A 227,699-nucleotide genomic window follows, 5' to 3' on the forward strand; every position below is an offset into this window, starting at 1 on the left:
CCTCGGAGAGCTGGGTGAAGCGGTCGACGCCGGTCAGGTCGTGGTCGGTGACGACACCGACGGGACGCCGGTCCCCGTCCACGACGACGCCCGCGCCGTGCGCGCGCTTGGGCAGCAGGGACAGCGCGTCGGCGACCGTCTGGCCCGGGGTCAGCACGATCGGCGTGTCCAGCACCAGGTGGCGCGTTTTCACCCAGGAGACGACATCGGTGACGACCTCGATCGGGATGTCCTGGGGGATGACGACGAGCCCACCGCGACGGGCGACCGTTTCGGCCATCCGGCGGCCCGCGATGGCCGTCATGTTCGCGACGACGAGCGGAATGGTGGTGCCGGTGCCGTCGGGCGAGGAGAGATCGACACCCTGGCGAGAACCGACCGCCGAACGGCCCGGAACCATGAAGACATCGTCGTACGTGAGGTCGTACGGGACCGAGGGGGACTCTGTGTAGCGACCGGTGCCGGGCTCAAGAAAACGCATAAGCTCATTTTTTCATACGAAACGGAGCAGGTCGCTTCCACGAAGACACAGCAAACGACCCCCGCGTTCATATGTTCCTCCAAGGGAACCGCGGGAGCCCCGGGCAAGTGGAACCTGCCTTACCCACGGACCCTACCCGAGCGGCACGCGAATCTTTCGCGATCATCTTCCCTGGACCTGGCGACAAGGGGTCGGGTAGCTTCAAACCCGCAGGTCCCGTGGGTCACCACTGCGCCCCGGAGGAACAGGCGGAGAGGTCACAACTTCCGTCACCCGTACGACCGGAGAGGATCACGACCCACCCGTGGAGAGCGAACTGCCGGACATTTACTGCCCGTTCCCCCAGCGGACGAATCCGCACGTCGGGCACACCCGAGTCCACCTCGACAGCTGGATCCGCAACACCGGTCTGGTACACCGCGATTCAGCCAGGGAGCGCTTCGAGCAGGCGGACTTCGGCGCGTTCGTCGGCATGGTGTACCCGACCTCCGACGGCAAGAATCTCGACCTCGTCGCCGACTGGTTCGTGTGGCTGTTTCTCGTCGACGACCAGCTCGACGACGGGTATCTCGGCCGCAGCCCCGAGCGGGTACGGGACGTGGTCGCGGTGATGCGTTCCGTGATCGAGGGCAAGGGTACGGGCACCCTGCCGGGCGAGGGCCTTCCCGCCGCCGTGGTGGCCCTGGTCGATCTGTGGGAACGGACGATCCCGACCGCGGCCGCGCACTGGCGCACCCGGTTCGGCTGGCACCTGACCACGTATCTCACGACAACCACCACCTGGGAGGCGGGGAACCGGGCGGCGGGCGTGGTGCCCTCCGAGGAGACGTACATCGCCAAGCGCCGCCACACCGGCGCGATACATGTCTGCATGGACCTGATAGAGATCGTGGCCGGGATCGAGGCTCCCGAGTCGATCCACAACGACTCCCGGTTCATCACCGCGCTGGAAGCGTCGTGCAATGTCGTGTGCTGGGCCAACGACGTGTACTCGTACGAGAAGGAACAGGTGCTCGGCGAGATCCACAATCTCGTCCATCTGGTCCGTCACCACCGCGGATACGGCAAGCAGGAGGCGCTCGAACACGTCTGCGCGGAGATCGCCACGGAGACGGAGCGGTTCCTCACCGCCGAGGCCGAGCTGCTGGCCGCGTACCCGCAGCTTTCCTGGATGCTCACGCCGTACCTGGACGGGATGCGGAGCTGGATGCGCGGCAATCTGGACTGGTCGCGGCAGACGCCCCGCTACAACCCGGCCGATGTGAACCAGTACAAGGCGCCGGAGCAGTACCTGGAGTCGACGGTCCTGGGCACGGCCCGGAACTGACCCGCCGGGCAGGAATCCCGCCCGGACGGCTCACCGGCTGTCCGGGCCGGTCCCGCGCGACGGCCGACGGGCGGGACCGGGGCACGCTAGCCCGGCAGGATCCGAACGAGAGGCCCCGGGTGCGGATCACCGGCGCCCGCGCTCAGTCCCCGTCCGGGTCCGCGCGCTCCAGGGCGGGCCGCCGCGGCGCCGCCGACTCGGTCAGCAGGTAGTCGGCCGCCGCCGTGTCCGTCACCAGGCTGGTGACCAGACCGGACCGCAACACCGCCCCGATCGCCGCGGCCTTGCGCTGGCCGCCCGCGATCGCCACCACCTCCGGGATCCGGCGCAGCCGGTCGGCCTCGACCGTGATGCACCGCTCCCCCAGGTCCCGGCCGACCCGCCGCCCCTCCTTGTCGAAGAGGTGCGCGGACATCTCCGCGGCGACGCCGAGCGACGCGTAGTGCGCCCGCTCCTCGTCCGAGAGCATGTCGTGGACGGTGGAGATGCCCGGCTCCCAGGAACCGATGGAGACCGCGGCGACCGTCACCTTGTCGAAGTAATCGAAGGCGCGGGCGATGCCGGTCTGGTGACGCAGCGCGGCGGCCGTGGCCGGGTCGGGCAGCAGCATCGGCGCATAGATCGGGTGGGCCTCGCCGCCGGCCACCTGGGCGGCCCGCCGGACCGCCTCGACCGAGCCCCGCTCCGCCGTCCCCGCGTCGTACACCCCGGTGAGCTGCACGACCGTGCACGGCGGCAGCCGGTCGAGCGCCGCCGCCATGTGGATGGTGGACCGGCCCCAGGCCAGGCCCAGCACATCACCCTCGTTCACCAGTTCGCCGAGGAGATCGGCCGCGACCTCCCCCAGATTCTCCGGGTCGGGTGCGTCGTCCTGCTCCTCCGCGGGAGATTCGACGACGACCGCGTGACGCAGCCCGTAGCGGGCCCGCAGAGCGTCGGACCGCTCGGCGTCCAGCTCGGCGGGAACGCGGATCTCGATCCGTACGAGGTCGCGCTCCAGAGCCGTCTCCAGGACCCGGGCCACCTTGAAGCGGCTGACGCCGAACTCCTCGGCGATCTGGATCTTCGACTTTCCTTCGAGGTAGAAGCGGCGGGCCATGGCCGCCGCCTGCACCAGCTCCGCGGGCCCCATCCGCAGGGCGGACCGTCCCGCCGACATTGCAGACACCGCGATCTCCTCACTGCTGTTCACACTCTCGATACGCCGTTCATCCTGTCAGATCCGGCGATCCCTGATCGGTCCCGTCGGACCACGTTCATCTGCCCTTGGCCGGGCCGACCCGCAATCGGGGGCCGGAGCGGGTTCCGGCGCCGGTTGCGGCTTCAGTGGCGGCACGCCCAGGCCGCCGAGGCGGTGGCCCCTTCTGCCTTGGCACGCAGGGCGCGCACCGCTTCGGCCGGGTCCTTGGCCCCGTACACCGCCGAACCCGCGACGAAGACATCCGCACCGGCCTCGGCGCACCGCTCGATGGTGGACTCGGAGACACCGCCGTCGATCTGGAGCCACAGTTCGAGGCCGTGCTTGGAGATCAGCTCACGGGTGCGGCGAATCTTCGGCAGCATGATGTCCAGGAACGCCTGACCGCCGAAGCCCGGCTCCACCGTCATGATCAGCAGCATGTCGAGCTCGGGAAGCAGGTCCTCGTACGGCTCGATGGGCGTCGCGGGCTTGAGCGCCATGGAGGCGCGGGCGCCCTTGGCCCTGATCTCCCGCGCCAGCCGTACGGGGGCTGCCGCGGCCTCCACGTGGAAGGTGACGGAACCGGCTCCTGCCTCGACGTACTGCGGTGCCCAGCGGTCCGGGTCCTCGATCATCAGGTGGCAGTCCAGCGGAGTGTCCGTGGCCCGGCTGAGCGATTCCACGATCGGCACGCCGAGGGTCAGATTCGGCACAAAGTGGTTGTCCATTACATCGACGTGGAGCCAGTCGGCACCTTCGACCGCCTTCGCCTCCTCGGCGAGACGGGCGAAGTCAGCGGACAGGATGCTGGGGTTGATCTGGGCCATGAGCCAAGCCTGCCATGTTCCGCGCCACTTCCCCGCCCTGGTGCGGGCCAAAGCCTCACGGGATCATTACGGTTCTCGAAATCGGGGTGTTCGGGCCGTGCGATATGGACGTTTCAGCCCGCGTCGGCCCCTTCAGGGGCGATACGGACCCTACGGCGATGGGATTTCTGCCGACAACCGGATCCACAGAATCGGGCGGGCAGCCGGTCCTGACGCGGGGCAGCGCGCGACCGCGCTCCTCGCAACCCGGAGTCTCGTCACGGAACTCCGCCGGCTCCGCGATTTCGCTACGCACTGTGGTCACGTCCGCTACAGGGTGCGGGTCCCCGCCGCCTCGCGCACGGACGTCCTGAGAGCCTGTCGGATCACCTTCGATCGGAGAGCGGACGCGGCATGGCGCATGCGATTCCAAGGCGCCGGGAGGGCCTCGGATGGGGTCTCCCGTGCTCCTTGAGAGCTCGGGGAAGGAGCTGCCAGGACATTTCGGCAACGCAGGAAGCGTGCGTGCCACGCCGCGCCCGCCCGCCCGATCAGAGGTCGTCCGACAGGCTCTGAGCGGCGCCGGACCTCGTACCGCCGCCACGCATCCCGCCGCACGTCACCGCGGTCAGCAGCCCCGGCGATCCACCAAGCCGCCTCGCGGCTGCTCCATCGCCGCACATCCCACCAGCGGCGACTGCACGTCTCCCACCGAGACGTCCGGGCGCACGGCACCCGCCGCGCGGGCGCGCGTGAACAGCACCTCCAGGACCTCTCCGAACCTCGGAGGGTAAGTGGCGGTAGACCGTCCCGGCCCCCGCCCCCGCCGGGCGATCTCACGGAGGGGCACCATCCGTCCCTCGGTCACGAACGCCGTCCTGGCCGCGGCCAGTACCCGCGCCCGGTTCCGCAAGCCGTCGGATCGGGGTGGGGCGCGTGGTGGACCCGCCGGTGAGGATGTCCAGGGCCAGGTCGGAGAGGGAGGGCGGGGCGGGGGCGGGGGCGGGGGCTGATCCAGCTTCTGGGGCAGTGCCGGTCTCAGGAGCGGTGCCGGGCGCAGTCTCGGGTTCGGGCACGGTCTCGGGTCCGGGTTCGGGTCCGGGGCCCACCTCATCACGTTCGTTCTCCCCGTGCCCCTCCTCGTACCCCTCCTTCCTGCCGTCCTCCTCCCGTCCGGCAGTCGACGTGGCCTCGATAGCGTCCAGCTCAGCCTGCTTGAGCTGGACGTGGCGTGCGGTCAGTGCGACTCGCTCCGTCAGCTGCTGGAGGGTGGGCATCTCCGCCAGCTCTCGTAGCCGTGCGGCGTGCTCCCGCTCCGTCTGCGCGTACCGCAGGGCGGTCTCGGCGTGAGCGCGCACGGCGTCGGCGAGTTCGGCCTCGACGGCGGCGAGGGCGGACGGTCCGGTCCCCGTCCCGGTGGCGAAGGAAGCGGACGACATCAGGCACCACCGCCCGGCTCGCCGGAGGAACTGCCCCCGGCCGAATTGCCGAGGTTCACTGAGCCCAACGGCTCGGAGATGAAGGTCGCGCCCCGGACCGGGGGCCTGGGGACCAACGCGCGACTGGTGTGCGAAGACCTGCCCCGATTGGGCCGGAGTTTCTTGTCGTGGTGGCTCGTACGTCCGTCGTCCGAGCTGTCACTCTCGTCGCCGCTCCCGTCGGTGCCCCCGCCTTCCTCGTCGTCGCCTTCGCGACCACGCTTGGAGTCGTTGTGAGAGCGCTGCGGGCCGTACTCGATCACGGCCCGCCACCCTCCGAGCCGCTCCCCCTCAGCCTGTGGGTGTTCCGGGTCGATGAGATTGCCCCACGGATCCCTGGCCGGTGGCTCGACACGGATCTCCCGGGTGAGCACCAGACGCGGATACGAGGAGCGCCCTTCCCTACCCGCGACGTACACAGGACCGGCAGGGGCGGTCGTGCGGATGGGCATGCCCAGCGCCCGGGAATGCTGAGTCAGCAGGTATTGCGCGCTCTCGTCCAGAGCGAAACCGTTCTCCGGAAGACGGAACTCCGAGAAGGGCGGTGACTTCTTCGTGTGGGTGTTGACCGCTCCGGTGTGCGTCCTGCTCTTCGGGTGCGGCGCTCCGGTGGTCATCCTGGTGAAGAATTCTTGCACCTGCATGCGCGCCTTCCGTGCACCAGTGGTCATATCCGTCAGCGGCTTCAGCACTTTCTGTTCCTCGGCCGTCATGCTCGTCAGGTGCTCCGGGCCCGACAGGGCGTGGTCCGCGCCGATGGGACCGGCTGCGGCGAGAAGGTCCAGGAACGCCTCGTTGACGCAGGTGCTCCCTGCCGGGCTCGTGGTGCTGGTGCCCGCGAGGGCGGAGGGCTGCCACGGCTGATAGTGCGGGGTGGGCGCAGTGGGGTCCAGATCCATCATGTCGTCGTCACAGGTGCCGGTGCGAAGTCGATGTCCATCGGCGAGGACGGTTCGTACGCCTGGGAGCCGCCGAGGAGCCCGCCCTGCTCGTTGAGGGCGTCCCTGGTGACGGCTCGTATGTGCGCGGTCAGGTCGCCCGGGTTGATTCCGAGGTCGGTGAGAACGGCCTCGGTCCGGCGCACCTCGTTCTCCGCGGCGATGAATCGCTGCTCAGCGGCGAGATGTGCGGCAGAAGGGCCTCGCGAGCCTTGGCCCTCCGGTGGCCCGAGACGCGATTCCTGCCCACGCGCCTGGGCGAGTTCGTTCAGCGCGCGCTGGTGGTCGGCCCAGGCGTCGATCCGGGCGGTGGCCATCGCTCCGGTGGTGTCGCCGACGATCAGCCGGCGCTCCGCAAGGCTGCGGGCCTCCATGGCGGGCGAGGAAAGCCTGGCCGACTGTTGGTGCTGCTGCTGGTTCTGTGCTTGCTGTTGCTGCTGTTGGTTCTCCTGTTGCTGCTGCTCTTGCACGGTGGCCAGCTTCTGCCGCGCCGCGGACACCCGCGTCTCCTGCGCCTTCAGGTCGGATCGCAACTGCGCCGCACGCGAAGCGAGTTCGGCCGCCTCGGCCGCCGCGGCCCTGTGGCGTTCCAGCTCCGCTCGGGCCGCCCGCGCCGCTTCCTCCGCGTCCCGGAGCTGCTGCTCGGTCTGCCGGAGGTGCTCCTGCGCCGCGTTCTCGTCGGTTTCCGTCACATGGGAGTCGGTGCCGGGGGCTTTGCTGGTGGACCAGCTTGAGGCGACGTCGGGCTGGTGGACGGTGTGGTCGGGAGAAAGAAGGCTGCCGTTCTGGGCGGTGAAGTTCTGGGGGGTGAAGTTCTGGGGGGCGGTGTGCAGGGGGATGACTGCGTTGTTGCTGACGTTTTCGATGGTGGTGAGGTAGTCGTGCGGGAGATTCAGGAGGGATTCCTGGCGGGTGTGCACCATGAGGCCGTCGCTGCGCACTGCGCCGGCGCTGTCGTTACGACGGAAGAGGTGGGGGTCATGTTCCTTGGCGTCGGAGTATTCGTCGGCAAGGCCGAGGAAGTGGAGGATCTCGTGCGTCAGCACCGCGTCGCTGTGGCCGACATCCCACTGGAGCTGGTCGGCGCGTCCCGGGGTCTGAGCCTGGGACAGGGTGACGGCCTCGCTGTGGTCGGGTGAGAACAGGAGCTCCGCGGTGACATGCAGCTGGTCGCTGGAGTCCGGCAGCTTGTAGCCGACGTTGACGTAGGTGTCCAGGGTGGACTGGACGCGGGCCTGGAACGCGGCCAGATCCTGCGCGGTCAGCCCGTCGACGAGCCTGACCGGCAACGTGACGAAGAACTGACGGACCATCCGCCCATCGGGCATCTGCACGCGGCGGACGTGATGGCGAATCAGCGTCATGGAGCCGTTGAGCCGGCCCGGGTCGCGTCGGGTCTGCGCGACCTTCGGGTCGAAGCGTTCGGTGTGCACGGCGGCAGTGCTGGATTCGCCGATCTGCCTGATCTCGTGCGGGAGTACGGGGCGGGCGAGCCGCTCGCCCGAGGTGCGCTGCTCGGACTTCGGGACGGGCCCCGTGGGGGTGGGGTCCGGAGTGTGCGGGGAACTCGGAGCGTGCGGAGCGGGCCACTGGGGAGTCCGGGAGGCGAGCGACTGGGCGGTCGGGTCAGTGGGCGGTGGCACCGGGAACCCCGGTACGGCTGTCCCCTCGGGGCGGTGCGCGTCGGCGAGCTGGGTGCCCAGAATGAGCAGGTCTGTGACGGCGGCGAGGTGACGGTCCTCCGCATCGGAGGCCTGTTGCCGCAACTCCTGCCGTTGGGCCAGCAGTTGATCCCGCACGGCGTCGGCGACCCGGGTCTGCGCCAGGCCGCGGGCCTGCTGGGCGGCGCGCAGACCGTCCCACGCCCGTACGTTGTCCTGCAGGCGCGGCAGCTCGGCCAGCAGCATCGACTCCCGACGGCTCAGTGCCTCGGCCCGGGGGCCGGCCCCGGAGGGCAGCGCGGCGAGCCGGGCCTGGGTGGTTTCGAGCATTCTCGTGGCGCTCCGCAGGTCCTGCCGCGCCTCGGCCTCCGTCCGGTCGAGCCCCTCCGCCAGGGTCCGCTGGTCGGAGAGCAGCCGGTCGGCCTCGCGCAAGGCCTCACGGCTGGAGTTGAGCCGCTCGGTCGCCTCGGTGAGCCCGAGCCGCGACCCGAGGTCGCCGCCGAGATCCCGGTGGCGCTCCTCAAAGGCCCTGAGCTCCTGCCGGGCGTGGTCGAGGCCGGCCTTCGCACCGTTACGGTCCGGGAACGCGGTGGTGTCCGGGCCGAAGGTCCAAAAACGGGTGCCGTCGCCGTCCCGGAGTGCGAGTTCCACGGTGAACTGCCCGGACTGCGCCACCGACGACGCCCTGTAGAGCGCCTCCACGCGGGCGTCGGCAGTGGGGTTCGGTCCGAGGTCGAGCCAGAGCTGCGGCACGGCCCCCGACGGCGGGAGGTTGGGCGAGGCGCTGATCAAGGCGGCGATGTCGGCGGGGGCGAGGGTGTTCACATCCGCCGTGGACAGGTCCCACACCCCGTCGCCCCGGTCCGCGCCGGGGAGCACTCCGAGCCCGAGCAGGTCGCGCTCCGGCAGCCGCATCACGGCCGTGCCGGTCACGTAGCGCACCTCGTCGTTCGGGCCGGTGACCGTGGTGACGGTGTCGACCTCGACCTCGTACGTCCGCACTCCCTGCTGGGCGTCGGGCTGCCCGGCCATGCCGGTCTTCTCCCAGTGGCGGCCCACGGCGGAGATGCCGCCGCCCTGGCCGGCCGGCGTCGACTGCTTCGCCAGCAGCGGAGCCGATATCCCTGCGCTGTAGTCGCCCTTCTCGCCCAGCGTTCCGGACACGCCGAGGTTGAACGCGCTGTTGCGGGACGTCGAGGAGCCGGATGTCGTGCTGAAGCCCGTCACCCGCACCCGGTCGGTCGTCACACCCTTGGTGTCGTCGATCAGCCTGGGGTGGAACACCTCGGTGGACAGGGTGACCTGGGGGTGCGATGAGGTGCCGGACAGCGTGCCGCCCATTCCGGCCGCGGCGCGCACCGGGTCAAGAGTGATCTTCCCGCCGAGTACGAGTTCCGTCAGCCGGACGGCTGCGCCGTCAGCCGATTGCCCGGAGCTGAGGCCCTTCCCCTTCAGATCAGGTGCCACCTCCTGCACAGCGTCGAGAAGTTGGCGATGATGGGTGATCCCGTAGACGATCTCGTCGCCGGTCGGCCGGATCGGGGCGGCCCCGGAAAGCCGACGGGAGGTGCGCGGATCGACCACGGTCACCTCATCGGCCAGCGGCTCTTGTTCGGGAAGGAGCTGTGGTGTCCGCTGCTCGCGGTCCCCGGCGAACCGGAGGGTGACCCGCCCGTCCACCTCCTCGTCCAACCGGTGGACGGGCCCGTCGGCGTCGACCTGGATGTCGGCGTCGAAGAAGTATCCGAGCGTGAACTCGTTTCCCCCCTCGGTGCGTTGCCACACCCGGTCCTCGGCCGACTGGGAGGTGCTCACCGTGTCGGTACGCGTCGTGGAGTTGCCGAGGGAGGGGCTGAACGTTGCCTTGCGCGAGTTCTCGGCGGACGTCGGCTTGACGATGCTCCCCGGCAGGGTGATGCCCCAACGGGTGGTGTGGCCCTTGCTCTTGGTGACGTTGGCGGGGGCGTGCGCGGTGAAGTTCTCCACCGCCGCACCGGCTCCGGCCTTACGGCCCCGTACGTAGGACAGTTGCGTCGCGTCCCAGGCGGGCCGGCCGTGCACACGCACCGTGACGGTCCGGGTGGTGGGGCCGCCCGAGTACGGGAAGGTGAAGCTCAGCGGCTTGCCCGCACCCCGGCCGGGCAGCGCGCCGAGCGCGGCCGTTGAGGTGTAGTCGGCGATGCGCTGGCGCAGTCCGGGCACATAGGCGCGGTGTCCGGGCGTGAGACTGCCCGGCGCGTGCCGCTCGACGAGGGCGGAGAGGCGCTCGCGCAGGAGGTCGGGCCGCCGGGCATCGTCATTGACGGCCGGAGGGGCGGCAGCGGACTCCCGCTGGTCCTCGCGGCCCCGCTCGTCCTGCGAGGGATGGGTGTTCTGCGGCTGCTCCGCCGACTGGCCCGGAGTGGATGCCGGGGTCGAGATGGCCGGGTCCACCGGTACGGGCAGCGGCTCCGAAAGAGGCGTCACTTCCAGCACCGCCGCGAGACCGAGGACGCCGTGCTGGACGAAGCGGTACGGCAGCTTGACGTCCATGGGGCGTGTCGTGTCGGTTTCGGGTCCGGCGAAGTGCGCCAGCATGGTGCCGCTGCGCCGCAACTGGTCCGGCGTGGCGAGGAACGTGATGCCGCCGGGGACCTTCACCGTGCGCGTCACGGAGTCCGCGGTCTGATTCAGTGGGGTGACGCGCCGATGGCCCCGGTGGATCGTCACCTCGTACGTGACATCGGCGCTGATCCGGTGCTGGAGGCCGCTCTCGGACGGCACGCGGGTCATGCTCGTCGACGCGGACGTCGTCGCCGAACGGCTGTTGCCCGCGCCGTACACGCCTTTGACCCCGCCGCCCCCGGTGGTGGGCTTCGGATGCTTCGGCTCGGACGGGTCCGTGCTCGGCGGCTGGGCGGCGGCGGCCTCCGCCTCCGCCCGGCTCTGGCCGTACTTCAGCGTGAGACCGGGACCGCCCTCGTGCGCGGTGGACTTGGTGATCTGGTGGGAGGCGCTGTCGGTGGCGCCGAGGTCCGTCTCGCCGTACTGCTGAACCTGACCCAGGCTCTGCGGGTTGCTGAGGACGGCCCGGACCTCGACCACCAGATCGGTCCCCGAGAGAGCGCCCGGGACGAACAGATCGTCGATGACGAACCGCCCCTTCACCATCTGGTGCGCGCGCGACATCAGGCTCGCCGGTGCGAGCTGGGCGTGGACGACTTCGTGCAGCAACAGACGCTGGTCGGAGGGGTCGGTCCCGGACACGGACTGCTGGACCAGCGACCCCGCGTGCAGGATGAAGTCCACGGCGGACTTCGCCGCGTTCATCGCCGACGTCCACAGGGAAGAGTTCGCGGAGGCGGATGTGGTGGGTACGGGCCGCGGGACGGTCGTCGGCAGGATCGGCCCCCGGCCCCGCTCACTCAGGTCGTTCAGCTGGATGCCGCCCGGATTCTCCGACGGGAATCTGCCGGGCATGGGCGAAGGCTCGGTGGCAACTGACGGCGTGGCAGCAGTCTGTACGGCTTCCTGCTGTATGGCTTCCTGCTGTACGGATTCGGTCTGCTCCGGCGGCTCGGAGAGGTTCGCCAGCATCGAATCGACGGCCTCGTAGAGCGCTTGACTGCCCCGCATGACGTCTACCAGGGAACTGTCCGGCAGCAGAAAGGTCGTCTGCGGCTCGGGAAGCGGAGTGCCGGAGGGCTGGAGTTCCGCCGGTCCGTACATCACCTCGACCGGGTCGGTGCGTTGGACCGGCACGGCCAGATCGACGAACACCTGGTGAGATGCGCGGGACGGGCCGGACACGCCGGGCCCGAGGGAGTCGTTACCCGCGAGCTCCTTCGAGTCGAACCTGACGGTGGGAGTCGATCCCGGCCCGTCGAGGACGTCGATACGGAAGACGGTGGGGATCCGGAAGACCTCGGTGCTCTGATTGCTCGTCAGAATGAACTGCGTGTGCGCCACCGAGGTGCCCACCGTCGCGGTCTCGGTCGTCTGCCAGGTTCCTTTGTAGTCCCCGGTGAAATTTGCGCGGAAGTGATTTGCCGTCACTCCGGTGAGCTCACCGGCCAGTTGAAAGTTGTAGGTGGTGCTGGACGACTCCTGCCCGGTACCGGGCACGGTCAGGCCGCTGGCATTGGGCATATGGACGCCGCTCAGCGACTTGATGTGCTGAGGAGCGCCGGTGTCGTCCCGGTCGAGAGTGAAGCGTATTTTGACGCTGTGCACAGCGCCGCCGAGCTGCGGCTTGGTGAAGTGGAGAACCATTCCGCCGTCGACCAGTTCGTCCATGGTGCCCAGGAGCCCGCCTTGAGAACCGAGCAGCTCCAGCTTGCGCAGGTTCTCCAGCCGCGTCTTGACCACGCGTTCATCCATGAACCGGTCACTCTGCTCCCCGGGGTGGGGCAGGTAGTCGTTGTTCTGGAGCCAGGTCTTGGCCGCGGCGAGCACCGGGTTCATGCCGTTCCCGTGCACCCGCAGGGGCGTGGTGGACAGGCCGATGCTGTCCAACCCTGCTATCTCCTTGGGTGGCTGCTTCGCCTCGCCCGCTGCGGGAGTTTCTCCCTCGACCCCCTCGGGGCTGAGTGTCCGGATGCGTATCGGAGTGGCGGGGGCGTTCCAGGGGCTCTGCCTCGTCCCGTCCGCCTCGATGAACTCGATGTGATAGGTCACGGTGGCCGGAGTCAGCACGTGCCCCGCGTTGGTGCGCAGATTGTGCAGCACGTTGTGCGTGGCGCCCGCGCCGAGACTTCGGTCGCTCTGCTTGGCGAAGCTGCCCTTGGGCACCAAGGTGCCGCCCAGGTTGAAGTCCCGGAACGCCTTGTCCGCTGCCTCCGGCATCTTGTTGAAGGCGCCCCCGAGCGAGACTTCGCCGCCGTACGAACCGGACACCTTCGACAGGGAGTCGACCTTCAGCTGCCGGTCCAGGAAGCGCTCCAGGCTGTACTTCGGGCCGACCTTGACGTCCGGGCCCTCGCGCGGGGCTACCTCCGCCGTGATGTGGAACGCGCCGACGGCATTACCGCTCTTGTCCAGCAGCACCGGCGACCAGGTGCCCGTAGTGCCCCCGGGATCCTCCGTCACCCGCTGCAGCGGTAGCGCACCGAGCAGGTGCTCCCCGCCGAAGAACTTCTCCGCCGAGAGCAAGGACTCCGGGGCGAGCCGCGCGAGCAGGTCGTTGTGCCGGTCCCGCACCGCACGGAGCAGGCTGCCCGGGTCGGACATCGAGTCCATGACCCACAACGGCGAATCGTTCAGGTGCTGGTTGAACTCCGCACTCTTGGTGTGGTCGAAGACCTTGCCGCTCTCCGTACCGTAACCGGGCTGGGCCAGGTGCTCGGGGAACCATGCGGTGACGGTGCCGAGGTCGGCGACGCCACTCCTGTCGTCCGGCCTGATCTCGTCGAACGGGGTCGGCGAGGGCTCCCGCACGCGCCCGACGGCCGAGTAGTCGAAGGGGCTGGCCGGTTCCGTACTACGCAGCAGAGTCGTCGAGTTGACCGCGCTGCTCACGGTGGTCGAGAGCGTGCGCTGCTGATGCGTGCCGTTGATGTTGACGGAGAACGGGAGTCCGGTCAGGAAGCCCTTGATCAGGCCGAACGTGTTCGAGAGCGGGGTGAGGGACACAGTGCGGACCGCCGTGGTGGCGGCCTGCGACGTACTGTCGAACGCGCTGGCCTGCCGCTGCTCGTTGTTGTGCGGTGGCTTGCGGTCACCGGTTCCGAACAGCGCGGAGGGCGTCGGCCTCTCCAACTGGATCTGTACGTCGAGAGAGCGCGGCCGGCCGCCGACGTCGACAGTGATGCGGTGGCCGTCCTTGCTCAACAACATGAGCCGGTTGTCGTGCAGGGCCTGCGGACCCAGCAGCGTGGCGAGTTGGGCACGGACCTCCGCGCGCTGGTCCTCGGAAGCGAACGGGCTGATCTGCTCCAGCGCGTCCAGTGCCTGCTGCTGGAGGGCTGCGGCGACCTTGTCGGAGATCGGAGCGAGGTGGATGCCGCCGAGCCCTTCGCTGCCATGCGTGCCGAACCTCGCAACGTCCGACGAGAATGTGCCGACGGGCGGGGGCGGCGGGGGTGGGGGTGGGGACATCAGTGTCGGGGACAGCAAGGTGCTCGGCCCCTGGCTGCTGTCGTCGTCGATCTGAATGATCGTGTCGGGCGGCAGTGTCGGGGACAGCAGGGTGCTCGGCCCCGGACCGCCGTCGTCGATCTGGGGGATCGTGTTCGGCGCCTGACTGCTGGACCAACTGCGCTTTTGCGTAGGGTTGTCGGAGATTTCGCCGTCGAGGTTGTTGTCCGGGGCGAGACGGTTCTCGGGAGAGAAATCGGTAGGGACCTGGGTCAGGCCTTCATTCTGCGTCTGGACCGGGGTCTGGGTCGGGGACTCCGACAGCGTCTGAACCGGCGGCTCGACCGGAGACTCCGACAGCGTCTGAACCGGCGGCTCGACCGGAGACTCCGACAGCGTCTGAACCGGCGGCTCGGACTGCGTCTTGACCGGGGGCTCAGTCTGGTTCTGGTTCTGGTTCTGGTTCTGGTTCTCGTTCTGGGGGCCGGACTGCGTCTGAGGCTGAGAGGACTCCTGGCCGCCGACCATCTGCTGCGACGTGCTGGTCGTGACGTTGCTTTCGGTGGTGAGGCTCTGGGTCGGGGTTTTGACCGCCGTCGGCACGGAACGGACGTTCTGGTTGCTCTGCGAGTTCGACGTGCTCGACTGGTTCGCACTCGGCTGGGGCGTCGCGGCCGTGGATGTGGACGTGACGGACGGGTTGTTCTGAGACGCGGTCGATGGCTGCGAGACGGCGACCGGCGTGGCCTGGTTCGTCTCGTGCGATTCCTCGGTCCCGGATTGCCAGCTGTCGCCGTCACTTTCGCTGTCACTGTCACCCCATGTGCTCTCCGTAGCGAGGTAGTTGAGCGATTCAGTGTCGGAATCGGTGTCGGAATCGGTGTCCGACCCGATGTCGGTCGACGTGTCCGTGAGCGAGTCCGTGTCCGGCGACACGGTGGGCGTCGTGGCAGGCGGCGTGGACGTCGACGGTGGCTCCTTGCCCCCTCCGCCGCTCTCCGTACTCGTACCCGAAGCCGTACTCGTACCGCCTCCGGAACCAGCCCCTGTCCCCTCACCGAGCCCACCCGGCGCCTCAAGCCCTCCGCCCAGCAGCTTGCTGCGCAGTCCGTCGCCGAGGTGTTCGCCGCCGGTTTCCAGCATATGGCCGACCCGGCCCTCGACCATGCCCGAGCCGAAGGTCAGTCCGGACGTCTTGAAGGTGTGCTCGTCGGAGAAGATCAGGTTGTACATGCCCTCGGAGACCGCCGCGTGTCCGCCCTCGAACAGGCCCTTCGTGGTCCACTGCGTCCCCGCGCGCACGGTCGACTGGAGGATGTTCTTGCCCAGCGCGTCCGCCGCGCCCTGGCCCAGCACCTTGCCCAGCGGGCCGTTCGCCACGTCGCCGAGCGGCTTGAGGGTCTTGCTCAGCGACTCCGGCAGGTCCTTCTTGCCCGTGTTCTGCAGCAGCGTGCGCGCCCAGTCGCGGCCGACGTCGCGCGACTCGTTGCCACCCAGATGCTTCTTGAACGTGTCGCCGACCGATTCGACGAACTTGTCGCCCGCCTCCTTCCCGCCCGGCCCCGCGGTCTTCGGCAGGTGGTCCTTGAAGTTCTTCGCGATGTCCTCGCCGAAGGTCTTCAGCGGCTTCGGGCCGATGCCCGTCGGCCCCTTCGGCCCGTGCACCGGGGGCGGCGGAAACGCCTCGTCGAGCTGCTTGCCGAGGTTCTTGCCGCCGTCCTTGCCGAAGAGGTCGGCCAGCTTCTTGCCGAATTTGTTGCCCAGGAACTCGAACGGACCGGCCAGCAGGCCCTGGATGGCGCCGGACAGCGCCGCGCCCTTGGTGAGCGAGCCATCGAAGTTGTCGCGGCTGCCCTGGTTGAGCTGCGACCACTGGACCAGCAGGTCCATCGCGACACCCATGCCCACGTTGATCAGCTCGTGCATGAGCAGCGTCATGATCAACCGGCCGAGCCGGGTGCGGATGATGAACCGTACGATCGCCTGCTTCGCCAGGTACGCCTGGATCGAAGCCCCGAAGAAGAACGCCAGTGCCGCCGCCACGGCCGCTTCGACCAGCAGTTCCACCAGCTGGGCGATGATCATGTACTTGGTGTACTGGAGCTGGGTGGCGCTCTCGCGGGTGAACTCGCCCAGCAACTTCGCCTGGTCGGCGACCGCGTTGAAGTAGTCCAGCCCCTCCTCGCCGATGAAACCCTTCATCGCCGCCTGGTACATCTCGGCGGCGTCCCCGCTGAAGTTCTTCCTGGTGTACCCCAGCGCCTCGGCGATCTGCTGCTTCATGTCGTTCGTCAGCTTGCCGTGCAGGTCCTTGTGGACCTCGGCGAGCGCGAACATCTTGTCCTCGTCGCCGTTGGGGGGCACTTCACCGGTCAGCGCGGCGAACAGCCACGCGCACTCGGGCGGGAACTCCAGGGACACGGCTCAGCGCTGCCTTCCACCATGGTGCTGAATCGATTCGAGGATGTTCTCCTGGTGCTTGTGGAATTCCTTGGCCGTGGTCTTCAGGCTCTCCGAGCTGCCGGTCAGGGCCTTGCTCAGCTCGGTCACGCCTGTCTTGGCGTCCTGGACCGCGGGCAGATACTTCTTGGCGAAGGTCTCGCCGAACTCCCCGTCGCCCCAGCACCCGTGGTACGACGTGATCTTGTCGAGGTAGTCGTCCCGGATGAGCTTGATCTTCTCGGCGACCTGGTCCAGGTTCTCGCCGCTCTGGTCGAGCCCGGCCGGATCGACCTCCAGCGTGCCGTCGCTCATCGCCGTCCCTCCCCCTCACGGGCGGTGTGCGCCGTGTCTGGCGTGTCGCCGTCCTCGACCAGCTCGTCGAGCAGTGCGCCCGAGGCCCGGGGCGGCGCCTTGACCGGCGGCATCGGCAGCCCCTCCTCGCGCATCGGCGCGAACAGCTCCTCCCAGTCCAGCTCCTGGAAGCCGGCCCCGGCGTCCGCCGACATGCCGGGGATCGGCCCGAAGGGCTTGTAGACATCGGCGAGTTGGGCTGCCGCCTGCGCGCGCGCCGCGCCGATCGTCGTCATCAGTACGTTGGCGAGCTGGGCCGGCGGCATGGTCCGGTAGCGAGCTGTCGGGAAGCGGAGCTGCGTCAGCTCACCCTGCGCGCCCACCGTCGCCTCCACGGAGCGGTCCTTGGCCATGACGGTGGCCGAGATCCGGGCGGCGGCCGCCGCCGCCTCGCCCAGTTTGGTCCGGGTCTCCTCGAACTCGGCAAGCGCCTCCGCCAGCCGTTCTTCCATGGGGTTGATCACGCCTGTCCCACCGCCTTCGTGTGCTTCATCCGAATTGCCTTGTCATGCGGGCTTCCTTGTCATGCATAAGAGTTGCCCGATGCACGAGTCATCGGCCGATGGCGGCCGTCACGCCGCCCTCGTCCGTACCCCAGGTGTCCTCGTCCTCACTCACCCAGGTGGAGCGCTCGCGCTCGTCGCTCTGGGTGTTGCCGCCCATGCCTCCCATGCCGCCGCCCCCCGGGGGCATCATCGGCATGCCGCTGCCCGAGGTGGTGTTGGGGCGGCGTGCCGCCAACGCTGCTTCTTCAGAGGCAAGTTGCGCGGAGCGACTGCGCGCTCCGGCCGCCTCGCCCATGGCCATGGAGCGGGTGCGCTCGCCGCCCAGGGCCGCGCCCGCTCCGGCGGCGCCCAGGCCGCCGCCCGGGGTGAGGCCCTGCCCACCAAGGGGGTTCGGGCCCAGCGGGGGGAGCTGGCCACCGCCGCCACCCGAGCCGCCGTAACCACCGCCGCTGAGGGGTGAGTTCGCCTTCTTGCTGTCCGGATAGTCGTAGTAGTCGTAGTTGCCCCTCGTGCCGCCGGATTTCCCGGACGTGGGGTTGGGCCCCAGCCCACCGCCGCCCCCGGCGCCTCCGCTGCCGCCGGTCATGCGGCCGTACGCGTCGGTGGTGACCGTCCGCCCGTCCGGGTAGGTGATCTGGTGGCCGCCGCCCTTGAGCTGCTTGTCGACGGTGCCGTCCGGGTACTTCGTGGTCGACGAGCCATCCGGGTGGTGCGTGGTCTGCGGGGTGTTGCCGCCGCCCAGGGTGTTCAGGTGCTCGGTCGTCTTGTGCCCGTCCGTGTCCACCTTGGTGTAGGTGCCGTCCGGGCCCAGCTTGGTGGTGCTGCCGTCCTTGTACGTCGTCGAGACGGTGCCGTCCGGGCCGACCTGCGCGACAGAACCGTCGGCGTACTGGATCGAGGACGTCCCCTTGCCCAGGTGGGAGACGGTTTTCGTGCCGTCGGGGTCGACAGTGGTGACGGTCCCGTTCGCCGTGACGGAGGTCTTGGTGCCGTCCGGGAAGGTCGTCGTGGTCGAGCCGTCCTTCCCGTACACCGTGGTGGAGCCGTCCGGGTTGTGCACGGTCGCGCCGGGCTGCGGGTGGGTGACGGTGCTGTGGCCCTGGGCGTCGGTGGAGGTGAGGGTGCCGTTCGAGGCGAACTTGGTGGACGTGCCGTCCGGGTACTGGGTGACCGTCGAGCCGTCGGGCCGGATGGTGGTCTTCGTACCGTCCTGGTAGGTGACGGTCTCGCTGCCGTCCTTGTTCAGGACGGTCTTGGAGCCGTCGGGGTTGGTCGTGACGGACGTCCCGTCGGGGTTGACCGTGGTGGTCGTGCCGTCCTTGTGCGTGATGGTGCGTGAACCGTCACTGTTGTACGAGGTCGTGCTGCCGTCGGGACCCTTGACCGTCTTGACGGGAGTGTGGCTGCCGCCACCCGTGCCCCAACCGCCGCCCGTATTGGGCTTGAGAACCGGGGGCAGGATGCCGGGAGGAGTTTTCTCCTGGTGGCCGTCCGGGTAGGTGGTGGTGGTCGAGCCGTCCGGGTTCTTGACGGAGACGGAGCCGTCGGGATTCTTGATGACGCCGTCGAGGCCGGAGTTGCCGTTGCCGCTGGTGCCGTTGAGATCGAGCGGGGGAATCCGGCCGGTGGTGGGGGACTTCGTCCCGTCGCCCCCGCCGATGCCGTCACCGCCACCACCGCCACCACCGCCACCGCCACCGCCACCGATGTTGCCGAACTCGTTTCCTCCGGTCTTGTTCGGATCCAGCGAGGGAGGCTTGATGTCGTTGGTTTTGTCGTTGCCGCCGTTCTTCAGATCATCCAGGTCCTTCTTCGCATCCTCCTTCTGCTTCTCCAGCTCCTTCTTGGCATCCTCCTTTTCCTTCTCGGCGTCGGCCTTGGCCCTGGCGGCCTCGTCGGCGGCATTGGCCTCCTTGAGGCTGGAGACGCCGGCCTTGAAGGTGAATGAGGTGGTCGAATTCGCCTTCAACATGGCCTGGTTGAGATCCAGCATGGCCTTGTTCGCGGCGGTGTCGAGGGCGGAGAGGGTGGCGCTCCACTGGGTGTAAGCCGTCCTGGATATCTGCTTCCAGCTCTCCGACTTGGTGAGATCGCCGTAGGTGGGATGCGTTTTCAGGAAGCCGTCTCCGGTTTGCGAGACACCAGGATTTGTCTGCTTCATCTTGCTGATGTTGTTCTCGTTCAGCCAGGTCGCCACCTCATCGAGCAGCTTGTCGAGGTGAGCGGTCCCCAGCCACATGCCGGTGTCCACCCATGTCGTCCACGCGGTTTTCAAGCTGGTGGCGGCCGCGTGGATCGCCCGCTCGGCTTCGAGCAGCTTGTCGCCGACCGCGGAATCCGAATGGTATGTGGAATCGCCCACGGACGGCTCTCCCCCCGACGGACTGGCCGCCGAGATGATCCGGAGGAAGTCCTTGTACCCGACGCTCACGGCGTCGATCAGATCCCGGAACACATCGGCGCCGGTGCCGCGATAGGCGGAGTACTCCCCTTCGAGGTCCTTCACCCACTGTTCGAGTATCGGAGCCTGCGTGCGGAAGTACTCGGTGACCCGGTCGAACGCCTTCGCCGTGGGGGCGAAGGTCCGCAGGTCCAGCGCGTCGGCTTCAGCGACTGTCCGGGAGGGGGTGTACCCGTCCCCGAACCCGGAGGTGGTGTGATCCGTCACCAGTTTCGTCAACGCCTGCCCATAACCCCAGTCGAAAGCGCCGGCGTTCCCGTTGTCGCTCCAGTCCGCACCGTTCGACGAACTCCAGGGAAGGGACAGCTTCACTGTGTAGACCTGGACGTTTTCCGGGCTGCTGGAGGTGGAACTGGAACTGGTGCCGTAGAACTTGATGGTCCGACCGAGCTTGGCCCCGGGGGTGTCCACTGCGGGGGTCGTGTCGCGGTAGCCGCTCCCGTGGCTGATGTCGATGATCATCCACTCACTGCCGTCGCCCGTCTTTTCGTCCGCACCACCCACGGCGGCGACATTGATCCGGGTACCGCCGTCGAAGCCGGTGAGCTGCTTGACGACTGATTCCCAACTCGAATCGACCATGGGTGGTTCGGCTCTCCTTCTGTGGTGACGGGGTAAGGGTTGTCCCGTGCTCCTTGGCGGATCAGCACACAGCGTCCGGATGCGGTGCATCGCGAGGCGGAGGAGCTTCCCGGTACTGGGTGTACCGGGATGTTCCGGCAACGCGGGGAGGTGCCGTAGCTGTCGTCGCGCGCTCGCCAGGGATTACGGGGCAGCCCTGAGGGGACGAGTGGCGGGATCGGATCTACTGCGTCTGCGCCGGCGTCAGATCCGTCTCCACGTTGTGCAGGTCATTGAGGAACTGCTGGCTCTCGATGTCTTCCAGACTGTCCTTCTGCGTCTTCTTCATGTCGTCGAGGACGGTCTTCAGGTTGTCCCGGATATCCGTGAAGAGAGTCTCCTGGTTGTCCTCGACCGTGGCGAGCGCCGACGACGCCTTCTTCAGGTATTCCAGGAGCGGCAGCGCGGTGAGCGGACCTTCGGCCTTCCCCTCCGCCGTCGCCAGCTTGCCGAGCTTCAGCACCGCGTTGCTGTATCCGTGCGAGGGATCGGCGAACTGCGCGGCCAGGTACTGCATGGCCGCGACGCCGTGGAAGTCGGTCGTGTCGCCGGTGGTCACGGCCCCGTCCAGCTTGAGCGCGGCCAGGAGGTCGAGGAAGCTCTGCACATCGGTGTCGAGGAATGCCTGGAGCGTGGTCGTGTCCAGATGCGACAGGTCGGTCGCCATGACTTCTCGCAATCAGCAGGGACGGGAAAGGGACGACGGACCGCTCAGCGGCCGATGTTGATGCCGCCCCAGTCCGCCGCGCTGCGGTTCTCGTGCTTGCGGTACAGGTCCGAGATGTTGCTGAGGGTGCTGCCATGCCTCGCCAGCACGGTGCCGAGCTGCTCCGTCGCGGAGTTCCAGGTCTGCTGGATCTTCGCGTAGGTCGCGGCGTCCGCGCCCTGCCACGCGCCGTGCAGTCCCTGCAGCTCCTCGTTGAGGGCGGTGACGAGACTCTTGATGCGCTGCGTCTGGAGCTGCATGTCCTCGGCGGCCTGGTCCACGTGCTTGTACTCGACGTGGATGATGCCGTCCGTCTTGTTGCTGGGGTCGTATCCGGCGGGAGGGGTGGACATGTCTTACTCCTTGCGGAAGAAGAGGGAGGAGAGGGGAGAAGAAGGCGACGGTCCGTACGGGCCGAACGGTCAGGTCAGCTGGCTGAAGATGTCGTTCGACGTGTTACTGCTGAGAATGCTGTCCGTGTTCTGCTGCTGGACATTGCTCTGCTGGACCCCGGTCTCCTCCAGCTTGTGCATCATCTCGGCGATGTTCTTGGTGATGATGTCCACCTGCCCGCTCCACTCCGAGAGCAGTTTCTGGAAGGCGCCGCCGTCCTGCCCTCCGTACGCGGCCATCAGGCCCGACATGGTGGTCTGCACGTCCTGCTGGGACTGCTGGATGCCCGACTTGGCCATGCTGAGGGCGGTATAGCCCTTCTGATTCTCGGCCTGGGAGGAAGTCTGAAGACCGGTGGGGGACGGAGGAGTTGACATGAGAGAGGTTCCCTTCTGCGGCATGGACGCCTGAATCTCTGATGCTAAGGATGCCCATGTGACACAGGCAATGTTCCGAGGTGAAATCTGAGACTGTCTTGATCTTCCGACCCTCGGGGAGCAGTAATTGACGGATGATCAGGTGTCGTCAGGACGCCATCCGAGGCACACCGGCGGCCTTCTTCAGCAGGACTTCTTCGCCAGGACCGACGCAGCCGCCGAAGGCTGCTGTTCGCCCCTCGCCGCAGCCGCGTCCAGCACCGGTCCCGTCGGCAGCATGTCCAGCAGCCGCGACGGCACCGCCTGCGCGTGGCCGCCCTTCAGGCCGAGACGGCCGACGGAATCGGCGTCGGGCAGCCGGTACTTCACGCCCACGTCCGTGACCAGGTAGGTCGTCGTGCCGATCACCGTGCCGCCCGCGCCCAGCGCCTGTACGAGGGCGCCGCCTCCGGGGCGTACCGCCACTCCGTCCACCGCCAGGCACGGCCGGGCCACCTCCGGCCCGGAAGCCGGGGCGTCCACCCGTTCGGCGCCCGTCAGCAGCGCGAGCCGGACCCGCGGCGCGGCCCCGTCCGGCTGGACCTGCACGCACACCGACGCGGCGCCGGGGTCCCGTACCGCGGGGGTATGGGACGGCCAGCCGCCGGGGTCCTTGGCAGCCTCGGCCGCCGGGGCCTGATGCTGTGCCAGCTGGTCGGCGGTGAGCGCGATGGCGGCTGGGGGCGCGCCGGGGTAGGCGAGCTTGGCCGTACGGTCGTCGGCGAGGACGAGCGCCGCGCCGGGGGTGCTCAGTGCGCGCAGTCCGGCCTTCTCCAGCAGGAAGCGCTGCGGTGCGGCGCCGGGTGAGGCCAGTTCGTACACCTGGCCGGCGCGGCTGGGGCGGCCGCCGATCCGGGGCCCGGCGTCGCCCCGGCCCTCGACCTCCGGCGGAGTCAGGTCCGGGCCCGCCGGGACGCTGTCGAGGAACGCCGCCGAGACCCGGACCGGCACCGCGCCCGAGTAGCCGAGCGCCTCGGCCGCGCCGTGTGCGCCCAGTCGCAGCCGGTGGTCACCCCACAGGGCGTACCGCCGCCCGTCCGGCCCCTGGACGAGGACCGCCCGGTCGGGTCCGAGGGACGCGCCGTCGGTGGGGAAGCCGACGCGCAGGGAGGTGACGGGCTCCCGACCGGTGCCGTCGGGGCCGGTGCGTTCCGGCTCGTCGGCGCAGACCTGCCACGCGCCGCGCTCCAGATCACCGAGACCCGGCAGGGCGTCGGGGGCGCCGGGGATGCCGACGGGGGTGCCGTGCTGTTCGCCGGTGAGGGAACTGCCCGACACCGTCACCGGCTTGAGCTTGTCGGCGGCGATCAGCTTCGCCGAGGCGTAGTTGCGCACCGGGCGCAGCTTGCCGTCGAGGTAGAGGTAACGGGTGCCGGTGTCCTTCTGCACGATCAGCGCGGACTCCTGCCGCCAGGTCTTCGACCCGGCCGGGGAGATCATCCCGAACAACAGGAAACCGACGACGAGGACGACTCCGAGGCCGATGCCCCACGCCATGCCCCGGTTGGTGCGGCCCACCGGGCTCTCCGGGGAGTCGGGATCGCTCCGCAGCATGCCGCTGGTGAGCCGCCCCATGACGAACATGTGGGCCTGGACCTGGTCCTTCCTGGACTGCATGTGCCCGCCCCCCCTTCTCAGCCGGCCACAGTGCGCAGCGCGCCGTAGACGCCCAGCACCCACAGCGACAGCGGGATCAACGCGACGGCGGACAGAGTGTGCAGGATGTCGGCGGCCCGTCCCCAGTGCGGCAGCATGCGGCGGCCGGGCACCGTCCACGACGCGATCGCGGCCATCGCGGCGACCGCGAGGAGCGCGCCGAGCAGGGCCGGGCGCTGCTCGGCGGGCAGGGCGCGCGCCGCCTGTACGACCATGAGGACGAGTCCGTACAGGCCGGGCAGGAGGACGGCGGGTCGTTGCCACACGTTGCCGATGCCGCGTGCGTGCAGCAGCAGAAGTACGGACAGGACGGCCGAGGTCACCAGGGACGCGGTCTCCGGGCGGTCCAGAACGAGGGCGGTGAGGACGCCCGCGCAGATCAGGCCGGTCGCCGCGTACAGGGCGGTCATCCACTCCTCGGCGAGGGCGGTGCGGGTCACCACCTGCTGGTGGGGGTGGGGTTCGATGCCCTCCTGCAGCTGTTCGGCGTTGGTGGGCAGGGCGGGCAGCCGCAGCCCGGACAGCCGGAAGGACATTCCGGGCACCATGCCGCCGAAGACGACGGCGAGAACGGCGACGATGCTCGCCGCGTGCGCGGCGGGCACGTCCGTGATCAGCATCAGCACGCCCCACACCGCGCCCGCGATCGCGACGACCGCCGCACACAGCAACAGCGGTACGAACGCGGCGGCGGCGGCCACCGCGAGGACCGCGCCACCGGCCGCCGCCGCGGACCCGGCCAGCAGGCGGGCGCCCATCAGCTGCGGGCCCGGGTCGCCGGTGGGCAGCAGCGCACCGGCCAGCGCCAGGTACGGCGGGACGAGTACGCCGAGGGCGGCGCCCGCCGCCGAGTCACCGACCGCCCGGCTCGCCGAGGCGGCCCCGAACAGCACCAGCACGGCGGTGCCCGCCGCGACGGCGGACCGTACGGACGCGGAGCCGCCCGGCAGAGCCAGCACCAGCAGGCCCGCCGCCAGCAGCACCACGGCGGTGCCGCGCAGCAGCCAGCGGCTGGTGCGGGTCGCCCAGCCGTGCGGGCGCTCGCGCATCGTGGAAGCCACCCCGTCGACCAGGTCGTCGAAGTGGACCGGGGGCAGCGCCTCGGTGCGGGGGCGCAGGAAAAGCGTTTCGCCGTCGCGCAGCGACAGCGCGTCCGGGGTGCTCTCCTCGTCGAGGGGCTTCTCCCCCAGGCGTTGCAGGACCCAGCCGCCGTGTTCGATGCCCTTCTCCGCGAGGCCGTCGCCCGCGTGATCGAGCAGGGTGGGCAGCAGATCGGCTACCGGAACGTCCGCGGGGACCGCGAGGTCGATGAGCCGTTCCGGGGTTCTGACCGTGAGTCGGCACAGGCCGGGGCCGGATATGTCTGTCATGGCGGCGGGGCCACACCTCTCCGAGGGGCCGGAATACCGAAGTCGAGCACCGCACACTACCTTTGATCACACGTCAGGTCGCAAACGCCTCCCGCGCGCACCTTTTTCCCGCCTTGCCCAGGCATGCGCCCACTTCCGGCGCGACCAGCCCGAGGAGACCCCCCGCGTGAGCACAGTTCTGTTCCGCCGCCCCGCCCGCCGACGCGGCCCCGACATGCCGGACGGCGAGCTGAGCCTCCAGGAGCCGCCCACCTTGCCGGAGGCGGAACCGAACACGTCCGCCATGTGGATGTACCTCCCGATGGGCCTCACGTCGCTCGCGATGCTGATGATGTTCATCCGGCCCGGACAGGCGACCGCGTTCAGTTACATGGCGATAGGTCTGATGCTGCTGTCGTCCGTCGCGATGATCGTCGGCCAGCTGATACGCAGCGCGGGAGACCGCAAGCGCAAACTCAAGGGCGAGCGCCGCGACTACCTGCGCTACTTGGCGCAGACCCGGCGCAAGATCCGACGCACCGTCGCTGCCCAGCAGAAGGCCCAGGCCTGGCGGCATCCCGATCCGGCCGCCCTGTGGGGGCTCACCGGCACCAGCAGGCAGTGGGAACGCCGCCCGGCCGACGAGGACTTCGCGGAGGTACGCGTCGCCGTCGGCGACCAGAAGCTCGGCACCCGGCTCGCGCCGCTGTCCACCAAGCCCGTCGAGGATCTCGAACCGCTCTCCTCGCACGCGCTGCGCAGCTTCATCCGCGCCTACGCCACCGTCCCCGACCAGCCCATCGCCCTGTACCTGCGGGCTTGGTCGCGAGTGCTGGTACACGGCGACGAGGTCGGGGCGCGCGCCCTGACCCGGGCGCTGATCGCCCAACTCACGGCCTTCCACGCCCCAGAGGAGCTGACCGTCGCGCTGTGCGTGTCGGATGCCCGGCGCCCGGAGTGGGATTGGGTGAAGTGGCTGCCGCACGCGCAGCACCCGTACCAGCGCGACGGTGCCGGACAGGCCCGTGCCGCCGCCTCCGGACTCGTCGAGCTGGAGGAACTGCTCGGCGCGGACTTCACCGAACGCCCGCCGTTCGACCCGGAGACCGCGCCCGGCCGCGAAGAGCCGTTCACCGTGATCGTCGTGGACGGCGGCATCGTCCCCGGCGGGCACCGGCTGGAGGGCCCCGGCTACCGCAACACCGTCGTCGTCGACCTGTCGCAGTCCTTCGCCTGGAAGCCCGCGCGCGGCACCCTGCGGTTGCGTGTGCAGGACGACGGCCTCCACCTGGTGCGCACCGACCGCGAGCGCAAGGAGCAGTCGCAGCTGCTGGGCACACCGGACGCGCTCGGCCCGATGACCGCCCGCACCCTGGCCGCACGCCTCGCCCCGTACCGTCTCGGCGGCGGCGCGGTGTCCGCCGAGCCCTTCGCCACCGACACCGAACTCACCACCCTGCTCGGCATCACCGACCTGCGCCACCACGACCCGGCCCGGCTGTTCAACCGCCCGCTGGAGAGCCGGGAGCGGCTGCGGGTGCCGATCGCCGTCGGCGAGGACGGCACGCCCGTCGAACTCGATATCAAGGAGTCCGCGCAGGGCGGCATGGGCCCGCACGGCATGCTCATCGGCGCCACCGGTTCCGGCAAGAGCGAACTGCTGCGCACCCTGGTCCTGGGCCTCGCCCTCACCCACTCCTCGGAAACCCTGAATTTCGTCCTGGTCGACTTCAAGGGCGGCGCGACCTTCCTCGGCATGGACTCCCTGCCGCACACCTCCGCGGTCATCACCAACCTCGCAGAGGAGACCCCACTCGTCGGCCGCATGCAGGATGCCTTGCACGGCGAACTGATGCGCCGCCAGGAACTGCTCCGGCGCGCGGGGAACTACTCCTCGGTTCTGGAGTACGAGAAGGCACGCGCGTCCGGGACCCCGCTGGCCCCGCTCCCCTCCCTCTTCATCGTCGTCGACGAATTCTCCGAACTCCTCGCCGCTCACCGTGACTTCATGGACCTCTTCGTGATGATCGGCCGCCTCGGCCGCTCGCTCGGCGTCCATCTCCTGCTGGCATCACAGCGGTTGGAGGAGGGCCGCATGCACCAGTTGGAGTCCCACCTCTCCTACCGCATCGGCCTGCGGACCTTCTCCGCCATCGAAAGCCGCGGCGTCCTCGGCGTTCCCGACGCCTACCACCTGCCGCCCACCCCCGGCAGCGGCTATCTCAAGAGCGGCGTCGAGGCCCTCACCCGGTTCCGCGCCGCGTACGTGTCCGGCACGTACAAGCCCAAGCGCGGAAGCGTCCAACAGGCTCAGATCGCACGCCAGGTGGTGCCGTGGGGCACCGGCTGGGTGATCCCCCGCACCCTGCCCGCGTCCCCCGACCCGGACCCGGCGACCGCCCCGGACCCGGACTCCACCGAGACGCTGTTCGCGCTCGCCCTGGACCGCCTGCGCGACAGCGGACCACCCGGACACCAGGTGTGGCTGCCCCCGCTGGACGCCCCGCCGGGCCTGGACGCACTGCTGCCGCCGCTGGTACCGGACCCCGACTTCGGTCTCACCACGGCCGGCTCACCCGACCGGGGCAAGCTGCGGGTGCCGGTCGGGATCGTCGACAAGCCCTTCGAGCAGGTACGCGACCTGCTCACCGTGGACCTCGCCGGCGCGGGCGGCCACGTCGCCGTCGCGGGCGGTCCGCAGAGCGGCAAGAGCACCCTGCTGCGCACCCTCATCACCGCGCTCGCCCTCACCCACACCCCACGCGAAGTCCAGTTCTACTGCCTGGACTTCGGCGGTGGTGCGCTCGCCGGGCTCGCCGCGCTGCCGCACGTCGGCGGCGTCGCGGGCCGCCTCGACCGGGAACGTATCTCGCGCACCCTCGCCGAGGTCACCTCGCTGCTCAACCGGCGCGAGATGTTCTTCCAGGAGCAGGGCATCGACTCGATGGCCACCTACCGCAAGCGGCGGGCGGCCGGACAGTACCCGGACGAACCCTTCGGCGACGTGTTCCTCGTCGTGGACGGCTGGTCCACGGTGCGCAGCGACATGTTCGACGACGTCGCCGTCTTCAACGGCCTCGCCACCCGCGGGCTCAATTACGGCATCCATCTGATGATCAGCACGTCCCGCTGGGTGGAACTCTCCGCGGCCCTGCGCGACCAGGTCGGCAACCGTCTGGAGCTGCGGATGGGCGACCCGATGGACTCCGCGATCGACATCCGCAAGGCGGGTTCCGTTCCCGCGGTGCCCGGCCGCGGCCTGAGCGCCGACAAGCTGCACTTCCTCACCGCACTACCGCGCATCGACGGCGGTGAGGACGCGGAGGACCTCACCGACGCACTGGCCGATCTGGTGGAGGCCGTCGCCGAGAACTGGGACGCGCCGCCCGCCCCGCCGGTCCGCATGCTCCCGGTCCGTTTCACGGCGGCCGAGCTCCCGCCCGTGGAGCGGCCGTTGCTGATCCCCCTCGGTCTCGACGAGGCCGAACTCGCCCCGGTCTCACACGACTTCGCGCAGAGCCCGCACCTGATGCTGATCGGCGACACCGAGAGCGGCAAGACCAGTGCCCTGCGCCTGATCGCCCAGCAGATCGTCGCCACCCACACCCCCGACGAGGCGCGCATCCTCGTCGTCGACTACCGGCGCGAACTCGTCGAAGCGGTGCCCGAGGAGTACCGCCTGGGCCACGCGGTGGCAGCCGACCAGCTGCGCGAACTCGTCGACGGAGTGGCCCGCGCGATGGCCGTCCGCGCGCCCGACGAATCCATCTCACCTGCGCGGATGCGGCGCGCGGACTGGTGGACGGGCCCGCGGCTGTTCGTCCTGATCGACGACTACGAGATGGTCGCCTCCGCGTTCAACAGCCCCTTCGACCCGCTCCTGCCGCACCTGCCCCTCGGCTTCGAGGTCGGCCTGCACGTCGTCGTCGCTCGGGCCTCGACCGGCGCGTCCCGCCTCGACCCCCTGATGCGCAAGCTCCAGGAGGTCAACTCCCCCGGCCTGATGATGTCCTGCCCGCCCTCCGAGGGGTACGTCTTCGACAGCGTCAAGCCCCGCATCCTTCCCCCGGGCCGCGCACTGCGCGTCGCACGCCGCAAGACGATGCTCGTTCAGCTCGCCCTGCCTGCGGACGTGGTGGGGCAGGAGGAGTAGGTCACGGTGGGGCAGGTGGCGGTCAACAGGTCAGTGGCCGCCGCCGCCCCACGGATGCGCAGGCAGGGGTACGAGCTCCGGGGAGGTACGTCACGGCACCACGGGTTGGAACTCAACCACACGCGTCGCCTACCGGGCCCGGTACCCGTCGACCTTCCCGTCCGCACGACGGCCGGGCTCAGCCGGTACGCCGCAGCAGCGCCAGGTACATCGCGTCCGTGCCGTGCAGATGTGGCCACAACTGGACGTCGGGACCGTCGCCCAGCGCGGGCACTCCCGGCATCAGCGGGCGGGCGTCGATCCACTCCGCCTCGACCGGCCGCCCGCCGCGCCCCTTGAGCACGTCCTCGACGACGACCCGGGTCTCAGCGAGATGCGGGGAACAGGTCGCGTAGCCGACGACGCCGCCGACCCGTACCGCCGTCATGGCCTCGCGCAGCAGACCACGCTGCAGCGGGGCGAAGCTCTCCAGATCCTCCGGGCGCCGACGCCACCGGGCCTCCGGGCGGCGGCGCAGCGCGCCGAGGCCCGAGCACGGCACATCCATCAGGACCCGGTCGAAGCTGCCCGGCCGCCACGGCGGGCGGGTGCCGTCGGCGGTGATCACCTGGTACGGGCCGGGGTTGCCGGCCAGCGCGCGCTCGACGAGGCGGGCCCGGTGCGGCTGCTTCTCGGCGGCGAGCAGGGCGGCGCCGCGTTCGGCGGCGAGCGCCCCGAGGAGGGCGGCCTTGCCGCCGGGCCCCGCACACCCGTCGAGCCACCAGGTGTCGCTGCCCTCCACCGGCGCGGCGGCCAGGGCGGCGGCCACCAGCTGGCTGCCCTCGTCCTGGACCCCGGCGCGGCTCTCCCGCACGGCCGTCAGGGCACCGGGCTCGCCGCCCTCCGCCATCCGTACCGCGTAGGGAGACCAGCGGCCGGGCAGGCCGTTCTCGTCGCCGAGAGCGGTGAGCAGCTCGTCGGTGGTGGCGCGGCCGGGGCGGGCCACCAGGGTGACCTCCGGCCTTTCGTTGTCCGCTTCGAGGAGGTCCTCGATCCCGGCACGGCCGCCGCCCAGCGCGTCCCAGAGGGCGGACACGACCCACCGCGGATGCGAGTGCACGACGGCGAGGTGGTCCTCGGCGTCCTCGTCGTAGGCCGGGGCGACGCGCGCGACCCAGCCGTCGAGGTCGTCCGCGGAGACCTTCCGCAGGACGGCGTTGACGAACTTGGCCCGGCCCTCGCCGAGCACCACCCGGGCCAGTTCCACGCTGGCGGAGACCGCGGCATGGGTGGGGATACGGGTGCCGAGCAGCTGGTGCACACCCATGTTGAGCACATCGAGGACCGGCGGGTCGACCTCGCGCAGCGGCCGGTCGATGCAGGCCGCGACGATCGCGTCGTACGTCCCCTGCCGACGCAGCGTCCCGTAGACCAGCTCGGTCGCCAGCGCCGCGTCCCGGTTGTCGAAGTCGCCCTTGGCGCGGGCCTTCTTCAGGAGCGGAGGAAGTACGAGGTTGGCATACGCGTCACGTTCGTCGACGGCCCTGAGCGCTTCGAAGGCGAGGAACCGGACGGGGTCCTTCTTGGGACGGCGATGCGGCTTGGCGGGACGGTGACGCTGCTGGTCGTTCACGTGAAAGGTGCTCCGCTGATGATGAGAGGACGAACTCTCCAAGCCTACGTCGCCGCCCCGTCCCCCGGTTTCCCGGTGCTACGACCGGAAAGGTCCACCGGCTCGCGAGGCCCGGCAGACCTCTCAGGTCATGGCACCGGGCCACGCGAGCCCGGCAGGATCCGGACGAGAGGCCCTAGCTCCCCAGCAGCTCGCCGTGGACGATCCGCACCCCGCGGGCCCAGTCGGCGGCCCGCATCGGCTTCTTGCCCTGCGGCTGCACCCAGAGCAGCTCGACGGCGTGCGACCCGGTGCCCACGTACACATTGTTCTTGGCTGCGGACAGCTCGCCGGGCGCCAGATCCGCGCGGTCCAGCACGGGCACCGCCTGGATCAGCTTCAGCCGTTCCCCCCGGAACACCGTCCACGCACCGGGAGCGGGCGTGCAGCCGCGCACCACGCGGTCGACCCGCAGGGCAGGGGCGGACCACTGCACCTGGGCGTCCTCCACGGTGATCTTCGGTGCGAGGGTGACTCCCCCAGCGGACTGCGGCACGGCGTGCAGCGTGCCGGCCTCGATGCCGTCCATGGTCGCGACGAGCAGCCCGGCACCGGCGAACGCCAGCCGGGTGAGCAGATCACCGCTGGTGTCGGTGGGCCGTACCTCTTCGGTGAGGACGCCGTACACCGGGCCGGAGTCGAGCCCCTCCTCGATCAGGAAGGTCGACGCACCGGTCACCTCGTCCCCGGCCATGATCGAGTGCTGCACGGGGGCCGCGCCGCGCCAGGCGGGCAGCAGCGAGAAGTGGAGGTTGACCCAGCCGTGGGCGGGTACGTCGAGCGCGACCTTGGGCAGCAGTGCCCCGTAGGCGACGACCGGACAGCAGTCCGGGGCGATCTCCCGCAGCCGCGCCAGGAAGTCCTCGTCGCGCGGCCGGACGGGCTTGAGCACCTCGACCCCGGCCTCCTCGGCGCGCTCGGCGACGGGGCTGGCCACCAGGCGGCGGCCTCGCCCGGCGGGGGCGTCGGGCCGGGTGACGACGGCGGCCACCTCGTGCCGGTCGGAGGCGATCAGTGCGTCCAGGGCGGGTACGGCTACCTCGGGGGTGCCTGCGAAGACGAGCTTCATGGGTGGCTGACTGCCTCTCAGGCCGAAACGTAACGGTGACGAGCAACGCACAAGTCTATGGGCCAGGCGACCGGGGGGCGTACGCATCACTGCGCGCCCCTTGGACATGCGCACGCGCCCCTCCAGCGTGACCAGATCCCCGGCTGCCGCGTTGGTCAAGAGAGATTGACCGAAGCGAGCCGCCACGGAGCGGCCCGATCCCTTTCAACGCCGGTTCGAGAGGCTTCTTCATGGCCGACCACGCAACCCACGACGCTCAAGCGCGGGCCAGCCTGCACCTGTTGGTGCGGGACATCGAGCGGGTCCGGCGGCAGGTGGACGCGCTGCGCACGCTCACCGCCCAACTGGGCAACGTCTACCGTCCGCGCCGCTCCGGCCCGTCCACGGGCTTCGTCGTCTACGGCAGGGCCCCGGCCCCCACTGTCAGGCTGGCACAGGAACTGCGCGACAGCGTCGAGACCCTGGTCACCGCGGCGGTGGATTTCGACCGCTCGCTGGGCTTCTCCTGGGACGCGGTGGGCTCCGCGCTCGGAGTCACCAAGCAGGCGGTGCACCGCCGCTACGGCGCTCGCCGCAACGCCCGTCAGCCGGGGGCGGCGGAGGCCGTAGCGGAGACCGCGGTGCCGCGCCCCCTGCCCGCCGCGCCCGGCCCCACCAACCCGTCGGGCCTGCCCGTCGTGCCCGCCGCACGCTCCATGCCCCCGCAGCCGTCGGCGGACCGTCCGTCACTGCGCGAGGACCTGCGCCCCGGGGTCTTCCCCGGCCCACGCAACGGCTGACCACCCCATCCCTGCCCCGCCGCGCCCGACGCACGGCGGGGCAGCCGCGTCTCCGCGCCCGGTCCCTCCGGTCGATCCGCGCCCGGCAGCACCTCGCCGTCACCCGATGTCCGGCGGATCCACCCTGATCCGGACCTGTTCACCACTGCCCCGGGACAACCGCGCCGCCTGCGCCGCCTTCAACGCGGCCGCGAGCGCCGCCCCGTTCCCCGGAGGCACTCTGAGCAGCGCCCGCTCCCAGGACTCCCCCGGCGGTGCGTCGCCGGACCGACGGGGCCTGCCGGGTTCGGCGCCGGGCACCGGGACCGGGCCGAGCACCTCGGTCTCCGGCGGCAGTTCCGCGGCTGTGAGAAACGCGGCGAGCGCGTCCGGCGAGCCCGTCACCGCGGCCATCCGGGACACCGGCGGAAAGCCGAGCTCGGCGCGCTCCGCCAGCTCGCGGCGGGCGTGTCCGACCGGGTCCCAGCGCACCAGGGCCTGCACCGGCCGCAGCGTCGGCTCGGCGACGATCACCACCGTGCCGCCCTCCGGCTGTCCCCGTACCAGCGAGGCCGCGGCCGTCCAGCGGCGCAGCGCCTCCTCACCCGCCCGCAGGTCGGGGCGCCCGACCATCGCCCAGCCGTCCAGCAGCAGCGCCGCCGCGTAGCCGCCCTCGGCGACGGGTTCGGCACCCGGCGTGCTGACCACCAGCGCCGGCGCCTGTGGCACCGAATCCAGGATGTGATCGCGGCCCGACGTCCGTACCGGCACGGCAGGGAACGCCCGGCCCAGCTCCTCGGCGGTCCGGCGGGCACCGACGATCTGCGCCCGCAGCCGACCGGAACCGCAGGCGACACAGTGCCAGGCGGTCTCGGCCCGCCCGCACCAGGCACAGTTGAGATCCCGCTGGTCCGGTGCCTGCAGCGGTCCGGCGCAGTGCCGGCACCGAGCAGGTTCCCGGCAGCGCTCACAGGCCAGCCGCGGCGCGTATCCGCGGCGCGGCACCTGGATCAGGACGGGACCGCTGCGCAGCCCGTCCCGTACCGTCTGCCAGGCCAGGCTGGGCAGCCGGGCCGTCCTCGCGGCCTCGTCCCGCGCCAGCTCCCCGTCACCGACCGTCCTCACCAGCGGCGCCGCGATCCGTAGCTGCTCCCGGTCCGCGCGCAGCGGCAGCGCCCAGCCGCTCTCCACCAGCTGGGCCGCCTCCACGGTGCAGTTCGTACCGCCGAGCAGGAATGCACACCGGCCGTGCGCCGCCCGTAGTTCGAGCACCTCGCGGACGTGCGGGAAGGGGGCGTGGTCGTCGCTGTGGCTGGAGTCCCCGTCGTCCCAGACGGCGACCAGGCCGAGATCGGCGACGGGCGCGAACATCGCGGCCCTCGTCCCGACGACGGCCCGCACGGAGCCTCGCCGCACGGCGAGCCACTCCCGGTATCGCTTCTCCGGTCCGGAGTCGGCGGTCAGCAGTGCGTGACGTCCCTCACCGAGCAGTCCGGTGAGCGCGGCGTCCACCCGCCCCGCGGTCCGGCCGTCCGGCACGACGACGAGTGCGCCGCGCCCGGAGGCGAGCGTCGCGGCCATGGCCCTGGCGATCTCCTCGGGCCAGTGCGGTCCGGGCAGCGCGGTCCATACGGCCCGGGGCGCACCGCCGCCGGCCAGCGCGCGCAGGAACGCCGGCCCCTGCGCGTACCGCTCCCAGCTCCCCGCCGACGGCGCGGGGAGCGGTGGCAGGGGGGCGGGCGAGGGCTTGGACTCGGCCCGTCCGTTCCTGGGCGGCACAGCCAGCTGCAGCACATCGGCGAGGCTGCCCGCGTAGCGGTCGGCGACGGCCCGTGCGAGGGTGAGCAGCTCCGGTCCCAGCACCGGTTCCGGCGAAACGACATAGGCGAGCGCGGCAAGGGCTCCCGCGTAGTCCGATTCGGCGAGCCGCTCGACGAGGAACCCGTCGATCAGCCCGCCCCCCTCGCGCCGGCCACCGCGGACATGGCGCGCCCCGGCCCCGAACCGCACCCGCACCCGCACTCCGGGCTGTGCGTCGGCGTCCAGCTCCACGGGCACGGCGTAGTCGAAGTACTGGTCGAGATGGAGCGCGCCCTTGTTGACCAGTACCCGGGCGACGGGCAGCTCCTTGGCGAGCGCGGCGCCGCGCCAGGTCCGCGGCTTGGCCCGCGGCACCTTCGCCTGCCGTACCGTCTCCCGAATCAGCGCAAGCTGCTCCGGGGCCCCGTGCCCGGGGTCCTCGGATCGCTCGTTGTCGCTGCTCACAGCCAAATTCCTACCAGACACCACTGACAGCGGCCCCGGCGTCGCACCCACCGGCGTTCGCACGCACCGGGGCCCGGACACCCTGTGCGGCGTCCGGGCCCCGGCGTAGGACGGAGGGCGGCGGCCCTACAGCCCGGCCGCCGTGCGCAGCGCGTCCACGCGGTCCGTGCGCTCCCACGTGAAGTCGGGCAGCTCGCGGCCGAAGTGGCCGTACGCCGCGGTCTGGGCGTAGATCGGACGGAGCAGGTCGAGGTCGCGGATGATCGCGGCCGGGCGGAGGTCGAAGACCTCGCCGATGGCGTGCTCGATCTTCTCGGTCTCGATCGCGGCGGTGCCGAACGTCTCGACGAACAGACCGACGGGCTCGGCCTTGCCGATCGCGTACGCGACCTGCACCTCGCAACGAGCGGCGAGACCCGCGGCGACGACGTTCTTGGCGACCCAGCGCATGGCGTACGCGGCGGAGCGGTCGACCTTCGACGGGTCCTTGCCCGAGAAGGCGCCACCGCCGTGGCGGGCCATGCCGCCGTAGGTGTCGATGATGATCTTGCGGCCGGTCAGACCGGCGTCGCCCATCGGGCCGCCGATCTCGAAGCGGCCGGTCGGGTTGACCAGCAGCCGGTAGCCCTCGGTGTCCAGCTTGATGCCGTCCTCGATGAGCTGCGCGAGCACGTGCTCGACGACGAACTCGCGGATGTCGGGCGCGAGCAGCGAGTCGAGGTCGATGTCGCTGGCGTGCTGCGAGGAGACGACGACCGTGTCGAGACGGACGGCCTTGTCGCCGTCGTACTCGATGGTGACCTGCGTCTTGCCGTCCGGGCGCAGGTACGGGATGGTCCCGTTCTTGCGGACCTCGGAGAGCCGGCGCGAGAGCCGGTGCGCGAGGTAGATCGGAAGCGGCATGAGCTCGGGCGTCTCGTCGCAGGCGTACCCGAACATCAGGCCCTGGTCACCGGCGCCCTGCTTGTCGAGCTCGTCGTCTTCCTCGCCCTCGGCGGAACCCTCGACCCGCTTCTCGTACGCGGTGTCGACGCCCTGCGCGATGTCGGGCGACTGCGCGCCGATGGACACCGAGACACCGCAGGAGGCGCCGTCGAAGCCCTTCTTGGAGGAGTCGTAGCCGATTTCGAGAACCTTGTTGCGCACGAGGGTCGGAATGTCGGCGTAGGCCTTGGTCGTGACCTCACCCGCAACGTGCACCAGACCGGTGGTGATCAAGGTCTCGACCGCGACGCGGGACCGGGGGTCCTCACGGAGCAGCGCGTCGAGAATGGTGTCGCTGATCTGGTCAGCGATCTTGTCGGGGTGGCCCTCGGTGACGGACTCCGAGGTGAAGAGGCGGCGGGACACATCGCTCCCTGGGGTTGCAGCGGCTGCTGGCTGATCATTTGGCGGACCGCCGGGAGCTGCGCCCGACACGGTCCGGGACCAGTTTATCTGTCGCTTTCGTTCAGCGGACAGCGTGTCTCGCCCTTTGGGAGTTCTGTGACCTGTGGCACGGCCGGCGACTGTACGAAAATCGCCTGCCGAGAAAGCCATTTACCCCCATATTTCAAGGGTTTCAACCCGTTCGAAGGCGCGAAACGAGAAATTCATGCCCAGCGCGACGACACGAGGTCCCAGACCGTGTCGGCCAACGCCTCCTTGGGGCCGTGCGGCACCGGGGTCTCGCCGCCGTCGGACGCGAGCACCACCGCTTCGTTCTCCTCGGAGCCGAAGGTCCTGCGCTCACCGACCTCGTTGACGACGAGGAGATCGCAGCCCTTGCGGCGGAGCTTCTCACGGCCGTTGGCGAGGACGTTGTCGGTCTCGGCGGCGAAACCGACGACGATCTGGTCCGGCCGGGCGCGCGCACCGGCGACCTCGGCAAGGATGTCGGGGTTCCGGACGAGCGTGATGGGCGCGGGCTCCTGGCCGTCCTTCTTCTTGATCTTCCCCGGCGCGTACTCGGCGGGCCGGAAGTCGGCGACCGCCGCCGCCATCACGACCACATCGGCGTCCGCGGCGGCCTTCAGCACGGCTTCGCGCAGCTGTACGGCGGTACCGGCGTGCCGGACGTCGGCACCGGCCGGATCGGGCAGGCCGGTGTTGGCCTCGATCAGCGTGACCCGGGCACCGCGGGCGACCGCGGTGCGCGCCAGTGCGTAGCCCTGCTTGCCGGAGGAGCGGTTGCCGAGGTAGCGCACCGGGTCGAGGGGCTCCCGCGTACCGCCCGCGCTGATCACGACGTGCCGGCCCGCCAGATCGGGTTCGGCGGGCCCGCGCGTCAGCACCCGGCGGCAGACCTCGAAGATCTCCCCGGGGTCGGGGAGCCTGCCCTTACCGGTGTCGACGCCGGTCAGCCGGCCGACGGCGGGTTCGATGACGACGGCGCCGCGGCGGCGCAGCGTGGCCACGTTCTCCCGGGTGGCCGGGTGTTCCCACATCTCGGTGTGCATGGCGGGCGCGAAGACGACCGGACAGCGAGCGGTGAGGAGCGTGTTGGTGAGCAGGTCGTCGGCGAGACCGTGGGCGGCCTTGGCGAGCATGTCAGCGGTGGCGGGGGCGACGACGACCAGGTCGGCGCTCTGGCCGGTCCTGACGTGCGGCACCTCGTGGACGTCGTTCCAGACCTCCGTGGCGACCGGGTGGCCGGAGAGCGCGGACCAGGTGGCCGCCCCCACGAAGTGCAGCGCCGACTCGGTCGGGACGACCCTCACGTCGTGACCGGACTCGGTCAACCGACGCAGCAGCTCGCACGCCTTGTACGCGGCGATGCCCCCGCTGACCCCAAGAACGACCTTCGGCTTGTCCACTGCGTCTCCCCGCACTCGGATACGAACACCCCCATGCTGCCTCACCGCCCCCGGCCCGGTGCTGTCGCCCCGGACACACCACAGGCCCGGCGGTCGCGGCCGCCGGGCCTGTGGTGAAGGTGCAACTCCTGCTTACTGCGCGGGGCCCTCGATGGCCTCGGAGGTGAGCAGGCCCGCGTTGATCTCGCGGAGCGCGATCGAGAGCGGCTTCTCGTGCACGTGGGTGTCGACGAGCGGACCGACGTACTCCAGGAGACCTTCACCGAGCTGCGAGTAGTACGCGTTGATCTGGCGCGCGCGCTTGGCGGCGTAGATCACGAGGCTGTACTTCGAGTCGGTGGCCTCAAGGAGCTCATCAATCGGCGGGTTGATGATGCCCTCGGGCGTGGTGATGGAAGAGGACACTCTCTGCCTTCCGAAGGGGGTAAAGATCAAAGAAACCTTTGACAGTGCGGAACTCCGTGGTTCCGCCCGTGCCGGCTGCGTCAGTCGCTGCCTGCGCGGTGGCCGGAGGAATCCAACATCAAGGCTAGCAGCTCACGCGCCACGTCCTCGACGGAGGTGTTGACCAGTGTCGTATCGAACTCGGACTCGGCGGCCAGTTCGATCCGGGCGGCGGCGAGCCGGCGCTCGATCACCTCGGCGGACTCGGTGCCCCGACCGGTGAGCCTGCGCACCAGCTCCTCCCAGCTCGGCGGGGCCAGGAAGACGAGCCGGGCGTCCGACATCGACTGCCGGACCAGCCGCGCGCCCTGGAGATCGATCTCCAGCAGCACCGGCTCACCCGCCTCCAGGCGGTCGAGCACGGCGCGGCGCGGCGTGCCGTACCGGTTGCCGGCGAACTCGGCCCACTCCAGCAGCTCGCCGTTGGCGATCAGCTTGTCGAACTCGTCGTTGTCCACGAAGAAGTAGTGGACACCGTTGCGCTCGCCGGGGCGCGGTTTGCGGGTCGTTGCCGACACCGAGAGCCATACCTCGGGGTGGGCCTTGCGCATATGAGCGACGACCGTGCTCTTGCCGACCCCTGAGGGGCCGGAGAGCACGGTCAGCCGCGGACGTACGTCCGGGGGTACGGGGGACGTCCCCCGGGATGTTGCAGCCATGGAGCGATTATCCAGGTTCTCGGGCGTGCCCGAGAACCTCAGGCCGCCTTGCTGCCGAACTCACGCTCCAGGGACGCGATCTGGTTGGAGCCCAGACCCCGGACCCGGCGGCTCTCGGAGATGCCGAGCCGCTCCATGATCTGCTTGGCGCGGACCTTGCCCACGCCCGGCAGGGACTCCAGGAGGGCGGAGACCTTCATCTTCCCGATGACGTCGTTCTCCTGGCCCTGCTTGATGACCTCGTGGAGGGAGGCGCCGGAGTGCTTGAGTCGATTCTTGACCTCGGCCCGCTCCCGGCGAGCCGCGGCGGCCTTTTCGAGCGCGGCTGCGCGCTGTTCAGGGGTAAGGGGCGGAAGAGCCACGCCTACGTCACCTCGGATGTCGATCTGTCGGATACGGACCGGTGAGGAAGCTGGATGCTCCACACCAGGTGAGCGACGGACAACTCGTGTACGTCGGCTCTCGACGGAGACTAGCGGCCAAGGCCGCCCGAGTCAGCGAGAACCAACGAAAAGTCCTGGTCAGCCTTGGCCGACCAGGACATTTCAGGCATAACAACCGAGTTTTTTGGTCAGGATTCAGTCAACACGCTGTAAACGCGGTCCGGTCATCCACCCGCGACGGCCGTCCGGACCTCGTCCGTGAGCCGATCGGCGGCTGCGCGCAGCCCCGCCACGTCCGGCCCCTGGCTCAGTACGCCGCGGCTCACACTGGGCAGTACGTTGCCCACCGCGTCGCCGAAGACCCCCGGCAGATCCGCGGGCGTCGCGCCCTGGGCCCCGATTCCGGGGGCGAGCAGCGGACCGTTGATGGCGAGATCCACGCCCGCGTCGCCGAGCGTGGCTCCGACCACCGCGCCGACGGAGCCGAGCGGCGTCGCCCCCTCGTTCTCGGCGGCCATGTGGTCGAGCATCAGCTGGGCCAGCGGCCGGCCGTCGGTGGCGGTGGCACGCTGCACCTCCGCGCCCTCCGGGTTGGAGGTGAGAGCCAGCACGAAGACGCCCGCGCCGGAGAGCACCGCAGCGTCGAGCGCCGGGCGCAGCGAACCGAAACCCAGGTACGGCGAGACGGTGACCGCGTCCGAGAACAGCGGCGAGTCCTGGTGCAGATAGGTCGCCGCGTAGGCACCCATGGTGGAGCCGATGTCACCGCGCTTGGCGTCCATCAGGACGAGCGCGCCGGCCGCCCGCGCCTCCTCGACGGCCTTCTCCAGGACCGCGATGCCGCGCGAGCCGAACCGCTCGAAGAACGCGGACTGCGGCTTGAGCACGGCGACCCGGTCCGCCAGCGCCTCGACGACCGTACGCGTGAAGCGCTCCAGGCCCGCGACATCGTCGGTCAGGCCCCAGGCGGTGAGGAGCGAGGCGTGCGGGTCGATGCCGACGCAGAGCGGGCCGCGGGTGTCCATGGCGCGGCGCAGGCGTGCGCCGAACGGTTCCGGGATCATGCGGTGGCCTTCCTGGTTTCTGCGCCGACGGCTTCGGCGAGGGTGGCGTACGGGGAGGCGGCCAGGCGCGCGGCCAGGCCCTTGTGGATCGCCCTGGCGTAGAACGGTCCCTCGTAGATGAAGGCGCTGTAGCCCTGGACGAGGGTGGCCCCGGCGAGGATGCGCTGCCAGGCGTCCTCGGCGTTCTCGACGCCTCCGACACCCACCAGGGTGATCCGGTCGCCCACCCGCCCGTACAGACGGCTCAGGACCTCCAGGGACCGTGCCTTGAGCGGCGCACCGGACAGCCCGCCGGCCTCCGCGACCAGGGACGGCGAGGACTTCAGACCGAGGCCGTCCCTGGCGATGGTGGTGTTGGTGGCGATGATGCCGTCCAGACCCAGCTCGACCGCGAGATCGGCGACCGCGTCGACGTCCTCGTCCGCGAGGTCGGGGGCGATCTTGACGAGCAGGGGGACCCGTCGGTCGGTGACGGTCCGGTCGGCCGCCTCGCGCACCGCGCCGAGCAGCGGCCGGAGCGCCTCGGTGGCCTGGAGGTTGCGCAGACCGGGGGTGTTGGGCGAGGAGACGTTCACGACGAGGTAGTCGGCGTGGGCGGCGAGGCGCTCGGTGGACTTCACGTAGTCGCCGGCCGCTTCGGCCTCCGGCACGACCTTCGTCTTGCCGATGTTGACGCCGACCGTGGTCCTGAAGACCGGCCTGCGGGCGCCCAGGCGCGCGGCCACGGCGGCCGAGCCCTCGTTGTTGAAGCCCATGCGGTTGATCAGCGCGCGGTCCGCGAGGAGGCGGAAGAGGCGCTTCTTGGGGTTGCCGGGCTGCGGCTCGCCGGTGACCGTGCCGATCTCGACGTGGTCGAAGCCGAGCATCGCCATGCCGTCGATCGCCACGGCGTTCTTGTCGAAGCCGGCAGCGAGGCCGAAGGGGCCGTGCATCCGCAGGCCGAGGGCCTCGGTGCGCAGTTCCTTGTGGCGAGGAGAGAGCGCCGCGGCGACGAAGGTGCGCAGTACGGGGATGCGTGCGGCGAGACGGATCCAGCGGAAGGCCAGGTGGTGCGCCCGCTCCGGGTCCATCCGCTTGAAGACCAGCTGGAAGAAGAATTTGTACATCGGGGTGTCCTCGGTGTCCTCACAGAGAGGGGGACACCGTTTCCGGTGTCCCCCTGCCTGCTGCTAGTCGCGGGCCGCGGTCAGATGTTCCGCGTGTTCCTGGAGCGATCGGACGCCGACGTCTCCGTGGGTGAGCGCGTCGATGCCCTGGACGGCGGCGGCGAGCGCCTGGACCGTCGTCAGGCACGGCACGGACCGGGCCACGGCGGCGGTACGGATCTCGTAGCCGTCGAGCCGGCCACCGGTTCCGTACGGCGTGTTGACGATCAGGTCGACCTCGCCGTCGTGGATCAGTTGGACGATGGTCTTCTCGCCCTGCGGGCCCATGCCCTCCGACTGCTTGCGCACGACCGTGGCGTTGATGCCGTTGCGCTTGAGGACCTCGGCGGTGCCGGAGGTGGCGAGCAGCTCGAAGCCGTGGGCGACGAGTTCACGCGCCGGGAAGATCATCGAGCGCTTGTCGCGGTTGGCCACCGAGATGAAGGCGCGGCCCTTGGTGGGCAGCGGGCCGTAGGCACCGGCCTGCGACTTGGCGTACGCCGTGCCGAAGACGGAGTCGATGCCCATGACCTCGCCGGTGGAGCGCATCTCCGGGCCGAGGACGGTGTCGACGCCGCGGCCGTGGATGTCGCGGAAGCGCGACCACGGCATGACGGCCTCCTTGACCGAGATCGGCGCGTCGAGCGGCAGGGTGCCGCCGTCGCCGTTCGCCGGGAGCAGGCCCTCCGCGCGCAGCTCGGCGACGGTCGCGCCCAGCGAGATCCGGGCGGCTGCCTTGGCGAGCGGGACCGCGGTCGCCTTCGAGGTGAAGGGGACGGTCCGGGAGGCGCGCGGGTTGGCCTCCAGGACGTACAGGATGTCGCCGGAGAGCGCGAACTGGATGTTGATCAGTCCGCGTACGCCGACGCCCTTGGCGATGCCCTCGGTGGAGGCGCGCAGCCGCTTGATGTCGTAGCCGCCGAGCGTGATCGGGGGCAGCGCGCAGGCGGAGTCGCCGGAGTGGATACCGGCCTCCTCGATGTGCTCCATGACGCCGCCGAGGTAGAGCTCGGTGCCGTCGTAGAGCGCGTCGACGTCGATCTCGATCGCGTCGTCGAGGAAGCGGTCGACCAGGACCGGCCGGGTGGGGCTGATCTCGGTGGACTCGGCGATGTACGAGGAGAGCCGCGCCTCGTCGTACACGATCTCCATGCCCCGACCGCCGAGCACGTAGCTGGGGCGTACCAGGACGGGGTAGCCGATCTCGTCGGCGATGGCCTTGGCCTCGTCGAACGTGGTGGCGGTGCCGTGCTTCGGGGCCGGCAGTCCCGCCTCGGCCAGGACGCGGCCGAAGGCGCCGCGGTCCTCGGCGGCGTGGATCGCCTCCGGGGACGTACCGACCACCGGTACACCATTGTCCTTGAGCGCCTGCGACAGACCCAGTGGGGTCTGGCCGCCGAGCTGGACGATGACACCGGCGACCGGGCCCGCGAGGGACTCGGCGTGCACGATCTCCAGCACGTCTTCGAGCGTCAGCGGCTCGAAGTACAGGCGGTCGGAGGTGTCGTAGTCGGTGGAGACGGTCTCCGGGTTGCAGTTGACCATCACGGTCTCGTAGCCCGCGTCGCTCAGCGCGAAGGAGGCGTGGACGCAGGAGTAGTCGAACTCGATGCCCTGGCCGATGCGGTTGGGGCCGGAGCCGAGGATGATCACCGCGGGCTTGGTGCGGGGCGCGACCTCGGTCTCCTCGTCGTAACTGGAGTAGAAGTACGGCGTCTTCGCGGCGAACTCGGCGGCGCAGGTGTCGACGGTCTTGTAGACCGGGCGGATGCCCAGCGCGTGCCGCACCTCACGTACGACGTCCTCGCGCAGGCTGCGGATGTCGGCGATCTGGGCGTCGGAGAAGCCGTGCCGCTTGGCCTCGGCGAGCAGTTCGGCGCCGAGCTCGTCGGCGGCGGCCAGCTCGTCGGCGATCTCCTTGATCAGGAAGAGCTGGTCGACGAACCAGGGGTCGATCTTCGTGGCGTCGAAGACCTCCTCCTGGGTGGCGCCGGCTCGGATCGCCTGCATGACGGTGTTGATCCGGCCGTCGGTCGGGCGGACCGCCTCGGCCAGCAGCTCGGCCTTGTCGCCGGGCTCGCCGGTGAAGGCGAACTGCGAGCCCTTCTTCTCCAGGGAGCGCAGGGCCTTCTGGAGGGCCTCGGTGAAGTTCCGGCCGATCGCCATGGCCTCGCCCACCGACTTCATGGTGGTGGTGAGGGTGGAGTCGGCGGAGGGGAACTTCTCGAAGGCGAACCGGGGGGCCTTGACCACGACGTAGTCGAGGGTCGGCTCGAAGGAGGCGGGGGTCTTCTCGGTGATGTCGTTCGGGATCTCGTCGAGCGTGTAGCCGACGGCCAGCTTGGCGGCGATCTTGGCGATCGGGAAGCCGGTGGCCTTCGAGGCGAGCGCCGAGGAGCGGGAGACGCGCGGGTTCATCTCGATCACGATGACCCGGCCGTCGGTCGGGTCGATGGCGAACTGGATGTTGCAGCCGCCGGTGTCGACGCCGACCTCGCGGATGATCGCGATGCCGATGTCGCGCAGCCGCTGGTACTCGCGGTCGGTGAGCGTCATCGCCGGGGCGACGGTGATCGAGTCACCCGTGTGGACTCCCATCGGGTCGAAGTTCTCGATGGAGCAGACGACCACGACGTTGTCGTTCTTGTCGCGCATCAGCTCCAGCTCGTACTCCTTCCAGCCGAGGATGGACTCCTCCAGGAGCACCTCGGTGGTCGGGGAGAGCGTGAGGCCCTGACCGGCGATGCGGCGCAGCTCCTCCTCGTCGTGGGCGAAGCCGGAGCCGGCGCCGCCCATGGTGAAGGAGGGGCGGACGACCACGGGGTAGCCGCCGAGCGTCTCGACGCCCGCCAGGACGTCGTCCATGGAGTGACAGATGACCGAGCGGGCGGACTCGCCGTGGCCGATCTTCTCCTTGACGGCCTCGACGACCCCCTTGAAGAGGTCGCGGTCCTCGCCCTTGTTGATGGCCTCGACGTTGGCGCCGATGAGCTCGACGCCGTACTTCTCCAGGACGCCGTTCTCGTGCATGGAGATCGCGGTGTTGAGCGCGGTCTGGCCGCCCAGGGTCGGGAGCAGCGCGTCGGGGCGCTCCTTGGCGATGATCTTCTCGACGAACTCGGGGGTGATCGGCTCGACGTAGGTGGCGTCGGCGATCTCCGGGTCGGTCATGATCGTCGCCGGGTTGGAGTTCACCAGGATGACGCGCAGGCCCTCGGCCTTGAGGACGCGGCAGGCCTGGGTGCCGGAGTAGTCGAACTCGGCGGCCTGCCCGATGACGATCGGACCGGAGCCGATGACCAGGACGGACTGGATATCGGAGCGCTTAGGCACGCTGGCCCTCCATCAGGGAGACGAAACGGTCGAAGAGGTACGCGGCGTCGTGCGGGCCCGCGGCTGCTTCGGGGTGGTACTGGACGCTGAAGGCCGGTCGGTCGAGGAGCTGGAGGCCCTCGACGACCTGGTCGTTCAGGCAGACGTGGGAGACCTCGGCACGGCCGAACTCCGTGTCGGACACCTGGTCGAGCGGGGCGTCGACGGCGAAGCCGTGGTTGTGCGCGGTGACCTCGACCTTGCCGGTCGTGCGGTCCTGCACAGGCTGGTTGATGCCGCGGTGGCCGTACTTCAGCTTGTATGTGCCGAAGCCGAGCGCGCGGCCCAGGATCTGGTTGCCGAAGCAGATGCCGAAGAGCGGGGTCCCGCGCTCCAGAACGCCCTTCATCACGGAGACCGGGTGGTCGGCGGTGGCCGGGTCGCCGGGGCCGTTGGAGAAGAAGACGCCGTCGGGTTCGACCGCGTACACCTCCTCCAGGGTGGCGGTGGCGGGCAGCACGTGCACCTCGATGCCGCGTTCGGCCATCCGGCGCGGGGTCATGCCCTTGATGCCGAGGTCGATCGCGGCGACGGTGAACCTCTTGGTGCCGATCGCGGGGACGACATACGTCTCCTTGGTGGCGACCTCGGCGGAGAGGTCGGCGCCCACCATCTCGGGGGCCTGCTGGACGCGGGCCAGCAGCGCGGCCTCGTCGGCGAGGGCGTCGCCGGAGAAGATGCCGACGCGCATGGCGCCGCGCTCGCGCAGGTGGCGGGTGAGGGCGCGGGTGTCGATGCCGCTGATGCCGACGACTCCCTGGCGCTCCAGCTCCTCGTCGAGCGAGCGCCGCGAGCGCCAGTTGGACGGCACCCGGGCGGGGTCGCGGACGACGTAGCCGGAGACCCAGATGCGTCCGGACTCGGGGTCCTCGTCGTTCACACCGGTGTTGCCGACGTGCGGGGCGGTCATCACGACGACCTGGCGGTGGTACGAGGGGTCGGTCAGCGTCTCCTGGTAGCCGGTCATGCCGGTGGAGAACACCGCCTCGCCGAAGGTCTCCCCCACGGCCCCGTAGGCACGGCCGCGGAAGGCGCGGCCGTCCTCCAGGACGAGTACGGCGGGAGCTTTGCCGGCTCCCCGGGTGGAGATCGTCATCGTGCGGTGCCTTCCGTAGAGCTGGTGAGATGGTTGATGGCCTCGACCCAGGCCGGGTGCTCGGCCGAGCGGTCGGAGCGGAAGCCGGAGTCGATCAGCTTGTCGCCGTGCGCCCAGGTGATGATCAGCAGGCCGCCCTCGGGGAGGACCTTGCCGGCGATGCCCTTGTCGAGCCGGGCCTCGCGCAGGGCGGCGGCCGGTACGAAGAAGTCGGCCGCCCCGGGTCGTACGACGTCGAGGCCCTGGTCGGTCAGGGTGAGCTCGACGCGGCTGCGGGTGCCGAGGCCGTGGGCGACGATGCGGTCGAGCCACTGTCCGGCGGTCGTCGAGGCGTGGTACCGGCCGGTCAGCGTCAGCAGCAACTCGCCGTCCGCGAACCCCTCGGGGGTGGAGTCGAGTTCCGGCAGATCGGACTGAAGACTCCCCCGCCACTTCCATCCCTGGCGCATCAGCCAGTAGACGAAGGCGATGAGGACGAGCAGTCCGACGACCCAGCTGATGCGAGCGGACCAGTCGGTCACTTCGGCCGACTTCTGCTCGGCGGCGAGCTGGAGGTACAGGGGGGTGAGTGATGTCACGCGAGCTTCCCGTCGACGACCGTGGCACGGCCCCGCAGGAAGGTGTGGGTGACTCGGCCCGGCAGCTCGCGACCCTCGTACGGAGTGTTGCGGCTGCGGGAGGCGAAGCCCGCGGGGTCCACGACACCACGGTATGCCGGATCGACCAGGGTGAGGTTGGCTGGCTCACCGGCCGAGACGGGCCGGCCGTGTCCGTCGAGCCGGCCGATGGCGGCCGGGCGGAACGACATCCGGTCGGCGACGCCCGCCCAGTCGATGAGGCCGGTGTCCACCATCGTCTGCTGGACGACGGAGAGCGCGGTCTCCAGACCCACCATCCCCATGGCGGCGGCGGCCCACTCGCAGTCCTTGTCCTCGTGCGGGTGCGGGGCGTGGTCGGTGGCGACGCAGTCGATGGTGCCGTCGGCGAGCGCCTCGCGCAGGGCCATGACGTCGGCCTCGGTGCGCAGCGGCGGGTTCACCTTGAAGACGGGGTTGTAGGACCGTACGAGCTCATCGGTGAGGAGCAGGTGGTGCGGGGTGACCTCGGCGGTGACGTTCCAGCCCTTGGACTTGGCCCAGCGGACGATCTCGACGGAGCCGGCGGTCGACAGGTGGCAGATGTGCACCCGGGAACCGACGTGGGCGGCGAGCAGGACATCGCGGGCGATGATCGACTCCTCGGCGACCGCGGGCCAGCCGCCGAGACCGAGTTCCGCGGAGACGACGCCCTCGTTCATCTGGGCGCCCTCGGTGAGGCGGGGCTCCTGGGCGTGCTGGGCGACCACACCGTCGAAGGCCTTCACGTACTCCAGCGCGCGGCGCATGATCACCGCGTCGTCGACGCACTTGCCGTCGTCGGAGAAGACCTTCACCCCGGCGGCCGAATCGTGCATGGCGCCGAGCTCGGCGAGCTTCCTGCCCTCCAGGCCGACGGTGACGGCGCCGATCGGCTGCACGTCGCAGTAGCCGGACTCCTTGCCGAGCCGCCAGACCTGCTCGACGACACCGGCGGTGTCGGCGACCGGGAAGGTGTTGGCCATGGCGTGCACGGCGGTGAAGCCGCCGACGGCCGCGGCCTTGGTGCCGGTGAGGACGGTCTCGGAGTCCTCGCGGCCGGGCTCGCGCAGATGGGTGTGGAGGTCGACGAGGCCGGGCAGCAGGATCTGGCCCGCGGCCTCGACGACGGTCGCGTCGCCGGCGTCCAGTCCGGTGCCGACCGCCGCGATGGTCTCGCCGTCGATCAGGACGTCCTGGGCCTCGCCGCCGAGGACCTTCGCGCCGCGGATAAGGATCTTGCTCATGATTACTTGTTCTCCTCGGTACGGGCGGGGGTGGCGGGCGACGGGTGGGCCGCGGCGGCGGGCTCGTAGCCGCCCAGCAGCAGGTACAGGACGGCCATGCGGATCGAGACGCCGTTGGCCACCTGCTCGACGGCCGTGCACCGGTCGGAGTCCGCGACCTCGGCGGTGATCTCCATGCCGCGGACCATCGGCCCGGGGTGCATGACGATCGCGTTCCCGGGCATCTTCGCCATGCGGTCGCCGTCCAGGCCGTAGCGGCGGGAGTACTCGCGCTCGGTGGGGAAGTACGCGGCGTTCATCCGTTCGCGCTGCACACGAAGCATCATCACCGCGTCGGACTTCGGCAGCACGTCGTCGAGGCTGTAGCTGACCTCGCAAGGCCACTGCTCGACGCCGACCGGGACGAGGGTCGGCGGGGCCACCAGAGTGACGCGGGCGCCGAGCGTGGTCAGCAGGTGGACGTTGGAACGGGCCACCCGGCTGTGCAGGATGTCGCCGACGATGGTGATCCGGCGGCCTTCGAGGTCCCGGCCGAGACCGGCGTCGGCCCCGACCAGGCGGCGGCGCATGGTGAAGGCGTCCAGGAGGGCCTGGGTGGGGTGCTCGTGGGTGCCGTCACCGGCGTTGACGACGGCGCCTTCGATCCAGCCGGACGTGGCGAGGCGGTACGGGGCGCCGGAGGCGCCGTGCCGGATGACGACGGCGTCGGCGCCCATCGCCTCCAGGGTCAGCGCGGTGTCCTTGAGCGACTCGCCCTTGGAGACGGACGAGCCCTTCGCGGAGAAGTTGATGACATCGGCGGAGAGGCGCTTGGCGGCGGCCTCGAAGGAGATGCGGGTACGCGTCGAGTCCTCGAAGAAGAGGTTGACGACGGTACGGCCGCGCAGGGTCGGGAGCTTCTTGATCGGCCGGTCCGCGACCCGTGCCATCTCCTCGGCGGTGTCGAGGATCAGGACGGCTTCGTCGCGGGTGAGGTCGGCGGCCGAGATGAGGTGACGCTTCATCTGGGTGTTCTCCGGGTGGCTGGAGGATTCAGGCATGCGGGCGTGCGGAAGCCGCCCTACGGGCTCGGCGTCGCCCGTACGGGTGTGCTGCGGCTACTGCGCGTCCGCCGGGGCGGTCCGCTGGACCCCGAGCAGCACGGCGTCGCGGCCGTCCTCCTCGGCGAGCTGGACCTTGACCGTCTCCCGCAGCGACGTGGGGAGGTTCTTGCCGACGTAGTCGGCACGGATCGGAAGTTCGCGGTGACCACGGTCGACGAGGACCGCGAGCTGCACCGCGCGGGGGCGGCCGATGTCGCCGAGCGCGTCGAGCGCGGCGCGGATCGTACGGCCCGAGAAGAGGACATCGTCGACGAGGACGACCAGACGGCCCTCGATGCCCTCGCCGGGGATCTCGGTGCGGGCCAGGGCGCGCGCCGGGCGCAGCCGCAGGTCGTCGCGGTACATGGTGATGTCGAGGGAGCCGACCGGCATTTTCCGGCCGGTGATCTCCTGGAGTTTTTCGGCGAGCCTGCGGGCGAGGAAGACACCTCGCGTCGGAATGCCGAGGAGCACCACGTCGTCGGCGCCCTTGGCGCGTTCGACGATCTCGTGGGCGATCCGGGTCATTACCCGGGCGATGTCGGGAGCCTCCAGAACGGGGCGCGCCGCGTTGCCGGTGGCTTCGTGCTGTGCGTCCATAAGAAACGGACCTCCTTCTCCGCCTCACTGGACGGACCTTAAAGGACGTCGAAATTGCGTCATCGATGTTACCAGGGCTTGCGCCGGGCCCAGGTCACGCCCCGGGAGGTGCCGGTCCGGACCATTCGGCTTGACGCATCCAAGTAACGCTGCGTAACCTCACAGTGAGTTACCAGCCACGCGGCGGAGCCGCGCAATGTTCCAGCGTCCGGGGAGCCATATGTCCAGCGAATACGCAAAGCAGCTCGGGGCCAAACTCCGTGCCATCCGCACCCAGCAGGGCCTCTCCCTCCACGGCGTGGAGGAGAAGTCCCAGGGCCGCTGGAAGGCCGTCGTGGTCGGTTCGTACGAGCGCGGCGACCGTGCCGTGACCGTGCAGCGCCTCGCCGAGCTCGCGGATTTCTACGGGGTCCCGGTGCAGGAGCTCCTGCCCGGTACGACGCCCGGCGGCGCCGCCGAGCCGCCGCCGAAGCTTGTCCTGGACCTGGAGCGCCTCGCCCACGTCCCGCCGGAGAAGGCCGGACCGCTGCAGCGCTATGCCGCGACGATCCAGAGCCAGCGCGGTGACTACAACGGCAAGGTGCTCTCGATCCGTCAGGACGATCTGCGCACGCTGGCCGTGATCTACGACCAGTCGCCGTCCGTGCTCACGGAACAGCTGATCAGCTGGGGCGTGCTGGACGCGGACGCGCGTCGCGCCGTCGCCCACGAGGAGGGCTGACAGCCCTCTGGAGAAACGTACCGCCGTGCCGGTGCGGGTCGCTCGTACGGGCGCCCGCGCCGGCACGGCTTTTTGTGTCCGCGGCGGTCGGACGCCCCATGCCGAAGGGCCCACGGTCGGGTGACCGTGGGCCCTTCGTCGGCTGAACGCCACCGGCGGCTACTGCTCCCGGCGGAGGTTCGGCTTGAGGTCCTTGAACCGGGCCAGCAGCCCGTTCACGAAGGACGGGGATTCGTCGGTGGAGAACTCCTTGGCGAGCTGGACCGCCTCGTCGATCACCACCGCGTCCGGGGTCCCGTCCACCCAGATCAGCTCGTACGCACCGAGCCGCAGGATGTTCCGGTCGACGACCGGCATGCGGTCGATCTCCCAGTCCACGGCATAGGTCACGATGAGGTCGTCGATCCGGTCCGCGTACTGCGCGTACCCCTCGACGAGCTCCATCGTGTACTCGGTGACCGGCGGCTGACGGTTGTCGGTCCGCGAGTGCCGCACCCAGTCCGCGAGGACCGTCTGCACGGACTCACCGCGCTGGTCGGCCTCGAAGAGAATCTGGAAGGCACGCTTGCGGGCCGTGTTCCGAGCAGCCACGGTTAGCTGTTCACCCGGCCGAGGTAGTCGCCCGAGCGGGTGTCGACCTTGATCTTCTCACCGGTGGTGATGAAGAGCGGGACGCCGATCTCGTAGCCGGTCTCCAGCGTGGCGGGCTTGGTGCCGCCGGTGGAGCGGTCGCCCTGGACGCCCGGGTCGGTGTGCTGGACGGTCAGCTCGACGGCGGCGGGCAGCTCGACGTAGAGCACCTCGCCCTCGTACTGGGCGACGGAGGCGGTGAAGCCCTCGATCAGGAAGTTGGCGGCGTCGCCAACAGCCTTGCGGTCGACCATGAGCTGGTCGTACGTGTCCATGTCCATGAAGACGAAGTACTCGCCGTCCATGTACGAGAACTGCATGTCGCGACGGTCGATGGTGGCCGTTTCGACCTTCACGCCGGCGTTGAACGTCTTGTCGACGACCTTGCCGGAGAGCACGTTCTTGAGCTTGGTGCGCACGAAGGCCGGGCCCTTGCCGGGCTTGACGTGCTGGAACTCGACGACGGACCAGAGCTGGCCTCCGTCGAGCTTGAGCACCAGGCCGTTCTTGAGGTCGTTCGTGGAAGCCACGGTTGCGGAATCTCCTGGACTGAAGCTGGTGGAACGACCGAGGATGCGCGCTAGAGCGCGAGCAGCTCCTTGGTCGTAATGGTGAGTAGCTCGGGTCCGCCGTCCGCCTCGGGGCGCACGACGAGCGTGTCATCGATCCGGACCCCGCCCCGGCCCGGGAGGTGGACCCCCGGTTCGACGGTGACCGGCACGCAAGCGTCCAGTTTACCCATGGCTGCAGGTGTCAGCTGCGGGTCCTCGTCGATTTCGAGCCCCACCCCGTGCCCGGTCCAGGGCGCGAGGCCCCCGCCGTGGCCCGCCGAGTCCAGGAGGTGGCGGGCGGCGCGGTCCACATCGCGGTACGCGGCACCGGGCACGAGGGCCTCGCGTCCGGCCCGCTGAGCGGCGAAAACCAGGTCGTAGAGCTCGATCTGCCAGTCGGCGGGCGTCGTCCCGATGACGAACGTACGGCCGATCTCGCAGCGGTAGCCGCGATAGTTCGCACCGAGGCAGACGGAGAGGAAATCCCCTTCCTCCACCCGCCGGTCCGAGGGCCGGTGGCGGCCCTGACCGGAGTTCGGCCCGGTGGCCACCGAGGTGGCGAAGGCAGGGCCGTCGGCGCCGTGGTCCACCAGGCGCCTCTCCAGCTCCAGGGCGAGATGCCGTTCGGTGCGGCCCACCAGGATGGATTCGAGGAGTTCACCCAATGCCTGGTCGGTGATCTCGGCGGCGATCCGCAGACAGGCGATCTCCTCCTCGTCCTTGACGACCCTCAGCTGCTCGACGACGGCACCGAGATCGGCCAGGCGGAGCCGGGGGGCGACCGAGCCCATGGCCCGGTGGCGGGCGACCGTCAGATGGTGTTCCTCGACGGCCAGAGACTCCGCACCCGAGACGCCGGCCAGATCGGCGGCCGCGACCGCCGGATCGCCGTCGGTGGCGGGCAGCGAGGACACCCGCAGCTGATCGTCGGTACGTCCTTCGGCGAGGTCGCCGGTCGGCTCACCGGGGCAGAGCAGGACGTCCTCGCCGGGGCCGAGCAGCAGCACGGCGCCGGGGGGCGCTCCGCCTGCGAGGTAGCGGACGTTGGCAGGGCGGGAGACCAGAGCGGCCGCGGATCCGACGGCGGCGCACCGGTCGCGGAGCAGCCCGCGGCGGACGGCGTACACGTCTGACATGTCACGAGCCTACGAGCGCTTGCGCGTGCCTGCTCGGTCAGCGCATCCGACCGGGGGCCGCGGACGGACTCCTCACCGGAGCCGGCTCACCGTCCCCCGGGGTTCACCAGGCCGGTGGGCTGGCTATGGAACGGGCGAGTATGTCGTCCAGGACGCGGGCGGTGGTCTCCACGTCGTAGGTCGAGTTGTCGATGATCGGCAGCCCGGAGCCGTACCAGCCGGCCATCCGGCCGTGGATCCGGGCGACCTCCTCGTCCGAGAGGCGGCGGTTGCCGCTGCGGGCCGCGTTGCGTTCCAGCACGATCTCCAGGCCGGGCAGCAGCACGACGGGCAGCAGTCCGGGGCCGACGTGGCGCTTCCACCCGCCGAGGCCGACGACCGGCCGGTCCGGGAAGACGGCGTCGTCCAGGATGCAGGAGATGCCGTTGGCCAGGAAGTTGCGGGCGGCGAAGCCGCAGGTACGGCGGGCGAGGCGGTACTGGGCCTCGGAGTGGTCGTTCCATCCGGCCTGCGGGTCGGCGAAGCCGGAGCAGACCCATTCACGGACGTCGTCGAGGCTGACGTGGGCCGTGGGAACCCGGCGGCGGCTGGCCCACAGCTTGGCCACGGTGGTCTTGCCGGCACCCGCGGGGCCGATCAGGAGGACGGCGAGGGTCGCGCTGCCGGTGCCGGGCTCGGCGGGCGGCGCGGGGAGCGGGACAGGACCGCCGGGCGGCAGCTGAACGTGTCCGGCGGTGTCCCTGGAGGAAGGCGGGGCGTGCTGCGGGGCGGTCCCGCTCCAGCCCTGGGGGCTGGGAGGGGTGGTGGGCGGCGGCCCCGGCGGTCCGGGGTGCCGGGCCTGGTGCGTCCAGCCGACAGGTCCGCTTCCGGGGCCTTGGGGCGGCGGCAGCGGGCCCCCCACTGCGTGCTGCATCCGGTGCCACTCCGTCTCGTACAGGCAACTAGGGGCTGCCGCTGGTGGAACGGCAACCGTACCGTCCCCGGCCGCCACAGAGGCAACGGTCGGGGACGGCGCACAGTGCCCGGTCGGCCGCTCGGCCTTCCGGTGTGCCGGTGTGCCGGTCCGTCAGTCGGTCAGCTCGTCGGCGAGAGCACGCAGGGCGAGGCGGTAGGAACCGATGCCGAATCCGGCCACGGTTCCCGTGGCGACCGGCGCCACCACGGAGGTGTGGCGGAATTCCTCCCGTGCGTACGGATTCGAGATGTGCACCTCGATCAGCGGGGCGGTGCGCTGGGCCACCGCGTCCCGCATTCCGTACGAATAGTGGGTGAACGCGCCCGGGTTGAGAACGACCGGGACGGAACCGTCCGCTGCCTCGTGGAGCCAGCGGATCAGCTCTCCCTCGTCGTTGGTCTCCCGGACGTCGACCTCGAAGCCGAGCTCCTTGCCGAGGGCCTGGCAGGTTTCGACGAGTCCGGCGTACGACGTGGCGCCGTACACATCGGGCTCGCGGGAGCCGAGCCGGCCGAGGTTCGGCCCGTTGAGGACGAGAACCCGGCGGGTCACGCCGACACCTCCCCGTAGGCGGCGAGCAGCACGGCCGGGTCGGGGCCCTCCAGCACGGTGGGCTTGCCGAGCCCGTCGAGGACGATGAAGCGCAGCAGGTCGCCGCGGGACTTCTTGTCGACCTTCATGTTCTCCAGCAGCTTGGGCCATTGGTCGCCGCGATAGGTGAGCGGCAGTCCGACGGACTCCAGGACCGCGCGGTGCCGGTCGGCGGTGGCGTCGTCGAGGCGTCCGGCCAGCCGGCCCAGCTCTGCGGCGAAGACCATGCCCACCGACACGGCCGCGCCGTGACGCCACTTGTAGCGTTCGTTCTTCTCGATGGCGTGGGCCAGGGTGTGGCCGTAGTTGAGGATCTCGCGAAGCCCGGATTCCTTGAGGTCGCTGGAGACGACCTCGGCCTTGACCCGGATGGCGCGTTCGATCAGCTCGGCGGTGTGCGGCCCGGTGGGGGTACGGGCGCCTTCCGGATCGGCCTCGATGAGGTCGAGGATCACCGGATCGGCGATGAAACCGGCCTTGATGATCTCGGCCATGCCGCTGACGTAGTCGTGGACGGGCAGCGAGTCCAGGGCGGCGAGGTCGCACAGGACCCCGACGGGCGGGTGGAAGGCGCCGACCAGGTTCTTGCCCTCGGCGGTGTTGATGCCGGTCTTCCCGCCGACGGCCGCGTCGACCATGGCGAGGACGGTGGTGGGCACGGCGATCCAGCGCACCCCGCGCAGCCAGGTCGCCGCGACGAAACCGGCCACATCGGTGGTGGCTCCGCCGCCGACGCCGACGATGACGTCGGTGCGGGTGAAGCCGGTCTGCCCGAGCGCCTTCCAGCAGTACGCCGCAACCTCGACGGTCTTGGCCTCCTCTGCGTTCGGCAGCTGGATCGCGATGGCCTCGTAGCCCTGCGCGGCGAGGTCCTGGCGGACCGCCTCACCGGTCTCGGCGAGCGCCTCGGGGTGCAGGACGGCGACCCGCTTGGCGCGGTCGCCGACGAGCGCCGGCAGCTCGCCCAGCAGCTGCCGGCCGATCAGCACCTCGTACGGGTCGGTGCCCGCGCTGCCGACGATCCGGATACGGGTGGGGCCCTGCTCGGTCATGTGTTCTCCCGGCCGGGGGTGACGGGGTCGTCCGTGCGTTCCGGCAGTTCCAATGCGTCGAGGACCGCCTGGGCGACCTCTTCGGGGGTGCGCTCGTCGGTGGCGACGGTCGCGCGGGCCACCTCGGTGTACAGGTGGCGGCGGGCGTCCATCAGTTCGCGCCACTGGCGGCGCGGGTTGACGGCGAGCAGCGGGCGGGCGGTGTTCAGACCGACCCGCTTGACGGCCTCCTCCACGTCCATCGAGAGATAGACGACGGGGTGACCGGCGAGCAGCGCTCGGGTGGCGTCGTCCAGCACGGCACCGCCACCGAGGGAGAGGACACCGGTGTGCTCGGCGACGGCGGCGTGCACGGCCTGTCGCTCCAGCTCCCGGAAGTGTTCCTCGCCCTCGTCGTAGAAGATCTCCGGAATCGGCTTGCCGGCTGTGGCCACGACGTCCACGTCGGTGTCCCGGTAGGTGGTGCCGAGCCGGTCCGCGAGCAGTTCACCGACCGTGGACTTGCCCACGCCCATCGGGCCGACGAGGACGATCAGGGGGCCGCTCATCGGATCTGGAGGTGGTCGAGGTACGACCGCACATTGCGGCGGGTCTCGGGGACGCTGTCCCCGCCGAACTTCTCGGCGACGGCGTCGGCGAGGACCAGCGCGACCATCGCCTCGGCGACGATGCCCGCAGCCGGAACGGCGCAGACATCGGAGCGCTGGTGGTGAGCCTTGGCGGGTTCGCCGGTGACGACGTCGACGGTGGCGAGCGCGCGGGGCACGGTCGCGATGGGCTTCATCGCGGCGCGGACCCGCAGCAGCTCGCCGGTGGTCAGACCGCCCTCGGTGCCGCCGGAGCGGCCGGAGGCGCGCTTGATGCCGTCCTCGGTGACCAGAATCTCGTCGTGCGCCTTGGAGCCGGGAACCCGGGCCAGGTCGAAGCCGTCGCCGACCTCGACCCCCTTGATGGCCTGGATGCCCATCAGGGCCGCGGCGAGCCGGGCGTCGAGACGGCGGTCCCAGTGCACGTGCGAGCCGAGACCGACGGGCACTCCGTACGCCAGCACCTCGACCACACCGCCGAGGGTGTCGCCGTCCTTGTGGGCCTGGTCGATCTCGGCGACCATCGCCTTGCTCGCGTCGGCGTCCAGGCAGCGCACCGGGTCGGCGTCGAGCCGCTCGACGTCGGCCGGCGTCGGCAGGACGCCGTACGGCGCCTTGGCCGCGGCCAGCTCGACGACATGGCTGACGATCTCGATGCCCGCGGTCTCCTTGAGGTACGACCGCGCGACGGCGCCGAGCGCGACCCGGGCCGCCGTCTCGCGGGCACTGGCGCGCTCCAGGATCGGCCGGGCCTCGTCGAAGCCGTACTTCTGCATGCCCGCGAGGTCGGCGTGACCGGGCCGCGGGCGGGTCAGGGGGGCGTTGCGGGCCAGCGCGGCCAGTTCCTCGGGGTCGACCGGGTCGGCCGCCATGACCTGTTCCCACTTGGGCCACTCGGTGTTGCCCACCATCACGGCGACCGGGGAGCCCATGGTGAGACCGTGGCGCACCCCGCCGAGGAAGGTGACCTCGTCCCTCTCGAACTTCATCCGCGCACCGCGGCCATATCCGAGCCGCCGCCGGGCGAGTGCGTCCGCCACCATCTCCGTGGTGATCGGGACGCCGGCGGGAAGACCCTCCAGCGTCGCCACGAGTGCGGGGCCGTGCGACTCCCCCGCGGTCAGCCAGCGCAACCTGCTCAACGGTGCTCCTCATGCTCGCGCCTGGAACTGCGACGGCGCGACCGGGTGCGCGACCCTGGCCCGCCGCCTTCGATCCTCCCACGACCTGGGGTACGAACCGGCTGCCGGTCCAGCAGACGGACGAGCGGGATGCTTCGGGCCGAGTCTGTTCACGGCCGCTGTCGCGGTGGGCACTCTTGCCTGCGCCCACCGCGACAGCGTCTCCACCACTTACTGGACCGACCAGTCGGGTCAGCCACACCAGCCATAAGGGCTGGTGCAACTGTCCCAGAATACGCCATTATCGACGTATTGGGCACCACCCAAATACCTCACGCAAGCATTTACCGCTTTAACATAAACAGGGCCCGCATAGTACTGGTAATTCCCGCGGCCTTTATTCCATGAACCGCCCTGAGCTTGGATGCCCGCCTCAAGCAGCTCAGTACCCTTCCCGCACCATCCAGGGCTTCGCATCGTCACCACGCAATTTTTCCCCGTGGCCGAACTGTAGAGCAAGTAGGTGCGTGCCGAGAATTCCTGATTCTGACTACTCCACCCCATGCCCACCGACTGAAGTCTGGAGTATCCCGACCCGCATGCACCCTCAGGCGTTGTCGCAGCGGCTGCAGCCGGCTCCGCTACAGCAATTCCAAACCCCAGCATCGAAATACATGACGCCAAGGTGACAGCTGTACGGCGCTTCTTCACGACCCCTCCCATTCTCTCGTGAACGAAACTTAACATCCACCAAGATGGGAAGTAATTACTTTACGAAAATCAGCTAACCATCGATCTCGCCTTTTGGTGAATGTGCCGTTTCCAGCGCTTTCGAGCCGGCTTCTTTCAACATCGCAATCGAAATATCGGAATTTCCGGTGAATTGGCCGATTTGAAGCAACGCCTGATGTGCCAGCAGATCCAGGCCGCCCACGACATCACCGCAGTGCCTCGACCACGCCGCCGCCAAACAAGTCGGCCATGGGTCATACAGGACATCGAACAACGTGCCCGGCCGATCCGGTACGGCGTCGGTCAGCGCGTCCGTGGCACCGGCCGGGGTGGTGGCGATGACCAACGGGGCCCGCAGCGCCTGCCCGGCGTCCGCCCAGTCGGAGATCCGGACGTCGACGCCGAGGCGCTCGCCCCAGTCGCGCATCTCCTGGCCCCGTTCCCGGCTTCGGACGTAGGCCGTGACCGGTCCCGTACAGATCTCGGCCAGCGCGGCGAGCGCCGAGGAAGCGGTCGCTCCGGCCCCGAGAACGGCGGCCGAGTCGGTCTTCTCCACACCGCGTTCGCGCAGCGCGGCGATCATGCCGGGGATATCGGTGTTGTCGCCGATCCGGCGGCCGTCCTCGGTGAAAACCACCGTGTTGACGGCCTCCACCGAGGACGCGGTCTCGCTGATGGAGTCCAGCAGCGGGATGATCGCGCGCTTGAGCGGCATGGTCAGCGAGAGCCCGGCCCAGGTGGAGTCGAGCCCCGCCATGAAGGCAGGGAGGGCCGCCTCGTCGACCTCGAACCGGTCGTACGTCCAGTGGGTGAGGCCGAGTTCGGCGTACGCGGCCCGGTGCAGGACCGGGGAGAGCGAGTGGGCGATGGGCGAGCCGAGAACGGCCGCCCGCCGGATGGTGCTCACTGGCCCGACTTCTCCTCTTCGTACTTCTTCCGGTTCCGTTCCTGCTCGTCGTTGGTGACCGCGAACAGGGTCTTGTCCTCGGTCACGGATACGAAGTAGTACCAGGGTCCGGGAGCGGGCTTGATCGCCGAATGCAGCGCGGCTTCGCCGGGATTGGTGATGGGGCCGGGCGGCAGGCCGTGGATGTAGTACGTGTTGTACGGATGCTTGAACTCCCGCAGACCGGACACTGCCCCTATGTCCAGCGTGCTCTGCGCCTTGGCGTAGTTCACCGTCGAGTCGAAGTCGAGGAGCCCGTAGGTCTCGGTGTTGTTCGGCTTGAGCCTGTTGTAGACGACTCGTGCGACCTTGTCGAAGTCGTGCTTGTACTTGCCCTCGGCCTGAACGAGGCTGGCGACGGTGATCACCTGCCAGGGGTTCTTGAGGCCCAGCTTCTGGGCGGAGCCTTCGAGGTCGACCTTGCCGTACTCCTCGTTGGCCCGGGAGACCATCTTCTTCAGGACGGCCTCGGGCTTCATTCCCTTGACGACCGGGTAGGCCGCCGGGAACAGGAAGCCCTCCAGCGGGTCCAAGATCTGCGGATCGTTGTTCGCCCATTCCGGCAGACCGAGTTTGCCCGCATCGGTCTTGGCGATTCCCTGCGTGGTCCCGGCTTTGAGGCCCAGCCTCTTGTCGATCTTCTCGTAGATCGCGCTGTTGCGGGTGCCCTCGGGAATGACCAGAAGATTCTGGCTCTTCGGGTCGAGCATCAGCTTCAAGGCCTCGGCCGCGGACATCTGCTCGTGGAGCAGATAGACGCCGGCCTGGATGGACTTGCCCTTGGGGTTCTCGTTCTGCGCGGCGACGAACGCGTCGACGCTCTTGACGACACCCTTCTGCTTCAGGATGTTGCCGATGTCGTATCCGAGGGCGCCCTTCGTGATCTCGACCTCGACCTCGCCGGTGCCCGTTCCGGTGTAGTCGGGCGCCGCGCCGAACTTGTCCTGCCAGAACGTGTACCCGAGGTATCCCACTCCCCCGAGGCCGCCGGCCAGGACCAGCGAGACGACCAGGCACGCGCAGCCGCTGCGGCTCTTTTTCTTGCCCTTGCCCCGGCGCTCGTTGCCGCCCCGGCCACCGCGGCGCGTCTCACGCGGATCGTCGTCGTACTCGTCGTCGTCCTTGTCGCCGTCGTCGCCCGTGAAGAAGGGGTGGGTCTCCTCCGGCTTGCTCTCCGGGTCCCAGTCGGGGTTCTGCGTGGGGGCCTGCTCGGGAGCGGCCTCCCGGCGGCCCGGGGGCTGCGGCGGCGGGTAGGCCTCCGGCGTGCCGTAGTGGTCGGGCGTCTCGCCGTAGCCGGCCTGCCTGCCGCCGTAGGGGTCGGCCGACGCCTGGGGGTCGTAGGGCATCCCGGCGGACTGCTGCCCGGTGTCCCAGCCGCCGTTGTCGTACTGGGGCTGCTGGGGCTGCTGGGGCTGCTGCTGCGCATACGGATCCTGCGGGACCCCGTACGTCGGCTGCTGCGGCTGGTAAGGCTGCTGCTGTGCGTACGGGTCCGGGAAATGCTGTTGCTGCTGCGCGTACTGATCCTGGGGTTGCTGTTGCTGCTGCGCGTACGGATCCTGGGGTTGCTGTTGCTGTTGCTGTTGCTGTTGCTGCTGCTGCTGCTGCTGCGCGTACGGATCCTGCGGGTGCGACTGGTGCGCGTGCGGGTCCTGGGGATAGGGCTGCTGCCCGCCGCCGTACTGGTTCTGGCCGTGGGCGGACTGCTGTCCTCCCCATCCCTGGTCCCCGTACAAGGGGTCCTCGGGATGCCACGGTTCGGAGCCGGGGCCCCGGCCATACTCAGTCATCGATCCCCTAGAGCCGCGAGACGACGTTCCGTCTCTTTGCTGTGCGGTGTTTGTTCGAACACCGCCACATCGCGCGGAACGTTACCGTATCGCGATCAGCCAACCGTTTCGACGCCTTCGCCCGGGGGTTTACCTGACGCCCGTTCGGACTCCAGAGCGTTCTGAAGGATCACCACAGCGGCAGCCTGATCGATGACGGAACGGCCTTTCCTGGACTTCACGCCCGAGGCGCGCAGTCCTTGACTCGCCGTTACTGTGGTCATCCTCTCGTCCACCAATCGCACCGGAATGGGCGCGACCGAGCGGGCCACCTCCTGGGCGAAGACCCGGATCTTGGCAGCGGCGGGCCCCTCACCGCCGCCGAGGGACCGCGGCAGGCCGATGATGATCTCGATCGGCTCGTACTCCTCGACGATCTGCCCGAGCCGCCGGTGGGCCGCCGGGACATCGCGTCCCGGAACGGTCTCCACCGGCGTGGCGAGGATCCCATCGGGGTCGCACGAGGCGACCCCGATCCGGGCGTCCCCGACATCGATCGCGAGACGACGACCGCGGCGCATCTGTGTCATCCCCGCTGTCACGCCGTCTCGGTGACGAGGCGTTCGACCGCGGCCACGGCCGCGCCGATGGCCTCGGGGTCCTGGCCGCCGCCCTGGGCGACGTCCGGCTTGCCGCCGCCACCGCCGCCGAGGGTCTTGGCGGCGGTACGGACCAGGTCACCGGCCTTGAGTCCGCGTTCCCGGGCGGCCTCGTTGGTGGCGATCACGGTCAGGGGACGGCCGTTGGCGGTGGTGAACAGGGCCACGACGGCCGGGCGGCCGCCCTGGATGCGCCCTCGGACGTCCAGGACGAGCTTGCGCAGGTCGTCGGCCGAGGTGCCGTCCGGTACCTGCCCCGTGACCAGGGCGACGCCGCGTACGTCCTTGGCGGAATCGACCAGTCCGGCAGCGGCCTGGAGGACCTTCTCCGCGCGGAACTTCTCGATCTCCTTCTCGGCGTCCTTCAGCTTGCCGAGCATTCCGGCGATCTTCTCCGGAAGCTCCTCGGGACGGCCCTTGACCAGCTCCTGGAGCTGGGCGACGACCGTGTGCTCCCTGGCAAGGAAGTTGTACGCGTCCACGCCGACGAGGGCCTCGATGCGGCGCACCCCGGAACCGATGGACGATTCGCCGAGCAGCTTCACCAGGCCCAGCTGGGCGGTGTTGTGCACGTGCGTGCCGCCGCAGAGCTCCTTGGAGAAGTCGCCGATGGTGACGACCCGGACCCGCTCGCCGTACTTCTCGCCGAACTCGGCGATGGCGCCCTGCTTCTTGGCCTCGTCGATCGACATGACCTCGGCCTGGACGTCGAGTTCGCGGGCGAGGACCTCGTTGATCTTCTGCTCGACGTCGGTCAGGACCGTGCCGGGCACGGCGGCAGGCGAGCCGAAGTCGAAACGGAAGCGGCCCGGCGAGTTCTCCGAACCGGCCTGGGCGGCCGTCGGTCCCAGTGCGTCGCGCAGCGCCTGGTGCGTGAGGTGCGTGGCGCTGTGGGCGCGGGCGATGGCGCGGCGGCGGGTGTTGTCGATGGCGGCGTAGGCGGAGGCGCCGACGGTCACCTCGCCGACCTGCACCGAGCCCTTGTGGACGGAGACGCCGGGGACCGGCTGTTGGACGTCGCGCACCTGGATGACGGCGCCGCTGTCGAGCCGGATCCGGCCCTGGTCGGCGAGCTGGCCGCCGCCCTCGGCGTAGAACGGGGTGCGGTCCAGGACGACTTCGATCTCGTCACCCTCGGAGGCGGCGGGCGAGGGCACGCCGTCGACGAGCAGGCCGACGATCGTCGACTCGCCCTCGGTGGCGGTGTAGCCGGTGAACTCGGTGATGCCGGAGTTGTCGGCGACCGCACGGTAGGCGGAGAGGTCGGCGTGGCCGGTCTTCTTGGCCTTGGCGTCGGCCTTGGCACGTTCCCGCTGTTCCCTCATCAGGCGGCGGAAGCCGTCCTCGTCGACCGAGAGGCCCTGTTCGGCGGCCATCTCCAGGGTGAGGTCGATCGGGAAGCCCCAGGTGTCGTGGAGCAGGAACGCCTTGTCGCCGGCGAGGACCTTGCCACCGGCGGCCTTGGTCTCCGTGACGGCGGTGTCGAGAATGTTGGTGCCGCCCTTGAGGGCCTTGAGGAACGCGGCCTCCTCGGCGAGGGCGACGGTCTCGATGCGCTTGCGGTCGGTGATCAGCTCCGAGTACTGCTGCCCCATCGTGTTGATCACGACGTCGACCAGGTCCTTGACGACCGGTCCGGTGGCACCCAGCAGCCGCATGTTGCGGATGGCGCGGCGCATGATGCGGCGCAGCACGTAGCCGCGGCCCTCGTTGCCGGGGGTGACGCCGTCACCGATGAGCATCACGGAGGTGCGGATGTGGTCGGCGACCACGCGCAGCGAGACGTCCGAACCGTGGTCGGCGCCGTACCGCACACCGGTCAGCTCGGTGGCCTTGTCCATGACGACGCGCAGGGTGTCGGTCTCGTACATGTTCTGTACGCCCTGCAGGATCATGGCGAGGCGTTCCAGGCCCAGACCCGTGTCGATGTTCTTCGACGGCAGGTCGCCGAGGATCGGGAAGTCCTCCTTGCCGTCGCCGGCACCCCGCTCGAACTGCATGAAGACCAGGTTCCAGATCTCCACGTACCGCTCGTCGTTGACGGCCGGGCCGCCCTCGACGCCGAACTCGGGGCCGCGGTCGTAGTTGATCTCGGAGCAGGGGCCGCAGGGACCGGGGACGCCCATCGACCAGAAGTTGTCCTTCTTGCCCAGGCGCTGGATGCGCTCGGCCGGTACGCCGATCTTGTCGCGCCAGATCTGCTCGGCCTCGTCGTCGTCCAGATAGACCGTGATCCACAGCCGCTCGGGGTCGAGACCGAAGCCGCCGTCCGCCACGGAGCTCGTCAGAGCCTCCCAGGCGTAGCTGATGGCGCCTTCCTTGAAGTAGTCCCCGAAGGAGAAGTTGCCGCACATCTGGAAGAACGTGCCGTGCCGGGTGGTCTTGCCGACCTCCTCGATGTCCGGTGTACGGACACACTTCTGCACGCTGGTGACGCGCGGCGCGGGCGGCTTGACCTCGCCGAGGAAGTACGGCTTGAAGGGGACCATGCCCGCGGGGACCAGCAGCAGAGTCGGGTCGTCCGCGATGAGCGACGCCGAAGGGACGACGGTGTGACCGCGCTCCTCGAAGAAGCTCAGCCAGCGGCGACGAATTTCAGCCGACTCCATCAGTGGTCCTCATTCCGGTTGTACGAGTTGTAGGGGAGCTTGCGGTGGTTGCCGACTTCGAGGGGCCTGTCCGGTCCGACGGGTTCGGCCGCCTCGACGGCGAACTGACGCCGCACGGGGAGGTCCGGGTCGACCGGCGCCTCCAGGCCCAGTGCCTCGCCCAGTTCGGCCTCTCGCCGGGCCATCGACTCACGGACGTCCAGAGCGAAGTCCTTGAGCTTGTGGCCGGTCTCGATCGCCTTGTCCGCGGCCTGCGCCGCGAGACTCTCCGGGGTCAGCTGCCTGAGCTTCCGGTTGACCTTGGTGGTGGCCCAGACACCGGCGGCGGCGCCGGCGGTGAACCAGAACGTACGGCGGAACATCGCTGCGTCAGTCCTTAGATCCGCGGAAGTTTCTGCCGTTGCGCTTCCTGCCGCGCGTGGACGGCACGGTGCGGCCGACGATCACCGTGCGACGGGCCGGCCGACGGGCAGGTTCCGGTTCCGGATCGGTCTTGCGGCCGATGGCCTGCCGTACCCCGTAACCGAACGCGGCGACCTTGACGAGCGGGCCGCCGAAGGTCGAGGCGACGGTGGTGGACAGCGCTGAGGCGTTCGAGGTCACTTCCTGGACGTCCGACGCGATCGCGTCGACCTTGTCGAGCTGGGTCTGCGCGGAACGCACCGTGGCGGAGGCGTCGGCAAGCAGCGGGACCGCCTGCTCGGTCACGTCCGCCACGAGCTTGGTGGTCGCCCTGAGCGTCTGGGCCAGCCTCACCAGTACGACGGCGAGGAACGAAACCAGGATCGCCCAGAAGACGGCCACCAGGATCCCGGCCACCTCTCCACCGGACACAGTGCACCGCTCTCTAGCTTGTCGCTGTCTCTGTACTGTCTCTGCTCGGTCCGGCGACCGCCGTCACCACAGCCAGTCGTCGTCTCCCGAGCCTATCGCGCCGGTGGTCGCGCCCCGTACCGCATTACCGGCGGGAAGGCCCGAGTTGCCATAAGGAGATTGTACGGAGAGCTTCCGGACCAGTACTCTGCGTGTTTCATGCGACGCCCCCAGCGCTCCCGCCCGTCCCCCCACGATCCGAGCGCCTCCGCCGGCGCCCTCGGCAATCTCCCGGCGGAACTGAACAGGTTTGTGGGGCGAGAGGACGAACTGGCCGACCTCGGTCGGCTGCTGAACGAGTCGAGGCTCGTCACCGTGGTCGGGGTCGGCGGAGTGGGCAAGACCCGCTGCGCCGCCAAGATCGCGACACTTTTGGAGAAACGGTACTGCGACGGAGTCTGGATGGTGGAGCTGTCCGCCCTCCACGATCCGGAGTTGCTGGACCACGCACTGGTCGACGCCCTCGGACTCACCGATCACACCGGCAGACCACCGCGCACGACACTCCTCGAACATCTCGCCGGGCGCCAACTGCTCCTGGTGATCGACGGCTTCGAGCACTTCGTGGACGCCTGTGCCGAACTGGTACGTGAACTGCTGCGCCGGGCCCCACGCCTGCGAGTGCTGGCCGCCGGGCGGCTGCCTCTGGAGCTGGACGGCGAGGTCACCTTCCCGCTCGCGCCGATGAATGACGAGGACGCGATGCTCCTCTTCGAGGAGCGGGCCGCCGCGGTACGGCCGGAGTTCCGGCTGACCGACCACAACCGCACGACCGCACGCGAGCTGTGCCACCGGCTGGACGGAATCCCGCTCGCGCTGGAACTGGCCGCCGGACGGCTGCGCGCCCTCTCCACCGAACAGGTGCTGCAGCGCCTGGACGACCGCTTCCGGCTGCTGACCGGCTCCAGCCGCAGCGCGCTGGCCCGCCACCAGACACTCCGTACGGCCATCGGCTGGAGTCATGAGCTCTGCGCGCCGGAGCAGCGGCTGTTGTGGGCGCGGCTCTCGGTGTTCGCCGGGCAGTTCGATCTGGAGGCCGTCGAATACATCTGCAGCGGCGCCGATCTGCCGGCCGACTCGGTGCTCGATGTGCTCTCCGGGCTGCTGACGCAGTCCGTCGTCCTACGTGAGGACTGGGCGGCCGGCACCCGCTACCGGATGCTGGACACGGTGCGCGAGTACGGCGCCGAGTGGCTTGCGGCCACGGGTGAGACGGACCGGTTGAGACGCCGCCACCGGGACTGGTTCCTGGGGCTTGCGACCATGTGCGAGCTCGACTGGTTCAGCCCGCGACAGGACGAGGTGGCCGCCCGGGTGGAGAGCGAACTGCCGAATCTGCGGCGGGCGATGGAGTATTCGCTGGACAGCGTGGACGAGGCGCATCTCGCGCAGTATCTGGCGGGCACCCTCTGGTTCCTCTGGGTGGGGTGCGGGCGCCTCTCGGAGGGCCGGCACTGGCTGGACCATGTGCTGGAGGAGGAGTCACCGTACGACTCCTCGCGGCTGAAGGCCTTGTGGGTGCTCGGACACGTGGCCGTGCTGCAGGGCGACCCGGTCGGTGCGGTCTGTGCGCTGCAGGAGTGTCGGGACGAGGCGGACCGGGCGGGCGACTCCACGGCGCTCGCGTACGCGGTGCACCGGATGGGGTGCCTGGCGCTTCTCACGGACGACATGGTCAGGGCGCAGGAGCTGCTGGGCGAAGCACTCGGCCGCTACCGGGAACTCGGTGAGCTGAACAGCAATGTGCTGATGGCCCAGATCGAACTGGCGATGGCGGCCGGATTCCACGGGGATCTGGACGGGGCGGCCGCGATCTGCGAGGAGGTCAGGGAGATCTGCGAGGACCACGGGGAACGGTGGGCCCTCTCGTACGCGCTGTACGTGCTGGCCTTCGCCGCACTGCAACGGGGTGGGCCGGACCGGGCCCGGGAGCTGCTCGGCGAGTCCCTGTCGATCGGTCACGCCTTCCACGATCTGTTGGGCTCCGTACTCGCCCTGGAGCTGCTGGCACTGGTCACGGCGCTGGAAGGGGACGCGGCGGAGGCAGCGGTGCTGCAGGGGGCCGCCGACCGGATCTGGCCGTCGGTGGGGCTGCCGCTGTTCGGTTCGGCGTACTACGGGCAGCCCCGGGTTCGGTGCGAGGAGCTGGCGCGCCGGGAGCTGGGCGACGGTCCCTACGAGTCGGGGCTGCGCGCGGGCGGGCAGCTTGATCTGGACGCGGCGGTGGCCAGGGCGCTCAGGAGCGGGCCCGCGAACCGGGCACAGCCGCCGGGCCGGCTGCCCGGCCCCCTGCCCGGCCCCGGGAAAACGCGGAGGCCCGCCGCCTCCCGTACATCGGGGAGGGGCGGGCCGGAGCGCTGCTGAGAGCGGCTATGCCTGGATCAGCGGGCGTAGTACTCGACGACGAGCTGCTCGTCGCAGATCACGGGGATTTCCTTGCGGTTCGGGTCCCGGTCAAGACGGAAGGCCAGGGCCTGCAGGTTCACCTGCAGGTAGCGCGGGGTCTCACCGTCGGGGGCGTAGCCACCGGCGCGGGCAACCTGGAAGGGGTGCTTGTCGCGGCTGCGCTCGCGGACCATCACGATGTTGTCGGGACGGACACGGAAGGACGGCTTGTCGACCTTGCGGCCGTCGACCTCGATGTGACCGTGGACGACCATCTGGCGGGCCTGGTAGATGGTCCTGGCGATGCCCGAACGCAGCACCAGGGCGTCGAGACGACGCTCCAGCTCGACGACGAGCGCCTCGCCCGTCTTGCCCTCGGCCTTTTTGGCGCGGTCGTAGGCACGCGCCATCTGACGCTCGCTGATGTCGTACTGGGCACGCAGGCGCTGCTTCTCCAGCAGACGGACCTTGTAGTCCGAGTTCTGCTTGCGACCACGGCCGTGCTCGCCCGGCGGGTAGGGGCGGGCCTCGAAGTACTTGACGGCCTTCGGCGTCAGCGCGATGCCGAGCGCGCGGCTCTTCTTGACCTTGGGACGCGACTGGTTAGGCACGTTCTCCAGACCTCCGTTGTAGGTTAGGTTAGGCTCACCTTACTTGAGGAGATCGCATGTCTCGCCCGGGGAACACCACACACATCACGGACAGCACTGACAGCGTCGACACCTCTCAGGGTGCCGATACGACGGAGGACCGATCAGATCGTGGTCAGCCGCGTCCCGGCGGGCTTGAAAACACTCGGATGCCGTCAGCAGCCGAGCGCACACGAACTCTCGTACAGAGTACCTGTTCGGCGGTACTGCTCGTCCCCGGGCTCAACGCCGCAGGCCCGGATCCCCTGATGCCGCTGACCAGGCACGTGGGCGCCGACGGGGATCTGTTCCTCGAACTCCCCGCGGATTCCCCGGCCGTGCGGGCGGCGACGCACGTCGAGGACGACGAACTGACGGCTGTGCTGGAGATCACGGACGTCGCCCCGGTCTCCGTGCCCCACCGCATCCGCGGTCGCGCGTGGGTCTCCGGCCGGCTCACCACCGTACCGGGCATGTCCGGGCCCGGCCGGACGACGCTGCGGCTGGAGACGGGCGAGGCGTACATCGACGATCTGTGGGGCGCCGAGGAGGTCGCACCCGACGCGTTCCGGGACGCGGCCCCCGACCCGCTCGTCGGCCACGAGGCGGAACTGCTCCAGCATCTGCACGCGGCGCACGGCGAACAGCTGGACGCGCTGTACGGGCTGCTCGGCGAGCGTCCGGCCCATTCCGGCGCGGCCCGCCGGTCCTCCGTGGTGCCGCTCGCGCTGGACCGGTACGGGCTGCGGGTGCGGCTGTGCGAGGACCGCGACCGCTGCTTCGACACACGCTTCGAATTTCCCGGGCCGGTGCGTGACATCAGCGAGCTGCGCCACGCCATGCACACGCTCTTCGAGGCCGCGGCGAGCTGAGCCGAAAGACCCCCGCGCGCTCAGGGCCCGGCGCGTCCTCGGCGGCCCCGTCGTGCTCAGCCGGCGGACGGGCTCGTGCCGCCGCCGGGGCCCGTGCGGCCGAGCCGCTCGCGGACCCGCTCCACCACATCCGCGTAGCGCGCCTCCGCGCCGTAGCGCGTGGGCTGGTAATACCGCTGGTCACGGACGGCGTCCGGGGCGTACTGCTGGGCGGCGATACCTCCGGGGACATCGTGCGGATACACATAGCCCACGGCATGGCCCAGCTTGGCAGCGCCCTTGTAGTGGCCGTCGCGCAGATGCGCCGGGACGGGGCCCGCGAGTCCCTTCCGTACGTCCTCCTGGGCGGCGAAGATCGCCAGTGTCGCCGCATTGGACTTGGGGGCGAGCGCCAGGGCGATCGTGGCCTGGCTCAGGATGAGCGCCGCCTCCGGAAATCCGATCATGGCAACCGCCTGGGCGGCCGCTACGGCGGTGGGCAGCGCCGTGGGGTCGGCGAGACCGATGTCCTCGCTCGCCGAGATCATCAGCCGCCGGGCGATGAACCTGGGGTCCTCCCCCGCCTCGATCATCCGGGCCAGGAAATGCAGCGCGGCGTCCACGTCGGAGCCGCGGATCGATTTGATGAGCGCACTCGTCACGTCGTAGTGCTGGTCGCCGTCCCGGTCGTACGTGACGGCGGCACGGTCGACGGTCTCCTCCAGGGTCAGGAGGGTGATCTCCTTCTCCTGCTTGGACAGCGCCGCACCGGCCGCGGCCTCCAGCGCCGTGAGCGCCCGGCGGGCGTCGCCACCCGCGATGCGCAGCAGATGCGACTCGGCGTCCTCCGGCAGCGCCACCGTGCCGCCGAGTCCGCGTTCGTCGGCCAGGGCACGCCGCAGCAGGCCGCGCAGGTCTTCGTCGGTGAGGGATTCCAGGGTGAGCAGCAGCGAGCGCGACAGCAGCGGCGAGATGATCGAGAAGTACGGATTCTCGGTGGTCGCGGCGATCAGGGTCACCCAGCGGTTCTCCACGGCCGGGAGCAGGGAGTCCTGCTGCGCCTTGGAGAAGCGGTGGATCTCGTCGAGAAAGAGGACCGTCTCCTTGCCGTAGCCCCCGGTGGCACGGCGGGCGCCCTCGATGACGGCCCGTACCTCCTTGACGCCGGCGGTGATCGCGGAGAGCTCGACGAAGCGCTTGTTGGTGGCCTTGCTGACCACGTACGCGAGAGTCGTCTTCCCGATGCCGGGCGGGCCCCAGAGGATCACGGACGACGGGCCCGCCGGCCCGCCGTTCCCCTCGCCGACGAGACGGCGCAGCGGCGAGCCCGGCTTGAGCAGATGCTGCTGGCCGACGACCTCGTCGAGGGTGCGCGGGCGCATCCGGACAGCCAGGGGGCTGCTGGACGGGTCCTTCTCCTGGCGGTCTTCGGCGGCTGCGGTAAAGAGGTCGGGCTCCACGTTTTGAACCCTATGTCACGGCACTGACATCCCTGCCGGGCCGGTCGCCCGGCAGGGGCCGGGCGGTGGGGCCGGTCAGCTGGTCCAGAAGTCCCACCAGCGGGTCAGGATCAGCATGCCGATGATGCCGATCCACAGCACCGGCGGCACCCAGTGGAACTCCGTCAGTCCGTTGCGCAGCCAGTTCGGCGCCGGAATGATCCGGTGCTCGATGTTGTGCGTGGTGACGTAGCAGAACATGAAGATCGTGGCGACCCAGGCCAGGCAGCACCACAGGCAGAGCGAGTTGATGTTGTAGAGCGACTGGTACTGGAGCCAGGTGCAGAAGCCGACGCCGAACAGCGTGCCGGCGTTCATTCCGAGCCAGTACCAGCTGCGGAAGCGGGCGCCCGCGAGCAGCGCCAGGCCGATGCCGATGATCACGGAGTAGGTGACCAGACCGAGCATCGGGTTCGGGAAGCCGAAGGCGGCGGCCTGCTCGCTCTTCATGATGTTGCCGCAGGCGACGACCGGGTTGAGACTGCAGCCCGGTGTGAAGTTGGGGTCCTCCAGCAACTTGAACTTGTCGATCGTGATGACCCAGGCGGCGAGGAGTCCGGCGGCGCCCGTGATCACCAGCAGCAGTGCGAACGCCCGACTGCCGCCGATGGTCCTCTTCACGCCGTCCTCGTCCTGGTCGGAGGAGGGATGGTCAACCGCTGCAGTCGTCATATCGCCGTTCCATCAGTGAGTGGCCTGCTGGGCACGGTCATTGTGCCGCACCGCACCGCTGGGCTTCTGTTCGATGGACATAAAGATGTACGTGAAGCTCCGTGTGCGACCGGACCGGAACACTCGGGGCGGGGTGGCGCTGGGCGTCCCGCGCGGGCGCTGCGGCGGACCGGCCGTGGTCGACGGCTCGGACCTGGCGATCCGTCGAGGCGAAGGGCGGGGAGCGCTCGGGCCGGGCACGGGCGGGAGGAGCGCCGCATGGCAGTCCCGCGGGGCCGTCGCGCCTCGGCACGGAGAGGGTCCCGGTGCTCGGCGTGGACCGGGTGTCCGCCGACCTCCGTTGGGGCACCGGGCGGGAACCGTCCGGCAGGGTGAATCCACGGCCGCCGAGTTGACGACGCGCGAGGCGGTGACGTGCTTCGCTTCCCGCCTCACCGGGCCGCACGGCTACGAGGACGTCATCACATCGACGCCGGGTGTCCGGTGCTCGGGCCGGCGGTCCTGCGCCATGCCCGCCGCCGGCCCGCTGAACGGGGTGACGCCGGTCAGCCCTGCGTGTGGTCGCCGGACGAGCCGGTGTTCCGGCCCGTCCGGCGAGCCCCGCGCCACCCGGGTCTGTCCGGCAAGATCCCAACGAAAGAGCCCAGTGCTGCAACGGCTAGGCCCAATGCCAGTGACTTAGCGCGCCATTGACGGCTCTGACGTGCGAAAACGTCGTGCACAGAGGCTCTGTCGGGCGCCAAAGTCACCGGTATTGCGGCTAGGCCCTGTCCTGCCGATCTTCGCGGGCCCGGGGCGTCTGGTGCGGCACCTCGCCGCGTTGTCGGTGTCGCCCGAGTACGTCCAGTACGAGGACGAACCTCCGCCTTGCGATGCACCGCATCAGACGCCCCGGGCTGATCCACGAAGATCGACCAGACAGGACCTAGGCCAGTCGCTCGCGGATCGCCTCGGCCACGTCCGCCAGGGGCACCGCCGTCTGCTCGCCGGACTCCATGTCCTTGAGCTGGACGAGTCCCTCGGCCAGATCCCGCTCGCCCGCCACGATCGTCAGCCGCGCTCCCGACCGGTTCGCGCTCTTCATCGCACCCTTGAGGCCACGGTTTCCGTACGCGAAGTCCGCTGCCACGCCCTCGCGGCGCAGTTGCGTGACGATCCCGAAGAGCACCCTGCGGGCCTCCTCGCCCAGCGGTACGGCGAAGACGCTGGTGGTCGCGGGCAGTTCGAGCTCGATGCCCTCCGCCTCCAGCGCGAGCACCGTACGGTCCACGCCGAGCGCCCAGCCGACCGACGGGAGCGCCGGGCCGCCGATCATCTCGGACAGGCCGTCGTAGCGTCCGCCGCCGCCCACCGCCGACTGCGAGCCGAGCCCGTCGTGGACGAACTCGAAGGTGGTGCGGGTGTAGTAGTCGAGGCCGCGGACGAGCTTCTCGTCGTCCTCGTACACCACGCCGGCCGCGGAGAGCAGGTCGCGCACCTCCTCGTGGTACGCCTTGCAGGCGTCGCACAGGTAGTCGCGCAGCACCGGGGCGCCGACCAGCTGCTTCTGCACCTCGGGCCGCTTGTCGTCGAGGACCCGGAGCGGGTTGATCTCGATGCGGCGACGCGTCTCCTCGTCCAGGTCGAGCTCGCGCAGGAAGCCCTGGAGCGCGTCCCGGTAGACGGGGCGGCACTCCTTGTCGCCCAGCGAGTTGAGCAGGATGCGGAAGTTCCGCAGGCCCAGCGTGCGGTACGCCTGGTCGGCCAGGATGATCAGCTCGGCGTCCAGCACCGGGTCCTCGGCGCCGATCGCCTCGGCACCGACCTGCGAGAAGTGCCGGTAGCGGCCCTTCTGCGGGCGCTCGTAGCGGTAGTACGAGCCGGAGTACCAGAGCTTCACGGGCAGGTTGCCGAGCTTGTGGAGGTTGGCCTCCAGGGCCGCGCGCAGCACGGACGCGGTGCCCTCGGGGCGCAGCGCCAGCTCGGAGCCGCCCTTGGTGGTGAGCGTGTACATCTCCTTGGTCACGATGTCGGTGGACTCACCGACACCGCGCGAGAAGAGGGCGACGTCCTCGAAGCCGGGCGTCTCGATGTAGCCGTAGCCGGAGTTCTTCAGGGGTGCGGCGATCGCCTCGCGCACCGCGAGGTACTTCGCGGAATCGGGCGGGGTCAGGTCGTACGTGCCCTTGGGGGCCTTGAAGGTGCTCACGGGTTTTTCTCTCGTCACATTCCTCGTCGGGGCGCGTCCATGCCGTGCAGATACGGATTCGAGGCGCGCTCGCGGCCGATGGTCGTCTGGGGGCCGTGGCCGGACAGCACCACGGTCGAGTCGTCGAGCGGCAGGCACACACGGGCCAGCGACTCGAGCAGCTCGGCGTGGTCGCCGCCGGGCAGGTCGGTGCGTCCGACGGAGCCGGCGAAGAGCAGGTCGCCCGAGAAGAGGATCTGCGGAACATCCGCGGCCTCGGGCATCCTGAACGTCACCGACCCCTTGGTATGGCCCGGCGCGTGCGCGACACCGAACTCCAGACCGGCCAGCTTCAGCAGGGCGCCGTCGCTCAGTTCCTTGACGTCGTCCGGCTCCCCCACCGTCAGCTCGCCCATGAGCGGCATCCCGATGGAGCGGCCGAGGGCCTTCTCCGGGTCGCTCATCATGTACCGGTCCTCAGGATGGATCCAGGCGGGGACGTCGTGCGCGCCGCACACCGGGACGACCGAGGCGACATGGTCGATGTGGCCGTGGGTCAGTACGACGGCGACAGGCTTCAGCCGATGCTTCTTCAGTGCTTCCTCGACTCCTGACGCGGCCTGATGGCCGGGGTCGATGATCACGCACTCCTCGCCTGCGGCCGGGGCGACCAGGTAACAGTTGGTCCCCCAGGCCCCGGCGGGGAACCCGGCAATGAGCACGATCGTCCTTAATGGTCGTCCGACGGCGAATCGCGACTGAGGAGGTCGCAGCACTCCAGAGCCTACCGGCGCTCCTCATTCCACAGCTAACCCATATACGGTACGGGCAGCCCAGGCCCCATCACACGACCCACAAGGAGATCACCCGGTGGTCAGCAGCGATCAGCGGCGGCGGCAGCTCGCCAGGGAGAAGTTCGAGCGGCAGCAGCACCGCCGGGAGGAGGCCCGCCGCAGGACGCGGCGGCTGACCGTCGTCATCGCTTCCGCGGTGGCCGTGGTGGCGGTCGTCGGGGTCGGTTCGTATCTCGCCCTCGACGGTGACGGCAAGAAGGACAAGAGCGACGCGGCCGCGAGCCCGTCGGCCTCCCCGTCGCCGAGCGAGAGCAGCACGCCCGAGCCCGCGATGAAGATCGACAAAAAGGCGAAGTACACGATGTCGCTCAAGACGAGCCAGGGCGACATCGCGTTCACGATGGACGGGGCGAAGACCCCGCACACCACGAACTCCTTCAAGTCGCTGGCCGACAAGGGCTTCTTCGACGGTACGAAGTGCCACCGGCTGACCACGCAGGGCATTTTCGTCCTGCAGTGCGGTGACCCCAAGGGCGACGGCACGGGCGGCCCCGGTTACACGATTCCCGACGAGAATCTGACGGCGCTGGGCAAGGCGGGCAAGGACGGCACGGTCACGTATCCGGCGGGCACGGTGGCGATGGCGAACACCGGCCAGGCGCACACCGGCGGCAGCCAGTTCTTCCTCGTGTACAAGGACAGCAAACTGCCGCCCACCTACACGCCGTTCGGCACGATGGACGACGCCTCGCTGAAGGCCGTCAAGGACATCGGTGCGGCGGGTGTGGCCGGAGGAGCCGCCGACGGTGCGCCGAAGAAGGCCGTGGACATCTCGAAGGCCGCTGTCGACAAGTCGTGACGGGGCGGGGCCGGCCGGTGACGACGAGGCGGGCCGGATTAATTTCGGCCGCGCTGAGTGCGGACAGCCGGGCGGCCGGTCGCCTAGATTGGCGTTGTGCAGGGCGGGCGCTGCCCGCCCCAGGAAACTGTGGACGATGCCAGGGGGGCGAACCCTCTCGCGGGCATCAGGTGGAGGAGGCGCTGTGAGCAGCGACCCGTGGGGCCGCGTCGATGAGACGGGCACCGTGTACGTGCGTACAGCCGATGGCGAACAGGTCGTCGGATCGTGGCAGGCGGGTTCCCCCGAGGAGGCTCTGGCCTACTTCGAGCGCAAGTACGAGGGCATTGTGGTCGAGATCGGCCTCCTCGAACGGCGGGTGAAGACCACCGATCTGTCGGCGAAGGACGCCACGACCGCCATCGAGCACCTGCGGCTTCAGGTGGACGAGCATCACGCCGTCGGAGACCTCGACGCGCTGCGCAAGCGACTCGACGCGCTGGTCGCGACGGTCGACTCGCGGCGCGAGGAGCGCAAGGCCCAGAAGGCGAAGCAGACCGACGAGGCGAAGCATGCCAAGGAGGCACTGGTCGCCGAGGCCGAGGAGCTGGCGCAGAGCGAGCAGTGGCGCTCCGCGGGCGAGCGGCTGCGTGCGCTCGTCGACACGTGGAAGGGCCTGCCGCGGCTCGACCGCAAGTCCGACGACGAGCTGTGGCACCGCTTCTCGCACGCCCGCTCGGCGTTCTCCAAGCGCCGCAAGGCCCACTTCGCCTCGCTGGACGCCCAGCGCGAGGAGGCCCGTAAGGCCAAGGAGAAGCTGGTCGTCGAGGCCGAGTCGCTCTCCGGCTCCACGGACTGGGGAGCGACGGCCGCCCGCTATCGCGACCTGATGACGGAGTGGAAGGCGGCGGGCCGCGCCCAGCGCGAGGCCGAGGACGATCTGTGGAACCGTTTCCGCGGTGCTCAGGACGTCTTCTTCGCCGCCCGTGGCGAGGTCTTCGCCGAGCGGGACGCGGAGCAGGGCGAGAACCTCAAGCTCAAGGAGGAGCTCGCGGTCGAGGCCGAGAAGCTGGTGCCGGTGACGGACCTGAAGGCGGCCAGGGCCGCGTTCCGGGCCATCAACGAGCGCTGGGAGGCCGTCGGCCATGTGCCGCGTGACGCCCGCCCGAAGGTCGAGGGGCGGATGCACGCGGTGGAGCGGGCGCTCCAGGAGGCCGAGGAGTCGGAGTGGCGCCGGACGAACCCGGAGGCGCGTGCGCGTGCCGCCGGTCTGACCGGTCAGCTGCAGTCGGCCGTGGACAAGCTGCGTACGCAGATCGACACGGCCCGTGCCTCGGGCAACAACGCCCGTGCCGACAAGCTGGCCAAGGAACTCGAAGGCCGGCAGGCGCTGCTGGACCAGGCGCTCAAGGGCCTGGAGGAGTTCGGCGGCTGAGCGGGCAGCACCCGCCGCCGACCGGCCTCATCCGCTGATCGGCGTGCGGCAGGGCCCCTCGCACACGTCTCCCGGGACGTGTGCGAGGGGCCCTTTCGTCTTCGTGTGCGAGAGCAGCCTTCGCGTGCGAGGGCCAGTCCGGTCGCAGGACGGCACCAGCCGGACCGGTGCTCTTCTCCGTGCGGTCGAGGGAGCATGGCGGAACGCCTCGCGCACCTGACCACGGGCCCCTGGGGAACCAGTTCCACACGTCGGCCCGGCAGCGTGCCCTGCTCTGCGCCGACGGCTCGCCCCCAGCGGCTCTGCCCGGCGGGCTCGTCCCACACGGAGCCTCTGCCCGGGAGGAGCCAGCGGCCCGAGGGAGCCGGACAGAGCGGAAAGCGCCCGCTACGGCCTGCGCGCCGAGGTCACCCGGTAGACGTCGTAGACGCCCTCCACGCCCCGTACCGCCTTCAGTACGTGCCCGAGGTGTTTCGGGTCTCCCATCTCGAAGGTGAAGCGCGAGGTGGCGACCCGGTCACGGGAGGTCTGTACGGCCGCCGACAGGATGTTGACGTGCTGGTCGGACAGGACGCGGGTGACGTCGGAGAGCAGCCGCGACCGGTCCAGGGCCTCGACCTGGATGGCGACCAGGAAGACCGAGGACTGGGTCGGCGCCCACTCGACGTCCAGGATCCGCTCCGGCTGCTGCGACAGGGAGTCGACGTTGACGCAGTCGGCCCGGTGCACGGAGACGCCGCTGCCGCGGGTGACGAAGCCGATGATCGGGTCGCCGGGTACGGGCGTGCAGCAGCGCGCGAGCTTGACCCAGACATCCTCGACGCCCTTGACGACGACACCCGGATCGGCGTTGGAGCGGCGCTTGTTGCGGCTGCGCGAGGGCGGCGAGCTCTCCGCGATGTCCTCGTTGGCGGCGTCCTCGCCGCCGAGCGCCTGCACCAGCTTCTGCACGACCCCGGCGGCGGCCACGTGGCCCTCGCCGATCGCCGCGTACAGGGAGGAGATGTCGGGGTAGCGCATCTCGTGGGCGAGGGTGACCAGGGAGTCGCCGGTCAGGATGCGCTGGATCGGCAGGTTCTGCTTGCGCATGGCACGCGCGATGGCGTCCTTGCCCTGCTCGATCGCCTCGTCGCGGCGCTCCTTGGAGAACCAGGCGCGGATCTTGTTGCGGGCGCGGGGCGACTTGACGAAGCCCAGCCAGTCGCGGGACGGCCCGGCGCCGGCCGCCTTGGAGGTGAAGACCTCCACCAGGTCGCCGTTGTCGAGGGTCGATTCGAGCGGCACGAGCCGCCCGTTGACCCGTGCCCCTATGGTCCGGTGGCCGACCTCCGTGTGCACGGCGTACGCGAAGTCGACCGGTGTCGCACCCGCCGGGAGCGCTATGACGTCGCCCTTGGGCGTGAAGACGAAGACCTCGTTGCGGGAAAGGTCGAAGCGCAGGGACTCCAGGAACTCACTGGGGTCCTCGGTCTCCTTCTGCCAGTCCAGGAGCTGGCGCAGCCACGCCATGTCGTTGACGGTGTCCTGGCCCCGTCCGGTGTTCTTGGGCACGTCGGTGCGCACCTTGGAGGCGCCCGCGACGGCCTCCTGCTTGTACTTCCAGTGCGCGGCGATGCCGTACTCGGCGCGACGGTGCATGTCGAAGGTGCGGATCTGCAGCTCGACGGGCTTGCCGCTGGGACCGATCACCGTGGTGTGCAGCGACTGGTACATGTTGAACTTGGGCATCGCGATGTAGTCCTTGAACCGGCCGGGGACCGGATTCCATCGCGCGTGGACGGTGCCGAGCGCCGCGTAGCAGTCGCGGACGGTGTCGACAAGGACCCGGATGCCCACCAGGTCGTAGATCTCGGCGAAGTCCCGGCCCCGCACGATCATCTTCTGATAGACGCTGTAGTAGTGCTTCGGCCTGCCGGTGACGGTGGCCTTGATCCGGGCGGCGCGCAGATCGGCCTGGACCTCGTCGGTCACTATGGCGAGGTACTCGTCGCGCTTGGGGGCCCGCTCGGCGACCAGGCGGACGATCTCGTCGTACATCTTGGGGTAGAGGATCGCGAAGGCGAGGTCCTCCAGCTCCCACTTGATGGTGTTCATGCCCAGGCGGTGTGCCAGCGGGGCATAGATCTCAAGCGTCTCGCGGGCCTTCTTCTCCTGCTTCTCCCGCTTGAGGTAGCGCATGGTGCGCATGTTGTGCAGCCGGTCGGCGAGCTTGATGACGAGGACCCTGGGGTCCTTGGCCATGGCGACGACCATCTTGCGTACGGTCTCGGCCTGTGCCGCCTCGCCGAACTTGACCTTGTCCAGCTTGGTCACGCCGTCGACGAGCAGCGCGACCTGGTCGCCGAAGTCGCGGCGCAGGGTGTCCAGGCCGTACTCGGTGTCCTCGACGGTGTCGTGCAGCAGTCCCGCCATCAGCGTCGCCGGGTCCATGCCGAGCTCGGCGAGGATCGTGGTGACGGCGAGCGGATGCGTGATGTACGGGTCGCCGCTCTTGCGCTTCTGCCCGCGGTGCCAGCGCTCGGCGACCTGGTAGGCGCGCTCGATCTGGCGCAGCGTGGCGGTCTCGATCTTGGCGTCGTTGCTCCGGACGATGCGCAGCAACGGTTCGAGGACCGGGTTGTACGGGCTGGAGCGCTGCACGCCCAGGCGGGCGAGCCTGGCCCTGACCCGGTTGGAGGAGCCGCCCGAACGGGTCGCGGGAGCGGCCGGGGTCACCGGCTTCGCCGGGGGCTTCGGGGCGGACGCGGCCGGGGAGGCGGGGGCGACCGGCGGCTGGGCGGGGGAAGCGGGCGCCGGGCGCAGCGTCGCGGCACCGGCCCGCTCCGGGCCCGTGCCGGGTTCGGGGGCCGGGGGCTTCGGCTTCTGTGCGGGCTGCTTCTTCCCAGGCGTGGCTGGGGCCGCCGCGTGCTTGTCGGGCTGCGGGGCGGCGACTGGCTGGGCCTCGTCTGGCAAGAGCGCTCCTCATGCGGATCCGGGTACCCGGAAAGGCCATCGTATCGATCCTGCGGCCGGACCTCCCCCGGGGACCGTGGGACCCCTGACAACGCGGAACGGGCACCCGGTTGTTCCCGGGTGCCCGTACTTCGCTCATGAGCCGTTGCCACCTGCGGTCGGCTGCTGCTCAGACCGTGATCAGAACCTCCAGCGGCGCGCCGCGCAGACCCTGCTCCAGACGGGCCCGCCCGTCCAGGAAACCGAGCTCCATGAGGACCGCGACGCCCGCCACCTCGGCTCCGGCCCGCCGGATCAGCTCCAGCGAGGCCTCGGCGGTGCCACCCGTGGCGAGGATGTCGTCGATGACCATGATCCGGTCGTCGGCGGACAGGTCCTCCGCGTGGATCTCGATCTCGGCGGTGCCGTACTCCAGCTCGTACGCCTGGCTGAGCGTGGCTCCCGGCAGCTTCCCCGCCTTGCGGACGGGTACGAAGCCGATCCCGGCCCGGACCGCGACCGGGGCGGCCAGGATGAAGCCGCGCGCCTCAAGGCCGACGATCTTCGTGGCGCCGTGCCGTACGCACAGCTCCGCGAGGGTGTCGGTGAGGGCCGTGAACGCCGCCGGGTCCGCGAGCAGCGGGGTGATGTCCTTGAACATCACGCCCGGCTTCGGATAGTCCGGCACATCGCGGATCCGGCTGAGCAGGAGCTCGCGGGTGGTTCCGGTGGTGCTGCTGGTCATCGACGCTTCCCCGGGGTCCGGCCGTGGCCCCTGGGGGGCTGCTGGCGCTGGCCGACGACCGCGGCGGCGGGTGCGGCGTCCACCGGGAAGCCGTCGTCCGGCCCGTCTTCCTCGGCGGACTCGCCCTTGGCGGCGGCCGCCGCGCGCTTGGCGAGGATCCGCTTCTTCAGGGCCTTCATCTGCGGGTCGCGTTCCTTGAGGTCGGCGACGAGCGGCGTGGCGATGAAGATCGAGGAGTACGCACCGGCGGCGAGGCCGACGAAGAGCGCCAGGGAGATGTCGTTCAGCATGCCGGCACCGAGGACACCGCCACCGATGAACAGCAGACCGGCGACCGGCAGCAACGCCACGACGGTGGTGTTGATGGAGCGGACCAGCGTGCCGTTGATGGAGCGGTTGGCGATCTCGCTGTACGTCCACCGGGTCTGCTTGGTGATCCCCTGCGTGCCCTCCTTGAGGCTGTCGAAGACGACGACCGTGTCGTAGAGGGAGTAACCGAGGATGGTCAGCAGACCGATCACGGTGCCCGGGGTGACCTCGAAGCCGACGAGGGCGTAGACCCCGACCGTGATGGTGATGTCGTGGATCAGCGCGACCAGGGCCGCGATGGCCATGCGCCACTCGAAGGCGATGGCCAGGTAGATCACGACCAGGACCATGAAGATGCCGAGGCCGGTCCAGGCCTTGTTGGCGATCTGCTCACCCCAACTGGGGCCGACCAGGTCGGCGGCGATCTTCTCCGTCGGGACGTCGAGGTCCTTGGAGAGCTGGTCCTTGATCTGGTCGGACTTCGCGGTGTCGACCTCGGTGATCTGGATGCGCAGACCGCCGTTGCCGAGCTTCTGGACGATTGCCTGGTGTCCGGAGGCCTCCGTCGCCAGATTCTCCGCGTCGGTGACGCCCACGCTCGTCCTCGGCGTGGTGAAGACCGCGCCGCCCTTGAACTCGATGCCCATGTTCAGGCCGCTGACCGCCAGGCCGACGATGGCCGTGATGGTGATCAGGATCGAGATCCCGTACCAGATCTTGCGATTGCCGATGAAGTCGTAGCCGACCTCGCCTCGGTAGAGACGGGCGCCGAGAGTGCCGAGTCGCGACATCTCACGCCTCCTTCGGGTCAGTGGGGGCGTTGACACGGCGCGAGCGGCGCAGCGGCGGCTTGGCGCCGAGCCGCTTCGGATCCAGTCCGGACCACGGGTGGCCACTGGAGAAGAACTTCGTACGGGCCATCAGCGTCATGACGGGCTTGGTGAACAGGAAGACCACGACCACGTCGAGCAGGGTGGTGAGACCCAGCGTGAACGCGAAGCCCTGGACCTTGCCGACGGTGACCACGAAGAGCACCGCGGCGGCGAGGAACGACACGAAGTCGGAGACCAGGATGGTGCGTCGGGCACGCGGCCAGGCACGCTCGACGGCCGGGCGGAGTGTACGTCCCTCGCGGATCTCGTCGCGGATCCTTTCGAAGTACACGATGAAGGAGTCCGCGGTGATACCGATGGCCACGATGGCGCCGCAGACCGCCGGGAGGTTCAGCGCGAAGCCGATGGCCGGGCCGAGCAGCGACATGATCGTGTAGGTCAGGATGCCGGAGGCCAGCAGGCTCAGGAGCGCGATGAACGCCAGTCCGCGGTAGTACGCCACCAGGTAGATGATGACCAGAGCCAGACCGATGGCACCGGCGATCAGGCCGGCCTGGAGCTGCTCGCCACCGAGCGCGGCGGTGACCGTGGTGACGCTCTGCTCCTTGAACGAGAGCGGGAGCGCACCGTAGGAGAGCACGTTGGCCAGGTCCTCGGCGGACTGCTGGGTGAAGCTGCCGGAGATCTCGGCACTGCCGCTGAGGGCCGTGCGCACGTAAGGAGCCGAGACGACCTCGCCGTCCAGCGCGATGGCGAACTGGTTCTGCGGGGACGGCTGCGCGGAGAGCTTCTTCGTGATCGTCTGGAATTCCTTGGAGCCCTTCTTGGTGAACTCCATGTTGACGATCCACATGCCGCGCTGCTGGTCGAAGCCGGCCTTGGCGTTGTTGACCTCGGTGCCGGACACCTCGGCCGGGCCGAGAACGTACTTGGCGTCGCCCTCGGAGCTGCACGCGACGACCGTGTCGGTGGGCTTGGCGCCCTGTGCGGCCTTCGACCGGGAGGCCTTGCTGGAGCAGTCGAGGTCCGCGAACTGCTTCTGCAGCTTGGCGGCGGCCGCCGATTCCGCGGCAGAGGGAGCGGACGCGGAGGGCGCGGGCGTCGTGCCGGCGGAACCGCTCGCCTTGGGGTCCGGCGTGGAGTCGGCCTTGAGACCGTCGGTGACCGCGCGGCCCTGGGTCGTGGCGTCCGGGCTCGGCGTCGTCTTCCCCTTGTCCCCCGCCGAGGCGCTCTGGCTCGCGGACGGGTCGGGCTTGCCCGACGACGAGGCGCTGGGCGCCGGGGCGGGCGTGCCCTGGGCGACGGTCAGCACCGGCCGGAAGTAGAGCTTGGCGGTGGTACCGACCTGCTCACGGGCCTGGGCGGAGTTCGTGCCCTTGGGGATGTTGACGATGATGTTGCGATCGCCCTGCGTCTGGACCTCGGCCTCGGAGACGCCCAGACCATTGACACGGCGTTCCATGATCTGGACCGCCGTGTCCATGTTGGTCTTGTTGATCGCCGATTCCTGGCCCGGCTCGCTCTTCGCCTCAAGCGTGATGGACGTGCCGCCCGCCAGGTCGATGCCCAGTCGTGGCGTCGGCTGATCGGCCAGGAACATCCCGCCGGTGAGCGCGACCATGGCGATCAGGATCAGAGCCAGGGAACGCCCCGGCCTGCCCTGACCGCCGGCCGGCCCTCGGCCCTTCTTCGGTGCTGCCACCTTCTCGTTTCTCCCTGTCCAACCGCCCCGCGCCGGGTACGCGCCCGAGCGGCCACGAAGTGTAGTGGGGACCCGCCCCCGCAGAAGATCGCACGGTCCGGGGAGTGCCGGACGCCGGTGGGCTCACGGCATCCCCGGGTCGTGGGTTACTTCGCGTCGGCCTCGCCGTCGGTCTTGCCCTCGGACTTCTTGTCGGACTTGTCGGACCCGGCGTCCGTCGGCTCGGCGTCTTCGGCCTCGGCCTTCTTGCCCAGGTCGATCTTGGCATCGTCCGAGGTGTCCTCGTCGTCGCCGGCCTCGGTCAGCGAGGAGGCGTCGTCCGGCACGACGGTGCCGTCGAGGTCGAGGGCGTCCTCGCCGTCGCCGTGGACGATGCGGTTGTACTCGGCATCGTCGAGGACGGCGCCGATGGCGTTCTTGGCGTAAATGGCGTGGACGCCGGGCGCGATCTCAAGGAGGACCGTGTCGTCGTGAAGCTCCTTGACGGTGGCGTACATGCCCCCGATCGTCCGGACGCCGGTGCCGGGCTGCATCTCATTGCGCATCTGGGCAGCGGCCGCCTGCTTCTTCTTGGCGGACCGCGTCATCAGGAACATGGCCCCGATGAGCACGATGAAGGGGAGGAGAGTCACGGGATTCACGGGACGAGTTTCCTTCGCACGACCGCGCTGGAAGGCGGCCTGATCTACGGGGGTGGGTACACCGACCTTTAAGGGCGGCATCGGCGGAGTCTAAGCGAGTCCGCATCGATGGAACAACGCCCGGCGACGCCCGGTCGTTCCTGTATGGGTGAACCTGTGACGCATCACGCCCCGAACAGACCCTGTTGTCCCTTTCCGCCGTGCTGCGGAGGCACGAGACCGAGATGGGCCCAGGCCGCGGGTGTCGCGACACGCCCGCGCGGCGTCCTGGCCAGCAGCCCTTCGCGCACCAGGAAGGGCTCCGCGACCTCCTCCACGGTTTCGCGCTCCTCCCCCACGGCGACCGCGAGGGTGGACAGCCCGACGGGACCGCCGCCGAAGAGCTTGAGCAGGGCGCCGAGCACCGCACGGTCCAGCCGGTCGAGGCCGCGGGCGTCCACCTCGTACACCCCGAGCGCCGCGGCGGCGACGGCGCGATCGATCCGTCCGTCGGCCTTGACCTGGGCGTAGTCCCGGACGCGGCGCAGCAGCCGGTTGGCGATACGGGGGGTGCCGCGGGAGCGTCCGGCGATCTCGGCGGCGCCGTCCGTGTCTATCGCCACGTCGAGGAGGCGCGCGGAGCGGTGGATGACGCGTTCCAGCTCAGTGGGGGCGTAGAACTCCATGTGCCCGGTGAAGCCGAACCGGTCGCGCAGCGGCGGCGGCAGCAGTCCGGCCCGGGTGGTGGCTCCGACCAGGGTGAAGGGGGGCAGTTCCAGCGGGATGGCGGTGGCTCCGGGGCCCTTGCCGACGACGACGTCGACCCGGAAGTCCTCCATCGCCATGTAGAGCATCTCCTCGGCCGGCCGCGACATGCGGTGGATCTCGTCGAGGAAGAAGACTTCACCCTCTTGGAGGGAGGAGAGGATCGCGGCGAGATCACCCGCGTGCTGGATCGCGGGGCCCGAGGTGATCCGGATCGGCGCGCCCATCTCGGCCGCGATGATCATGGAAAGGGTGGTCTTGCCGAGGCCGGGCGCGCCGGAGAGCAGGACATGGTCGGCGGTGGCGCCGCGGGCCCTGGCCGCCTTGAGGACCAGGTCGAGCTGTTCGCGCACCTTCTCCTGGCCGACGAATTCGTCGAGGTCCTTCGGCCGCAGTGCCGCTTCGACCGCGGTGTCCTCGCCGTCCGCGCCGGCGGCGACGACGCGCTCGTCGAATCGCTCGTCGGTGTCGGGTCCGGTCTCGTCCCAGTTCATTCAGTCTGTCCCGCCTCGGGTGTTTCGGTGCCGCGCGGTGCCCGGCCCGGCGTCGGGGTGTCCCCGGATGTGCCGCGCTCGGGTCAGCGCGCGCGGTTGAGGGTCTGCAGCGCGGCACGCAGCAGTTGCGGCACGGGCGCCTGTCCGTGCTCGGCCAGGGCCGCCTCGGCCTGCGGGGCGACAGCGGCGACCGCTTCGTCGGCCTCGCGGGTGGCGTAGCCGAGACCGATCAGGGCGGCCTGCAGCTGATCGCGCCAGGAGGAGGTGACGGCGGTGCCGATGCCCTGCTGACCGATGTGGGCGCCGATGGGCTCGCCGAGTCTGTCCTTCAGTTCGAGGAGGAGTTTCTGCGCACCCTTCTTGCCGATGCCGGAGACGGCGGTGAGCGCCTTCTCGTCGCCGGTGGCGACCGCGATCCGCAGGGCGTCCGGGCTGTGCGTGGCGAGCATGGCCTGGGCGAGCCGGGGGCCGACCCCGCTGGCGGTCTGGAGCAGTTCGAAGACCTGCCGCTCGTCGTCGGCGGCAAAGCCGTACAGGGTCAGCGAGTCCTCCCGCACGACAAGGGAGGTGGCGAGCCTGGCCTCCTGACCGATCCGGAGGCCGGCCAGGGTGTTCGGTGTGCACTGGACGGCCATGCCGATGCCGCCGACCTCGATCACGGCCGTGGTCGGGGCGATTGCAGCGACTGGGCCGCTGACGAAGGCGATCATCGGGGGACCTTCCGGACGGGGACTGCGGGTGAACGGGGAACACGAGCGGTGCGGGCCGCGGCGGCGGCCGCCGCGTGCGCCTGCTGGAGGCGGTTGACGGCGGGGGCTCGCCAGATGTGGCAGATGGCGAGCGCGAGGGCGTCGGCCGCGTCGGCGGGTTTCGGCGGGGCGTCGAGTCTCAGCAGCCGGGTGACCATCGCGCCAACCTGTGCCTTGTCCGCGCGGCCGCTGCCGGTGACGGCCGCCTTGACCTCGCTGGGGGTGTGCAGGGCGACCGGTATGCCACGCCGGGACGCGCAGAGCATGGCGACCGCGCTGGCCTGGGCGGTACCCATCACCGTACGGACGTTGTGCTGGCTGAACACCCGCTCCACGGCGACGAATTCGGGCCGGTGCTCGTCGAGCCATTCCTCGATGCCGCGTTCGATGGCGACCAGCCGGTGGCCGAGTTCCGCATCGGCCGGAGTCCGGACGACACCAACGCCGAGCATCGTCAGGGGCCGGCCGGCGACGCCTTCGACGACGCCGACACCGCACCGGGTCAGCCCCGGGTCCACACCGAGTACCCGCATGGACGCCCCCTCCGTACCGATCGGTCACCTGTTCCCGCAGGCTATCGGCTCGCACTGACAATGCGACGGGCCGACGGGGTGTGTCCCCGTCGGCCCGTCCGCGAAGGCTGTGCTGAGCGTGGCTCAGGCGTCGACCTTCTCCATGACCTCGTCCGAGACATCGAAGTTGGCGAAGACGTTCTGGACGTCGTCGCTGTCCTCCAGCGCGTCGATCAGCTTGAAAATCTTGCGCGCGCCCTCCTCGTCCAGCTCGACCTGCATGGTGGGCAGGAAGTTGGCCTCGGCCGAGTCGTAGTCGATGCCGGCCTGCTGGAGCGCGGTGCGGACCGCGACCATGTCGGTGGCCTCGCTGACGACCTCGTAGCTCTCACCGAGGTCGTTGACCTCCTCGGCGCCCGCGTCGAGAACGGCGCCCAGGACGTCGTCCTCGGTCAGCTCGCCCTTGGGGACGATCACGACGCCCTTGCGGTTGAAGAGGTACGAGACCGAACCGGGGTCGGCCATCGAACCGCCGTTGCGGGTCATGGCGACACGCACGTCGGACGCGGCACGGTTGCGGTTGTCGGTGAGGCACTCGATGAGCACCGCGACGCCGTTCGGGCCGTAACCCTCGTACATGATCGTCTGGTAATCGACGCCGCCCGCTTCGAGGCCACCGCCGCGCTTGACCGCGGAATCGATGTTCTTGTTCGGAACGGAGCTCTTCTTCGCCTTCTGGATTGCGTCGACGAGGGTCGGATTCCCATCGGGGTCCACGCCTCCGGTACGGGCCGCGACTTCGATGTTCTTGATCAGCTTCGCGAAGAGCTTGCCGCGCTTGGCATCGATCACGGCCTTCTTGTGCTTCGTCGTAGCCCATTTAGAGTGGCCGGACATCTGCCTTCTCCTTCGCGTCACCAAAAATCGATCCGAACCCGGGAGATCCTACCGGGATCGAGTCAGCCGACTGCGCGCACCATGTCCACGAACAACGCGTGAACCCTGTGGTCCCCGGTCAGTTCCGGATGGAAGGACGTCGCCAGGGCGTTTCCCTGACGTACGGCGACGATGTGGCCACCGTGCTCGGCCACCACCTCGGCCCGGGCGCCGACCGACTCCACCCACGGAGCCCGGATGAAGACGCCTTCCACCGGGCCGCCCTCGACACCGGCGACCTCCACGGCCGCCTCGAAGGACTCGTTCTGCCGTCCGAAGGCGTTGCGGCGCACGATCATGTCGATCCCGCCGACCGTCTCCTGGCCCGAGCGCGGGTCGAGGATCTTGTCGGCGAGCAGAATCATTCCGGCGCAGGTGCCGTAGACCGGCATTCCGTCCCGTACCCGCTCGCGCAGCGGTTCCAGCATGCCGAACAGGGACGCCAGCTTGGACATCGTGGTGGACTCGCCACCGGGAATGACCAGGCCGTCGACCTCGGCGAGTTCCTCGGGACGCCGGACCGGCCTGGCCAGGGCGTCCGCCGAGGCCAGGGCGATCAGGTGTTCCCGTACGTCGCCCTGGAGAGCCAGGACTCCGATCACAGGGGTATCGCTCATCAGTGCTTACCAGCCACGGTTGGCGTAGCGCTCGGCCTCGGGCAGCGTGTCGCAGTTGATGCCGACCATGGCCTCGCCCAGGTTCCGGGAGGCGTCCGCGATGATCTTCGGGTCGTCGTAGAAGGTGGTGGCCTTGACGATGGCGGCGGCGCGCTTGGCCGGGTCGCCGGACTTGAAGATGCCGGATCCGACGAAGACGCCCTCGGCACCGAGCTGGCGCATCAGCGCGGCGTCGGCGGGGGTGGCGACGCCGCCCGCGGAGAACAGCACGACGGGCAGCTTGCCGAGCTCGGCGACCTCCTTGACCAGCTCGTACGGGGCGCGGAGCTCCTTGGCGGCGGCGTACAGCTCGTTGTTGTCGTAGCCGCGCAGCCGGGCGATCTCGTTCTTGATCTGGCGCAGGTGACGGACGGCCTCGACGACGTTTCCGGTGCCGGCCTCACCCTTCGAGCGGATCATGGCCGCGCCCTCGGCGATACGGCGCAGGGCCTCACCCAGGTTGGTGGCGCCGCAGACGAACGGGGTGGTGAAGGCGAACTTGTCGCTGTGGTTGACCTCGTCGGCCGGGGTGAGCACCTCGGACTCGTCGATGTAGTCGACACCGAGGGACTGCAGGACCTGGGCCTCGACGAAGTGACCGATGCGCGACTTCGCCATCACGGGGATCGAGACGGCCTCGATGATCTCCTCGATCATGTTCGGGTCGGACATCCGGGCCACGCCGCCGTCCTTGCGGATGTCGGCCGGCACCCGCTCCAGGGCCATGACGGCCACGGCGCCCGCGTCCTCGGCGATCTTCGCCTGCTCGGCATTGACGACGTCCATGATCACGCCGCCCTTGAGCTGCTCGGCCATGCCGCGCTTGACGCGGGCGGTGCCGGTGGCCGGGGAATCGGCGGACTGCGGGGTGGTGGGAAGCGTGGACACGGATCGACCTCACTCGGAGAAAAAGTCGCTGAAAGCGCTGATTGGTGCAGTGCTGAGCAAACTCTCCGGGACCAGTCCACAGCAAGGGCCAATGGAAGGCCGGTGGATCGTTTTGAACGTGTACGGGATGGCTTGTGAGCCCGGTCATGTACGGGGCGGGGCGAGCCGCCGGGTCAGCTGACGGGGCGGTCCGCGAGGGCGACCGGTGGTTCGTCGTCCATCTCGAAGGCGAGCGGGAAGGGCGCGTGCCCGGCCAACCGCAACCACCGCACTGTGCGGTGCCGCCGCAGCGCACGAGCCGCCCGCACCGCGTCGTTGTGGAACCGCCGGGCCATCGGGACCCGGCGCACGGCGGCGGCGAGTTCAAAGGCCGCCTCCTCGCCGCCGGGAATCTCCTTCACGGTCTCCACCTGGGCCGGCTCGCCGAAGACCGCCCGCAGCGCGGTGCTCAACTCGCTCTCCGCGACCTCGCGGTGTTCCTCCTCCGCCTGCCGGGCGGCGTGCGCGGCCTCGTACAGGACGATGGACGCGGCCGGGTCGAGGACACCCGAGGTGGCGAGTTCCTGGGTGACCGAGGCGCGGCGCAGGAGTTGGGCGTCGAGGGCGGCACGGGCGGCGTCGATGCGGGTGTGCAGGCGGTCCAGCCGTCCGGCGGTCCAGCTGAGGTACATACCGATCGCGACCACCGCGACGGCGATCCAGATGAGGGTTTCGATCACGGGCGGCAAGGCTACCGTCGGCCCGCGGACGGTGTGACCGTCCCACCGACGGCGCGGATGCGGCGCGGGCGAACGGGCGTCGCCGCCGGACGCCCCGGCCCCCGCGGCACCAGGGCACGCGAACCCGGCGTGATCCGGGCGGAAGACCCTAGTCCCGCGCCAGCCCGAAGCGCGCCCGCAGGCCCGTGCGCTCGTCGGCCGCCACCGATGCCGCTCCGTCCGTCACCGTCTCGTACACGGCGAGGATGTCCGCCCCGACCGTCGACCAGTCGAAGCGCCGCACGTGCGCCGCGCCCCGCTCACGCAGCTCGGCACGCCGCTCCGGGTCGCCGAGCAGCCGGATCGCCGCCGCCGCCAGCGCGTCGGCGTCCTCGTTGGCGAAGAGTTCGCCCGCCGAGCCCAGGTCCAGGACCTGCGCGAACGCGTCCAGATCGCTCGCGAGAACCGGCGCGCCGGCCGACATCGCCTCGACCAGGATGATGCCGAAGCTTTCGCCGCCCGTGTTGGGCGCGACGTACAGATCGACGCTGCGCAGCAGCCGTGCCTTGTCCTCGTCGCTCACCATGCCGAGGAATTCGACGCGTCCTCGCATCTCCTCGGGCAGCGAGGCGACAGCCTCCTCCTCGTCGCCGCGGCCCGCCACCAGCAGCCGGGTGTCCGGGCGTGCGCCGAGGATCGCGGGCAGCGCCCTCATCAGGACGGGCAGGCCCTTGCGGGGCTCGTCGATGCGCCCGATGAAGCCGATCGTGCCGCCCTCCCGTCCCCCGCCGGCGCCCTCAACCGGGCCTCGCGCCCCCTTCGACTGCCACTCGGCCTTGGGTTCGGCCGCGGCGAAGAAGCCGACGTCGACCCCGTTCGGGATGACGACCGCGTCGCCGCCCAGGTGCTCGACCAGGGTCCGGCGCGCGTACTCGCTCACCGCGATGCGGGCGCTGATCTTCTCCAGCGCGGGCTGCAGGATCGGGTACGCGGCGATCATGGCCCGGGAGCGCGGGTTGGAGGTGTGGAAGGTGGCGACGATCGGTCCCTGCGCGGCCCAGCAGGCGAGCAGGCCCAGCGACGGTGAGGTCGGCTCATGGATGTGGATCACGTCGAAGGTGCCGTCGTGCAGCCAGCGGCGCACCCGGGCGGCCGAGAGGAAGCCGAAGTTCAGCCGGGCCACGGAGCCGTTGTACGGGACGGGCACGGCCCGGCCGGCCGAGACCACGTACGGCGGCAGCGGCGTCTCGTCGTCGGCCGGCGCCAGCACCGACACCTGATGTCCCAGACGGATCAGGTGTTCGGCCAGGTCCCGGATGTGGAACTGCACACCGCCCGGGACGTCCCAGGAGTACGGACACACGATACCGATCTTCACGGCCGGTCCTCCCGGTTCTCCAGGTCGGCCGACCAGAGCCGCTGCAGCATGTGCCAGTCCTCCGGATGCTCGGCGATCCCGACGGCGAAGGCATCGGCCAGCGCCTGTGTCATCGAGGACGTCGTCTCCGCACGACTGCCTGACTCCGGCACCTCGACCGGCGGATGGATGCGCGCCTTCATGACGGGGGTGTCGTCATAACTGAGTGTAACCGGCAGGAGCAGGGCCCCGGTCTGCTGGGCCAAGAGCGCCGGTCCGGCGGGCATGCGCGCGGTGTCGCCGAAGAACGTCACCTCGACGCCGGACGCCGACAGATCGCGGTCGGCGACGAGACAGACCAGGCCGCCCGCGCGCAGCCGCCGCGCCAGGGTGCCGAAGGCCGCGCCGCCGCTGTGCGGCAGGACCTCCATGCCGAGCCCCTCGCGGTAGGCCACGAACCGGTCGTACAGCGTCTCGGGCTTGAGCCGCTCCGCGACCGTGGTGAAGGGCACCTTGAGGTCGGTGGTGACCCAGGCTCCCGCGAGGTCCCAGTTCCCCAGGTGCGGGAGGGCGAGGATGACGCCGCGGCCCGCGCCCAGCCCGTCGGTCAGCCGGTACGCGTCCGTCACGTCTATGGACGCCTTGATCCGTTCCGGACTCCAGGTGGGCAGTCGGAACGACTCCATCCAGTAGCGCATGTACGAGCGCATCCCGGCCTTGGAGAGAGCGGCGAGCCGGGCCGGGGAGGCCCCGGGCACCACCCGCGCCAGATTCGACTCCAGCCGCAGCACGCCCTTGCCCCGGCGCTTCCACGCCTGGTCGGCGAGGGTGCGGAAGAGAGCGCGGGCGGCCGGTTCGGGGAGCTTCTTCACGGCGGCCCAGCCGAGCCCGTACAGCCCGTCGGTCAGCCGGTCCCGCAGGCCGGCTCGCGCCTCGCCCGGTGCGCCGCTCACTGCGCGGCCCCGCTCCCCCGGTCCGCAGCGGCGGCCTTGGCCGCATCGGCCGCATCGGCCTCGGCGGACTCGCGGCGCACGGTCACGACCCGCTGCACGAGCGTCACCAGGCTGCCCGCGGCGACGATCCACAGCGCGATCGGCAGCAGGATCTGGATCCCCGGGACACCGAACTTGTGGAGACCGGCGAGTCCGGCCGCGACCAGCGAGATCACCAGCCGCTCGGCGCGCTCCACGAGTCCGTTGACCGCGACCGGCAGCCCGATCGACTCGCCGCGCGCCTTCGTGTACGAGACCACCTGGCCGCTCGCCAGACAGAAGATCGCGACCGCGCACAGCACGTTGTCGTCGCCCTTGCCCGCGTACCAGAGCGCGAACCCGCCGAAGATCGCCCCGTCGGCGACCCGGTCCAGGGTCGAGTCCAGGAACGCGCCCCAACGGCTGGAGATGCCGGCCTGCCGGGCCATGTTGCCGTCGACGAGGTCGGAGAACACGAAGATCGTGATGACGATCGTGCCCCAGAAGAACTCTCCCATCGGGAAGAAGACCAGCGCACCTGCCATCACCCCGGCCGTACCGATCAGAGTGACCGCATCAGGGCTTACGCCGAGACGGAGCAACAGTGCGGCGAACGGTGTGAGGACACGCGTGAAAAATGCACGCGCGTACTTGTTCAGCATGGCCTTCCCGAGGGTCGGTGGGCCGAGCGGCCCCTTCGGCCACCGGCTGGCCCATCGTAGTCACGCCCGCCGCACTCCACCGTCCGGGCACCCGGCCTCGCGCGGCGGGGCACGACGTATGGACGCAATCCGGCCCGAGTGGAAAGCTCGAATTACCGCGGGCGTCGCCGTAGCCGCCGCGGCGGCTCCTCGTGCCCGAGTATGAGCACCTTCTCCCCCATCGCGCCGGTTCTTCTTCCCGCTCCGCGCCACTCACTGGGAGGCACGCATCATGGGCGACAGGACACACGCACACACCGGGGCCGCCGGCAGGGCAGCGACGGCCGACCGGCCCTCATCCGTACGGAATGTGGTGCTGGTCGGCCACAGCGGCTCCGGCAAGACCACCCTCGTCGAGGCCCTCGCACTGACCGCCGGGGCGGTCAACCGGGCCGGCCGCGTCGAGGACGGCGCCACGGTCTCCGACTACGACGAGATCGAGCACCGCCAGCAGCGTTCCGTACAGCTCTCCCTGGTGCCCGTCGAATGGGGCGGGTACAAGATCAATCTGCTGGACACCCCCGGATACGCCGATTTCGTCGGGGAGCTCAGGGCCGGTCTGCGGGCGGCGGACGCGGCCCTGTTCGTCGTGTCCGCCGCCCAGGAGGCCGACGCCGTGGCGGGCGCCACCCGCGCCGTGTGGGAGGAGTGCGCCGCCGTGGGCATGCCCCGGGCGATCGTCGTCACCCACCTCGACACGGCGCGCACCTCGTTCGACGGGATGACCCGGGTCTGCGGAGAGATCTTCGGCGGCGACGACCCCGACGCCGTACTCCCGCTCCATCTCCCCGTCCTCGGCCCCGAGGGCCCCGACGGGCACGCGCCGCTCACCGGGCTCACCGGGCTGCTCACCCAGCGGATCTTCGACTACTCCTCGGGCGAGCGACGGGAGAACCCGCCCGCCGACGCCCAGCAGCCCCGGCTCCAGGAGGCCCGCAACCGGCTCATCGAGGGAATCATCGCGGAGAGCGAGGACGAGACCCTGATGGACCGCTACCTCGACGGGGCACGGATCGACATCGACACACTCGTCGACGATCTGGAACGCGCCGTCGCCCGCGGCGCCTTCCACCCCGTGCTCACCGCGGCCCCCGCCGCCGAAGGCGCCCGCCAGGGCATCGGCACGGTCGAGCTGCTGGACCTGATCACCGGCGGCTTCCCCACCCCGCTGGAGCGTCCGCTGCCCGAGGTCACCCCCCTGCACGGGGCCCCTCGGCCCGTCCTGACCTGCGACCCGCGGGGCCCGCTGGTCGCCGAGGTCGTCAAGACCGCCTCCGACCCGTATGTCGGCCGGCTCTCGCTCGTCCGCGTCTTCTCCGGCTCCCTGCGTCCCGACGAAACCGTCCGCGTGTTCGGGCACGGCCTGACCGCCCCCGGCCACGAGCCCCGTCCCTTCCACGAGGCGGAGATCCGCGTCGGCGCGCTCTCCTCCCCCTTCGGCAAGCAGCAGCGTCCCCTCACGGCCTGCATCGCCGGAGATCTGGCCTGCGTCGCCAAACTGGGCGACGCCGAGACCGGGGACACCCTCTCCGACAAGGACCGGCCGCTGCTGATGGACCCCTGGACGGCACCCGACCCGCTGCTGCCGCTCGCCATCGAGGCACACAGCAAGGCCGACGAGGACAAGCTCTCCCAGGGACTCGCCCGGCTCGTCGCCGAGGACCCGACCATGCGCCTCGAACAGAACCAGGACACCCATCAGGTGGTTCTGTGGTGCCTCGGCGAGGCACATCAGGACGTGGCCCTGGACCGGCTGCGCAGCCACTACGGCGTCCAGGTCGACGCCGTACCCCACAAGGTGTCGCTCCGCGAGACCTTCGCCGCCCCCTCGACCGGGCGCGGCCGGCACGTGAAACAGTCCGGCGGCCACGGCCAGTACGCCATCTGCGAAATCGACGTGGAACCGCTGCCACCGGGTTCGGGCATCGAATTCGTCGACAAGGTGGTCGGCGGGGCGGTGCCGCGCCAGTTCATCCCCTCCGTCGAGAAGGGCGTGCGCGCCCAGGCCGCCCGCGGGGTGGCGGCGGGACATCCGCTCGTCGACGTACGCGTCACCCTGCGGGACGGGAAGTCCCACTCGGTGGATTCCTCCGACGCCGCGTTCCAGACAGCGGGCGCGCTGGCCCTGCGCGAAGCGGCCGCGGACACCCGTATCCAGCTCCTCGAACCCGTCGCCGAGGTCCAGGTCCTGGTCCCGGACGACTTCGTCGGGCCGGTGATGAGCGATCTGTCGGGGCGGCGCGGCAGGGTGATCGGGACCGAGCAGTCCGGCCCCGATCGCACCCTCGTGCGGGCCGAGGTGCCCGAACTGGAGATCGGCAGGTACGCGATCGACCTGCGCTCCCTGTCCCATGGCGCCGGCCGGTTCGACCGGGCGTACGCCCGGCATGAGGCCATGCCTCCACAGCTCGCGGAACGCATCCGCGAACAGCAGCAAAACAACCCGAACGACGCGTAATCGACTGTGCCGCCCGTCCTTGTCCACAAGGGCGGGCGCCGTATTGATCCGGACGATACGCTGTGGTCCCAGCTCAGAAGGTGTGCCGGGCACGGCAGTTGGGAAACAGCCGCAGGAGCAGATGCTTGGCGGCGAGTGGGGGCGACAGTGGCCAACGACGGATTCGATTTCTCTCCAGGAGCACAGATCCCGCTCCAGGGCTCGGGCGGACAGGCGGTGGCGACGAGCGCCCTCGCCTCGGCCGCGTACCGCGACAGCCCGGTGGAGCAGATCCTTGACGCCAACAGCGAGTGGCACAAGTCCGAAGTGAAGACGGGCCGTTCCACATTCCTGAAGTCCGACTACTTCAAGCCCAATCTCGGTGAGGCGTTCTCCCGTGCCGTCCAGGAGCGGATGCTGGGCGGCGCCCGGAAGGCACTCGTCCAGTCCTTCGGGACCGACCCGCGGACGGTCGTCGAGCACTGTCTGTCCGCGACCCGCCTCCGCAAGGCACGCGATACCAGACTGACCGCCGTCACCGCTCTGTTCGGCTTTCTCTTCCTGCCCGGAATGCTCCTGTGGGTCATCACCTTTCGGCTGCGCGACGGGCTCAGCGGCACCAAGGACAAGGCCCTCGCCGCCCTGGGCAACGCCCTGCTCCCGGTTGTCGGCATCGTGGCCCTGTTCTTCCTGGTCAAGCTGCCGCTCACCGGATTCCTGGCGCTCTACGCACGGGCGATGATCGTCGCCCCCGTCGTCGGCTGGCTGCTCGCCAAGCGGATCGCCGAGTCCTCCGCCAAGGACATGCGCGCCCGCTGGGAAGGACTGCTCTCCGGCGGCGGCGTCATCGCCAAGATCCCCGAGGCCGTCCCCAAGAACCCGAACGAGACCGCCCGCGAGGCACTGCGCCAGGGGCTGGAGAAGCTCTCCGCCGAACAGCAGTCCAACTCGGTCTTCTACGCGGGCCCCAAGGGAATCCTCGGCATGGGCACCCGCTGGGGCAGCTGGCAGCTCGCCGAGGAGCTCGTCTCCAAGGAGCCAGGCAAGGAATTCCACCAGTTCCGCAGCTGGGATCTGATACGGGCCATCCACGACCAGCTCAAGGTGCTGGAGCGCGGCCCGCTGAACACCGGAGGATTCCCCACTCCGTCGGTCACCCACTGGATCGTGTCACCCGTCGGTGAGAACGCCGACTCGATCTCCCGCCCCGACGGCGAGGACGTCGCCACCTTCCAGGTCAAGCCGCACGAGATACAGCGGATCTGCAACCATCAGCAGTTCGGCGGCGGCGACCGGCACTACCTGGGCGTCCAGTTCACCCTCTGGGACGGTCAGTTGGTCATCACCATGATGATCACGGTCACCGTGCTCTACGAAACCCTGCGCATCGAGGTCACCGGACACGCGCTCGGACCGGTCCACTCGCTCTTCACCAGCAAGCCGTCGGCGAAGACGAAGACGGTCAACAAGACCGTCCGGTTCTGGGAGACCCGCGACATCACCCTCGCGCTGGTCGAGCCCCGCGAGGTCGTCCGCCTCGCCCTGCGCGCCCCGTTCACCTGGTATCCGCCGCTCCTCGACTATCTGGGCGGCAAGATCGCCCTGCCCGAGCCGTTCGGCCTGCGCCACGCCTGGGCCGAGAAGCCGTGGCGCCACCGCTTCATGGCCGATGACGCGATGCGCGCCGCCACCCCCGTCCTGCGCGCCGTGCACACCGCCGCCCTGCGCGTCCTGGAGGAGAACGGCGTCGACACCGAACGCTTCGACAACCGCTCGATGATTCTGAGCGGTGCCGTACAGGACCCGACCCCGCGCAAGGCCGACCTGTACGACGCCTAAGCACTGTGGGCGCCCCGGCACGAGCGGGGTGCCCACACGGAAGCGAGAACTCGGATCAGGCCGCGGGCCAGGCGTCGGCCAGCATCGTGCGCGTATCGGCGAGCAGCTGCGGCAGCACCTTCGTATGCCCGATCACCGGCATGAAGTTGGTGTCGCCACCCCAGCGCGGCACCAGGTGCTGGTGCAGGTGCGCGGCGATACCGGCTCCCGCGGAAGCACCCTGGTTCAGCCCGATGTTGAACCCGTGCGCGCCCGACGCCGCCCGCAGGGCCACCATCGCCCGCTTGGTGAAATCGGCCAGTTCCATGGTCTCCGGACCGTCCAGCTCCGTGTAGTCGGCGACATGCCGGTACGGCACCACCATCAGATGCCCGCCGTTGTACGGATACAGGTTCAGCACGGCGTACACCTTCTCGCCGCGCGCGACGACAAGCCCGTCCTCGTCCGATTTCGACGGGATCGCACAGAACGGACAGCCGTCGCCGGCCTCCGGACCGGTCGGCTTGTTCTCGCCCTGGATATACGCCATCCGGTGGGGCGTCCACAGGCGCTGGAACGCGTCGGGCGTCCCCACTCCGATCTGCTGTTCCGGCTCACTCGTCATGCCGATCAGCATATTGCTTCAGCCCTGGGCAGCGTGTCGCCGGGGCCGCACCCGTCGGGGCCCGGAGATGCTGAGGCGATGAGCGACCAGCCCGCGGAATCCGTCCCTCTTCGCTTCAGGCGCTGGGAGCAGCGCACGGAATTGCCGCTCTTCGGCGCCTCGCTGCTCTTCCTGCTCGGGTACGCGGTCCGCGTGCTGGCTCCCCACGACGCGGAGCCCTGGCGCGGCCTCGCCCTCGCCCTGGTCTGCGCCACCTGGCTGCTGTTCGCCGCGGACTACGTCGTACGACTCCGCCTCAGCGGGCTCGGTCACCGTTTCTTCCGGGCGCACTGGCTGGACACGCTGGTCCTGCTGCTTCCCCTGCTGCGGCCGCTGCGCCTGATCCGGGTCTACACCGCGGTCCAGCGCCGCAGGGAACAGCCGCGGCTGAGCCTGTACGCCCGCGTGATCGCCTACGCGAGTGCGAGCGCTCTGCTGCTCGGCTTCTCCGCCGCACTCGCCGTGTACCACCAGGAGCACCTGGCACAGGGTGCCTCGATCCTCACCTTCGGTGACGCGGCGTGGTGGGCGTGCGAGACGCTCACGACGGTGGGGTACGGGGACACGGTGCCGGTCACACCGGGCGGCCGCGTCGTCGCGGCGTGCCTGATGGCCTGTGGGCTGGGGCTGCTGGGGGCGGTGACCGGTTCGTTCTCGTCGTGGCTGTTGCACGTGTTCAGACGGGAGGACGAGAAGCGGCCCCCGGAGGGCGGGTAGCTCTCCGGGGGCCGCTCGGTCCGTGCCGTCGGGCCCGGACTCCGCACAGGTCGGATCCGGGCTCGGTGGCCGTCAGACCTGGACGCGGTCCTCGACGGCCTTCTGGATCTTGGCGAGGGCGTCCTCGACGGGGACGCCGTTCTCCTGCGATCCGTCGCGGTAGCGGAAGGAGACGGCACCGTTGGCCATGTCCTCGTCGCCCGCGATGATCATGAAGGGCACCTTCGCCTTCTGCTGGTTGCGGATCTTCTTCTGCATCCGGTCGGACGAGGCGTCCACCTCCACCCGGAGCCCCTTCTTCCGGGCCTTGGCCGCGAACTCCTGGAGGTACGGGATGTGCGCGTCGCCGATCGGGATGCCGACCGCCTGGACCGGGGCCAGCCAGACCGGGAACGCACCCGCGTAGTGCTCCAGGAGCACCGCGAAGAAGCGCTCGATGGAACCGAACAGGGCGCGGTGGATCATGACCGGGCGCTGCTTGGTGCCGTCCGGGCCGGTGTACTCCAGGTCGAAGCGCTCCGGCAGGTTGAAGTCGAGCTGCACGGTCGACATCTGCCAGGTGCGGCCGATGGCGTCCTTGCACTGCACCGAGATCTTCGGGCCGTAGAACGCGGCGCCGCCCGGGTCCGGGACCAGCGGCAGACCCTGCTTCTCGGCGACCTGGCGCAGTGTCTCGGTCGCCTCCTCCCACACCTCGTCCGAGCCGACGAACTTCTCCGGGTCCTTGGTGGAGAGCTCCAGGTAGAAGTCGGTCAGACCGTAGTCGCGGAGCAGGTTCAGGACGAAGGTGAGCGTCCGGTCGAGCTCCTCCGCCATCTGCTCCCTGGTGCAGTAGATGTGCGCGTCGTCCTGCGTGAAGCCCCGCGAGCGGGTCAGGCCGTGCACCACGCCGGACTTCTCGTACCGGTACACCGTGCCGAACTCGAAGAGGCGCAGCGGCAGTTCACGGTACGAGCGCCCGCGCGCGTCGAAGATCAGGTTGTGCATCGGGCAGTTCATCGGCTTGAGGTAGTAGTCCACCCCGTCGTCGAGCTGCATGGGCGGGTACATGCCGTCGGCGTACCAGTCCAGGTGACCGGACTTCTCGAAGAGCTTGCCCTTGGTGGCGTGCGGGGAGTAGACGAACTCGTAGCCCTCCTCCTCGTGACGCCGGCGCGAGTAGTCCTCCATGGCGCGGCGGATGATGCCGCCCTTGGGGTGGAAGACCGCGAGACCGGGGCCGATCTCGTCCGGGAAGGAGAAGAGGTCCAGCTCGTTGCCGAGCTTGCGGTGGTCGCGCTTGGCGGCCTCCTCCAGGAACTCCAGGTGCGCCTTGAGCTCGTCCTTGGTGGGCCACGCGGTGCCGTAGATGCGCTGCAGCATGGGGTTCTTCTCGCTGCCCCGCCAGTACGCCGCGGCGTTCCGCATCAGCTTGAACGCCGGGATGTTCCGAGTGGTCGGCAGGTGCGGACCCCGGCAGAGGTCCTTCCAGCACAGCTCGCCGGTCTTCGGGTCGAGGTTGTCGTAGATGGTCAGCTCGCCGCCGCCCACCTCGACGTCCGCGCCGTCGCCGGCGTTCTCGACGGAGTCGGAGCCCTTGATGCCGATGAGTTCCAGCTTGTACGGCTCGTCGGCCAGCTCCTCACGGGCGGCCTCGTCCGTCACGACCCGGCGGGAGAACCTCTGCCCCCGCTTCTGGATCTCCTGCATCTTCTTCTCGATGGCCTTGAGGTCCTCGGGAGTGAACGGCTTCTCGACGTCGAAGTCGTAGTAGAAGCCGTCCTTGACCGGCGGGCCGATGCCCAGCTTGGCCTCGGGGAAGAGCTCCTGCACGGCCTGCGCCATGACGTGCGCGGTGGAGTGCCGGAGGATGTTCAGGCCGTCCTCGGAGGAGATCTCCACGGGCTCGACGACCTCTCCGTCGGCGACGGCGTACGCGAGGTCCTTCAGCTCGCCGGCGACCCGGGCGGCGACGACGGTGCGCTCGCCGGGGAAGAGCTCGGCAGCCGTAGTGCCCGTCGTCACCACGCGCTCTTCCCGCTCGGAATCGCGTTGGATGATCACACGGACGTCTGACACCGGTCTCTCCTGACTCAGGGGGTACGCACGCAATGTGTGGTGCGCGTGCGATACGAATCGTACCGAGCCGCGGGCCCCCTCTGCGAAACGGTTGAGCCGCGAAGGCCCCTCGCTCCCCCGCGGCACGCCCCCACAGCCCTATTCGCCGGTGCAGGCCTCCTCGAAATAGTCGACGTTCTCCTGGAGCGACTTCATCAGCCGGTCCCGTTCCGCCTCGTCCACCTGCACGGGCACCACCTGCGAGGCCCGGGTCAGCCGCCGGAAACCGCCGCGGCTCTCCAGCCTGCCCTCCACCCGGACCGGCAGCCCGACCAGGTGGGCGTGGCCGGCGATCCGGTACGCCTCCTCGTCCAGCTCCAGCCGTACGTGCGGCACCTCGGCGCCGGCCAGCACCCGCAGCCGCACGACTCCGGCGCCACGCGGTCCCGAGCGGCGCAGCCGGACGACGGCGCCGGTGATCCGTACCGTCACCGCCGGTTCCTCCCTCAGGTAGCGGGCGCCCGCCCGGCGCAGGGCGGGCAGGTCTCCGGGGGAGAACTCCACCGGCTCGGGGCGGGCCGGGCAGCCCTCGGGAATCCCGGCGGCGGGTGCCCATTCCAGCGCGATGCCGGCCCCTTCCGAGCCCCGGACGAGTGTGACGAGGGCCTCGGTGAGTTCCCGGCTGACGCCCGCCTCGACGGCGGCGTCGAAGGCTTCGAGCCCTCCGGTGGCCCGCTGGTAGTCCACCGCGTCGCGAGTGGCGTGCAACGCGTGGTGCAGCCGTACGGCTACGGCGCGGCCCGGTTCCACGGGGACGAACGCGGTGAGGTCGCGCCCGCCGGACGCGGGTCCGACCAGCATGCCTTCAAGGGCCGCGCGGGCCCGGCGACGGTGGCGCGCCCCGTGGTAGCCGGTGCGTCCCCGCACGGCCAGGGCTCCGGCGAGCAGGATCTGCCGGGCGGCGGTGTGCAGCTGTTCCGCGCCCGTCCAGCTGGCCGCTCCGGCCGCGCCCCCGACCGGTTCGGGGGCCTCGCGCCACCAGCGGATCTCGTCGCTGGGCACGGCGAGGGAGATCAGGACCTCGCGGGCGGAGGGGGCGGCGCTGCGGGCGAGCGCGGTCAGTGCCTCGCCGAGGAGGTCCTCGCTGTCGGGAAAGGCGGTGGTGTCCGGGACGAGGAGGCTCGTACCCCCGCCGGGCGGGGCCGGTGGTCCCGGTGGCGTCCAGCGGCTGTAGCGCCCGGCCGCCCCGCCGCGGCGGCGCCAGCCGTGCCGGTCGAGCAGGGCACCGAGGACCGCGGGGTCGACACGGGCGGGGTCGGGGACGTCCCCGAGCGGCTGGGAGGCGGTGGGCCACGGTGCCGCGGATTCACTGGGGTGCGGGCGTGTGACTGACGGGATCGCTTCGTCGGCGGACTCGTCCATCGGCCGGTGCATCAGGGTCTCCCTCCCGCCCCTACGCGGGTCATGATCTCGCAGAGCGCCCGGTCGTCGAATATGCGCGACGTCGGGATCCGCACGGTGGTCCGGTGCCGGCCCGTCACCGCGTGGCCGGCCAGGTTGGTCCAGTAGCAGCAGTGCCGCAGGTCGAGCCGGTCGTGTCCGGCGCGCAGCCAGTCGTCCTGGCTGCGCGGCACGATCATCACGACCAGGATCTTGTGCACCGAGACGGGGGTACGGGCGAGCTTCACGAGGTGTGCGTTGTCGAGCGTGAAGGCGAACGTCGGTCCCGGCGGCCGGGGCGGGACCTGGTAGGTGCATTTCAGCTGCACCTTGATGGTCACCTCGTCGTCCACGGCATGACCGGGGGCGCCGTGGCTGACGTGCCAGTCGATGCCGTTGTCGGGGAAGGGCTGCGACAGGGAACATCCGGCCGCGGCCGCGACCGCGTGCAGGTAGCCCACCTGGAGAGTCTCCATGCAGGCGGTGGTGGCGAGTGTGCCGCGCAGCGGTGCGATCCGCTGGGGCAACAGCCCGCTCGGTTCGGGCTTCGCGAGCGCCATGGCTGCGTGTGCCTTCCGGGCTGTGCCGATCGGTTCTTCGGAGTGCGGACGACGGGCGACTTCTTTTCCCGTCAGTTGTGTTGTCACCGCACGGGACGGCCCGCAAACGGCGTATCAGGCAAAGAGGGCGGGTATCACCGGACCGGGCAGGGGAATCACGCCATCTGCCGTTCGGGCACGAGGAGTTCGGGGATGACTCACTGGTACGAAGGGCCACTGGCCGCTTTTGACACCGAGACAACGGGAGTGGACGTCGAGGAGGACCGGATCGTTTCGGCCGCCCTGGTCGTCCAGGACACGACGGGCGGACGGGTGCGCGTCACCCGTTGGCTGGTGAATCCGGGGGTTCCGGTACCCGTCGGGGCGACCGAGATACACGGCCTGACCGACGATCACCTTCAGCGCAACGGCCGTTGGCCGGCGCCGGTGGTGGAGGAGATAGCCCGCGCGCTGACCGAGCAGTGCGCGGCCGGGCGGCCGCTCGTCGTGATGAACGCTCCGTTCGATCTGACGCTGCTGGACCGCGAACTGAGGCGTCATCGTGCGTCGTCGCTCGCCGGCTATCTGCAGAACACTTCGCTGTGCGTGCTGGATCCACGCGTGCTCGACAAGCATCTGGACCGCTACCGCAAGGGGCGGCGCACCCTCACCGATCTCTGTGAGCTGTACGGCGTGGTACTGGACGGCGCACATGACGCGGCGGCCGACGCGACGGCCTCGCTGGAGCTGGTACGGGCGGTGGCCCGGCGCTTCTCGACCCGTCTGGAGCGGCTCACGCCGCCGGAGTTGCACACCTTGCAGGCCGTCTGGCACGCGGCGCAGGCGCGGGGCCTCCAGGCGTGGTTCGCGAAGAACGGCACGGCGGAGACGGTCGATCCCGCGTGGCCGCTGCGCCCGGAGCTTCCGGCCGCGGCGTGACCGGACGGGCGGGCCGGCGGACACGGCACGGCCTCCGCTTCCGGACACGCAGAGGCCGGTCCGTCGATTCTGCTGACGGACCGGCCTCTCCCGGGTGGGCGATACTGGGTTCGAACCAGTGACCTCTTCGGTGTGAACGAAGCGCTCTCCCACTGAGCTAATCGCCCGGGAACGGGTTGAACCATACAGGGCCCGGCGGGTCTGGTTCAAACCGCTTCCAGCCTGGCCGTGAGGCCCCGGCGTCCGGCACGCATCATCAGGGCGTGGTTGGCCCGGAACACGACGCGTCCGGGCACCGCGAGGAGCCGCATCAGCCGGCTGCGGACCTCGACCTCCTGCTCGTAGGTGGCCCGGCTGCCTCCACCGCGCGCGGTGACCGTCCACCTGGCCCAGCCGTCGAGGTCCCCGCTGAGGGCCGCTTCGAGGACCCGGGCCGTGGGGTCGCGGCGGCGTTCGCGGACGGTCATGACGAGGTCGTACGGGAGGAAGGAGCGGATCCGGGTGGTACCGGTGGTGTCGTCGACCGAGGTGACCTCACGGACCTGCGGCCACCATCGCGGGTAGTCGTCGGGGCGTCCGAGGATCTCGTACACGGTGTCGGGCGGTCCCGGCAGGTCCCAGACACTCACGAATCGGTAGTGACTCCAGTCCATGAACCCAGTCTGCCCGTACTCAGCCGGGGAACTGAGTATCCGAGCGCATGTCCGGTCCTGTGGCTCGCGCCACACTCCGGTTCATGGAACATGTGCCGCCGCCCGCCGAGGAATTGGCGCTCCTCGATCGTGAGCTGGCCCGGCTGGACGCCCGCCGGTCCCAGTTGCTGGTTCGTCGTGCCTGGCTGCTGAGTGTGCTCGGGCGACCGGTCGCCCCGTCTGCCGTGCCGCCGGCCCCGCCGTTCGCGGCTCCGACCGGGCCGCTGCCCGCGTTCCGGACGCCTGCCCCGTTCGCGGCTCCGCCCGGACGCCCCGGCGCACCGGCCGGGCCGCCGCGCAGTGCGCAGAATGTGCTGCTCACCCTGGGCGGTCTGCTGCTGACCATCGCGGCTGTCGCGTTCACCCTGGTGAGCTGGGGTGACATGGGGATCGCGGGCCGCTCGGCGGTACTCGCGATGGTGACGGTGGCGGCGCTGGCCGCTCCTGCCGTGCTGCTGCGGCGCGGGCTCTCCTCGACGGCCGAGTCGCTCGCCGCCCTGGCTGCGGTGCTGATGGTGCTGGACGCCTACGCGCTGCACCGGGTGGCCGTGCCCGAGGCCGACGGACGCGGGTTCGCCGCTGTCGCCGCGGCGGTGCTCGCCGCGCTGTGGACGGCCTACGGACTGCTTCTCGACCGGCTCCGGCTGCCGCTGCCGCTCGCGGTGGTGAGCGCGCAGCTGCCGCTGCTGCTGTGGGCGTGGTCGGCGGGTGCGGGCGCCACGGCGTTCGGCTGGGCGCTGCTGCTGACGGCCGCGTCGGACTGTGCGATCGCGTTGTGGGGCCGGGGCGTTGCGGTACGGGTGACGGCCTGCGTCGGTGGCTGGGCGACGGGTCTGACGGGGCTGCTGGTGGCCCTGGGCCAGTCGGTGTCCGCCGACGGCATGGGGGCCGCTTCGGCGCCGGGCGCGCTGTTGCTCGCGGGCGCGGCGGTCGCGGTGTTCGGCGCGTGGCGTGCGCCGTCGGCGCACGCGGCGGCCGGTGGTCTGGTGGCCGGGCTGTGCGGGGTGGCGGCGCTGGGCGGTGTGCTGCGTGCCGGGGTGACCTGGGACTGGTCGGTGCCTGTGTACCTCCTGTGCGGGGTGACGCTGCTGGCAGCGGTGCGCGCTCCGCTGCCGCGTCCGGTCGGACAGGGGCTGGTGTGGGCTTCGGCCGCGGTGACCGCGGGGGCGGTGCTGGCCGCGCTGCCGCCGGTCGGCATGTCGCTGATCGGTACCGTGACGCAACTGTTCCGGGTGTGGTCGGGGGCGCCCGACGGCGGCGTCCGAGGCGCACTGGGCACCGAGGGGCCGACGTGGTCCCATCTGGTCTCCGCGCCGGTCGTACTGCTGGCGGTGGCCGGTCTGCTGGGGGCAGTGCACCGGTTCTGGGAACGGGTATCGCGGGCAGCCGGACCGGTGCTGTCGCCGGGGCCCGCGTGGCGGGCCGCGGCGGGGGCCGGAGCGGTGGCGCTCGGCTGGGCGGGGCTCACGGCCCTCCCTGCGGTACTGGGATTGCCGTACGCCGCTGCTGTTTCGGTGCAGTTGGCGCTGGTCGCCGGGGTCTTCGCGGTCGCGGTACGCGGTCTGCGCGGCGGACCGGGCGGGGTGGGGGCGACCGCCCTGGTGTGCGGTCTGATCGGTGCGGCGGGCGCAGGAATGCTGTCGCTCGCCACGGAGGCCTCGACGTACGCGGCATTCACGGTGCTGCTGGTGGTGTTCGGGGCGGCCGCGGTGGTGCTCGGCGGCGCGACGGCTTCGGCGGCGCGGGCGTTGCCGCCGCTCCCGGCCGTCCAGGCGGTGCGGGCGGTACGGGCGTCGCAGCTCGTGCAGGCGTTCCCCGCGTGCGGCGCGGTGCTGTGCGCGATGGTGCTGGCCCACGCGGTCGGGGAGTCGCTGGGGCTCGCCGGGTATCGGGCGGCGCCGGTGATGCTGGTCGTCCCCACGGTGACCGCGCTGCTCGGGGCGCGGCTGCGGGGCCGCCCGCCCGCTCCGGCGGTCGAGTTGACCGGCGGCGTCGCGGGTGTGGTGGCGGTGGGCATGGCGGTGCCGGACCTGCCGTTCCTCGCGCTGGTGCTGGCGCTGTGCGGAGTGCTGGCGGCGGGCACGGCCGTGCGGCCCGAGCGGCGACCGGTGGCCGGCCCTCTGGCGATGGTGCTGTTCGTCCTGGCTGCCTGGCTGCGGCTGTCGGCTTCGGGGGTGTCGGTCCCGGAGGCGTACACCCTCCCGGTGACGGTGCCCGCCCTGGCAGTCGGTGTGCTGCGTCGGCGCCGTGATCCGCAGGCGTCGTCGTGGACGGCGTACGGGGCGGGTCTCGCCGCGACGTTGGTGCCGAGCCTCTTCACGGCATGGGTCGATCCGCACTGGTTGCGGCCACTGCTGCTCGGCGTGGCGACGCTGGTGATCACCCTGGTGGGCGCGCGGCTGCGGCTGCAGGCGCTGCTGCTGCTCGGCGGTGCGGTGCTGGCGCTGGACGCTCTGCACGAACTCGCGCCGTACGTGGTCCAGGTCGTCGGCGCGCTGCCGCGCTGGCTGCCGCCCGCGCTGGCCGGGGTGCTGCTGCTGGTGGTCGGCGCGACGTACGAGCAGCGGCTGCGCGATGCCCGACGGCTGAAGGAGGTCCTGGGCCGGATGCGTTGACGGCGTGCCGCCCGGCCGGTCCGGGGCCTTGACGGGCTCGGGCCGACGGGCGGCTGTCAGGGCGTCCGATGGGGTGTACCGGACAGGCGGAGACACGGACCAACTCCCCCTGGCCTTCGCACGGCAGGCGTTTTCCGCCTTTCGCCCTGATCGAATGCGCGGAGTTCCGGAAGACGTCGGGATGCATTGCCCAGTGAGGTCCGGAGCCCGAACTCCTTCCGGTCAATTCCCGTGATCCGGCAGGGCGGCCGCGGAAGTCCGCCCCGATCCCGATATCCGGATGTTTCTTCTCGAAGGATGGATTCTTTCCATGCCGCACGGCCATGGCCCATTGAATCGATGAAGAAACGCAGAAGGCCCGTGAGACTCTACGGTCTCACGGGCCTTCTGTCCCGGGTGGGCGATACTGGGTTCGAACCAGTGACCTCTTCGGTGTGAACGAAGCGCTCTCCCACTGAGCTAATCGCCCGGGCGCAGGCCAAACATTACCCCATGTCAGCGGCGCCCCATGACCACGCCCGGGTCACTCGTGGATCTTCCACGGCATGGTGATGCCGAACTTCCAGACGTAGATCCCCACCAGCACCACGATGATCACCAGACCGGTCACCGTGAGGATGATGTTGCGCCGCCGGACCTTGGGATCGAGCGCCCTCTGGGCGGCCTCGGTGACCTTCCTCCGCGTCCAGCGCAGCACCAGCTGTGCCCACACGAACTCGGTCGCCCAGATCGCCATGCCGCCGAAGATGACCAGCCAGCCGGGGCCGGGCAGCGGAAGCATGATGATCCCCGCCACGACCACCGCGAGGCCGACCACGAAGACGCCGACCTGCCAACTCAGATGCAGCGTCCTGGACGCCTTGATGAATCCGGGCGCCCGGGAACCGAGCGCCCGGTCCCTCTTGGTCACACCCTCCGTGACGCCGTCCGTCACGTCCCCCGTGGCGGACAACGGTTTCGCCGGCAGGACGCCCCCGCCCCGCTCGTCGCTCTCCGCGTTCATGGGAGCCAACCTACCGGAACGGGCTTCGTCACCGGAATGGCCGCATAACCCAAAGTTACACACCGCCGTACGAGCTACCTGAAGGGCCACAAAAAGGTCAGAGGGGTTTACAACGCCACCGTAGGTGGCATGTCGATTTCGCCGACGTGCGAATCCCCGAGCGCACACTGAGCGAAAGGCCCTGGCGCTTATGAACACCACGGTCAGCTGCGAGCTGCACCTGCGCCTCGTTGTGTCGAGCGAGTCCTCACTGCCTGTACCCGCGGGCCTGCGGTATGACACGGCCGATCCTTATGCCGTGCACGCCACCTTCCACACCGGAGCGGAGGAAACGGTCGAATGGGTTTTCGCCCGCGACCTCCTTGCCGAGGGGCTGCACCGGCCCACCGGCACCGGAGACGTCCGCGTCTGGCCATCCCGTAGTCACGGCCAGGGCGTCGTCTGCATCGCACTGAGCTCCCCAGAGGGCGAAGCCCTGCTCGAAGCCCCGGCGAGGGCGCTGGAGTCGTTCCTGAAGCGGACCGACGCCGCAGTTCCGCCGGGCACCGAGCATCGTCATTTCGACCTCGACACGGAGCTCTCACACATCCTGGCCGAGAGCTGAGCCAGGCCGAGAGCTGCACGGCGCCGTCCGACTCGGGGAGACGGCGCCGCGCGGACAACCTCATAGGGCTGAAACCGACGCCGTAATCACGGAATCCACCGTGGTGACGGCGTCGGCGCGCGCCGCCCTTCGGCCGTACGCGCACGGGCGCATGCCCCGAAGCCCCGGAGAGCCCCTCTCGGCCCGGACGGGCACCCGCGCCCCCACACTGTCACCGGGTGGCCGGTAAGCGTTCCCCGCACCCGTGACGGGCCCTCTCGGCCCTCTGTGTGCCGTCGCCGGACCAGTAGAGTCAGCCGGCATCGGCGGACACCCGCCCGCCGGAGGCCAGGGAGCGAAAGCGTGCTGATCCCCCACGACACCCGGATCGCCCTCGACACGGTGGTCGATCTGCTGAACACCGCACCGGAGAGCGAGCCGCCGGCGAGCGGGCAGCCGGAAACCGGGCCGGCCGACGGGCTCGCCGGTATCGAAGCGCTGTACGACTTCGCGCGGCGCCATCGCATCAGCGGCGTGGGCGAGCTCCATGAGAAGGACCTGCGCGCCGTACGGGACGTACGGGCGCGTTTCGCCGCGATCTTCGCGACGGGCGACGCCCGGATCGCGGCCTCGCTCGTCAACGCCCTCGTGGCCGCCGCCGGCACCACACCGCAGCTCAGCAATCACGACGGCTACGACTGGCATGTGCACTATTTCGCGCCGGACGCCTCGATCGCCGATCACCTCGCGGCCGACTGCGGCATGGCACTGGCCTTCATCGTGGTGGCGGGCGAGCAGGAACGGCTGCGGCGCTGCGAGGCACCGGACTGCCGGCACGCCTTCGTCGACCTCTCCCGCAACCGCTCCCGCCGCTACTGCTCAAGCCGGACCTGCGGTAATCGTCTGCATGTGGCCGCATACCGGGCACGCCGCAAGGAAGCGGCCGGCTGACCGCTCACAGCATGAAGAGATCATGCACCGCGGCCATCAGCAGCAGGCTGCCGATCACCGCGAGGAAGATCATCAGAGGGGGCTGGGAAAGCGCGAAGAGGCAGCCGCGCGGCTCTTCGGCAGGGGGTGCGGGGGCATCGCCCGGGGAGGTGTCCACCATCTCGGGACGATCATGACTCAGTGGGGCCCTCATTGGCGATCAACACGCCTTTTCACGCGAGGAGTTCACCCACCCGGGTACCGGGCGGGATTCGCTCCGACGTCCGATCGGCCGTCAGGTTTTCGGCACGGCGGCCCGTGAACGGCCCCGCTCGGGCAAGGGCGTTGCCCAACGCCGCACCGTACATACCGAATTCGGGAACCACGGGAAGACGGCCCGACCGGTCGCCGACGCGCCACCGGAAGGGCCGGGGCCGACCGGATCCCCGGACTCCGTTCCGTGGTCGCGGAGTTGGACCGGGACGGCGCGAGCGGGGGCGAAGCCGACGGGGCCGCGGTCTCAGCGGGGCGCCGCGCTGGAGGCGCGCACCACGAGCTCCGGCTGGAGCACCACGCTGCGATGCTCGTGGGTGCCGTCCTCGTCGTCCGCTTCCTCCAGCAGGAGTTCCGCGGCCATCCGGCCCATCACGACCGCGGGCTGGCGGACCGAGGTGAGCGGTACGGCAGCGGCTGCGGCGAATTCGATGTCGTCGTAGCCGACGATGGCGATGTCGTGCGGCACGCGCACGCCCGCCGCGTACAGGGCCTGCAGCACGCCGAGGGCGAGCAGGTCGTTGGCACAGAACACCGCGGTCGGCCGGGGGACGAGACCGAGCAGCCGGGCCCCGGCATCGCGGCCGGCGGCCACGTCCAGGCGGTCGGAGGGGATCTCGACGAGTGCTTCGGGCGGCAGTCCGGCGTCGGTGAGCGCCGACAGGGCACCCTCACGCCGGTCCCTGATCTGGGGGAGGTCGCCGGGCCCGCTGACGTAGGCCACCGAGCGGTGCCCGGCCGACACCAGATGACCGACGGCGAGAGCGCCGCCGCGCACATCGTCGACGGAGACCGCGCAGGTCCCCGTGCCCGATGCCACCCGGTCCACCAACACGTAGGGGATCCGGTGGCGGCTGAACGCCTCCAGATTGCGGCCGGTCGCGTCGGCCGGGGTGACCAGCACACCGCACACCCGCTGTTCGGCGAAGAGTCCGAGGTACTCGGCCTCCTCCGCCGGGCTCTGGTCACTGTTGCAGACCATGACGCCGAGGCCGGCCGCGCGGGCGGCACGCTCGGCGCCACGGGCCACGTCGACGAAGAAGGGGTTACCCATGTCGAGGACGAGCAGGGCCATGATCCGGCTGCGGCCCGCCCTGAGCTGCCGGGCCGACTCGCTGCGGACGTACCCGAGTTCCTCGATGGCCGCCAGCACCCGGGCACGGGTCTCCGGCAGCACCGCCTCGGGCCGGTTGATCACATTGGACACGGTGCCCACGGACACTCCGGCCTGCCGGGCCACATCCTTGATCCCTGCCACACGCGCCACTTGCCCTGCCCCACTGATGCCCTCTGCCGCACGGGTCCGCAGCATCGCCCCATCGTACGGACGCCGTTGCGCGGAACCCCGTGCTCCCGGCCCGCCACCCGGGTGTCGCCGCTGCGCAATGAATTGTTTCAATCCGACCTCGGGACGCTAGCTGCATCCCCGCGTATCGTCAAGGTGATCCATGAATCGATTCACCACAGGTCTACACACCCCCGCCTGGAGACGGCGGAGGGCAGGGGTCAGATGCCGTGTTTCTTCAGGATGGCCTCGATGTCGCTGAAGTCGTCGCCCGACGAGGCGGACCGCTCCGGCTTCGCCTTCGCGCCCGACTGCGTGCGAGTCGCCGGGAGTCCGGACCCCAGGGAGGGCGCGGAAGCCGCGGGGGCGACGGCCCCGCCCTGCGCCGCGCGCGCGGCGGCCTTGCGCTCCTTGCGGGTTCCGAGGCCGCGGCGCTCGATCGCACGCGTGGTCATGAACAGCACCCAGGCCACGGCCAGCAGCCCGAAGCCGAGCCAGACGCTCGGCTTGAAGGCGATGCCGACGACCCAGTCCACGACCCCGGTGAGCACCAGGCCGATCGGGACCAGGGAGTAGGCGGCGACCCGGGCCGCGGCGAGGAAGCGCTTCCGGTACGCGGTGACGGCGGCGATGCCCAAGCCCGCCGCGGACACCGCGGAGCAGATGGTCTCGGCAAGCATCAGGGCCTCCAGGGCGCAAGGGGAAACGTCCCTTCCATCCTGCACCGCCCACCGGCCTAGCGGCCACGGTCCGGGCCCACATCAGGGACATTTCAGGGCCGGGATCATCCCCAGGTGCCGATTCGGCCACGCCGTGGTCGTCCCGGGCCGGCGCGGGACCGGGTGCCGATTGGGAGGCGCGCGGGAGCCCTGGGAGACTGGCCGCATGAGCGATTCCACCCCTGCGGCCCCTGTCGTCCTCGACCTCTGGTGCGAGCTCCAGTGCGCCGACTGCCACCAGGCCCTCACCGATGTGCGGGCCTTGCGGGCCACGTACGGCGACCGCATCGAGGTGCGGCTGCGGCACTTCCCGCTGGAGAAGCACAAGCATGCCTACGCCGCCGCGCAGGCGGCCGAGGAGGCGGCGGAACAGGGCAAGGGCTGGCCGTACATCGAGGCGGTCCTCGCCCGCACCGCCGACCTCGGCCGCATCGGTGAACCACTCCTGATCGAGGTGGCGCGGGAACTCGGCCTGGACGCGGAGGAGATGGACACCGCGCTGATCGACGGACGCCACATGCTGATCGTCGATGCCGACCAGGCCGAGGGCAAGGCGATCGGGGTCACCGGCACGCCGACGTATGTGATCGGTGACGAACGGCTGGACGGCGGCAGGAACCAGGACGGGCTGCGCGACCGCATCGAGGAGATCGCCGACCGGCTGCTCGCCGAGCGGGACTGAGCCGACGGGACGCCGGGGCGTGCCGGTGCCCCCGCCGGGGGGGCACTTCCGATCGCCCCTACAGCGTTTTGGCCAGGTTGTACTGAGTCGTCCGGTATCCGAGCGACTCGTACAGCCGCAGGGCCGGCGCGTTGGACGCGAAGACGTGGAGCCCGAGGCGATGGGCACCCGCGTCCAGCGTGATGCGCTCGGCCTGCCACATCAGGGCACGTCCATGGCCGCGGCCCCGGTGCTCCTCGTCCACCTCGACGTCGAAGACGAATCCGGTCGTCCCATCCGGGCCGTCCTCGTGCACCGACACCCACACGCGACCGACGACCGCGCCCTCGTGCACGAGCACATGGAACCGCATGCCCTCGGTGTCGATGCCGTTCGGCAGGTTACGGGCGTGGTCGGACCGGGACTTCTGCAGGGCCTGCTCGGCGGGGACGCCCTGGTCGATCCAGGACTGCGCGTACGTGTCGACGCTGGTGCGCTGCCATTGCGCGAACTCCTCGGCGCTCATCGGGCGGGCGGCGACACCGTCCGGGAGCGCCGGAGCCGTCCGGCCGAGGTCCTTGAGCATGTTCCGGCTGCGTTCGGTGTAGCCGAGTGCGGCGACCAGCCGCTGGGCTCCCTCGTTGTCCGCCGGTACCGAGAGGCACACCTGGCTGCAACCCCATCCCCGCAGCACCTCTTCGGCGGCGAGCGCGGCTATGGTGCCACGGCCCCGCCGCCGGCTCGGCTCCTCGATGCTCAGGGAGCGGAGCTCGCCGGCCTTCGCACCGAACCTCGGATCGGTGCCGATCTCGACGGCGCCGACGGGCCGCCCGTTGTCGCACACGTCGTACGCGCGGCTCTTCGCGCCGTCGGCGCCTTGCTGGATCGGCCCGGTGGGCCGGAGGGTCGTGGTCATCGGGAACGTTCTATCCCCTGCTCCCGGGCCCGTCACCCGGTTTTACCGATCCGAGGTGCGGGTCCTACGGGTCGAGGTCGTTCCCGGCCCGCTCCTCGAAGATCCGCATGGCCTTGGCCGCCACCGGACCCGGTCCGCCAGGCAGCACCCGGCCGTCCACCCGGTGGACGGCCTGCACATCGCGCAGCGTGGAGGTCAGGAAGATCTCCTCGGCCCGTTCCAGGGCATCGAACGGCAGGTCGGTCTCCTGAGCCCCTGTCCACTCCACGGCCAGTGCGCGGGTGATCCCGGCGAGGCAGCCGGAGGCGACCGGCGGGGTGTGCAGCTGTCCGTCGAGCACGACGAAGACATTGGACCCGGTGCCTTCGCAGAGCCGCCCGACCGTGTTGGCGAAGAGCGCCTCCGACGCGCCCTGCTCATGGGCGCGGGCGAGGGCGACGACGTTCTCGGCGTACGAGGTGGTCTTCAGCCCGGCGAGCGCACTGCGTTCGTTGCGCGTCCAGGGGACGGTGATCACTGCGGTGGTGTCGGGGCGGCGCCCCGCCTCCCCCAGGGCGACGACGAGGCCGGGGCCCGCGTCCCCGCGGTCGGAGCCGAGCGGGGAGAGTCCTCCCGTGTAGGTGATGCGCAGCCGGCCGAGCGCCATCGGATTGGCTTCCACGACTACGGAGCAGGCGCGGCGCACCTCGTCGAGGTCGGGCTCGGGGAGACCGAGGCCCCGGGCCGAACGGGCCAGCCGGTCGAGGTGGCGGGTGAGGGCGAAGGGCCTGCCGTCGACGGTCTTGACCGTCTCGAAGATGCCGTCCCCCACGGTGAGTCCGTGGTCGAGCACGGACACCCGGGCGTCGTCGGCGTCCCGCAGTTCGCCGTTGACCCAAATCCTCATCACGCCGTCCTTCCCGTCGCTTCGTAAGTGCCCGACGCTACAGCGAGCAGCCGGGACGCCTTGAGTTCGGTCTCGTCCCATTCGCGCTCCGGATCGGAGCCCCAGGTGATGCCTGCCCCGGTACCGAAGCGCAGTACCGGGGCGACCCCTGTCCGGTCGATCCAGAACGTCCGTATGCCGACGGCCAGGGAGGCGGTGCGGCGGTCGGCGTCGACCCAGCCGATACCGCCGCAGTAGGGCCCCCGCGGCGCGGTCTCCAGCTCTTCGATGATCCTGAGCGCGCTGGACTTGGGCGCCCCGGTGACTGAGCCGGGCGGAAACGCGGCAGCGAGGAGTTCGGGCCAGCCGACGCCTTCGGCGAGCTCTCCGCGCACCGTGGAGACGAGGTGGACGAGGCCGGGGTGCTTCTCCACCACGCAGAGGTCGGGGACCGTCACCGACCCGGTGGCGCAGACCCGGCCGAGGTCGTTGCGGACCAGGTCGACGATCATCACGTTCTCGGCGTGGTCCTTCTCCAGCAGGTCGTGCTCGGTCCGTCCGGTGCCCTTGATCGGTCCGGACTCGACGGTCCGGCCGTCGCGCTTCAGGAAGAGTTCGGGAGACGCGGTGGCGATCTCCACGCCGTGCGCGGGCAGCCGGATCGTTCCCGCGTACGGAGCGGGGTTGCCGCGCGCGAGCAGCGAGGTCAGCGCGTCCACGTCCGCGGCGGCCGGGTCGGGCAGCTCCGCGGTCATCACCCGGCAGAGGTTGGCCTGATAGACCTCGCCCGCCGCGATGTACGCGCGGATCCGCCGTACGCCCTCGGTGTACGCGGCACGATCCAGGGACGAGTTCCAGTCACCCGCCGCGGGCCCGCGCCAGGCGCCACGCACCGGGGCGGGCACCTCCTCGGTGCGTACGGCGCCGAAACGCGCGCAGACGAGGCGGCCGTCGAAATCGGCGGATACGGCCCAGAAGCCGGCCGAGTCGAGGGCTGCGGGATCAGTGGTCACGTCCTGGAGATCGGAGGCGACGAGGCCGCCGAAGCGGGCCATTGGAGCGAGGTCGTGCACGCCGTTGAGTCTAGGACGGCGCCCGATGACCTGCGCCGGGGCGAACGCACCTCAGCACGCTGCACAAACGCGTTTTTGTACTGGCCCGGGAATCCGCTAGAGTTCAACACGTCGCCGGGACGCGCAAGCGGACCGGGAAAGACAAGCGGACGTAGCTCAGTTGGTAGAGCGCAACCTTGCCAAGGTTGAGGTCGCCAGTTCGAACCTGGTCGTCCGCTCGCAGAAAGTGGGGGATCTTCCCAAGCCCTCACTCCTGGTGGAGTGGCCGAGAGGCGAGGCAACGGCCTGCAAAGCCGTCTACACGGGTTCAAATCCCGTCTCCACCTCCAAGGACGATTAGCTCAGCGGGAGAGCGCTTCCCTGACACGGAAGAGGTCACTGGTTCAATCCCAGTATCGTCCACTGATCCACAAGGATCCCGCGCGATTAGCTCAGCGGGAGAGCGCTTCCCTGACACGGAAGAGGTCACTGGTTCAATCCCAGTATCGCGCACGCAGTAAACGCAGGTTCACCCTGCGCGATTAGCTCAGCGGGAGAGCGCTTCCCTGACACGGAAGAGGTCACTGGTTCAATCCCAGTATCGCGCACCAATGAAAGCCCCGGTCGTCTCGACGACCGGGGCTTCGTCGTTCCGCGATGCGTACCGGTGAGCGGCCGGCCGACGGAACGCATCGCGGGCCCGGATGAAGGGCGGCCGGGCCCACGATCGGGCTCGCACCGGTTTCCGTGCCGTCCATCAGGCCCGCACCGGTGTCGGGCCGGTCAGGACGAGAAGAGCATGCGGCCGAAGCTCTTGTGCCGGTAGTGATCGCCGTGGTGACCGCCATGGTGCTGCGGGGCGCCCCAGGCCGGAGCCGGCGCGGCCGGGTACGCCTGCGGGGCGGGCGGCGGAGGCGGGGCCTGCTGGGTCCACTGCGCCTCGATGCGGGTCAGGGTCTCCAGCTCGCCGTAGTCGAGGAAGATCCCCCGGCAGCCGCTGCACTGTTCGATCTGTATGCCGTTGCGGTTGTACGTGTGCATCTGCGCGTGGCACTTGGGGCACTGCATGGTTCGGCTCACTCCTCGCCGTCGGTTCGCCGTCGCCGGAATGCGTGCCCGCCGACGGTCGGTTCAGCCTACGACGACTGTGCGGCGGCCAACTCGGGCGGGAGAGCGGCGATTCGGGCACAGGCATCGATCACCGCCCGCTCCGCCTCATCCGGAGCTCGCCCCTCCGCCGCGGACTTGGCGAATGCCAGCGCCGCGGTCTGAATGGTCAGGGTCCGGGCCGGGGCGTCCAGTTCGGGCCAGATGTCGCCGTCGGCGCGCACGGCGGGTCCGCCCGCTGCCCGGTAGGAGTCCAGGAAGCGGAACCAGACGTCGGGGGACAGCAGCCCGGCCGCGTACCAGGCGGCGGGGCGGGCGAGGTCCCAGGCGGGATCGCCGAGGCCGGCGTCGTCGACATCGATGAGCAGCCAGGGGCCGCCTGGCGCGGGGTAACGGACGAGTTGCCCGAGGTGGAAGTCGCCGTGACAGAGGAAGCGCGAGCGGCTCGGGGGCGCGTCGGCTTCGCCGCGGGCCCACGCGGGCAGTCGGCGCCAGGCTTCGAGCACGGGAGCGGTGGCCGGGTCGCCGGGTCGGGCGGCGCGCATCCGGGCGACGGCGAGCGCGGCCTTGACGGGGCCCCGCATGGGCGGGAGGGCGAGGGCGGGCGGGGGCGGGGTCCGGTGCAGCCCGGCCAGCAACACGCCGGCCTCCTCCCAGGGGGCGGCGTCGGGGTCGCCGGGGTCGACCGGCTCGCCATGGGGCCACAGGGTGACGGGGCGGCCGTGGAGGGCGGGGGAAGGCGCGGGGGGTCCGATGGGTACGGCGGGTGGCCCCAGCGGCCGGGCCGGTGGAGCGGAGGGCGGCAGCGGGGCGAGCAGGATGCCGGCGAGGAGCGGTTCCTTCGCGAGGGTGAGGCGGGCCAGCAGGCCGGCGCTGTCCGCGTCGGGGGCGTGCGCCTTGGCGACGACGGCTCCGCTGCGGACCACGGTGCCGTCCGCGCGGTCGGCGAGCACCGCCGGGGGCGGGCAGGCACAGGGGTGCTCGGGGTGCACATGGGCGGCCCGGTGGGCGAGGGCGCCGAGCGCACGTACGACTGCGGTGGTCACGGTCTCCCCGGTGGCGAGCAGGTGCGGGCGGCGGCCCGGCTTCCATGTCGGGCACCACGAGAGTACGGGCGGCTCGATCCGCGACGGGTCCGCCGACAAGCCGGCGCGAAGGCCGTGGGCACGACGAAGCCCCCGGAGGCGCGAGGACCGCAAGCCCCGCGAAACCGTGGACGCCGCGAAGACTCAGGGCGGCGCGGACGCCGCGGGCCACCAAGGAAACCCCGGGTGGCACGTACAGCGCGGGCGGCGCGGAAACCCTGACCATCGTGAGATCCGTGGGCGGCGGGGACATCGAGTCGTCGTGAAGAACCCCGGACAGCGCGATGTCCGGTCAGCTCCCCAGCTGACCGGACAAACGCTGCCGTCCGCCGCACCCCCGTCCCCACGGGGTTGTTGGCCGGATGTCCCGGTCCGGACCGCTCTTCCGGACCCCGGGGCGCCGCTCAGCGCCCCAGCATCACGCCCACGGACGACGCCTGTGTGACCACTGCGTCCCAGCCGCCGAAGACGACCACGAGCAGGGCCGCCAGTGGAAGAACCATCGCCGTCGCCACCAGCGGGTGACGCGTGCCGGACGACGGGCGGCCGCCGAACGGCGCCTGGCCCCTGCGTCCCCGCGTGCGGATCATGGTTCGCGTTGCCGTGTCCGCCATGGTTCCTCTCCTGACTCGATGTGGGGCGGCGGGCGTGTGACCTCGGGGGACGAGTGCAACGCCCACCGCTTGACCTCAACATTAGGGAAGCGGAAGACGTACGACGTCATGCCCGCGTACCGATTGCCGGGCCTCCCGGAGGATGAGCCGTGGGTAGTCGATGTACTCCCCTGGGTGGAGACCGGCCGCCTCGTACTGGGGTCTTCCCGGAGGGGGCGCCCTACGCCTTCCGCCCGGCAACCTCCGATGTATTCGGCGTCCGACGCGGCCGGGAGCTTCGGGCGAGAATCCGCTGACCAGGTGCTGGGACCGGAAGATTGGGGGATCAGGTGGGCGGACGGATACGGCGGCAGGTCGCGGCGGAGGACATTCACCCGATTTCTGATGTCCGTGCTCCCCGTCTGGTCGGTCGTGGTCCGGAACTGGACCGGGTGACCGCCGCGCTCGTCCGGCCGCCCGCTCCGGTGCTGGTGGAGGGCGAGTCGGGCATCGGCAAGAGCAGGCTGCCGCAGAAGGCGCTGGGCAGCCGGACCGTGCGGCACCTGCGGACACTGGTGGCCGCGTGTCCTGCGTTTCGCGAAGCGCTGACACCGGGACCGGTCGTGGATGCGGCACACCATGTCCGGCACAGGGTCGCCGGACTCGGGCTGAGCGCGCCGGGGGGAGCCCTGCGTCCGCTGCTTCCCGAACGGGCCGCCGAACTTCCCCCGCCTCCCGAGCCGTTGAGTGACTCCGGCCCGGCCCGGCACCGGCTGATCCGGGCCCTGGCGGAACTGCTCGAACGGATGCGTGTCGATGTGCTGGTCGTGGAGGACGTGTACTGGGCCGATGACGCCACGCTGGATTTCCCGCTCTTCCTGACGTCCAGGCAGCCCCGCACCATCAGCATGGTCCTGACCTGCCGGCCCGAGGACGTACCACCGGGATCGCTGCTCCTCCGGCTCTCGTCACGGCCGTCCGCCGGGGTGGACCCTGCCCGGGTCCGGCTCGCGCCGCTGAGTGTGCCGGAGACCGCGGAACCGGTCTCCTCCATGCTGGGCGGTGGCCCGGTGTCGGAAGCGTTCTCCGCGTTCCTGCACGAGCGGACGGAGGGAGTGCCGCTGGCGCTGGAGGAATCCGTACGACTGTTGCGGGACCGGGCCGACATCGTCGGACGGGACGGCGAATGGGTCCGCCACGCCCTGACGGACATCGCTGTGCCGCCCACCATCCGGGACGCCGTCTCCGAGCGGGTGGCCCGGCTCGGAGCCGATGCGCGGATGGTGCTGCGGGCCGCCGCGGTGCTCGCCGAACCGGCCGCGGAGTCCGTGCTCGTGTCCGTCAGCGGCCTCCCTCCGCGACGGGTGGACACGGGGGTGGACGAGGCGATCGGCAGCGGCCTCCTCGGTCAGGACGAGGCCGACCGGATCGCCTCCCTGCATGTGTCGGCGGCCCGCGCCGTGTACGACAGCGTGGGGGTGCGTGACCGACGGGCCACGCATCGGCGGGCGGGTCAGGTCCTACGGGCTGCCGCCCCGCACGACGGCGAACGGCTGTTTCCGCAAGGTGGACCAGCGGGGCGGCACCGGCTGTCCCGCCGACGACGAGGGCTGGGCACTGGAGTCCGCGCTCGATCTGGACGCGGTCTCGTCCGCCTGCCCCACCTGCAGCATCCTGAGGGTGCAGGCGGACTCCGCGAGCCTGAACGACCTCGGTTCCGGCGTGAACGCAGCGGTGCGGCTCGGCGCCGAGTACGTCTCCAACTCGTACGGGATCGACGGCGTGACACCGTGGCAGGACCTCTTCGACCAGTACTACGACCATCCGGGTGTCGCGGTGACGGCGTCCTCCGGGGACACCGGCCTTGTCCAGTCCTGGCCCGCGACGAACACCAACGTGGCAGCGGTCGGCGGTACGACCCTGGAGCGCGCCGGCGGATGGGAATCGGACAGCCCGGACAGGAAGGTCCGGGAATTCGATCCGGTGACGAATGTCCGGACGTCACTGCCCGACGCGAGGTTCACCTCCCACGCGGCGGGCGCCGCCTGCGGGATGCACCGGATCGGCGGTCTCGGTCAGCCGGGCATTAGCGTGGGCCATCAAGACCTCCGGTTGTGGTGAAGACAGGCATCTCCACTACGCCCGGAGGTCTCTTCTTGATCAACTACCGACGCGCGTAACCAACCTCATGGCCGAGTACACCTAGGCGCGAAGGTGACCCAGGGCACGGACACTCCGTACACCGACCAGTCGATCGCGGTCGCGCTCCACGTGAACCGCGCCCCGGGAGAAGGGGAACACGTCCCACTGAGCGATTTCCCGTCGTCCCCCCGTCCGGACATCCGTCCGGACGGGGGGACGACCGCGTTCCCGCGCAGCCACGGGCCGCCGTGACTTCACTCACTCCCCCACTCCTCGCCTCCCCGCCCCCGGCCGCGGCCACGCAGCCGCGATCGGCGAGGTCACATGCCCGCCGGGCCGGGCGCCCGCGAGCGGCCAACCTCCTGCCCCCGCAACCGCTTTGGGGACGGTTTCCACGGCGTCGTGGGGAGGGGCCACCGCCGACTCCCCGTCATGGGCCGGGCCGAGCACCGACAATCGATCGGCGGGCGAGGGCGCGGCCTCTGAGCGCCCCGGGCGCCGGGTACGTAAGCTGTGCCTCGTCAGGCGGACCAGGCAGCGGGGATGGGCAGACATGGCGATGATGCGGCTCCGGCGCGAGGACCCGCGTGTCGTCGGCTCGTTCAGGCTGCACCGGCGGCTCGGGGCGGGCGGCATGGGTGTCGTCTATCTCGGTTCCGACCGGCGGGGCCAGCGGGTGGCCCTGAAGGTGATCCGGCCGGATCTGGCGGAGGACCAGGAGTTCCGCTCACGGTTCGCGCGCGAGGTGTCCGCCGCACGGCGGATCCGCGGCGGCTGTACGGCACGTCTGGTGGCCGCGGACCTGGAGGCGGACCGCCCCTGGTTCGCCACGCAGTACGTCCCGGGGCCGTCATTGCACGACAAGGTGGCCGAGGAGGGTCCGCTGTCGGCGGCCGAGGTGGCCTCGATCGGGGCGGCGCTCTCCGAGGGCCTGGTGGCGGTGCACGAGGCCGGTGTCGTCCACCGCGACCTCAAGCCGTCGAACATCCTCCTCTCCCCCAAGGGCCCCAGGATCATCGACTTCGGGATCGCCTGGGCAACCGGTGCCTCCACACTCACCCATGTCGGTACGGCCGTGGGCTCGCCCGGATTCCTCGCTCCCGAGCAGGTGCGCGGCGCGGCGGTGACGCCCGCGACGGACGTGTTCTCGCTCGGTGCCACGTTGGCTTACGCGGCGATGGCCGACTCACCTTTCGGACACGGCAGTTCAGAGGTGATGCTGTACCGCGTGGTGCACGAGGAACCGCAGTTGTACGACGTGCACGACGCGCTCGCGCCACTGGTGAGCGCCTGCCTGGCGAAGGACCCGGAGGAGCGGCCCAGCACGCTTCAACTCTCCATGCGGCTCAAGGAGATCGCGGCGAGGGAGGCGCAGGGCCTGCACGAGAGCCGCCCGCCCGTCCAGCGTTCGGCGCGGGAGCTGGACCGGCCGACCGGCCGTCTCGACGGCCCGTACACCGAGCAGCACACCCGGCGCACGGCCCCCCCGGCACCCCGTCAGCAGAAGCAGAAGCAACCGCAGAGCGGCCGCCAGGCCACGTCGTCGCGGGCGGGGTCGCCCCGTACCGGTGGTTCACGTCCCGCGCAGCATCACCCGCACCAGCCCCCGCGCAGCACCACGCGGTCCGGCAGGCGCCCACAGGGCACGAACGGGACGAACGGTCGACCGGGTACGCGGCCCGGGGCCCGCACGACCTCGACGGGGCGTCGTCCGGCCAATCCGCGGCTGCTGCGGCAGCGGCTCGTGGTCTTCGTCGTGGTGACGCTGCTGGTGGCGCTGGGCATCGCGGCGGCGCAGGGCTGCCAGGGCCCGGCCCGCGGTCTGGGCACGGGCCGGACGCAGCCCACGGAACAGCCCCGGTCACAGACGCAGAGCCAGAGTGAGAGCCAGAGCGAGCCGACGCGGAGCCTGCGAGTCCAGTAGTCGGTCGGCTCTGTGGTCAGCTCTGCGGGCGGCCCGATGCCACGGCGTAGAACGCGACCGCGGCGGCCGCTCCCACGTTCAGTGAGTCGACGCCGTGCGCCATCGGGATGCGGACCCATTGGTCGGCGGCGACCAGGGCCTGGGTGGAGAGCCCGTCGCCCTCGGCGCCGAGCATCAGCGCCACCTTGTCCATCCGGTGCGGTGCCGCCTCGTCGATGCTGCTGGCCTTTTCGTCCGGGGTCAGCGCGAGCAGCTCGAAGCCCGCTTCCCGTACGGTCTCCAGGGCCTTGGGCCAGGTGTCGAGACGGGCGTAGGGGACGGAGAAGACCGCGCCCATCGAGACCTTGACGGAGCGTCGGTAGAGCGGGTCCGCGCAGTCCGGGGAGAGCAGCACGGCGTCCATGCCGAGGGCGGCGGCGCTGCGGAAGATCGCGCCGATGTTGGTGTGGTCGTTGACGGCCTCCATGACGACCACCCGGCGGGTCGTCGCCAGCAGTTCGTCGGCGGTCGGCAGGGGCTTGCGCTGCATCGAGGCGAGGGCGCCGCGGTGGACGTGGTAGCCGGTGACGCGTTCGGCGAGTTCGGGGCTGACCGCGTACACCGGGGCCGGAACCTCGTCGATGACGTCGCGCATCAGATCGATCCACTTCGCCGAGAGCAGCATCGACCGCATCTCGTAACCGGCGTGCCTGGCGCGTCTGATCACCTTCTCGCCCTCGGCGATGAAGAGGCCCTCGGCGGGCTCTCGCCTGCGCCGGAGTTCGACGTCGGTCAGTCCGGTGTAGTCGCTCAGGCGGGGGTCGTCGGGATCGTCGACGGTGATGAGATCAGCCACGGGTTTGATACTGCCTTGTCCGGTGTGTGGTGCCAACGGCTGGGAGGAAGATCCGTTACCGCTGGTTACTCGGCGGGGGTGGGGAAGGCGCTCGCGCCGGCTATGCGGCGGTCACCGCCGCGGCGCTCGTGCCGACCGCGACGACGTCGCCGATGACGATGACGGCCGGGGGGCGTACGTCTTCGGCCGCGGCCCGTTCGGCGACGGTCGCGAGCGTGGCGTCGACCCTGCGCTGGGCCGCCGTGGTGCCCTCCTGGACCAGGGCGACCGGGGTCCCGGGGGCCTTGCCGTGGGCGATGAGGGTGCGGGCGATGGCGCCGATCTTGTCGACGGCCATCAGGAGCACGAGCGTGCCGCGCAGCTTGGCGAGCGAGGGCCAGTCGACCAGCGAGCGTTCGTCGTCGGGGGCGACATGGCCGCTCACCACGGTGAACTCGTGGGCCACACCGCGGTGGGTGACGGGAATTCCGGCCGCACCCGGCACGGAGATCGAGCTGGAGATGCCGGGGACGACGGTGCAGGCGATGCCCTCGGCGGCGAGCGCCTGGGCCTCCTCCATGCCGCGGCCGAAGACGAACGGGTCGCCGCCCTTGAGCCGCACGACGGCCTTGCCCGCCTTGGCGTGCTCGATGAGCGCCTGGTTGATCGCCTCCTGGGCCATGTAGCGGCCGTAGGGGATCTTCGCCGCGTCGATCACCTCGACGTGCGGCGGGAGTTCGTCGAGCAGGTCGCGCGGGCCGAGGCGGTCGGCGATGACGACGTCGGCCGCGGCGAGGAGGCGACGTCCGCGCACCGTGATCAGGTCGGGGTCACCGGGCCCACCGCCGACCAGGGCGACACCGGGGGTCCGGGTGCGGTGGTGGGGTGCGGCGAGGCTGCCGTCGCGCAGGCCCTCGACGATGGCGTCGCGGACGGCGGCGCTGTGGCGCGGGTCGCGGCCGTGGGTGTCGGTGGTGAGGACGGCGACGGTCATGCCCTCGCTGCGGCCGGTGGCCGGGGTGAGGGCGGTGGCGGCGTCGGCGTTGTCGCTGCGGACGCACCAGGTGCGGGTGCGCTCGGCCTCGGCGGAGGCGGCGTCGTTCGCCGCGGTGTCGTCGGAGGCGATGAGCGCGTACCACGTGTCGGCCAGGTCGCCGTCGGCGTACGGGCGGCGTTCCCAGCGGATCTCTCCGGCGTCGGCCATCGCCTCGACGGACGGGGTCGCGGTCGGCGATACGAGGACGACGTCGGCGCCCGCCGCGATCAGCGCCGGGAGGCGGCGCTGGGCGACCTGCCCGCCGCCGACCACGACGACGCGGCGGCCACCGAGACGCAGTCCGACGGGGTACGCGGGGTGATCGGCGTGATCGGCCATGGCGGTGCGGGCTCCTCGTGCAGGGGACGGAGTGCGGCGGCCGCTGCGGCGGTGGAGCGGCTGTGACGTGCGGGTTCGTGGGGTGGGGTCCACGATACGGGGTGGCGCGCGGGCGTGATACGGGCGAGGTCGGGGGCAGTGGCGGGCCTGTTGCCCTGCCCGCCACCGCCCCCGACCCGGACCTTGCTCCTGCCCCGCGTCCCGAACGCCGTCGGGGCTGGTTCGCGGCCCCGCTACTTCTCCGTGACGCCCGCCGAGTCGAACGTCGCCACCTCGTGCATCGCCCGCGCCGCGCTCTGCACGATCGGCAGTGCCAGCAGCGCTCCCGTGCCTTCGCCGAGCCGGAGATCAAGGTCGACCAGCGGGCGCAGGCCCAGCTTGTTGAGCGCGGCGACATGACCGGGCTCGGCGCTGCGGTGGCCCGCGATGCAGGCGGCGAGGGCCTCGGGGGCGATGGCCCGCGCGACCAGGGCCGCGGCGCCCGCGCTCACACCGTCGAGGATGACGGGGGTGCGGAGCGAGGCACCTCCCAGCAGGAAGCCGGCCATCGCCGCGTGTTCGAGGCCGCCGACCGTTGCCAGAACCCCGATCGGATCGGCCGGGTCGGGCTGGTGGAGTTCGAGGGCCCGACGGACCACATCGACCTTGCGGGCGTGCATCTCGTCGTTGATGCCGGTACCGCGACCGGTCACCTCGGCCGGATCCATGCCCGTGTACACGCAGATCAGCGCGGCCGACGCGGTGGTGTTGGCGATGCCCATCTCACCGGTGAGCAGGCCCTTGTTGCCTGCCGCGACCAGATCGCGGGCGGTCTCGATCCCGACCTCGATGGCCGTGAGGACCTCTTCGCGGGTGAGGGCCGGACCGGTCGTGAAGTCTGCCGTCCCGGCGCGCACCTTGCGGGGAAGGAGGCCGGGTGTCGCCGGCAGTTCCATGGCCACGCCGACGTCCACCACGCACACCTCGGCGCCCACCTGGGCCGCGAACGCGTTGCAGACCGCGCCGCCGCCGAGGAAGTTGGCGACCATCTGGCCGGTGACCTCCTGCGGCCAGGCGGTGACGCCCTGGGCGTGCACGCCGTGGTCACCCGCGAAGATCGCGACGGCCGCGGGCTCCGGGATCGGCGGCGGACACAGCCGGGAGAGACCCGACAGCTGAGCGGAGATGATCTCCAGCATGCCGAGCGCGCCGGCGGGCTTGGTCATCCGCTTCTGGCGCTCCCACGCCTCGCCGAGTGCCTTGGCGTCCAGCGGACGGATGTTGGAGATGGTCTCCTGCAGCAGGTCGTGCGGGTCCTCCCCGGGCAGGGCTCGGCGACCGTACGTCTCCTCGTGGACGACCCAGGACAGCGGACGGCGCTTGGACCATCCCGCCTGCATCAGCTCGGGCTCCTCGGGGAACTCGTCGACGTAGCCGACACACAGGTACGCGACGACTTCGAGGTGCTCGGGCAGGCCGAGGGCGCGGACCATCTCGCGCTCGTCGAAGAAGCTGACCCAGCCGACGCCGAGTCCTTCCGCGCGGGCGGCGAGCCAGAGGTTCTCGACGGCGAGCGCCGAGGAGTACGGGGCCATCTGCGGCTGGGTGTGCCGACCGAGGGTGTGGCGGCCGCCGCGGGTGGGGTCGGCGGTGACGACGATGTTGACCGGGGTGTCGAGGATGGCCTCGATCTTCAGTTCCTTGAACTGCTTGGCCCGGCCCTTGGGCAGCGACTTGGCGTAGGCGTCGCGTTGACGCTGCGCCAGTTCGTGCATGGAGCGGCGGGTCTCCGCCGAGCGGATGACGACGAAGTCCCAGGGCTGCGAGTGGCCGACGCTGGGTGCCGTGTGGGCGGCTTCGAGGACGCGGAGCAGGACCTCGTGCGGGACCGGGTCGCTGCGGAAGCCGTTGCGGATGTCGCGGCGCTCGCGCATGACCCGCAGCACCGCCTCACGCTCGGCGTCGTCGTAGCCGGGGGCGGGCGGCGAGGCGGGGGCCGTGATCTCATCGGACTCGGCAGCCTCGGGGGCCTCCGCTTCCTCGGCACGGGGCTGGGGCTCGGGGTCTGCCTCGGGCTGCGCGGAGTCCAGCGGTGCGGCCTGCGCGGATTCCACGTCGGCTGCGGGGGCCGTGACGTCAGGGGTCTCGATGACCTCGGGGCCGGGTTCGGCTTCCGGCTCGGCGACCGCCGCAAGCTCGGCCTCGGGAACAGGGCCGGGCACGGGCATCGGCCCGGAGGCTTCGGCGGGCGTGACGACCTCGACGGCCTCGGGTGCGGCGGGCCGAACGGGCTCCATGACGATCGGCACGCGCTCGGGCTCGGGCTCTGCTTCCACCGCCTGCTCCACGACGGGCGTCGGGGCCAGGTGCGGGGCCGTCGGTACCGAACCCTCCACGGGCTCGAACCGGCCCGTGGGAGCGGCTTCCGCGGCCTCCTGCGACGCGTCGTCCGTCAACGCGGCGGCAGCGGCTTCGACGGGCGTCCCGGTCACAGCCTCGGCCGACGCCTCCGCCGACGCCGGTACCGGTGCCGCCGCAGATGCCACAGCTTCCACGGGCGCCTCGACCGGTGCCGGGGCCACAGCATCCACGGGCGTCTCGGCCGCCGCTCCGGCGAAATCCCCTGCCGGCACGTCGACCGGGCTCTCCACGGCGGGCGGTACCTCATCGGCCGCCGTCGGAGCGCTCACGGCCTCCGGGGCCACGACCGGAGCGGCCTGGACGGGCTGCGCCACGAGGGCCGGCTCGGCAGCCGGTTCCGGGGCGGCCGGTTCCGGGGCGACCGTCTCCGCCTCGGCCGGGGCGGCGACCGGTTCCGGCGCCTGGGCCCCCCATGGGCTCCCGCCCTGCGGCAGGATCTCACCGAGCTGCGGGCCGGGCAGTGCGGCCGCCTCGTCGCCCGGCGTCCCGAAGTACTCCGGTCCGGTCGTGGCCGGGCCGGCATGCCGCGCGGGGGCCTGGGGCTGGGCCAGTGCCTGGGGCGCCCCCGCGGGTCCTCGGTCGGCGAGCGAACGCACGACACCGCCGGTCGGCGTCCCGCCGTAGGACGGCCCGCCGTCGGCCATGACCGGACCGCGGTGCAGCGGTCGACGCGCCGGGGCCTGGGTCTGCGCCGCCGGGGCGGGAGCCGGGGTGGGCGACGGGATGCGTACGCCCCTCAGGTCGACCGAACCGGAGTCGCGGCCGCCGGACTCATGCGTTCCCTGACCTGTCCCGGGCAGGGGCTCGGCCACCGCCTGCTGCGCGGCGTACGCCTCCGCGACCTGCACCTGAACCGGTTCCTGAACCTGGACCTGGACGGGCCCCTGAGGCTGCGCGGGAGCCTCGCCGACCGGCTGGAAGTGGGCAGCCCGTGCCGGCTGCCGGGCCTGGTGGGCACCCTGTTCGGGGAGCGGTGCCTGGGCGGGAACACCCTCGGGGTACTGGCCGGGGGCCGGTACCGCGTGTGGGTCGCTCCAGGCGCCCTGGGGGCTCGGCATCAGCAGCAGGTCGTCGTCCTCGGACACGTGCTCGGAGGGAGCGAGGTAGGTGTAGGCATCCGGGGCGGCGATGCCCGGCTGCTCCACCATGCCTGCGTTCTCCGGCAGTCCCTCACCCGGGATCTGGCCGGTGTCACTCATGCGTACCCCTCGCCCATCGTCAGTGCTCCTTCGGCCCTTCGCCCGGGACGCCCGACCACGGCACGCCGGCGCTCGTCAACAAGAACGAGCGGGCGCGCCGCGCGGCACGAAACGGTCGCGGACGTACTGCATTCTCGCGGCCGTTCGCCGCCGCGGCAGCTCATTTCGCCACGGCCCGTTGTGGACTGCGCCACGTCGCGCGTCCCCCGGTTCTGCCGTACCACAACGGGGGCCAAAACAGTCCCCTTTTCCGGACATTGACGAACGAAGCGACGAACGTCCAGCCGCGGTGCAACGATCGGCCAGCCTACCTCGCGCTGTACTCCGACCGGGTCACGGGGCGAGGTCGGAACGGAGCGCGGAGAGCAGGAAGACGACCGAACGTTCCCGCTCCGACCATGCGGCCGTGTCGAGTTCGACGGACTGGAGGAGCGAGCACCGGACGGTGTACCCGTTACCGGAAAGTGCCGCGCCGAGGGCCTCGGCCTCGTCGCGCGTCGACGCATGGGTCACGATGCGCTCCGGCCGGCGTTCGGTGACGGCGGTGACGACGGGGACTCCCCCGCCCCCGATCCGTACGACGTCGGGCTCCGGCAGCCGCTCCAGCACATGCGGTGCCCGGCCCTCGACGACCTGGAGCTGGACTCCGAAGGAGCGGGCCGCCGCCGCGGTGCGGGCGCACGCCGCCGGATCGCTGTCGACCGCCAGGACCGCCGCCCCGAAGCGGGCTGCCTCTACTGCCAGGGCCCCGCTGCCGGAGCCGATGTCCCACACGAGGTCGCCGGTGCGGGGGCCGAGGCAGGCCAGTTGGGCGGCGCGCAGCCCGGGGGACTCGCCCTCGCCGCTCTCGTCCCCGGCGTCCATGGCGCCGCCCGGGTAGGCCTGGGAGGGCAGGGCCCAGCCGCGTACGCCACGGGGGTAGGCGGGGTGACGGCCGGCGATCCAGGCTCCGGTGGCCTGCGGTTCGGGGCCGCCGCCGATGACGATGACCACGTTCGGGTCGCGCCAGACGTGGTCGGCGGCCTTGTCGGAGGTGACGACGGTGACCTGCTCGCGTGCGGTGCCGAGTTCCTCGCAGATGACGAAGGTGCGGTGGACGCCTTCGAGGAGCAGGGCCAGTTCGGCGGGGCCCGCGCCGGGCGAGGTGAGGACCGCGACCTTGTGGTGGGCGCGGCAGACGTTGACGGCGCGGCGCAGGGTGCGGGGGTGGGCGACGACGACCTGGGCGTCCTCCCACGGCATTCCGGCGCGGGCGAAGGCGGTGGCGACGGAGGACACGGCGGGCACCACCTCGACTTCGAGGCCGTGCTCGGGTGCGCGGAGGTTGCGTACGACGCCGAAGAAGCCGGGGTCTCCGTCGGCCAGGACCACGGCGCTGCCGCGGTGCAGGGCGATCCGCCGGGCGGCGAGGTCGATGGAGCCCAGGCGGATCCGTTCGGCGTGCGCCGGGACTTCGGGGAGCGCGAGGTGGTGGGCGGCTCCGGCGACGAGCGTGGCGGCCGAGAGAGCGGCCGTGGCCGCTCCGGTCAGTGGCGAGCCGTCCCAGCCGATCACGGTGACCCGATCGGCCATCTGTCGTCAGTCTCCTGAAGTTGTCACAGGTGGGGCTGCCCCGTGAGGAGCGGGCAGGGTGAGAGTACCCGGTCCGTACCAGTACGGCGCCGGGACCCCTCGGGGGGTCAGTTCCAGTCGTTGTAGGCGCCGTAGCCGCCCGCGTCGGCGAGCTGCTCGGCGACCCCTTCCAGGTCCTCGGGGAGCAGGCCCCAGACGATCAGGTCGGTCCTGATGTCGGTCCAGCCCCCGTCCTCCGTCTGGGTGCGCGCTATGCGGGCGTTGCGCAGGACTCCCTCGCTGATGCAGCCGAGCTTCTGGGCGACCTGCTGGGAGGCGGTGTTGTCGGCGGCGGTGCGCAGTTCGATGCGCTCGAAGCCCTGGTCGCGGAAGAGCCACTGGGCCAGCGCCAGGACCGACTCGGTGGCGTATCCCTCGCCGCGTGCCCAGGGGGCGGTGATGTACGCGGCCTCGGTGGCCAGCGTGCGCCAGTCGGTGTTGCGCAGCCGGACCGAGCCGACGAGCCGCTGGGTGAGGAATTCGGTGACGGCGAAGACGATGCCGTCACCGGTGGTGCGCTGGGCGGGGGCGATCCTGCGGACCCAGCGTTCGGCATCGACCTGGGTGTAGGGGTGGGGGGCCTCGGTCCAGGCGGTGACGAGTTCGTCGTTCATCATCTCGATGTACGCGGGAACGTCCGTCATGTCGAAGGGGCGCAGCACCAACCGATCCGTGCTGATGGAGATGTCCGGAAAGGTGGAAGTCATGCGCAGCTCCATGCCGAAGACCGTGTAAAGGCACAGCATGCAACATGGGGCCCGTGTCGTGCATGGGCGGGTCCGTACGGCGGAGCCCCGCGCCCCCTGGTGGGGTGCGCGGGGCTCGTCGGACAAGTGCCGTGCGGGTGTCAGGACTTGGCGGTGCCGAAGGCCGGGATGACGGAGCCCTGGTAGGTGTCCTCGATGAACTTCTTGACCTCGTCGGAGTGGAGGAGCTTCACGAGCTTCTCGACGCGGGGGTCCTTCTCGTTGCCCTTCTTCACGGCGATGATGTTGGCGTACGGGTTGCCGTCGGCCTTCTCCAGCGCCAGGGCGTCCTTGGAGGGCTTGAGCTTGGCCTCGATGGCGTAGTTGCCGTTGATGACGGCGGCGTCCACGTCGTTCAGGGCGCGGGGCACGGTCGCGGCCTCCAGCTCCTTGAACTGCAGGCCCTTCTTGTCGGTGATGTCGCTGAGCTTGGCGTCGGTGCCGACGCCCGCCTTGAGGGTGATCAGCCCCTTCTCGGCGAGCAGCTGGAGGGCGCGGCCCTCGTTGGTGGTGTCGTTGGGCACCGCGATGGTCTGGCCGGACTTGATGTCGCCGAGGGCCTTGAGCTTCTTGGAGTAGAGGCCGAGGGGCTCCAGGTGGACCGTGCCGACGGAGACGAGGTGGGTGTTGTTCTTCTTGTTGAAGTCGTCGAGGTAGGGCTGGTGCTGGAAGAAGTTGGCGTCGACCTGGCCGGTCTCGGTGGCCGTGTTCGGCAGGACGTAGTCCGTGAACTCCTTGATCTCCAGCTTGAGGCCCGCCTTCGCCGCGAGGTTCTTCTTGACGAAGTTCAGGATGTCGGCGTGCGGCGTCGGGGACGCCGCGACGACGAGCGCCTTGGAGGTGTCGGCCTTGGCGCCGGTGTCGCTCTCGGAGGCCGGGTCGGACGACGTGCCGCAGGCGGTGAGGCCGAAGGCCAGGGCGGCGGTGGCGGCGGCAGCAGCGGTGATCTTGATGTTCTTACGCACGAAAAGTGCCTCTTTCGGTGGTGAGGGTGGTGCGCCCGGACAAGGAGTGCGGGCTTGGGCGGAGCGAAGGTCTCAGGTGGTGGTGCGGCCCCGACGGGCCAGCAGCCGTACGGCTGCGTCGCCGATCAGCTGGATCACGGTCACGATGACGATCAGCAGCACGACAGTGACGAGCATGAACCGGTTGTCGAAGCGCTGGTATCCGTAGGTGACGGCCTTGGAGCCGAGCCCCTCGCCGCCGACCGCGCCGGCCATCGCGGAGTAGCCGATGAGCACGATGACGGTCGTGGTGATGCCGGAGACCAGCGAGGGCAGCGCCTGCGGCAGCAGTACCTTGCGGACGATCGTCGGGATGGATCCGCCCATCGACTGGACGGCCTCGACGAGTCCGTGGTCCACCTCGCGGACGGCGGTCTCGACGAGCCGCGCGAAGAACGGGATGGCGCCGACGGCAAGCGGAACGATCATCGCCGTGGGACCTATGAAGGTGCCGACGACCCAGGTGGTGAAGGGGATCAGGGCGATCAGCAGGATGATGAACGGCAGCGAACGGCCGACGTTCACGATCACGCCGATGACCTTGTTCACCGGGGCGTTCCGGAGCAGTCCGCCCTTGTCGGTGAGGACCAGCAGAACACCGAGCGGCAGCCCCACGAGGACGGTGACGGCGGCGGACCAGAGCACCATGTAGAGGGTGTCGATGGTCCCCTGGGTGAGCAGCGGCTGCATGTCGGACCAGGTCACTTCGCCACCTCCTTGGTGAGCGGGACGGGGGTCTGTACGGGGATGCCGGCGGCGTCGTGCTCCACGACCTCGGCCTGCAGGCCCTGCTCACGCAGGAAGCCGATGGGGACGACGTTCTCCTCGAAGCGGCCGGGCAGTTCGATGCGCATCCGGCCGATCTGCTTGCCGCCGACGGTGTCCATCGCGGCGCCCAGGATCGAGATGTCGATGTTGTACGTGCGGGAGAGCTGCGAGATCACCGGCTGGGTGGCGGCCTCGCCGTGGAAGGTGACGTCGACGACCGTGCGGTCGGGGCCGGAGGGCGTACCGCCGACGGGGAACAGCTCGTGGGCCAGTTCGGAGCCCGGGGTGGCGAGCAGTTCGCCGACGGTGCCCGACTCGACGACGCGTCCCTTCCGCATCAGCGCGGCGGAGTCGCAGATCGTCTTGACGACGTCCATCTCGTGCGTGATGAGCAGGACGGTCAGGCCGAGCTGCTGGTTGAGGTCGCGCAGCAGCTGGAGGATGGAGCGGGTGGTCTCGGGGTCGAGGGCGGAGGTCGCCTCGTCGGAGAGCAGCACCTTGGGGTCGCCGGCCAGGGCGCGGGCGATGCCGACGCGCTGCTTCTGGCCGCCGGAGAGCTGGCCCGGGTAGGACTTGGCCTTGTCGGCGAGTCCGACCAGGTCGAGGAGTTCGAGGGCCTTGCGGGCGCGGTCCTTGCCGGAGACGCCGAGGATCTCCAGCGGGAGTTCGACGTTGTGCTGGACGCTGCGGGAGTCCAGCAGGTTGAAGTGCTGGAAGACCATGCCGATGCGGCTGCGCGCCTCGCGCAGTTCCTTGCCGGCCCGGCGGCCTCGTCCGGCGAGGGCGGTGAGGTCCCGGCCGGCCACGGCCACGGTGCCGGAGGTGGGGCGTTCCAGGAGGTTGACGCAGCGGATGAGGGAGGATTTTCCGGCGCCGCTCTGTCCGATGACGCCGTACACCTCGCCCTCGCGGACGTGCAGGTCGACGCCGTCGAGGGCGGTGACCTCACGGCCGTGCGACTGGTAGACCTTCGTGAGGCCCGTAGTGGTGATCACAGGGTTTCCGTCACTGTCGAGTGCGCGGCGCAATGTCCGCCGGGCACGGGGCATTCGGCCGATGTGAGTGCTCTGGGCGTTCCGATCGGACGTTCCGAGCGGGATCCCGGCACGGCCGGCCGCGGCGGTCGGCCGGGCAGCGGCGCTCGGGCAGGCTCGTTCCGCTGGGTGCGGACGGCTCGGGCTCGGTCTCGCTTCGGGGCGCGAGGATCGGGCGGGGGCCCTCAGAAGGTGCGCATTCGACACATACAACGAGCACCGGGCGTCGTGATCGCCTCGGTCGCAAGGGTGCGGTTGCTCGTCGTGGTCATGCCCCAAGTAAAACAGACGTAACGTTCCGCCCGATCCGAATGTCCGAATAGCGGACAGCCGTGGATGGTGATGCGAACCGGCTCAGCCGATCGCCGCGATTTCCACTCCCTGGGCTGTGACCTGCACCGATATGGCGGAGAGGTCATCGACGACCAGATCCGCGACCAGTTCGGAGCGGTCGTGCGTTGTGGCCAAGGCCACGGTCCTCATGCCTGCCGCCCGCCCCGCCCGCAGTCCGGCCGGGGCGTCCTCGAAGACCACGCAACGAGCCGGATCGACACCGAGGCGCTCGGCGGCCAGCAGGTAGGGCTCGGGATCCGGCTTGCCCCGGGTGACGTCCTCGGCGGCGATCATCAGGGGGAAGTCGATGCCCACTTCGCGCAGCCGTGCCCGGCCGAGCGGCCGGGTGGCGGAGGTGACGACGGCCCAGCGGTGCGCCGGCAGCGCACCGAGCAGTTCCTTGGTACCGGGCAGGATCACGACTCCGCCGGGGGCGTCCTCGACCTCCAGCTGTTCGATACGGGCCAGGGCCTTCTCGACCCGGCCCGTGGGCAGCAGCTCGGCGACGATCTCGCCGGCCGTCCGGCCGTGCAGTTCGAGACCCTCGAAATCCTCCGCCGTGATCCCGTACTCCTGGGCCCACCGGGTCCAGCAGCGGTACACCGACGCGATCGAGGAGAGCAGCGTTCCGTCGTTGTCGAACAGCAGGGCTTCGGCGTGGATCTTCATGTCCACCGACACTACTGCCGCGGACGCAAAGGTCTGCCGGGCCGGTGGACCTTCGCGGTCACGGCACCGGGGCCTCGTCCGCGCGCCGTGTCCCCCGGGGACGGGGGCGCACGCGGAGGGCGCCTCGGTCCGTAATACCCTCGCCTCATGCTTGACGCCCTGACGGTCGCGGTCGCCGTGACCGCGCTCGCCCTCGCCGCGTGGTGCGGATTCGCCGCGTACCGGGACCAGCCGACCAAGGACTGGCACTTCATCGGAATGGCCGTGGTCTCGCTGCTGGCGCTGGCCCAGCTGGTGGTGGGCATCGTGCGGCTCTCCGGGGGCGCGCGGCCCGACCAGGGCATGACGATCTTCATCGCGTATCTGATCGGGGCCTTCCTCGCCGTGCCCGCGGCCGGTTTCCTGTCGCTCACCGAGCGGACCCGGTGGGGTTCGGTGACGGTGGCGGCGGGCGCGGTCGTGCTGGCCGTCCTCGAAGTACGGCTCTACGACATCTGGGGAAACTGACCGTGACCGACACCGATCGCGCCCCCGCGGCGGCCACCGGAGAGAAGCGGCCCTTCGACCTCGGGACCGGCCCCGGCCGGGTACTGGTCTGGTTCTACGGGGTGTTCACCGTCGCCGCGGCCTCCCGCTCGATCGTCCAGATGATCCTGGACTTCGGCAAGGCGCCGCTCGCCTACGTGCTGTCGGCCGTCGCCGCTCTCGTGTACGGATTCATCACGTATTCGCTGGTGCGCGGCGGCGAGAAGGCGCGCAGATCGGCGCTGGTGTGCTGCGCCGCCGAGCTCCTGGGTGTGCTGGTCGTGGGGACCTGGACGATGGTGGAGCCGTCGGCCTTCGCGGACGCCACCGTCTGGTCCGACTTCGGCATGGGTTACCTGTTCATCCCGGTGATCCTGCCGATCACCGGGATGATGTGGCTGCGCAGCGCGAAGAAGGCGTGACTCCCGCCCGACGGGCCTTCGGTGAGACCGGCCGTCGTCCGGGGAGTGCCCCCGGCCGTGCCGTGCCCCCGTTCCGCCGGGCGGGCCCGGTTCACGCGCTGGCCACGTAGGCGGGTGCCGTCGCGTCCTTCTCCAGCAGGATCATCTGGACGCCGTCCCGGCCGGTCTCGTTGCCCACCCGGGCGTAACCCGCCCGTCGGTAGAGCCGCAGATTGCTCTCGCTGCGATGCCCGGTCTGCAGCCGGAAGCGGGTGGCCGACCGCTCGTCGGCGAGTCCCGACTCGGCGGCCCGCAGCAGCCGGGCACCGAGGCCGTGCCCCTGGAGCCGCGGGTGGACGCAGAGCCTGCCGATCTGCCCGGTGCCGTCCTGATCGGTGGAGCCACGGACCGAACCGACCACTTCGTCGCCCAGTCGTGCCACGAACACCAGCTGCGTGGCGATCTCGGCGCGCAGCGAATCGAGGCTCTGGACCAGCGGGTCGATGCGGTAGTTCCCGTACAGCTCGGCCTCGCGCTGGAAGCAGAGGTACTGAAGTTTCAAGACCTGTTCGGCGTCCTGTGCCGTCGCCGCCGAGATGATCACGCTCATGCCCATCTGCGCATGCCTCCACCCACCTGATCCACCGGTTGTCTAACGCTCCTTTCCCCGCAGTTCAGGAGCGACAACCTCCGCCGCGAGCATTCTGCGCAGACATCCAAGGCATCGGGAACGGATCGGACCCAAACTGCCCTGTGACATACCCAACTTCCCTGCGATTTCCCGGTAAGTGGGATCACCGGGGGCGAGCATCGCCGACAGCAACCGGGCGCACCGGCCGGGCAGCCGGTCCACCGCGGCACGCAGCGCCCTGCGTTCGTCGGCGCCGACGGCGATCCGCTCGGGGCAGCCGGCCGGGTCCGCGGCGGTCTCGTCACGGTAGGGGCGTTCGTGCCGGGCGGTACGGCGGGCCCGGCGGGCCTCCGCCCGCACGGCGTTCCGTACCCAGCGCGCCGCGTCCGCCGGCGGCCCGCCCCGCGCGAGCAGCTCCAGCAGCCGCAGCCAGACGGCCTGTTCGAGATCGGCGGGTTCGATCGCCGCGCCCGTCGCCGAGGCGGCCGCCTCGGCCGTGGCCTCGGCGCTCACCAGCGGATACAGGGTACGGACGATGGCCGCGGAGGCGGTGGCGGTGTCGGCGGGGGCAAGATCGAGAAGCGTCATGCCCCGGCCGACGCGCCCGCACCGATGGCCGGTTGCCGTCCAGGGCGGCTACCACCCGACCGGGGCAGGCCCCGGCCGGGTGCTGACGCCGGTCTCACTGGGCGGCGAAGTCCGCCGCGGCGAGCAGGGCGGTGTCCGGGTTGTCGGAGAAGATCCCGTCGATACCGGTCGCGAAGTACGTCCGGAACGCGCCGAAGGCGTCACCGTACGCGGTGGGGTCCGTGCCGCGCCGGAAGTCGGCGGGCAGGAAGGTGTTCTCGTTGCGCATGGTGTACGGGTGCAGCACCAGGCCCTGCGCGTGCGCGTCCCTCACCAGGGTGGTCGGTGCGGTGAGCCGCCCCGAGGCGTCCTTGGGAATGATCAGGTCCAGGGTGGGTCCGATGCCCTGGGCGAAGGACGCCATCCACTTCAGGCCCTCGGGCTTCACCAGGTCGGCGACGGTGCGCGGATCGCCGGACGTCACGAAGTCCCAGGGACGCTCGCCCGCGCCGGAGAGCAGTACGACGCGCGGGGTGGCGACGAGTCCGGCCAGCCGCTGGATGCTGCCGGGCTCGAAGGACTGAAGGATGAGCGGCGACTGCTTGCGGTGGCGGTTGTAGCGGCGCAGCAGCTGGGCGAGGGGCTCTTCGAGCCCGAGGCCGAGTCCCCGGAAGTAGGTGGGGTGCTTGGTCTCGACGTACAGCCAGACCGGCTTCCCGCGCCTGCGGCCCTCACGGTCGGCCCAGCGCAGCACCTCCTCGAAGGTGGGGACCTCCCAGCGGCCGTCGTAGAGCGTGTTCTTCTGACGGGTGCCGGGGATGCGCTCGGTGGCCCGCAGTGTCTTCAGTTCCGCGAGGGTGAAGTCCTCGGTGAACCAGCCGGTGAGGGAGACGCCGTCGACCTTCTTCGTGGTCCTGCGGCCGGCGAACTCGGGGTGGGCTGAGACATCGGTGGTGGCGGTGATGTCGTTCTCGTGACGGCAGACGAGATGGCCGTCCTTGGTGGGCACCAGGTCCTGCTCGACGATGTGCGCGCCCATGTCGAGGGCCAGCTGGTAGGAGCCGAGGGTGTGCTCGGGCCGGTAGCCGCTGGTGCCGCGGTGTCCGATGACGGTGGGCACCGGGAGGTCGAGGCGGAAGCCGTGTCCGCCCGACCGTTCGGAGGGGCTCCGAACGGTGCCGTCCGCGGCGTCGGCCGGGCCGCCGGCCAGTCCGAGGGCGGCGGAGCCCAGTACGGCGGCCCCCGCCCCCAGCAGGGTTCTGCGACCGGGACCTGCCTGCGCGCGCTCAGTCATGAATGCTCCTCACGTGTGACGTCTCGCACCTGTCGGGCGAGGCCCGAGCGTAGGGAGTCGTACCGTCGTAGGAGCAGCCCCTGGACGAACTTGGCGGAAACACACGTCAACACTGCGTATCCGATCGATGAACCCGATGTGCGAACGGCGAGTACCCGCGAGTATCGTCCTCACCTGCATGGACCGTCACGATCCCGCGCCCCGGCCGGCCCGGCCACTACACCGGAGGAACCGTTGTCCCGACACGCACTCATCAAGGCAGTGCTCGGACCGATCTTGCGCCTGATGTTCCGCCCCCAGGTGGAGGGTGTGGAGAACATCCCCGGGGACGGTCCGGTGATCCTCGCGGGCAACCATCTGACGTTCATCGACTCGATGATCATGCCGATCTGCTGCGACCGGCCCGTCTACTACATCGGCAAGGACGAGTACGTGACGGGCAAGGGGCTCAAGGGCCGGGCGATGGCCTGGTTCTTCACGGGCTGCGGCATGATCCCGGTGGACCGGGACGGCGGTCGCGGCGGTGTCGCGGCGCTGATGACGGGCCGTCGGGTGCTGGAGGAGGGCAAGGCGTTCGCCATCTACCCGGAGGGCACCCGCTCCCCCGACGGCCGGCTCTACCGGGGCCGCACGGGGATCGCCCGGCTGACCCTGATGACGGGTGCGCCGGTGGTGCCGTTCGCGATGATCGGTACGGACAAGCTGCAGCCCGGTGGCACCGGTCTGCCCCGTCCCGGCAAGGTGACCGTCCGTTTCGGTGAGCCGATGGAGTTCTCCCGCTACGAGGGCATGGACCGCGACCGCTATGTGCTGCGGGCGGTGACCGACTCCGTGATGGCCGAGGTGATGCGGCTGTCGGGTCAGGAGTACGTCGACATGTATGCGACGAAGGCCAAGGCCGCGTGAGCTGACGCGGGAGCAGGACGCAGGAAGGGCTCGTACCGCCGATCGGCGGTACGAGCCCTTCCGCATGTCCTCGGTAGCCCTACGGTCCGGGGCTACTGGTGGACGATGCCGTCCTCCAGCTTCTGACCGCGCAACAGGAACCAGGCCGCGACGGCCGTTGCCAGCAGGACCGCCGCGCCGATGCCCGCGGCCAGCCGCAGCCCGTCGACGAACGACTCCTGCGCCGCGGAGATCAGCGCGCCCGCCTGTTGCGCCGGAAGGCCGTGCGCCGCTTCGACGGCGCCGCCCAGCGATTCATGGGCCGCCGAGGCATGGGCGGACGGAACGCCCTGCGGGGTGACGAAGTCCTGGTAGACGCCGGTGACGATGGAGCCGAGCAGGGCGATGCCGAGGGCCGCGCCGAGTTCGTACGCCGTCTCGGAGACCGCGCCCGCGGAACCCGCCTGCTCCTTCGGAACGCTGGAGAGGATCACGTCGGAGGTGACGGTGAAGGCGAAGCCCGCGCCGACTCCGACGACCAGCAGCACCACGCCGATCAGCGGATAGGCGGTCTCCCGGTGGAACAGGGTGACCGCGGCGAGCGCCAGACCGATCGCCCCGAGCCCGCCGGAGACCACCGATCGCACCGAGAAGCGTCGGGCCGCCACACCTGCGATCAGACCCGCGGTGACCGCACCGACGGCCGCGGGCAGCTCGGCGAGCCCGGCCTCCAGCGGTCCTCGTCCCTGTACCAGTTGCAGGAACTGGGAGAGGAAGAAGACCAGCCCGGACAGGCCGAGGATGGTCAGCAGATCGGCGAGGACCGCGCCCGAGAAGCCCCGGTGGTGGAAGAGCCGCATGTCCAGCAGAGGTGCGGGAAGCGTGAGTTGCCTGCGTACGAACCAGCAGAGCGCGGCCAGGCCACCGAGACCCGTGACGGCGACCCCCCAGCTCGTGCCGTGTGCGGCCAGCTCCTTGATCGCGTAGACGACACCGATCATGCCGATGAACGAGAGCGCCACGCTGGCCAGGTCCCAGGGGCCCGGTGCCGGATTCTTCGACTCGGGGATCATCTTGACGCCCACGACCACCAGGACGGCCATGACCGGCAGGTTGATCAGGAAGACCGAGCCCCACCAGAAGTGCTCCAGGAGGAAGCCGCCGACGACGGGACCGACGGCCGCGCCCGCGGAGGCCATGGCTCCCCAGATGCCGATGGCGAGGCTGCGCTCGCGCGGATCGTGGAAGAGATTGCGGATCAGGGCGAGCGTGGACGGCATCAGGGTGGCGCCCGCGACACCGAGCAGCGCCCGCGCCAGGATCATCATCTCGGGGCTGCTCGCGTACGCGTTGAGCACCGAGACCGCGCCGAAGGCCATGGCACCGGTGAGCAGCAGTTTCTTGCGGCCGATGCGGTCGCCGAGGCTGCCCATGGAGACCAGGAGCCCGGCGATCACGAAGGAGTAGACGTCGCCGATCCAGAGCAGCTGCGTGCCGGACGGTTTGAGGTCCTCGGTGAGGAAGGGGGTGGCGAGGCCGAGGACCGTGGCGTCCACGGCCACGAGCAGCACCGCGAGGACGAGGACGGCCAGGGCGATCCACCGCCCGGGACGACGTAGCTCATGGGTGGCTTCCGCGTGCTGTTCGAGACGGCTCATTGCTCTACGCTCCGGCGTGCGCCGCCGAGCAGCAACTCGACGATCATGTACTGGAAGTCCTGCCCGGCCACCCGGCCCACCTGGACGGCCCAGGCTCCGGTGGAGATCAGTCCGTAGAGGGCCTCGGTCAGCCAGGCGGGGGTGAGATCGATGCGGAGCTCGCCACGCTCCTGGCCCCGCCGGAAGAAGGCGGAGACCCGGGCATCGAGGCGGTCCCAGCCCTCGTGCACCTCGTCGCCCTCGAAGAGCTGGTTCTCGGTGACGAGGAAGGAGAAGAGTCCGGCGCTCGGCTCGATGGCCGCGACCAGTCGGCGCAAGGCCTCCTCGCAGGTGCCCTCGTCGAGCGCGGCGGCGTCCAGGGCCGCTTCGAACTCCCGGATGCCCAGCTCCTCCAACGCCTTGACCAGGGCATCACGCCCGGCGAAGTGCCGGTGCAGGGTGGCGCGTCCGATGCCTGCGGCTCTGGCGACCTCGTCCATGGTGGCGGTCGATTTGCGGGTCAGCAGGGCGGCGGCGCTGCGCAGCACCTGCTCACGGTCGAGACTCATGAGACAACCATAAACCATATGAGACATGAATGTCTCACTCGCAGGGCATCGCCTCCCGCGGGAGAGAGGGAGGACCATGTCGTCATGAAGCCGCTGCTGCTGATCGACATCGACGGTCCGCTCAATCCGTACGCGGCATTCCTGCGGCGCCGGGTCCCGGACGGTTACGCGCGGCATCTGATGCGGCCGACGGGATGGGACTACGGACCGCCGCTGCCCGTCCTGCTCAACCCGGACCACGGGCGGGCGCTGCTGGCCCTCGCCGACCGTTACGAACTGGTCTGGGCGACGACCTGGAAGGACGAGGCCAACCAGTGGATCGGGCCGCATCTCGGGCTGCCCCCGCTGCCTTACATCGACTGGCCGTCGATGCACGGCAGCGCGCCGGACGGCACGTACTGGAAGACGCAGTACGTCGTGGAGTACGCGGCCGGCCGGCCGTTCGCCTGGGTCGACGACGAGATCGCCGAGCAGGACCGGGAGTGGGTCTCGGGGCAGGGGGCGGGCGAGTCGCTGCTGCTGTGGATCGATCCCCGGATCGGACTGCTGCCGGCCGATTTCGAGGCGCTCGCCGCATGGGCGGAGGGCCGCCGGGGCGGCGACGGGCGCTGAGCCAGCCGTTCCGCCACCGCCCCGGGTCAGTCGTCGAGGACGAAAAGATCGAGGCCCGGCAGGCGGGCCGGGTCGTTGATCACGGACATCTCGACGACCTTCTCCCGCGCGATCGTGAAGACCATGACCGAGAACCGTCGGTCCTCCCGCGTCGAGATGACGGCCGGTGCTCCGTCGACCAGGGCCGGCTGCGACGACCGCGCGAACGGCGCGAACATGATCGCCTGACGGGCCACCGCCTCGGCGCCCCGCACCAGGGACGGCGCACCGACGCCACCGGCGCCCATGTCGGACCGCGCCACCACGTCCGGGTCGAGCACGGCGACGAGTGCCTCGAAGTCGCCGCCGCGAGCGGCGGCCAGGAAGGCGTCGACGACCTCGCGCTTGCGGGCGAGACCGGGATCCGGATGCGGGTCCGCCCCCTGCACCCTGCGGCGGGCCCGGCTGGCGAGCTGCCGCGCCGCGGCCGGGGTGCGGTCCACGATGCGGGAGATCTCGTCGAAGGGCACGGCGAACATGTCGTGCAGGACGAAGGCGAGCCGCTCGGCGGGGTCCAGCGTTTCGAGCACCACCAGCATCGCGAGACCGACCGAATCCGCCATCAGGGCCTGCTGCTCGGGGTCGGTCTCCGGGCGGGCGCCGAGGAGCGGGTCCGGGGCGTGGGCCTCGGGCACCCCCGTGTCGAGGGGCTCCTCACGACGGGAGCGGCGCGAACGGAGCATGTCCAGACACACCCGCCCGACGACTGTCGTCAGCCAGCCGCCCAGGTTCTCGATCGCCCGGTCGTCGGAACGGCTGAGCCGGAGCCAGGCTTCCTGGACGGCGTCCTCCGCCTCGCTCGTCGAGCCGAGCATCCGGTAGGCCACGGCCTTCAGCTTCGTCCGGTTCTCCTCGAAGCGTTCGGCCAGGATCTCGTGTCCGTCCACAGTCACATTCCTCCGTATGGTTCCGTCCCCACGATGACGAACGGGACCGCGTCGATGTGACAGGCGGTTCGGCGCCGCGTCGCCGCCGTCGGCGCGGGGCGCCGGCCGGGGGCGGATCCGCTCAGCTCCAGGGCAGCGCGGCGCGGTGGCGCCAGTACGCCTCCGGCTCCTCCACCAGCGCGTCGAGCCCGCCACGCCGCTCCTCGTCGAGGTCGACGACGGCCGCGTGCAGATTGCCGGCGAGCTGCTCGACGGTCGCCGCGCCGGAGAGCACCACACCGGCCCACGGCTGGTGCAGTACGAACGCCAGCGCGACCGCGTCGCTGCCGACGCCGGCCTCGGCGGCGATCTCCCGGACCACGGCCGGGGCATCCGTTCCGGCGAGTCGGCCGTTGGCCATGGCTTCCTTGACGATCACGGTGAGCCCGGCGTCATGGGCCTCGACGAGCGCCGCACCGGCCGAGGTCTCCAGGGCGTTGAAGGTGGCCTGGACCGTACGGAAGAGCGGCTCACCGTCGACCGTGACGGCGAGGGCGGCCCGGATGGCGTCGGCCTGGGCGGGGCCGCTGGTGGACAGGCCCACGCTGACCCCTTCCGCGGCAAGTCCGGCGAGCCGCGCGTGCAGTTCCTTGTCGGTGAGGGCCGGGCTGTCGGCGGTGACCGAGTGGATCTGGTACAGGTCGAGGCGGTCGCCGAGCAGCGCGTCGGTCTCGGCGCGCTGACGCAGAAACGTGGCGAGGCCGTGGTCCTTGACCTCGTGCGCCTCGGCCTCGACGCTCCAGTCGGCCGTGTAGGTGTAGCCCCACTTGCTGCCGATGACGACGTCGTCCACCTCCGGACGCGCCGTCAGCCAGTCGGCCAGGAATTCCTCCGAACGGCCGTAGGAGCGGGCCGCGTCGACGTAGCGGACACCCTGCGCGTAGGCGGCGTCCAACAGCTCGTGGGTGCGCTCGCGCAGCGCTTCGACACTGCGGTCCGCGGGCAGATCGCGGTCACGGTGGAGGTTGATGTAGCCGGGCCTGCCGACCGCCGCCAGGCCGAGCCCGATGTGGGCGGTCGGAGTCGTCGCGCTGGTCGATGGGGCCTCCCCTGGTCGAGCGAAGCCGAGAGCTCGGGGAAGGGCGAAAGACATCGTGGGCTCCTCGTGTGTCGGGTGCGCTCCCCCGACAACGTAACCCGGCTCGGGAAAACCGGAAGGCGGGGAGCGTACCGTCGCTCCCCGCCCTGATCCCGCCCTCGCCGCCGTCAGTTCTTCGCGGTCGCCCACGCCTGCTGGACGGCGAGGTCGGCCTTCACCTCGGCGAGCTGGACGGCGACGGCCGACGGGGCCGTACCGCCGCGGCCGCTGCGGGACGCGAGCGCACCGGCCACATTGAGGACCGAGCGGACCTCGGGGGTGAGGTGCTCGGAGATCTTCGCGAACTGCTCGTCGGTCAGCTCGTCGAGCTCGATGCCCTGCTGCTCGCACTCCTTGACGCACTCGCCCGCGACCTCGTGCGCGACCCGGAACGGGACGCCCTGCTTGACCAGCCACTCGGCGATGTCGGTGGCGAGCGAGAAGCCGGCCGGGGCCAGCTCCTCCATGCGCTCGCGGTTGACGGTGAGCGTGGCCATCATTCCGGTGAAGGCGGGCAGCAGGACTTCGAGCTGGTCGCAGGAGTCGAAGACCGGCTCCTTGTCCTCCTGCAGGTCGCGGTTGTACGCGAGCGGGAGGGCCTTCAGCGTGGCCATCAGGCCCGTCAGATTGCCGATCAGCCGGCCGGACTTGCCGCGGGCCAGCTCGGCGATGTCCGGGTTCTTCTTCTGCGGCATGATCGAGGAACCGGTCGAGAAGGCGTCGTGCAGGGTGACGAAGGAGAACTCCTTCGTGTTCCAGATGATGATCTCCTCCGCGATCCGGGAGAGATTCACCCCGATCATCGCGGTGATGAAGGCGAACTCGGCGACGAAGTCGCGGGAGGCGGTGCCGTCGATCGAGTTGGCGACGGAGCCGCGCTCGAAGCCGAGGTCGGCAGCGACCGCCTGCGGGTCCAGCCCGAGGGACGATCCGGCCAGCGCGCCGGAGCCGTACGGGGAGACGGCGGTCCGCTCGTCCCACTGGCGCAGCCGCTCGGCATCCCGGGAGAGGGACTGCGCATGGGCCAGGACGTGATGGGCGAAGAGCACCGGCTGGGCGTGCTGCAGATGTGTACGGCCGGGCATCGCGACGTCCGGGTGCGTCTCGGCGAGGCCGACCAGGGCGCCCTGGAGTTCGGCGATCAGCCCGCCGATGACGCGGGCGTGGTCGCGCAGGTACATCCGGAAGAGGGTGGCGATCTGGTCGTTGCGGGACCGGCCGGCCCGCAGCTTGCCGCCGAGGTCCGGACCGAGACGCTCCAGCAGGCCGCGTTCCAGCGCGGTGTGCACGTCCTCGTCGGCGACGGTGCCGGTGAACGAGCCGTCGGCGACATCGGCTTCGAGCTGGTCGAGACCGGCGGTCATCCGGTTCAGCTCGTCCTCGGTGAGCAGACCCGCCCGGTGCAGGACGCGCGCGTGGGCGCGGGAGCCGGCGATGTCGTACGGCGCGAGCCGCCAGTCGAAGTGGACGGAGGCGGAAAGCCTGGCCAGCGCCTCGGCCGGACCGTCGGCGAAGCGGGCGCCCCAGAGGCGTACGTCGCTGTTGCCGTTGCCGTTGCTCACTGCGTGCTCCTCGGAAGAACAAAGGGGTGGATGTGCGGCCGCCTCCCCGCCCGGAGGGCCGGAGAGGCGGTGACGTAACGGGTGGAGGTCAGGACAGGTCACGCTGCGCGGCGATCTTCGACGAGAGGCCGAAGATCTCGATGAAGCCCTGCGCCTTGGACTGGTCGAACGTGTCGCCCGAGTCGTAGGTGGCGAGGTTGAAGTCGTAGAGCGACTGCTCGGACCTCCGGCCGGTGACGACGGCGCGGCCCGCGTGCAGGGTCATGCGGATGTCACCCGTGACGTGCTGGTCGGCCTCGTCGATGAAGCCGTCCAGGGCGCGCTTGAGCGGCGAGAACCACAGGCCGTCGTAGACCAGCTCGCCCCAGCGCTGTTCGACCTGCCGCTTGTAGCGGGCCAGCTCGCGCTCGACGGTGACGTTCTCCAGCTCCTGATGGGCGGTGATCAGCGCGATCGCGCCCGGGGCCTCGTACACCTCGCGGGACTTGATGCCGACGAGCCGGTCCTCGACCATGTCGATCCGGCCGATGCCCTGGGCACCGGCCCGCCGGTTGAGCCGCTGGATCGCCTGGAGGACGGTGACGGGCTCGCCGTCGAGGGCCACGGGCACGCCCGCCTCGAAGGAGATGACGACCTCGTCGGCCTCGCGCGGGGTGGCGGGGTTCTCGGTGTACGCGTAGATGTCCTCGATCGGCGCGTTCCAGATGTCCTCCAGGAAGCCCGTCTCGACGGCGCGCCCGAAGACGTTCTGGTCGATGGAGTACGGGGACTTCTTGGTGGTCGCGATCGGGAGGTTCTTCTCCTCGCAGAAGGCGATCGCCTTGTCCCGGGTCATCGCGTAGTCGCGGACCGGGGCGATGCACTTCAGGCCGGGGCCGAGCGCGGAGATGCCGGCCTCGAAGCGGACCTGGTCGTTGCCCTTGCCGGTGCAGCCGTGGGCGGCGACACCGGCGTGGTGCTTGTCGGCGGCGGCGACGAGGTGCTTGACGATGGCCGGCCGGGAGAGGGCGGAGACCAGCGGGTACCGGTCCATGTAGAGGGCATTGGCCTTGATCGCGGGGAGGCAGTACTCCTCGGCGAACTCGTCCTTGGCGTCCACGACCTCGGCCTCGACGGCACCGCAGGCGAGCGCACGCTCGCGGATGACCTCCAGGTCCTCGCCGCCCTGGCCGACGTCGACGGCGACGGCGATGACTTCGGCACCCGTCTGCTCGGCGATCCAGCCGATGGCGACGGAGGTGTCCAAGCCGCCCGAGTAGGCGAGTACGACACGCTCAGTCACGGCTTCCTCCTCACGGTGCGATCACTTCTAGGCATAACTATGCAGTGTTCCGTATGTTTTGTCAAAAGTGGCCGGCACATCGCGCGCACCGGCCGGAAGCGGTGGGGACCTGGCGCGAGCGGTACGCGCCGCGACCCGGCGGCCACTGTGGGCGGCCGGCCCCCACGGGCGTTCCATCAGCCGAAACGCACCCGCCGTCGACGGGGTCGGCGGCGATAATGACCGCCATGGGAAAAACCTACGAGCGTATCGACGGGCGGATCAGGACCTTCATCGAAGAGCAGCACATCTTCTTCACGGCGACCGCACCCCTGGACGGAGAGGGCACGGTCAACCTCTCCCCCAAGGGGGTCAGCGGCTCCTTCGCCGTGATCGACGAGCTGACCGTGGCCTATCTGGACTTCGCGGGCAGCAACGCCGAGACCGTGGCCCACCTCCGCGAGAACGGCCGCATCACGCTGATGTGGTGCGCCTTCCAGGGGCCGCCCAACATCGTGCGGGTGCACGGCCGCGGTGAGCCGGTCTTCCGTGACGATCCACGCTTCGGCCCGCTGCTCAGCCACTTCCCCGGGGTGGACCCCACCCCGCACGGGCTGCGCGCCGTCATCGTGGTCGAGGCCGAACTGATCCGGGACACCTGCGGATACGCCGTGCCCTTCATGTCCTACGACGAGGACCGGCCACTGCACGCCCAGCGCTTCGCCCGCGAGGACGACGCGTCGCTCAGCGCCTACTTCGAGAAGAAGGAGCACGTCGGGACGAGTATCGACGGGCTGCCCGGCCTGCCGCTCCCGCTGCCGGCCATGCCGCGCGCGGCAGCGGATTGAGCCGTACGGCGCAGGTCCGGGAGTGGCATCCGGCCGGACGGTCTAGCGTCCGGGGCATGCGCAGACTTCTGGTGGCGGGTTCGGTGCTTCTCGCGCTCGCGGGCTCGGTCGCGGCCCGGCCCGCCGTGGCACCGGCACTTCCGTCACGGCTCGCCGACACCGGTGGCGGCACCCAGCTGATCACGGCACAGGCCGCGGCCGCGGGCTCCACCACGGGCACCGTCACCTGGTGGAATCTGCGCCGGGGAACCTGGGTCAAGGGCGGGTCGGCACCGGCCCGGTTCGGCGCGAAGGGCCTCGCCGAGGGGGCGTCGCGCAAGCAGGGCACCGACACCACGCCGACCGGCCTGTACGACCTGCCGTACGCCTTCGGGGTCAAGGCCGCGCCGGCCGGCACCGTCCACCCGTACCGCCGGGTCAACAGCCGGTCCTGGTGGTGCGAGGACGAGGAGGCGCGGTCCTACAACCGCTGGGTGGAGCCGCGTCCCGCCGACTGCCGGGCGGCCGAGGCGGAGCATCTGATCACCTATCCGACGCAGTACGCCCGCGCGCTCGTCATCGGCTTCAACTACGAGCGACCGGTGCGGGGGCGCGGCGCCGGGATCTTCCTCCACGTCAACGGGCGTGGCGCGACCGCCGGCTGTGTCTCCGTACCGGCGGCCGCGATGGACCGGATCCTCGACTGGGTGGACCCCGCCCGCCGTCCGCACATCGCGATCGGGACCCGTTCGGGCCCGACCGCGATCACCCGCTACTGACGGCGCCGGCCGGGCCGGCCGGCTCAGCGCTCGTTCTGGGCCAGTCGCAGCAGATGGTCGGCGAGCGCCTGTCCGCCCGCCGGATCACGGCTGATCAGCATCAGCGTGTCGTCGCCCGCGATGGTGCCGAGGATGTCGTGAAGTTCGGCCTGGTCGATGGCCGAGGCGAGGAACTGGGCCGCGCCCGGAGGCGTACGCAGCACCACGAGGTTGGCCGAGGCCTCCGCCGAGATGAGCAGTTCGGCGGAGAGGCGCCGCATGCGCTCCTCCTTCGCGGACCCGCCCAGCGGTGCCTGCGGGGTACGGAAACCGCCCTCGCTCGGCACCGCGTAGATCAGCTCGCCGCCGGTGTTGCGGATCTTCACCGCACCCAGCTCGTCCAGGTCGCGGGAGAGCGTCGCCTGCGTGACGCTCAGCCCGTCGTCGGCCAGGAGCTTGGCCAGCTGGCTCTGCGAGCGCACCGGCTGCCGGTTCAGGATGTCCACGATCCGGCGGTGGCGTGCGGTGCGGGTCTGCGGCACGGACGGCCCGCCGTACTCGGTTTCCTGCGCCTCGGTCATCGTCGTCGCCTCATTCTCCGGATCGTCCGTCCCCTTTTGCCGCGTCGAGGGCGCCGGGCAGAGCCTGGAGGAGCGCGTCCACCTCGGTGTCACCGATGACCAGCGGCGGCATGAGCCGCAGGACATCGGGGGCGGGCGCGTTCACCAGGATTCCGGCTCCCTGAGCCGCCTGTTGCACCTGAGGTGCGAGGGGCTCGGTGAGCACGATACCCAGCAGCAGCCCGGAGCCTCTGACATGGGAGACCAGAGGGTGCCCCAGCCCCTCCACTCCGTCCCGGATCTTCTCGCCCAGCCGCTTGACCTGGTCCAGGGCGCCATCGGCCGCCAGGGTGTCCAGGACGGCGAGACCGGCAGCGCAGGCGATCGGGTTCCCGCCGAACGTCGTGCCGTGCTGGCCGGGCTTCAGCAGCTCGGCCGCCGGGCCGAACGCGACGGTCGCGCCGAGCGGCAGACCGCCGCCGAGCCCCTTGGCGAGGGTGACGACGTCGGGCTCCACGCCCTGGTGGGCCTGGTGCTCGAACCAGTGGCCGCAGCGGCCGATACCGGTCTGCACCTCGTCGAGGACGAGCAGGGTGCCGGTGGCCCGGGTGATCTCCCGGGCGGCCTCCAGATATCCCGCGGGTGGCACGACCACGCCGTTCTCGCCCTGGATGGGCTCGATGATCACCAGCGCCGTGTCGGTGGTCACGGCGGCGCGCAGCGCTTCCGCGTCGCCGTACGGGACATGCGTGACGTCGCCGGGCAGCGGAAGGAAAGGCTCGCGCTTCTTGGGCTGGCCGGTCAGGGCCAGCGCGCCCATGGTCCGGCCGTGGAAGCCGCCGTCGGTGGCGACCATGTGGGTCCGCCCGGTCAGCCGGCCGATCTTGAAGGCGGCCTCGTTGGCCTCGGCGCCCGAGTTGGCGAAGTAGACCCGGCCCTCTCGGCCGAAGAGCTGGAGCAGCCGTTCGGCGAGGGCGACGGGCGGCGGCGCGATGTAGAGGTTGGAGACATGGCCGAGGCAGGCGATCTGGGTGGAGACGGCCTCGATGACGGCGGGGTGGGCGTGGCCCAGCGCGTTCACCGCGATGCCGCCGACGAAGTCGAGGTACTCGGTGCCGTCGGCGTCCCACACGTGGGCCCCCTCGCCGCGGACGAGGGACAGCTGGGGAGTGCCGTAGTTGTCCATCAGCGCGTGGCTCCAGCGCTGCGAGAGCTCCTGGTTGCTCATGACTCCCCCTGTGCGTCGAGCGGTGCGTCGGGCACGACCATCGTGCCGATTCCTTCGTCGGTGAAGATCTCCAGCAGGATCGAGTGCTGGACCCGGCCGTCGATGACCCGCGCGGTCTCCACGCCGTTGCGCACGGCGTGCAGGCAACCCTGCATCTTCGGCACCATGCCGCTGGACAGCTCCGGAAGGAGCTTCTCCAGCTCGCCGGCGGTGAGGCGGCTGATCACGTCGTCGCTGTTGGGCCAGTCCTCGTACAGACCCTCCACGTCGGTGAGGACCATGAGCGTCTCGGCGCCGAGCGCGGCGGCGAGCGCGGCGGCCGCGGTGTCGGCGTTGACGTTGTAGACGTGGTGGTCGTCGGCGGAGCGTGCGATGGAGGAGACGACCGGGATCCGGCCGTCGTCCAGCAGCGCCTGGATGGCTCCGGTGTCGATGGCGGTGATCTCGCCGACCCGGCCGATGTCGACGAGTTCGCCGTCGATGGTCGGCCGGTGCTGGGTGGCCGTGATCGTGTGGGCGTCCTCGCCGGTCAGGCCGACGGCGAGCGGGCCGTGCTGGTTGAGCAGGCCGACGAGCTCGCGCTGGACCTGTCCGGCCAGCACCATCCGTACGACGTCCATCGCCTCGGGCGTGGTGACGCGCAGACCGGCCTTGAACTCGCTGACCAGGCCCTGCTTGTCGAGCTGGGCACTGATCTGCGGGCCGCCGCCGTGCACGACGACCGGCTTGAGACCGGCCTGCCGCAGGAAGACCACGTCCTGGGCGAAGGCCGCCTTCAGCTCCTCGTCGATCATGGCGTTGCCGCCGAACTTGATGACCACGGTCTTTCCGTTGTGCCGGGTCAGCCAGGGCAGCGCCTCGATGAGGATCTGCGCCTTCGGGAGTGCGGTGTGCTTCCGCGCCGCGGTCATGAGCTGTACGCGCTGTTCTCGTGGACGTAGTCCGCGGTGAGGTCGTTGGCCCAGATAACGGCCGACTCGGTGCCGGCGGCCAGGTCGGCGGTGATCTTCACTTCCCGGTAGCGCATGTCGACGAGGTCGCGGTCCTCGCCGACACTGCCGTTCTTGCAGACCCACACGCCGTTGATGGCGACGTTCAGCTGGTCGGGCTCGAAGGCGGCCTTCGTCGTACCGATCGCGGACAGGACTCGGCCCCAGTTCGGGTCCTCGCCGTGGATGGCGCACTTGAGGAGGTTGTTGCGGGCGATGGAGCGGCCCACCTCGACGGCGTCGTCCTCGGTCGCGGCGTTGATCACCTCGATCCGGATGTCCTTGGAGGCGCCCTCGGCGTCACCGATCAGCTGCCGGGCGAGCTCGGCGCAGACGGTCCGTACGGCCTCGGCGAGCTCGCCCTGCTCCGGGGTGATCCCGCTCGCGCCGGAGGCCAGCAGCAGCACGGTGTCGTTGGTCGACATGCAGCCGTCGGAGTCGACCCGGTCGAAGGTGGTGCGGGTGGCGGCGCGCAGCGCCGTGTCCAGCGCCGGGGCGTCCACGTCGGCGTCGGTGGTGAGGACGACGAGCATGGTGGCGAGGCCCGGGGCGAGCATGCCCGCGCCCTTGGCCATGCCGCCGACGGTCCAGCCCTCGCCGCCCGCGACGGCGGTCTTGTGGACGGTGTCGGTGGTCTTGATCGCGATGGCGGCCTTCTCGCCGCCGTGCTCGCTCAGCGCTGCGGCGGCGGTCTCGATGCCGGGCAGCAGCTTGTCCATCGGGAGCAGGGTTCCGATCAGCCCGGTCGAGGCGACCGCGATCTCGCCCGCGCTGTGACCGGTGAGGACCTCGGCGGCCTTCTCGGCGGTGGCGTGGGTGTCCTGGAAGCCCTGCGGTCCCGTACAGGCGTTGGCACCGCCGGAGTTGAGGACGACGGCGCTGACCTCGCCGCCCTTGAGGACCTGCTCCGACCAGAGGACGGGGGCGGCCTTGACGCGGTTGGAGGTGAAGACGCCCGCGGCGGCGCGACGCGGACCGCGGTTGACCACGAGGGCGAGGTCCGGGTTACCGCTCTCCTTGATTCCCGCGGCGATGCCCGCCGCCGAGAACCCCTGTGCTGCCGTGACACTCACGGTGCGACTCCGATCGTGGAAAGACCTGTGTCCTCGGGAAGTCCGAGGGCGATGTTCATGCTCTGCAGGGCACCGCCGGCGGTGCCCTTGGCGAGGTTGTCGATGGCGCTGACGACGACGATCCGGCCCGCCGCCTCGTCGTACGCGACCTGGATCTGCACGGCGTTGGAACCGACGACGGCGGCGGTGGCGGGCCACTGCCCCTCCGGGAGCAGGTCGACGAACGGCTCGTCGGCGAACGCCTTCTCGTACGTGTTACGGACGGACTCGGCGCTCACGCCCGGCTTCGCCTTCGCGCTGCACGTGGCGAGGATGCCGCGGGGCATCGGCGCCAGGGTCGGCGTGAAGGAGACCGTGACCGGTTCACCGGCGGCGGCGCTGAGGTTCTGGATCATCTCGGGGGTGTGCCGGTGGGCCCCGCCGACGCCGTACGGGCTCATGTTGCCCATCACCTCGGAGCCGAGCAGATGCGGCTTGGCCGCCTTGCCCGCCCCCGAAGTGCCCGAAGCGGCGACGATCACGGCCTCGGGCTCGGCCAGCTGGGCCGCGTACGCCGGGAAGAGCGCGAGCGAGACGGCGGTCGGGTAGCAGCCGGGCACCGCGATGCGCCTGGACCCGGCCAGCGCCGCGCGCCCGCCCGGCAGTTCGGGCAGGCCGTAGGGCCAGGTCCCGGCGTGCGGCGAACCGTAGAACTTCTCCCAGTCCGCGGCGTCCTTGAGCCGGAAGTCGGCTCCCATGTCGACGACGAGCACCTGGTCGCCGAGCTGCTCGGCGACGGCGGCGGACTGCCCGTGCGGAAGGGCGAGGAAGACGACGTCGTGCCCGGCGAGGACCTCGGGCGTGGTCGGCTGAAGCACCCGGTCGGCGAGCGGCCGCAGGTGCGGCTGCAGCGCACCGAGCTTCTGTCCCGCGTTGGAGTTGGCGGTGAGGGCCCCGATCTCGACCTCGGGGTGGACCAGCAGGAGACGGAGCAGCTCCCCACCGGCGTATCCGCTCGCCCCTGCCACCGCTGCACGTACCACCATCGAAATCCTCCTCGTCGATGGCATGACTATACGCAGCTATGCACTTTTATGCAAAGACTCACACGCCCTAGCCGAGCGCGCGGTCGAGACCGAAGGCCGCGCTGATCAGCGCCAGGTGAGTGAAGGCCTGAGGGAAGTTCCCGGTCTGCTCCCCGGTGTGGCCGATCTCCTCCGCATACAGACCGAGGTGGTTGGCGTACGTGAGCATCTTCTCGAACGCGAGTCGGGCCTCGTCCAGGCGACCGGCGCGGGCCAGCGCCTCGACGTACCAGAACGAGCAGATCGAGAACGTGCCCTCATCGCCCCGCAGTCCGTCCGGGCTGGTCTGCGGGTCGTAGCGGTAGACCAGCGAGTCGGACACCAGGTCCTCGCCCAGCGCGTCCAGCGTGGCGAGCCACTTCGGGTCGGTCGGGGAGACGAACTTCGCCAGCGGCATCATCAGCAGGGACGCGTCGAGGACGTGGCCGTCCTCGTACTGGACGAAGGCGTGCCGCTCGTCGGACCAGCCATGGCGCATGATCCGGCGATAGATCGCGTCCCGGGCCCGCCCCCACCGCACGAAGTCGACGGGCAGGCCGCGGTGCTGGGCCAGCCGCATGGCGCGCTCGATGGCCACCCAGCACATCAATCGCGAGTAGAGGAAGTTCTTGCGCCCGCTGCGCGTCTCCCAGATCCCCTCGTCGGGCTGGTCCCAGTGGTCGCACACCCAGTCGACCACCTCGCTGATGCTGTCCCAGTGCGCACTGGAGATGGGCTGCCCCCACTTGTTGTAGAGGTAGAGGGCGTCGACGAGCGCCCCGTAGATGTCCAGCTGCAACTGGCCGACGGCATCATTGCCGACGCGTACGGGGGCCGAGCCCCGGTACCCCTCCAGATGGGTCAGTTCTCGCTCGGGCAGCTCACGGCGCCCGTCGATGCCGTACATGATCTGCAGCGGGCCGGTCGTCTCGGTCACTTCGAGGGGGACATGCTCGGAAAGGAAACCCATAAAGGCCTCGGCCTCCTCGGTGAAGCCGAGCCTGAGCAGCGCATACGCGCAGAACGCCGCATCACGGATCCATACGTAGCGGTAGTCCCAGTTGCGCTCGCCCCCGATGCGTTCGGGCAGGCTGGTGGTCGGCGCGGCGATGATGGCGCCGGTCGGGGCGTAGGTGAGCAGCTTCAGGGTGAGGGCCGAGCGGTGCACCATCTCCCGCCAGCGACCGCGGTACCGCGACCGGGACAGCCACCGCCGCCAGTACCCGACGGTGTCGTTGAACTGCCGCTCCGCCTCGGACAGCGGGCAGAAGCGGGGCGCCACGTCGCCGCCGACCCGGTCGAGGGCGAAGACCGCGGACTCGCCCTCGTGCAGCTTGAACAGCGACCACACGTCCGGGCCGGCGACCTCGAACGGCACGCTCGATGTCAGCGCGAGAGTGAGGGAGGGCGATTCGAAGACCGCCTGGCCGTGCTGTGCGTGCACGGTGTGCGGCTGCGCCCCGTACTCGAAACGGGGGGCCACACGGGCGCGGAACGGCAGCGATCCGCGGACGCACACCACGCGGCGGATCAGACGGTGCCGGTCGGCCTCGCGCGAATCGTCGAGTACCGGCATGAAGTCCTGGACCTCGCCGACCCCGTCCTCCGAGAAGAAGCGGGTGATCAGCACATTGGTGTCGGGGAAGTAGAACTGCTTGGTGCGCGTCGGGGCATCCGCCGCGAGCTCGAAGTACCCGCCGCGGTCGGCGTCGAGGATCGAGGCGAAGACGCTGGGCGCGTCGAAGCGCGGGCAGCAGTACCAGTCGATGGTGCCGTTGCTGCCCACCAGCGCCGCGCTGCGCAGATCGCCGATCAGGCCGTGCTCGGCGACCGGCAGGTAGCGGGGCGCACCGACACCCGGGGACGCACCGAAGGCACTGAACGTCCCGGTGCTCGCGTTGGCCTCCACAGTCACGACGGACCTCCCTGAGCCTGCGCACCCCCTGTTCAGGCTAACCAGTCGTCGACGTGCAGGACAGCGGGCGCGAGGGCCGCGGTGTCCACCCCCGCTGCCACGTCGGCGGGCCCGATACCCTGCCCGCCCGTCGGCTCCGGGCACGTCGATGTCAGGATGGTTTCCATGACGAGCAAGGTTTACTTCGATATCACCATCAACGACGAGCCCGCCGGGCGGATCACGTTCAAGCTGTTCGACGACGTCGTGCCCAAGACCGCGGAGAACTTCCGCCAGCTGGCCACCGGCGAGAAGGGCTTCGGCTACAAGGGGTCGTCCTTCCACCGGATCATCCCCGACTTCATGCTGCAGGGCGGCGACTTCACCCGGGGCGACGGCACCGGCGGCCAGAGCATCTACGGGGCGAAGTTCGCGGACGAGAACTTCAAGCTCACGCACACCAAGCCGGGCCTGCTGTCCATGGCCAACAGCGGCCCCAACTCCAACGGCTCCCAGTTCTTCATCACGACCATCGTGACGTCGTGGCTGGACGGCAAGCACGTGGTGTTCGGCGAGGTCGACAACCAGGAGAGCATGGACCTGGTCAAGAAGATCGAGGCCCTCGGTTCGCAGAGCGGCCGGCCCTCGGCGAAGATCACCATCGCCGACAGCGGCAGCCTCTGACCTGTACGCGGGAACACTGACATGAGCGCGCCGTCCGACGGACCCCGTCGGGCGGCGCGCTCCGTCGTACCGGGCAGGCAATGGTGCGCCCGCGCCGGACCGGTCGACCTCGGCCGACCGACCGGCCCCGCGCCTTCGCTCGCTACGGCGTCGGGATGGGGAACGAATTTCATGGCGGGGGCCGCAGTCTGTCCATGTCCAACGGGGGCACGGACGTCTTCGTCGATGTGCTCATGCTGGCCGTGTCCGATCTTGCCGAGAGCTCCTGGGACCATCGCTTCGCCACCCTGTTGACCTGGCAGGACCAGAACATCATGGGGCGCGGGACGGTCGGGTTCGATCTGGAGGACGTCGACTGGGGCCGCTCGCCGCACGAGCGGGCCGCTGCGAAGGACATCGTCCTGCGGGTGCTCGATCTCGCGCTGCGCGGGCACCGGTGGGACGAGCTGGACTACGAGCCGCCGTTCGCCGAGGACTGCCTGCGGCAGTACCGGGACATGGTCGAGACGTTCGATCCGGCCGGTGCCGAGCGGCGGCGCTGCCGTTCTCCCTTCCCCGGCCCGGAGGAGGCCGCCATGGCCTCGTGCGTGCGGCACCGCGTCCTGTGCGCGCCGGACCACCAGGAGGGATGCGTCTTCTGTACGGCACTGCTCTGAGCCCCTGCACGGCACTGCTCTGCACCCCGCCGCACGACATTCACCGCCCTGCACTGTCAACCACGGGTTGACAGTGCAGGGCTGTCAACCTACGGTTGACACATGGTGAATCCCGTACGCATGAGCAATCCCGTGCGCCTCGACGAACTGATCGAGGCCATCAAGAAGGTCCACACCGACGCCCTCGACCAGCTCTCCGACGCGGTCATCACCGCGGACCACCTCGGCGATGTCGCCGACCATCTGATCGGGCACTTCGTGGACCAGGCCCGGCGGTCCGGCGCTTCCTGGACGGACATCGGGAAGAGCATGGGGGTGACCAGGCAGGCGGCCCAGAAGCGATTCGTCGCCAAGGACCCCGGCGAGCCGTCGGACCTCGACCCCAGCCAGGGGTTCAGCCGCTTCACCGAGCGGGCCAGGAACGTCGTGATGGCGGCGCAGAACGAGGCCCGTGCGGCGGGCAACGACGAGGTACGCACCGAGCACCTGGTGCTGGGGCTGCTCAGCGAGCCGGAGGCGCTCGGCCCCGCGTTCATCAGGGCCCAGGGCGTCACGCCGGACGAGGTCCGCCGGGCCGCGGCGGAGGCACTGCCGGCCGCGGCCGGCACGGTGCCGGAGATCATCCCGTACGACGCCGGGGCCCGTAAGGCGCTGGAGCTGACGTTCAGGGAGGCCCTGCGGATGGGCCACAACTACGTCGGCACCGAGCACATCCTCCTGGCCCTGCTGGAGCAGGAGGACGGCGCGGGCGTGCTGACGGGTCTCGGCCTCGACAAGGCGACCACCGAGACGGCCCTCGCCGAGGCCGTCACACTCGTCGCCGGCCCCTCGGACAAGGAGGCCTGACCGGCACCTGACCGTCCGGGGCGCGCGCGACGGGGCAGGGCTCCCCCGCCGGGCGACCGTTGCCCCTGGGGCCGCTGCCGGACATCCATCGCCCACGAGCCGTTCCCCGTGGCCCGGCCGACCCCGTTGGCCGGGGCACGGGCAACGATTCGGCCTTCACGACCCGGTCGTGGTCGCGAAGGCCGATGCCGGGCTCGGGGGCGGGTGCGGATGCCGCCGCGCGACGGGAAGACTCCGTGCACCCACGGAAGCGGGACGGCCAGCGGGCTCGCGCTTCGAACGCGAACCCACGGAAGCGGGACGGTCAGCGGGCTCGCGCTTCGAGCCTGAGGCTCCAGCGGCCCGGCATGCCGATGAGCGTGACCGTGGACAGCGGTCGCACGTCGACGTTCCAGTACGTCGACGGCGGGGCCTTGAGCGCGTAGACGAGGGCGGCCCGGACGACTGCCGGTTCGGCGACGGCGACGATGGCCCCGTCGCACGCGGGGCGGGTGTCCAGCCAGCCCCCTATCCGCGAGATGAAGGCGAGCAGCGGTTCGCCGCCGTGCGGGGCGGAGCGCGGGTCGGCGAGCCAGGCGTCGACGGCCGCGGGTTCGCACGCCGCGACCTCGGCGAGGGTGCAGCCGCGCCAGCGGCCCATGTCGCAGTCGCGCAGGGCGGGCTGGACGAGCGGCGCGTAGCCGAGGGCCTCGCCGGTGGCACGGCTGCGCGGGGTCGGCGAGCAGTAGCGCAGTTCGGCGGCGCCCAAGGGCACGAGGGTGTGCGCGACGAGTTGCACCTCGTGCCAGCCGGCGTGGTCGAGCGGCCGGTCGTCGTCGAAGCGCTCGGCGAGCAGGGCGGAGCTGCGCGCCGCGGCGACGAGCGAGACTCGAACAGTCATGGCGGCGATCGTGGAGCCGAACGCCACGCGGGTCAAGGGTGCCTACGCAAGCGCCTCCGGCTCGGCCGAACCGGAGGCGCGCCCACCGGTTCGGGTGCTTCCGTGGCTTGAAGCCGCCCTCCCCGTGGACGCCACGGGCACCCTCGGCGGGTACCGTCGGGGGCATGACGTCGCGTCCGGCCGGGGTTCATGCCCCGAAGCCGGTCAGGACCTCGTCGCAGGCGGTGCGCAGACGGTGCACCCCCTCGGCGATCTCGGGCGGGCCGGCGACCGCGGCATAGCTCAACCGGATGTGCGGGGACGGGGGTTCGGCGCAGAAGTACGGGCGGCCGGGTGCGATGGCCACACCCGCGCGCAGTGCGGCCGAGACCACCGCGGACTCGTCCGTGCCGGCTTCCGACTCGGGCAGGCGCAGCCACAGGCTGCCGCCGCCCGCGGGCATGAGGGGGAGCGTGAGTGCGGGGAGCTCCAGCCGCAGGGCCGTGGTCATGGCGGTGCGCCGGTTCCTCAGCTCGGCCGACAGGGCACGCAGGTGGTGACCCCACGCCGGGGAGCCGACCAGTTCGAGCGCGGCCTCCTGGAGCGGCCGGGGAACGAAGAAGCTGTCGACGATCTGGATGGCCCGCAGCCTCCCCAGCACCGGGCCGCGCGCGGCGAGCGCGCCCACGCGCAGGCTGGCCGAGGTGACCTTGGTGAGGGAGCAGACGTGGACGACCACACCGTCGGGGTCGTCCGCGGCCAGGGGTGCGGGCAGCGGCCCGGCGTCGTCGTGGACCAGACGGCGGGCGAAGTCGTCCTCGACGACGAAGGCTCCCGCCGCACGTGCGATCCGGACGACCTCGCCGCGCCGCTCGGGAGCGAGGATCGTGCCGGTCGGGTTCTGGAAGAGCGGCTGGCAGACGAAGACCCGGGCGCCGGTGGCCCGGAACGCGGCGGCGAGCAGCTCCGGCCGTACGCCGTCGGCGTCCACAGGCACCGGCACGGGCCGCAGGCCGGTGGCGCGGGCGGCGGCCAGCATGCCCGGGTAGGTGGGCGATTCGACCAGGACCGGGGCGCCGGGCGGCGCGAGCGCGCGCAGGGCGACGGCCAGGGCGCTCTGGCCGCCTGCGGTGATCAACACGTCGGCGGCGGTGACGGCGGGCCCGATCTCCCGGGCGAACCAGGCCCGCAGTTCGGTCAGGCCGTCGGTGGGCGGGCGGTCCCAGGCGCCGGGGCGGCGACCGGCCCTGGCGAGGGCGGCGGCGAGCGCCCGCTCCGGCTGGAGCGAGGAGTGGAGGTAGCCGCCGTTGAGCTCGATGACGCCGGGCGGCGGCGCGGCGAGCGTGACCAGGACGCCTGAGGCGTCGACGGTACGCGGCACCGCTTCGGGACCGCCGTCGCCACTGAGCGAGACCTCCTGCCAGGAGGTGTCGCCCGGCAGGGGCACATCGGTACGGGGCCGCGCCCGGAAGGCGCCGGAGCCGGGCCGGGTGACGACGAGGCCCTCGGCGGCGAGCCGGGCGATGGCCCGGGAGACGGTGACCGGGCTGACCCGGAAGCGCTCCACCAGGGCCCGACTGGACGGCAGCTTTCCACCGGGCGAGTAGCGGTTCAACTCACCACGGAGAGATTCCACCAGTTCAGCGACGCTGCTACGCTCTTGCATGAGAGTAAACGATAGCGATACTCACCAGAGCGCGATAGCGATTGCTTCATCGGCGGCCCCCACGACGGCCGGTACGGCGAACCGAGGGGGTGTGGCTCTCGCCGGACTCGGCGTCGTCGCCTTCTCGCTGACCTTCCCGTCCACCGCCTGGGGCCTGGAGAGCTTCGGCCCCTGGTCGCTGGTGTCGCTGCGCACCCTGCTCGCCGCCGTGATCGCGGGCGGTGCGCTGCTCGCGGGGCGGGTCCCGGTGCCGGACCGCCGGCACTGGTCCGGGCTCGTCGTGGTCGCCGCGGGTGTGGTGGTGGGCTTCCCGCTGCTGACCACGCTGGCGCTGCAGACCTCGACGACCTCGCACGCGGCCGTGGTGGTGGGGCTGCTCCCGCTGACCACCGCGGTGTTCTCCTCACTGCGGACCGGCGCGCGGCCGTCCCGCGCCTTCTGGATCGCGGCGCTCGCCGGGGCCGGTGTGGTGATCGCGTTCACCGTGCAGCAGAGCGGTGGCTCGTTGTCCGGCGGTGATCCGTATCTGTTCGGTGCGCTGCTGGTGTGCGCGGCGGGGTACACCGAGGGCGGCAGGCTGGCCGGGATCATGCCGGGCTGGCAGGTGGTCGGCTGGGCGCTGATCCTCTGTCTGCCCCTGGCGGTCGCGGGAGCGGCGGTCGCACTGCCGTCGGAGCCGGTACGGCTGACCGCGCACGGAGTGCTCGGCCTGGTCTGGGTGGCCGCCGGGTCCACCTTCCTCGGTCTCTACGTCTGGTACCGCGGGATGGCGGAGATCGGGGTGCCGCGGGCCAGCCAGCTTCAGCTCGCGCAGCCGTTGCTGACCCTGGTGTGGTCGTTCTTCCTCCTCGGCGAGAAGGTCTCGGCCGCCGCTCCGGTGGCGGCGGTCGCGGTACTGGTCTGCATCGCGGCCACCCAGCGGGCGGGACGTGCCCGCCGCGCCGGATGAGAACCTCGTTCCTCCACCGGGCGAAGTCACCGTTCGGTCATAGAATTGTCGACAAGGACCGCCACCCGTGAGGAGGTCACTCCCGATGGAGGCACACGCGGGCGACCGGCTGCTGACGCACGGCAGGACCGTGGGGCAGCACGACCATGTCGCAGAAATCGTCGAAGTGCTCGGTGCCGGGGGTACCCCCCCGTACCGCGTCCGCTCCGAGGACGGGCACGAACACCTCATTTCACCCGGTCCCGACAGCGTCGTGCAGCACGCCGCCGTCCGGAAGCAGGCGCCGGAGACCCCGTAACGGCCTTCGGCGGACGCATTGCTCCTCGCCCCCGGGACGTGGGCGGGCCGACGGCTTCCCGTCGGCCCGCCCACAGCACCCGGTGCGTCCGCTCCGCTTCTCCTGTGAGCGGCGTGGACGCATTCCTCTGTCAGCGGGGTGGCCGCACCCTGTTGCGGTAGTGGTCGGCGACCACCCGGGCAATGGCTCCGTTCCGGTCGGTCACCACGTCCTTGCCGGAGAAGTAGACATGACCGCGCACCTGGTCGTGGCCGGCCGCGAAGTCGAGGTGGCGGGAGAGTTCGGCCGGGTCCTGCCAGGCGGCGGGCTGTGCGGGGTCACCGGCCTTGTAGAGGGCCTCGCCCACGAAGAGGTCGACGCCCGTGCCCCGTACGACCTCGCTCCACCAGGGCAGCAGCTTGGCGTAGTCGGCGGCGGCGAAGCCGATGTTCCAGTAGATCTGGGGGCAGATGTAGTCGATCCAGCCTTTCTTGATCCAGCCGCGGGTGTCGGCGTGCAGATCGTCGTAGGTCTGCACCCCCGCCTTCGTGTCGGAGCCGAGCGGGTCGGTCGCGGCGTTGCGCCACACCCCGAACGGGCTGATCCCGAACTGGACGTTCTTCTTGATCTTCTTGATCCGCTCGGCCGTCTCGCGCACCAGCTTGTCGGTGTTGTCGCGCCGCCAGGCGGCCTTGTCCGGGAAGCCGGCGCCGTATTTCGCGTACGTGGCGTCGTCGTCGAAGACCTGCCCGGCCACCGGGTACGGGTAGAAGTAGTCGTCCCAGTGCACGGCGTCGATGTCGTAGCGGCGGACCGCGTCGAGCATCGCATCCTGGACGAAGCGGCGGACCTCGGGGATTCCGGGGTTGTAGTAGAGCTTCCCGCCGTACGGCAGGACCCAGTCGGGGTGCAGCCGGGCGGGGTGCGTGGCGATCAGCCGGGACGGGTCGGTGTGGTTGGCGACCCGGTACGGGTTGAACCAGGCGTGCAGTTCCAGGCCGCGGTGGTGGGCCTCGCGGACGGCGGTGCCCAGCGGATCCCAGCCGGGGTCCTTGCCCTGCGCTCCGGTGAGGTACTCGGCCCACGGCTCGTAGGGGGAGGGCCACAGCGCGTCGGCGGTCGGCCGGACCTGAAGGATCACGGCGTTCATCCGGCGGTCGACGGCCTCGTCGAGATAGGCGATCAGCTCGGCCCGTTGCGCGGCGGCCGTCAGTCCGGGCTTCGACGGCCAGTCGAGGTTGGCGACGGTGGCGACCCACATGCCGCGCAGCTCACGCCGGTCGACGTGGTGACCGCCCCGGCGCGGCGATGCGTCCGTCCGCCCGGAACCGCCCTGCCGGGACGGAACCGCGACGGCCGCACCCGCCGTGGTGACCGTGCTCACCACACCCGCGACCACACCGGCCGCACCCGCCACAAAGCTTCTTCGGGCCATTTGCCGCATATCCCTGCACCTGCCGTTTCTCTGTCCTCGTCGTCCACATCCGTCGCCCCTGTATTCAGGCGTAACGCAGAGCATGCCCGCCCCGGCCCGCGATGACCCGTAGGCCGCGGAGTAACGTCGTGGGGTCGGGGCGGGCACCGGAATCAGACGGGAACCTGCGACACGGGAACAGCGAAAGGCACGAGGTGACGGACTCTATGGCCGACATTGCACGCGTCGGAGTGGTGGGCTGTGGCCAGATGGGCGCGGGTATCGCGGAGGTGTGCGCCCGCAGCGGTCTTGAGGTCATGGTGGCCGAGACCACCGGCGAGGCGCTGGAGATCGGCCGCACCCGGCTGCAGAACTCCCTCTCGAAGGCCGCCGAACGAGGCAAGATCACTCCGGAGGAGCGCGACGAGACACTGGCCCGGCTGAGCTTCACCACCGATCTCGGAGAGTTCGCCGACCGCGATCTCGTCATCGAGGCGGTCGTGGAGAACGAGCAGGTCAAGACCGAGATCTTTCAGGTGCTCGACCAGGTGGTGACCCGGCAGGACGCGATCCTCGCCTCGAACACCTCCTCCATCCCGCTGGTGAAGCTGGCCGTGGCGACCTCTCGTCCGGACCAGGTCATCGGCATCCACTTCTTCAACCCGGCCCCGGTGCAGAAGCTCGTCGAGCTGATCCCCGCGCTGACGACGTCCGACGAGACGGTGAAGCGCGCCGAGGCCCTGGTGCAGGACGTCCTCGGCAAGCACCCGATCCGTGCCCAGGACCGCTCCGGCTTCGTCGTCAACGCGCTGCTGATTCCGTATCTGCTCTCCGCGATCCGGATGTTCGAGTCGGGGATCGCCAGCCGTGAGGACATCGACAACGGAATGGAGCTCGGCTGCGCCCACCCGATGGGTCCGCTCAAGCTCTCCGACCTGATCGGTCTCGACACGGTGGCCTCCGTCGCCGACTCCATGTACGCGGAGTTCAAGGAGCCGCTGTACGCCGCTCCCCCGCTGCTCCAGCGGATGGTGGACGCGGGCCGGCTCGGCCGCAAGACGGGCTCGGGCTTCTACCCGTACTCCTGATTCCTCATCTCGTGCCCGGACGGGGCCGGCCGGGGCGATCCCCCGGCCGGCCCCGTCCGTGGTTCAGGGCGCCTCACCCCAGCCGCAAGTGATGGAGCATCATCAGCCCGGCCGCCATGCCGGCGGCCGGGACCTCGCCGCGGGCGATCAGCTCGGGCACCCGCCTGAGCGGTATCCACTCACGGCGCGAGGACTCGAAGGCGTCGCTGGGCGGACCGGTCCAGCCGGCCTCCTCCGACCAGTAGAAGTGGTGCCGGGCGTCGGTGAGGCCGTTCGAGGGCTCCACGGTCAGCAGCGGGCGCAGCGGGCCGGGGCGCCAGCCGGTCTCCTCCTCCATCTCCCGGGCGGCGGCGGCCGCGATGTCCTCACCGTCCTCGACCACCCCGGCGGCCAGTTCCCACCCCCAGCTGTCGGTGATGAACCGGTGTCGCCAGAGCAGCAGCACCTCGTCGGCCTCGTTGACGGCGGTGGCCGCCGCGACGGGCCGGAGCCGGATGAGGTAGTGGTCGAGGTGACGGCCGTCGGGGATGACCACATCGGCCAGATTGACCCGGAACCAGCGATTCTCATACACAGTTTGTTCGTTCAGATTCGCCCATTGCACAGTTTTGCCACCTTCCGACAAGTAGGTGGCAACATCGCAGCAGGATCGGCATCGGAGGGGAACGCACCGGTACCCGCGGGTCCGCGCGCGGCGGTACTCACAGCGGTACGCGCAGCGCCCCGTCGATCAGTTCGGCGGCCCGCCCCGCCTCGGCACAGCCGCTCGCGATCAGATCCTCGCGCACCGCGCGCAGCCGGTCGCGCAGCCGCTGCGACTCCATGCCCCTGGCCCGTTCCGCCATCTCCACGGCCGTGGCCGCGGCCCGGTCCGCCTCGCCCTGACGCAGCTCGACGTGGGTCAGCATGGCCAGCCGGTGCACCCGCCCCCGGTCGTGCGCCGGCGTCCGCACGGCCGTCGTCGCATGCTCCCGTGCCCCCGGCAGATCGCCGAGGCTGAGCAGGGCCTCGGCCACCTGCACGTCGACCAGGCCAGGCTGGACGTACCCGGTCTCGTCCGGTTCATGGCCCGGCCGGATGCGTTCGGCCTCCGACTCGGCGCGCCGGATGCACTCCAGGGCGCTGCCCGCGTCGCCGATGCGGGCGTACGCCTTGGCCTGCATCGCGTACAGATCGGCGGCCAGCGCCGGAGTGATGTGCCTGCCCGCGGCCCGCAGCGCCGCCTGCGCGAAGGCCACCGACTGCCGGTAGTCGGCGAGGAACAGCGACTGGTTGACCAGCAGGGCGATCACATATCCGCCCAGTGCCCGGTCGCCGCTCGCCTTGGCCAGCCGCAGCGCCTGGTGGAAGTAGCGCTGGGCGAGCCCGTGCGCGTCGGAGTCGTAGGCGCAGATGCCCGCGACCGCCACCAGCCCGCCCGTCGCCCGGTGCAGTTGGCGCCCTGTCGCGTCGCTGTAGCCGCCGCGCAGCAGCGGCGCGGTCTCGGCGTTGAGGAAGCCGACGATGCGGGACCGGGTCGCGATTCCACCGGCCCTGCGGTACATCAGTTCGTAGTGGGCACGGGCCGCACGCAGCATCACTATGTCGGCCGTGCCGACGCGGGTGACGCCGCCGCGGGAGACGTCGGCGTCCTCGGGCGGGTTCTCCCACTCCCAGACGGGCATCACCGCCAGGGTGCCCGTGACGGCGGCCGAGGCGAGTGTGTGCGGGCGCTGCTGTGCGTCGGAGCGCCACAGCGCGGTGGCCCGCTCGACGAATCCGGTGAGCGTGGACGCGGGCACGGCCGCGCCGGCGCCCGGGGTCGCCATGCCGATGTCGTCCAGCGAAAGAGGCCTGTTCAGCCGGTTCCCGAGCACTTCGCAGATCAGGTCCGGCACCTGGCCGCGCGGGCGCTGTCCCTTCAACCAGCGGGCCACCGCGGTGTGTTCGTACCGCAGGCACAGTCCGCGGGAGCGGCCGGCCCGGTTGATGTGCGCGGCGAGGCCCGCCCGGGACACCCCCGCCTCCTCGATCAGGGCCTCCAGCAGAATGTTCGGCTCCGTTGCCCCCATGCGCCCCTCCGGTGGTTCGGCACGCCGAGGCGTGTCGCACCAGTGGAGCACGATTCACACGGGGTGTGAACGGAATGCCCCAACCGTCCCGCTGCGCACGCTGTTGCACCGATGCGCGGATCGGTTGAATCAGTCGTCTCGCAAGAGGCGGCCGGGTCGTCTGCTCCCCCTCGTACAGTCGACGACCCGCACCCGCGCCGTCCGTCTCCGCCGACCTGCCCGATGCTCCGCGGCGGCGAGGACGGCGCGGGGAACGCCCGCGAGCGGTTCTGTGCCGCTCGGCGAGCACGGAAGGGGCGTATCCGGTCGCCGGATACGCCCCTTCATTCACGCCGTGCGACGCGCGGTGCTATGCGCCCCGCAGCACCGCGCCCGTCCGCTCGGCGGCCAGCGCCACCGCGGCGTCACGGGCGGCCGTGGCCTCGTCGACGGTCAGCGTGCGGTCCGCGGCGCGGAAGCGCAGCGCGTACGCCAGGGACTTGCGGCCCGCACCGATCTGCTCGCCGGTGAAGACGTCGAACAGCCGCAGCGATTCGAGGAGTTCACCCGCGCCCGCGCGCAGCGCCCGCTCCACCTCGGCGGCGGGGACGCTCTCGGCGACGATCAGCGCGACGTCCTGGGTCGCCACCGGGAAGGCGGAGATGCGGGGCGCCCGGAGCGCACCGTCGGCCGCCTGCTCCAGGACGTCGAGCTCGACCTCCATGGCGCAGGTGCGCTCCGGCAGGTGGAGCTCCTTGATGACGCGCGGGTGCAGCTCGCCGGCGTGCCCGAAGAGGGTCTCCTCGCCGTTCACCGTCACATACAGCGCGGCGCAGCGGCCCGGGTGCCACGGTGCGTGCTGGTCGCTCCGGACGATCACCTCGACACCGGCCTCGCGGGCGATGGTACGGGCGGCCTCGATGGAGTCCGCCCAGTCGGCCGGGCGGCCCTTGCCCCACCAGCCGGCCTGCTCGCGGGCGCCCGCGAGGACGACCGCGGCGCGGCGCGGCTGACGCGGCAGCGTGGCGTCGAGCCCGGCGATCTCCTCGTCGGTGGGACGCCGGTCGACCGGCAGCCGCACGGCCTTCGTCTCGCTGCCGGTGGGCCTGAAGACCAGGCCGGTCTCGAAGAGCGCGAGGTCGTGGCTGCCGCGGCCGTCGTTGCGCCGCAGTGCGCCGAGCAGGCCCGGCAGCAGCGTGGTGCGCAGCGCCGGCTCCTCGTCGGAGAGCGGGTTGACGAGCTCGACCGTACGGCGACGGGCGTCGTCGGCGTCGATCCCGAGCTGGTCGAGGACCGCGTCACCGATGAACGGGTAGTTCAGCGCCTCGACGTAGCCGGCCCCGGCGAGCGCCCGGCCGACCCTGCGGTGCAGCCGCTGGCGGTCGGTGAGCCCGCGGCCGGACGGCGGCGTCGGGAGGGTGGACGGGAGGTTCTCGTAGCCTTCGAGCCGGATGACCTCTTCGGCGAGGTCGTTGGGCTCGCCGAGGTCGGGGCGCCAGGACGGCACGGTGACGAGCAGCTCGTCCTGACCGTAGACGTCGCAGCCGACCTCCTGGAGACGCCGTACGACGGTCTCGCGGCCGTAGGTGACACCGGCCACCCGGTCGGGATGGTCGGCGGGCATCGTGATGGTGCGGGGCGCGGACGGGGCGCTGACCTCGGTGACCCCGGCCTCGGCGGTGCCTCCGGCGAGCAGCACCAGGAGGTCGACGGTGCGCTGCGCGGCGGCGGCCGCGGCCTGCGGGTCGGCGCCGCGCTCGAAGCGCTTGGACGCCTCGGAGGACAGCTTGTGGCGGCGCGCGGTACGGGCGATCGAGATCGGGTCGAAGTGCGCGGCCTCGATGACGACCTCGGTGGTGCTGTGCGCACCCTCCTGGACGTCCGCGATCTCGGTGTTGGCACCGCCCATGACGCCCGCGAGGCCGATCGGCCCGCGGTCGTCGGTGATGACCAGGTCCTCGGCGTCCAGGACGCGGACGGTGCCGTCGAGGGTGGTGAGCTTCTCGCCCTGCTGGGCGCGGCGCACCCCGATCGGCCCGTCGAGGCGGGAGCGGTCGTAGGCGTGCAGCGGCTGGCCGAGCTCCAGCATCACGTAGTTGGTGACGTCGACGGCGAGCGAGATCGGACGCATCCCGGCCTTCTGCAGCCTGCGCCGCAGCCAGATCGGGGAGCGGGCCTCGGGCTGGAGGCCGACGACGGCGCGCGCGGTGAACCTGTCGCAGCCGATCGGGTCGGCGATCTTGACCGGGTAGCCGAACGCGTTGGGAGCGGGCACGTCGAGAAGCGCCGGGTCGCGCAGCGGCAGCCCGTACGCGATGGCGGCCTCGCGGGCGACACCACGCATGGAGAGGCAGTAGCCGCGGTCCGGTGTGACGGCGATGTCGAGGACCTCGTCGACGAGCTGGAGCAGCTCGATGGCGTCGGTGCCGACCTCGTGCTCCGGCGGCAGCACGATGATGCCGTGGGTGCCGTCGTCGCCCATGCCGAGTTCGTCGGTGGAGCAGATCATGCCGTGCGAGGTCTTGCCGTACGTCTTGCGTGCGGCGATCGCGAAGTCGCCGGGCAGGACGGCGCCCGGGAGGACCACGACGACCTTGTCGCCGACGGAGAAGTTACGGGCTCCGCAGACGATCTCCTGCGGCTCACCGGTGCCGTTGGCACCGCCGACGTCGACCGTGCAGAAGCGGATGGGCTTCTTGAAGCCCTCCAGTTCCTCGATGGTCAGTACCTGTCCGACGACCAGCGGGCCCTTGAGGCCGGCGCCGATCCGCTCGACGGTCTCGACCTCCAGACCCACGGCGACGAGCTTGGCCTGTACGTCTCGGCCGGTCTCCGTCGCCGGCAGGTCGACGTACTCCCGCAGCCAGGAAAGCGGGACGCGCATCAGATCTCCATCCCGAACGGCCGGGTGAACCGGACGTCACCCTCGACCATGTCTCGCATGTCTTCTACGTTGTGGCGGAACATCAGCATGCGTTCGATGCCGAAGCCGAAGGCGAATCCGCTGTACTTCTGGGGGTCGACGCCGCAGGCGATGAGCACCTTGGGGTTGACCATGCCGCAGCCGCCGAGCTCGATCCAGCCCTCGCTGCCGCAGGTGCGGCAGGGGCGGTCCGGGTTGCCGACGGACGTGCCGCGGCAGACGTAGCAGACCATGTCCATCTCGGCGGACGGCTCGGTGAACGGGAAGAAGTTCGGCCGGAGCCGGGTCTTCATGTCCGGGCCGAAGAGCGCCTGGACCATGTGGTCGAGGGTGCCCTTGAGGTCGGCCATGGTCAGGCCCTCGTCGACGGCCAGCAGCTCGATCTGGTGGAAGACCGGGGTGTGCGTCGCGTCGAGCTCGTCGGTGCGGTAGACGCGGCCGGGGCAGACGACGTAGACGGGGGGCTCGCGGTCGAGCAGCGTACGGGCCTGGACCGGCGAGGTGTGCGTACGCAGCACGACACCGGACTCGTCGTTGTCCGCTCCGTCGGCGCCGCGGACGAAGAAGGTGTCCTGCATCTGCCGGGCCGGGTGGTCGGGCACGAAGTTCAGGGCGTCGAAGTTGAACCACTCCGCCTCGGCCTCGGGGCCCTCCGCGACCTCGTAGCCCATGGCCACGAAGACGTCCGCGACGCGCTCCATGAAGGTCGTCAGCGGGTGACGGGCGCCGGCCGGGGTGCGGTCGTAGGGCAGCGTGACATCCACCGCCTCCTCGACCAGCACGCGGGCGTCCCGCTCGGCCTCCAGCTCCGCCTGCCGGGCGGCGAGGGCCTTGCCCACGGCGCCGCGGGCCTGGCCCACGCGCTTGCCCGCCTCGGCCTTGGCCTGCGGCGGCAGTGCGCCGATCTCCCGGTTGGCGAGCGAGAGGGGCGAGGTACCACCGGTGTGCGCGGTCTTCGCCTGGGCGAGCGCGTCGAGGTCACCGGCGGCGGCGAAGGCGGCGAACGCCTCGTCCCGCATGCGCTCGATCTCTTCCGGTTTCAGTGCCTCGACCTCGACTGGGTCGTACGACTTGTTCGGTGCCGACATCTCTTCCCGTGCTTCCGATTGGCTGATTACTGCGCTTACCGGGGGATGCCCCGGACCCCCATGGCCCCGCTCGACGACTGGAGGACGCAAAGGTGCCAAAGGTCGAGTCTAAGGGCCTGAGAATGTGTGGGAGGCCCGTGGGCTGCTCAGACCAGGTAGGCCGGCGTGCTCACGGGCAGGATAAATCGGAATTCCGCGCCGCCGCCGGGGCCACGGCCGACCGTGATCGTACCGCCGTGCGCCTCGACGATGCCCTTGACGATGTAGAGGCCCAGGCCCGTGCCACCGCGCTTGCTCCCCCGCCAGAAGCGGGTGAAGACACGGCCCATCGATTCCTCGGGGATGCCGGGGCCTTCGTCGCTCACGGTGACGGCCGTTCCCTTCTCGTCGCTCTTCGCGGGTGCGGGTGCGACTTCGATGGTGACGGTTCCCTCGCCGTGGCGCACCGCGTTTTCCAGCAGGTTGCCGAGCACCTGGTCGACCTTGTCCGGATCTGCCCAGACCACGGGCAGCGGCTGACAGGTGCGGACGAGGAAGCGGTCCGGGGTCTGGCCGTTCGCGGTGAGGGTCTGGATGTGGCGTTCGACGGCCGCGGAGAGGTCCACGGGCTGGCGTCGCAGCTCCAGTCTCCCGGAGTCGATCCGGGAGATGTCGAGCAGTTCCGCGATGAGCCGGGTGACACGGCCCGCGTCGGCGTCGACGGTCTCCAGCATCAGGCGCTTCTGGTCGTCGGTGAACCGCTCCCACTTGGCGAGGAGGGTCGCGGTGAAGCCCTTGACGGAGGTCAGCGGCGAGCGCAGTTCGTGGGCGACCGTCGCGATCAGTTCGGCGTGGCTGCGTTCATTGCGGCGACGGGCCTCGGTGCCGCGCAGCGAGACCACCAGCCGGCGTACGGGACCGGTCGGGTGCTCGCGCACGTACCGTGCGGAGACCAGGACCTCCCGGCCGCCCGGCAGCAGCAGATTGCGCTCGGGCTGGCCGACGCGGGTGGCGAGTCCGCCGTACGGGTCGGTCAGGGCCCACCAGCGGCGGCCCTTGAGGTCCTCCAGGGGCAGCACGTGCTCCAGGGGTCGGCCGAGGGCGGCGGCCCGGGGGACGGCGGTGATCCGGGCGGCGGCGGCGTTGAAACAGATGACCCGGCCGGTCTCGTCGGCGACGACCAGACCGTCGGGGAGGTCGTCGGGGTCGACGGCCGCGTTGTAGGGTCCCGGGTCCGCGCCGTCACCCGGTCCGTCCGCCGGGCCGGGGCCCTCGCGGGGGCGCACGACGGCCGTGTGTGTGTCGCGCGGCCTGCTCATGCCGACAGCCATATCCCGTACCCCACCTCTCGAACCGGTGCAGTGGGCCCCCGAGTCCGTCACCCTACTAGTCGTCGGTGACGGAGCGACACCCTGCGGGGGCGCACTGCCACGGTCCGCCGTCGGGCGGGGTACGGGGCACGGCGTCGGCCGGACGGCGGCCTCGACGCGGTCCCCGGCCGGCCTGGTTGCCCGCTCCCGCTTCATGAGCGATCCGGAGGCGAACGATCCGGCGGCCGTGCAGGCCGCGATCACCATCAGGAGCAGGGCCGCACCCCACGAGGCACCGTTCGCCGCGCCGGTCAGCGAGGTGGCGAGCAGCGGTACGAATCCGGCCACGACTCCCGCGAGATTGTAGGACATCGCGACCACGCGGGATCGGAACGCCTCGGGGAACATGCCGGAGACCACGGCGCCGATGAGGGCGTACGGAATGGAGAGCGATCCGGTCGGGATCGGTGCGGAGCGGTCGGCGTCGAGGACCGTGAGGTCGGCGAGGTACCCGGGGACGAGGCGTCCCTTGCGGTCGCCGAAGCCGGTGGCGCGGGCGGAGCCCTCGGTCCAGACGCGCAGGGCGTCTGGACCGGGACGCGCGCGTCGGGTCCGTGGACGGCGCCCGAGCCGGTGCGCCGCTGGACCAAAACCTGGATGGCGGGCAGCGGGGCGCCGGGCGCGACGGGCCGGTCGGAGCTGCCGGGTACCGGCAGGCCGAGGTCGAGCAGCGAGCGCAGCCGGTAGGACAGGCGGTGCGCCGGGCACCGAGCGACTCGGCCATGGCGTCGCCGAACGGCGGCAGGAAGTTGTGCTGCGGTACGGGGACCACGCCCGGTTCGGCGAACCTGCCCGGCTGGTCGGGGCGGACCACCCCGGCGTGCTCGATGCGGTGGCGCGGGTGGCGGCGCCGGCGGCGTCGGCGACGGTCTCCACGGGGTACGGGAGCACGTGCCGCTGCACGAGGCGCTGGGCGGTCTCCTCCACGAGCCCGTCGGGCCGGCCGTCCTCGTCACGGGAGACGACGCCGCCGTCCGGGTCGGTGAAGCCGTCGGCCAGGATGCCGGCGCAGCGCGGGCCTGCCGGGCGTCGCGCGCACGCCGGGCATGATGCGGACGAGAGACCCTAACCGCGCGGGCGCTGCGCGCGGGCGGAGGCGTACAGGCAGACGGCCGCCGCCGTCGCCAGATTGAGGCTCTCCGCCTTGCCGTGGATCGGCACCCGCACCACGGCGTCGGCCAGCGCCCGGGTCTCCTCCGGCAGGCCCCAGGCCTCGTTGCCGAAGACCCAGGCGGTCGGCCCGCCCATGGTCCCCGCGTCGAGCTCGTCGTCGAGGTCGTCCTCACCGGCGCCGTCGGCGGCGAGAATCCGCACGCCCGCCTCCCTCAGTCCCTGGACGGCCCGCTCGACCGGGACACCGACGGAGACCGGCAGATGGAAGAGCGACCCGACCGAGGCCCGGACCGACTTGGGGTTGTAGAGATCCACCGAGGCGTCCGTGAGCACGACGGCGTCGGCGCCCGCGGCGTCGGCGCAGCGCAGCACCGTACCGGCGTTCCCGGGATCGCGTACGTGGGCGAGGACGGCGACCAGTTTCGGCTTCGCGGCGAGGATGGCCTCGAACGGCGAGTCGAGGAAGCGGCAGACACCGATCAGGCCCTGCGGGGTGACGGTCTGCGACACATCGGCGAGCACGTCTCCGTCCGCGAGGTGCACCCGGGCGCCGGCCGCGTGGGCGGCTTCGACGATGTCGGCGTACCGCTCGGCCGCCTCGACGGTGGCGAACAGCTCGATCAGCGTCGCTTCGCCGTCGTCGCCGCGGTGCTCGGCGGCCTCGCGCACGGCCTGCGGCCCCTCGGCGATGAACCTGCGCTCCTTGCCGCGGAAATTGCGCTTGGCCAGCCGCCGGGCGGCGGTGACGCGCGGCGATCGCGGGGAGATCAGTTCGGGGGTGCCCATGGTCGGCGGCGAGCCTCTCTGCGTACGGGGGTGGTGACGGGTACGGAGGTGACGGACGTACGGAACACGTCGTGCAACGCACCGGACCCGCAGACGACGAGCGCCTGCGGGTCCGGCTCAGAAGCCAAGAAGTGCGACCTGGGTCAGGCGGCCTTCGGGGCGTTGACGTCGCTCGGGAGGGCCTTCTGGGCGACCTCGACGAGGGCGGCGAACGCGTTGGCGTCGTTGACCGCGAGCTCGGCCAGGATCTTGCGGTCCACCTCGATGTTGGCGGCCTTCAGACCCTGGATGAGGCGGTTGTACGTCATGCCGTTCTGGCGGGCAGCGGCGTTGATGCGCTGGATCCACAGCTGACGGAAGTCGCCCTTGCGCTTCTTGCGGTCGTTGTAGTTGTAGACGAGGGAGTGGGTGACCTGCTCCTTCGCCTTGCGGTACAGGCGGGAGCGCTGGCCCCGGTAACCGCTGGCCTGCTCGAGGATCGCCCGGCGCTTCTTGTGAGCGTTTACTGCCCGCTTGACGCGTGCCACTTTTTAACTCCTTGTAGCGGGGCCGTGGTTGGACTCACACGGCCCGGAAACGAATTGGTCCCGGTCTGGTCGAGGTCGCCGCCCCCGGATTCACCGGGGGCTTCGGCCTCACTTGCCGAGAAGCTTCTTGACCTTCTTGGCGTCGGCCGGGGCCAGCTCGACCGTGCCGGTCAGCGAGCGGGTCTTCTTGGACGACTTGTGCTCAAGAAGGTGGCGCTTGCCGGCGCGCTCACGGAGCACCTTGCCGGAGCCGGTGATCTTGAAGCGCTTGCTGGCACCGCTGTGCGTCTTGTTCTTCGGCATCGCGCCGTTCTCTCCTCGTCAGTGGCGCCCCTCTCGGTGCGGGCACCGGACAGCAGGGGCGTCAGATCTTGGTGGGGATTCCGGGGGGACCCGGGGCCGCCTGGATGGCGGCCCCCTGAGGTCACGCCTCGGAAGGTGTCTCGGCCGAAGCCTCGGGCTGCGGGGCAGCCTCCCCCGCGGCTTCGGCGTCGGGGGTGGATCCCTGACGCTCCGCCTTGCGGGCGGCCTGGGCCTCGCGGGCCTCGGCCATGGCTTCGGTCTTCTTCTTGTGCGGGCCCAGAACCATGATCATGTTCCGGCCGTCCTGCTTCGGGTTGGACTCGATGAAGCCGAGTTCCTCCACGTCCGAAGCGAGACGCTGGAGCAGTCGGAAGCCCAGCTCGGGGCGGGACTGCTCACGACCACGGAACATGATCGTGATCTTGACCTTGTCGCCCTGCTTGAGGAACCGGACGACGTGACCCTTCTTGGTGTCATAGTCGTGCGGGTCGATCTTCGGCCGGAGCTTCATCTCCTTGATGACCGTGTGCGCCTGGTTCTTGCGCGCCTCACGGGCCTTCATGGCCGACTCGTACTTGAACTTCCCGTAGTCCATGAGCTTGCACACGGGCGGACGGGCGGTCGCCGCCACCTCGACCAGGTCGAGGTCGTACTCCTGTGCGAGTTCCAGGGCCTTGGCAAGCGGAACAATCCCGACCTGCTCGCCGCTGGGACCGACAAGTCGCACCTCGGGTACGCGAATCCGGTCGTTGATGCGGGGCTCGGCGCTGATGGATCCTCCTCGGTAGCACCACGCGGCCGCCTGGCGGACAGCCACGTAACGTCTGTTGCGTGAGACCAACCGCACCAGGCCAAGAAAAATGCCCCGGACGGGACACAGGCGGGGCTCCTGGAACAACCGGAACACCGCCGCGGTCAACCGCGGGGCGCATCGGGCGGCTCCATCGTCCGTACGGAACGATGGTCGCCACCTGACCGGTGACCCGCTGTCCGATGAGGACAGCCAGGTGGGAGATCGGAGCCTCCACTTGTGGGCCGGGCACATAGCTGCCCAGCCGGTCGTTACACAAGGTTAGCAGCTCCCCCGGGCGGGCGCTAACCGGCTGCCGCCCGCGGCTCCCGCAGACAGGGGGGCGCCGCGGGGGGCCTATCGTAGGGCTCATGAGTGACGCGACACCCACCACCGATTCCCCCGGCTTCGACGACATGGCCCGCGACATCGCGGAGGTGCCCGCGGTCGAGGTGATCGTGACGGTCGCGGTCAACCTGATGAGCGCCGCAGCCGTGAAGCTCGGACTGACCGAGGACGGCGACGAGCACAAGGACCTCGACGAGGCCCGCAAGCTGGTGCACGCGCTGGCCGGCCTGCTGGACGCCAGCACCACCGAGATCAGCTCGTTCCACGCGGCTCCGCTGCGTGACGGCCTGAAGTCCCTGCAGCTCGCCTTCCGCGAGGCGTCGCTCGTTCCGGACGAGCCCGGCCAGGGTCCCGGCGAGAAGTACACGGGTCCTGTCTTCGGCTGAGCCCACCCGCCCGCCCGAACCGCTCCACGACGTTCCACGGCCGTGGGCCCCTGCCCGTCCCGGGCCCGGGTCCACGGCCTTCGTCGTCTCCGGCCCCGGCACCTGCCGGGTCTGCGAGCCCTCCGGCACGGGACCGCCGTCCGAACGCCGGTCCGGCGGTCGGCACGTGCATCCGTACGCGCCGGACCGGCCGGGCGATCAGCGCGTGAACAGGGCCTCACCGGGAGCGGTCGCGTCGGCCGGGAGCAGCGCCAGGTCCAGGCCACGCACCAGGCGCGCGCGCAGGACCTCATCGGCCGCCAGCCGTTCCGCGACCCGTCGGGCGGCGTCGGCGGGCTCCGCTTCGGGGGCGAGCACGAGCGCGAGGGTGCCGTCCGCCCGCCCGGGACCGAGGTGGGCGCGGAGCACCGCGGGTTCCGCGGCGACCGCGTGCCGTACCGCCGAGGTGACCGCGGGGTCGTCCAGCGGATCGGCGCTGGTGCGGCCCTCGGCGAGGGCGAGCAGGGCGGGACCGGTCAGCTCGAACGCCACCGGGCCGGCGAGATCGAGGACGACCGTGTCCGCCTTCTCGTGCGCGGCGGCCTGCAGTGCCTGGTGCAGGGGCACGGCGACGGGGCGGGCCTGCGGATCCCAGCGGGCCAGCGAGTCGGTCGAGGTGAAGGCGGGCAGGGCCCGGCGGTCTCCCGCCTGAAGGGTGGGGACGGCCATGTCGCTGGTCTTCTCGCGGCGCAGCCCCCGCTCGTCCTCCTCCACCTCGCCGAGCACGGCGACGACGGGGACCAGGAGCCGGGTGCCCTGGAGTGCTTCGAGGACCGGGCCGACGGCCTTCCGGTCCTCGGCCCACGCGGCCAGTGCCGCGCTCAGGGCCGGATCAGCCGTGCCGTCGTCGTCGGAGTAACCGGGGTCCGGAATGTTCTTCAGCGCCACGGGGCGAGCGTAGTGCCTGGGGATTCCCACCCTGGCAACCGGGGGTTTCTTACCCTGCAACCGGGGGTTTCTTACCCTGGCAACAGGTCGGACTCAGCCAGTTCCCAGGTGCTGTTCCTAACGTCCGATGCATGTCCCGAAGTAGATTCCGCGGCTCCACGCTGTCCGTAGCCGTGACGGCCGTGCTTCTGCTGGTGGGTTCGGCCGCGGGTGGCATCTGTCTGGCCGGCCGGTCGTCGGATCACGCTCCCCGCGCCTCGGCGTCCGTATCGTCCGTACCGGCCGCCGGGAGCACTCCGGTCCCGGCAACGACGAGTGAGGAGCCGCCGATGGATCTCGACGCGGCGCTGGCCGCGGCGGTGGAGCCGCTGCTGACCGACGTGGGTGACGCGGAGGTGTCCGTCGCGGTGCTGGACACGGGGAGCGGGGCACAGGCGGTCTACGGGGACGGCACGTACGACACCGCCAGCATCGTCAAGGTCGACATACTCGCGGTGCTGCTGCTCCGGGCCCAGGACGAGAGGCGCGTGCTCACCTCCGACGAGCGGGATCTCTCGGCAGCCATGATCAAGTGGAGCGACAACGCCGCCGCCACCGCGCTGCTACGGGCGATCGGCGGGTCGAAAGCACTCGACGCGGCCAACGCCCGCCTGGGCCTGACCGGGACGACGGCCGCGCACGCATGGGGTCTGACCAGTACCACTGCGGCGGATCAACTGACCCTGCTGAAGGCGGTGTTCGGTACGGGATCGGAACTGAGCGCGGCCTCCCGCACCTATCTGCGGCGGCTGATGGAGCAGGTCGTGGCCGACCAGCAGTGGGGGGTGTCGGCGGCGGGCAGCGACTGGGCCCTGAAGAACGGCTGGCTGCCCCGGACGACGACCGGGCTGTGGGACATCAACAGCATCGGACAGGTGCGGGCGGACGGCCGCACCTATCTGGTGGCGGTGCTCTCGGGCGGGCAGCGGACGATGGAGGCGGGCATTGCGCTCGTCGAGTCGGTGGCGCAGGCGGCGGTGGGTGTGCTCGACGCCGCTCGGTGAGTACGCGACGGGCGGGGCCGCGTTCAGCGCCGTACGGTGGCCGGTCTGCCGCCCCTGCCGCGCCACAGCACCACGGCCAGTGCCAGCAGGACCGCTCCGAGACCGCCCGCGGCGGGGGCGAGCCAGCCCGCGGGGCCGCTGTCATGGCGCTCGGGGGTGGGGCCGGGGCCGAAGTACGGCTTCCGGTATCCGGTCTCGGCGGACTCGGCACGCAGGCCGGCGGGACGGAGCGCTGCCCCGGCCCTGATCGCCGCGGCGGGGTCGACGATGCCGTACCCCCGGGCGTCGTCCCGGCCGGATGCCGGGGCGCTGCGGGCCGTGTCCGTGAGCAGGCGCTTGATCTGGGCGGGGGTCAGTCCCGGGTGCGCGGCGCGGACCAGCGCGACCGCGCCCGAGACGAACGCGGCGGCGGCGGAGGTGCCCCACTCCACGTAGTACTGACGGTCGGGGGCGGGGACGACGATGTCGACTCCGGGGGCGCTGACGGTCGCGTACCAGCGGCGGGTGGAGAACCCGGCGTGGGTGCCGTACCGGTCGACGGCGGCGACCGCTATCACGCCGGGATAGGCGGCGGGGTACGAGATGTGGTCGCCCTTCTCGCCCCCGTTGCCCGACGAGGCGACGACGACGGCGCCCTTCTTCAGCGCGTACTGGATGGCGGCGTCCTCGCCCGGTTCGGGGTGGGCCGACTCGCTGTCGTCGCCGAGCGAGAGGTTGATGACGTCGGCGCCGTGGTCGGCGGCCCAGTGGATGCCGTCGGCGAGGGCCGTGCCCCGGGACTCCCGGGCCTTGGCGCGGGACGGGTCGGAAGCTTCGAGAATCACCCGGACCGGAAGGATCTTCGCCTCGGGCGCGATGCCCTGGACGCCGTCGCCGCGTCCGTCACCATGGCCGTGACCCGCGATGATCCCGGCCATCGCGGTGCCGTGCCGGGCCCAGGAGCGGTCGCCGCGGCCGGCGCCGAATCCGATCATGTCCTTGCCGGGCAGCACCTGGCCCGCGAGGTCGGGGAGGCTGCCGTCGACCCCGGTGTCGACGACGGCCACGGTGATTCCCCTGCCCTTGGTGGTCCGCCAGGCCTGATCGGTGTGGAGAGCCTGGAGGCCCCACTGCTGGTCCCGGATGGCATCGGCCCCGGCCGGCTCCGCGGGCAGGAGGGCGAACGCGGTGGCGGCGCAGACGGCGCCCAGGGCGCGGCGGCGCGTGCGGCGGCTCATTCCGGCTTCTCCGTGAGGTCGGTGACGGCCCGGCGCAGGCCGCGTTCGATCCGGTCGGCGATTCCCTTGGCCTCGTGGCCGAGTCCGGCCTGGGCGGCGGCCGTGGTGGCGTTCGCGGCCATGGCCTTGGCGGCGGGTTGCGGATCGGGGACCGTGCGGCCGTCGGCGAATCCGGAGACGGCGAACACGACGACGGGGACCTCGGTCAGTACGTGGATGGTCCAGCTGGCGCGCTGCCGGTCGCCGAATCCGGCGGCGACCGTGTCCTTGACGGAGTACGCACGGGGCATCAGGTCGGCGCGCCGGTCGAGGTGCTGGTCGGTGAAGCGGGTGCTCAGCGCCCTCATGGCCTCCGTGTCACCCTCGGTGAAGATCACCCCGACCGTGGTGACGCCGCTGCTGGTGGCGTCGGTGTAGGTGGCCCGGAGCATGCGCTCGCACCCGACGGGGGCGAGGGTCCTGGCCAACAGCGGGTCCAGGGCCGACGCGCAGCCGCCGTCCGGGGCGACGGCGACCCGGGTCCAGACCCGGTCGGCACCGCCGGGCCCCGCCCCGTCACCGGCCAGCGTGCGCGGGAAGAGGGTGTCCACGGGGACGCTGTGCCAGGCCGAGCGGCCCACGGTGTAGGCGCTATGGGCGGCCGGGTCGGCCGAGGAGTCGCTGGTCAGCCAGGCGCCGGTGGCCGCGCCGCCGATCAGTCCGAGCCCGAGCACCACACACGCGGCGGCGGTCGCGGTCCTGAGGGGCCGGCGGGTACGGATGGGGCGCAGCCGGGTCGTGGTCTCGACGGGGGTCTCGGGCGGCGGGTGGCCGTACGGGTAGGTCCGAGGCTGCTGGTACGCGTGCGGGAGATGCGCCGGCCCGGTCGGTGGCGACCCCGCACCCGGGTGCGGGGTGAGGTCCACGGCACCGACGGGCCGTCGGCGGGTCGGGGCGGGCGGCTGCTCGGGGCGGCGCGGCGCGGCGGCGGGAACGGCGGACGAGGGGGCCAGGGGCACGGGCCGGAGCCGGGCCGTCGTCTCCACGGGCGGCGCTTCGGCCGCGGGCGGCGTCTGAGGCGTCACCACCGGCTGCGGCCCCTGAGGCGGCGCCGGTCGCTGCGGCCGCTGCTCCGGCTCCGGTGGCCGAGACGCGGAGGGCGCTGCCGGGGCGGTCGGGACCACGGGCACCGCCGGACCGGGGTTCGGCGTCGGCTCTCCGGGCGGCGGGGTCGTGGGGCGGGGCGGGACGGGCGCGGCGGCCGAGATGTCGGCAGGACGCCGCGCGGGATGTGCGGTCGTCGGTGGCGGCGGGGTCGTGGGGCGGGGCGGGACAGGAGCACGTGGCGCCTCGGTACTCATCCGCCCCCCTGGTCCTGTTCCGTACCGTGCGCGGATCGACGTCACAGGCAGGCCTGTTGGTTGCCGCGTGCCCGTCACTCTACGGGGTGGGACGGCCCCTGCGGGAGCGGGACGCCGCGCCCCTGGACGATCTGCGCAGATCATCCCCCTACCCAGCGGTACGGACGTCTGGCAAGCTGCGGCCATGACTGCCCGCGCCGCTGACCGGACCCGCTACAACCGGGCCACCGCCCATCTGGACGCCCCGATCGCCATCGTCGATCTGGACGCGTTCGATGCCAATGCCGACGATCTCGTGCGCCGGGCCGCCGGGAAGCCGATCCGGGTGGCGAGCAAGTCGGTGCGCTGCCGGACCCTGCTGGAGCGGGTGCTCGCGCGGCCGGGTTTCGCGGGGATCATGTCGTTCACGCTGGCCGAGTCTCTGTGGCTGGCGCGGGCCGGTTTCGAGGACGTGCTGCTGGCCTATCCGTCGGCCGACCGGGCCGCCTTCGCGGAGCTGGCCGCCGACCCGAAGCTGGCCGCCGCCGTGACGGTGATGGTGGACGACCACGCGCAGCTGGAGCTGATCGACGCGGCGCGGGCCGGTGGCCGCGAGGAGATCCGGGTCTGTCTGGAGCTGGACACCTCGTTGCGGCTGCTCGGCGGCCGGGTCAGGATCGGCGCCCTGCGCTCACCGCTGCGCTCCCCCGCCCAACTGGCCGAGCTGGCACGCTCGGTGGCGCGCAGGCCCGGCTTCCGGCTGGTGGGTCTGATGGCGTACGAGGGGCACATCGCCGGGGTCGGCGACTCGGTCGCGGGCCGGCCGCTGCGCTCCCGGGCGATCCGGCTGATGCAGGCCACGGGCCGCCGGGAACTGGCTGTCCGGCGGGCCGAGGTGGTGCGGGCGGTGCGGGCGGTGGCACCGGATCTGGAGTTCGTGAACGGCGGTGGCACCGGCAGCGTCCAGCACACGGCGGCGGAGCGCGCGGTGACCGAGATCGCGGCCGGGTCCGGGCTCTACGTACCGCGGCTGTTCGACAACTACACGTCGTTCACGGCGCGTCCGGCGGCACTGTTCGCCCAGCCGGTGGTGCGTCGGCCGGGTGTGGGTGCGGTGACGGTCCTCGGGGGCGGCTATCCGGCGTCCGGACCCGCGGGGGCGGACCGGCTGCCCGTCCCGTATCTGCCGGAGGGGCTGCGCTACGACCCGCAGGAGGGGCCGGGCGAGGTGCAGACCCCGCTGCTCGGCGCCCCGGCCGACGATCTGCTGATCGGTGACAAGGTGTGGTTCCGGCATGCGAAGGCCGGTGAACTGTGCGAGCGCTTCGACGAGTTGCAGCTGGTCGAGGGCGACCGTGTGACGGCTGCCGTGCCGACGTACCGGGGCGAGGGCCGTACGTTCCTCTGAGCCGGGGTCCCCGGCCGGGGCCAGGGTGCCACGGAGCTGCCCGCGCCGCCGCTCGTCCGGCCGTCGTCGATCGGCCGGATCGCCTTGGTGGCAATGTCCGTGCGGGAGAGCGGCGGGCCGTCGGGCCCCGCGTCGCACGCGTGGCGCACGATGACCGGTGCTTCGCCACCGGCTGTCGGGGGAGAGCCGCCGTCCGTCGAGGGAAGGCCGAGCGGCCGCACCTGGTTCCTCTCGTTCGGATCGTGCCGGGCTCGCGTGCCGATCCGGCGGCCGTCACCGTTCCCGTACGCGTCCCCGGCCGCCTCGGGCGGCCCGAACGGTCCGGGGACGGTGGCACCGGAGCACGCGAGCCCGGCCCGGTACCGAGGCTCTAGAGGGGTGTGACGTACGCCCCGGAGATACCCCCGTCGACGAGGAAGTCGGTGGCGTTGACGAACGAGGAGTCGTCGCTCGCGAGGAAGGCGACCGCCGCCGCGATCTCCGTGGCCTCGGCGAAGCGGCCGACCGGGATGTGCACCAGCCTGCGGGCGGCGCGCTCCGGATCCTTGGCGAACAGTTCCTGGAGCAGCGGGGTGTTGACCGGTCCCGGGCACAGCGCGTTGACCCGGATGCCCTCGCGGGCGAACTGCACGCCGAGTTCGCGGGACATGGCGAGGACGCCGCCCTTGGACGCGGTGTACGAGATCTGGCTGGTGGCCGCTCCCATGATCGCGACGAAGGACGCGGTGTTGATGATCGAACCGCGGCCCTGGCGGCGCATGTAGGGCAGGGCGGCCTTGCAGCAGAGGTAGACGGAGGTGAGGTTGACGTCCTGGACGCGCTTCCACGCCTCCAGGCCGGTGGTAAGGATGGAGTCGTCGTCCGGCGGGGAGATGCCCGCGTTGTTGAAGGCGATGTCGACGGAGCCGTAGGTGTCGAACGCGGTCTTGAAGAGCGCCTCGACCTGTTCCGGGTCGGTGACGTCCACCCGTACGAAGGTGCCGCCGACCTCCTCGGCCGCGGCCTTGCCCGCGTTCTCGTCGATGTCCCCGCAGACGACGTTCGCGCCCTCCGACGCCAGGCGGCGTGCGGTGGCCAGGCCGATGCCACTGGCGGCTCCGGTGATGACGGCGGTGCGGCCGGCCAGGCGGCGGCAGATGTTCTCGCTGTCGGTGGTGGTCATGCGGGCTCAGGCCTCCGTGCTGAAGAAGACGTTCTTGGTCTCGGTGAATGCGGCGAGCGCGTCGGGGCCGAGTTCGCGGCCGAGTCCGGATTGCCCGTAGCCGCCGAACGGGGTCCAGTAGCGGACGCTGGAGTGGGAGTTGACGGAGAGGTTTCCGGCCCGGACCGCCTGTGAGACGCGCAGCGCGCGGCCCACGTCACGGGTCCAGACCGAGCCGGCCAGGCCGTACTCCGTCGCGTTGGCGAGCCGGACGGCGTCGGCCTCGTCGTCGAAGGGCAGGACGACGGCGACCGGTCCGAAGACCTCTTCGGTGGCGACGGGCGAGTCGGGGCGGGCGTCGGTGAGGACGGTCGGCGGGAACCAGAACCCGGGGCCCTCGGGTGCCTTGCCGCTGAGGGCGGTCGCGTCCTCGGGGACGTAGCTGCGGACCCGTTCCAGTTGCGCCCGGGAGATCAGCGGGCCCATCTGGGTGTTCTCGTCGGACGGGTCACCCACGACGACCGATTCGATCGCCGGGGCGAGGAGTTCCAGGAAGCGGTCGTACGCGGATCGCTGGACCAGGATGCGGGTGCGGGCGCAGCAGTCCTGGCCCGCGTTGTCCAGGAACGCCATGGGTGCGGCGGCCGCGGCGGCCTCGATGTCGGCGTCGGCGAAGACGATGTTGGGGCTCTTGCCGCCGAGTTCGAGGGTGAGCCGCTTCACCCGGGCGGCGCATTTGGCCATGATCCGCTTGCCGATCCGGGTGGAGCCGGTGAAGACGATCTTGGCGATGCCGGGGTGCTCGACCATGGCGTTGCCCGTCACGTCGCCCGCGCCCGGCAGCACCTGGAGCAGGTGTTCCGGAAGCCCCGCGTCCAGGGCGATCCCGGCCAGTCGCAGGGCGGTGAGCGGAGTGGTCTCGGCAGGTTTGAGGAGTACGGCGTTGCCCGCGGCGAGGGCGGGGGCCATGCCCCAGGCGGCGATCGGCAGGGGGAAGTTCCACGGTGCGATGACGCCGACGACGCCGAGGGGTTCGAGGAGCGTGATGTCGAGTCCGCCGGGCACCGGGATCTGCCGGCCGGTGAGCCGTTCCACTCCCCCGGCCGCGTAGTCGAGCAGATCACGGACGTTGGCCGCTTCCCAACGGGCGTTGCCGAGAGTGTGGCCGGCCTCCTGGACCTCCAGTCGGGCGAGTGCCTCGGCTTCGCCGTCGACGGCCAGGGCGAAGCGGCGCAGCAGCCGGGCGCGGTCGGCGGGGGCGAGGGCGGCCCAGGTGCGCTGGGCGGCCGCGGCCCGCACGACCGCCGCGTCGACCTCGGCGACGGTGGTGGACGGGACGGTGGCGAGGAGTTCCTCCGTCGCCGGGTTGAGTACGTGGTGTTCCACCGGGTGGTCGGGTGTGGTCACTCAGTGCCTCACAGGCGTTCGAAGGAGCGGCGGAGCTCCCAGTCGGTCACTGCGGCGTCGAAGGCTTCGAGTTCGACGCGGGCCATGTTGCGGTAGTGCGCGACGACGTCGTCGCCGAAGGCCGCCCCGGCGATCTCGCTCCTCTCCCAGAGTCCGGCGGCCTCGCGCAGCGTGGTGGGGACGTGGTCGTATGCGGCGGTGTAGGCGTTGCTCCCGCACGGCTCGGGGAGTTCGAGTCCCTTCTCGATGCCGTGGATGCCCGCCGCGACCATGCCGGCGACGGCGAGGTACGGGTTGACGTCACCGCCGGGCAGCCGGTTCTCGAAGCGCGTCGAGCGGCCGTGGCCGACGACGCGCAGCGCGCAGGTGCGGTTGTCGTGGCCCCAGGCGACGGCGGTCGGGGCGAAGGAGCCCGGCTGGAAGCGTTTGTAGGAGTTGATGTTGGGTGCGTACAGGAGGGAGAAGTCGCGCAGGGCGGCCAGTTGTCCGGCGAGGAAGTGGCGCATCACCGGGGACATGCCGCCGTCCTCGCCCGCCATGGCGTTGTGCCCGGGCTCGTCGACGGGCTGGAGCGAGAGGTGGATGTGGCAGGAGTTGCCCTCGCGCTCGTTGAACTTGGCCATGAAGGTGAGCGCGACCCCCTCCTGGGCGGCGATCTCCTTGGCGCCGGTCTTGTAGACGGCGTGCTGGTCGCAGGTGACCAGGGCCTCGTCGTAACGGAACACGATCTCGTGCTGGCCGGGGTTGCACTCGCCCTTGGCCGACTCGACGGTGAGACCCGCGGCGGTCATGTCGTTGCGGATGCGGCGCAGCAGCGGCTCGACGCGGCCGGTGCCGAGGACGGAGTAGTCGATGTTGTACTGGTTGGCCGGGGTCAGGTCGCGGTAGTTGCGGTCCCAGGCCTGCTCGTAGGTGTCCTTGAAGACGATGAATTCGAGTTCGGTGCCGACATGGGCCGTGTAGCCGAGCTCCGCCAGCCGTTCCAGCTGGCGGCCCAGGATCCGCCGGGGCGCGGCGGCGACGGGGGCGCCGTCCACCTGGGTGAGGTCGGCCATGACCATGGCCGTGCCCTCGTTCCAGGGCGCCGGGCGCAGGGTGGAGAGGTCGGCGTGCATGGCGAAGTCGCCGTAGCCGCGGTCCCAGGAGGACATCGCGAATCCGTCGACGGTGTTCATGTCCGTGTCGACGGCGAGCAGGTAGTTGCATCCCTCGGTGCCGTGCTCCACGACCTCGTCGAGGAAGAAGCGGGCGGCGAACCGCTTGCCCTGCAGCCGTCCCTGCATGTCGGGGAAGGCGAGGACGACGGTGTCGATCTCACCGCTTGCGACGAGGGCGCGCAGCTCCTCGATCCCGAGCGGTGGGGTTCGGTCTGCCACGGGAAATTCCTCCTTCGGTCAGCCGGAACGCTTAAGGTATGCGAGAGAACCATTAATTGTGAAGGGAACACGGGACGTGGCCGAGGAAAGCGAGTTCACCGACCGTCCGATGCCCGTCCTGCGGCCGGTCCGGGCGGGGAACGGCTTCGAGGAGGCGCTGGAACAGATCCTCCAGGTGGTCAGGCTCGGACTGGTGCCCGGCGGCGGGCGGCTGCCGGCCGAGCGCGAGCTGGCCGAGCTGCTGGGGATCAGCCGGGTCACGCTGCGCGAGGTGCTGAAGGTCCTGCAGGACCAGGGCCTGGTGGAGAGCAGGCGGGGGCGGTACGGCGGGACGTTCGTGCTGCCCCGCACCGGCAGTCCGGGCGAGGACGAGCTGCGCCGGAAGGTGCAGTCCGTCGACATCGAGGACGTGCTGCGCTTCCGCGAGGTGCTGGAGGCCGGGGCCGCCGGGCTGTGCGCCGCACAGGGGCTGACGGACGAGGGCGCGGACCGGCTGCGTGCGGCTCTGACGGCGACTCACGAAGCACCTCTGCCCGAGTACCGCAGGCTCGACACCCTGTTCCATCTCACTCTGGCCGAACTCTCCGGCTCCGCGACGCTGACCGCGCAGTACGCGGCCGTCCGGGCCACGCTCAACGACCTGCTGGACTGCATACCGCTGCTCGTGCGGAACCTGGAGCATTCACAGCATCAGCACACGAGTCTGGTCGAGGCGGTTCTCGACGGGGACGCGGAGGCGGCGCGTGCGGTGATGCGTGAGCACTGCGCGGGCACGGCCGCGTTGTTGCGCGGATTCCTGACCTGAGCCGCGGCACGGCACCCATACCACAGCTGCCGCTCCCGTACCGACCCCCGGAAACGTAAAGGTATTCTCTGCCACCATTGACATCATGGAACCGAGTCCGCCCGCACAGGCGGCCGACCGGAGGGACATCCCGTGTCCGAACCTCTCATCGGCGTCTCCACCTATCTGGAGCCCGTGGCGCGCTGGGGTGTCTGGGAGCTGCCCGCCGCCCTCCTCCCGGCCGCCTACCCGCGCATGGTCCAGCGGTCCGGCGGCCTCGCCGCGCTGCTCCCCCCGGACGCCCCCGGCCGGGCGGCGGCCGCGGTGGCCCGGCTGGACGGTCTCGTGATCGCGGGCGGTGCCGATGTGGAACCGGAACGGTACGGCGCGGAGCGCGACTTCCGGACCGGTCCGCCGGCGCGGGAGCGCGACGTCTGGGAGCTGGCCCTGATCAGGGCCGCGCTGGAGTCCGGCACACCGGTGCTCGGCATCTGCCGCGGTATGCAGCTGCTCAACGTGGCGCTCGGCGGCACCCTGACCCAGCACCTCGACGGGCACGCCGGCCCCCTGGGCGCGACCGGGGTCCTCGGCACCCACCCCGTGACCCCCGTACCGGACACCCGCTACGCGTCGATCGTGCCCGAGGAGACCGACGTCCCCACCTATCACCACCAGTGTGTGGAGCGGCTCGCACCGGGGTTGGTGGCCTCCGCCCACGCGACGGACGGCACGATCGAGGCGGTCGAACTGCCGGGAGCGCAGTGGGTGCTCGGGGTGCAGTGGCATCCGGAGATGGGCGACGACCCACGGCTGACGCAGGCACTGGTGACGGCCTCCACGACCCGGCTCGTCCAGGCCCGTACGTCGTTCGAGGACCTCACGTCGCCGCGGACGACGGGGGCCTGAGAACGCGCGGCCGCAGGGCCCGTCACCAGCCCGTCGTCCGGACCGCTACAGGTCGCGGCCCGTGAGCGACAGCAGATCCCGGGCCGGGCCGGTCGGACGGTGGCCCGAGGGCCATACCGCGCGGAGCTGACGGCGGAGCCGTACTCCGGCGATCGGGATCTTGACCAGCCGTCTGGCGGACAGTTCCTCGCCCAGCGCCAGCTCGCTCAGCACGCACGGTCCCGCGCCGCTCTCCGCCGCCCCCTTCACCGCGGTGGTCGAGGAGAGTTCGAGCAGGGGCTGGGCGAGGCCGCCGTGCGCGGCCAGGGCCGCGTCGAGGACCTGGCGGGTGCCGGAGCCGTGCTCGCGCAGGATCAGCGGGGTCACGGCCAGTTCCTGCGGGGTCAGGGCGGTCCGGCGGCGGGCCCACGCGTGCGAGGGAGCCACCACGACGACGAGACGGTCGTGGGCGATGACCGTACCGTCGAGCCCTTCCGGCACAAAGAGGCCCTCCACGAAACCGAGGTCGGCCTCGCCGACGAGGAGCCGCCCCGCGACCGCCGCCGAGTTTCCGGCGAGCAGCGAGACCGCGGTGTCCGGCCGTTCGGCGCGCAGCGCTATCAGCCAGCCCGGCAGCAGGTATTCGGCGATGGTCATCGAGGCGGCGACCCGCAGCCGGGAATCCCGCCGGTCGCGCAGCGCCTGCGCTCCGGCGTCGAACGCCTCGGCCGCCTCGACGATCCTGCGCGCCCAGTCGGTGACCAGCGCGCCGGCGTCGGTGAGCCGGGAGCCGCGCGGTGAACGGTCCAGCAACGCCAGGCCGAGCTGCCGCTCCATCGACCGGATGCGGCTGCTGGCCGCGGGCTGGGTGACGCCGACGTCCCGTGCGGCGCGCCCCAGGCTGCCGTGCCGGGCGACGGCGAGGAGCAGCTCCAGCGCGCCGAGGTCGGGGACCCGGTGCGCGAGCGGAATGTATTGTTCACCGGCCATAAAGCCAGCTTATGACCTCATAGAGACGGTGTCCCTGGTGGGGCCCGGCCCGCGCGCCGAAAATCGTGGCATGGCCATCTTTCCGCAGACCCAGCAGTCCCCAGCCACGTATGCGACCGCTCCACGGCTCCCGCACCTGCGGCACATCGGCCCCAACTGGTACGCGACCGTCATGGGCACCGCCATCGTCGCGAGCGCGGGTGCCACCCTGCCCGTGCACATCCCGGGGCTCCGCGGTGTCTGCACGGTGGTGTGGGCTCTCGCAGCGGTCATGCTCGTCGCCGTGCTCACGGCCCGTACCGGCCACTGGATCGCCCATCGCGACCAGGCCCGCACCCATCTGCTCGACCCCGCCGTCGCCCCGTTCTACGGCTGTCTCGCGATGGCGCTGCTGGCGGTCGGCGGCTCGACGATGGTGGTCGGCCGGGATGTCATCGGGCATCCGGCGGCCCTGGCGCTCGATGTGGTGCTGTACACGACGGGCACGATGGTCGGACTGGCCTCCGCGGTCGCGATTCCGTATCTGATGGTCGTGCGCCACCGGGTCGAGCCCGGCACCGCGTCGCCGGTGTGGCTGCTGCCGGTGGTCGCCCCGATGGTCTCCGCGGCACTCGGCCCGCTGCTGGTGCCGGAACTGCCCGCCGGTCAGTGGCGGGAGGCGATGCTGCTGGCCTGCTACGCGATGTTCGGGCTGAGTCTGCTGGCCACGTTGGTGATGCTGCCGCTCATCTTCGCCCGGCTCGTCCACCAGGGCCCGCTGCCGCTCGTACTGACACCCACGCTGTTCCTGGTCCTCGGTCCGCTGGGGCAGTCGACGACCGCGGTCAATCAGCTCGCCGATGTGGCGCCGGGGTCGATCGGAGCGCCCTACGCCTCGGGCCTCGGGGTGTTCGCCGTGCTGTACGGGGTGCCGGTGATGGGCTTCGCGCTGATGTGGCTGGCGCTGGCCGTCGCGCTGGTGGTGCGGGCCGCACGGAACGGCATGACCTTCAGCATGACGTGGTGGGGCTTCACCTTCCCGGTCGGTACGTGTGTCACGGGCGCCGCGGGTCTGGCCCGGCACACCGGGCTCACGGCGTACACCTGGCTGGCCGTCGCCCTGTACGTGCTGCTGGTGACGGCTTGGGCGGTGGCCGGGCTCCGGACGCTGCGCGGGCTGTTCAGCGGAGCGCTGCTCGCAGCGCCGAAGGCGCCTGCGCCAGTGACGGCCCGTACCACGTGAGGAATCGCCCGTCGACGAGTGCGGCGGGCAGTGCCGGAAACGCCTCGGGCCCGTCGTCCGCGGTGAAGCGGTACGGCTCGTCGGGCAGGACGACCAGGTCGGCACCCGCCGTGTTGAGTGCGCCGAGCGGGATGCGGGGATAGCGCTCGGCGTGGTCCGCGTAGACGTTCTCGACACCGAGCCTGGCCAGCAGGTCCCCGGCGAAGGTGTCACGGCCCAGCACCATCCAGGGCCTGCGCCAGACGGGCACGACCGCACGGCGCGGGGCGCGGGGCGTCGGGAGCGCGGCCCAGCCGGCCTCGGCCTCGTCCAGCCAGCGCGGCCTGGTCTGTCCGCAGGCGGTGACCAGGACCCTTTCCAGTTCCTCGAAGGCCCGGTCGAGGGTGCGGACGCCGGTGACGAGCACCTCGATCCCGGCGTCCCCGAGCGCCGCGAGATCGCACGCGCGGTTCTCCTCCTCGTTGGCGACGACGAGATCGGGCCGGAGTGCGACGACGGCGGGCACGTCCGGGTTCTTGGTGCCGCCGATCCGGGCGGCGGTCAGGCCCGGCGGGTGGGTGCACCAGTCGGTGACGCCGACCAGCAGGCCGGGGGCGGTGACGGCGACGGCCTCGGTGAGCGAGGGGACCAGGGAGACGACTCGCACGGCGATTGCTCCTCTCTCAGCGACGTGGCTCGAAAGTGGCGTCGATGTGCTCGGCGACCGCGACGACCAGCAGCCGCGTGCCGGGCATCGTGGCCCGCCAGCGGTGCCGCACCCCGCCGGACAGGAACAGTGTGTCGCCCTCCTCCAGCCGGTGCGCCTGCCCCTCGGCCTCCACCTCCGCCGCGCCCCGCACCACGTACATCACCTCGTCGTTGCGGTGCTGGAACTCGCGCCCGAGGTCGAGTTCGCCGGTGAACTCCAGGGCGCTGAGCTGATGGCGTCCGCGCACCACCCTGCGTACCCCGTCACCCTCGCCCGCCCGTACGACCTCGACGGCGCGTGCCGAGTCGGCGGCGGCGCGCAGCCGTGCCGTGGTGGTCTCCAGGGCGTCGGCGACCCGGTCCAGGGACCGGGCGCTGGGCCTGGCCCGCTCGTTCTCGATCTGGCTGAGGAACGGCACGGACAGACCGCTGCGTCCGGCGACCGCGGCCAGGGTGAGCCCCAGGGATCTGCGCCGTCGGCGGACCGCGGCGCCCACGCGGAGTGCTTCCTTGTCGTCCATGTCCGGCTCCCTCCCGACTCGTCATCCTTCCGGCTGCGGGCACATTACGCACACGGTTGCGCAAGGTCGGCCGGTTCACGAGTGTCCGGACAGCCCGAAGGGGTGGGCCCGCCGACGGCGGCGCCCACCCCTTTTCGGTGCTCCAGACCCTACTGCGGAGCCATCTTGTCCGCGATGCCCGGGTTCTTCCCCATCCAGGCCTTCACGGCCTCCTCCTCATGGCCCGTGCCATGCTTCTGGATCTCGTTCTCCAGGCCGGCGAGCTGGTCCTCGCTCAGCTTGAAGTTCTTGAACCACTTCGTCAGCTGCGGGTACTGCTTCGGGAAGTCCTTGCTGGCGATGGTGTGCAGCCGGTCCCCGTCGCCGAAGGCCTTCTCCGGGTCCTTCAGCTTGGTCATGCCGAACTCGTTGTACGCCCAGTGCGGCGTCCAGAGCAGCACCGCGATGGGCTCCTTCTTGGCGTACGCGCGCTTCAGCTCGGCGAGCATGCCGGGCGTCGAGGAGTCGACGACCTTGTACTCCTTGTCCAGGCCGTAGGTCGGCAGGACGTTCTTCTTGAGGTTCTCCATCGTGGCGGTGCCCGGCTCGATGCCGACGATCCGGCCCTTGAACTGCGAGGACTTGCCCTTGAGGTCGGCGAGGGACGTGACGTCCTTGACGTAGTCGGGCACCGCGATCTCGATCGACGTCGGGCCGTACCAGGAACCGATGTCGGTCAGCCGGGAGCCGTACTTCTCCCAGTAGTTCTTCTGGGTGTACGGGAGCCAGCCGTCGAACTGCACATCGATCTGGCCGCGGGACATCGCGGTGTACATCGGGCCGACCTCGAACTGCTTGAGGTTGATCGTGTAGCCGCGCTCCTCCAGGACCGCCTTCCACAGGTACGTGGCGGCGATGTCCTCCTCCCAGGGGAACCAGGCCATCTCGACGGCACGGTCGCGCTCGTCCTTGCCGTTCGCGCTCTTGGACGTACCGGGCTTGGCGACGGGGGTCCACTTGTCGGCGACGCCCGGGTTGGCCTTCAGCCAGGTGCGGACAGCCTCCTGCTCCTTGCCGGATCCGGCCTTCTGGATCTCCGCTTCCAGGCTGGTGAGCTGGTCCTCGCTCATCTTGAAGTTCTTGAGCCAGGTGCCGACCTCGGGGTTGTCGGCCGAGAAGCCCTTGCGGGCCAGGGTGTGGATGCCGTCACCCTTGCCCCAGAGGTTCTTGGGGTCCTTGAGCTTCGTCAGTTCGAACTGGTTGTACGCCCAGTGCGGCGACCAGAGCGGGACGACGATCGGTTCCTTCTTGGCGTAGGCGCGCTTCAGCTCGGCCAGCATCGACGGCGTGGAGCCGTCGACGACCTTGTACTCCTTGTCCAGGCCGTAACCCGGCAGGATCTTGTCCTTGAGCAGGCCCATCTCACCGGCGCTCGGCTCGATGCCCACGATCCGGCCCTTGAACTGCGAGGCCTTGCCCTTGAGGTCGTCCAGCGACCGGACGTCCTTCGTGTACGAGGGGACGGCCAGCTCCAGCGAGGTGGGGCCGAACCAGGAGCCCATGTCCTCCAGGCGGTCCTGGTACTTCTTCCAGTAGCTGGCATGGGTGACCGGGAGCCACGAGTCGGTCTCGAAGTCGATCTGGCCGTTGGCCATACCGGTGTAGAGCGCACCGGCCTCGTACTGCTTGACGTCGACCTGGAAGCCGCGCCGCTCCAGCATCTCCTTCCACAGGAAGGTGGAGGCGATGCCCTCGTCCCACGGGATGTAGCCCATGCTGATCTTCTTGCCCGCGCCGATGTCCGAGGCGCCGGCGGTGGTGGCCTTGTCCGAGTGCGAGGAGCCGAAGAGGCCCATGCCGCCCGCGACAAGTGCGAGGACGACGATACCGACGACCGCGACGACGGGCTGCGGACGGTGGTTCCAGATCTTCAGCCCGCCGGCCATCGCCTGCGCCCTGGCGAGCGCGCGCCGGGCGAGCGGGGAGACCTCGCGGCCGAGCGCGCTGGTCATCCGGTCCAGGTACATCGCCACGATGACGATGGAGATGCCCGCCTCGAAGCCGAGGCCGACGTCGACATTGCCGATGGCGCGGTAGACGGCGCCGCCGAGGCCGCCGCCGCCGACCATGCCGGCGATGACCACCATGGACAGGCCCAGCATGATGACCTGGTTGATGCCAGCCATGAGCGTGGGCAGGGCCAGCGGCAGCTGCACCCGCAGCAGGGTGTTGCGCCGCGTGGTGCCGAACGCCTCGGCCGCCTCGACGAGTTCGGCGTCGACCTGGCGGATGCCGAGCTCGGTCATCCGGACGCCCGGCGGCAGCGAGAAGATGATGGTGGCGATGATGCCGGGCACCACGCCCACGCCGAAGAAGATGACGCCGGGGATCAGATAGACCATGGCGGGCATGGTCTGCATGAAGTCCAGGACCGGCCGGGTCACCGCGCTGACGGTCTTGGAGCGGGACGCCCAGATGCCCAGCGGCACGGCCAGCACCAGCGCGATGATGGTGGCGACGAGGACCAGCGTGAGGGTGTCCATCGCTTCGTCCCACAGCTCGACGGAGTCGATGACGGCGAAGCCGACGAAGGCGAGCACTCCCGCGAGCAGACCGCGCAGCCACCAGGCGATGACGGCGACGATGCCCGCGAAGAGCAGCGGTGCGGGGGCGGAGAGCACGGCGGCTATGCCGTCGAACATGCCGCTGACGACCGAGCTGATCGCGTCGAACAGCCAGGACAGGTGGGTCTGCAGCCAGTTGACGGCGGAGTCGACCCAGTCACCCAGGTGGAGCCTAAACACTGGCCACCTTCTTCGCGGTGGTCGTGACGTCCTCGGGGACCTCGGTGGGGGTCATCGGCTCGCCGAGGACGGCGAGCAGCCGGGCCCGCGGGACGACGCCGACGAGCTTGCCCTCGGCATCGGTCACGGCGACCGCGACTCCGCTCTGCGAGCAGGGCGTGAAGAGCTCGATGATCGGCGTGGACTCGGTGACGGTGGCCGGGGCAGCCCTGAGGACGTCGTCGGCGGTGCGCAGTTCCTCGCCGTCGTCCGTGCTGGTGCCCATGACGGTGTGCGGCTCCGCCATGATGGCGCCCGCGGTCAGCACCCGGGTGCGGTCGACGTCCTGGGTGAAGGAGGCGACGTAGTCGTTGGCCGGGGTGACGAGGATGTCCTCGGCGGTACCGAGCTGGACGATCCTCCCGTCGCGCATCACGGCGATACGGTCACCGAGGCGCATGGCCTCGTTGAGGTCGTGGGTGATGAAGACGATGGTCTTCTTCAGGCGCTTCTGGAGTTCGAGCAGCTGGTCCTGCATGTCACGGCGGATCAGCGGGTCGAGCGCGCTGAAGGACTCGTCCATCAGCAGCAGGTCGGCGTCGGTGGCGAGGGCGCGGGCCAGGCCGACGCGCTGCTGCATGCCGCCGGACAGCTCGTCGGGCCAGGACTTCTCCCAGCCGGCGAGACCGGTCAGCTCCAGCGCCTCGGCGGCGCGCTTCTCGCGCTCGGCGCGCGGCACGCCCTGTACTTCGAGTCCGTACGCGGCGTTCTCCAGCACGCTCCGGTGGGGGAAGAGCGCGAAGTGCTGGAACACCATGCTGATCTTGGAGGACCGGACATGGCGCAGCTCGGCGGGGGTCAGGGCGGTCAGGTCCTGGCCGTCGAACAGCACGCGTCCGGCTGTGGGATTCAGAAGTCCGTTGAGCATGCGCAGCAACGTGGACTTCCCGGACCCGGACAGACCCATCACGACGAAGATCTGGCCCGGGTCGACGGTGAACGAGGCGTCGATCACCGCTGCGGTCGTTCCGTCGGCGCGCAGCTCGTCGCGGTCGGCGCCGCTTTCGAGCCTCTGCACGGCTTGATCGGGTCGTCTGCCGAACACTTTGTACAAGTGCTCAGCTTGCAGCCTTGACACATACACCTCGCGCGTTGAACCGAAAAACGGTCCGCCACCCCCTCCGGCAGACCGTGGAGCGGCGCGGATTCGGCCCGCTTGGCACGTGCACTAGTTGAAATTGCTACGTGATCCGCTCCGGCTGCGCGCCTGCCCCCACTTACACGAGCCAAACACAAGAGTGACCCGAGTCACATGAATATGGCTCCCATCGGGCCGTGCCCCTCTTGACCTCGACGCCCGCCGGTGTCCGCGACGGCCGCTGTCAGTGGGGTGCGGCATCATCGGTGTGTGACGCGACGCCTGATGCTCCTCGACACCGCCTCCCTCTACTACCGCGCCTATTTCGGGGTTCCCGATTCGGTACGCGCCCCGGACGGGACGCCGGTCAACGCCGTACGCGGGCTGCTCGACTTCATCGGCCGCCTGGTGCAGGACCATCGGCCGGACGAACTGGTCGCCTGCATGGACGCGGACTGGCGGCCGCACTGGCGGGTGGAGCTGATCCCCTCCTACAAGGCGCACCGGGTGGCAGTGGAGACGGCCGAAGGGCTGCCCGACGAGGAGGAGACGCCCGACACGCTGGCCCCGCAGGTGCCGGTCATCGAGGCGGTGCTCGACGCGCTCGGCATCGCCCGCGTCGGCGTCGCCGGCTACGAGGCGGACGATGTGATCGGCACGCTCACCGGCCTGGCCACCGGCCCCGTGGACATCGTCACCGGCGACCGGGACCTCTACCAGCTGGTCGACGACGCGCGCGGGGTGCGGGTCCTCTACCCGCTGAAGGGCGTCGGCTCGCTCCAGTCGACCGACGAGGCCTGGCTGCGGGAGAAGTACGGGGTGGACGGTTCCGGCTACGCCGATCTGGCCCTGCTGCGCGGCGATCCGAGCGACGGACTGCCGGGCGTCCCGGGCATCGGCGAGAAGACGGCGGCGAAGCTGCTGGACGCGTTCGGGGATCTGGCCGGGATCATGGCGGCGGTCGACGACCCGGCCGCCAAGCTGACGCCCTCGCAGCGCAAGCGACTCGACGAGGCCCGGGACTACGTGGCCGTCGCGCCGAAGGTGGTCCGCGTCGCCGGTGACGTACCCCTGCCGGAGTTCGACCCCGCGCTGCCCGCCGAGCCGCGCGATCCCGCCGCCCTCGAAGCCCTCGCGAAGCGGTGGGGACTGGGCGGTGCGCTGGAACGCCTGCGCTCCACACTGCGCGAATGAGGTGCTAACTTAGGTAAGCCTAAGCAATCGGAACAGGGAGAACCTCGTGGCAGAACGACCGGCGCGGCAGGCACCCAAGGCGCAGGGAGCCCGTGTTCTGCGCACCGAGCGGATCACCCCGCACATGGTGCGTGTCGTGCTCGGCGGTGACGGCCTCGCCGGCTTCGGGCTCTCCGGATTCACCGACCACTACATCAAGCTCTGTTTCGCCCCCGAGGGCGCGGACTACGCGCACCCGTTCGACATGGCCCGCATCCGCGAGGAGCAGCCGCGCGAGCTGTGGCCGACGACCCGCACCTACACCGTGCGCTCCTGGGACCCGGTCGCCCGGGAGCTGGCGATCGACTTCGTGGTCCATGGCGATGAGGGTCTCGCCGGGCCCTGGGCGATGCGGGCGGCCCCGGGCGATCAGGTGACCTTCCTCGGCCCCGGCGGGGGCTACGGTCCGGACGCGTCGGCGGACTGGCACCTCCTGGCGGGCGACGAGAGCGCCCTGCCGGCCATCGCCGCGGCCCTGGAGCGGATGCCGGCGGGCGCGGTGGTGCACGCGTTCGTCGAGGTGTCGGACGCGGCGGAGGAGCAGAAGATCGTGACGCCCGACGGGGTCGAGGTGACCTGGCTGCACCGCGGGGAGCGCCCGGTCGGCGAGGCGCTGACGGCCGCGGTGAAGGAACTGGAGTTCCCGGCGGGCGAGGTCCAGGCGTTCGTCCACGGCGAGGCGGGCTTCGTGAAGGAGATCCGCCGCCATCTGCGCCTGGACCGCCGGATCGCGCCCCCCCGGCTGTCGATCTCCGGCTACTGGCGGCTCGGCCAGAACGACGACGCCTGGCGCTCGGTCAAGCGCGAGTGGAACGCGCAGGTGGAGCGCGAGCAGGAGAACGCGGCCTGACGAACACGCCCACCCCTATGCCCCGGTCGCAGGCCGTGGCATAGGTGTTTCCGGGGGTGCACCGTCCCGGGGGTGCACCGTCCCGGGAGGGCACCGTCCCGGAAGGACACCGGAGCACCCGCCGGCGGCCCGCGCCACCCCCGGTCACCGCCGCCCGGACCGGCCTCGCGGTCGACCCGGCCGGACCCGCGCCCACCCGGCCCCGTCCCGCGCAGCCCGGACCGGCCGCACGGCCTACAGGGCCGGACCCGACCCGTCGGCCCCCGCCCCGCCCCGGCCCGGACCACTCCCGCCGCCACCCGGGCCACCCCCGACGACGCCCCGGACCGGGCACTGCGGCCGGCTCCCGTACCGCGGACGGTCCGTACCGATACGGACTCCGGTTCCGCCGAGCGGGAGCCGGCGGCATGACCGGCGCGCTCTTCGAGATCTCGTTCCTGCTGGCAGCCCCGTTCTGGCTGCTCATGATCCTCGCGCCGAACTGGCGCCCCACCGCGCGCCTCGCCGCCTCCCCACTCACCGTTCTGCCGGTGCTGACGGTCTATCTCCTCATGGCCCTGCCGGTCTTCCCCGAGCTCTGGGACGCGGTGCGCAGCCCCGACATCGACACCTTCCGCGATCTGACGGCCCTGGCGAACGGGGCGGGGGCGATCTGGGCGCAGGTCATCGCCTGGGATCTGCTGCTGGGCCAGTGGATGTTCCTGGAGGGCCGCCGGCTGGGGATCTCTCCGCTGGTGATGGGGCCGTTGCTGGTGCTGACGATCCTGCTGTCGCCGTTCGCGCTGCTGGCCTTCCTCGCGCTACGGGCGGTGCTGAGGCCGAGAGCCCGGCCCGGGAAGGGAATCCCGGACCGGGCCGGCCGCGCGTCACCGTAGCGGTGTCCGTCAGACGGACTTCTGGTACGAGCGGAAGGTGCGGGTCGACAGCCGGACCGCCACCACCGCGAGTACCAGCAGGGCTCCCCCGCGGCTGAGCACCACACTCCATTCGGGCTCGGCGGTCAGCGCCGAACGGTGGCCGGTCCGGGGTTCGAGACCCCGGCGGTCGCTGCTCCAACAGCTTCCACCGGGGTCTTTCTCGTCCTTCGGTCCTGCGTCAGACCTTCCGCTCCGGGTCCAGGACGATTTCCTGCTCGTCCAGGACCTGCCAGTTCTGCGGGACTTCACCGGTTTCGTGGAAGGACTTCCACTCGTCGATGCCGCTGATCGTGGACTCGGTGAGTTCCGTGTGAAAATTCTTGATCCACTCCAGCTGGGCGTCGATCATGTGGAGCTGATACTCGGTCTCGACGACGAAGACGCGGGGCAGCTTCTCCCCCGGCCGGCCGAGCACTCCCCGGAGCGCCGCGGCGTGGACCGCCAGCGCCGCCTGTCTGGTCTCCATGAGCTCCGCCACGTCCTTTGGCGGCAGCACCGGAAGAAGCGAGAGCGCCGTCTCGAAGACCGGATACTCGGCGGCCGGTACGGCGAGCAGATCGGAGAGCCAGTCGAGCATCTCCGCCCGCCCGGCCTCGGTGATCCCGTAGAGCGTGCGCTCGGGGCGGTTGCCCTGTCGCTGAACGCCCGCGACCTCGACGTAACCGTGCTTCTCCAGGTTCTGGACGACGGTGTACAGCGAGCCGAAATTGATCTTGACGCTGTGTTCCTTGCCGCGTCGGCGCAGCGTCTGGGCGATCTCGTACGGATGCATGGAGCGCTCGGCGAGCAGCACCATGACCGTGAGCGCCAGTGGGTTGCCGAGCTTGCGCCGTCTGGCCACCCGCCCCCTCACCGCCCTTCACCTCGTCACCGAATACCCGTGAGCGAATACTCGTGAGCGAATATATCGCGTTCACCCGGACGCGATAACCACGATGTATCGCGAAATGAAGCCGGCGTGGAAGGATTTCGCGCACTGACCAATCCGCGCCGCCGTCGGCTCCGGATCACCCGGGGAGCAGACGCGCAATCAGGGAGGAAGCCCGCGTGAAAGAAGCCGTGTACATCGGCGCCGCGCCCTCGGCGGGGCCCGATCTCCAGGAGCTTCTGGGGATGGTCGCCCGAGGTGACCAGGACGCCTTCGCCAAGGTGTACGACGCGGTCAGCGGGCCGGTCCTCGGACTGGTGCGGAGCGTGCTGCGCGATCCCGCCCAGTCGGAGGAGGTCGCGCAGGAGGTGCTGGTCGAGGTGTGGCGCACGGCCCCTCGGTTCCGGGCCGCCCGCGGCAGCGCGATGAACTGGGTGCTGACGCTGGCCCATCGCCGGGCCGTGGACCGGGTGCGCTCGGCCGAGGCGTCGGCAGCCCGCGAGCACAGGGCCGCGCTGCTGGACCGTACGCCCGCCTTCGACGAGGTCACCGAGCAGGTCGAGAGCCGACTGGAGCGCGAGCAGGTCCGCCGCTGCATGCGGACCCTGACCGAACTGCAACGACAGTCCGTGACCCTCGCGTACTACCGGGGGCTGACGTATCGCGAGGTGTCGGAGTTGCTCTCCGTACCGCTCGGGACGATCAAGACACGCCTGCGCGACGGACTGATCCGGCTGCGCGACTGCCTCGGGGTGAGCACATGAGCAACGCCGAACTGCACACGCTGACGGGGGCGTACGCGCTGCACGCGCTGCCGGACGCCGAGCGCGACGAGTTCGAACGGCATCTCGGCGACTGCCAGGCCTGCGCCGTCGAGGTACGGGAACTGTCCGGGACGGCTACCCGGCTCGGGCTCGCGGTGGCCGGAATCCCGCCTCGCGACCTGCGCGAACGGGTGCTGCGGGAGATCGCCACTGTACGGCAGGAGTCGCCGTCGGACGCCCGGCGGTCGCGCACCGGGGGCAGCGCGAGCCGGACGGGCCGGTGGCCGAGGTTCGCCCTCGCCGCGTGTCTGGCGGCCGCCGCCGGATTCGGCGGGATCGCCGTGTGGCAGCACCAGGAGGCCCGCAGCGCCCGGCAGGACGCCCGCGCCGCTCAGCGGCAGAACGAGCAGCTGACCCAAGTCCTGGCAGCACCGGACGCCCGTGCCGGGTCCCGCACGCTCGCGGGCGGGGCGAGGGGCACCGTGGTCGTCTCCGAGAAGGAGAACCGCGCCGTCCTCCTGGCCTCGGGCATGCGGGAACCACCCGTCGGCAAGGTGTACCAGCTGTGGTTCGACGACGCGGGCACCATGCGTTCCGCGGGCCTCATGAAGGCGGCGAACACCTCGACGACGCAGTACGCGACGCTGCTGGACGGCCCTGTCGACCGGGCCTCCGGCATAGGCATCACCGTGGAACCGGCCGGTGGGTCCGCCCGACCGACATCCGCGCCGGTGGCCCTGCTGACCTTCCCGACCGCCTGACCCACCACTCGCTGAGAGGTGCTCGACCATGACCGTCTCGGTGGCACTGTTCACCTCGGATCTACGGCTGCACGACAACCCCGTACTGCACGCCGCACTGCGCGACGCGGACCGCGTCGTCCCCCTCTTCGTACGGGACGCGGGCATTCGCCGCACCGGCTTCGACGCGCCGAACCGGCGGGCGTTCCTCGCCGACTGCCTGGCCGATCTCGACGCGGAGCTGCGCCGGCGCGGTGGCCGGCTGATCGTCCGCGACGCGGAGGCCGTGGCCGGCGTCCTCGGCGTGGTCACGGAGACCGGCGCGCACAGCCTGCACATCGCGGGCGGGGTGAGCGGGTACGCGATACGGCGCGAGGAGCGTCTGCGCGCGGCTCTGACCGGCGTCGGCTGCACCCTGCACGTCCATGACGCGGTGGTCACCGCGCTCGCACCCGGCCGGGTCGTCCCGGCGGGCCGTGATCACTACGCGGTGTTCACCCCGTACTTCCGCCGTTGGCAGGCGGCCGGGGTACGGGGCACACTGGCCGCACCGCGCGCGGTGCGGCTGCCGGAAGGCATGAAGTCCGAGCCGTTGCCGGACCGGGGCGAGGTGGCCGGGGTCTCCCCCGGGCTCGCCAGGGGCGGCGAGAGGGCCGGACGTCGGCTGCTCTCGTCCTGGCTGAACGGGCCCCTGGCCGACTACGAGAGCGGCCACGACGATCTGGCCGGCGACGCGACCTCCAGGCTCTCCCCCCATCTCCACTTCGGCTGTCTCTCGGCGGCGGAAGTGATCGACCGGGCGCGACAGCGGGGCGGACCGGGCTCCGACGCGTTCGTGCGGCAGCTGGCATGGCGGGACTTCCATCACCAGGTGCTCGCCGCCCGGCCGGACGCCGCCCGGGACGACTACCGTCCACGGCACGACCGTTGGCGGTCCGACGAGGACGAGGTCGAGGCCTGGCGCACGGGACGCACCGGCTATCCGGTGGTCGACGCGGCGATGCGACAGCTGGCGCACGAGGGCTGGATGCACAACCGGGGACGCATGCTGGTGGCGAGCTTCCTCACCAAGACGCTGTACGTGGACTGGCGGGTGGGTGCCGGGCACTTCCTGGACCTGCTGGTGGACGGGGACGTGGCGAACAACCAGCTCAACTGGCAGTGGATCGCCGGTACCGGCACCGACACCCGTCCCAACCGGATCCTGAACCCGGTGGTCCAGGGCAAGCGGTTCGATCCGAGCGGCGCCTACGTGCGCCGCTGGGTGCCGGAACTCGCCCGGCTCGCGGACGGCGAGATCCATGAGCCGTGGAAACTGACCGGCCCACGCCGGGCCGCGATCGACTACCCGGATCCGCTCATCGACCTGGCGGAGGCACGGACCCGGTTCGAACGGGCGCGGGGCCTGGACTGACGGCGGCTCGCCGCCCCGGTCGTCCGCCTCGAACAGCGTCATGTCGTGGGCGGTGCGCAGGATGTACGCGGCGGTCAGCCCGGCCACCCCGCCGCCCACCACGGCTGTCCGTCTCCGCTGCACTGCCGTGCCGCTCCCCCGCTCCGGTCCGCGTCGATCGGACGGTCTCGCGTCCCCGGCACCTTCCGGATGCCGGTCAGTGGTGGTTCGTCACAGCTCGCCCGCCGGATTGGCCGGAAGAAACTGACACCCATTCGAGTGACGGACCAATCCGCCCGGCGGCCGGCGACGAATGCCGGTTGTGAGTGAAGATCGAGACGATTCGCAGCAGGCCGGGGCCTCACGGTCCGGGCGGTCCCGCCGGGCGCGTGCCGCTCTCGCCGCGCTCAGCGGTCTGATCGCCGGGTTCTGCGCCCTGGCCGTCGCCGAACTGGTCGCGGCCGTCGTACGTCCCGAGGCGGGACCGGTCACGGCAGTGGGCGGTGCGGTGATCGACCGCACTCCCCCGGCCGTGAGGGACTTCGCCGTGAGGAACTTCGGCACCGCCGACAAGCTGGTGCTCCAGCTCGGCATTCTGGTTCTGCTGGCGCTCTTCGCCCTGGGGATCGGGATGCTGGCGCTGCGGCACCGGCGGCTCGGTTCCGCTGCCGTCCTGGTCTTCGGTCTGGTCGGGGCGGTGTCGGCGGCGGGGCGTCCGGAAGGCGCGCCCGCCGACGCACTGCCCTCGTCGGTGGGTGCCGTGGTGGCCGCGGGAGTGCTGTATCTCCTGGTCGGACGGCTCGCACCGGTTCCGCGTCCCTCTCCCGCGGCTGGGGAGAGGGACGCGGAACCGCAGGGCGCCTTCGACCGGCGCGGCTTCGTGGTCGCGGCGACCGCGGCGGCGGCGGCCTCGGCGGGCGCGGGACTCCTGGGACGGCGGCTCACGTCGTCCGTCCAGGCCGGGGCCGCGGCCTCACGTCACAACCTGGTCCTCCCGGTACCCGATTCCGCCGCACCGGCCATCCCGCCGGGCGCCGATCTCAGGATCCGGGGGCTGAGCTCCTTCATCACCCCGAACAAGGACTTCTACCGGGTGGACACGGCGCTGGTCGTACCCCAGGTCGACGCCGGCGCATGGCGTCTGAGGATCCACGGAAAGGGTGTCGCGCGGCCGTTGGAGATCGGCTTCCAGGATGTGCTGCGCCGCGAGATCATCGAGCGGGACATCACGCTCGCGTGTGTGTCCAACGAAGTCGGCGGACCCTTGGTCGGCAACGCCCGGTGGATCGGTGTTCGGCTGGCCGATCTGCTGCGCGAGGCGGGCGTGCGCCCCCCGTCGAAGGGCGGTCCGGCCGACCAGATCGTGGCGCGTTCCGTCGACGGCATGACGATCGGTACACCGGTCGAAACGGTCATGGACGGGCGCGACGCGATGCTCGCTCTCGGCATGAACGGCGAGCCGCTGCCCTTCGAGCACGGCTTTCCGGTCCGGATGGTCGTTCCCGGCCTGTACGGATACGTGTCGGCCTGCAAGTGGATCAAGGACATCGAACTCACCACGTTCGATGCCTACGACGCCTACTGGGTCCAACGGTCCTGGTCGCAGCAGGCGCCGATCAAGACCGAGTCACGGATCGACACCCCCCGCCCGTTCGCCTCCCCGAAGGCCGGTGTCGTGCCGGTGGCCGGGGTCGCCTGGGCCCAGCACCGGGGCATCTCCCGGGTCGAGGTCCGGGTGGACGGCGGGGACTGGCACACGGCCCGGCTGGCCGCCGCGGACAACCATGACACCTGGCGTCAGTGGGTCTGGGAGTGGCCCGCCGCCTCCGGCCGGCACACCCTGGAGGTCCGCGCCACCGACGGGACCGGCGCCACTCAGACCGGCGACCGCGTCGGCACCGTACCCAATGGTGCGACCGGCTGGCACTCGGTGGTGGTCGACGTGCCCTGAGCCGGGGCACACGCCCACCGCGTCATCCGCTCCGCGGATCGCGGCTCACCACATCCCAGAACAGTCACTCCAGGTAATCAACTCATCGCTCATTATTCATTATTCACAGGAGATCAAGATGAAGACTCTTCACGCCCGTCGCGCCGCGGGAGCCCTGGTCGCGGCGATCGCACTGCCGCTGGCCCTGACAGCCTGCTCCGGCGACTCCAAGGACGACGCGGCCGGCTCCGCCGCCGGCCCGGCCAAGTCCTCGCCGTCGGCCGAGCCGGACAAGTCGATGAACATGAACGAGCCCTTCGGACCGGCCTGTTCGTCCGTGCCGAAGGACGGCGCGGGCTCTTTCGCCGGCATGGCCAAGGACCCGGTCGCGACGGCCGCCTCGCACAACCCGGCACTCTCCACCCTGGTCGCCGCGGTCAAGCAGGCCGGCCTGGTCGACACGCTCAACAACGCGCGGAACATCACCGTGTTCGCACCGACCGACGACGCCTTCGCCAAGATCCCGAAGGCCGATCTGGACAAGCTGCTCGCCGACAAGAACGCGCTCACCAAGGTGCTCACCTACCACGTGGTGGGCCAGAAACTGACGCCGAAGCAGCTGGGGAACGGGGCGTTCGACACTCTGGAGAAGAGCAAGGTGACCACGTCCGGTTCGGGCATGACGTACACCGTGAACGACTCCTCGAAGGTCGTCTGCGGCAATGTTCCGACGGCGAACGCCACGGTCTACATCGTCGACACGGTCCTGATGCCCCCGAAGCGGTGAGCGCCGCCGCGCGGGGCCGACGCGAGCACCTCGGCCCCGCGCGGACACCGGCCCGTCCCCGCCGACGCCCCTCGGTCCGTGCGCACGGCGGACCGCCGGTGCGGAGCGAGGCGCCACCCCGGCTGGTACGCCGGTGGACCGCGCTCCGTACGCTGGCCGGATGAAGCGTCCCCGTACGGTCGACCGGCAGGATCGGGCGGTGGGCGCCGTCGTCGGGTCGGCGGTGGGCGACGCGCTGGGAGCGCCGTTCGAATTCGGCCCCGCGGGCGTGTACACGACCCGCTTCCCGGACGGCGTCGGCGTCATGTGCGGAGGCGGCGGCTGGGATCCGGGCGAGGCCACGGACGACACCCAGATGGCCGTCCTGGTCGCCGATTCCCTGCTGGAACGGGGCGGTCTCGACCTCCCCGACATGTTCGGCCGGTTTCGCCGATGGGCGGCGGGTGAGCCGAAGGACATCGGCCTGCAGACCGAGTCCGTCCTGACGAGCGGTGATCCGTGGGACATCGCGGCGGCGTTGCACTTCCAGGCCGGCGGGCGTGCGGCGGGCAACGGTTCGCTGATGCGGGCCGCGACACCGGCGGTGTACTTCGCACGGGCGGGGCAGCCGGCGACGATGGACGCCGCCCGGCGGATCGCCGCGCTGACGCATGGCGACCGGGCCGCCTGGGAGGGCACCGCCGTGCTGCACGAGCTGATCCGGGTGGCGCTGGACGGCGGCGATCCGCTCGCCGCCGTACCGGGCGCCCTGGACCGCGTGCACGAGGATCACCGTGAGCGCTGGGCCGCCGTCCTCGCGCCCGGCTGGCACCCGGACGCGGCGACGGAGTTCAACGGTGCGGTGTGGCCGTGCCTGGGCACCGCGCTGTGGGCGCTGCGCACGACCCGGACGTACGAGAACGCCCTGGCCGCGGCGGTCGACGTCGGTGGTGACACGGACACGGTCGCGGCGGTGACCGGTGGTCTGGCGGGGGCGGTGTACGGCTTCGCCGCGATTCCGGTGCGCTGGACCGAGCCCCTGCACGTGCCGATGCCGGGACATGGAGACCGGGTGCTGCGGACTGCCGGTCTGGCGAGCCTCGCCCGACGGCTGGACGCGGGACCACCCCTCGCGGATCCGACGGACATCCGTGCGCCGTGAATCTACACATAAGGGTGAGATAAGCGCAGAATGGATATGCAGGCCGCTCAGCGCACAGAACGGACGTCAGGTCTGCACGAGCGAAGGAGACGAACCCCATGTCGAACCTCTCGCACGCCGGCCGTGAACGTGACATGGCCGGTCACCCCGATGTTTCCGAAATGCGCGACCGCTACGCCCGAATGCTCGGTGGCCGTGACGTGGCCCTCGTGGACGCACCGGTGTTCCTCGTCGGTCTGTACTGCGCCATCTCGCCCTGGGTGCTCCACTTCACGGCGACTCAGCCCACACTCGTGGCGCACAACCTGATCATGGGTATCGCGATCGCGGCGCTGGGCCTCGGGTTCACCGTCATGCCGGAGCGGATGTACGGCCTGAGCTGGGCCATCTGCGCCATCGGTGCCTGGATGATCATCTCGACGTGGGTCGTCGGCAGCAGTCCGGGCCTCGGCGTCATCCTCAACAACGTCATCATCGGCGGGCTGACCCTGCTGCTGGGTCTGGTCTGCGTGGCCGTTTCGATGAAGAGCGGCAAGAAGACGGTCTGAGACAAGGCGCCCCGGCCGGTCCGCGTGAAGCGGACCGGCCGTCGGCGGACGGGAACGGCGGCGCCGGTCCGATGCCCGGGTCCGTGGGTGCTCATGCCCGCCGGAACGGGAGGTAGTCCACGTCGTACCCGAAGTACCGCGGCCCGGCGAGGGCCAGACCGCCCGGGGTGGTCCAGCGCGGGTCGCAGGGGGCCGCGAGGACACTGACACGCAGGCCGTAGCGCAGGCCCTCCGTCGTCACCGGGTCACCGGTGTCGGTGTCCAGCACGCAAATGAGGTCGGGCGTGGTGGCGACCGTCTCGCCGTCGCGGGTGGCGAGCAGGTGCTCGTTCTGGAAACCGAGTTCCAGTACCCGGCCCACGTCGTCGCCGATGCCCTCGATGCGAGCGCCGCCGCGGGCGAAACCGCCCTGGGTGCGGCGGCTGACGTCGACGACCTTGCCGGTCAGCAGATGGGTGCCGGACAGCATGGCACGGGCCGCGCCCACCGGGTCGGTGTGCGCCGCGCGCGCCTCGCGGACGGCCGCGCCGAGACGTTCGGCGAGCGTCATCGTGGCGGGGACGAGACCGTCGGCGAGCTGGTCCCCCCGCATCACGGTGTCGGCGCTGGAGATCTGACAGCCGAGCTCCACGCAGACGGCTCGGGCGATGCGTTCGGCGGCGTGGTTGGAGACGGCGTCGACGATGATGCTGTTCCCCTTGTCGTCGGCGAGCGCCATCGGCGTGTTGGCCACCCCGATCAGGCCGGGCAGCACCATCTGCGCCTCGGGAAACGCGCGGCCCATGGCATCGCCGTCGACCAGCGGCAGCCCCGCCTCGGCGGCGCAGGCGATGGGCAGCATGGAGTTGACACCGCCGACCTCGATCGGTGCGATGTGGGTGGCGGAGCGGCCGATGTGCTTCTCCAGGGCGCGCAGCGCCGCGACTTCCTCGCCGCCGGCCGGGACGCGTTCCAGCAGCACCGTCGGCGCGCCCATGCCCGAGACGGGTACGACGGTCGCGTCGGCCGGTACCTCGTCGAAGGCGACGAGCCGGACCGGGCCGTATGCCCGGATGGCCTCCCGGGCCAGCAGCTTGCCGATGTACGGGTCGCCGCCCCCGCCGGTGCCGAGGATGCCCGCGCCGCGCGCGATGTCGTCCAGGTTGTCGAGGTTGATCTCACGCATGTGACGCTGCTCCATGGGTCTCGCGCGCCCCGGCCGGGGCGTGGGTGTTGCCGATGCCGTTCAGGTCGAGGTCCCCGACCGCCTTGACCCGGATGCGGGTCGCGCCGCCCGGCAGATAGGCGAGCGGCACCTCCTCCACGTCGACGATGCGGACCGTGCCGGGCCTGGCGCCCGCGCTCTCGGCCCGCGCCACGGCCTCCTCGCGGGCCTCGGCGAGTACGGAGTCCCGACGCCCCTCGGGGACCTGGAAGACCCGGTCCACCTCTCCGCCGACCTGGGCGATGGCGGCGCCCACGGCGTTGGCGACGTCGAAGTGGCCGGGGCGGCGCACATCGTCGAAGCCGGGCAGGGCCGAGGGCACCAGCACGCTGCCGCCGCCCACCGCGACGACCGGCAGCGGGCCCGCCGAGGTACGCATCCGGTCGACGGTCTCGGCCAGCCGCTCGGCGATCCGGTCGAGGGCGCGGGCGGTGAACTCACGGTCCAGGTGGGCGACACGCGAGCGGTCGCCGATGTCGGCGCGGCCCGCCGCGACCGCGAGGTCGGTCGCCGTCAGGGTGCTGCCGCCGAAGACGAGCGCCTCCTCGGTGAGCCGGAAGCCGACCGAGCGGGGGCCCGTCTCACCGTCGGGCGCCACCAGGGATCCGCCGCCGATGCCGAGTGAGAGGACGTCGGGGATACGGAAGTTGGTGCGGATGCCCGCGGCCTCGCTCTCGCCCGCCGCCTCGCGCGGGAAGCCGCCGGCCAGTATGCCGACGTCCGCCGTCGTACCACCGACGTCCACGACCGCGCAGTCGCCGAGACCGGAGAGGAACGCGGCGCCGCGCATCGAGTTGGTGGGTCCGGAGGCGAAGGTCGCCACCGGGTAGGCGCGGGCGAAGTCCACGTCCATCAGGGTGCCGTCGTTCTGCGACAGGAAGAACGGGGCGGTCAGCGAGACCTCGGCGAGCGACTTGGCGAAGGACTCCACGATCGCGGTCGCCAGGTCCCGCAGGGCCGCGTTGATGATCGTGGCGTTCTCGCGGGCCAGCAGCCCGACCCTGCCCAGTTCGTGCGAGAGCGAGAAGTGGACGCCGGGTCCCAGCTCCGCGCCCAGGATCTCGGCGGCCCGGCGTTCGTCGTCCTCGGCGACCGGGGAGAACACGGACGAGACGGCCACCGAGGTCAGTCCGCGCGCGGCGATGTCGGCGGCGGTGCGCTTCAGTTCCTCCGGGTCGAGCGGCGACAGCGGCCGTCCGTCGAACTCCCGTCCGCCGTGGCAGAGATAGCCGTGTCCGCCGACGGCCGCCCGCTGGCGCTCGGGCCAGTCGGTCATCGGCGGCAGAGCGGCCGTCGCGGGCAGGCCGAGGCGTACGGCGGCGACGGGTGCGAGGCGGGCGCCCTCGATCAGGGCGTTGAGGAAGTGGGTGGTGCCGATCATGACGGCGTCGACGGAGTCCATCGGCGGGTCGAGCGCCCGGATCGCCGCGGTGACGCCGGAGGTGATGTCGGAGGTGGTGGGGGTCTTCGCGGTCGCGATGATCCGGTCGTCGTCCCCCAGGAGGGCGGCGTCGGTGTTGGTGCCTCCGACGTCGATTCCGATGCGCATGGTGTGTCCGTCTTTCGTAGGGGGTGGGGTTTCGAGTGGGGCGTACGGGTCAGGCGGTGGCCTTCGACGACCAGGCCGTGCCCGCTTCCGCCTCGATCGCCGCGGCAGGGCGTGCGGGCTGGTCGAACGGCAGTTCCCGGGCGCCGCGCACCAGGCCGAGCTTGCCGAGGACGACATAGCCGAGCCCGGCCAGCAGCAGGGAGTTGAGTGCCGGGATCCCCCACCACTGGTAGTGGTCCCCGAGCCAGCCGAACAGGGAGGAGGCGGCCCACAGGACGATCGTGGCCGGAACCCAGCTGGGTTCCGTCTCGGGCAGCCGTCCCAGGGAGCGGGACGCGTCGAGCTGCGGACGCCACTTCTTCACCACGAAGTACTCGGCGACCATGATCCCGGCGACCGGCGGGGTGAGGACGCCGAGCACCGTCAGGAAGTCGGTGAAACGGTCCAGGATTCCGGCCGCGGCGGCGAAGCTGCCGAGCACGCCGATCGTGACGGTCGTACCGACCCGGTTCAGCCGGACCTTGAAGAGCGCCTCGACAGCGCCGATCAGGCCGAGGGAGGACGAGTACAGATTCCAGTTGTTGATCTTCACGGTGGCGGAGACCAGGACGATGACGCCGATGACGCCGGAGGAGGACGTGATGATGGCGATCAGGTCGGAGGACTTCACCGCGTAGGCGAGCAGCACGCCGCCGAGGCCCAGGACGTACTCGCCGAGGCTGATGCCGACGACGGTCTGCTTGACGACATCGCCGGTGTTGCGGTTGAAGCGGGTCATGTCGGGCGTGGTGACGGCGCCGACGATGTACGAGCCGGCGACTATGGTCGCGCCGGTGGCGATGGACATGTGGGCGCCGAACGGCGCGGACGCCACCAGATCGCCGATGTTGTGCCGGGAGAACTCGACCATCATCGCCCAGCCCGCCAGGCCCAGGAAGGCGGGGACGGTGACGAACGCGGTCCAGCCCATGGCGCGGAAGCCGCGCAGCACGAGCGCGGTGACCCCGAGTCCGCAGATCAGGCACCACGCCCAGACGGGCAGCGCGGGGACGATGGAGTGCAGCCCGGCCGCGAACACGGCCGTCTGCACACCGAACCAGCCGAACAGGCTGACCGCGATGACGAGTCCGATGAGGGTGGAGCCATAGCGTCCGAAGCCGGTCCAGCGGACCAGCATCGAGGTGGACAGGCCCTCCCGCATACCGGCGATGCCGACGAAGATGCAGACGATCTCCAGGATCACCGAGCCGAGCGTGAACGCCCAGAACGCGCCCCAGAAGGAGAGCCCGGCGCCGAGCGCGGCGCCCAGCAGGAACTGCGTCAGGTCGGAGAGCTGACCGAAACGCTGCACGGCGACGTTGAACCAGGAGTAGCGGGCCGCGCGCGGCACCCGCTCCAGCGGGTAGTCGTCGTCCGCCTGCGACTCCTGTCGCTCCGGCTGCTGGTGCGCGGATGGCTGTGGATGCACATCGAACTGCTGGGTCATGGGGACGGTCCTCGGGTGGGCGGGGCGGGCAGGAGGGCGCAGCAGCACGGCACCGGGCTGCTCCGAAGAGGAGAGAACGAGGGTGGGGAGCGGGGTTCAGAGCGGGAGCGGCGGTCCTGCGGCTCGTGCGCGAAGGAGCACCGCGCCCGGCAGATAGGGCACCGGCAGGTCCGGTTCCGCATGGGTGTGCACGCGCCGGGGATCGGCCCCGGCCCGTACGGCACCGGCGCGGGCCAGGTCCCGCACCTCGTCGCGCACGGCGTCGAGGCGGCGGCCGGGCCCCCGGCGGACGATGCGGTCGTACTGCCCGCCGACCGGGCTGGCCGCCGCGCCGAACGCGCCGGCGACGCCGCCGTGTTCGGGCCGTACGACGTCGAATCCGGTGAGGACGCGGCCGGGCACGCCGCCCGCGCCGCCGCCGACCAGGATCAGCGGGAGGAGGCCGGCCGCGGGGCGCATCCGGTCGGCCGCCTCGGCCAGTTCGCGGTGTGCGTCGGCGCCCACGGTGATCAGATCGGGGAAGCGCAGGGTGACCGGGACGCCGCCGATGCGCTCGCCGGGACCGGCTTCCTGCGGGTAGCCGCCGGTCAGGGCGCCGACCCGGGCGCGGAGTTCACCGATGTCGGCGACCACGGCGTCACGGAGTCCGGCCAGGAGTCCGGCGCCGCGGATGGTGCAGGCCGGGCCGCTGCCCAGGCTGAGTCCGGGCTGGCGGCGCAGATACTCCAGGCTCATCAGCGTGCCGTCGCTGCGGGTGACGAGGACAGCGGCACCGGGGGCGAGGCCGAGGCCCGGCAGGGTGGCGGTCAGTTCGTCGGCGACCCGCGCCACGAGCACGGACAGCGCCGCGTCGAGGACCGTGGCGTTCTCGCGGGCCAGCAGGTCGAGGGTGCCGACGTCGCTGGAGAGCAGAACAGCCGTGTCCGGGCCCGTCTCGGCACGCAGGATCTCCGCGGCCTCCCGCTCCTGGCTGCCGTCGACGGGCGAGAACACGGCGGTGACGGCGAAGGCGTCGGCACGGCCCGCGAGCGCCCCGCCGAACCGGGCGACGGCGTCCCGGTCGAGCGGTGTGGTGTCACGCGGTGCGAGGCCCCCGCCCCCCGCGACGTTCGCGGTGCCCGCGCACACGGCGTCGCGCAGCGCCTCGGGCCAGCCGAACAACGGCCGCACGGCATCGGCCGCGGAGCCCCCGACGCGCAGCACTCCGACCCGGGCCAGTCCGTCCCGCTCCCGCACCGCGCGGGCGGCGACCCGCAGACCCACCGCGAGCTGGGTGGCCCGGCGGCGCGGTTCGGCGGGCAGCGCACCGACGGCGGCGGCGAGCGACCCGACGGCGTCACCGGGGATCGAGGGCACCTTGACGGCCCGTACCGCCCGGTCGCCGTCGAGGAGGACGGCATCGGTGTTGGTGGGTCCGACATCCACTCCGAGGATCACGGGGTGCCTCCCCGCGAGGGGCCGTCGTCGGTGCGCGAAGAGCCGTCCCGTAGCCGTCCACGGGGCCCTGCGGAACCACCGGACCCGCCGTCGGCCCCGAGTCCTTCGAGGCCTTCGAGGCCGAAGGCGGACGGACCCGCCAGGCGCAGGCCGTTCGGTGTGTACCAGGCCGGGGCGGAGGACATCGTGACGAGATGGACGCGCAGACCGTAGCGGACCTCCTCGACCGGGACGGCCCAGCCCGTCGTCACGTCGACCAGGGCGATCACGTCCGGCACGACGGCGAGCGGTGTGCCGTCCTCCAGGGCCGCGACGAATTCGCTGCGGGCCTCGACGAGCACCAGCCGTCCCGCGTCGGGGCCCGCGCCCTCCAGCAGGACGCCCGTCGCGTCGTCGCCGTCGGCGTCCTCGGTGGCGTATCTGCGGACCGAGGAGACCTTGCCGGTGAGCAGCGGTGCGGGCCCCTCACCGCGGCCGAGGGCGAGTGCGCGCGTGACCGATCCGGCGACGGCGTACCGGGCCGCCTGCCCTGCGGTGAGGGGATAGTCGGTGGAGGCGGCACGCCCGCCGAAGGCGTCGACGGCGGCGCGGGCGAACTGTTCGAGGTGCGCGCCGTCCACCTCGTCGACGACGACGGTGTGGCCGTGTTCGTCGGCGAGGACGGCCGGTCCCGGGCGCAGCCCGGCGAGTTCCAGAACGTTCTGGTCCATGCGGGGAAAGGCGCGACCCATCGAGTCGGCGTCGAGCAGCGGCAGACCCAGCCGGGCCGCCCAGGCGACGGCCACGCAGCCGTTGAGGCCGCCGATCTCGCTGCTCATCACCGCGGTCACCGGCGCACCGTGCAGCGCCTCGAAGCGGGCGCGCAGGCGTGCGGGCTCGTCCCGGCCGCCGATCCGCTCGGCGGCGACCGCGGGCGAACCCACGAGCCCGACGGGCATGACGAGCGCGTCCGGGGGCAGCGTGGCCGGATCGACGACGGACACCGGACCGCACTCCTCGATCGCCTGTCCGGCGACGGGAAGGGTCACATCGGCGGGTCCGCCGCCCCCTGATCCCAGGACGGCACAGCCCCGCGCGAAGTCGGCGAGTGCTCCGGCGTCCACGTTCATGAATCCAGCCTAGGGAGACGGATCGCGCCCCGAATGGGCCAGCGGCCCATGATTGAGCGGGTCGATGTGCGTCCGGCACACTGGATGCATGCCGAGCATCCTGGAACTCCTCTCCTCCCCCGGACTCGACGAGGTCCGCCCGCTGGTGGGCCCGCTCGACGCGGTGGAGGTCACGGGAGTGCGCCTGGAGCCGCGCCCGGACCGGCTCGCCGCCATGCCCGCCGGGACGATCGCCGTGCTGCTGACGCCGGTGCCGGGGCATCTGCTGGATGTGGCGGTGCGGGACGCGGCGGCGGCCGGGGCCGCCGCGCTGGTCCTGACCGGCGTGACGCAGGCACCCCACGGGCTGCCCGCCGAGGTGACGGCCACGGCGCGGGCGCTCGCCGAGCGGGGCCGCGTCGCGGTGCTGTACACGGACGGGGATCTCGCCGCGCTCGTGGTGGCCGTGGAGCGGGCGGTGGCCGGGTCCGCGGCCGACGCGCTGGCCCGGGTCGCCGCAGCGGCGCGGGAGGTGACGACCGTCGCGGGTGACCCGGACCGGGTGGCCGCGGCGGCGGCCCGCGCCCTCGGCGTACCGGTGGAGCTGCGGGCAGCGGGTCCGGGCGAAGAGGGTGCCGCCGCCGCGGGCCCGGACGGCGAGATCCGGCTCGCGGCCCCGGCCCGCCCCGGTCACGCGGGAGCGGCGGTGCGCTCCGTCCTCGCGCTGGCGGCCCTCGCGGCGGCGGGCGGCGGCCACGGCGACGTCCCTGTGCGCTCCCGCGGTCGGCTGCTGGCCGAGCTGCTCGTGGCGCCGCAGGACCAGGCCGCCCGTTTGGCCGCGCGGGGGCGGGCGCTCGCGCTGCCCGTGGACGGCTGGCACATCGCGCTGCGGGTGGAGGCGGGCGGTCTCGACGCGACGGACCGGCCGAAGACCCTGGACGCGGTGATGTCCCAGGCGCTGACCCTCCTGCGGACCTGGGACCGGCCGGCGACGCTTCCCGGCGCGCCCGCGTCCCCGCCCACGGACACCGTTCAGTGGAACGCCGCCCTGGTCGACGACGCCCTCGTCCTGCTGAGCACCTGGCCCGCCGATCCGGGGGCGGACGGGCGGCACGCCACTTCGGCCCGCGCCCGGCGTGTGGTGGACCGGCTGGCCGGACTGCGTCCGGAGGCCGGGCTGAGATGCGGTGTGGGCTCGCCGCACCGGGGACCGCTGGGCATCCGCACCTCCGCCCGTGAGGCCCGCGCGGTCGTACCGCGCGGCGCGGGGCCCGCGGTGGCCGCGCATGACGCGGTGGGCCTCGACCGGATGCTGCTGGAGTGGTACGCCTCGGACACGGCGCGCGAGGCGGTGGCCGAACTCCTCGCCCCGGTACTGGCGTTGGGTCCGGAGCGGGCAGAACCACTACTGCGCACGCTCCAGGGGTACCTGGACCACAACAACTCGCCCGCCCGTGCGGCGGAGGCCCTGCATCTGCACCGGAACGCGGTGGGCGCCCGCATCCGCAAGATCGTCCAGCTCACGGGTGCCGATCTGAACGAGCCGGATGTCCGGCTCGCACTCCAACTGGCCTGTCGCGCGGGCCTGTCCACGCGCCCCGTCTAGCCGTCCGCACCGCCGGCCGCCGGCCCCTGACACCCGCGATCCCCCTGGGGCCGCTCGTTTGGATCAGGCCGGGCTCGCGTGCCCCGGCGCCGCGCCTCGCCGCGTTGTCGTCGGTCGCCATGCCTCCCTTCTCCGCCTCGCGGTCCACGGCACCGGACCCCGCTCCCTGATCCGGCCCGATCCAAACGAAACCCGAGCTCCGACGGGCGTACCCGGGCCGTTCACACCGGAAGCGGTTGACGTGGCACCAACACGCCTGTTCCACTGGGCAGATGCGCCCTCAGCTGCGGCTGGTCACCCGTGACCACATCGACTTCGGTCGAGTGTGGTCCGCCTCGTGTTGTTCCTGACAGCTCCGACGTCAGCACTTCACACGACCGGGTTCCCGCAGCACGAGATGAGGCTTTGCCATGCCCGTCGAGTTTCTCGGCATCGCAGCAACCAACGAAGGTTCCGAGGTGACACCCCGCTCCGGGGCGTCCTTCGACAAGGAGTACACGCTCGAACTGGCCCGCGCGCACGAGGACCACGGCTGGGACCGGGTGTTGTTCGCCTACGGGTCCGGCTCCCCCGATCCGTCCCCGGCCGCGGCCTACGTCGCGGCGCGAACCGAGACGCTCCAGATCCTGGTCGCGCACCGCCCCAACGTCTCGTACCCGACGTTCGCGGCCAAGACCTTCGCGACCCTGGACCGGATCAGCGACGGCCGTCTCGCCGTGCACTTCATCACCGGCGGCAACGACCACGAGCAGCAGCGCGAGGGCGATTTCCTCACCAAGGACGAGCGGTACGCGCGCACCCGTGAGGCCATCCAGATCATCAAGAAGGCATGGACCTCGCACGAACCCTTCGACCATGAGGGCACGCATTACCGCTTCGACGACTTCGTGAGCGACACCTTCCCCGTGCAGCAGCCGCATCCGCGTGTCTCGTTCGGGGGTTCCTCACCGGCGGCGTACGCGGCCGGGGGCGCCGAGGCCGACATCTACTGCCTGTGGGGCGAGCCGCTGGCCCGGACGGCGGAGCAGATCGCGTCGGTGAAGGCGGCGGCGGAGGCGGCGGGCCGTACGGACGTACCGAAGATCCAGGTCGCCTTCCGGCCGATCATCGCCCCGACCGAGGAACTGGCCTGGGAGAAGGCCCACCGAACGCTGGCACGGATCAAGGCCCGCAAGGCCGGTACGCCGCTGAGCCGCCGCCACCCGCTGAACATCCCGGAGAACGCCGGCTCCCGACGGCTCCTGGCGGTGGCCGCCGAGGGGGAGCGCCACGACCGGGCCCTGTGGACGCCGACCGCGGCGGAAACGGGCGGGGCCGGCAATTCGACGGCCTTGGTGGGCACCCCGGAGACGGTCGCGCAGGCGCTGCTCGACTACTACGACCTGGGCGTGGAGATCCTGTCCGCCCGCGGCTACGACCTGCTGGACGACGCCATCGACTTCGGGCGGCATGTCATCCCGATCGTGCGCGAGGAGGTGGCGAAGCGGGACGCGGCCCGCACAGCCGCGTAGTACCGCAGGTGCCGGACGGCCCGCACAGCCGCGTAGTACCGCAGGTGCCGGACGGCCCGGCGAAGCCCGCCCCCGGCCGGCACCTCCCGGCCCTCCCGCTCGCCCGGCGAGACAGGTCGCCCGCCGGCTCACCCACGCGTCCGGCCCCGCCCCGCCACGCCGCGCTCTGTGGGGCCTCACCCCACAGAGCTGTAGGCCACGACCCCCCGCAACACCGCGTCCACCGCTTTGCGCGCGCTCCGCGCCACGGAACTCCCCTCGCGCGGGGCCGCGGCCGCGATCTGTCCCAGCACGTCGATCACCTGCTTGCACCACCGCACGAAGTCCCCGGCCGGCATGTCCGCCTCGCCCAGCACCTCGTCCAGCGTCCGTCCCGACGCCCACATGTAGACGGCCCAGGCGAACCCCAGATCGGGTTCGCGCTGCCCGACCCCCTCCGCCTGGTTGATCTTGAATTCCTCCTCCAGGGCATCGAGCCGGCCCCAGATCCGGACCATCTCGCCCAACGCCGTCTTCGCGGGCCCGGACGGCAGCTTGGGCGCCACCGCGTCATCGGCCTGCCGCGCCTCGTACACCAACGCCGAGACGCACGCCGCGAGTTCGGCGGGATTCAGGTCCTCCCACACCCCGGCCCGCAGGCACTCGCTCGCCAGCAGATCCAGCTCGCCGTAGAGCCGTGCGAGCCGCCGCCCGTGCTCGGTAACCTCATTGCCGCGCAGGTAGTCGAGCTCGGTGAGCAACGCGACGATCCGGTCGAAGGTGCGGGCGATGGTGTTCGTCCGCCCTTCGATCCGCCGCTCCAGCTGCCTGGTGTCGCGCTGCAGCCGGTGGTAGCGCTCGGCCCATCGCGCGTGGTCCTCACGCTCGTCGCAGCCGTGACAGGGATGTGCGCGCAACTCTGCCCGGTAGCGGGCGATCTCACGGTCGTCGGCCGCGGCGGAGCGCTCCTTGCGGTGCCGCTCGGGCACCAGGTGCCCGGCCTTGGTCCGCAGCGCGGAGGCCAGATCGCGCCGTGACTGCGGTGAGCGCGGGTTGAACGACTTCGGCACCCGCATCCGTTCCAGGGCCGCCACCGGAACGGGGAAGTCGATGGAGGCGAGCCGCTTGACCTGACGTTCCGCGGTCAGCACCAACGGCCGCGGCCCGTCGTGGTATTCGAGCCCGCGGTGCCCGTGCCCGTTGGTGCGTCCCGCGGACAGCCCCGGGTCGAGGACCAGTGCCAGTCCGGCGAACTTTCCGGTGGGCACATGAATGACATCGCCGGGCTTGAGCTTCTCCAGGGACGCCGAGGCGGCGGCCCGCCGCTGCGACGCGCCCTGCTTGGCGAGCTCGTTCTCCCGCTCCTTGAGGTCGCGGCGCAGTCGCGCGTACTCCTCGAAGTCACCGAGGTGGCAGGTCATGCCCTCCCGGTACCCCTCCAGTCCCTCTTCGTTCCGCTGGACCTGCCGGGAGATCCCGACCACGGACCGGTCGGCCTGGAACTGCGCGAAGGAGGTCTCCAGCAGCTCGCGCGAACGGTGCCGCCCGAACTGATGCACCAGATTGACGGCCATGTTGTACGAGGGGCGGAAGCTGGAGCGCAGCGGATACGTGCGCGTGCCCGCGAGTCCGGCCAGCGCCCCGGGGTCCATGCCGCGCTGCCACAGCACCACCGCATGACCTTCGACATCGATGCCGCGCCGCCCGGCCCGGCCGGTCAGCTGCGTGTACTCGCCGGGAGTGATGTCGGCGTGCTGCTCGCCGTTCCACTTGACGAGCTTCTCCAGGACGACCGAGCGCGCGGGCATGTTGATGCCGAGGGCGAGGGTCTCCGTCGCGAAGACGGCCTTGACGAGGCCTCGTACGAACAGTTCCTCGACGACTTCCTTGAAGGTGGGCAGCATGCCCGCGTGGTGCGCGGCGATGCCCCGCTCCAGCCCTTCGAGCCATTCGTAGTAGCCCAGGACGTGGAGATCCTCGCCGGGGATGGACGCCGTCCGCTCCTCGACTATCTCGCGGACCAGGCGGCGCTTGTCCTCGTCGTTGAGCCGCAGTCCGGCGTGCAGACACTGCTGCACGGCGGCCTCGCAGCCGGCCCGGCTGAAGATGAAGGTGATGGCGGGGAGCAGCCCCTCGGCGTCCAGCCGGTCGATGACCTCGGGCCTGGCCGGGGTCCAGATCCGACTGCGCTGGCGCCGCTCGCGCTCACGGTCCGCCTCACGGACCATCTTGCCGCGGCGGCGTTCACGCGGGTTGTATCCCCGCTGGTTCTCCATCCGGGCGAGCCGCACGAGGTCGGGGTTGACCTCACGGCGCCCCGTGCCCCGGCCGCCGTGGTCGGTCTCCTCCTCGAAGAGGTCGTACATCCGGCGGCCCGCGAGCACGTGCTGCCAGAGCGGCACGGAGCGGTGCTCGGAGACGATGACCTCGGTGTCACCGCGGACCGTGTCGAGCCAGTCGCCGAACTCCTCGGCATTGGACACGGTCGCCGACAGCGACACCAGGGTCACGGAGTCCGGGAGGTGAATGATCACTTCCTCCCAGACGGCGCCCCGGAAACGGTCGGAGAGGTAGTGCACCTCGTCCATCACCACATAGCCGAGGCCGCGCAGCGCCTGCGAGCCCGCGTACAGCATGTTCCGCAGCACCTCGGTGGTCATCACGACCACGGGGGCATCGCCGTTGACGCTGTTGTCCCCGGTCAGCAGACCGACCTTGTCGGGTCCGTAGCGCTTGACCAGATCGGTGAACTTCTGGTTGGACAGAGCCTTGATGGGGGTGGTGTAGAAACACTTGCGGCCCTGTTCGAGGGCGAGGTGCACCGCGAACTCGCCGACGATCGTCTTGCCCGAACCGGTAGGGGCGGCGACGAGCACCCCCTTGCCGGCTTCCAGCGCCTCACATGCCTCGATCTGGTAGGGATCCAGATCGAACTCGTACAGCTCGCGGAAGGGCGCGAGTGCGGTGGCCAGCTCGGCGGCGCGGATCCGAGAAGCCTGGTATCGCTCAGCTGGTGAGAGGTCCTCTGTCATCTTGCTTACGAGCCTACCCGCCGCCTCCGACAGTGACGCGATCTTTAAATCACGCCGGGAGAACCCGGGGCCAGCACTCTCACCGCACCCGGTACACAGGTCGCGGTCAGCGGCAGCGCCCCGAGTTGCTCACCGTCCGCGTACGCGGTGACACCGGCTGCGGCGAGCTCGATCGAGGTGACCCGGTGCACGGTGACCCGGGGGTGGCTGAGGTGCGTCCCCTTGTAGACGCGGGGGAAGACCTTGAGGAGTGTGGTGCGGCTGCAGTCTCCGAGGACGGTCACGTCGAAGAGGCCGTCGTCCATGGCGGCGTCCGCGCAGATCCGCATGCCCCCGCCGTAGGTCGACCCGTTGCCGACGGCGATGAGCGTGGCCTCGATCTCCCGGACCGGTCCGCCGTCCAGCCTGATGCGGTACGGGATGGGCTTGAACGCAGCGAGTTCGGCGAGGATCGCGAGGTCGTACTTGAACCGTCCGCCGACCCAGCGCATCCGGTTGCCGCGGTCGTTGACCCGGGAGTCGAAGCCGGAGGCGAGCACGGAGCCGAACCAGCGCTCACCGACCCTGCCGAGGTCGACCTCGCGGACGGCGCCGCCCTTGAGCGCCTCCGCGGCCAGCCGTCCGGCCGCGCCCGGATCCCGTATCGGCATCCCGAGCGCGCGGGCGAAGTCGTTCCCCGTGCCCACGGCGACCACCCCGAGCGGCGTGGTCGTCCCGGCAACGGCCTGCAGGGCGAGGGACATCATGCCGTCCCCGCCCACCGCTATCAGCGCGCCGGTCCCACCGGCGACGGCCTCACGGGCCCGTCGCAGCGCGTCGTCGGCGTCCTCGCCGAGAACCGTGCGCACGGAGAATCCGGCGTCCCGCAACGCGGAAGCGGCCGGCTGCGCGGCACGCGCGCCCCGGCCGCTTCCTGCGGTGGGATTGACGAAGAGGGTGATCTCGCTGGTCACCCGGGGACCCTACAAGGTCAGGTGATGTCGTCGTAACCGTTGACCCGGTCGTGGTCCGACTTCGTCTGGGTGGGCAGCGAACGGCCGGACGAGACCGGTTCGATCTCACCGACGTCCTCGGGGGTGAGGTCCAGCTCCGACGCCTCGTCGTCGGCGGGACCCGCCGCCGCGAGCTGTGCCTTGCGTCGGTCGTTGAGCAGCGAGATCGCCGTGGCCACGAAGTAGAGCGCCCAGATCGGTCCGGCGAGCATCAGCATGGTCATCGGGTCGGTGCTGGGGGTGGCCACCGCGGCGAAGACCGTGATGCCCATGATCATGCCCCGCCACCAGCCGAGCATCCGCTTGCCGGTGATGACCCCGCCGAAGTTCAGCATGACGAGCAGCAGGGGCAGCTCGAAGGAGAGCCCGAAGACCACCACCATGCGTGTGATCAGATCGAGCAGCTCGTCCAGCGGCAGCTGGTTGTCGACGCCGCCCGGCGAGAAGTCCAGGAGCACCCGCGCCATCGTGGGCAGGGTCTTGTACGCGAAGAATCCGCCGGCGAGGAAGAGCGGGAAGCCCGCGCCGACGAAGGCGAGCGAATACTTCTTCTCGTGCTTGTGCAGCCCCGGCGCGACGAAGGCCCACAGCTGGTAGAGCCAGATCGGCGAGGCAAAGACGATGCCTGCCATCAGGGAGACCTTGAGTGCGAGGGTGAACGGGGTGAGCAGGCCGTTCAGGACGATACGCGCGCACGTACCGTCCACCTTCTTGGCGAGTTCGGCGAAGCTCGACTCGCAACCGACCGACTTCAGTACCGGGTCGGTGAAGAACTCGATGATCCCCCTGTAGAAGAACGCGGCCACGATGGTGACTACGACGATCCCCAGCAGGCCCTTCGCCAGCCGGTTACGCAGTTCACGCAGGTGCTCCACCAGGGGCATGCGGCCCTCTGGGTCCGTCTCCTGCTTGCGGGCAGACTTGAGCAACCCACGTCCTCATCTCGTGCAGCAGGCCGTCACCGATCAGGAGATGCCTGCGTCGGCCCGTTGGTCAGCGCTTGGTGGAGTCGGTCGGCTCTGCGACCGGACGCGAACTGGTCACGTCACCCGGCGCCGCCTTGATGGTGCGCGGGGCCGCCTGGTCCTGGGCGGTGTCGTTCGCCGGCTCGGCCGGGGTGGCCGACGGGCCGCCCTCGGACTTCATGGCCTTGGCCTCGCTCTTGAGGATGCGGGCCGACTTGCCGAGGGAGCGAGCCATGTCAGGAAGCTTCTTCGCGCCGAACAGCAGAACAACGACGACGAGGATCAGGATGATCTCGGGAGCGCCGAGCCTTCCGAACATATGCGTGTACCTTCTCACCGAGGCAGCAGGGGTGGGGCGGACCAAACGTCGGACGGACGTCCGATCGTCGTACTGTCAGCGATCGTATCCCGCAGGAGTAAACGCAGGGCAATACCCATGCATCCTTGCGATTACGGCCCATGCCTCGCTCTCAGGGCCGCGTTCAGCAGCGTACCCCCCGAACCCGGGAAACTGGAGGCCACGCCCGCTCCGATCCATCGGCCCAGCTCACAGCCTCACACGAAGGTGGGCTCGTTGGGCCCTAGCGCAGCGCTTCACCCGTGGCGGCAAGATCCGTCGCGGCCCGTTCGAGGTCCTCGGCGGCCCGGTTGATGCGCTGGGTGGTCCGGGTCACCTGACGGCCCAGACGCTGGGCCTCGACGAAGACCTTGACGGCCAGCACCCCGAGGACGGCGATCCCGAGGAACCCCAGGGCGATGGCGAGCATGGGCCAGAACATGCGCAGAGCCTCAATGTGTCTAGGTGTCCGAAGTTCCGAGGTCGACCGGCACGCCGGCCGGCCTAAAGGCTGGTGTGGAGACGCAGCGTCCGCACCCCGCCGACAGTGAGGAGCTCGACTATCCGTTCCCCCGCGGGCTTGCGCACGGCCGCGCCGCACGCCGGGCAGGTGAACGAGTAGAACGTCGTCCGGCGGCTGGCGCCCACGGCGAGACGGATGGCACCGGCGGCCAGTTCGAACCGTTCGCGACAGTCCGGGCATGCGGCCTTGAACCGTACGGATTCGGGCACCACCACGGTCGGAACGCCCGACACCACAGGCATGTTGCTCATATCTCCCTCGGGTATCCGCTCAGGCCGGGTCGTCGTAGGCGGCGAGCGCCGCACGGGCCGCTCTCCGCGCGCTCTGTGCCAGTTCGGGCGGAGAGACGATGCGTCCTTCTCCGCCGAGCCGCAGCGCGAGTCTGCGCAGCGAGGCCGGGTCGGGGGTGCGCAGGGTGATCCGCAGCCCGCCGTCTGGCAGTTCCTGGGCGCTGTCGTGCGGATAGTACTCGGCGACCCACCGTCCGCCGGGGCCCACCTCCACCACGACCTCCGGGTCCTCGGCCGCCGGCTGGACGAGCCCCTCGGACAGATCACGCAGTTCGAGCTCGGGTGGTGCGGCCGGCTCGTCCAGCAGCCGGATCTCGGCCACCCGGTCGAGCCGGAACGTACGCCGGTCCTCGGAGGACCTGCACCAGGCCTCCATGTACGTGTGCCCCACGGCGAACAGCCGGATCGGGTCCACCTCGCGCTCGGTGAGTTCGTCGCGCGCGGGCGAGTAGTAGCGCAGCCACAGCCGGCGCCGCTCCGAGATCGCCCGATCGACGTCGGCGAAGACACCGCCCTCGGACTCGAAGGTGACCGAGAGCCGCGAACTCGCCGCCCCCACCTCGCCGGCCGCGGTCTCCAGCTTCGCGGTGGCCCGCAGCAGCGCCTGCCGGTCGCTCTCGCGCAGCCCCGGCAGCGTGGCCACGGCGCGTGCGGCGACCAGGAGCGCCGTCGCCTCGTCGGCGGCGAGCCGCAGCGGCTCCGCGACATCGTCCGGGTTGTGCCACCAGATCCGGTCGCCGTCGGTGTCGATGTCCAGCAGGTCCCCGCCGCGGAAGCTCGTACCGCACATGGGCAGCACGTCGAGGTCCGAGATCAGTTCGTCCTCGCTGATCCCGAAGGCGCGGGCCACGTCCTGGACGTGGGCACCGGGGCGCTCGCGCAGATACGTCACCAGGGAGAGCATCCGGCGGGTCTGGTCGATCGCGTTCGTGGCCATGAATAAGTCCCCTCAGTCCTTGGCCACGGCGCGCAGCCGGTCCACCACATCGGCCCGCAGATCGGCGGGTTCCCGTACGACGACGTCCGGACCGAACTCGACGAGCCAGGCGTCCAGGCCGTGTCCGTACGGAATCTCCAACTCGTCCCACCCGTCTCCGAGTTCCCGGACCGATATGGCGCGCGAGCGCAGCGGGTATCCGGCACCGGTCCGCAGCCTGATCAGCGCGGTCCGGGTCGCCGTCTCCCCCGCCCAGCTCTCCACGGTCTCGCGGACGGTCACGACGTCGGGCACCTCGGCGGTGAAGGTGCCGGCCCGGGAGCGGACCCGGCCGGTGATCCGGGAGAGGCGGAAGACCCGTTCGGCGCCGCGGTCCCGGTCCCAGCCGGCCAGATACCAGTGGCCGCGCCAGCACTCCAGCGTCCACGGCTCGACCTGGCGCTGCTCGGGCCGGGCGGCGTTGGCCTTGCGGTAGTCGAAGGTCACCGGGCGGCGGTCCCGGCAGGCCAGCATCAAAGGCTCGAACGCGGCCTCGTGGACGGGGATACGGGGTTCGAGGGCGCTGTGCACCTCGTAGGCGTCCTCGGCCTCCGGCATGCCCGCGGCCCGCAGCTTCTGCAGCGCACCGCTGGCGGCACCGGCCAGCCGCGCCTGCTGCCAGACCTTGGCGGCCAGCCCCAGCGCGGCGGCCTCCTCCGCGTCCAGCGTGATCGGGGGCAGCCGGTTGCTGTCGCGGCGGGCGAGATAGCCCGTGTCGCCGTCCAGGCTCTCCACGGTCTCGATGACCAGACCGAGCTCGCGCAGATCGTCCTTGTCACGCTCGAACATCCGGTTGAAGGCGTCGTCGGAGCCCGCTTCCAGATAGGCCTCGATGGAGCCGCGCAGCTCGCGCTTGCTCAGCGGGCGCCGGGTCCCCAGCAGACACAGGGCCAGGTTCATCAGCCGCTCGGCCTTGGCAATCGCCATCGACGCCCTTTCTGTTTTGCTCTACGACCGTCGACCGTACCGCTACGCGGTGTCCGGACAAAAGCGAGGGCCCGTGCCTTGCGGCACGGGCCCTGGCGGCGTATGGACGCGGATCAGACGGCGACCAGGTCGCAGACGAAGATCAGCGTCTCGCCGGGGGCGATACGGCCGCCACCGGCGCCGCGGTCGCCGTACGCGAGGTGCGCGGGGATGGTCAGCTGGCGACGGCCGCCGACCTTCATGCCCTGCACGCCCTTGTCCCAGCCGGAGATGACCTGGCCGGCACCGAGCTGGAACTGCAGCGGGGCGCCGCGGTTCCAGGAGGCGTCGAACTCCTCGCCGGTGGAGAAGGCCACGCCCACGTAGTGGACGGAGACGGTGGCGCCCGCCTCGGCCACCGCGCCGTCGCCTTCCCAGATGTCCTTGATCTCCAGGTCGGCCGGCGGCTCGCCACCCGGGAAGTCGATCTCGGGCTTCTCGATGCTCACTGACTTGCTCCTCTTAATGATGAACTGGGCAACCGGGACAGTCTTACATCTTCGCCAGGATGTCCACGGCGAAGACCAGCGTGGACTTCGCCGGAATGGTCTGCTGCGCCTTGTCGCCGAAACCCTGGTCCGGCGGAATGACGAGGAGCACCCGGCTGCCGATCTTCTTGCCGACGAGACCGTTCTTGAGCCCCTTGAGGGTGACCTGGGCGAGCGGGAAGGTCTGTGTCTTGCCGGCGGAGTAGGTGCTGTCGAACGTCTTGCCGTCCTTCCACAGCAGACCCACGTAGTTCACGACGACGCTGTCGGTGTCCTTCACGACGTCGCCCTTGGACTCCAGGATGTACTGGGAGACGAGCTTCGTCGGCGGGGCGGTCTTGGTGGGGATGGTGACCTTCGGGGCCTTGCCGTCCGTGTTGGTGCCGACCTTCGGCAGATCGACATTGTCCTGGGCGACCTCGGTGCCCTTGGCGGACGCCGGGATCTGCGTCGCCTTCAGAACGTCGACGACGAAGACGAGCGTGGCGTTCGGCTTGATGTCGCCCTGGCCCTGCGCCCCGTAACCGAGGTCCGGCGGAATGACCAGCTCTACCCGGCTGCCGACCTTCTGGCCGACGAGGCCCTTGTCCCAGCCCTGGATGACCATGCCGGCGCCGAGGGTCAGATCGAACGGCTGCTTGCGGTCGAAACTGTTGTCGAAGGGCTTGTCGGAGTCCCAGGCCTGCCCGAGGTAGTTGACCTGGATCGCGTCGCCGTTCTTGAGTGTGGCCCCGTCACCCTGGCTGACGACTCTGGTCTTCAGCTCCTTGGGCGGGTTTCCGGTCCCCTTGGACAGCGTGGGCTTCTCGCCGAACTTGGCACCCGCGGTAATGGCGGGGAACCCGTTCTCGGACTCGGCGGAAGCCGAAGCGGAAGCTGAAGCGGAGCCCTTCTCATTCCCACAAGCCGCTGACAGCAGCAACAGGGGGACGACGAGAAGGCCGGCAAGTCGGCGCACTTGTTCCTCAGATCTCAGACGGCACAGTTGGTTGAGTCCCCGACACTCTAGGGCGTACGCAGGGCCCCGTACGAGGAACGTACGGGGCCCGCGTCGCGTCGGAGGCCGAGGTCGTCCTGTCGCCGGCTCACATACCGGCGATCAGCTTCTCCACCCGGTCGTCCACCGAACGGAACGGGTCCTTGCACAACACCGTGCGCTGCGCCTGGTCGTTGAGCTTGAGATGGACCCAGTCGACGGTGAAGTCCCGCCGCTGCTCCTGGGCCCGGCGGATGAAGTCCCCGCGCAGCCGCGCCCTGGTCGTCTGCGGGGGCACGGACTTCCCCTCGAAGATCTTCAGGTCGTTGCAGACACGGGCGGCCTGTCCCTTGCGCTCCAGCAGGTAGTACAGCCCGCGACGGCGGTGGATGTCGTGGTACGCGAGGTCTATCTGGGCGACCCGCGGATGCGACATGGTCATGTTGTGCTTGGCCCGGTACCGCTCGATGAGCTTGTACTTCATGACCCAGTCGATCTCGGTCTCGATCCGGTCGAGGTCCTCGGCCTCGATCGCGTCGAGGGTACGGCCCCACAGCTCCAGGACCTGCGCGACGGTGCCGGTGCGGATGCCGCGCCGGTCGACGAAGTCGACGGCCTTCTCGTAGTACTCGCGCTGCACCTCGATGGCGGACGCCTCACGGCCACTGGCCAGACGCACCTTGCGCTGCCCCGTGGTGTCGTGGCTGACCTCCCGGATCGCCCGGATCGGGTTCTCCAGCGTCAGATCCCGCATGACGGTGCCCGCCTCGATCATCCGGAGCACCAGGTCCGTCGCGCCGACCTTGAGCAGCATGGTCGTCTCGGACATGTTGGAGTCACCGACGATGACATGAAGGCGGCGGTACCGCTCCGCGTCCGCGTGCGGTTCGTCACGTGTGTTGATGATCGGGCGGGAACGCGTCGTGGCGGAGCTGACGCCCTCCCAGATGTGCTCGGCACGCTGGCTGACGCAGTAGACGGCGCCCCGAGGTGTCTGCAGCACCTTGCCCGCGCCGCAGATCAGCTGCCTCGTGACGAGGAAGGGAATGAGAATGTCCGCGAGCCGGGAGAATTCCCCGTGCCGTGCCACGAGATAGTTCTCATGGCAGCCGTAGGAGTTTCCCGCCGAGTCGGTGTTGTTCTTGAAGAGGTAGACGTCGCCCGCGATTCCCTCCTCGTGCAGGCGGCGTTCGGCGTCGACGAGCAGACCTTCGAGAATGCGCTCGCCGGCCTTGTCGTGGGTGACCAGTTCGGTCAGGTTGTCGCATTCGGGGGTTGCATATTCCGGATGCGATCCCACGTCGAGGTAGAGGCGGGCGCCGTTCCGCAGAAAGACGTTGCTGCTGCGGCCCCATGACACAACACGGCGGAAGAGGTAGCGCGCCACTTCATCAGGGGACAGTCGGCGCTGTCCCCTGAACGTGCACGTGACGCCGTACTCGTTCTCCAGCCCGAAAATGCGGCGGTCCATGACTGAACATTACGCCTGATGGCCTGAGCTGAAACCGGGTTCGACAGCACCGTCTCGATCATTTTCCGAACCCTGTGCGGCAACAGCCGTATGTCCGGGAACTGCGAGGACCCTTCCCGTGGCCAGGAGAACCAGCAGTGCCGCCACCCCACCGGCCCCCGCGACGGCGAAACTCCACGTCGTGCCGCCCAGTTCGACGGCCGGGCCCGCCACGGCCGTTCCCGCCGCCGCGCCCACCCCGAACGTCGTCACCAGCCAGGAGAAGGCCTCGGTCACCGTGCCCCGCGGAGCATGCCGGTCGACCACGATGAACGAGCAGGCGATCGCGGGCGCCAGAAAGACTCCGGACACTGCCGCCAAAGCGGTCATGGCGACCACTCCGGGGGTCAGCATCAGCGGCAGATAGCCCAGTGCCAGCAGCGCGACGATGACCCGCAGCCGACGTTCCGGTGCCCCGGCCCACCGGCGCGCCCCGTACACCGCGCCGCCGATCAGCGCACCCAGCCCGAGCGCGGCCATCAGCCAGCCGTACACCGACTCCCGGCCGTGGTCGTCGGCGTACGCCACCCCGGCCACCGTGATCGAACCGAGCGCGAGCCCGACGAAGAAGAACGAGCCGAGCAGCGCCAGCAGCCCCGGTGAACGCAGCGCGCCCAGCCAGTGTGCCTCGCGGGGTGCGGAACGCCAGGCGCGTGAGGGTTCGCAGAGGACGACCGAGAGCGCCCCCAGGACGCCGATCACGTTGATGACGAGCAGCGCGGCGGCGGGAGACCAGTTGGAGACCAGCAGCGTCACCAGCAGCGGGCCCACGGTGAACATGACCTCCTGGGCGACGGCGTCCATCGCGTACGCCCGGTGCACCCGGTCCTCGCCGCCGAGGACGGACGGCCACAGGGCCCGCAGACCGCCCTCCAGTGGCGGGGTGAACACGCCGGCCACCATCACCGCCCCGTAGGCCAGCGGCAGCGATCCCAGGCCCACCAGGGCCAGCAGGGCCATGCCCAGCGCCGACGCCAGGGAGGCCGGGAGCTGGACGCGCGGCTGACCGTACAGGTCCACCGCGCGGCCCAGCAGTGGCTGCCCGACCGCGGTGGCGAGCCCGTACACGGCCGCGAGCGCGCCGGCGAGGGTGTAGGTGCCGCCCTCGGCGCGGGTGAACAGCACGATCGCGACCGGCGCGGTGGCGTTCGGCAGCCGCCCCACCAGGGTCCCCGCCAGCAGCCGGGCGGCATGCCGCGCCCGGAGGATGTCCAGATATCCCGCGGCCATGTCCTGCCCTCTCCTTCGGATGCTCTCCGGCACCCTGGGGTTTTACGTATAACGTCGAGGTCCATACGTACCATGTGCCCAGTCCGCAGGTCCACCGCACGGCGCCTGCCCCCGACCGGCCGGGAGGCCCGAGTGACCAGCGCACCACAGCCCGGCCCGGCCCGGCCCACCAGCCGCGATGTCGCGCGGGCCGCAGGCGTCTCGCAGGCCACCGTCTCCCTCGTGCTCGGCGACAAATGGCGTGGAAGAGTCTCCGAGGCCACCGCCGGACGCGTGCGGGACGCCGCCCGCGGCCTCGGCTACCAGCCCAACCTCGCCGCCCGCAGTCTCCGGCTCGGCCGCACCAGGACCGCGCTGCTGGTCGTCCCCGCGCTCACCAACGAATTCTTCGCGCGCGTCTACACCGGCGCCGCCGCGGTCGCCGCCGAGCACGGCTTCGGGGTCGTCCTCTATCCGTCCCCCGAGGGCACCGGGCCGGCCAGGGACCCCTTCGCCTCGGCGCGTGCCTCCCTCGACGGGGTGATCGCCTCGTCCATGGCCGCGGGCGCGCTCGACGCGTTGCGCGGCGCCGGTCTGCCGCTGGTCATGCTCGACAGCGACCCGGCCGACACCGGGGTCGCGGCCCGGGTCAACCTCGACATCGCCGGCGGTATGCGGCAGATGGCGGACCATCTGCTCGCGCTCGGCCACCGCCGCTTCGTCCACCTCGCGTCGGCGGTCGATTCCTGGACCTTCGCCGTCCGGGGCCGAGCGCTCCACGACAGCCTGGCGGCAGCCCCCGGCGCCTCTGTGCGGACCGTCGCGTCGACACTCGACGTGCACGCGGGCCGGGAGGCGACGGAGCGGGCACTCGCCGCCCCCGGTCCCCGGCCCACGGCCATCGTCTGTGACGACGACATCCTCGCCGCGGGCGCCTGCAAGGCCGCCCGCAGACTCGGACTCCGCGTCCCCGGCGACCTCTCCGTCACCGGCTTCGACGATCTGGCCCTGGCCACGGCCGTCGAACCGGAGCTCACCACCGTGCGGCTGCCCGCCGAGCAGGTCGGCGAACGCGGCATGGCGGCCCTGCTCGCGGTCCTGGACGGCCGCCCCGCCGAGCCCGGCAGCCTGCCGGTGCGCCTGGTGGCCCGCGGCTCCTCCGCGCCCCCGCCGTCGGACGGCCCGCGCTCATGACGGTGCCCCGGCCCGCCGGGAAGGGCGGACCGGGGCACCGGCGCAGTGCTCGACTACTCCTCGGACGACTCCACGTCCCCACCGGAATCGGCGGACTTGGGGACATCCGTCGTGCCCGCAGGAGACTCCGTACCGGAGGAATCGGTCCCCTCGCCGTCCTCGACGTCGGAGGGCGCGTCCGTCGGTGCGGAGCCGCCGTCCGCCTCCAGCAGCCGCGCCAGCTGGCGTCCGACGATCCGCTTGAACTTGCGCTGCTGCGGCCTCGTACGGTCCAGGACCGCGACCTCCAGCCGGTCCGCAGGGATCTCCCGCTCGCTGCCGTTGGGATCGCGGGACAGGGCCTGCACCGCCAGCTTGAGCGCCTCGGCGAGCGTCATCCCGTCCCGGTGCCGCTGGTCGAGGAAGGTGCTGATCTGCTCGGCGTTCCCACCGACCGCGACCGAGCCGTGCTCGTCGACGATGGAGCCGTCGTGCGGCAGCCGGTAGATCTGGTCGCCCTCGGGTTCGACCCCCACCTCGGCGACCACCAGCTCCACCTCGTACGGCTTCTCGGCCGCACTGGAGAAGATGGTGCCCAGCGTCTGCGCGTAGACGTTGGCCAGCCCACGGGCCGTCACATCGTCACGGTCGTAGGTGTATCCACGCAGATCGGCGTAGCGCACACCGCCGATGCGGAGATTCTCGTACTCGTTGTACTTGCCGGCGGCGGCGAAACCGATCCGGTCATAGATCTCGCTGAACTTGTGCAGCGCGCGGGACGGGTTCTCGCCGACGAACACAATGCCGTCGGCGTACTGCAGCACAACCAGGCTGCGACCACGGGCGATGCCCTTCCGGGCGTATTCCGCCCGGTCGGCCATGGCCTGCTGGGGTGAGACATAGAACGGCGTCGACACCGGTTATCCGTCCCTTTCTGTCAGTGACTGGAGCATCCAAGAAGCAGCGGAACGGCGGTCAGAGCAGCGCGGCGCGCGGGCCGTCGGGCTGTTCCATCCGGTGTTCCAGGATCGAGCGGGCGATCTGGGAGGATTCCGCCTCCTCCAGCTTCCGGAAGCCTTCGTCGGTGATGACGGTGACGATCGGGTAGATCCGCCGGGCCACATCGGGGCCGCCGGTCGCCGAGTCGTCGTCCGCGGCGTCGTACAGCGCCTGCACGACCAGGGTGAGCGCCTGCTGCTCCGTCAGGTCCTCGCGGTAGAGCTTCTTCATCGATCCGCGGGCGAAGACCGACCCGGAGCCGGTGGCCGCGTACCCGAGCTCCTCGGAACGGCCGCCGGTGACGTCGTACGAGAAGATCCGGCCCTTCTCGCGGTCGACGTCGAAACCTGCGAAGAGCGGCACGACGGCGAGGCCCTGCATGGCCATCGCCAGATTGCTGCGGATCATCGTGGAGAGCCGGTTCGCCTTGCCCTCCAGGGAGAGCTGGGCACCCTCGACCTTCTCGAAGTGCTCCAGCTCCAGCTGGAAGAGCTTGACCATCTCCACGGCCAGCCCGGCCGTGCCGGCGATGCCCACCGCCGAATACTCGTCGGCCGGGAAGACCTTCTCGATGGCACGCTGCGCGATCACATTGCCCATGGTCGCTCGCCGGTCACCGGCGAGGACCACTCCGCCGGGGAACGTCACCGCGACGATGGTCGTCCCGTGCGGCGCCTCGATGG

The 227,699-nt window shown here is 70.8% G+C and carries 197 protein-coding genes, 7 tRNA genes and 4 pseudogenes (2 of these 208 cut by a window edge); 55 read left to right on the plus strand and 153 right to left on the minus strand.

The genetic code is table 11. The features are described 5' to 3' along the window. Positions 1 to 481 carry the start of a GuaB1 family IMP dehydrogenase-related protein gene (locus ACZ68L_RS04340; protein WP_469574092.1) on the minus strand. Its footprint begins 986 nt before the window's first position, so only the first 481 of its 1,467 coding nucleotides appear in the window; the start codon lies at positions 479 to 481; its stop codon lies beyond the left edge, outside the window. Positions 482 to 785: 304 nt separating this feature from the next. Here ACZ68L_RS04340 and ACZ68L_RS04345 point away from each other — a divergent pair, with 304 nt between their 5' ends. Continuing rightward, positions 786 to 1,808: a terpene synthase family protein gene (locus ACZ68L_RS04345; protein ID WP_469574093.1), complete on the plus strand. Its 1,023-nt coding sequence runs from the start codon at positions 786 to 788 to the stop codon at positions 1,806 to 1,808. Positions 1,809 to 1,950: 142 nt separating this feature from the next. Here the strand turns inward: ACZ68L_RS04345 and ACZ68L_RS04350 are convergent, their stop codons facing one another. From ACZ68L_RS04350 to eccD, 14 genes are all read right to left on the minus strand, one after another. Continuing rightward, the gene (locus ACZ68L_RS04350) at positions 1,951 to 2,967 is read right to left on the minus strand and encodes a sugar-binding transcriptional regulator (protein WP_469574557.1); all 1,017 of its coding nucleotides are present in this window, start codon (positions 2,965 to 2,967) and stop codon (positions 1,951 to 1,953) included. A gap of 164 nt (positions 2,968 to 3,131) precedes the next feature. Next, complete coding sequence (gene rpe / locus ACZ68L_RS04355) at positions 3,132 to 3,815, minus strand: ribulose-phosphate 3-epimerase (protein WP_469574094.1); 684 nt, start codon at positions 3,813 to 3,815, stop codon at positions 3,132 to 3,134. Positions 3,816 to 4,422: 607 nt separating this feature from the next. Then, complete coding sequence (locus ACZ68L_RS04360; protein WP_469574558.1) at positions 4,423 to 4,647, minus strand: SbtR family transcriptional regulator; 225 nt, start codon at positions 4,645 to 4,647, stop codon at positions 4,423 to 4,425. Beyond that, a complete protein-coding gene (locus ACZ68L_RS04365) occupies positions 4,631 to 5,233 on the minus strand; it encodes a hypothetical protein (protein ID WP_469574096.1) in 603 nt (200 codons plus the stop codon). The genes ACZ68L_RS04360 and ACZ68L_RS04365 overlap by 17 nt, the downstream gene beginning before the upstream one ends. Further along, positions 5,233 to 6,174 (minus strand): hypothetical protein, encoded by a 942-nt coding sequence (locus ACZ68L_RS04370; RefSeq protein ID WP_469574097.1) that lies wholly within the window; start codon positions 6,172 to 6,174, stop codon positions 5,233 to 5,235. Before ACZ68L_RS04370 ends, ACZ68L_RS04365 begins: the two co-directional genes overlap by 1 nt. Further along, positions 6,171 to 16,346 carry a WXG100-like domain-containing protein gene (locus tag ACZ68L_RS04375; protein WP_469574099.1) on the minus strand — a complete coding sequence of 3,392 codons (10,176 nt, stop codon included), beginning with the start codon at positions 16,344 to 16,346 and terminating at the stop codon, positions 6,171 to 6,173. The genes ACZ68L_RS04370 and ACZ68L_RS04375 overlap by 4 nt, the downstream gene beginning before the upstream one ends. Positions 16,347 to 16,349: 3 nt before the next feature. Then, positions 16,350 to 16,679: a WXG100 family type VII secretion target gene (locus ACZ68L_RS04380; RefSeq protein WP_469574101.1), complete on the minus strand. Its 330-nt coding sequence runs from the start codon at positions 16,677 to 16,679 to the stop codon at positions 16,350 to 16,352. Then, a complete protein-coding gene (locus ACZ68L_RS04385) occupies positions 16,676 to 17,182 on the minus strand; it encodes a YbaB/EbfC family nucleoid-associated protein (protein WP_469574102.1) in 507 nt (168 codons plus the stop codon). Before ACZ68L_RS04385 ends, ACZ68L_RS04380 begins: the two co-directional genes overlap by 4 nt. An 88-nt stretch (positions 17,183 to 17,270) precedes the next feature. Beyond that, complete coding sequence (locus tag ACZ68L_RS04390) at positions 17,271 to 20,267, minus strand: AAWKG family protein (protein ID WP_469574103.1); 2,997 nt, start codon at positions 20,265 to 20,267, stop codon at positions 17,271 to 17,273. A gap of 223 nt (positions 20,268 to 20,490) precedes the next feature. Continuing rightward, the gene (locus tag ACZ68L_RS04395) at positions 20,491 to 20,973 is read right to left on the minus strand and encodes a type VII secretion system-associated protein (protein WP_469574105.1); all 483 of its coding nucleotides are present in this window, start codon (positions 20,971 to 20,973) and stop codon (positions 20,491 to 20,493) included. A 44-nt stretch (positions 20,974 to 21,017) separates the two neighbouring features. Then, complete coding sequence (locus ACZ68L_RS04400; protein WP_469574106.1) at positions 21,018 to 21,365, minus strand: WXG100 family type VII secretion target; 348 nt, start codon at positions 21,363 to 21,365, stop codon at positions 21,018 to 21,020. A 69-nt stretch (positions 21,366 to 21,434) separates the two neighbouring features. Beyond that, positions 21,435 to 21,782 carry a hypothetical protein gene (locus ACZ68L_RS04405; RefSeq protein ID WP_469574108.1) on the minus strand — a complete coding sequence of 116 codons (348 nt, stop codon included), beginning with the start codon at positions 21,780 to 21,782 and terminating at the stop codon, positions 21,435 to 21,437. A 183-nt stretch (positions 21,783 to 21,965) separates the two neighbouring features. Beyond that, on the minus strand, positions 21,966 to 23,438 hold the full coding sequence (gene eccB, locus ACZ68L_RS04410) for a type VII secretion protein EccB (RefSeq protein ID WP_469574109.1): 1,473 nt from the start codon (positions 23,436 to 23,438) through the stop codon (positions 21,966 to 21,968). A 17-nt stretch (positions 23,439 to 23,455) separates the two neighbouring features. Then, positions 23,456 to 24,847, minus strand: coding sequence for a type VII secretion integral membrane protein EccD (gene eccD / locus ACZ68L_RS04415; RefSeq protein WP_469574111.1), 1,392 nt, complete (start codon positions 24,845 to 24,847; stop codon positions 23,456 to 23,458). A 166-nt stretch (positions 24,848 to 25,013) separates the two neighbouring features. On the opposite strand from eccD, the gene eccCa reads away from it, so the two are divergent. Continuing rightward, the gene (gene eccCa, locus ACZ68L_RS04420) at positions 25,014 to 28,979 is read left to right on the plus strand and encodes a type VII secretion protein EccCa (protein ID WP_469574112.1); all 3,966 of its coding nucleotides are present in this window, start codon (positions 25,014 to 25,016) and stop codon (positions 28,977 to 28,979) included. Between the two features lie 178 nt (positions 28,980 to 29,157). Here the strand turns inward: eccCa and ACZ68L_RS04425 are convergent, their stop codons facing one another. Together ACZ68L_RS04425 and fmt are read right to left on the minus strand one after the other, a co-directional pair. Next, positions 29,158 to 30,591 (minus strand): RsmB/NOP family class I SAM-dependent RNA methyltransferase, encoded by a 1,434-nt coding sequence (locus ACZ68L_RS04425; protein ID WP_469574113.1) that lies wholly within the window; start codon positions 30,589 to 30,591, stop codon positions 29,158 to 29,160. Positions 30,592 to 30,766: 175 nt separating this feature from the next. Next, positions 30,767 to 31,699 carry a methionyl-tRNA formyltransferase gene (fmt, locus tag ACZ68L_RS04430; RefSeq protein WP_469574115.1) on the minus strand — a complete coding sequence of 311 codons (933 nt, stop codon included), beginning with the start codon at positions 31,697 to 31,699 and terminating at the stop codon, positions 30,767 to 30,769. Positions 31,700 to 31,929: 230 nt separating this feature from the next. On the opposite strand from fmt, the gene ACZ68L_RS04435 reads away from it, so the two are divergent. After that, on the plus strand, positions 31,930 to 32,478 hold the full coding sequence (locus ACZ68L_RS04435) for a hypothetical protein (protein ID WP_469574117.1): 549 nt from the start codon (positions 31,930 to 31,932) through the stop codon (positions 32,476 to 32,478). A 99-nt stretch (positions 32,479 to 32,577) separates the two neighbouring features. Here the strand turns inward: ACZ68L_RS04435 and ACZ68L_RS04440 are convergent, their stop codons facing one another. The 14 genes from ACZ68L_RS04440 to pyrR form a co-directional block, all read right to left on the minus strand. Then, a complete protein-coding gene (locus ACZ68L_RS04440; protein ID WP_469574118.1) occupies positions 32,578 to 34,722 on the minus strand; it encodes a primosomal protein N' in 2,145 nt (714 codons plus the stop codon). A 126-nt stretch (positions 34,723 to 34,848) separates the two neighbouring features. Beyond that, positions 34,849 to 36,072, minus strand: coding sequence for a methionine adenosyltransferase (gene metK / locus ACZ68L_RS04445; protein WP_469574120.1), 1,224 nt, complete (start codon positions 36,070 to 36,072; stop codon positions 34,849 to 34,851). A 242-nt stretch (positions 36,073 to 36,314) separates the two neighbouring features. Then, positions 36,315 to 37,517, minus strand: coding sequence for a bifunctional phosphopantothenoylcysteine decarboxylase/phosphopantothenate--cysteine ligase CoaBC (gene coaBC / locus ACZ68L_RS04450; RefSeq protein ID WP_469574121.1), 1,203 nt, complete (start codon positions 37,515 to 37,517; stop codon positions 36,315 to 36,317). Between the two features lie 132 nt (positions 37,518 to 37,649). Further along, entirely contained in the window at positions 37,650 to 37,922 is a 273-nt protein-coding gene (gene rpoZ / locus ACZ68L_RS04455; protein ID WP_003970369.1) for a DNA-directed RNA polymerase subunit omega, read from the minus strand. Between the two features lie 80 nt (positions 37,923 to 38,002). Beyond that, positions 38,003 to 38,620 (minus strand): guanylate kinase, encoded by a 618-nt coding sequence (gene gmk / locus ACZ68L_RS04460; RefSeq protein ID WP_391740140.1) that lies wholly within the window; start codon positions 38,618 to 38,620, stop codon positions 38,003 to 38,005. A gap of 38 nt (positions 38,621 to 38,658) precedes the next feature. Further along, a complete protein-coding gene (locus ACZ68L_RS04465; protein WP_099197641.1) occupies positions 38,659 to 38,982 on the minus strand; it encodes an integration host factor in 324 nt (107 codons plus the stop codon). A gap of 245 nt (positions 38,983 to 39,227) precedes the next feature. Continuing rightward, positions 39,228 to 40,067: an orotidine-5'-phosphate decarboxylase gene (gene pyrF / locus ACZ68L_RS04470; RefSeq protein ID WP_469574123.1), complete on the minus strand. Its 840-nt coding sequence runs from the start codon at positions 40,065 to 40,067 to the stop codon at positions 39,228 to 39,230. Next, on the minus strand, positions 40,064 to 41,173 hold the full coding sequence (locus tag ACZ68L_RS04475) for a quinone-dependent dihydroorotate dehydrogenase (RefSeq protein WP_469574124.1): 1,110 nt from the start codon (positions 41,171 to 41,173) through the stop codon (positions 40,064 to 40,066). The genes pyrF and ACZ68L_RS04475 overlap by 4 nt, the downstream gene beginning before the upstream one ends. A gap of 63 nt (positions 41,174 to 41,236) precedes the next feature. After that, on the minus strand, positions 41,237 to 44,545 hold the full coding sequence (gene carB / locus ACZ68L_RS04480; protein ID WP_469574125.1) for a carbamoyl-phosphate synthase large subunit: 3,309 nt from the start codon (positions 44,543 to 44,545) through the stop codon (positions 41,237 to 41,239). Further along, positions 44,538 to 45,680, minus strand: coding sequence for a glutamine-hydrolyzing carbamoyl-phosphate synthase small subunit (gene carA, locus ACZ68L_RS04485; RefSeq protein WP_469574126.1), 1,143 nt, complete (start codon positions 45,678 to 45,680; stop codon positions 44,538 to 44,540). The genes carB and carA overlap by 8 nt, the downstream gene beginning before the upstream one ends. Further along, the gene (locus tag ACZ68L_RS04490) at positions 45,677 to 46,258 is read right to left on the minus strand and encodes a PH-like domain-containing protein (protein WP_469574128.1); all 582 of its coding nucleotides are present in this window, start codon (positions 46,256 to 46,258) and stop codon (positions 45,677 to 45,679) included. Before ACZ68L_RS04490 ends, carA begins: the two co-directional genes overlap by 4 nt. Continuing rightward, on the minus strand, positions 46,255 to 47,541 hold the full coding sequence (locus ACZ68L_RS04495; protein WP_469574130.1) for a dihydroorotase: 1,287 nt from the start codon (positions 47,539 to 47,541) through the stop codon (positions 46,255 to 46,257). The genes ACZ68L_RS04490 and ACZ68L_RS04495 overlap by 4 nt, the downstream gene beginning before the upstream one ends. Before the next feature lie 2 nt (positions 47,542 to 47,543). Continuing rightward, the gene (locus ACZ68L_RS04500; protein ID WP_469574559.1) at positions 47,544 to 48,545 is read right to left on the minus strand and encodes an aspartate carbamoyltransferase catalytic subunit; all 1,002 of its coding nucleotides are present in this window, start codon (positions 48,543 to 48,545) and stop codon (positions 47,544 to 47,546) included. Positions 48,546 to 48,638: 93 nt separating this feature from the next. Beyond that, positions 48,639 to 49,223 (minus strand): bifunctional pyr operon transcriptional regulator/uracil phosphoribosyltransferase PyrR, encoded by a 585-nt coding sequence (gene pyrR / locus ACZ68L_RS04505; RefSeq protein WP_361443922.1) that lies wholly within the window; start codon positions 49,221 to 49,223, stop codon positions 48,639 to 48,641. A gap of 220 nt (positions 49,224 to 49,443) precedes the next feature. Between pyrR and bldD the strand changes: the two genes are divergently transcribed. Then, entirely contained in the window at positions 49,444 to 49,944 is a 501-nt protein-coding gene (gene bldD / locus ACZ68L_RS04510; RefSeq protein WP_014044812.1) for a transcriptional regulator BldD, read from the plus strand. A 159-nt stretch (positions 49,945 to 50,103) separates the two neighbouring features. Here bldD and nusB read toward each other — a convergent pair whose 3' ends face one another. The 14 genes from nusB to ACZ68L_RS04580 form a co-directional block, all read right to left on the minus strand. After that, a complete protein-coding gene (gene nusB, locus ACZ68L_RS04515; protein ID WP_361443925.1) occupies positions 50,104 to 50,535 on the minus strand; it encodes a transcription antitermination factor NusB in 432 nt (143 codons plus the stop codon). Between the two features lie 2 nt (positions 50,536 to 50,537). After that, complete coding sequence (efp, locus tag ACZ68L_RS04520) at positions 50,538 to 51,104, minus strand: elongation factor P (protein ID WP_469574132.1); 567 nt, start codon at positions 51,102 to 51,104, stop codon at positions 50,538 to 50,540. A gap of 50 nt (positions 51,105 to 51,154) precedes the next feature. Next, on the minus strand, positions 51,155 to 52,261 hold the full coding sequence (locus ACZ68L_RS04525; RefSeq protein WP_469574134.1) for an aminopeptidase P family protein: 1,107 nt from the start codon (positions 52,259 to 52,261) through the stop codon (positions 51,155 to 51,157). 103 nt (positions 52,262 to 52,364) lie between these two features. After that, entirely contained in the window at positions 52,365 to 53,174 is an 810-nt protein-coding gene (locus ACZ68L_RS04530; RefSeq protein ID WP_469574135.1) for a Pro-rich N-terminal domain-containing protein, read from the minus strand. A gap of 153 nt (positions 53,175 to 53,327) precedes the next feature. Further along, on the minus strand, positions 53,328 to 53,768 hold the full coding sequence (gene aroQ / locus ACZ68L_RS04535; protein ID WP_469574136.1) for a type II 3-dehydroquinate dehydratase: 441 nt from the start codon (positions 53,766 to 53,768) through the stop codon (positions 53,328 to 53,330). Then, the gene (gene aroB / locus ACZ68L_RS04540) at positions 53,765 to 54,859 is read right to left on the minus strand and encodes a 3-dehydroquinate synthase (RefSeq protein WP_469574138.1); all 1,095 of its coding nucleotides are present in this window, start codon (positions 54,857 to 54,859) and stop codon (positions 53,765 to 53,767) included. Before aroB ends, aroQ begins: the two co-directional genes overlap by 4 nt. After that, entirely contained in the window at positions 54,856 to 55,407 is a 552-nt protein-coding gene (locus ACZ68L_RS04545; protein ID WP_469574140.1) for a shikimate kinase, read from the minus strand. The genes aroB and ACZ68L_RS04545 overlap by 4 nt, the downstream gene beginning before the upstream one ends. Beyond that, entirely contained in the window at positions 55,404 to 56,588 is a 1,185-nt protein-coding gene (gene aroC / locus ACZ68L_RS04550) for a chorismate synthase (protein WP_469574141.1), read from the minus strand. Before aroC ends, ACZ68L_RS04545 begins: the two co-directional genes overlap by 4 nt. 763 nt (positions 56,589 to 57,351) lie before the next feature. Continuing rightward, positions 57,352 to 58,206, minus strand: a complete 855-nt coding sequence (locus ACZ68L_RS04555) for a shikimate dehydrogenase (RefSeq protein ID WP_469574142.1) — start codon at positions 58,204 to 58,206, stop codon at positions 57,352 to 57,354. Continuing rightward, the gene (gene mltG / locus ACZ68L_RS04560) at positions 58,203 to 60,035 is read right to left on the minus strand and encodes an endolytic transglycosylase MltG (RefSeq protein ID WP_469574144.1); all 1,833 of its coding nucleotides are present in this window, start codon (positions 60,033 to 60,035) and stop codon (positions 58,203 to 58,205) included. The genes ACZ68L_RS04555 and mltG overlap by 4 nt, the downstream gene beginning before the upstream one ends. A gap of 95 nt (positions 60,036 to 60,130) precedes the next feature. Beyond that, entirely contained in the window at positions 60,131 to 60,604 is a 474-nt protein-coding gene (ruvX, locus tag ACZ68L_RS04565) for a Holliday junction resolvase RuvX (RefSeq protein WP_469574146.1), read from the minus strand. 8 nt (positions 60,605 to 60,612) lie between these two features. After that, positions 60,613 to 63,282, minus strand: a complete 2,670-nt coding sequence (gene alaS, locus ACZ68L_RS04570; RefSeq protein WP_469574148.1) for an alanine--tRNA ligase — start codon at positions 63,280 to 63,282, stop codon at positions 60,613 to 60,615. Then, positions 63,282 to 63,644, minus strand: a complete 363-nt coding sequence (locus ACZ68L_RS04575) for a DUF6167 family protein (RefSeq protein WP_469574150.1) — start codon at positions 63,642 to 63,644, stop codon at positions 63,282 to 63,284. Before ACZ68L_RS04575 ends, alaS begins: the two co-directional genes overlap by 1 nt. Before the next feature lie 7 nt (positions 63,645 to 63,651). Next, positions 63,652 to 64,101 (minus strand): DUF948 domain-containing protein, encoded by a 450-nt coding sequence (locus ACZ68L_RS04580; protein ID WP_469574560.1) that lies wholly within the window; start codon positions 64,099 to 64,101, stop codon positions 63,652 to 63,654. Between the two features lie 213 nt (positions 64,102 to 64,314). On the opposite strand from ACZ68L_RS04580, the gene ACZ68L_RS04585 reads away from it, so the two are divergent. Beyond that, positions 64,315 to 66,519 carry an ATP-binding protein gene (locus tag ACZ68L_RS04585; protein ID WP_469574151.1) on the plus strand — a complete coding sequence of 735 codons (2,205 nt, stop codon included), beginning with the start codon at positions 64,315 to 64,317 and terminating at the stop codon, positions 66,517 to 66,519. 17 nt (positions 66,520 to 66,536) lie between these two features. Here the strand turns inward: ACZ68L_RS04585 and rpsD are convergent, their stop codons facing one another. Next, on the minus strand, positions 66,537 to 67,151 hold the full coding sequence (rpsD, locus tag ACZ68L_RS04590) for a 30S ribosomal protein S4 (protein WP_351074319.1): 615 nt from the start codon (positions 67,149 to 67,151) through the stop codon (positions 66,537 to 66,539). Positions 67,152 to 67,339: 188 nt separating this feature from the next. Here rpsD and ACZ68L_RS04595 point away from each other — a divergent pair, with 188 nt between their 5' ends. Next, entirely contained in the window at positions 67,340 to 68,041 is a 702-nt protein-coding gene (locus tag ACZ68L_RS04595; RefSeq protein WP_469574152.1) for a DUF2470 domain-containing protein, read from the plus strand. A gap of 56 nt (positions 68,042 to 68,097) precedes the next feature. On the opposite strand, the gene ACZ68L_RS04600 is transcribed toward ACZ68L_RS04595, so the two are convergent. The 4 genes from ACZ68L_RS04600 to ACZ68L_RS04615 form a co-directional block, all read right to left on the minus strand. After that, positions 68,098 to 69,480 carry a replication-associated recombination protein A gene (locus ACZ68L_RS04600; RefSeq protein ID WP_469574153.1) on the minus strand — a complete coding sequence of 461 codons (1,383 nt, stop codon included), beginning with the start codon at positions 69,478 to 69,480 and terminating at the stop codon, positions 68,098 to 68,100. Positions 69,481 to 69,555: 75 nt separating this feature from the next. Further along, positions 69,556 to 70,191 (minus strand): vitamin K epoxide reductase family protein, encoded by a 636-nt coding sequence (locus ACZ68L_RS04605; RefSeq protein WP_469574154.1) that lies wholly within the window; start codon positions 70,189 to 70,191, stop codon positions 69,556 to 69,558. 925 nt (positions 70,192 to 71,116) lie between these two features. After that, the gene (gene hisS, locus ACZ68L_RS04610; protein ID WP_469574155.1) at positions 71,117 to 72,379 is read right to left on the minus strand and encodes a histidine--tRNA ligase; all 1,263 of its coding nucleotides are present in this window, start codon (positions 72,377 to 72,379) and stop codon (positions 71,117 to 71,119) included. Between the two features lie 14 nt (positions 72,380 to 72,393). Further along, on the minus strand, positions 72,394 to 73,080 hold the full coding sequence (locus ACZ68L_RS04615) for an MBL fold metallo-hydrolase (RefSeq protein WP_266745112.1): 687 nt from the start codon (positions 73,078 to 73,080) through the stop codon (positions 72,394 to 72,396). Between the two features lie 148 nt (positions 73,081 to 73,228). On the opposite strand from ACZ68L_RS04615, the gene ACZ68L_RS04620 reads away from it, so the two are divergent. Both ACZ68L_RS04620 and ACZ68L_RS04625 read left to right on the plus strand, forming a co-directional pair. Continuing rightward, entirely contained in the window at positions 73,229 to 74,011 is a 783-nt protein-coding gene (locus tag ACZ68L_RS04620; protein ID WP_469574157.1) for a peptidylprolyl isomerase, read from the plus strand. Positions 74,012 to 74,195: 184 nt separating this feature from the next. Next, entirely contained in the window at positions 74,196 to 75,425 is a 1,230-nt protein-coding gene (locus ACZ68L_RS04625; protein WP_469574159.1) for a DUF349 domain-containing protein, read from the plus strand. Between the two features lie 387 nt (positions 75,426 to 75,812). Here the strand turns inward: ACZ68L_RS04625 and ACZ68L_RS04630 are convergent, their stop codons facing one another. The 15 genes from ACZ68L_RS04630 to pgsA all read right to left on the minus strand — a co-directional run bounded on the left by ACZ68L_RS04630 (position 75,813) and on the right by pgsA (position 91,253). Continuing rightward, positions 75,813 to 78,227 carry a RelA/SpoT family protein gene (locus tag ACZ68L_RS04630; RefSeq protein WP_469574561.1) on the minus strand — a complete coding sequence of 805 codons (2,415 nt, stop codon included), beginning with the start codon at positions 78,225 to 78,227 and terminating at the stop codon, positions 75,813 to 75,815. Between the two features lie 319 nt (positions 78,228 to 78,546). Then, positions 78,547 to 79,101, minus strand: coding sequence for an adenine phosphoribosyltransferase (locus tag ACZ68L_RS04635; RefSeq protein WP_469574160.1), 555 nt, complete (start codon positions 79,099 to 79,101; stop codon positions 78,547 to 78,549). Next, positions 79,098 to 80,201: a protein translocase subunit SecF gene (gene secF, locus ACZ68L_RS04640; protein WP_469574162.1), complete on the minus strand. Its 1,104-nt coding sequence runs from the start codon at positions 80,199 to 80,201 to the stop codon at positions 79,098 to 79,100. Before secF ends, ACZ68L_RS04635 begins: the two co-directional genes overlap by 4 nt. 1 nt (position 80,202) lies before the next feature. Then, positions 80,203 to 81,945, minus strand: a complete 1,743-nt coding sequence (secD, locus tag ACZ68L_RS04645) for a protein translocase subunit SecD (RefSeq protein WP_469574164.1) — start codon at positions 81,943 to 81,945, stop codon at positions 80,203 to 80,205. Between the two features lie 146 nt (positions 81,946 to 82,091). Further along, positions 82,092 to 82,586, minus strand: a complete 495-nt coding sequence (gene yajC / locus ACZ68L_RS04650) for a preprotein translocase subunit YajC (RefSeq protein ID WP_469574165.1) — start codon at positions 82,584 to 82,586, stop codon at positions 82,092 to 82,094. Between the two features lie 164 nt (positions 82,587 to 82,750). Beyond that, the gene (gene ruvB, locus ACZ68L_RS04655; RefSeq protein ID WP_469574167.1) at positions 82,751 to 83,824 is read right to left on the minus strand and encodes a Holliday junction branch migration DNA helicase RuvB; all 1,074 of its coding nucleotides are present in this window, start codon (positions 83,822 to 83,824) and stop codon (positions 82,751 to 82,753) included. 83 nt (positions 83,825 to 83,907) lie between these two features. Then, positions 83,908 to 84,534: a Holliday junction branch migration protein RuvA gene (ruvA, locus tag ACZ68L_RS04660; protein WP_469574169.1), complete on the minus strand. Its 627-nt coding sequence runs from the start codon at positions 84,532 to 84,534 to the stop codon at positions 83,908 to 83,910. Then, a complete protein-coding gene (ruvC, locus tag ACZ68L_RS04665; RefSeq protein WP_469574171.1) occupies positions 84,531 to 85,106 on the minus strand; it encodes a crossover junction endodeoxyribonuclease RuvC in 576 nt (191 codons plus the stop codon). Before ruvC ends, ruvA begins: the two co-directional genes overlap by 4 nt. 123 nt (positions 85,107 to 85,229) lie before the next feature. Further along, positions 85,230 to 85,982 (minus strand): YebC/PmpR family DNA-binding transcriptional regulator, encoded by a 753-nt coding sequence (locus ACZ68L_RS04670; protein ID WP_351074295.1) that lies wholly within the window; start codon positions 85,980 to 85,982, stop codon positions 85,230 to 85,232. A 62-nt stretch (positions 85,983 to 86,044) separates the two neighbouring features. Beyond that, on the minus strand, positions 86,045 to 86,638 hold the full coding sequence (pdxT, locus tag ACZ68L_RS04675) for a pyridoxal 5'-phosphate synthase glutaminase subunit PdxT (RefSeq protein WP_469574173.1): 594 nt from the start codon (positions 86,636 to 86,638) through the stop codon (positions 86,045 to 86,047). A gap of 6 nt (positions 86,639 to 86,644) precedes the next feature. Continuing rightward, the gene (gene pdxS / locus ACZ68L_RS04680) at positions 86,645 to 87,565 is read right to left on the minus strand and encodes a pyridoxal 5'-phosphate synthase lyase subunit PdxS (RefSeq protein ID WP_093898403.1); all 921 of its coding nucleotides are present in this window, start codon (positions 87,563 to 87,565) and stop codon (positions 86,645 to 86,647) included. 173 nt (positions 87,566 to 87,738) lie between these two features. After that, positions 87,739 to 88,236 carry a hypothetical protein gene (locus ACZ68L_RS04685; RefSeq protein ID WP_469574562.1) on the minus strand — a complete coding sequence of 166 codons (498 nt, stop codon included), beginning with the start codon at positions 88,234 to 88,236 and terminating at the stop codon, positions 87,739 to 87,741. A gap of 196 nt (positions 88,237 to 88,432) precedes the next feature. Next, entirely contained in the window at positions 88,433 to 89,641 is a 1,209-nt protein-coding gene (locus ACZ68L_RS04690) for a glycosyltransferase family 4 protein (protein WP_469574175.1), read from the minus strand. Next, positions 89,638 to 90,573, minus strand: coding sequence for a phosphatidylinositol mannoside acyltransferase (locus ACZ68L_RS04695; RefSeq protein WP_469574176.1), 936 nt, complete (start codon positions 90,571 to 90,573; stop codon positions 89,638 to 89,640). The genes ACZ68L_RS04690 and ACZ68L_RS04695 overlap by 4 nt, the downstream gene beginning before the upstream one ends. Next, a complete protein-coding gene (gene pgsA, locus ACZ68L_RS04700; protein WP_469574177.1) occupies positions 90,570 to 91,253 on the minus strand; it encodes a phosphatidylinositol phosphate synthase in 684 nt (227 codons plus the stop codon). Before pgsA ends, ACZ68L_RS04695 begins: the two co-directional genes overlap by 4 nt. 271 nt (positions 91,254 to 91,524) lie before the next feature. Here pgsA and ACZ68L_RS04705 point away from each other — a divergent pair, with 271 nt between their 5' ends. Beyond that, positions 91,525 to 93,750, plus strand: a complete 2,226-nt coding sequence (locus ACZ68L_RS04705; RefSeq protein ID WP_469574179.1) for an elongation factor G-like protein EF-G2 — start codon at positions 91,525 to 91,527, stop codon at positions 93,748 to 93,750. 147 nt (positions 93,751 to 93,897) lie between these two features. Further along, on the plus strand, positions 93,898 to 95,568 hold the full coding sequence (locus ACZ68L_RS04710; RefSeq protein WP_469574180.1) for a hypothetical protein: 1,671 nt from the start codon (positions 93,898 to 93,900) through the stop codon (positions 95,566 to 95,568). Between the two features lie 55 nt (positions 95,569 to 95,623). On the opposite strand, the gene ACZ68L_RS04715 is transcribed toward ACZ68L_RS04710, so the two are convergent. Further along, complete coding sequence (locus tag ACZ68L_RS04715; protein WP_361444032.1) at positions 95,624 to 96,184, minus strand: HIT family protein; 561 nt, start codon at positions 96,182 to 96,184, stop codon at positions 95,624 to 95,626. A gap of 66 nt (positions 96,185 to 96,250) precedes the next feature. Between ACZ68L_RS04715 and ACZ68L_RS04720 the strand changes: the two genes are divergently transcribed. Next, positions 96,251 to 96,928 carry a potassium channel family protein gene (locus ACZ68L_RS04720; RefSeq protein ID WP_469574182.1) on the plus strand — a complete coding sequence of 226 codons (678 nt, stop codon included), beginning with the start codon at positions 96,251 to 96,253 and terminating at the stop codon, positions 96,926 to 96,928. 72 nt (positions 96,929 to 97,000) lie between these two features. Here the strand turns inward: ACZ68L_RS04720 and thrS are convergent, their stop codons facing one another. From thrS to ACZ68L_RS04735, 3 genes are all read right to left on the minus strand, one after another. Further along, positions 97,001 to 98,986 carry a threonine--tRNA ligase gene (gene thrS / locus ACZ68L_RS04725; protein ID WP_469574184.1) on the minus strand — a complete coding sequence of 662 codons (1,986 nt, stop codon included), beginning with the start codon at positions 98,984 to 98,986 and terminating at the stop codon, positions 97,001 to 97,003. 138 nt (positions 98,987 to 99,124) lie between these two features. Further along, entirely contained in the window at positions 99,125 to 100,399 is a 1,275-nt protein-coding gene (locus tag ACZ68L_RS04730) for a hypothetical protein (protein ID WP_469574188.1), read from the minus strand. Then, on the minus strand, positions 100,399 to 100,965 hold the full coding sequence (locus ACZ68L_RS04735) for a DUF4365 domain-containing protein (RefSeq protein ID WP_469574190.1): 567 nt from the start codon (positions 100,963 to 100,965) through the stop codon (positions 100,399 to 100,401). Before ACZ68L_RS04735 ends, ACZ68L_RS04730 begins: the two co-directional genes overlap by 1 nt. A 192-nt stretch (positions 100,966 to 101,157) precedes the next feature. On the opposite strand from ACZ68L_RS04735, the gene ACZ68L_RS04740 reads away from it, so the two are divergent. Next, the gene (locus ACZ68L_RS04740) at positions 101,158 to 101,883 is read left to right on the plus strand and encodes an exonuclease domain-containing protein (RefSeq protein WP_469574192.1); all 726 of its coding nucleotides are present in this window, start codon (positions 101,158 to 101,160) and stop codon (positions 101,881 to 101,883) included. A 95-nt stretch (positions 101,884 to 101,978) separates the two neighbouring features. Here the strand turns inward: ACZ68L_RS04740 and ACZ68L_RS04745 are convergent. Both ACZ68L_RS04745 and ACZ68L_RS04750 read right to left on the minus strand, forming a co-directional pair. Beyond that, positions 101,979 to 102,050: transfer RNA gene (locus ACZ68L_RS04745), tRNA-Val, on the minus strand. Between the two features lie 39 nt (positions 102,051 to 102,089). Further along, positions 102,090 to 102,536, minus strand: a complete 447-nt coding sequence (locus ACZ68L_RS04750) for an SRPBCC family protein (RefSeq protein ID WP_469574193.1) — start codon at positions 102,534 to 102,536, stop codon at positions 102,090 to 102,092. 83 nt (positions 102,537 to 102,619) lie between these two features. Here ACZ68L_RS04750 and ACZ68L_RS04755 point away from each other — a divergent pair, with 83 nt between their 5' ends. Beyond that, on the plus strand, positions 102,620 to 105,190 hold the full coding sequence (locus ACZ68L_RS04755; RefSeq protein WP_469574195.1) for an SCO7613 C-terminal domain-containing membrane protein: 2,571 nt from the start codon (positions 102,620 to 102,622) through the stop codon (positions 105,188 to 105,190). Between the two features lie 397 nt (positions 105,191 to 105,587). Here ACZ68L_RS04755 and ACZ68L_RS04760 read toward each other — a convergent pair. Beyond that, positions 105,588 to 105,659, minus strand: a tRNA-Val gene (locus tag ACZ68L_RS04760). A gap of 54 nt (positions 105,660 to 105,713) precedes the next feature. Beyond that, positions 105,714 to 106,193, minus strand: coding sequence for a TIGR02611 family protein (locus ACZ68L_RS04765; RefSeq protein ID WP_469574196.1), 480 nt, complete (start codon positions 106,191 to 106,193; stop codon positions 105,714 to 105,716). A gap of 190 nt (positions 106,194 to 106,383) precedes the next feature. On the opposite strand from ACZ68L_RS04765, the gene ACZ68L_RS04770 reads away from it, so the two are divergent. Together ACZ68L_RS04770 and ACZ68L_RS04775 are read left to right on the plus strand one after the other, a co-directional pair. After that, positions 106,384 to 106,797, plus strand: a complete 414-nt coding sequence (locus tag ACZ68L_RS04770) for an SsgA family sporulation/cell division regulator (protein WP_003959770.1) — start codon at positions 106,384 to 106,386, stop codon at positions 106,795 to 106,797. Positions 106,798 to 107,139: 342 nt separating this feature from the next. Next, entirely contained in the window at positions 107,140 to 107,727 is a 588-nt protein-coding gene (locus ACZ68L_RS04775; RefSeq protein WP_469574197.1) for a CGNR zinc finger domain-containing protein, read from the plus strand. A gap of 4 nt (positions 107,728 to 107,731) precedes the next feature. Here the strand turns inward: ACZ68L_RS04775 and ACZ68L_RS04780 are convergent, their stop codons facing one another. The 3 genes from ACZ68L_RS04780 to ACZ68L_RS04790 form a co-directional block, all read right to left on the minus strand. Next, a complete protein-coding gene (locus ACZ68L_RS04780) occupies positions 107,732 to 107,887 on the minus strand; it encodes a hypothetical protein (protein WP_351074278.1) in 156 nt (51 codons plus the stop codon). A 339-nt stretch (positions 107,888 to 108,226) separates the two neighbouring features. After that, positions 108,227 to 109,246: a LacI family DNA-binding transcriptional regulator gene (locus tag ACZ68L_RS04785; RefSeq protein WP_469574564.1), complete on the minus strand. Its 1,020-nt coding sequence runs from the start codon at positions 109,244 to 109,246 to the stop codon at positions 108,227 to 108,229. Positions 109,247 to 109,485: 239 nt separating this feature from the next. Further along, positions 109,486 to 109,944, minus strand: a complete 459-nt coding sequence (locus tag ACZ68L_RS04790; RefSeq protein ID WP_469574198.1) for a hypothetical protein — start codon at positions 109,942 to 109,944, stop codon at positions 109,486 to 109,488. A gap of 205 nt (positions 109,945 to 110,149) precedes the next feature. On the opposite strand from ACZ68L_RS04790, the gene ACZ68L_RS04795 reads away from it, so the two are divergent. After that, positions 110,150 to 110,665 (plus strand): DsbA family protein, encoded by a 516-nt coding sequence (locus tag ACZ68L_RS04795; protein WP_469574200.1) that lies wholly within the window; start codon positions 110,150 to 110,152, stop codon positions 110,663 to 110,665. A 58-nt stretch (positions 110,666 to 110,723) separates the two neighbouring features. Here ACZ68L_RS04795 and ACZ68L_RS04800 read toward each other — a convergent pair whose 3' ends face one another. From ACZ68L_RS04800 to ACZ68L_RS04810, 3 genes are all read right to left on the minus strand, one after another. Next, positions 110,724 to 111,560: a GNAT family N-acetyltransferase gene (locus tag ACZ68L_RS04800; protein ID WP_469574201.1), complete on the minus strand. Its 837-nt coding sequence runs from the start codon at positions 111,558 to 111,560 to the stop codon at positions 110,724 to 110,726. 64 nt (positions 111,561 to 111,624) lie between these two features. Further along, complete coding sequence (locus tag ACZ68L_RS04805; protein ID WP_469574203.1) at positions 111,625 to 112,446, minus strand: aminotransferase class IV; 822 nt, start codon at positions 112,444 to 112,446, stop codon at positions 111,625 to 111,627. Beyond that, on the minus strand, positions 112,446 to 113,480 hold the full coding sequence (locus ACZ68L_RS04810) for a chorismate-binding protein (protein ID WP_469574565.1): 1,035 nt from the start codon (positions 113,478 to 113,480) through the stop codon (positions 112,446 to 112,448). Before ACZ68L_RS04810 ends, ACZ68L_RS04805 begins: the two co-directional genes overlap by 1 nt. A 163-nt stretch (positions 113,481 to 113,643) precedes the next feature. Between ACZ68L_RS04810 and ACZ68L_RS04815 the strand changes: the two genes are divergently transcribed. The 5 genes from ACZ68L_RS04815 to ACZ68L_RS04835 all read left to right on the plus strand — a co-directional run bounded on the left by ACZ68L_RS04815 (position 113,644) and on the right by ACZ68L_RS04835 (position 114,088). Continuing rightward, positions 113,644 to 113,716: transfer RNA gene (locus ACZ68L_RS04815), tRNA-Gly, on the plus strand. 37 nt (positions 113,717 to 113,753) lie between these two features. Continuing rightward, a tRNA-Cys gene (locus ACZ68L_RS04820) sits at positions 113,754 to 113,827 on the plus strand. 1 nt (position 113,828) lies between these two features. Continuing rightward, a tRNA-Val gene (locus ACZ68L_RS04825) sits at positions 113,829 to 113,900 on the plus strand. 18 nt (positions 113,901 to 113,918) lie between these two features. Beyond that, a tRNA-Val gene (locus tag ACZ68L_RS04830) sits at positions 113,919 to 113,990 on the plus strand. A gap of 23 nt (positions 113,991 to 114,013) precedes the next feature. After that, positions 114,014 to 114,088 (plus strand) — tRNA-Val (locus ACZ68L_RS04835). A gap of 172 nt (positions 114,089 to 114,260) precedes the next feature. On the opposite strand, the gene ACZ68L_RS04840 is transcribed toward ACZ68L_RS04835, so the two are convergent. From ACZ68L_RS04840 to ACZ68L_RS04850, 3 genes are all read right to left on the minus strand, one after another. Continuing rightward, on the minus strand, positions 114,261 to 114,545 hold the full coding sequence (locus ACZ68L_RS04840) for a TFIIB-type zinc ribbon-containing protein (protein WP_469574204.1): 285 nt from the start codon (positions 114,543 to 114,545) through the stop codon (positions 114,261 to 114,263). Positions 114,546 to 114,613: 68 nt separating this feature from the next. Then, the gene (locus ACZ68L_RS04845; RefSeq protein WP_469574206.1) at positions 114,614 to 115,630 is read right to left on the minus strand and encodes a phosphotransferase family protein; all 1,017 of its coding nucleotides are present in this window, start codon (positions 115,628 to 115,630) and stop codon (positions 114,614 to 114,616) included. Positions 115,631 to 116,073: 443 nt separating this feature from the next. After that, positions 116,074 to 116,283: a hypothetical protein gene (locus ACZ68L_RS04850; protein ID WP_469574208.1), complete on the minus strand. Its 210-nt coding sequence runs from the start codon at positions 116,281 to 116,283 to the stop codon at positions 116,074 to 116,076. A 329-nt stretch (positions 116,284 to 116,612) separates the two neighbouring features. Here ACZ68L_RS04850 and ACZ68L_RS04855 point away from each other — a divergent pair. From ACZ68L_RS04855 to ACZ68L_RS04865, 3 genes and pseudogenes are all read left to right on the plus strand, one after another. Then, positions 116,613 to 117,149, plus strand: a pseudogene (locus tag ACZ68L_RS04855) (ATP-binding protein); the annotation flags it as partial. 595 nt (positions 117,150 to 117,744) lie between these two features. Continuing rightward, the gene (locus ACZ68L_RS04860; RefSeq protein WP_469574592.1) at positions 117,745 to 118,383 is read left to right on the plus strand and encodes a hypothetical protein; all 639 of its coding nucleotides are present in this window, start codon (positions 117,745 to 117,747) and stop codon (positions 118,381 to 118,383) included. A 574-nt stretch (positions 118,384 to 118,957) separates the two neighbouring features. Beyond that, complete coding sequence (locus ACZ68L_RS04865; protein ID WP_469574210.1) at positions 118,958 to 120,328, plus strand: serine/threonine-protein kinase; 1,371 nt, start codon at positions 118,958 to 118,960, stop codon at positions 120,326 to 120,328. A gap of 16 nt (positions 120,329 to 120,344) precedes the next feature. Here the strand turns inward: ACZ68L_RS04865 and ACZ68L_RS04870 are convergent, their stop codons facing one another. The 9 genes from ACZ68L_RS04870 to ACZ68L_RS04910 all read right to left on the minus strand — a co-directional run bounded on the left by ACZ68L_RS04870 (position 120,345) and on the right by ACZ68L_RS04910 (position 132,281). Then, positions 120,345 to 121,163, minus strand: coding sequence for a TrmH family RNA methyltransferase (locus tag ACZ68L_RS04870; protein ID WP_469574212.1), 819 nt, complete (start codon positions 121,161 to 121,163; stop codon positions 120,345 to 120,347). A 100-nt stretch (positions 121,164 to 121,263) separates the two neighbouring features. Continuing rightward, positions 121,264 to 122,517: a uroporphyrinogen-III C-methyltransferase gene (gene cobA, locus ACZ68L_RS04875; protein WP_469574214.1), complete on the minus strand. Its 1,254-nt coding sequence runs from the start codon at positions 122,515 to 122,517 to the stop codon at positions 121,264 to 121,266. A gap of 233 nt (positions 122,518 to 122,750) precedes the next feature. Next, complete coding sequence (gene cobT / locus ACZ68L_RS04880) at positions 122,751 to 126,116, minus strand: nicotinate-nucleotide--dimethylbenzimidazole phosphoribosyltransferase (protein WP_469574216.1); 3,366 nt, start codon at positions 126,114 to 126,116, stop codon at positions 122,751 to 122,753. A gap of 333 nt (positions 126,117 to 126,449) precedes the next feature. Continuing rightward, entirely contained in the window at positions 126,450 to 127,688 is a 1,239-nt protein-coding gene (gene cbiE / locus ACZ68L_RS04885; protein WP_469574218.1) for a precorrin-6y C5,15-methyltransferase (decarboxylating) subunit CbiE, read from the minus strand. Between the two features lie 107 nt (positions 127,689 to 127,795). Then, positions 127,796 to 128,473 (minus strand): GNAT family N-acetyltransferase, encoded by a 678-nt coding sequence (locus ACZ68L_RS04890; RefSeq protein WP_469574220.1) that lies wholly within the window; start codon positions 128,471 to 128,473, stop codon positions 127,796 to 127,798. Positions 128,474 to 128,574: 101 nt separating this feature from the next. Further along, positions 128,575 to 129,438 carry a MetQ/NlpA family ABC transporter substrate-binding protein gene (locus ACZ68L_RS04895; protein WP_469574222.1) on the minus strand — a complete coding sequence of 288 codons (864 nt, stop codon included), beginning with the start codon at positions 129,436 to 129,438 and terminating at the stop codon, positions 128,575 to 128,577. A gap of 72 nt (positions 129,439 to 129,510) precedes the next feature. After that, a complete protein-coding gene (locus ACZ68L_RS04900; protein WP_469574223.1) occupies positions 129,511 to 130,182 on the minus strand; it encodes a methionine ABC transporter permease in 672 nt (223 codons plus the stop codon). Further along, positions 130,179 to 131,240: a methionine ABC transporter ATP-binding protein gene (locus ACZ68L_RS04905; protein ID WP_469574225.1), complete on the minus strand. Its 1,062-nt coding sequence runs from the start codon at positions 131,238 to 131,240 to the stop codon at positions 130,179 to 130,181. Before ACZ68L_RS04905 ends, ACZ68L_RS04900 begins: the two co-directional genes overlap by 4 nt. A 393-nt stretch (positions 131,241 to 131,633) precedes the next feature. Continuing rightward, a complete protein-coding gene (locus tag ACZ68L_RS04910) occupies positions 131,634 to 132,281 on the minus strand; it encodes an HAD family hydrolase (protein WP_469574227.1) in 648 nt (215 codons plus the stop codon). A gap of 147 nt (positions 132,282 to 132,428) precedes the next feature. Between ACZ68L_RS04910 and ACZ68L_RS04915 the strand changes: the two genes are divergently transcribed. Further along, positions 132,429 to 132,788 carry a hypothetical protein gene (locus ACZ68L_RS04915; protein ID WP_404254237.1) on the plus strand — a complete coding sequence of 120 codons (360 nt, stop codon included), beginning with the start codon at positions 132,429 to 132,431 and terminating at the stop codon, positions 132,786 to 132,788. Positions 132,789 to 132,790: 2 nt separating this feature from the next. Next, the gene (locus ACZ68L_RS04920; RefSeq protein WP_469574229.1) at positions 132,791 to 133,228 is read left to right on the plus strand and encodes a hypothetical protein; all 438 of its coding nucleotides are present in this window, start codon (positions 132,791 to 132,793) and stop codon (positions 133,226 to 133,228) included. Positions 133,229 to 133,319: 91 nt separating this feature from the next. On the opposite strand, the gene ACZ68L_RS04925 is transcribed toward ACZ68L_RS04920, so the two are convergent. The 3 genes from ACZ68L_RS04925 to ACZ68L_RS04935 form a co-directional block, all read right to left on the minus strand. Continuing rightward, a complete protein-coding gene (locus ACZ68L_RS04925) occupies positions 133,320 to 133,823 on the minus strand; it encodes a GNAT family N-acetyltransferase (RefSeq protein ID WP_469574231.1) in 504 nt (167 codons plus the stop codon). A 36-nt stretch (positions 133,824 to 133,859) separates the two neighbouring features. Continuing rightward, positions 133,860 to 134,426 (minus strand): sigma-70 family RNA polymerase sigma factor, encoded by a 567-nt coding sequence (locus tag ACZ68L_RS04930; protein WP_469574232.1) that lies wholly within the window; start codon positions 134,424 to 134,426, stop codon positions 133,860 to 133,862. 94 nt (positions 134,427 to 134,520) lie between these two features. After that, positions 134,521 to 135,699 carry a glycerophosphodiester phosphodiesterase gene (locus tag ACZ68L_RS04935; protein WP_469574234.1) on the minus strand — a complete coding sequence of 393 codons (1,179 nt, stop codon included), beginning with the start codon at positions 135,697 to 135,699 and terminating at the stop codon, positions 134,521 to 134,523. Between the two features lie 234 nt (positions 135,700 to 135,933). On the opposite strand from ACZ68L_RS04935, the gene ACZ68L_RS04940 reads away from it, so the two are divergent. Next, on the plus strand, positions 135,934 to 136,605 hold the full coding sequence (locus ACZ68L_RS04940; protein ID WP_266745160.1) for a lysophospholipid acyltransferase family protein: 672 nt from the start codon (positions 135,934 to 135,936) through the stop codon (positions 136,603 to 136,605). Between the two features lie 92 nt (positions 136,606 to 136,697). Here the strand turns inward: ACZ68L_RS04940 and ACZ68L_RS04945 are convergent, their stop codons facing one another. Then, positions 136,698 to 138,242 carry an MFS transporter gene (locus ACZ68L_RS04945; RefSeq protein ID WP_469574236.1) on the minus strand — a complete coding sequence of 515 codons (1,545 nt, stop codon included), beginning with the start codon at positions 138,240 to 138,242 and terminating at the stop codon, positions 136,698 to 136,700. Next, the gene (locus tag ACZ68L_RS04950; RefSeq protein WP_469574238.1) at positions 138,239 to 138,790 is read right to left on the minus strand and encodes a TetR/AcrR family transcriptional regulator; all 552 of its coding nucleotides are present in this window, start codon (positions 138,788 to 138,790) and stop codon (positions 138,239 to 138,241) included. Before ACZ68L_RS04950 ends, ACZ68L_RS04945 begins: the two co-directional genes overlap by 4 nt. A gap of 84 nt (positions 138,791 to 138,874) precedes the next feature. On the opposite strand from ACZ68L_RS04950, the gene ACZ68L_RS04955 reads away from it, so the two are divergent. Next, entirely contained in the window at positions 138,875 to 139,402 is a 528-nt protein-coding gene (locus tag ACZ68L_RS04955) for an HAD domain-containing protein (protein WP_469574240.1), read from the plus strand. A gap of 26 nt (positions 139,403 to 139,428) precedes the next feature. Here ACZ68L_RS04955 and ACZ68L_RS04960 read toward each other — a convergent pair whose 3' ends face one another. The 4 genes from ACZ68L_RS04960 to ACZ68L_RS04975 form a co-directional block, all read right to left on the minus strand. Continuing rightward, positions 139,429 to 140,328, minus strand: coding sequence for a sigma-70 family RNA polymerase sigma factor (locus ACZ68L_RS04960; RefSeq protein ID WP_469574241.1), 900 nt, complete (start codon positions 140,326 to 140,328; stop codon positions 139,429 to 139,431). Between the two features lie 121 nt (positions 140,329 to 140,449). Then, positions 140,450 to 141,460, minus strand: a complete 1,011-nt coding sequence (locus tag ACZ68L_RS04965; RefSeq protein ID WP_469574242.1) for an aldo/keto reductase — start codon at positions 141,458 to 141,460, stop codon at positions 140,450 to 140,452. 113 nt (positions 141,461 to 141,573) lie between these two features. Next, positions 141,574 to 143,007, minus strand: a complete 1,434-nt coding sequence (gene argH / locus ACZ68L_RS04970; protein WP_469574243.1) for an argininosuccinate lyase — start codon at positions 143,005 to 143,007, stop codon at positions 141,574 to 141,576. An 88-nt stretch (positions 143,008 to 143,095) separates the two neighbouring features. Beyond that, positions 143,096 to 144,289 (minus strand): argininosuccinate synthase, encoded by a 1,194-nt coding sequence (locus tag ACZ68L_RS04975; RefSeq protein WP_469574244.1) that lies wholly within the window; start codon positions 144,287 to 144,289, stop codon positions 143,096 to 143,098. A 227-nt stretch (positions 144,290 to 144,516) separates the two neighbouring features. On the opposite strand from ACZ68L_RS04975, the gene ACZ68L_RS04980 reads away from it, so the two are divergent. Both ACZ68L_RS04980 and ACZ68L_RS04985 read left to right on the plus strand, forming a co-directional pair. Next, positions 144,517 to 145,116 carry a pyridoxamine 5'-phosphate oxidase family protein gene (locus ACZ68L_RS04980; RefSeq protein WP_469574246.1) on the plus strand — a complete coding sequence of 200 codons (600 nt, stop codon included), beginning with the start codon at positions 144,517 to 144,519 and terminating at the stop codon, positions 145,114 to 145,116. A 56-nt stretch (positions 145,117 to 145,172) separates the two neighbouring features. Next, a complete protein-coding gene (locus tag ACZ68L_RS04985) occupies positions 145,173 to 145,874 on the plus strand; it encodes a L,D-transpeptidase family protein (RefSeq protein ID WP_469574248.1) in 702 nt (233 codons plus the stop codon). Between the two features lie 23 nt (positions 145,875 to 145,897). Here the strand turns inward: ACZ68L_RS04985 and ACZ68L_RS04990 are convergent, their stop codons facing one another. The 7 genes from ACZ68L_RS04990 to ACZ68L_RS05020 form a co-directional block, all read right to left on the minus strand. Further along, positions 145,898 to 146,434, minus strand: a complete 537-nt coding sequence (locus ACZ68L_RS04990) for an arginine repressor (protein ID WP_072484461.1) — start codon at positions 146,432 to 146,434, stop codon at positions 145,898 to 145,900. 10 nt (positions 146,435 to 146,444) lie between these two features. Next, the gene (locus ACZ68L_RS04995) at positions 146,445 to 147,641 is read right to left on the minus strand and encodes an acetylornithine transaminase (protein ID WP_469574249.1); all 1,197 of its coding nucleotides are present in this window, start codon (positions 147,639 to 147,641) and stop codon (positions 146,445 to 146,447) included. Further along, positions 147,638 to 148,552 carry an acetylglutamate kinase gene (argB, locus tag ACZ68L_RS05000; RefSeq protein WP_469574250.1) on the minus strand — a complete coding sequence of 305 codons (915 nt, stop codon included), beginning with the start codon at positions 148,550 to 148,552 and terminating at the stop codon, positions 147,638 to 147,640. Before argB ends, ACZ68L_RS04995 begins: the two co-directional genes overlap by 4 nt. Continuing rightward, on the minus strand, positions 148,549 to 149,703 hold the full coding sequence (argJ, locus tag ACZ68L_RS05005) for a bifunctional glutamate N-acetyltransferase/amino-acid acetyltransferase ArgJ (protein WP_469574251.1): 1,155 nt from the start codon (positions 149,701 to 149,703) through the stop codon (positions 148,549 to 148,551). Before argJ ends, argB begins: the two co-directional genes overlap by 4 nt. Then, positions 149,700 to 150,728 (minus strand): N-acetyl-gamma-glutamyl-phosphate reductase, encoded by a 1,029-nt coding sequence (argC, locus tag ACZ68L_RS05010; RefSeq protein ID WP_469574252.1) that lies wholly within the window; start codon positions 150,726 to 150,728, stop codon positions 149,700 to 149,702. The genes argJ and argC overlap by 4 nt, the downstream gene beginning before the upstream one ends. A 67-nt stretch (positions 150,729 to 150,795) precedes the next feature. Further along, a complete protein-coding gene (locus ACZ68L_RS05015; protein WP_469574566.1) occupies positions 150,796 to 152,655 on the minus strand; it encodes a glycoside hydrolase family 15 protein in 1,860 nt (619 codons plus the stop codon). Between the two features lie 38 nt (positions 152,656 to 152,693). Continuing rightward, positions 152,694 to 152,828, minus strand: coding sequence for a hypothetical protein (locus ACZ68L_RS05020; protein WP_469574253.1), 135 nt, complete (start codon positions 152,826 to 152,828; stop codon positions 152,694 to 152,696). Between ACZ68L_RS05020 and ACZ68L_RS05025 the strand changes: the two genes are divergently transcribed. The 3 genes from ACZ68L_RS05025 to ACZ68L_RS05035 all read left to right on the plus strand — a co-directional run bounded on the left by ACZ68L_RS05025 (position 152,827) and on the right by ACZ68L_RS05035 (position 154,826). Beyond that, positions 152,827 to 153,324: a peptidylprolyl isomerase gene (locus ACZ68L_RS05025; RefSeq protein WP_469574255.1), complete on the plus strand. Its 498-nt coding sequence runs from the start codon at positions 152,827 to 152,829 to the stop codon at positions 153,322 to 153,324. The genes ACZ68L_RS05020 and ACZ68L_RS05025 overlap by 2 nt on opposite strands. A 194-nt stretch (positions 153,325 to 153,518) precedes the next feature. Continuing rightward, the gene (locus ACZ68L_RS05030; RefSeq protein ID WP_469574257.1) at positions 153,519 to 153,980 is read left to right on the plus strand and encodes a hypothetical protein; all 462 of its coding nucleotides are present in this window, start codon (positions 153,519 to 153,521) and stop codon (positions 153,978 to 153,980) included. A gap of 102 nt (positions 153,981 to 154,082) precedes the next feature. Continuing rightward, complete coding sequence (locus ACZ68L_RS05035) at positions 154,083 to 154,826, plus strand: Clp protease N-terminal domain-containing protein (protein WP_469574259.1); 744 nt, start codon at positions 154,083 to 154,085, stop codon at positions 154,824 to 154,826. 304 nt (positions 154,827 to 155,130) lie between these two features. Here ACZ68L_RS05035 and ACZ68L_RS05040 read toward each other — a convergent pair whose 3' ends face one another. Together ACZ68L_RS05040 and ACZ68L_RS05045 are read right to left on the minus strand one after the other, a co-directional pair. Further along, positions 155,131 to 155,706 (minus strand): histidine phosphatase family protein, encoded by a 576-nt coding sequence (locus ACZ68L_RS05040; RefSeq protein ID WP_469574260.1) that lies wholly within the window; start codon positions 155,704 to 155,706, stop codon positions 155,131 to 155,133. Positions 155,707 to 155,893: 187 nt separating this feature from the next. Then, positions 155,894 to 157,351: an aminotransferase-like domain-containing protein gene (locus ACZ68L_RS05045; RefSeq protein WP_469574261.1), complete on the minus strand. Its 1,458-nt coding sequence runs from the start codon at positions 157,349 to 157,351 to the stop codon at positions 155,894 to 155,896. On the opposite strand from ACZ68L_RS05045, the gene ACZ68L_RS05050 reads away from it, so the two are divergent. Together ACZ68L_RS05050 and ACZ68L_RS05055 are read left to right on the plus strand one after the other, a co-directional pair. After that, entirely contained in the window at positions 157,350 to 158,300 is a 951-nt protein-coding gene (locus tag ACZ68L_RS05050) for a DMT family transporter (protein ID WP_469574263.1), read from the plus strand. The genes ACZ68L_RS05045 and ACZ68L_RS05050 overlap by 2 nt on opposite strands. Before the next feature lie 85 nt (positions 158,301 to 158,385). Then, positions 158,386 to 158,598, plus strand: a complete 213-nt coding sequence (locus ACZ68L_RS05055; protein ID WP_469574264.1) for a DUF1918 domain-containing protein — start codon at positions 158,386 to 158,388, stop codon at positions 158,596 to 158,598. A gap of 130 nt (positions 158,599 to 158,728) precedes the next feature. Here the strand turns inward: ACZ68L_RS05055 and ACZ68L_RS05060 are convergent, their stop codons facing one another. Continuing rightward, positions 158,729 to 160,021, minus strand: a complete 1,293-nt coding sequence (locus ACZ68L_RS05060; protein ID WP_469574266.1) for a glycoside hydrolase family 10-like protein — start codon at positions 160,019 to 160,021, stop codon at positions 158,729 to 158,731. A 197-nt stretch (positions 160,022 to 160,218) separates the two neighbouring features. Between ACZ68L_RS05060 and ACZ68L_RS05065 the strand changes: the two genes are divergently transcribed. Then, positions 160,219 to 161,079, plus strand: coding sequence for a 3-hydroxybutyryl-CoA dehydrogenase (locus tag ACZ68L_RS05065; protein WP_469574267.1), 861 nt, complete (start codon positions 160,219 to 160,221; stop codon positions 161,077 to 161,079). 73 nt (positions 161,080 to 161,152) lie between these two features. Here ACZ68L_RS05065 and ACZ68L_RS05070 read toward each other — a convergent pair whose 3' ends face one another. From ACZ68L_RS05070 to infC, 10 genes and pseudogenes are all read right to left on the minus strand, one after another. Then, on the minus strand, positions 161,153 to 161,683 hold the full coding sequence (locus ACZ68L_RS05070) for an NUDIX domain-containing protein (protein ID WP_469574268.1): 531 nt from the start codon (positions 161,681 to 161,683) through the stop codon (positions 161,153 to 161,155). A 97-nt stretch (positions 161,684 to 161,780) separates the two neighbouring features. Next, complete coding sequence (locus ACZ68L_RS05075; protein ID WP_469574269.1) at positions 161,781 to 163,130, minus strand: transcriptional regulator; 1,350 nt, start codon at positions 163,128 to 163,130, stop codon at positions 161,781 to 161,783. Between the two features lie 349 nt (positions 163,131 to 163,479). After that, positions 163,480 to 165,993, minus strand: coding sequence for a phenylalanine--tRNA ligase subunit beta (gene pheT, locus ACZ68L_RS05080; protein WP_469574270.1), 2,514 nt, complete (start codon positions 165,991 to 165,993; stop codon positions 163,480 to 163,482). Further along, the gene (pheS, locus tag ACZ68L_RS05085) at positions 165,993 to 167,120 is read right to left on the minus strand and encodes a phenylalanine--tRNA ligase subunit alpha (RefSeq protein WP_469574271.1); all 1,128 of its coding nucleotides are present in this window, start codon (positions 167,118 to 167,120) and stop codon (positions 165,993 to 165,995) included. The genes pheT and pheS overlap by 1 nt, the downstream gene beginning before the upstream one ends. 146 nt (positions 167,121 to 167,266) lie before the next feature. Continuing rightward, on the minus strand, positions 167,267 to 168,430 hold the full coding sequence (locus tag ACZ68L_RS05090; protein ID WP_469574567.1) for a sensor histidine kinase: 1,164 nt from the start codon (positions 168,428 to 168,430) through the stop codon (positions 167,267 to 167,269). Between the two features lie 465 nt (positions 168,431 to 168,895). Continuing rightward, a pseudogene (locus tag ACZ68L_RS05095) lies at positions 168,896 to 169,396 on the minus strand (amidohydrolase family protein); the annotation flags it as partial. A 138-nt stretch (positions 169,397 to 169,534) separates the two neighbouring features. Continuing rightward, positions 169,535 to 170,368, minus strand: coding sequence for a TrmH family RNA methyltransferase (locus ACZ68L_RS05100; protein ID WP_469574273.1), 834 nt, complete (start codon positions 170,366 to 170,368; stop codon positions 169,535 to 169,537). A 143-nt stretch (positions 170,369 to 170,511) separates the two neighbouring features. Continuing rightward, positions 170,512 to 170,895: a 50S ribosomal protein L20 gene (rplT, locus tag ACZ68L_RS05105; RefSeq protein ID WP_018103794.1), complete on the minus strand. Its 384-nt coding sequence runs from the start codon at positions 170,893 to 170,895 to the stop codon at positions 170,512 to 170,514. Between the two features lie 108 nt (positions 170,896 to 171,003). Further along, positions 171,004 to 171,198, minus strand: a complete 195-nt coding sequence (rpmI, locus tag ACZ68L_RS05110) for a 50S ribosomal protein L35 (RefSeq protein ID WP_114243588.1) — start codon at positions 171,196 to 171,198, stop codon at positions 171,004 to 171,006. Between the two features lie 121 nt (positions 171,199 to 171,319). Continuing rightward, on the minus strand, positions 171,320 to 172,015 hold the full coding sequence (gene infC / locus ACZ68L_RS05115) for a translation initiation factor IF-3 (RefSeq protein WP_469574276.1): 696 nt from the start codon (positions 172,013 to 172,015) through the stop codon (positions 171,320 to 171,322). A gap of 344 nt (positions 172,016 to 172,359) precedes the next feature. Between infC and ACZ68L_RS05120 the strand changes: the two genes are divergently transcribed. Then, the gene (locus ACZ68L_RS05120) at positions 172,360 to 172,722 is read left to right on the plus strand and encodes a DUF1844 domain-containing protein (protein ID WP_093896122.1); all 363 of its coding nucleotides are present in this window, start codon (positions 172,360 to 172,362) and stop codon (positions 172,720 to 172,722) included. Positions 172,723 to 172,920: 198 nt separating this feature from the next. Here ACZ68L_RS05120 and ACZ68L_RS05125 read toward each other — a convergent pair whose 3' ends face one another. Next, positions 172,921 to 173,649 carry an SseB family protein gene (locus ACZ68L_RS05125; protein WP_469574278.1) on the minus strand — a complete coding sequence of 243 codons (729 nt, stop codon included), beginning with the start codon at positions 173,647 to 173,649 and terminating at the stop codon, positions 172,921 to 172,923. A 131-nt stretch (positions 173,650 to 173,780) separates the two neighbouring features. On the opposite strand from ACZ68L_RS05125, the gene ACZ68L_RS05130 reads away from it, so the two are divergent. Then, complete coding sequence (locus tag ACZ68L_RS05130) at positions 173,781 to 174,692, plus strand: serine hydrolase (protein ID WP_469574279.1); 912 nt, start codon at positions 173,781 to 173,783, stop codon at positions 174,690 to 174,692. A gap of 23 nt (positions 174,693 to 174,715) precedes the next feature. On the opposite strand, the gene mycP is transcribed toward ACZ68L_RS05130, so the two are convergent. Together mycP and ACZ68L_RS05140 are read right to left on the minus strand one after the other, a co-directional pair. Further along, positions 174,716 to 175,909, minus strand: coding sequence for a type VII secretion-associated serine protease mycosin (gene mycP, locus ACZ68L_RS05135; protein WP_469574281.1), 1,194 nt, complete (start codon positions 175,907 to 175,909; stop codon positions 174,716 to 174,718). Beyond that, entirely contained in the window at positions 175,906 to 176,814 is a 909-nt protein-coding gene (locus ACZ68L_RS05140) for a hypothetical protein (RefSeq protein WP_469574568.1), read from the minus strand. The genes mycP and ACZ68L_RS05140 overlap by 4 nt, the downstream gene beginning before the upstream one ends. A gap of 619 nt (positions 176,815 to 177,433) precedes the next feature. On the opposite strand from ACZ68L_RS05140, the gene ACZ68L_RS05145 reads away from it, so the two are divergent. Next, positions 177,434 to 178,636 (plus strand): amino acid deaminase/aldolase, encoded by a 1,203-nt coding sequence (locus ACZ68L_RS05145; RefSeq protein WP_469574282.1) that lies wholly within the window; start codon positions 177,434 to 177,436, stop codon positions 178,634 to 178,636. Positions 178,637 to 179,006: 370 nt separating this feature from the next. Here the strand turns inward: ACZ68L_RS05145 and ACZ68L_RS05150 are convergent, their stop codons facing one another. The 3 genes from ACZ68L_RS05150 to ACZ68L_RS05160 are packed head-to-tail and all read right to left on the minus strand — an operon-like array spanning position 179,007 to position 182,560. Further along, complete coding sequence (locus ACZ68L_RS05150; RefSeq protein ID WP_469574284.1) at positions 179,007 to 179,798, minus strand: 3-oxoacyl-ACP reductase; 792 nt, start codon at positions 179,796 to 179,798, stop codon at positions 179,007 to 179,009. Between the two features lie 6 nt (positions 179,799 to 179,804). Further along, positions 179,805 to 181,184 carry an aldehyde dehydrogenase family protein gene (locus ACZ68L_RS05155; protein WP_469574285.1) on the minus strand — a complete coding sequence of 460 codons (1,380 nt, stop codon included), beginning with the start codon at positions 181,182 to 181,184 and terminating at the stop codon, positions 179,805 to 179,807. An 8-nt stretch (positions 181,185 to 181,192) separates the two neighbouring features. Next, positions 181,193 to 182,560, minus strand: coding sequence for a glutamine synthetase family protein (locus ACZ68L_RS05160; protein ID WP_469574287.1), 1,368 nt, complete (start codon positions 182,558 to 182,560; stop codon positions 181,193 to 181,195). Between the two features lie 109 nt (positions 182,561 to 182,669). On the opposite strand from ACZ68L_RS05160, the gene ACZ68L_RS05165 reads away from it, so the two are divergent. Together ACZ68L_RS05165 and ACZ68L_RS05170 are read left to right on the plus strand one after the other, a co-directional pair. Next, positions 182,670 to 183,365 (plus strand): FadR/GntR family transcriptional regulator, encoded by a 696-nt coding sequence (locus ACZ68L_RS05165; RefSeq protein WP_469574570.1) that lies wholly within the window; start codon positions 182,670 to 182,672, stop codon positions 183,363 to 183,365. A gap of 132 nt (positions 183,366 to 183,497) precedes the next feature. Beyond that, positions 183,498 to 184,250, plus strand: coding sequence for a gamma-glutamyl-gamma-aminobutyrate hydrolase family protein (locus ACZ68L_RS05170; RefSeq protein WP_469574288.1), 753 nt, complete (start codon positions 183,498 to 183,500; stop codon positions 184,248 to 184,250). 45 nt (positions 184,251 to 184,295) lie between these two features. Here ACZ68L_RS05170 and ACZ68L_RS05175 read toward each other — a convergent pair whose 3' ends face one another. Further along, a complete protein-coding gene (locus ACZ68L_RS05175; protein WP_469574289.1) occupies positions 184,296 to 185,219 on the minus strand; it encodes a LysR family transcriptional regulator in 924 nt (307 codons plus the stop codon). A 70-nt stretch (positions 185,220 to 185,289) separates the two neighbouring features. On the opposite strand from ACZ68L_RS05175, the gene ACZ68L_RS05180 reads away from it, so the two are divergent. Then, on the plus strand, positions 185,290 to 186,441 hold the full coding sequence (locus tag ACZ68L_RS05180) for a TDT family transporter (RefSeq protein ID WP_469574291.1): 1,152 nt from the start codon (positions 185,290 to 185,292) through the stop codon (positions 186,439 to 186,441). Here the strand turns inward: ACZ68L_RS05180 and ACZ68L_RS05185 are convergent. The 4 genes from ACZ68L_RS05185 to ACZ68L_RS05200 form a co-directional block, all read right to left on the minus strand. Next, positions 186,380 to 187,087: a helical backbone metal receptor gene (locus ACZ68L_RS05185; protein ID WP_469574292.1), complete on the minus strand. Its 708-nt coding sequence runs from the start codon at positions 187,085 to 187,087 to the stop codon at positions 186,380 to 186,382. The two genes, ACZ68L_RS05180 and ACZ68L_RS05185, sit on opposite strands and share 62 nt — an antisense overlap. A 16-nt stretch (positions 187,088 to 187,103) precedes the next feature. Then, a complete protein-coding gene (locus tag ACZ68L_RS05190) occupies positions 187,104 to 187,649 on the minus strand; it encodes a helix-turn-helix domain-containing protein (protein ID WP_469574293.1) in 546 nt (181 codons plus the stop codon). A 149-nt stretch (positions 187,650 to 187,798) separates the two neighbouring features. Beyond that, entirely contained in the window at positions 187,799 to 190,432 is a 2,634-nt protein-coding gene (locus tag ACZ68L_RS05195; protein ID WP_469574294.1) for an ABC transporter permease/substrate binding protein, read from the minus strand. Further along, positions 190,425 to 191,489: a quaternary amine ABC transporter ATP-binding protein gene (locus ACZ68L_RS05200; RefSeq protein WP_469574295.1), complete on the minus strand. Its 1,065-nt coding sequence runs from the start codon at positions 191,487 to 191,489 to the stop codon at positions 190,425 to 190,427. The genes ACZ68L_RS05195 and ACZ68L_RS05200 overlap by 8 nt, the downstream gene beginning before the upstream one ends. Positions 191,490 to 191,834: 345 nt before the next feature. Between ACZ68L_RS05200 and ACZ68L_RS05205 the strand changes: the two genes are divergently transcribed. The 3 genes from ACZ68L_RS05205 to ACZ68L_RS05215 all read left to right on the plus strand — a co-directional run bounded on the left by ACZ68L_RS05205 (position 191,835) and on the right by ACZ68L_RS05215 (position 194,507). Next, on the plus strand, positions 191,835 to 192,743 hold the full coding sequence (locus tag ACZ68L_RS05205; protein ID WP_469574571.1) for a 5'-3' exonuclease: 909 nt from the start codon (positions 191,835 to 191,837) through the stop codon (positions 192,741 to 192,743). 46 nt (positions 192,744 to 192,789) lie between these two features. After that, a complete protein-coding gene (locus ACZ68L_RS05210) occupies positions 192,790 to 193,632 on the plus strand; it encodes a siderophore-interacting protein (protein WP_469574296.1) in 843 nt (280 codons plus the stop codon). A gap of 407 nt (positions 193,633 to 194,039) precedes the next feature. After that, positions 194,040 to 194,507 (plus strand): ABA4-like family protein, encoded by a 468-nt coding sequence (locus ACZ68L_RS05215; RefSeq protein ID WP_469574297.1) that lies wholly within the window; start codon positions 194,040 to 194,042, stop codon positions 194,505 to 194,507. A 9-nt stretch (positions 194,508 to 194,516) separates the two neighbouring features. Here ACZ68L_RS05215 and ACZ68L_RS05220 read toward each other — a convergent pair. Both ACZ68L_RS05220 and ACZ68L_RS05225 read right to left on the minus strand, forming a co-directional pair. Beyond that, positions 194,517 to 194,645: pseudogene (locus ACZ68L_RS05220) on the minus strand (ABC transporter permease); the annotation flags it as partial. An 82-nt stretch (positions 194,646 to 194,727) separates the two neighbouring features. Beyond that, positions 194,728 to 195,390: a PadR family transcriptional regulator gene (locus ACZ68L_RS05225; RefSeq protein ID WP_469574298.1), complete on the minus strand. Its 663-nt coding sequence runs from the start codon at positions 195,388 to 195,390 to the stop codon at positions 194,728 to 194,730. Between the two features lie 206 nt (positions 195,391 to 195,596). Between ACZ68L_RS05225 and ACZ68L_RS05230 the strand changes: the two genes are divergently transcribed. The 3 genes from ACZ68L_RS05230 to ACZ68L_RS05240 are packed head-to-tail and all read left to right on the plus strand — an operon-like array spanning position 195,597 to position 198,335. Beyond that, positions 195,597 to 196,181 (plus strand): sigma-70 family RNA polymerase sigma factor, encoded by a 585-nt coding sequence (locus tag ACZ68L_RS05230; protein WP_469574299.1) that lies wholly within the window; start codon positions 195,597 to 195,599, stop codon positions 196,179 to 196,181. Beyond that, positions 196,178 to 196,942 carry an anti-sigma factor gene (locus tag ACZ68L_RS05235; protein ID WP_469574300.1) on the plus strand — a complete coding sequence of 255 codons (765 nt, stop codon included), beginning with the start codon at positions 196,178 to 196,180 and terminating at the stop codon, positions 196,940 to 196,942. Before ACZ68L_RS05230 ends, ACZ68L_RS05235 begins: the two co-directional genes overlap by 4 nt. 28 nt (positions 196,943 to 196,970) lie before the next feature. Continuing rightward, complete coding sequence (locus tag ACZ68L_RS05240; RefSeq protein WP_469574302.1) at positions 196,971 to 198,335, plus strand: cryptochrome/photolyase family protein; 1,365 nt, start codon at positions 196,971 to 196,973, stop codon at positions 198,333 to 198,335. A gap of 9 nt (positions 198,336 to 198,344) precedes the next feature. Here ACZ68L_RS05240 and ACZ68L_RS05245 read toward each other — a convergent pair. Beyond that, positions 198,345 to 198,458: pseudogene (locus ACZ68L_RS05245) on the minus strand (FAD-dependent oxidoreductase); the annotation flags it as partial. Between the two features lie 178 nt (positions 198,459 to 198,636). On the opposite strand from ACZ68L_RS05245, the gene ACZ68L_RS05250 reads away from it, so the two are divergent. The 4 genes from ACZ68L_RS05250 (at position 198,637) to ACZ68L_RS05265 (ending at position 202,720) form a co-directional block, all read left to right on the plus strand. Beyond that, positions 198,637 to 200,265, plus strand: a complete 1,629-nt coding sequence (locus ACZ68L_RS05250; RefSeq protein ID WP_469574303.1) for a molybdopterin-dependent oxidoreductase — start codon at positions 198,637 to 198,639, stop codon at positions 200,263 to 200,265. Between the two features lie 118 nt (positions 200,266 to 200,383). After that, positions 200,384 to 201,031 (plus strand): fasciclin domain-containing protein, encoded by a 648-nt coding sequence (locus tag ACZ68L_RS05255; RefSeq protein ID WP_469574305.1) that lies wholly within the window; start codon positions 200,384 to 200,386, stop codon positions 201,029 to 201,031. A gap of 160 nt (positions 201,032 to 201,191) precedes the next feature. After that, positions 201,192 to 202,172 (plus strand): ADP-ribosylglycohydrolase family protein, encoded by a 981-nt coding sequence (locus ACZ68L_RS05260; protein ID WP_469574306.1) that lies wholly within the window; start codon positions 201,192 to 201,194, stop codon positions 202,170 to 202,172. Positions 202,173 to 202,270: 98 nt separating this feature from the next. Then, positions 202,271 to 202,720, plus strand: coding sequence for an SPW repeat protein (locus ACZ68L_RS05265; RefSeq protein ID WP_469574307.1), 450 nt, complete (start codon positions 202,271 to 202,273; stop codon positions 202,718 to 202,720). A gap of 91 nt (positions 202,721 to 202,811) precedes the next feature. Here ACZ68L_RS05265 and ACZ68L_RS05270 read toward each other — a convergent pair whose 3' ends face one another. The 5 genes from ACZ68L_RS05270 to ACZ68L_RS05290 form a co-directional block, all read right to left on the minus strand. Next, entirely contained in the window at positions 202,812 to 203,885 is a 1,074-nt protein-coding gene (locus tag ACZ68L_RS05270; protein WP_469574308.1) for a DUF917 domain-containing protein, read from the minus strand. Continuing rightward, on the minus strand, positions 203,878 to 205,473 hold the full coding sequence (locus ACZ68L_RS05275; RefSeq protein ID WP_469574310.1) for a hydantoinase/oxoprolinase N-terminal domain-containing protein: 1,596 nt from the start codon (positions 205,471 to 205,473) through the stop codon (positions 203,878 to 203,880). Before ACZ68L_RS05275 ends, ACZ68L_RS05270 begins: the two co-directional genes overlap by 8 nt. Positions 205,474 to 205,522: 49 nt before the next feature. Further along, positions 205,523 to 206,959: a purine-cytosine permease family protein gene (locus ACZ68L_RS05280; RefSeq protein WP_469574311.1), complete on the minus strand. Its 1,437-nt coding sequence runs from the start codon at positions 206,957 to 206,959 to the stop codon at positions 205,523 to 205,525. A gap of 96 nt (positions 206,960 to 207,055) precedes the next feature. Further along, the gene (locus ACZ68L_RS05285; protein ID WP_469574312.1) at positions 207,056 to 208,396 is read right to left on the minus strand and encodes a hydantoinase/oxoprolinase N-terminal domain-containing protein; all 1,341 of its coding nucleotides are present in this window, start codon (positions 208,394 to 208,396) and stop codon (positions 207,056 to 207,058) included. After that, the gene (locus ACZ68L_RS05290) at positions 208,393 to 209,505 is read right to left on the minus strand and encodes a DUF917 domain-containing protein (RefSeq protein ID WP_469574313.1); all 1,113 of its coding nucleotides are present in this window, start codon (positions 209,503 to 209,505) and stop codon (positions 208,393 to 208,395) included. The genes ACZ68L_RS05285 and ACZ68L_RS05290 overlap by 4 nt, the downstream gene beginning before the upstream one ends. A gap of 88 nt (positions 209,506 to 209,593) precedes the next feature. Here ACZ68L_RS05290 and ACZ68L_RS05295 point away from each other — a divergent pair, with 88 nt between their 5' ends. Together ACZ68L_RS05295 and ACZ68L_RS05300 are read left to right on the plus strand one after the other, a co-directional pair. Beyond that, the gene (locus ACZ68L_RS05295; protein ID WP_469574314.1) at positions 209,594 to 211,090 is read left to right on the plus strand and encodes a PucR family transcriptional regulator; all 1,497 of its coding nucleotides are present in this window, start codon (positions 209,594 to 209,596) and stop codon (positions 211,088 to 211,090) included. 410 nt (positions 211,091 to 211,500) lie between these two features. Beyond that, positions 211,501 to 212,601 (plus strand): LLM class flavin-dependent oxidoreductase, encoded by a 1,101-nt coding sequence (locus ACZ68L_RS05300; RefSeq protein WP_469574315.1) that lies wholly within the window; start codon positions 211,501 to 211,503, stop codon positions 212,599 to 212,601. A 176-nt stretch (positions 212,602 to 212,777) separates the two neighbouring features. On the opposite strand, the gene ACZ68L_RS05305 is transcribed toward ACZ68L_RS05300, so the two are convergent. From ACZ68L_RS05305 to ACZ68L_RS05360, 12 genes are all read right to left on the minus strand, one after another. Continuing rightward, a complete protein-coding gene (locus ACZ68L_RS05305) occupies positions 212,778 to 215,612 on the minus strand; it encodes a DEAD/DEAH box helicase (protein WP_469574316.1) in 2,835 nt (944 codons plus the stop codon). A gap of 44 nt (positions 215,613 to 215,656) precedes the next feature. Further along, positions 215,657 to 216,565 (minus strand): diacylglycerol kinase, encoded by a 909-nt coding sequence (locus ACZ68L_RS05310; protein ID WP_469574317.1) that lies wholly within the window; start codon positions 216,563 to 216,565, stop codon positions 215,657 to 215,659. Positions 216,566 to 216,582: 17 nt separating this feature from the next. Next, positions 216,583 to 217,533 carry a twin-arginine translocase subunit TatC gene (gene tatC / locus ACZ68L_RS05315; RefSeq protein WP_469574318.1) on the minus strand — a complete coding sequence of 317 codons (951 nt, stop codon included), beginning with the start codon at positions 217,531 to 217,533 and terminating at the stop codon, positions 216,583 to 216,585. Between the two features lie 64 nt (positions 217,534 to 217,597). After that, positions 217,598 to 217,888 carry a Sec-independent protein translocase subunit TatA gene (gene tatA, locus ACZ68L_RS05320; RefSeq protein WP_469574319.1) on the minus strand — a complete coding sequence of 97 codons (291 nt, stop codon included), beginning with the start codon at positions 217,886 to 217,888 and terminating at the stop codon, positions 217,598 to 217,600. Between the two features lie 262 nt (positions 217,889 to 218,150). Further along, a complete protein-coding gene (locus tag ACZ68L_RS05325; RefSeq protein ID WP_124718718.1) occupies positions 218,151 to 218,348 on the minus strand; it encodes a hypothetical protein in 198 nt (65 codons plus the stop codon). A 62-nt stretch (positions 218,349 to 218,410) separates the two neighbouring features. Next, the gene (locus ACZ68L_RS05330; protein WP_361444330.1) at positions 218,411 to 218,680 is read right to left on the minus strand and encodes a hypothetical protein; all 270 of its coding nucleotides are present in this window, start codon (positions 218,678 to 218,680) and stop codon (positions 218,411 to 218,413) included. Positions 218,681 to 218,699: 19 nt separating this feature from the next. Then, entirely contained in the window at positions 218,700 to 219,656 is a 957-nt protein-coding gene (locus ACZ68L_RS05335; protein ID WP_351079204.1) for a helix-turn-helix transcriptional regulator, read from the minus strand. 12 nt (positions 219,657 to 219,668) lie between these two features. Next, positions 219,669 to 220,622: a helix-turn-helix transcriptional regulator gene (locus tag ACZ68L_RS05340; protein ID WP_469574321.1), complete on the minus strand. Its 954-nt coding sequence runs from the start codon at positions 220,620 to 220,622 to the stop codon at positions 219,669 to 219,671. Between the two features lie 113 nt (positions 220,623 to 220,735). Next, a complete protein-coding gene (locus tag ACZ68L_RS05345) occupies positions 220,736 to 221,110 on the minus strand; it encodes an FKBP-type peptidyl-prolyl cis-trans isomerase (protein WP_351079199.1) in 375 nt (124 codons plus the stop codon). 43 nt (positions 221,111 to 221,153) lie between these two features. Further along, positions 221,154 to 222,107 (minus strand): FKBP-type peptidyl-prolyl cis-trans isomerase, encoded by a 954-nt coding sequence (locus tag ACZ68L_RS05350; RefSeq protein WP_469574322.1) that lies wholly within the window; start codon positions 222,105 to 222,107, stop codon positions 221,154 to 221,156. Positions 222,108 to 222,234: 127 nt separating this feature from the next. Beyond that, positions 222,235 to 223,596, minus strand: coding sequence for a Pup--protein ligase (pafA, locus tag ACZ68L_RS05355; RefSeq protein ID WP_093541264.1), 1,362 nt, complete (start codon positions 223,594 to 223,596; stop codon positions 222,235 to 222,237). Between the two features lie 9 nt (positions 223,597 to 223,605). Next, the gene (locus ACZ68L_RS05360) at positions 223,606 to 224,865 is read right to left on the minus strand and encodes an MFS transporter (RefSeq protein WP_469574323.1); all 1,260 of its coding nucleotides are present in this window, start codon (positions 224,863 to 224,865) and stop codon (positions 223,606 to 223,608) included. A 132-nt stretch (positions 224,866 to 224,997) separates the two neighbouring features. Between ACZ68L_RS05360 and ACZ68L_RS05365 the strand changes: the two genes are divergently transcribed. Continuing rightward, positions 224,998 to 226,038 carry a LacI family DNA-binding transcriptional regulator gene (locus ACZ68L_RS05365; protein WP_469574324.1) on the plus strand — a complete coding sequence of 347 codons (1,041 nt, stop codon included), beginning with the start codon at positions 224,998 to 225,000 and terminating at the stop codon, positions 226,036 to 226,038. 53 nt (positions 226,039 to 226,091) lie between these two features. Here the strand turns inward: ACZ68L_RS05365 and prcA are convergent, their stop codons facing one another. Next, positions 226,092 to 226,934 carry a proteasome subunit alpha gene (prcA, locus tag ACZ68L_RS05370; RefSeq protein ID WP_469574325.1) on the minus strand — a complete coding sequence of 281 codons (843 nt, stop codon included), beginning with the start codon at positions 226,932 to 226,934 and terminating at the stop codon, positions 226,092 to 226,094. Positions 226,935 to 226,992: 58 nt separating this feature from the next. Then, positions 226,993 to 227,699, minus strand: the 3' portion of a protein-coding gene (gene prcB, locus ACZ68L_RS05375; protein ID WP_469574326.1) for a proteasome subunit beta. It continues 139 nt past the right edge of the window; the window shows 707 of its 846 coding nt (coding positions 140-846); its start codon lies beyond the right edge, outside the window; it ends in the stop codon at positions 226,993 to 226,995.

The sequence above is a fragment of the Streptomyces sp. NPDC104309 genome, from assembly GCF_055584025.1.

What these genes read in the sequence shown, in the direction of transcription:
- ACZ68L_RS04350 (WP_469574557.1), bottom strand. Translation starts at nt 2,967, where the DNA reads ATGTCGGCGGGACGGTCCGCCCTGCGGATGGGGCCCGCGGAGCTGGTG.
- rpe (WP_469574094.1), bottom strand. Translation starts at nt 3,815, where the DNA reads ATGGCCCAGATCAACCCCAGCATCCTGTCCGCTGACTTCGCCCGTCTC.
- ACZ68L_RS04360 (WP_469574558.1), bottom strand. Translation starts at nt 4,647, where the DNA reads ATGGTGCCCCTCCGTGAGATCGCCCGGCGGGGGCGGGGGCCGGGACGG.
- ACZ68L_RS04365 (WP_469574096.1), bottom strand. Translation starts at nt 5,233, where the DNA reads ATGTCGTCCGCTTCCTTCGCCACCGGGACGGGGACCGGACCGTCCGCC.
- ACZ68L_RS04370 (WP_469574097.1), bottom strand. Translation starts at nt 6,174, where the DNA reads ATGATGGATCTGGACCCCACTGCGCCCACCCCGCACTATCAGCCGTGG.
- ACZ68L_RS04380 (WP_469574101.1), bottom strand. Translation starts at nt 16,679, where the DNA reads ATGAGCGACGGCACGCTGGAGGTCGATCCGGCCGGGCTCGACCAGAGC.
- ACZ68L_RS04390 (WP_469574103.1), bottom strand. Translation starts at nt 20,267, where the DNA reads ATGGTCGATTCGAGTTGGGAATCAGTCGTCAAGCAGCTCACCGGCTTC.
- ACZ68L_RS04395 (WP_469574105.1), bottom strand. Translation starts at nt 20,973, where the DNA reads ATGGCGACCGACCTGTCGCATCTGGACACGACCACGCTCCAGGCATTC.
- ACZ68L_RS04400 (WP_469574106.1), bottom strand. Translation starts at nt 21,365, where the DNA reads ATGTCCACCCCTCCCGCCGGATACGACCCCAGCAACAAGACGGACGGC.
- ACZ68L_RS04405 (WP_469574108.1), bottom strand. Translation starts at nt 21,782, where the DNA reads ATGTCAACTCCTCCGTCCCCCACCGGTCTTCAGACTTCCTCCCAGGCC.
- eccB (WP_469574109.1), bottom strand. Translation starts at nt 23,438, where the DNA reads ATGCAGTCCAGGAAGGACCAGGTCCAGGCCCACATGTTCGTCATGGGG.
- eccD (WP_469574111.1), bottom strand. Translation starts at nt 24,847, where the DNA reads ATGACAGACATATCCGGCCCCGGCCTGTGCCGACTCACGGTCAGAACC.
- fmt (WP_469574115.1), bottom strand. Translation starts at nt 31,699, where the DNA reads ATGAAGCTCGTCTTCGCAGGCACCCCCGAGGTAGCCGTACCCGCCCTG.
- ACZ68L_RS04435 (WP_469574117.1), top strand. Translation starts at nt 31,930, where the DNA reads ATGGCCGACCACGCAACCCACGACGCTCAAGCGCGGGCCAGCCTGCAC.
- gmk (WP_391740140.1), bottom strand. Translation starts at nt 38,620, where the DNA reads ATGGCTGCAACATCCCGGGGGACGTCCCCCGTACCCCCGGACGTACGT.
- pyrF (WP_469574123.1), bottom strand. Translation starts at nt 40,067, where the DNA reads ATGATCCCGGAACCGTTCGGCGCACGCCTGCGCCGCGCCATGGACACC.
- ACZ68L_RS04475 (WP_469574124.1), bottom strand. Translation starts at nt 41,173, where the DNA reads ATGTACAAATTCTTCTTCCAGCTGGTCTTCAAGCGGATGGACCCGGAG.
- carA (WP_469574126.1), bottom strand. Translation starts at nt 45,680, where the DNA reads ATGACGATCTCCACCCGGGGAGCCGGCAAAGCTCCCGCCGTACTCGTC.
- ACZ68L_RS04495 (WP_469574130.1), bottom strand. Translation starts at nt 47,541, where the DNA reads ATGAGCAAGATCCTTATCCGCGGCGCGAAGGTCCTCGGCGGCGAGGCC.
- ACZ68L_RS04500 (WP_469574559.1), bottom strand. Translation starts at nt 48,545, where the DNA reads ATGAAGCGTCACCTCATCTCGGCCGCCGACCTCACCCGCGACGAAGCC.
- pyrR (WP_361443922.1), bottom strand. Translation starts at nt 49,223, where the DNA reads ATGGACGCACAGCACGAAGCCACCGGCAACGCGGCGCGCCCCGTTCTG.
- bldD (WP_014044812.1), top strand. Translation starts at nt 49,444, where the DNA reads ATGTCCAGCGAATACGCAAAGCAGCTCGGGGCCAAACTCCGTGCCATC.
- ACZ68L_RS04525 (WP_469574134.1), bottom strand. Translation starts at nt 52,261, where the DNA reads ATGTCAGACGTGTACGCCGTCCGCCGCGGGCTGCTCCGCGACCGGTGC.
- ACZ68L_RS04530 (WP_469574135.1), bottom strand. Translation starts at nt 53,174, where the DNA reads ATGCAGCACGCAGTGGGGGGCCCGCTGCCGCCGCCCCAAGGCCCCGGA.
- aroB (WP_469574138.1), bottom strand. Translation starts at nt 54,859, where the DNA reads ATGACCGAGCAGGGCCCCACCCGTATCCGGATCGTCGGCAGCGCGGGC.
- ACZ68L_RS04545 (WP_469574140.1), bottom strand. Translation starts at nt 55,407, where the DNA reads ATGAGCGGCCCCCTGATCGTCCTCGTCGGCCCGATGGGCGTGGGCAAG.
- mltG (WP_469574144.1), bottom strand. Translation starts at nt 60,035, where the DNA reads ATGACTGAGTATGGCCGGGGCCCCGGCTCCGAACCGTGGCATCCCGAG.
- ruvX (WP_469574146.1), bottom strand. Translation starts at nt 60,604, where the DNA reads ATGACACAGATGCGCCGCGGTCGTCGTCTCGCGATCGATGTCGGGGAC.
- alaS (WP_469574148.1), bottom strand. Translation starts at nt 63,282, where the DNA reads ATGGAGTCGGCTGAAATTCGTCGCCGCTGGCTGAGCTTCTTCGAGGAG.
- ACZ68L_RS04575 (WP_469574150.1), bottom strand. Translation starts at nt 63,644, where the DNA reads ATGTTCCGCCGTACGTTCTGGTTCACCGCCGGCGCCGCCGCCGGTGTC.
- ACZ68L_RS04585 (WP_469574151.1), top strand. Translation starts at nt 64,315, where the DNA reads ATGCGACGCCCCCAGCGCTCCCGCCCGTCCCCCCACGATCCGAGCGCC.
- ACZ68L_RS04595 (WP_469574152.1), top strand. Translation starts at nt 67,340, where the DNA reads ATGCCGTCAGCAGCCGAGCGCACACGAACTCTCGTACAGAGTACCTGT.
- ACZ68L_RS04605 (WP_469574154.1), bottom strand. Translation starts at nt 70,191, where the DNA reads ATGACGACTGCAGCGGTTGACCATCCCTCCTCCGACCAGGACGAGGAC.
- ACZ68L_RS04635 (WP_469574160.1), bottom strand. Translation starts at nt 79,101, where the DNA reads ATGACCAGCAGCACCACCGGAACCACCCGCGAGCTCCTGCTCAGCCGG.
- secF (WP_469574162.1), bottom strand. Translation starts at nt 80,201, where the DNA reads ATGTCGCGACTCGGCACTCTCGGCGCCCGTCTCTACCGAGGCGAGGTC.
- ruvB (WP_469574167.1), bottom strand. Translation starts at nt 83,824, where the DNA reads ATGAACTGGGACGAGACCGGACCCGACACCGACGAGCGATTCGACGAG.
- ruvA (WP_469574169.1), bottom strand. Translation starts at nt 84,534, where the DNA reads ATGATCGCCTTCGTCAGCGGCCCAGTCGCTGCAATCGCCCCGACCACG.
- ruvC (WP_469574171.1), bottom strand. Translation starts at nt 85,106, where the DNA reads ATGCGGGTACTCGGTGTGGACCCGGGGCTGACCCGGTGCGGTGTCGGC.
- ACZ68L_RS04670 (WP_351074295.1), bottom strand. Translation starts at nt 85,982, where the DNA reads ATGTCCGGCCACTCTAAATGGGCTACGACGAAGCACAAGAAGGCCGTG.
- pdxT (WP_469574173.1), bottom strand. Translation starts at nt 86,638, where the DNA reads ATGAGCGATACCCCTGTGATCGGAGTCCTGGCTCTCCAGGGCGACGTA.
- ACZ68L_RS04685 (WP_469574562.1), bottom strand. Translation starts at nt 88,236, where the DNA reads ATGTACCTCAGCTGGACCGCCGGACGGCTGGACCGCCTGCACACCCGC.
- pgsA (WP_469574177.1), bottom strand. Translation starts at nt 91,253, where the DNA reads ATGCTGAACAAGTACGCGCGTGCATTTTTCACGCGTGTCCTCACACCG.
- ACZ68L_RS04705 (WP_469574179.1), top strand. Translation starts at nt 91,525, where the DNA reads ATGGGCGACAGGACACACGCACACACCGGGGCCGCCGGCAGGGCAGCG.
- ACZ68L_RS04715 (WP_361444032.1), bottom strand. Translation starts at nt 96,184, where the DNA reads ATGCTGATCGGCATGACGAGTGAGCCGGAACAGCAGATCGGAGTGGGG.
- ACZ68L_RS04720 (WP_469574182.1), top strand. Translation starts at nt 96,251, where the DNA reads ATGAGCGACCAGCCCGCGGAATCCGTCCCTCTTCGCTTCAGGCGCTGG.
- ACZ68L_RS04730 (WP_469574188.1), bottom strand. Translation starts at nt 100,399, where the DNA reads ATGCACCGGCCGATGGACGAGTCCGCCGACGAAGCGATCCCGTCAGTC.
- ACZ68L_RS04735 (WP_469574190.1), bottom strand. Translation starts at nt 100,965, where the DNA reads ATGGCGCTCGCGAAGCCCGAACCGAGCGGGCTGTTGCCCCAGCGGATC.
- ACZ68L_RS04740 (WP_469574192.1), top strand. Translation starts at nt 101,158, where the DNA reads ATGACTCACTGGTACGAAGGGCCACTGGCCGCTTTTGACACCGAGACA.
- ACZ68L_RS04750 (WP_469574193.1), bottom strand. Translation starts at nt 102,536, where the DNA reads ATGGACTGGAGTCACTACCGATTCGTGAGTGTCTGGGACCTGCCGGGA.
- ACZ68L_RS04755 (WP_469574195.1), top strand. Translation starts at nt 102,620, where the DNA reads ATGGAACATGTGCCGCCGCCCGCCGAGGAATTGGCGCTCCTCGATCGT.
- ACZ68L_RS04765 (WP_469574196.1), bottom strand. Translation starts at nt 106,193, where the DNA reads ATGAACGCGGAGAGCGACGAGCGGGGCGGGGGCGTCCTGCCGGCGAAA.
- ACZ68L_RS04770 (WP_003959770.1), top strand. Translation starts at nt 106,384, where the DNA reads ATGAACACCACGGTCAGCTGCGAGCTGCACCTGCGCCTCGTTGTGTCG.
- ACZ68L_RS04780 (WP_351074278.1), bottom strand. Translation starts at nt 107,887, where the DNA reads ATGGTGGACACCTCCCCGGGCGATGCCCCCGCACCCCCTGCCGAAGAG.
- ACZ68L_RS04790 (WP_469574198.1), bottom strand. Translation starts at nt 109,944, where the DNA reads ATGCTTGCCGAGACCATCTGCTCCGCGGTGTCCGCGGCGGGCTTGGGC.
- ACZ68L_RS04795 (WP_469574200.1), top strand. Translation starts at nt 110,150, where the DNA reads ATGAGCGATTCCACCCCTGCGGCCCCTGTCGTCCTCGACCTCTGGTGC.
- ACZ68L_RS04800 (WP_469574201.1), bottom strand. Translation starts at nt 111,560, where the DNA reads ATGACCACGACCCTCCGGCCCACCGGGCCGATCCAGCAAGGCGCCGAC.
- ACZ68L_RS04805 (WP_469574203.1), bottom strand. Translation starts at nt 112,446, where the DNA reads ATGAGGATTTGGGTCAACGGCGAACTGCGGGACGCCGACGACGCCCGG.
- ACZ68L_RS04810 (WP_469574565.1), bottom strand. Translation starts at nt 113,480, where the DNA reads ATGGCCCGCTTCGGCGGCCTCGTCGCCTCCGATCTCCAGGACGTGACC.
- ACZ68L_RS04840 (WP_469574204.1), bottom strand. Translation starts at nt 114,545, where the DNA reads ATGCAGTGCCCCAAGTGCCACGCGCAGATGCACACGTACAACCGCAAC.
- ACZ68L_RS04850 (WP_469574208.1), bottom strand. Translation starts at nt 116,283, where the DNA reads ATGGCGGACACGGCAACGCGAACCATGATCCGCACGCGGGGACGCAGG.
- ACZ68L_RS04865 (WP_469574210.1), top strand. Translation starts at nt 118,958, where the DNA reads ATGGCGATGATGCGGCTCCGGCGCGAGGACCCGCGTGTCGTCGGCTCG.
- cobA (WP_469574214.1), bottom strand. Translation starts at nt 122,517, where the DNA reads ATGGCCGATCACGCCGATCACCCCGCGTACCCCGTCGGACTGCGTCTC.
- cobT (WP_469574216.1), bottom strand. Translation starts at nt 126,116, where the DNA reads ATGAGTGACACCGGCCAGATCCCGGGTGAGGGACTGCCGGAGAACGCA.
- cbiE (WP_469574218.1), bottom strand. Translation starts at nt 127,688, where the DNA reads ATGGCCGATCGGGTCACCGTGATCGGCTGGGACGGCTCGCCACTGACC.
- ACZ68L_RS04890 (WP_469574220.1), bottom strand. Translation starts at nt 128,473, where the DNA reads ATGCTGTGCCTTTACACGGTCTTCGGCATGGAGCTGCGCATGACTTCC.
- ACZ68L_RS04910 (WP_469574227.1), bottom strand. Translation starts at nt 132,281, where the DNA reads ATGAAGATCCACGCCGAAGCCCTGCTGTTCGACAACGACGGAACGCTG.
- ACZ68L_RS04915 (WP_404254237.1), top strand. Translation starts at nt 132,429, where the DNA reads ATGCTTGACGCCCTGACGGTCGCGGTCGCCGTGACCGCGCTCGCCCTC.
- ACZ68L_RS04925 (WP_469574231.1), bottom strand. Translation starts at nt 133,823, where the DNA reads ATGGGCATGAGCGTGATCATCTCGGCGGCGACGGCACAGGACGCCGAA.
- ACZ68L_RS04930 (WP_469574232.1), bottom strand. Translation starts at nt 134,426, where the DNA reads ATGACGCTTCTCGATCTTGCCCCCGCCGACACCGCCACCGCCTCCGCG.
- ACZ68L_RS04935 (WP_469574234.1), bottom strand. Translation starts at nt 135,699, where the DNA reads ATGACTGAGCGCGCGCAGGCAGGTCCCGGTCGCAGAACCCTGCTGGGG.
- ACZ68L_RS04945 (WP_469574236.1), bottom strand. Translation starts at nt 138,242, where the DNA reads ATGAGCCGTCTCGAACAGCACGCGGAAGCCACCCATGAGCTACGTCGT.
- ACZ68L_RS04950 (WP_469574238.1), bottom strand. Translation starts at nt 138,790, where the DNA reads ATGAGTCTCGACCGTGAGCAGGTGCTGCGCAGCGCCGCCGCCCTGCTG.
- ACZ68L_RS04955 (WP_469574240.1), top strand. Translation starts at nt 138,875, where the DNA reads ATGAAGCCGCTGCTGCTGATCGACATCGACGGTCCGCTCAATCCGTAC.
- ACZ68L_RS04965 (WP_469574242.1), bottom strand. Translation starts at nt 141,460, where the DNA reads ATGTCTTTCGCCCTTCCCCGAGCTCTCGGCTTCGCTCGACCAGGGGAG.
- ACZ68L_RS04980 (WP_469574246.1), top strand. Translation starts at nt 144,517, where the DNA reads ATGGGAAAAACCTACGAGCGTATCGACGGGCGGATCAGGACCTTCATC.
- ACZ68L_RS04985 (WP_469574248.1), top strand. Translation starts at nt 145,173, where the DNA reads ATGCGCAGACTTCTGGTGGCGGGTTCGGTGCTTCTCGCGCTCGCGGGC.
- ACZ68L_RS04990 (WP_072484461.1), bottom strand. Translation starts at nt 146,434, where the DNA reads ATGACCGAGGCGCAGGAAACCGAGTACGGCGGGCCGTCCGTGCCGCAG.
- ACZ68L_RS04995 (WP_469574249.1), bottom strand. Translation starts at nt 147,641, where the DNA reads ATGAGCAACCAGGAGCTCTCGCAGCGCTGGAGCCACGCGCTGATGGAC.
- argB (WP_469574250.1), bottom strand. Translation starts at nt 148,552, where the DNA reads ATGACCGCGGCGCGGAAGCACACCGCACTCCCGAAGGCGCAGATCCTC.
- argC (WP_469574252.1), bottom strand. Translation starts at nt 150,728, where the DNA reads ATGGTGGTACGTGCAGCGGTGGCAGGGGCGAGCGGATACGCCGGTGGG.
- ACZ68L_RS05025 (WP_469574255.1), top strand. Translation starts at nt 152,827, where the DNA reads ATGACGAGCAAGGTTTACTTCGATATCACCATCAACGACGAGCCCGCC.
- ACZ68L_RS05020 (WP_469574253.1), bottom strand. Translation starts at nt 152,828, where the DNA reads ATGGAAACCATCCTGACATCGACGTGCCCGGAGCCGACGGGCGGGCAG.
- ACZ68L_RS05030 (WP_469574257.1), top strand. Translation starts at nt 153,519, where the DNA reads ATGTCCAACGGGGGCACGGACGTCTTCGTCGATGTGCTCATGCTGGCC.
- ACZ68L_RS05035 (WP_469574259.1), top strand. Translation starts at nt 154,083, where the DNA reads ATGGTGAATCCCGTACGCATGAGCAATCCCGTGCGCCTCGACGAACTG.
- ACZ68L_RS05040 (WP_469574260.1), bottom strand. Translation starts at nt 155,706, where the DNA reads ATGACTGTTCGAGTCTCGCTCGTCGCCGCGGCGCGCAGCTCCGCCCTG.
- ACZ68L_RS05050 (WP_469574263.1), top strand. Translation starts at nt 157,350, where the DNA reads ATGAGAGTAAACGATAGCGATACTCACCAGAGCGCGATAGCGATTGCT.
- ACZ68L_RS05045 (WP_469574261.1), bottom strand. Translation starts at nt 157,351, where the DNA reads ATGCAAGAGCGTAGCAGCGTCGCTGAACTGGTGGAATCTCTCCGTGGT.
- ACZ68L_RS05055 (WP_469574264.1), top strand. Translation starts at nt 158,386, where the DNA reads ATGGAGGCACACGCGGGCGACCGGCTGCTGACGCACGGCAGGACCGTG.
- ACZ68L_RS05060 (WP_469574266.1), bottom strand. Translation starts at nt 160,021, where the DNA reads ATGCGGCAAATGGCCCGAAGAAGCTTTGTGGCGGGTGCGGCCGGTGTG.
- ACZ68L_RS05065 (WP_469574267.1), top strand. Translation starts at nt 160,219, where the DNA reads ATGGCCGACATTGCACGCGTCGGAGTGGTGGGCTGTGGCCAGATGGGC.
- ACZ68L_RS05075 (WP_469574269.1), bottom strand. Translation starts at nt 163,130, where the DNA reads ATGGGGGCAACGGAGCCGAACATTCTGCTGGAGGCCCTGATCGAGGAG.
- pheT (WP_469574270.1), bottom strand. Translation starts at nt 165,993, where the DNA reads ATGCGCGTCCCGCTTTCCTGGCTGCGGGAGTACGTCGACCTGCCGGCG.
- pheS (WP_469574271.1), bottom strand. Translation starts at nt 167,120, where the DNA reads ATGTCGGCACCGAACAAGTCGTACGACCCAGTCGAGGTCGAGGCACTG.
- ACZ68L_RS05090 (WP_469574567.1), bottom strand. Translation starts at nt 168,430, where the DNA reads ATGGCTGTCGGCATGAGCAGGCCGCGCGACACACACACGGCCGTCGTG.
- ACZ68L_RS05100 (WP_469574273.1), bottom strand. Translation starts at nt 170,368, where the DNA reads ATGGGCACCCCCGAACTGATCTCCCCGCGATCGCCGCGCGTCACCGCC.
- rpmI (WP_114243588.1), bottom strand. Translation starts at nt 171,198, where the DNA reads ATGCCGAAGAACAAGACGCACAGCGGTGCCAGCAAGCGCTTCAAGATC.
- ACZ68L_RS05120 (WP_093896122.1), top strand. Translation starts at nt 172,360, where the DNA reads ATGAGTGACGCGACACCCACCACCGATTCCCCCGGCTTCGACGACATG.
- ACZ68L_RS05130 (WP_469574279.1), top strand. Translation starts at nt 173,781, where the DNA reads ATGTCCCGAAGTAGATTCCGCGGCTCCACGCTGTCCGTAGCCGTGACG.
- mycP (WP_469574281.1), bottom strand. Translation starts at nt 175,909, where the DNA reads ATGAGCCGCCGCACGCGCCGCCGCGCCCTGGGCGCCGTCTGCGCCGCC.
- ACZ68L_RS05145 (WP_469574282.1), top strand. Translation starts at nt 177,434, where the DNA reads ATGACTGCCCGCGCCGCTGACCGGACCCGCTACAACCGGGCCACCGCC.
- ACZ68L_RS05150 (WP_469574284.1), bottom strand. Translation starts at nt 179,798, where the DNA reads ATGACCACCACCGACAGCGAGAACATCTGCCGCCGCCTGGCCGGCCGC.
- ACZ68L_RS05165 (WP_469574570.1), top strand. Translation starts at nt 182,670, where the DNA reads ATGCCCGTCCTGCGGCCGGTCCGGGCGGGGAACGGCTTCGAGGAGGCG.
- ACZ68L_RS05175 (WP_469574289.1), bottom strand. Translation starts at nt 185,219, where the DNA reads ATGGCCGGTGAACAATACATTCCGCTCGCGCACCGGGTCCCCGACCTC.
- ACZ68L_RS05180 (WP_469574291.1), top strand. Translation starts at nt 185,290, where the DNA reads ATGGCCATCTTTCCGCAGACCCAGCAGTCCCCAGCCACGTATGCGACC.
- ACZ68L_RS05190 (WP_469574293.1), bottom strand. Translation starts at nt 187,649, where the DNA reads ATGGACGACAAGGAAGCACTCCGCGTGGGCGCCGCGGTCCGCCGACGG.
- ACZ68L_RS05205 (WP_469574571.1), top strand. Translation starts at nt 191,835, where the DNA reads ATGCTCCTCGACACCGCCTCCCTCTACTACCGCGCCTATTTCGGGGTT.
- ACZ68L_RS05215 (WP_469574297.1), top strand. Translation starts at nt 194,040, where the DNA reads ATGACCGGCGCGCTCTTCGAGATCTCGTTCCTGCTGGCAGCCCCGTTC.
- ACZ68L_RS05235 (WP_469574300.1), top strand. Translation starts at nt 196,178, where the DNA reads ATGAGCAACGCCGAACTGCACACGCTGACGGGGGCGTACGCGCTGCAC.
- ACZ68L_RS05240 (WP_469574302.1), top strand. Translation starts at nt 196,971, where the DNA reads ATGACCGTCTCGGTGGCACTGTTCACCTCGGATCTACGGCTGCACGAC.
- ACZ68L_RS05255 (WP_469574305.1), top strand. Translation starts at nt 200,384, where the DNA reads ATGAAGACTCTTCACGCCCGTCGCGCCGCGGGAGCCCTGGTCGCGGCG.
- ACZ68L_RS05260 (WP_469574306.1), top strand. Translation starts at nt 201,192, where the DNA reads ATGAAGCGTCCCCGTACGGTCGACCGGCAGGATCGGGCGGTGGGCGCC.
- ACZ68L_RS05265 (WP_469574307.1), top strand. Translation starts at nt 202,271, where the DNA reads ATGTCGAACCTCTCGCACGCCGGCCGTGAACGTGACATGGCCGGTCAC.
- ACZ68L_RS05270 (WP_469574308.1), bottom strand. Translation starts at nt 203,885, where the DNA reads ATGCGTGAGATCAACCTCGACAACCTGGACGACATCGCGCGCGGCGCG.
- ACZ68L_RS05275 (WP_469574310.1), bottom strand. Translation starts at nt 205,473, where the DNA reads ATGCGCATCGGAATCGACGTCGGAGGCACCAACACCGACGCCGCCCTC.
- ACZ68L_RS05280 (WP_469574311.1), bottom strand. Translation starts at nt 206,959, where the DNA reads ATGACCCAGCAGTTCGATGTGCATCCACAGCCATCCGCGCACCAGCAG.
- ACZ68L_RS05290 (WP_469574313.1), bottom strand. Translation starts at nt 209,505, where the DNA reads ATGAACGTGGACGCCGGAGCACTCGCCGACTTCGCGCGGGGCTGTGCC.
- ACZ68L_RS05295 (WP_469574314.1), top strand. Translation starts at nt 209,594, where the DNA reads ATGCCGAGCATCCTGGAACTCCTCTCCTCCCCCGGACTCGACGAGGTC.
- ACZ68L_RS05300 (WP_469574315.1), top strand. Translation starts at nt 211,501, where the DNA reads ATGCCCGTCGAGTTTCTCGGCATCGCAGCAACCAACGAAGGTTCCGAG.
- ACZ68L_RS05305 (WP_469574316.1), bottom strand. Translation starts at nt 215,612, where the DNA reads ATGACAGAGGACCTCTCACCAGCTGAGCGATACCAGGCTTCTCGGATC.
- tatA (WP_469574319.1), bottom strand. Translation starts at nt 217,888, where the DNA reads ATGTTCGGAAGGCTCGGCGCTCCCGAGATCATCCTGATCCTCGTCGTC.
- ACZ68L_RS05325 (WP_124718718.1), bottom strand. Translation starts at nt 218,348, where the DNA reads ATGTTCTGGCCCATGCTCGCCATCGCCCTGGGGTTCCTCGGGATCGCC.
- ACZ68L_RS05330 (WP_361444330.1), bottom strand. Translation starts at nt 218,680, where the DNA reads ATGAGCAACATGCCTGTGGTGTCGGGCGTTCCGACCGTGGTGGTGCCC.
- ACZ68L_RS05335 (WP_351079204.1), bottom strand. Translation starts at nt 219,656, where the DNA reads ATGGCCACGAACGCGATCGACCAGACCCGCCGGATGCTCTCCCTGGTG.
- ACZ68L_RS05340 (WP_469574321.1), bottom strand. Translation starts at nt 220,622, where the DNA reads ATGGCGATTGCCAAGGCCGAGCGGCTGATGAACCTGGCCCTGTGTCTG.
- pafA (WP_093541264.1), bottom strand. Translation starts at nt 223,596, where the DNA reads ATGGACCGCCGCATTTTCGGGCTGGAGAACGAGTACGGCGTCACGTGC.
- ACZ68L_RS05360 (WP_469574323.1), bottom strand. Translation starts at nt 224,865, where the DNA reads ATGGCCGCGGGATATCTGGACATCCTCCGGGCGCGGCATGCCGCCCGG.